The following is a 230,686-nucleotide window of genomic DNA, read 5'->3' on the forward strand; positions in this document are numbered from 1 at the left end:
GGGCATGTCGATGGCCAGCCCGAAGTTCACATGTGCCGGGTGCACTGCCACCGGCTTGTTGTCCTGGACGTCGTAGGTGACGTTCATCGCCGGGTGCTGGCGCAGCGCCTTGAGCAGGGCATAGCCGATCACGTGGGTGAAGGAGACCTTGCCGCCGCGGGTCCGCTTGAGGTGGTTGTTGATCACCGTGCGGTTGTCGATCAGCAGCTTCGCCGGCACGGCGCGCACCGTGGTGGCGGTGGGAACGGTCAGCGAGGCGTCCATGTTGGCCGCGATGGCCTTGGAGATGCCCTTCAGCGGCATCACCTTGTCCTCCTTCTCCTCCTTCTTCGAGGAGTCGGACTTCGCGGAGGAGGGCTCGGAGGGGATCGGGGTGCTGGAGGAGCCGCCGGACTTCTTCGTCGTCGGGTTCCGCGGGGCCACCGGCTTCCCCCCGGAGGAGCTCTTCTCACCCTCGGGCTTCTGCGACTTCTCCGGCTCGGCGGGGGTGGCGGTGGCCGGGGTGGTCTCAGTGGCGGAGTCACGCTGGTTCTCCGCGCTCGGGGCAGAGTCCGCCTTCGGCTTGGCCGGGGACTTCGCGGGGCTGTTCTCGGATCCCGCCCCGTTCTTCGCGGCCCCGTTGCTGCTGGCCCCGGCATCCTTGCCGGAATCCGAGCGAGTCTTGGGCTCCACGGGAGTGTTCGCCGAGGGGGCGGGGGCGGAGGACGTGCCGGATGAACGGGAATCACCGTCACCCTCGAGCTGGCGGAAGATCTCAGCCCACTTCCGATCCACCGAGTCCGGATCGTCCTTGAACTTGTCGTATATGTCGGCGACCAGCCATTCGTTCCCCGGGAATTCCTCGGCAAGACGGCTGGACGTTAGCTCTGGCACTGTGGATACGCCTCTTCCATTGTGTTGTGTAGTTATCCTGCACAGCTTCGTGCACCTGGATCTTCACCTCGTCCAAGCATAGTGACTTTGTGCACCGTGCCGCCACCAGCCACGGTATCGTGTCAGGGGCCCCGCAGGGCACGCACGCGACCGGGTCGAATCGGTCGTGAGCATCATCACCAGCACTATGAAGGGCGCGGATCCCCGTGAGATTTCTGAACGAACCGACCACCGACCTGACCTACTCGGATGTGTTCCTCGTCCCTTCGCGCTCCCACACCCAGTCCCGGATGGCGGTGGACCTCTCTGCGGAGGATGCGACCGGCTCCACCATCCCGGTGGTCTCGGCGAACATGACCGCGGTGACAGGCCGTCGCATGGTGGAGACCATGGCGCGTCGCGGCGGGCTGGGGGTGCTCCCGCAGGACGTCCCGCTCGAGGTCATCCGTCAGGTCACCGATTGGGTCAAGTCCTGTCACCCGGTGCTGGAGACCGCTCTGAAGGTCCAGCCCACGGACTCCATGCTCGACGTGCTGCACCTGCTGGACAAGCGCAACCACGACGCCGTGTGTGTGGTCGATGAGGATCTCCGTCTGGCCGGGGTGGTCACGGCCAGCGACGGGCTCGGGGTGGATCGATTCTCCTCGGTGGCCTCCGTGATGCGCATGCCCCCGCTGCGCTTCACCGCCGAGGAGGTGCTCACCGACGCGGGTCTGGAGCAGGCCTTCACGGCGATGGATGCTGCCGGTGCGGACTATGCCCCGGTGACCACCTCGGACGGCGTGCTCGCCGGGGTGCTCACCCCGCGCGGAGCGCTGCGCTCCACGCTCTACCGGCCGAACCTCGACGCCCAGTCTCGACTCAAGGTCGCGGCGGCGGTGGGGATCAACGGCGACGTGGCCGGGAAGACCGATGCGCTGCTGGGCGCGGGGGTCGACGTGCTCGTGGTCGACACCGCCCACGGGCACCAGCAGAAGATGTTCGAAGCTCTGCGCACCGTGCGCCAGAGAGTTGAGTCGGCCGGGCTGGGTGTTCCGATCGTGGCCGGCAACGTGGTCACCGCCGATGGCGTGCGTGAGCTCATCGAGGGCGGCGCCGATATCGCGAAGGTCGGTGTGGGACCGGGCGCGATGTGCACCACCCGGATGATGACCGCGGTGGGCCGCCCGCAGTTCTCCGCCGTGCTCGAATGCGCAGCGGCGGCCCGCGAGCTGGGCGCCCATGTCTGGGCCGACGGGGGAGTGCGCTACCCGCGCGACATCGCCCTCGCCCTGGCGGCCGGGGCCTCGCAGGTGATGGTCGGCTCCTGGTTCGCCGGAACCTATGAGTCTCCCGGGGACATGCTCACCGGCGTCGACGGGCGGCGTTATAAGGAGAGCTTCGGGATGGCGTCCTCCCGTGCGGTGCAGAATCGCACCGCGGCGGAGAGCGCCTTCGCCCGCGCCCGGAAGTCGATCTTCGAAGAGGGCATCTCCACCTCTCAGATGTACCTGGATCCCGCCAAGCCCGGGGTGGAGGACCTGCTGGACTCGATCACGGCCGGGGTCCGGTCCGCGATGACCTACGCCGGCGCGGACTCGCTGCATGAGTTCCGTCAGCGCGCCGTCGCCGGGGTGCAGTCTGCTGCCGGATATGACGAGGGCAAGCCGCTCTCCGGATCCTGGTGAACCCGCGGTAAGCCCTGGGGTCTCTCGGGTCACCGAGCACCTGGCCACGGGCCTCGGGGGTGCGCGCCGGGTGCAGGAGCCGGGTGCAGGAGAGATTCACGATGCGATGCACCCCGGGCACGCCCCAAGGTCGGCGCGTCGTCGATCAGGACCAGAGCTGAGTCAAGCGACCGGGCGGACCACCCGGTCTAGTTGAGATTTGTTCTCAACAATGTCTGGCCGTACGCTGGTTCCAGCTGCCCGTGACCCCGCAGCATCCCCCACGAAGAAGGTACGACCATGCCCGCGCCCCGTCTGCTTCCCCCCGTCGCCCTGCTCGGCGCAACCGCCCTGCTGCTCAGCGCATGCACCGGCCCGGCGGACTCCACCGAGGAGACCGGCGCCCCCGCCGCAGAGGGCGAGCAGATCAGCGTGGTCACCTCCACCGACGTCTATTCGGACCTGGCTGAGCAGATCCTGGGCGACACCGCCGAGGTCACCCCCTTGGTGGACAATGCGGCCGCGGATCCGCACTCCTACGAGGCCACCCCACAGGACCGTCTCACCTTGAACGGCGCGGATGTGATCGTGGCCAACGGCGGCGGCTACGACCCGTTCATCACCCGGCTGGCCGCGACCTCGGGCAAGGAGGACGCGGTCTACCAGCTCATCGAGGGCGAGAACGCGCACGCCCATGCCGAGGAATCGGAGGCGGCTGGGGACGAGCACTCCGAAGAGGAGCACGCGGATCACGATGGGCACGCCGAGGAGGAGCACGAGGATCACGACGGGCACGCCGAGGACGCCCACGAGGGCCACGACCATTCCGGGGACTTCGTCAATGAGCACATCTGGTACGACCTCGCCGCGATGAGCGACTTCGTGGAGGACTTCAGCGAGCACATGGCCGAGATCTCCCCGGAGAACGCCGAGCTGTATCAGGACAATGCTGCTGCCCTGGCCGAAGAGATCGACGCCCTAGACGAGCGCAACCGAGCCATCGAGGCCGAAGGCATGAGCTTCCTGGCCACCGAGGCGGTCTCCCAGTTCCTGCTCACCGACGCCGGCTTCGAGGACGCCACGGACCAGCAGTTCCTGGCCGCCGTCGAGCACGGCGACGACGTCTCGGCTCGGCTCTACCAGCAGGCGCTCAACGCCGCAGCGGATCAGGAGATCGACCTGCTCTCCTACAACCCACAGACCGAGACCAACCAGTCCGCGCAGATCCGGGAGGCAGCCGAAGGCGCCGACGTCGCCGTGCTGGACTTCAACGAGACCATCCCTGAGGAGCACGATTCCTTCCAGCAGTGGATGGAGGCCAATATCGCCGCGGTGGAGGCCATCGTGGGGGAGTCGCGTGACTGATTCCTCTGCAGATGGGCTCTCACCCGCCCAGCCGCTGGTGACGCTGCGCCAGGCGAGCGTGGGATTCAGCGGGCGCACACTCTGGGAAGGGCTTGACCTTGACCTCGCGCCGGGGGAGTTCCTCGCGGTGCTGGGCCCCAATGGGGCCGGCAAGTCCACGTTTCTCAAGGTGCTGCTCGGGCTGACCCGGCTCAGCTCGGGGACGGCGAAGATCGCCGGTGCCCCAGTGCGCCGCGGCAGCAGCCGGGTGGGATACATCCCGCAGCAGCAGACCATGCCGGAGGAGACCCCGATGCGGGCCCGCGACATGGTGGCGCTGGGTTTGGACGGGCACCGATTCGGCATCCGGCTGCACCCCCGCCGGCTGCGCCACAGGGTGGATGAGCTGCTAGAGGCGGTGGGCGCCACCGCCTACGCCGACATGCCGGTGGGTCTGCTCTCCGGCGGGGAGCAGCAGCGACTGCGCGCCGCCCAGGCGCTGGCCTCGAACCCCGCCGTGCTGCTCTGCGACGAGCCCTTGCACTCCCTGGACCTGAACCATCAGCAGGCGGTCACCGAGCTCATCCGGCGCCAGGCCGTGGAGCGCGGCTCCGCGGTGGTCTTCGTGACCCACGAGATCAACCCGGTGATCGAGCACGTGGATCGGGTGCTCTACTTCGCCCGCGGCCAGTACCGGATCGGGACCACCGCCGAGGTGATGCGCTCGCAGGTGCTCTCCGAGCTCTACGGCTCGAACGTGGACGTCATCGAGCACAAGGGGCGACTGCTGGTGATGTCCACCCACGACGAGAGCTGCCACTATCACCCAGAGGAGCTGGCGCTGCCATGATGGAGACGCTGACCAGCTCGTTCACCACCGAAGGCTACTGGGAGCTCTTCTCCCTGGTCCGGAACTCGGTGATCACCGCCGGCGTGCTGGGCCTGATGGGCGGCCTGATCGGGGTGTTCATCATGCTGCGCCGGACCGCCCTGGTGGTGCACGGCATCGCCGAGATCTCCTTCGCCGGTGCGGCGCTGGCGCTGCTGATCGGCGTCGACGTGGTCGCAGGCTCCGCACTGGGCGCCGTCGCCGCCTCGGTGCTGATCGGGGTGCTGAGTCTGAAGGACCGCGACACCTCCGCGGTGACCGGGGTGCTGATGCCCTTCGGCCTCGGCCTGGGGATCCTGTTCCTCTCGCTCTATCAGGGCCGCAGCGCGAACAAGTTCGGGCTGCTCACCGGACAGATCGTGGGCGTGGATGACATCCAGACCCAGACCCTGGTCACCGGCGCGGTGGTGATCAGCATCGTGCTGCTGCTGATCTGGCGACCGCTGATGTTCGCCTCGGTTGATCCGCAGCTGGCCCGGGCGCGCGGGGTCCACGTGAATCTGCTCTCCATGGTGTTCATGGTGCTGCTGGGCATTGCTGTGGCGATGTCGGTGCAGGTGGTCGGCGCGCTGCTGGTGCTGGCGCTGCTGGTGGTCCCGGCGGCGGCAGCGCTGAAGGTCACGGTGCGGCCGTATCTGGCGGTGCTGCTCTCGATGCTCTTCGCGCTGATCTCCTCGGTGGGCGGGATCATGCTCGCGATCACCGGCACGGTGCCGATCAGTCCCTACATCACCACGATCTCCTTCGTGATCTATGTGGTCTGCGTGCTCATCGGCCGCGGGGGTCGCAGCCGTCGCCGGGAGGCCGCCGCGGCGCTGGCCGCCTGAGGCTTCGCCTGCATCCGCTCTCGCGTCGCCAGGGGCTGACTGGAGTCAGCCGCGGGCGATCGCGGCGCAGCTGGCGCAGAGGCCGAAGATCTCCAGGGTGTGCCGGACCTCGGTGAAGTCCTGCTCCTGCGCGAGCTTGGTCGCCCATTCCTCGATGGCCGGTGCTTCGAACTCCACGGTCAGCCCGCAGGAGCGGCACACCAGGTGGTGGTGGTGCTCCTCGCGCTCACAGAGCCGGAAGATCGCCTCACCGTCATCGGGGCGCAGCACATCGACGAGGCCCTCCTCCTGGTGAGACTGCAGCACCCGGTAGACCGTGGCCAGGGAGACCTTCTCGCCGCGTCCATCGAGGATCTTGTGCAGATCCTGGGCGCTGACAAAGTCATCCAAGGAATGCAGCGCGGCCCAGACGGCGCGCTTCTGACGGGTGGATCGGCCGCGGGCCGGGGGCGTGGAGGTGTTCTCGTTCATGCTCGCTCCAGACTAGCAGTCGCCCTTAGAGTGGGGGCATGAGCACAGTCTTCAGCAAGATCATCGCCGGTGAGATCCCAGGCCGCTTCGTGTGGCAGGACGAGACCTGCGTCGGGTTCCTCTCCATCGCCCCGCTGGCCTACGGCCACACCCTGGTGGTGCCGCGCCAAGAGGTGGACCGGTGGACCGAGGCCGAGGCTCCGCTGATGACGCACCTGTTCCAGGTCGCTCACCGCATCGGCAAGGCCCAGGTTGAGGCCTTCGGCTCGCAGCGTGCCGGGCTGAGCATCGCCGGCTACGAGGTGCCACACCTGCACCTGCACGTCTGGCCCTCAAACTCCATGGCCGATCACAGCTTCGCCCAGGCCGATGATGACCCGGATCAGTCTCGGATGGATGAGTCCGCCGAGAAGCTGCGCGTCGCGCTGCGGCTGATGGGCGACGCCGAGCACGTCCCCGCCGAGCACGTCCCCGCCGAGCAGGACTGACGCGCCGGCTGATCCACCCGCCGAGCAGCACTGGCGCACCCGCTGACCCGCCCGCTGGTCCGACAGTCGGAAGGGGGCGTAGCTCTCAGATGCGGGAGGTCTTGATCGCCCGCCGGATCCGCTTCATGGAGACCGTCTGCGCGGTCCCCAGCTGTTGCGCGAAGAGGTTCACCCGGAACTCCTCGATCATCCACTTCACGGCGGCCAGATCGGCGGGCACCGAAAGCTGGGCGGGCACCGCCTCCAGGGCCGCATCGTATTCGTCCTCCAGCTCCTGCACCGAGGCCATGTCCGCGGCGTCGCGGGTCAGCGCCTGCCCGGATTCGAGCCGGTCCAGCCGGGTCTGCATCGCCTTGAGGTAGCGCGGCAGATGCTGCAGCTGAGCCTGACCCGTCGCGGTGACGAAGCCGGGGTGGACCAGCTGCTCGAGCTGGGCGGTCATATCGCTGCGGGCGGCCTTCAGCGCCGGAGAGCTCACCCGGTTCAGGCGGGAGCCGAGTTCCGTGGAGAGGCTCAGGATCTGGGCCAGCACATCGGTGAGTCGCAGCACCGTCTCGATCAGCTCGGCCCTGCAGTGCCGGGCGAGCACCTGGAACTCCGCCTCGCTGTAGGGCAGCTGTGCCGGCACCAGGTGGGCCAGCGCCGCCGTCGTCGCGTCGGAGACCAGCGACTCCACGGTGCCGTGCGGCGACTGGCCGAACGCCAGGCGCTCTCGGTTGCTCAGATGGTCCACCACGTAGCGCTGCGGGGAGGGCAGCACCTCGCGCAGCAGGGCGACGACGCCGGCTCGGTGCACCCTGGCCTGTTCTGCCGCGGAGTCCTGGATCGTGTAGGAGACGCCCTTCTCGGCGGGAGCCAGCGCGGGGTAGCCGGTGATCGCTCGCCCGGCGACCACTGTGGTGATCTCCCGCGGGAGCTCCCCGAAGCTCCAGGTTCTCTGGCGCTGCTTCCCCGCCGAGGACGCCTCGGCAGCGGGCTGCGACACCGTGCCGCGCCCGTTGTGCTGAGCCTTGCCTGCCCCCTTGCCGGAGCCCTCGCCGCGACCCTTGCCTGCGCCTGCACCCTTGCCGGGTCGCGCGGACGGTCCACCCGCCTGCGGCGTACCGGGATGGGCCCCTTCGGTGTTCGGATCCTCCGTGAGGCTGCGTCCGATGGCGTCGCGGTTCTCTCGGGAGAATCGGATCTGCAGCTCACGCAGGTCGAATCCGCTCTCCAGTATCCGGCCGCGGTCACTGACCACCGCGAAGGTGAACCGCAGATGCTCCGGCAGGGCGCTGGTGTCGAAGACCTCCGGGTCCAGGACGTGGCCCTTGAGCCGGCGCAGCACCGTGGCCAGCGACTCGGTCAGCGAGTCGACGCCGGGGGTGAAGTCCTGCTCCAGGAGATCCCGGGCCTTCGCGGCGACGTCGGGAGCCGGCACGAAGTTCTTCCGGACCGGCTTGGGCATGTTCCGGATCAGTGCGGTGATCAGCTCGGTGCGCAGCCCCGGGATCAGCCAGTCGAAGCGTTCGGGCTGCAGCTGGTTCAAGAACAGCACCGGAACCCGGACCGTGACGCCGTCGGCGGCGGCGCCCCGTGAGGAGCCGGACTCAGCGGTGTACCGGGTGGGATTGAACTCGTACTGCAGCTCCAGAGCGAGCCCGTCGTGGTCGAAGTGCTCCGGATAGGCATCGATGTCCAGCTCCTCGGCGGCCTGCGCCATCAGCTCGACCTCGGTGAGGTCCAACAGCTCCGGGGTCTCGTGCCGCTGGTTCTTCCACCAGGAGTCGAAGTGCCGCTGCGAGACGATGTTCTCCGGGATCCGAGCGTCGAAGAAGCTGAACAGCTCCTCGTCGGAGACGCGCAGGTCTTTCCTGCGGGTGCGGTTCTCGAGTTCCTCGAGTTCGGCGAAGCGTTCCCTGTTGCGCCGGTCGAAGTGGTGCCGGGTGGACCAGTCGCCGTCGACAAGGGCGCGCTGGATGAACAGCTCGCGGCTGTACTCCGGGTCCACCTTGGAGTAGAGGACCTGACGGTCAGCCACGACGGGGACCCCGAAGAGCGTGACCTTCTCGGTGGCGACCACGGCGCCCTGGCGCGCGGACCAGCGCGGCTCCGAATGAGAGGTCTTGACCAGGTGCGGGGCGAGTTCCTCGACCCATGCCGGGTCGATCTTCGCCACCGAACGGGCCCAGAGCCGGGAGGTCTCCACCAGTTCGCTGGCCATCACCCAGTCGTGGTTCTTCTTGAACAGGTGGGAACCGGGGAAGACCGCGAACCGAGTTCCGCGGGCGCCCTGGTAGTCGCGGGTGCGAGGGTTGTAGAGACCGACGTGGCTGAGCAGCCCGGAGAGCAGCGACTGGTGGATCGCGTCGTGCTTGGCCGCCGGGTCCACTCCGGGCAGCTTCTTGCCCCGACGCCCCGAGGAGCTGCGACGACGAGCCGAGCCCTTGCCGCTGAACTCCACCTGGTCGGCGATCTCGGTGAGCTGGGCGACCAGCTCCTGCCATTCCCGGACCCGCAGGTAGTTCAGGTGCTCGCGGTGGCAGAGCTTCCGGAACTGGTTGCCAGAGAGCTCGGCCTGCTTCTCCTGCAGGTAGCGCCAGAGGTTCAGCAGCGCGGAGAAGTCGGAGTTCTCATCCTTGAACCGGGAGTGCAGCTCATCGGCCTGTGCCCGTTTCTCCGCCGGTCGCTCCCGAGGGTCCTGGATGGAGAGCGCCGCGGTGAGCACGGTGACCTCCGGCAGGCAGTCCCGGCGCGCGGCCTCGACCATCATCCGCGCCATCCGTGGGTCCACCGGCAGCTGGGACAGCATGCGTCCCACCGGTGTCACCGAGCTGGTGCCCGGCCCCTTCCGGTGCTCCTGGTCCTTCCCGCCGGATCCTGATCTCAGGCTCAGCGCACCGAGCTCGGTGAGCAGCCGGACGGCGTCGTTGACCGCCTTGGAATCGGGCTTCTGCACGAAGGGGAAGTCCAGCAGCTCCTCGGGGCTGCGCGTGATGCCCATGGAGGACATCTGCAGCAGCACCGAGGCCAGCGAGGTGCGCAGGATCTCGGGGTCGGTGAAGGCCGGCCGGGAGTCGAAGTCCTCCTGGGAGTACAGCCGGATCGCGATGCCGTCGCTGGTGCGCCCGGACCGGCCTGAGCGCTGATTCGCGCTGGCCTGGGAGATCGCCTCGATGGGCAGCCGCTGCACCTTGGTGCGGGTGGAATATCGAGAGATCCTCGCGGTGCCGGTGTCGATCACATACTTGATCCCCGGCACGGTCAGCGAGGTCTCCGCGACGTTGGTGGCCAGCACGATCCGACGCCGACCGCCGGGGGAGAAGACCCGCTTCTGCTCGGCCATGGAGAGCCGACCGAAGAGCGGGAGGATCTCCGAGCCGCGCAGCCGCCGGTCATTGGAGACGGTCTCGGTCAGCGCCTCCGCGGCGTCACGGATCTCGCGCTCGCCGGGGAAGAAGATCAGCACGTCGCCCTCGGGCTCGGCGGCGAGCTCGAGCACCGCGTCGCTGACCGCGTCGAGCAGATCCCGCTCCTCCTCCGCGGCCCCAGAGCCAGGCGTGCTCCTGCCCCCGGGACGGGAAGCCGGGGCCTGGCTCGCGCGAGGCGCGGCCGGTCCGGAACCTCCGTCCTCGGCCTCCCCGAAGTGTTCGGACTCGTCGAAGTCCTCGAGCTGCGCCTCCGGGTTCACCGGGCGGTAGCGGATCTCCACGGGGTAGGTGCGCCCAGAGACCTCGATGATCGGCACATCCGAGGTTTCCCGGCTCCAGTTCTCCGGGTCGCTGCTGAAGTGCCGGGCGAAGCGCTCGGGATCGATCGTGGCGGAGGTGACGATGACCTTCAGGTCAGGCCGGCTGGGCAGCAGCCGGCGCAGGTAGCCCAGGATCACGTCGATGTTCAGGCTCCGCTCATGGGCCTCATCGATGATGATCGCGGAGTAGCGCCGCAGTGACGGGTCGCGCTGGATCTCGGCGAGCAGGATCCCGTCGGTCATCAGCTTCACCGCGGTGGCCCCGGAGACCTCAGCGTTGAACCTGACCTGGTAGCCGATGTCGCGGCCCACCGAGGTGCCGAGCTCCTCGGCCAGACGTTCGGCCACCGTCCGGGCGGCCAGACGGCGCGGCTGGGTGTGCCCGATCATCCCCTGATTGTGCAGACCCAGCTCCAGAGCCATCTTCGGCAGCTGGGTGGTCTTGCCCGAGCCGGTCTCCCCGGCGACCACGATGACCTGGTGCTCAGCCAGGGCCTCGAGGATGCGTTCGCGCTCGCCGCTGACCGGCAGTGCCGGGGGATAGGCGAGGTCTTGCGCGGAGAAGGTCTCACGGCGGGCTGTTCTGGGCTCAGACATAACCCTCCAATACTAGGGTTGCGGTGCCGCCCTGGGTGCACCGCTGAGCAGGCGCTCCCCGATGAGATGCGCTCAGGCCCGGCACGACGTCCACGATTAGGCATACCGTCCGGGATATGGGTACTATTATTCTCGCTGCCGGGGAGCGATCGCCGGTTGCGAGACGGGCCAGAAACGGCCTGAACAGCAGGTATGCGCGAGTGGCGGAATAGGTAGACGCGCTGGCTTCAGGTGCCAGTGCCTTCACGGGCGTGGGGGTTCAAGTCCCCCCTCGCGCACAGGGTGCGGAAGCAGGGAAGAGGCCCTGCCGCAGATGATCAGATCATCTGCGGCAGGGCCTCTTTCATGTCTGCGGCGTGCTGGCCGGGTGCGTGCCGCATGCTCACGCGGCTCACAGATCCCGGCTCTGCAGGCAGGCCCCCTCGGGGAAGCTCGCCGATCCCTGCCCGCGGGACCATCGGCTACGGGGTCTCGGGGTCCTTGGCGCGGTGACGATGGTCCTGGCGCAGCGACTTGCGTGCCGCCCTGGCCTCGGACTTCTCCGCCTCCAGCGCCCGCTTGACGTCAGAGGCGTAGACGTCGACGTACTCCTGTCCGGAGAGCCGCATGATCCGGTACATGATCTCATCCGCGACGGCACGCTGGGCGAAGCGATCCTCGGCATTGGCGTAGTAGGACTCGAAGGTCATCGGCTCACCGACGATCATCCCCACCCGGCCCAGCCGGGGGATGTTCTTCCCGATCGGCTGCACCTTGTCGGTGCCGATCAGCGCGATCGGGATCACCGGGGCCTGGGTGTTCAGGGCCAGCCGCGCGATGCCGAGCTTGCCGCGATAGAGCCGACCGTCGGGGCTGCGGGTGCCTTCCGGGTAGATGCCCAGCACCCCGCCGTCGCGCAGCGCCTGCTCTCCGGCGTTGAGCGAATGCTGGCTCGCCTTCCCGCCGGAGCGGTCCATCGGGATCTGCCCGGAGAGGTCGAAGAACTTCCGCATCACCCACCCGGAGGCGCCCTGTCTGCTCCAGTAGTCGTCCTTCGCCATGAAGTGCACCTGCCGGGGCACCTTCACCGGCATGAACACCGAATCGGAGAAGGACAGGTGGTTCGAGGCGAGGATCGCGGGACCCTCGCTGGGAATGTTGTGCAGACCGCGGACCCAGGGGCGGAACACCGTGTTGACCACCGGGGCCACGACGAAGTTCTTGGCGACGCTATAGAACGACACGGTGTGAGGGGGTCCTTTCAGGGGGCTGAGCTTCGTGACCACTGTAGAGGCAATACAGTAGAGGAATGGACATGTCCGGCTTCGGAGTTTCGGTCTTTCACGGATTCACCTCCACGCCCGCCTCGATGCGCGCGCTCGCCGATGCCCTGCAGGGCGCCGGCTTCACGGTGGATCTGCCGCTGCTGCCCGGTCACGGTACAAGCTGGGAACAGCTGGCCACGACTTCGCGACGCGAGATCATGCGGGCCGCACTGGCCAGCTATGACCGGCTCGCCGCTCGCTGCCCCCGAGTGGCCACCGTGGGGCTCTCCATGGGGGGATCGCTGGCGCTGCATGTGGCGGCTCATCGGCGGGTGGAGGCGGTCTCGGTGATCAATCCCGGACTCCGGCTGGCCCCGCTGACCGGTCCCAAAGCCTGGGCCATGGGCCGGATCCGTCCCTCGGTGGCCAGCATCGCCGGGGACATCGCCAAGCCCGACGTGGTGGAGGAGGCCTACGCGCAGACTCCGCTGCGCGCCGTCGTGGAGCTGGATCGGCTCTTCGCGCAGGTCCGCCGCGAGCTCCCTGAGCTCGCCCGCCGGGGGACCCCGGCGCTGCTCTTCCGCTCATCGGTGGACAACGTCCTGCCGCCGTCCTCGGCCGAGACGCTCTCTCGGCTGCTCCGCGCGGACCAGCTCGAGATCGTCGAGCTCACCCGCAGCCAGCACGTGGCGACGCTGGACCACGAGGCGGAGACCATCCACGAGCAGCTGATCAGTTTTCTGCACCGACGGCACCTCGCCGCCGAGACCCTTGAGAGGAAGGCGCCATGAGCACCTATCGCGACGATGAACCCAGCAGAGTCTTCGGCCGAGAGGGGCGTTCGCGACCACTTCCCGGCCCCGGACAGGGGCCCCGGGATCACAGCGTGGACGACTCCGTGCTGGAAGAGATCGATGACTTCGAGCCCCCGAACCCGAAGAACCCGCTGGCCGGCGCGAAGCCAGCCGTGGTGCTCGGTGCGGTGCTGAGCATCGGCGCGATCCTGGCGCTGATCATCGTGCCCTTCCTCCCGCTGAACACCCCCAGCTGGACCGTACCGGCGCTGATCGGAGTGGTGCTCGCGGGTCTGGTCATCCTGTTCCTGCAGATGCCGCGCAACCGCTCCGGATCCGGGGACGGCGCACAGGTCTGAGCGGTCCGCCGACAAAGACACGAAACATCCAGCTACCGTTCAGTAACGGGCTGTGAGACCATGATGTGAGATGGCACACATGATGGAGGAGTCCCCGTGAAGGAATTCGCAACACCGCCCGCAGTCGAGGTCCCCGCCGAGCTGAACATCACTGACCTGCTGGAGCGGCAGGTCGCTGCAGACCCGAAGAACATCCTCTTCGGCCGTCAGCTCAGTCCGGGACAGTGGACCGATGTCAGCGCCGCCGAGTTCCGAGACCAGGTGGTGCAGCTGGCCAAGGGCATCATCGGCTCCGGCATCGAGGTCGGTGACCGGGTCGCGATCATGGCCCCCACCCGGTACGAGTGGACGCTGCTGGACTTCGCGATCTTCTACGCCGGGGCCGTCACCGTTCCCGTCTACGAGACCTCCTCGCCCTCCCAGGTGGCCTGGATCATCGAAGACGCCAGCGTGAAGCTGCTCGTCGCCGAGACTCCGGGGCATCAGAAGATCGTCGAGCGCGCCGTCGCCCAGGAGAACCTGACCGGCCTCGGCGATGTCTACACCATCGAGGGCTCCGGGCTGGATCAGCTGCGCGCCAAGGGCGCTGATGTGACCGAGGAGCAGGTCGAGGCGCGGCGCGGGGTCGCCGTGGGCGCCGACCTGGCGACCATCATCTACACCTCCGGGACCACCGGGCGGCCCAAGGGCTGCGAACTGACCCACGCCAACTTCACCGAGCTCTCCCTCCAGGCGCTGGGCTCCTCGCTGGGAACGGTGGTCAACAAGGACGCCTCCACGGTGATGTTCATCCCGCTGGCCCACGTGTTCGCACGCTTCATCTCGGTGCTTGCCGTCGCCGGCGGCTCCCGGGTGGGGCACACCTCAGACATCAAGGAGCTCGTGGACGACCTCGGCACCTTTGAGCCGACCTTCCTGCTGGCGGTGCCGCGAGTCTTCGAGAAGATCTACAACGCCGCGATGCTCAAGGCGGAGGGCGACGGGAAGGGGACGATCTTCGAGAAGGCCGCGAACACCGCCATCGCCTGGTCCCGCGCCAAGCAGGATGGCAAGGTCCCATTCACCCTGGGGCTGAAGCACGCGGTCTTCGACAAGCTGGTCTACTCCAAGCTGCGCGCCCGGATGGGCGGACAGGTCGCCCATGCAGTCTCCGGCGGCTCACCGCTGGGGGAGCGGCTGGGCCACTTCTTCTACGGCGTGGGTGTCCAGATCCTCGAGGGCTACGGGCTCACCGAGACCACGGCGCCGCTGACCGTGAACACCCCCGAGCTGAGCAAGATCGGCACTGTGGGCGCCCCGCTCCCAGGCTGTGCGGTGAAGATCGCCGAGGATGGTGAGATCCTGGGCCGCGGGGTCTGCGTCTTCCGCGGCTACCACAACCGGCCGGAGCTCAACGAGGAGATCTTCACCAGCGACGGCTGGTTCCACACCGGCGACGTCGGCACCCTGGACTCCGATGGCTGCCTGACCATCACCGGGCGCAAGAAGGAGATCCTGGTCACCGCGGCCGGGAAGAACGTCTCGCCGGCCCAGCTCGAAGACCTGATGCGCGCCGATGCGATCATCTCCCAGGCCGTGGTGGTCGGGGACAACCGTCCCTTCGTGGCCGCGCTGATCACCCTGGATGAGGAGACCCTGCCGCAGTGGCTGCAGCGCAAGGGCATGGATCCGAAGACCCCGATCTCCGAGCTGGCGCAGCACGAGACCATCCTCACCCACGTCCAGACGGTGGTGGACCGGGCCAACGAGTCCGTCTCCCGCGCCGAATCGATCCGTGACTTCCGGCTGCTGCACACCGACTTCACCATCGAGTCCGGGCACCTCACGCCGTCCATGAAGATCAAGCGGCCGCTGGTGATGAAGGACTTCGCCGCAGAGGTCGAGGCGCTCTACACGGAGGCCGCAGCCAAGAAGGCCTGAACATCCACCGGTCCGCCACGCTGACCGGGGAGTTCAGGAGCCCCAGAAGCACCAGGAGCCCGACGGCGCACCGCGCCCCGGGCTCCTGGTGTTTCGCATAATGGACGCCCGCACCGCCATTAGGCGGGCCAGGGCGCGGCGGACTACCCTGAACAGGTGACTAACACGCCAGAAGCCCGATCTGATGCCCCGCTGACCGCTCCCGGAGAGATCCTCCATGTGGGCGCGGCAGACTATCCGGGACTGGACGAGTGGCGTTCCCTGCCGCTGAGCCAGCAGCCGGACTGGCGCGGCCACGAAGACTTCGACTCCGCCTACGCGGAGCTCTCCGCGCATCCGCCGCTGGTCTTCGCCGGCGAGGTCGACAAGCTCAAGCGACGCCTGGCCAAGGTCGCCAACGGCGAGGCGTTCCTGCTTCAGGGCGGCGACTGCGCCGAGACCTTCGACGGAGTCACCGCCGATAAGATCAGCGCGAAGGTCAAGACCATCCTGCAGATGGCCGTGGTGCTCACCTATGGTGCGTCCCTGCCGGTGGTCAAGATGGGCCGCATGGCCGGTCAGTACGCCAAGCCACGCTCCTCCGATGTGGAGACCCGCGACGGCGTCACCCTGCCGACCTTCCGTGGCGAGATCGTCAACGGCTTCGACTTCACCGAAGAGTCCCGCGTCCCGGATCCCAAGCGGATGGTCAAGGCGTACCACAAGTCTGCGGCCACGCTGAACCTGGTGCGGGCCTTCACCGAGGGCGGCTTCGCCGACCTGCGAGCGGTCCAGCAGTGGAACAAGGGGTTCATGCAGAACCCTGCCCACGCCCGCTACGAACGGCTCGCGGGGGAGATCGACCGTGCAGTGCGCTTCATGGAGGCCTGCGGGGCTGACTTCGAGGGACTCAAGCGCACCGAGTTCTACGCCGCCCACGAGGCGCTGCTTCTGGACTACGAGCGGGCGCTGACCCGCATCGACTCCCGCACCGGCAAGCCCTACGTGACCAGCGGCCATTTCGTCTGGATCGGCGAGCGGACCCGGGAGCTCGACGGCGCCCACATGGACTACCTCTCTCGGGTGCAGAACCCGGTCGGGGTCAAACTGGGCCCCACCACCACCCCGGAGACCGTCCTGGAGATCATCGAGAAGCTCGACCCCGAGCGCGAGCCCGGTCGCCTGACCTTCATCGTGCGGATGGGGGCCGCCAACGTGCGGGAGAAGCTCCCGCCGCTGGTCCGCGCTGTGAGCGACGCCGGGGCGAAGGTGGTCTGGGTGACCGACCCGATGCACGGGAACACCATCACCGCCGACAACGGCTACAAGACCCGACGCTTCGACGACATCCTCGATGAGGTCCGCGGCTTCTTCGAGGTCCACCGCTCCTTGGGCACCTACCCGGGCGGGCTGCATGTGGAGATGACCGGCGACGACGTCGCGGAGTGCCTCGGCGGCTCTGACGTGATCGACGAGTCGGCCTTCGACCAGCGCTACGAGTCCCTGGTGGACCCGAGGCTGAACCACAAGCAGTCCCTGGAGCTGGCGTTCCTGGTCGCTGAGTCCCTGACCACGGTCAAATAGCCTCCTCACGCGGACTGCGGCCGGTCAGCTGAGCCTCAGCCTCCGAGGCTGGGGATCAGTGCGCTGCTGCCGCCGATCCATCCGGCGAAGAGCACCAGCAGCGCCCCGCCGATCATGATTCCGGCAATCATCAGCCAGGCCCTGGTCGCGGTCGGGCCGATGAGCTCCACCGTGGGACGCTGCCGCTCGCGCTTCTCGGTGCGGACCCGTTCTACCGGCGAGCGGCTGCCGACGGCTGGTTGGACGCCGGTGGCCGGCTCCGGGACGCTGAGCCGGGGCGGGCGCAGCTGCAGACCGGTGGTGGGCACCTCGGTGACCAGCTGGCGGTCCTCTTCTGCCAGGCTGGCCTGCCGGGAGTGCCCAGCATCACGGTGCCCCGATTCCAGGTGCGTGGTCCGCGCATTGCCCAGGGCCGCTTCGATGTCTTCATCCCAGGGCTGCGGATCGCCGGGCTGCGGGTGCCGCTCGGACCCTGGCGGCTGGGCCGGACCCTGCTGCGTCTGGGTCTGAAGGAAGGGCTCCTCGGAGTCTCCGGGCAGCATCGTGGTGTGCCGCTGGCCGGACTGAGCGGTGGCACCGGCGGCCGCACCCGCTCCGGGAATCGGCCGTGTCGCGGAGCCGGTGAGCGCGCCGTCGAAGTCAAGCTCGGCGTCGCTGAGCAGCCCCCGGGTCTCACGCAGCATCTTCAGCAGCTCATCGGCGTTCTTCGGCCGCAGCGCCACCTCCGGGCGGGTCGCGATGCTGACCAGGTCATCAAGCTCGGCCGCCAGACCTGCGACCTGCGCCGAGGGGACCGGCACCGTGGAGTTCACATGCTGATAGGCCACCCGCACGGGGGAGTCTCCGGTGAAGGGCTGCACGCCGGTGAGCATCTCATAGAGCAGGATGCCGATCGCGTAGATGTCAGCGCGCTCGTCCGCACCCTCCCCGGAGAGCAGCTCGGGAGAGATATACGCCACGGTCCCCATCAAGGTGGAGGTCCCGGAGTGATGCGTCGCGGCGCGGGCCAGCCCCAGATCCGCGAGCTTGATCCTCCCGTCGTGGGAGACCAGCACGTTCTCGGGCTTGATGTCTCGGTGGACCAGGCCGGCACGGTGCGCCGCGGCCAGGCCCTGCAGGATCGCGTCCATGTAGGTCAGCGCCAGCCGAGGCGTCATCGCTCCCTGCTTCAGAAGCGTGCGCAGCGTGGCTCCAGGGACGTATTCCATCACCAGGTAGGCGGTCTCCCGTGCCTGACCCTGATCGAGCACCTGGACCACATTGGGGTGGGCGATCAGCGCGGAGTTCCGTGCCTCCTGCTCGAAGCGGTCCACGACCTTGCGGTCCTCGGCCATATGCGGGAAGAGCACCTTCAGCGCGACCTCGCGACCCAGTCGCTGGTCCTGGGCTCGGTAGACCGTGGACATGCCGCCGCGCGCGATGCGCTCTTCGATCACATAGCGGTCATCGATCCTGGATCCGATCCACGGGTCAGTCTGTTCTTGGCTCACCGCTTCAGGGTATCGAACCTGCCCAGTCCAGGGAGCCTCCGGCGCGACGTCGGAGTCAGACCGTGCGCAGCACCAGGTGGCCGCGCAGCTGGTCGAACTCCTCGAGGACCTCCGCGGAGACGCCGAGGTCGATCAGGTCCTGGGTGCAGGCGACGCTGTCCTCGGTGAGGGCCTCGATGCTGCGCTCCACCTCGGCCAGGGCGCCTGATTCCACGAGGATGGCGCGGGCCCGCTCCACCTGTGTCTCGCTCAGCCCTGGATCGCCCAGCATCTGAGCCAGCTCACGGGAAGCGGTCGCGGAGGATCGGAACAGTCCGTAGGCGATCAGCTCGGTGCGCTTGCCCTCACGCAGATCGTCGCCGACCGGTTTGCCGGTGGTCTCCGGGTCACCGAAGACACCCAGGAGATCGTCACGCAGCTGGAAGGCCTCCCCGACAGGCAGCGCCGCGGCGGCGAAGGCGCGGCACAGCTCGTCGGAGCCGCCGGCCAGCGCGGCGCCGAGGACCACCGGGTACTCGGTGGAGTACTTCGCCGCCTTATAGCGCAGCACCCCACGGGCGCGGAGCACCGCCTCGGCCTCGGTCTCGGCCGGGATGCGCACCTCCTCCAGCACGTCGAGGTACTGCCCGGTGATCACCTCGGTGTGCATCCGGTGGAAGGTCCGCGCGGCGAGCGGGCTGCTGGTCAGCCCATCCTGCATGGCGGTGCACTGGGCATGGAAGAAGGCCTCCGAGGCCCAGGCCAGGGAGAGGTCCCCGGAGAGGATCGCCCCGGAGGTGCCGAAGTGTGCGGCGTCCCGGCTGAACCCGGACTCGCGATGCATCTGCTCGAAGCGGATGTGCGCGCTGGGAAGACCGCGCCGGGTCGCTGATCGGTCGATCACGTCATCGTGGACCAGCGCCGCGGCCTGGAACAGCTCCAGGGCGACGCCCAGTTCGACGACGGCGTCGCCGCGCCCGTCAGCAGCCTGCCAGCCCAGACGCGCCAGCGCGGGGCGCATCTTCTTCCCGCCTCGGGTCAGGGACGTCAGCGCGTTCACCAGGGGGACGGCGTGCTCGGAGACGGCATTGACCTCGGCGTGGCGCGCCTGGAGGAAGCCGGCGCACCTCGCGTTGACCTCGCTGATGAATTCTTCGCGCTTCATGGCGGATAGCCTATCGGTATGGCACCGTCTCCACCGGCTCATCCGCGCGTGCTTGCGCATGTGGATATGGACGCCTATTACGTGGAGGTCGAGCTGCTCAGCCGACCCGAGCTGCGCGGACGCAAGATCATCGTGGCGCAGGACTCCGGACGTTCCGTGGTGCTCTCGGCGTCCTACCAGGCCCGCGCCGACGGGGTGCGCTCGGCCATGCCGCTGGCCCGGGCTCGCCAGCTCAGCCCCGAGGCTCTGGTGATCTCGCCCCATATGGAGCTCTACCGCGACCTCTCCCGGCGCATCATGGGCTACTTCGACACCATCACCGATGCCGTGGAGCAGCTGAGCGTGGATGAGGCCTTCCTGGATCTCACCGGGGCCCGGCGCCGATTGGGCGGGCCCGAGGAGATCGGGCGCAAGATCCGCCGCGAGATCCGCGAGGAGTTCGATCTGCCGGCCACGGTGGGAATCGCCGACCGGAAGTTCATCGCCAAGATCGCCTCGACGCGGGCGAAGCCGGACGGGCTGCTGCTGGTGCCCCCGCACCGCCGGCTCGAGTTCCTGCACTCGCTGCCGGTGACCGCGATGTGGGGTGTGGGAGGCAAGACCGCGGAATCTCTGAAGGCCTTCGGGATCACCACGGTGCTCCAGCTGGCGCAGACTCCGGAGCCGGCTCTGCGCCGACGCTTCGGGGTCACCGGCACCGCGCTGCACAGGCTCGCCTGGGGGGAGGACGCCCGGGAGGTCCAGCCGCATCGGATCGAGAAGTCCATCGGCGCCGAGGAGACCTTCGCCGAGGACCTCGAGGATGAGGCACGGCTGCGCGCTGAGCTGCTGCGGCTGAGTCACCGGGTCGGCGTCAGGCTGCGCGAATCCGGAGTCTCCGCCGAGGGGATCAGCCTGAAGCTGAGGTACAGCGACTTCGAGACCCTGACCCGCTCCACCACGCTCCCGCATCCCACACATTCCGCGCTCACGATCTACAACCGCCTGGTGGTGCTGCTGCAGCGGCTGGGGGAGCGACCGCAGCCGGTACGGCTGGTGGGAGTCCGGGCCGAGCGTCTCGTGGATGAGGGCGGTTCGCTGCAGCTGAGCTTCGATCAGACCGAGACCAACTGGCTCGAGGCTGAGACCGCGCTCGACGCCATCGCCAAGAAGTTTCCGCAGATCCAGACCGCGCCGGCCTCGCTGCTCCGGGCCCGCCGGCAGGACCCCTGACTGAAGACTTCCTGAGTGTCTGCCCAGAGATCACCCGTGTGCTGACTTCGGGCTAGGTCTGCGCTGATGAAACGGCTAGACTATACACCCAGGCGTATCTATACCGTCCAACGCGCCACACGACGATCGCGAGGAGCTTCACGATGCCACTGTCGGAGCGTGAACAGCGCATGCTCAAGCAGCTGGAAGAACAGCTGCAGTCGGAGGACCCGAGCTTCGCAAGCTCCATGCAGGACTCCCCGGCAGGAAAGCTCAACGTGCGCAATATCGTGCTCGGAGCACTGGTCGCGGTCCTCGGCATCGTCGTGCTGCTGCTCGGCATCTACAACCAGTGGATCCCGGTCGGGGTGATCGGATTCCTGATCATGGGCGCCGGCGTCTACTACGCCACCACCGGGGGCACCTCCGGGAACTCTCGCCGCAACGGCGGCGGTGGCGGAGGAAACGGCGGAGGCGGTGGCGGCGGCGGACCCCGCAGCTCCACTCCAAGCCCGTCGGGTTCCTTCATGACCGGACTTGAACAGCGTTGGGAAGAACGACGCCGGCAGGACTGAGCTCCACCCGCGAAACACAGCTTCGAAAGGCCCCTCCCCGGAGGGGTCTTTCTCATGTCTGCGCACCGTCTTCCCAGGGCCCAGCAGCGGCGCCCCACTTCCTTCCACCACGGCGGCCCCCACTTCCCACCACGGCGGTCTCCACTTCCCACCACGGGGGCCCCCACTTCCCACCACGGCTGTCTCCACTTCCCACCACGGCGGTCTCCACCTCCGCGGTGCGGGGTTGACCAGCGCGGCCCCGAGGACCTCCGCCGCCGGAGCGTTGAAACCCCCAGAAACCGCGTGATTCCGCGGATCTCTCCCGTGCTCGCAGCCGGTTCAGTCGGTGCACGGCAGGTCCTGTGACGCCGCGCCCGGCCGGCCCAGAGCCGGCTGAGAGCGCCCCTCTGGACACGCGTGCCGCACCAGGCGCCCCACCGCCCTCCACCTGCACCTCAGCGACATCCTCCCAGGTCAGCGGGACAGTGCCGCCGATGTGCCGAGAATCCCGTGCGTCTGACCTCGGAATTTGGTTGCAAGTGGGGGGAAGTGGGGTAAAGTGGAGCTCGGTAGAGGGAGAAGGAATGATTCTCCTCGTCGAGTGAGGTGGTGAGTGTCCTTGTTCCTGGGCACATACACGCCTCGCATGGATGAGAAGTCTCGTCTGATCCTTCCCGCGAAGTATCGCGAGGAGCTGGCCAACGGCCTGGTTCTCACCCGCGGGCAGGAGCGCTGCATCTATGTGTTCAGCACAGAGGAGTTCAAGAACGTGCACCAGCAGATGCGGCAGGCGCCTTTGACCTCACGCCAGGCACGCGATTACATCCGCGTGTTCCTCTCCGGAGCCTCAGACGAGATTCCGGACAAGCAGGGCAGGATCACGGTCCCCGCCGCGCTTCGGGAATACGCCGGACTTGATCGCGATGTCACGGTCATCGGAGCGGGAGACCGCGCCGAGATCTGGGACACCACCGCCTGGAACGAGTACCTGGAGGCGAAGGAGTCGGAGTTCTCATCCACCGATGGGGAAGCCATTCCTGGTCTCTTCTGAGCACCGAGGGCGTTCGATCCGACACGCGGGACGAACACAGCACGACAAGTGAAGACGGCTTCGAACACTTCAGGGGATCCTTGGGTGAGTTCTTCCGCCGCCCGGCCGCATTCCTGACTTATCTTCCCCGATGTCAGGCAGCAGGCCGGAGCGGAGGAGGAGCTGGTCCAAGGATCCTTCCCTATCAGCGGAGGCAGTATGGCGCAACGAGAGACAGCGGACCGGCACGTGCCGGTGATGCGAGATCGCTGCATCAGACTGCTGTCCCTCGGAGTCGGCACTGTGCGCGCCGCCGGTCACCGCCCCGTGGTCATCGACGCCACGCTGGGCATGGGTGGCCATGCCGAGGCGATGCTCGAGTCCGACCCGGAGGTGCTCGTGCTCGGGCTGGACCGAGACCCGCAGGCCCACGCGCTCGCGGCAGAGCGCCTCACCCGATTCGGCGACCGCTTTCGCGGCATCCACACGGTCTATGACCGGGTGGACGAGGTCGCCGTCGAGGAGCTGGGCTCCGATCAGCGCGTGGCCGGTGTGCTGCTGGACCTCGGGGTCTCCTCCCTGCAGCTCGACGAGGCCTCCCGCGGGTTCGCCTACTCCTATGACGCGCCCCTCGACATGCGGATGGACGCCTCGGCGGATTCCCCCGACGAGTCGGTGGCTGAGCTGCTGGCCCGGGTCGAGACTGCAGAGCTGACCCGGATCCTGCGCGAGTATGGCGAGGAGCGCTTCGCCGGACGCATCGCCAGATCGATCATCTCCCGGCGTGAGACTCAGCCCTTCACCAGCACTGCGGACCTCGCCGCCGTGGTGGACAAGGCGGTTCCAGCAGCGTCCAAGCGCACCGGCGGGCACCCCGCCAAGCGAACCTTCCAGGCGCTGCGGATCGCGGTGAACGAAGAGCTCGAGGTGCTGCGTCGAACCATCCCGCACGCCCTGGACGCGGTGGCCCCGGGCGGTGTGGTCGTGGCGATGAGCTATCACTCGCTGGAGGACCGGATCGTCAAGCAGGCCTTCGCCGGACGCACCAAGTCCTCGGCGCCGAAGGGGCTGCCCGTCGAGCTCGAAGAGCACAAACCTACGTTCAGCTCTCTGACCCGAGGGGCCGAGCTCCCCGACGAGGCGGAGATCGCAGAGAACCCGCGCGCGGCATCCGCAAAGCTGCGTGCCGCGCAGAAGCTGACAGATTCCAGGAGAAACCCCGCATGAGCGCAGAAGCCCAGCCCCTCGCCCCAGCCGCGCGTGGGTCACTGGCCCGGCTCTCGCTGCCCGGACGCGACCAGGACGAGAGTTCGGCGCGCTCGGGGAGCCCCATGCTGCGGGCGCTGCCGAAGCTGAGGCAGCGACAGAAGGGCCTCATCGCCGGGATCATCGCGCTGCTCGCCTTCGCGCTGACCATCGTGCTCGCCGTGAACATCCATGTCGCGAATTCGCAGTACACCCTCGTGGAGCTGCAGAACGAACACCGTGCCCTCTCGCAGTCGAACCAGGCGCTGACCGAAGAGGTTCAGCACCTTCAATCGCCGCAGTCGCTCTCCAGCGCCGCAGTCGGCCTCGGTATGGTCATGCCTGCCGAGGCGGCGGCCCTGGACCTCGCCGACGGCGCCGTCACCGGCACGGCGGAACCCGCCGACAGCGGAGACCGGCCCACCGGGTTCGTCTCCGCGCCGTCGGCTCCCGGTGACGACGCGGCGGCTCCGCTGAACGTCTCCGATACCGTCACCGGGGCACCCTCGGGGATTCTCGGAGCAGGCGCGTTGAACACGCTCATCGAGGCCCCCAGCGGGCAGAATGGTGAGCAGACATCTGCAGGGACACAGGAGCAGTTCAGCCCCGCTGAACTCAACGGCGGGACCATTCCGGCGCCCTCATTCGACTGATCGACGTGATGGGAGAACGCTGACGCCATGGCAGCCGCTCAGAAGAAGAAACGCGCAGAACGGGTCCTCTCGTTCCGGATGCGCATCGGACTCACCATGATCATGGTGATGCTGCTCCTGCTCGGAGGCCGGCTCTTCCATGTCCAGGGACTGGACCCCGCCGGGCACGCCCAGGCGGCGGTGTCCGAACGGCTGCGCAGCGTCCCGCTGCCGGCCCACCGCGGCGACATCCTCGACGCCCAGAACCGGGTGCTCGCGACCTCCGTGGATCGCTACGACATCGTGGCAGATCAGCAGGTGGTCGACGACTTCGTCCGGCTGGACGAGGGCACCGGACTGCGTGAGGAGGTGCCGGTGCAGACCGGCATCGCAGAGCTCAGCGAGGTCCTGGAGATCGACGCCGAGGAGCTCACCGATCGGATCATCGGTGAGAGCCGCTACTCGGTGGTGACCCGATCGTTGACCCCGGCGAAGAGCCAGGAGGTCCTGGACCTGAACATCCCGGGACTCTACGCCGAACCGGTGACCGAGCGCAGCTACCCCTCTGGAGCGGTGGCCGGTTCGATCATCGGATTCATGGGATCCGACGGCCCGCTGGAAGGCATCGAGGCCGCGCAGGACGACGCGCTGAGCGGCAGCGACGGAGAGCGGATCTTCGAGGTCGGTGGGGACGGGGTTCGGATCCCGATCGCCACCTTCGAGGAGCTGCCCGCCGAGGACGGACAGGACATCCGACTCACCATCGATCAGGATCTGCAGTGGTTCGCCCAGGAGTCGATCGCGAAGAAGTCGAACCAGTACAACGCCGCCTGGGCCAACGCCACCGTGGTGGATCTCACCGACGGTGACATCCTGGCCATGGCCGATTCGCAGACCGTGGACCCGGCCGAGCCGGGGGAGACCGAGGAGCTCTTCCGTCGGCCCCTTGCGCTGACCCAGGACTTCGAACCCGGCTCCACCGGCAAGGCCATCACCTTCGCCATGGCCCTGGAAGAGGGCACGCTGAACCCGACCGACGGCTTCACCGTGGACAACCGCTATGAGGTCGACGGTCAGACCATCAGCGACGCCACCCGGCATCCGACCCTGGACATGACCGCGGCCGGCATCTTCGCGCGCTCCTACAACACCGGCACCGTGATGATCGGCGGAGAGATCCCCGAAGACGTCCGGTATGACTACATGAAGAAGGTCGGCATCGGGGAGCCGCTGGACATCGGTCTGGGGACCGAGGCGAACTCGGTGCTGCGGCCCCCCGAGGAGTGGGACGCCCGCCAGCACCTGACCACCCAGTTCGGCCAGGGCTACACCACCTCGGTGCTGCACAACCTGCAGACCTTCCAGGCCCTGGCCAACGACGGGGTCAGCGTCCCGCTGAACCTGGTCGACGCCTATATCGACGCCGACGGCACCGAACACCCGGCACAGACCGCCCCGGGCGAGCGGGTCTTCTCAGAGCAGACCTCCGAGGAGATGCTGCGGATGTTCGAAGGTGTGGTCGACTACGGAACCGCACAGGACGCCGCCGTCGCCGGCTACCGGGTCGGGGGCAAGACCGGCATCGCCGAGGCCGCAGGCGCAGGTGGCGGATTCGACGGGCACACCCAGTCGTTCATCGGCATGGCTCCCCTGGATGACCCGAAGTACCTGGTGGCCGTCACCGTGCACCGCCCGCAGGGATATTGGCGCGATTGGGAGGTCACCGATACGTTCCGTGAGATCATGTCCTACGTGCTAAGCAGCTATGACGAGGCGCCCACGGGGGCAAAGAGCGAGGCCTACGACGGCTTCGAAGGCGAGAACCAGGATCAGCCCTGGTGAGCGCGGCAGAGACGACGCTGAGCGTCGCCGCGCAGGACCGGGTGTTCCGACCACGAGGAGTCGTCGGGGCCAGCGTGGAGGAGCTCGTGGCCGAGCTCACCGCCACCGGCTTCGAACCGCTGGTCACCCCGGTGGGCCGCGACGTGGGGGAGGTGCGACTCACCGGAGCCGCCATGGACCCCAAGGCCGTGGGACCAGGCGACCTCTTCGTCGCCGTGGCCGGTTCGCGCGCCCACGGGGCCGACTTCGTGATGACCGCGCTTGATGCCGGGGCTGCGGCGATCCTCACCGACGTCGCCGGCTCCGAGCGGGTCCGCGACCGCGTGGGATACCGCATCCCGGTCATCGAGGTGCGCCGGGTGCGTGAAGCCGCGGGTCCCTCTGCGGCGCTGATCTATGGCAACAGTGCCAGCTCCGGGCCTGCCCTCTTCGGGGTGACCGGCACCAACGGGAAGACCACCACCACCTACTTCCTGCGCTCCCTGCTGGATGAGCTGCTGCGACCCCACCAGCGCGCCACCGGTCTGATCGGGACCATCGAGATCGCCTCCGGAGAGGACCGGATCCCCTCGAAGATGACCACCCCCGAGGCGGTGCAGCTGCACAGCCTGATGGCGCTCTTCCGCGAGGCCGGCGTCGCCGCCGCCGCGATGGAGGTCTCCTCCCACGCCATCTCCTACCAGCGCACCTCCGGGCTCTTCTACGCCGTGGCCGGGTTCACCAACCTCACCCAGGACCACCTGGACCTGCATGGTTCGATGGAGGAATACTTCGCGGCCAAAGCGGCGCTCTTCGCCCGCCGTCGGACCCGCAGCAGCGTGGTCATCGTCGATGATCCGTGGGGCTGGCGCATGGCTGAGACCGCGACCGGGCACGTGGTCACCCTCGCCACCGCAGAGACCCCCGACCCGGCTGCAGACTGGGCGGTCACCGAGGTGCGCCCCCACCTGCTGGGCAGCGCCTTCACGCTGTACAACCGGCACACCCGGGAGAGCATCCGTTCCCGCACCGGTCTGCCCGGCCGGTTCAACGTGGCCAACGCCGCCCTGGCCGCGGTGATGGTGCTCACCGCAGATGAGAGCACCGGCCTGGGAGTCAGTCGCAGGGAGATCGTGGCCGCGCTGGAGCAGGCCGATCCGTTCACCATCAGCGTCCCTGGCCGGATGCAGGTGATCGGCACCGCCCCGGCGGCCATCGTCGACTTCGCCCACAACCCCGACGCGATGATCCGCACCCTGGAGGCCGCCGCGAGCACCTCAGAGGGCAAGACGATCCTGGTGATCGGTGCCGCGGGGGAGCGGGACAGCGCCAAGCGTCCGCTCATGGGCGCCATCGCGGTGCGCATGGCGGACCACGTGATCATCAGCGACGACGACCCTCACGGGGAGGACCCGGCACAGATCCGCGCTGGACTCCTGGAAGGGGCGCGCGAGGCCCTTCAGAACGAGGATCTGGGTTCCACGGCATTGGAAGAGATCTCACCCCGTCGCGAGGCGATCCTGCGCGCTGTGGAGGTGGCGCGACCGGAGGACACCATCATCCTGGCCGGCCGCGGGCACGAGGTGCACCAGGACTTCGCCGGGACCAGACACCCGATCGATGACCGGGTGGAGCTGGCCCGTGCGCTGCGGCTGCGCGGCTTCCCCACAGCGGCCGATGCCCCGGACACCGAACCTGATCCGGACCTCGCGATGACCACCAGACTCAGCCCAGCGGAAGGAGGCGACACGGCATGATTGAACTCTCTGCCCTGGAGATCGCCGAGATCACCTCAGGGACCCTCTACGGCGTCCCGGACCCGTCCGCGGTGCGCGTGCACCATGCAGACACCGACTCCCGCAACATGGGCGCAGACTCCCTGTTCATCGCCAAACCGGGGGACACCACCGACGGTCACCACTTCATCGACGCCGCCCGCGCCGCGGGCGCGACCCTGGTGCTGGCACAGCGGGAGACCCAGGACCCCGCAGGGGACCCGCACCCCAGCGTGATCGTGGACGACGTGGTGCACGCCATGGGAGCACTTGCCCACGCGATCCTTCAGCGGGTGCGCGCGCATTCGACCACCACCGTCATCGGGATCACCGGGTCCGCCGGGAAGACCACCACCAAGGACCTGTTGAAGTCGCTCCTGGAGCCCGAGGGCCCCACCGTGGCCCCGCAGGGCTCCTACAACGGTGAGGTCGGCGTCCCGCTGACCATCTTCACCGTTGAGCTGGACACCCGGTTCGTGGTCGTGGAGATGGGCGCCGACGCGCCCGGGAACATCCGCGATCTGGCACAGATGGTCCGCCCCGACATCGGAGCGGTGCTGATGGTGGGCTCGGCGCACGCCGGGAAGTTCGGCGGCGCGGACAAGATCGCCGCGGTGAAGGCCGAGCTCGTCGAGCAGATCGGACCCGACGGCGCGATCGTGCTCAACCGCGACGACGCCCAGGTCGCCGCCATGGCGCCGAAGGCCCACGCCCCGATCACCTGGTTCAGCGAGGACACCGCAGGCGAGTCCGCCCCGGCCCCAGCCACCGCCACGGACACGGCCGCGACCAGGGACTCCACCGAGGACGCCGATGCTGCGGGTCAGCCGGACCAGGTCCGCGCGGCGGACCTGCGACTCGACGCCTCCGGGCACCCCAGCTTCGTGCTGCGCTTCACCGAGACCGGAGAAGACCTTCCCGTGGTCTCCGGGCTCACCGGAGCCCATCACGTGTCCAACATCCTCGCCGCAGCCGCCTGCGCGCTGCGCGCCGGCGTCCGGCCGCAGGACATCGCGGCGCGCCTGAACGGGCTCGGTCCGGCCAGCCGCTGGCGGATGGAGCGCACTGAACGCGCCGACGGGGTCACCGTGATCAACGACGCCTACAACGCCAACCCCGAATCGATGCGGGAGGCGCTGCGTACCCTGGCGATGCTCACCCGGCCCGGGGCGGGCGGACCGGCCCGCCGGTCGGTAGCCGTGCTCGGCGCGATGCTCGAGCTCGGCGACGCCTCGATCCCCAAGCACACCCAGCTGGGTGAGACCGTGGTGCGGCTGAACATCGACAAGACCCTGGTGGTGGGCGAGCTGGCCTACCCGCTCTACCGCGGAGCCATCGCTGAAGGCAGCTGGGGGTCGGAGGTCCACTGGGTCGCCACCGTCGAGGAGGCCGAGGCCTACCTCGAGCAGGAGCTCACCGGCGGGGACATCGTGCTCTTCAAATCCTCCAACAGCGCAGGGCTTAGACTCCTGGGTGACAAGATCGCCGCTAAGGAAGGGGCCCTGTGATCGCAGTAGTCATCGGTGCCGTCCTCGGCCTGGGACTCACCCTCGTCGGGACGCCGTTGTTCATCCGCTTCCTGGTGAAGCGAGGATACGGTCAGTTCATCCGAGACGACGGCCCCACGACCCACCATGTGAAGCGCGGCACCCCCACCATGGGTGGAGCGGTCATCATGATGGCCGTCGTCGCCGCCTATCTGCTCACCCACCTGGTGATGATCCTGACCGGCGACGGCGGCGGACCCACCGCCTCCGGGCTGCTGCTCCTGCTGCTGATGGTGGGCATGGGACTCGTCGGCTTCGCCGATGACTTCGCGAAGATCAGCAAGAAGCAGTCCCTGGGACTGACCCCCTGGCGCAAGATCGCCGGCCAGGGCGCCATCGGTGTGCTCTTCGCGGTGCTGGCGCTGAACTTCGCGGACGCCGACGGGCTGACCCCGGCCTCGACGAACATCTCCTTCGTCCGTGAGACCGTGCTGGACCTGGCCTTCGCCGGCCCGGTCATCGGCATGATCCTCTTCGTGATCTGGGCGAACCTGATCGTCACCGCGACCACCAACGGGGTGAACCTCACCGACGGCCTGGACGGACTCGCCACGGCGGCCACCGCCATGGTGACCGCGGCCTATACGATCATCTCGATCTGGCAGTTCAACCAGTCCTGCGGCGGGTCCAGCGCGGTGGAGAGCGTCTGCTACCAGGTGCGGGACCCGATGGACATGGCGATGATCGCCGCGATCATCACCGGTGCGCTGATCGGCTTCCTGTGGTGGAACACCTCGCCGGCAAAGATCTTCATGGGCGACACCGGGTCCCTGGCGCTGGGCGGAGCCCTCGCCGGGTTCGCGATCCTGACCCACACCCAGCTGCTCTTCGTGATCCTGGGTGGGCTCTTCGTTCTGATCACCCTCTCGGTGATCATCCAGGTCGGCTACTTCAAGCTCTCCGGCGGCAAGCGGGTCTTCCTGATGGCCCCGCTGCAGCACCACTTCGAGCTCAAGGGCTGGGCCGAGGTCACCGTGGTGGTGCGCTTCTGGATCATCGGCGCCCTGGCGGTGGGCATCGGGCTCGCCATCTTCTACGGGGAATGGGTGATCACCCAGTGAGCACGCCCCAGCCCCCTGCCGACGCGCTTCCAGCGCCGCGGCAGCCCCGCATCCGGCCCGAGCTGCGCGGCTGGGACGGCCCCTGGAAGGGACTGCGCGCGCTGGTCACCGGCCTGGGCGTCTCCGGATTCGCCGCCGCGGACACCCTCGCCGAGCTGGGCGCGCGCGTCGTCGTCGTCGACGGAACCGATGCGCAAGAGAAACGACGTGAGGCCGAGACGCTGCGCGTGGTGGGAGTCGGAGACGTCCTGCTCGGTCAGCAACACCTCAGTCAGCTGCCGCTGATCGACGGGGAGCTCCCCGAGATCCTGGTCACCTCCCCGGGGTGGCGCCCCGACTCCGCGCTGATCGCTCAGGCGCGCGCCGCGCAGATCCCGGTGCTCTCCGAGGTGGAGCTGGCCTGGCGCCTCGGCGCCCGTCCCGGTGCCACCGAGCCCAAGTGGCTGGTCCTGACCGGGACCAACGGGAAGACGACCACGGCGACCCTGCTGGAGGCGATGCTGCGCAAGGACGGTCAGCGTGCCATCGCCTGCGGCAACATCGGCGTGCCGGTGCTCGACGCGATCCGCGACCCGCAGGGATACGACGCCCTGGCGGTGGAGCTCTCCAGCTTCCAGCTCGAATACACCGAGCTGCTCTCCCCGGTGGCCTCAGCGGTCCTGAACATCGCAGAGGACCATGTGGACTGGCACGGCAGCTTCGCCGAATACTGCGCGGCCAAGGCGAAGATCTTCGAGAACACCGAGCTGGCGTGTGTCTACAACGCAGACCAGCCGCTCACCGCTGACATGGTCGCCGAGGCCGACGTCCAGGAGGGATGCCGCGCTATCGGCTTCACCACCGGGTCCCCGGGCCTGTCGATGCTCGGCGTCGTGGAGGACCTCCTGGTGGACCGGGCGTTCCTGGACGACCGGGCGCATCAGGCACTGGAGCTGGCGGGGCTGGAGGACTTCGGCCCGCTGGCCCCGCAGCACCTGGTCGCCAACACCCTGGCCGCCGCCGCCCTGGCCCGCGCCGCCGGGGTGGCCCCCGAAGCCATCCGGGCCGCCGTGCGGGACTATGAGGCCGGGGACCACCGGATCCAGCCGGTGGCCAAGGCCGATGACGTGCTCTGGATCAACGATTCCAAGGCCACCAACCCGCATGCCGCCGCCGCCTCGCTGCGAAGCTTCACCGACGTGATCTGGATCGCCGGGGGACTGCCCAAAGGGGTGGTCTACGACGAGCTGATCCAGGAGATCGCGCCTCGGCTGCGTCACGTCATCCTGATCGGCACGGACTCCTCCCAGCTGAGATCCAGCCTTCAGCGACACGCGCCGGGAGTCCCGGTGATCGGTGGACGCCTGCGGGAGGATGAGTCACGCACCGAGTTGGACGCGACGCTGGCGGGTGCAGACGGGGCCCGCGCGATGCGGACCGCCGTGGCCGAGGCCGCCAAGGCAGCCGCGGCGCATCACACGGTGCTGATGGCACCGGCGGCGGCCTCGATGGATCAGTTCGCCTCCTACGCAGCCCGCGGTGAGGCCTTCATCGAGGCAGTGGCAGAGCTGATGACCGATTGATCGTAGCGGTGGAGCCCGGAGGCGGGACTTCACCAGGAGGAGGACTGGATGGACAAGCGGAGACCTCGCGTCCCAGCCTCTCCCGAACAGCGCCGGCCCCGGCTCCACGCAGTGGAGGACCAGGAGCCGGAGCACACCGAGCCTCACCCCGCGGGGCTGACACCCACCTCGCCCCGGCAGCAGACCCGACCCTCGCAGCGTGCGGCGCGGGGTGAGCACAGCACCGTGCGCACCGCGGCAGGGGCCGCTCGCACCACGCCAGAGTCCGCTCGCACGGCGCCGGAGACGACCCGCACCACCCCGGGAGCCGGGGCCGACGGCTCCGCCGGCCGCAGCTGGAAGGCACAGCGCGAGACCACCAGGAAGGACCGGGTCCAGCGCTTCTGGCACTTCGTGGAGGAGGGCAACCCCTACACCACCTTCTGGCTGCTGCTGGGCTCTGCGCTGGCGCTGACCATCTTCGGACTGGTGATGGTGCTCTCGGCCACTGCGGTCGAGGCGGTGGGCACCCCAGACGGCGCCTATGGCGTGTTCATGCGCCAAGCCATGTGGGCCGGAATCGGTCTGGTGGGCATGTTCAGCGTCGCCTTCATGCCGCGCGGCTGGCTGAAGAAGCTCGCCTGGCCGGCCATGGTGCTGGCGATCATCGGCCTGGCACTGGTGCTCACCCCGCTGGGCTACGAGGTCCAGGGCAACCGAAACTGGATCCGGATCGGGCCGCTCAACGGCCAGCCCTCCGAACTCGCCAAGCTGGCGCTGTGCCTGTGGACCGGGCTGGTGCTCGCCCGCAAGGGCCATAAGGTGCGCGAGCTGCAGCACACCATCGTGCCGGTCCTGATGCCCGGCGCCGCCCTGGTCTTCGCCTTCATCATGTGGGGCCGCGACCTGGGCACCGCCCTGATCTTCGGCTTCTTCCTGGCCGCGATGCTCTTCGTCTCGGGCACCAAGGCCCGGTACTTCCTCGTCGCCGGTGCCACCGGGATCATCGGCGCCGTGGCGCTGGCCCTGATGAGCCCCAACCGCACCGTGCGGATCCAGGCCTGGCTCGGGCTCAACGACGCCTGCAGCCTGCCGCAGGACTTCTGCTATCAGTCAGAACAGGGCCTCTACGCCCTGGCCTCCGGCGGCTTCTGGGGTGTCGGGCTGGGCCAGTCGCGGCAGAAGTGGAACTACATCCCTGAGGCGGAGAACGACTTCATCTTCACGATCCTGGGGGAGGAGCTCGGCCTGCTCGGGGCGCTCACGGTCCTGCTGCTCTTCGCCACCCTGGCCCTGGGGATGTTCCGCGTGGCCTCACGCTCCACCGAGACCTGGGTCAAGATCACCACCGTGGGCATCATGGCCTGGGTCATCGGGCAGACCTTCATCAACCTCGCCATGGTCACCGGGCTGCTCCCGGTCATCGGGGTGCCGCTGCCGTTCATCTCCGCCGGCGGCTCCGCGCTGACCTCGAACCTGGTCGCAGTCGGGGTGGTCATGAACTTCGCCCAGGCCCAGCGGGTCGACGCGCGAAGCCGCGCCGGAACCCGCCCGAGCAAGCCAACGGGACGGAACCAGGCAGGGAAGAAGACCGGGAAGAAAGCCGGGATGACCTCCCGCCGCAAACCTGCAACAGTATGAGACCTGCACCGAGGGCCGCACCGGTCCTCCCAGCTTCAGGAGTTTGAGACACAGATGAGCACACCCTCCGTGGTCCTCGCAGGCGGGGGCACCGCCGGTCATGTCAGCCCGATGCTGGCCATCGCCCGCGCCCTGGACCGGATCCACCCCGAGGTCCGCCAGAGCATCATCGGCACCGCCGCCGGACTCGAGACTCGGCTGGTCCCAGAGGCCGGGTACCGGCTGCAGACCATCGAGAAGGTCCCGATGCCGCGCCGGCCCTCCCGAGACCTGCTGCGCTTCCCCTCCCGCTTCGGACAGGCCGTGCGTGACGCCGCGGCGATCCTGCGCGCCGAGCAGGCCGATGTGGTCCTCGGCGTCGGCGGGTACGTGTGCACCCCGGTGTACGTCGCGGCGCGCCGCCTGGGCATCCCGGTGGTCATCCACGAGGCCAATGCGCGCCCCGGCCTGGCGAACAAGCTGGGACACCGCTTCGCGGCGTTCACCGGCGTCGCCTTCGAGGGCACCCCGCTCAAGGGCTCCGAATGGGTGGGCATGCCGATGGCGCGGGAGATCTCCCAGCTCGACCGATCGAAGCAGCGGGCACAGGCACGCGAAGCCCTGAACCTGGACCCGGAGAAGGTGACCCTGGTGATCACCGGGGGATCCTCCGGGGCGCTCTCGCTGAACGAGTCGATCAAGGCCGCGCTGACCGACCTGCTGGGCACCGGAGCCCAGGTGCTGCACCTCACCGGCCGAGACAAGGCGCTCATCGGCGAGCACGGCGCACTGCTGGAGCACCCCGGATACCACCAGCGGGAGTACCTGGACGGTATGGAGCTGGCCTACGCCGCGGCGGACCTGATCATCGCCCGGGCCGGGGCGGCCACCGTGAGCGAGGTCGCGGCGGTGGGGCTTCCCGCCATCTTCGTCCCGCTGCCGGTGGGCAACGGCGAACAGGAGCTCAACGCCCGGGAGCTGGTCGCCGCCGGCGGCGCGCTGCTGGTCAAGGATGAGCACTTCAACAAGGCCTGGATCCGGCGCAACATCCTCCCGCTGCTCGAGGACCCGCAGCTGCTGGCCACCATGCAGGCGCAGTCCGCATCCCGCGGGATCACCGACGCCGACGACCGGATGGCCCGGGCGGCCCTGGCCGCAGCGGGTCACCCGATCGAGAAAGCCGAGAAGAAGAAGTGACCCTGCCTCCCATGAGCCCCGCTGAGACCACCCCCGCTGGGACACCCCCCGAATCCGCCGCTGCCGCACCAGATCACGGTGCGGCCGCCGGGGCCGCAGCGCCCACCGCCGGACTCGGACACGTGCATTTCCTGGGACTCGCCGGCGTCGGGGTCTCCGCCGTCGCCCGGCTGATGGCCGCCGACGGGGTGCCCATCTCCGGCACCGACGCCAAGGACCTACCGGTCCTGGAAGAGTTCCGCCGGGCGGGTGCCGCCGTGACGGTGGGATACCGCGCCGAGAACCTGGCCTCGGCAGAGGCGGAACTCGGAGAACCGATCACCGCGGTGATCGCCTCCTCCATCGCGGCGGAGGGCAACCCGGAGTACGACGAGGCGGTGCGCCGCGGCCTGCCGGTGCTGCACCGCTCCCAGGGCCTGGCGGCGATGATGCGAGACCGTCGCGCCGTCGCCGTCGCCGGCACCCACGGCAAGACCACCACCTCCTCCATGGCCACGGTGGTGTTGGATCAGGCAGGGCTCTCTCCGACCTTCGCCGTGGGGGCCAATGTCGCCGGGCTCGGGGTCAACGCGGCCGCCGGCACGGGGGAGTGGTTCATCGCCGAGGCCGACGAATCCGACGGCTCGCTGCTGAACTATGCCCCGGAGGTTGGTGTGGTCACCAACGTGGAGGCTGACCATCTGGACCACTACGGCACCGCGGAGGCGGTGGAACAGGTCTTCGTGGACTTCACCGCCCGGATCAGTGACGGCGGGGCGCTGATCATCTGTGTCGACGACGCCGGTGCTCGGGCGCTGCTGGAGAAGGTGCGCGAGCCGCTGAGCGCGCGCGGTGTGCGCATCATCGGCTATGGCACGCGAGAAGACGCGCAGCTGCGGCTGAGCGAGGTGACCCGCGAGGGCGGCACCGTCACTGAGGGTGCCGAGCAGGCCTCCCTGCGACTTGCCGTGCCCGGAGTGCACAACCAGCTCAACGCCCTGGCCGCGATCGCCGTGGGCCGCTGCGCGGGACTCTCCCTGCAGGCCAGCGTCGAGGCCATCGCCCACTTCCAGGGCACCTCGCGTCGCTTCGAGCTGCGCGGCGAGGTCTCCGGGGTGCGCGTCTACGACGACTACGCCCACCACCCCACGGAAGTCTCCGCCGTGCTCCAGGCCGCCCGCGCCTCGCTCACCGAGGACCAGGGCCAGGTCCACGTGATCTTCCAGCCGCACCTGTTCAGCCGCACCGCAGCCTTCGCAGAAGACTTCGGGGCCGCGCTGACCGCGGCAGACACCGTGGCGGTGCTGGAGATCTACCCGGCGCGGGAGGAGCCCATCGAAGGCGTCACCGCGGCCCTGCTGGGACAGCCGGTGTACAGCGCAGCCGAGGCCGTTCAGACAGTCACCTCGGCCGCACGGGCCGGGGATCTGATCATGACCCTGGGTGCCGGCGACGTCACCGCGCTAGGCGCCGAGATCCTCGCCGAGCTGACGGAGCGCCGATGAAGCCGCGGGTTCCCCGCCCCACCTCAGACCGCGCCACGACCACCCGGGAAGATTCCACACCGGATCAGGCCCGACCCACCGATGCCCCCGCGCACCAGGAGCCCGAGGGGGAGTCGAGCAGCGATCACCGCGAGTTCCCTGATGAGTCCCCGCTGGACTTCCCCGAACCCGCCTCGGTCAGCAGCAGGCGACGCCGACGTCGTCGGCTGCTCACGCTGCTGATCAGTCTGGCGGTGCTGCTCGGCGTGGTCGCCACGCTGTACTTCTCCCCGCTGCTGGTGGTGCGCACGATCACGGTCCAGGACAACGACCTGCTCACCGACGAGCGCGCCCAGGAGCTGCTCGCGCCGCTGCACGGCACGCCCCTGGCTCAGGTGAGTCAGGGTGACGTGGAGAACCTGCTCACCGATGAGCGCGCCGTGGATGAGGTGATGGTCGCCGCCGCGCTGCCCGAGGGCCTGGAGATCATGGTGATCGAACACCCTCCCGTGGCCGAGGTCCATGTCGGCGAGGAGATCCTGTTCTACAGCCAGCAGGGCGAGCTGATCAGGACCTTCGACGAGTCTCAGCGTCCCGATGCGGAGGGATACGCCACCCCGGTGATCTCCTCAGAGGCAGCGCTGGAGAACGAATCGGTGTTCCGCAGCATCGTCTCGGTGCTGGGACAGCTGCCCGAGGGGGCCCGGGAGTCTCTGGACTCGGCCACCGCGGAGTCCCGAGACTCGGTGCAGCTGGAGCTCGAAGATGGACGCACCGTGGTCTGGGGCAATGACGAGCGCGGAGCGGAGAAGGCTGCCGTCTTGGAGGCGATCCTGGGCTCCCCGTCGGGAGAGTTCGACGGCGTGGAGGTCCTCGACATCTCGACTCCTAGCGCGCCGGTGACGCGCTAGACCCGTGTGGCGCGTAGGCTGGGCGCAGAAGAGAACATCAGAGAGGGGAAGCCATTGCGCTTCCTCTAAGGTTCAAGTAAAGCTTGAACCTTGCTGTTGGTTCGCAGGCAACAGAAGAATGTCTCAGGTACGGAGGCTCCCGTCCGCTTATGAGCCGCTGCGACGTCACGGGCTGCCGCCCATGACCGGACCGATGTCCCCGCGAATGACATCGGCACGATCAGGTGGCCCGAGACGGGTGAAGACAGTGAGGAGTCGCGCTGCGGCTCACTCGGCGACGGGGGTCTCCGTACATTTGAGACCAGAGACGAGCAAGGGACACACAACGTGGCATCACCGAACAACTACCTGGCCGTGATCAAGGTCGTCGGCATCGGTGGCGGCGGCGTCAACGCCGTCAACCGCATGATCGACGTCGGTCTCCGGGGCGTGGAATTCATCGCCATCAACACCGATGCGCAGGCGCTGCTGATGAGCGACGCCGACGTGAAGCTCGACGTCGGGCGTGAACTGACCCGTGGACTGGGTGCCGGTGCCAACCCTGAGGTCGGCCGACAGGCCGCCGAGGATCACGCCGAGGAGATCGAAGAGGTCATCCGGGGCGCAGACATGGTCTTCGTCACCGCAGGCGAGGGCGGTGGCACCGGAACCGGCGGTGCACCCGTGGTCGCTCGGATCGCCCGCTCGCTCGGGGCACTGACCATCGGTGTCGTCACCCGCCCGTTCACCTTCGAAGGTCGCCGGCGCGCCGGCTCGGCCGAAGAGGGCATCGAGGCGCTCCGCGACGAGGTCGACACGCTCATCGTGATCCCCAACGACCGGCTGCTCTCGATCTCGGACAAGAACGTCTCGGTCCTGGATGCCTTCCGCTCCGCGGACCAGGTGCTGCTCTCCGGCGTGCAGGGCATCACCGACCTGATCACCACACCGGGCCTGATCAACCTCGACTTCGCCGACGTGAAGTCGGTCATGCAGGGCGCCGGCTCCGCGCTGATGGGCATCGGTTCCGCGAATGGTGAGGACCGCGCGGTGAAGGCCGCCGAGCTCGCCATCGCCTCGCCGCTGCTGGAAGCGTCCATCGACGGCGCCCACGGCGTGCTGCTCTCCATCCAGGGCGGCTCGGATCTCGGACTCTTCGAGATCAACGAGGCGGCCCGGCTGGTTCAGGAGGTCGCCCACCCGGAGGCCAACATCATCTTCGGCGCCGTCATCGACGACGCCCTCGGTGACGAGGCGCGAGTCACCGTCATCGCCGCCGGCTTCGACCAGGTCGACGCCACCTCCCGTCCCGCGCAGCCGATGCAGAACCAGGCGCCGGCCCGCAGCGTCGGGTCCGCCGCCCCGGCGGCCCGCACCGCGCCGCCCGTCCCCGGGACCGTGCCCGGCACGATTCCGATCAGCGGGTCACCGGCCGCGCGCAACGCCGGGTCCCAGGACACCGCGCCGCAGCAGCGGATGGACCACTCGCGTCGTCGTCATGAGAACGAGGAGCAGCAGGACATCCCGGACATCGTCGAGTCGGACTACACCGGCGGTCGCAACGATGACCTCGATGTGCCCGACTTCCTGAAGTGACCATGGCCCCCAGCAACACGGGGGCCAGCACGGCCGCGTCCCCGTCACCGTTCTGGTGGCGGGGCCAGGCCGAGTCCGGGGCGACTGCCGGGGACACCGTGCAGCTGGGCTTCACCTCCGTGGAGGCCGGCAATCTGGCCCGCCACGTGGGATCCCAGTCCGAGGTGTCCGAGAACCGTCGGCTCCTCGAGGCCAGCATGGGCGTACCTGCAGGCTCCCTGCGTTTTCTGAACCAGGTGCACTCCGCCGATGTGATCCCCGCCGAGCCCGCCGCACCTGCCGAGTTCGCGGCTCCGCTGCAGCCCGCCGCACCTGCCGGGCCCGCCCCTAGCTCCGAGGTGCTCACCGGCGACGCCTGGGTCTGCGCGGACGGCTCTGTCCCACTGGCGATCATGGTCGCCGACTGTCTTCCGGTGCTGCTCCACGGACGTCGCGCCGCGCACGATCCGGACCGGGACGTGCCGGTCACCGCCGCGGCCCACGCCGGACGCCCCGGACTGCTCGCCGGAGTCCTGGAGAACACCGTGGCCGCGATGCGCGCCCACGGAGCGGTTGCGATCACCGCCTGGATCGGTCCCGGAGCCTGCGGGGACTGCTACGAGATCCCGGCGGAGATGGTCGCTGAGGTCTCGCAGGGGCGGCCCGCCATAGCCTCGCAGACCAGCTGGGGCTCGAGTGCGCTGAACCTGCGCGCCGAGGCCCGCACGATCCTCGACGGGCAGGGGGTGCGCGTCGCGGAGCTCGCCGGCTGCACCATCGAGGATGAGTCGTTGTTCTCCCACCGCCGAGCCCCGGGGAAGGGCCGCTTCGCCGGAGTGATCTGGATGCCCACGCCTGCCGCCCAGCCCGCACCCTCGGTTCGATAGGCTCTCCCTGTGCAGACCAGCCCGGAACCGGCCGACCCCGATGCAGCCAGCCCCGACGCAGCCGACCTCGATGCGGCCGACCCCGACCCCGGCGACCCCGGCGACTCCGGCGCGGAGGATCCGCGCAGCGAAGAGCTTGCGGCGAACCTCGCCGCGGTGCACGCTCGGATCGACCGGGCCATGGAGGCCGCCGGGAGGCAAGATCGACCCACGCTGATCGTGGTCACCAAGTTCTTCCCCGCCGCCGATGTCCTCCGGCTGCACCGGCTGGGAGTCCGCGACGTCGGGGAGAACCGGGACCAGGAGGCGGCTGCGAAGGCCGCCGAGGTCACCGAGCTGCTGCGCGCCGGCACCGCAGCCCCCGCAGCGCCGGGATCCGCGGGTGCCCCCGCCGGCCCCGCAGACGATCCAGCATCAGAACCCGCCGACGATCCAGCCGCGGACCCGGCGTCGGGTCCGGCAGCGAATGAAGAGGTCCTGCACTGGCACTTCATCGGCCAGCTGCAGTCCAATAAGGCCCGCTCCGTCACCGGCTACGCAGACCATCTGCACTCTGTGGACCGGTCCTCTCTGTTGAAGGCGCTGATCAAGGTCGCCCCGAGCGCCGAGGAGCCTCCGCTGACCTGCCTGATCCAGGTGGATCTGCGCGACCCGGTGCCCGCCGACGGCAGGGGAGGGGCCGACCCGGCCTTGATCCTCGAGCTGGCCGACCGGATCGCTGCGGCCCCAGGGCTGGCGCTGGGGGGACTGATGGCGGTCGCGCCGCTGGACGAGCCGGCCGCCCCTGCCTTCCGGCGACTGCGTGAGCTCTCCGCGCAGCTGCGCGAGAGGCACCCGGGTGCGGACATGATCTCGGCCGGAATGAGCGGTGACCTGGAGGAAGCTGTGGCGCACGGTGCGACACACCTGCGGGTTGGCCGAGATGTCCTGGGTGCGCGTCCGCTTCAGCGATAGTCTCGAGACCGCGCAGTGACAATTCAACCTTCCCTCCAGGAGACCCCTCATGGCCGGTGCCTTCAAGAAGACCATGATCTACCTCGGCCTCGCCGACGGAGACGACTACAGCGAGGACAACTTCTCCAAGGAGTCCTCCCATCCGACCCGCAGCACCCAGAGCGCCAGCACCGAGCCCAGCTCGGTGAGCCGCAGCTCCTCGAGCTCGGCCTCGGTCCGGGAGACCCCGGCACCGACCAGCGCCTCCGCCTCGGTCCGCGGCAGTGAGGTCGTCTCCCTGGGAGTCGATCACGCCGAGGACACTGCGCAGACGGGCCAGTACAACAGCTCCAACCTGGCCGTGGACCCGGACTACCGGGCTCCGGTCACTCCGATCAAGCGCGCCCCCTCCTCCCGGGATGAAAGTTCACCGATGCGAAAAATCACCACCGTTCACCCGCGCTCCTACAACGACGCGAAGGTCATCGGCGAGTCCTTCCGGGACAACATCCCGGTGATCATGAATGTCACGGACATGGGCGAGGCTGAGGCCAAGCGACTGGTGGACTTCTCCGCCGGGCTGGTCTTCGGCATGGGCGGATCCATCGAGCGGGTCACCAACAAGGTGTTCCTGCTGACCCCGAAGAACATCGAGGTGCTGGCTGAAGAGCGCGCCGCCGTGGAGGCTCCGTCCTCGGCACAGTTCTTCAACCAGAGCTGAACCAAGTAGTCTTTTCAGCTGTGGATCTCTTAACCGCGCCCCTGTACCTGCTGCTGACCATCTACCAGTTCGCCCTGGTGGTCCGCATCATCTTCGACCTCACGCAGCAGTACGCCCGCAGCTGGCGGCCCAAGGGCCTGCCGCTGATGATCGCCGTCGGCGTGTACAGCATCACCGACCCGCCGATCCGCTGGATCCAGCGCAAGGTGCCGCCGCTTAACCTGGGCGGTGTGTCCCTGGACATGGGCTTCCTGCTGGTGTTCCTGCTCGTGGTGATCGCGAAGATGGTGCTGCGCGGATTCGCCTGATTCCGGGTCGTATCAGCGGCACCGACACTGCGCGCTGGGGGATCTGCGAGTCGTGAAAGCCGCACTTGAAGGTTGAAGTTCGAGGCAGCGAATCGCAATGGGTATCCTGGTCGATGACCCAAGACCAGCTTCACAGCTTCCCCAGCCACTCGATGAGGTGACACCGCATGGCCCTGACCCCCGATGATCTCCTGAACAAGGAATTCCCCGAGACCAAGTTCCGTCCCGGTTACGACAAGGACGAGGTCGATGACTTCCTTGACGAGGTGGTCGTCGAATGGCGGCGCCTGACCCAGGAGAACGAGGACCTCGCCGCGAAGGTCGCCCGGCTGGAGGAGCAGCTCGAGGAGCACCCGTCGAACCTGGAGCCCGACGAGCTCAAGGACGCAGGGCTCTCCGGCTATGCAGGGACCACCTCCACCATGACCGGTTCCATCGACCGGATCACCGAGGAGCACGAGCTCAGCGCCGACGCCGCAGAGACCGAGTACGCCCCCGGCACCCGTCCGGCCCAGGAGCGCCCGGCCGTCGAGTCCGCAGCGAGCGACCAGGCCACCTCCGCCACCGGCGTGCTCGCCATGGCCCAGAAGCTGCACGATCAGTACGTCTCCGAGGGCGAGCAGACCCGCGCTGCCTACATCGCCGAGGGCGAGGCCAAGCGTAGCGAGTACATCGCCGAAGGCGAGCAGACCCGCAGCGCCTACATCACCGAGGGTGAGCAGACCCGGGATGCCTACATCGCCGAGGGTGAGAGCACCCGCAGCGCCTACATCACCGAGGGCGAGACCCGCCGCGATGACCTGGTCGGCACGGCCGAGAACACCCACGCGCAGCTGCTCGCCGAGGCCGAGCGGCGCCGCAGCGAGATCGTCACCGAGGCCGAGACCCGCGCCGAGAACATGATCGAAGAGGCGGAGCTGACCTCCACCCGCACGCTGAACGCGCTGGAGCGCAAGAAGGCCGACCTGGAGTCCAAGGTCGGTGAGCTGACCAGCTTCGAGCGGGACTACCGGGCCCGTCTGAAGGACTACATCGAGGGTCAGCTGGCGGACCTGAACAGCCGCGGCTCCATCGAGAAGGAAGCCACCGGCAGCTGAGGCAGCTCACAGTCCCCGGGGGCTTCTCCCGGCACCTTGGCCTGTAGAATCCAACGGTGTCGAAACAGCTCTCAGGTGACCATCAGCGGTCCATGCGCACCCCGTCCCGCCGAACTGCACTCCTCGCGGCAGCGGCCCTGGCGGTGTTCGCCTGGGCCGCTGATCAGTTAACCAAGCTCTGGGTCGAATCCACGATGATCCTGGGAGAGCAGACCGAGGTGCTGCCTCCGGTGCTGTACTGGCGCTACCACCTGAACCCGGGTGCCGCGTTCTCCATGGGCACCGACTACACCTGGATCTTCACGCTGATCATGCTCGCGGTGCTCGGCTACGTGGTGCTCAAGAGCCGAGAGCTCGGCGGATCCTGGCTGTGGACCCTGGGGCTGGGCGGGCTCGCCGGCGGGGTGGCAGGCAACCTCACCGACCGGATCTTCCGGGACCCCTCGCTGAACGGGGAAGGGATCCGCAGCTTCGGCCAGGGCCAGGTCGTCGACTTCATCGCCGTGCCGAACTTCGCGATCTTCAACATCGCCGACTCCTTCATCGTGTGCTCGATCATCGGGATCTGCGCGATGATGCTCTTCGGGCTGAACCTCGACGGCACCCGCGAGCACGGCTCCGGGAAGCACAGCCCCGAGAAATCCAACGCCGAGAAATCCAGCCCCAGCGAGCCCAGCCCCGAGAAGCCCAGCGCCGGCACGCCCGGTTCCGAGAAGCCCAGCGCCGGCAAGTCCAGCTCTGGGTCCACAGAGACCGCCAAGACCGACGCTGCGGAGACCGAGACATGAGCGCCCAGCAGATCGCCGTACCCGAGGCCCTCGACGGCGGCCGGGCCGACGTCGTGCTGGCCGCCCTCTTCGAGGTCCCCCGCATCCAGGCCACGCAGTGGCTCAAAGAAGGACTGGTCACCTGGGCGCAGGACCGGACCCAGGGGCGCACCGCCGGGCGCGCGGTGAAGAAGTCTGACCGTCTGGCCGCAGGGGCCCAGCTCGCCGTCGTCGTGCCCGAGAAGCAGGACCCGCTCCAGGTGAGGATCGAAGCCGTGGAAGAGATGACCGTGCTGCACCAGGACGAGGCGATCGTGGTGGTGGACAAGCCCGTTGGCGTGGCCGCGCACCCCTCGCCGGGCTGGACCGGACCGACCGTGATCGGGGGCCTGCTCGCCGCGGGGGTGGAGATCTCCACCTCAGGAGCCCAGGAGCGCCGCGGGATCGTGCACCGACTCGACGTCGGAACCTCCGGGGTGATGGTGGTGGCCAAGACCGAGCACGCCTACACCGTGCTCAAGGACGCCTTCCGGCAGCGCACCACCCAGAAGAGCTATCACGCGCTGGTCCAGGGTCTTCCGGACCCCGTGGACGGCACCATCGACGCTCCCATCGGCCGGCATCCCGGTCATGACTGGCGCTTCGCGGTGCTCGAGGGCGGACGCGAATCCCGCACCCACTACCGGCTGCAGCAGGCCTATGGCCGGGCCAGCCTGATGGACATCAACCTGGAGACCGGGCGGACGCATCAGATCCGAGTCCACTTCTCCGCACTGGGCCACCCCTGCGCCGGAGATCTGACCTACGGGGCTGACCCGCAGCTGGCCGCTGACCTTGGTCTGACCCGGCAGTGGCTGCATGCGGTGGAGCTCGGCTTCCACCACCCCGAGCACGGAGAATGGGTGAGCTACCGCACCGACTACCCCGCGGACCTGGCGCAGGCCCTCGAGATTCTGGAGAACGGCTGAGCATGGCGAGAACCGGCGACTTCGTCCACCTGCACAACCACACCGAGTACTCGATGCTCGACGGCGCCGCGAAGATCGGGGAGCTCTTCGAGCAGACCCAGCACCTCGGGATGCCCGCAGTGGCCACCACGGACCACGGGTTCCTCTTCGGCGCCTATGAGTTCTGGAAGACCGCCCAGAACTATGACGTGAAGCCGATCATCGGGCTCGAGGCCTACCTCTCACCCGGCACGCACCGCTCCGACCGCACCCGGGTGAAGTGGGGCGACGGGGTGATCGGGGAGAAGGACGTCTCCGGCGGCGGCGCCTACACGCACATGACCATGTGGGCGGAGAACACCGCGGGGATGCACAACCTGTTCCGGATGGGCTCGAAGGCCTCCCTGGAGGGCTACTTCTATAAGCCTCGGATGGACCGGGAGCTGCTGCAGACCTACGGCAAGGGGATCATCGCCACCACCGGGTGCCCCTCCGGGGAGATCCAGACCAGGTTGCACCTGGGGCAGTACGAGGAGGCGAAGAAGGCCGCCGGGGAGTACCAGGACCTCTTCGGGAAGGAGAACTTCTACTGCGAGCTGATGGACCACGGGCTCGACATCGAGCGCAAGGTCAAAGCCGACCTGATCAAGCTGGCCCGTGAGCTGAACCTGCCGATGGTCGCCACCAACGACCTGCACTACACCCACCAGCACGATCACAAGGCCCACGGGGCGCTGCTGTGCGTGCAGTCGAACTCCACCCTGGATGACCCGAACCGGTTCAAGTTCGGCTCCGAGGAGTTCTACCTCAAGTCCGCCGCGGAGATGCGCGATCTCTTCCGCGACTTCCCCGATGCCTGCGACAACACCCTGGCCATTGCCGAACGCTGCCAGGTCGAGTTCAACGAAGCGGCCTCCTACATGCCCCGCTTCCCGGTGCCCGACGGGGAGTCCGAGGAGTCCTGGTTCATCCAGGAGGTCGAGAAGGGGCTGCACTACCGGTTCCCCAACGGCATCCCGGACGAGGTCCGCAAGCAGGCCGAGTACGAGATCGGCGTGATCACTCAGATGGGCTTCCCCGGCTACTTCCTGGTGGTGGCCGACTTCATCACCTGGGCCAAGGAGCAGGGCATCCGGGTGGGCCCGGGGCGCGGCTCCGGGCCCGGCTCGATGGTGGCCTACGCGATGCGCATCACCGACCTGAACCCGCTGCAGCACGGCCTGATCTTCGAGCGCTTCCTGAATCCCGACCGCGTCTCCATGCCCGACTTCGACGTCGACTTCGATGACCGGCGTCGCTCCGAGGTCATCCAGTACGTGGTCAACAAGTACGGCGACGAGCGCGTGGCGATGATCGTCACCTATGGCACGATCAAGTCCAAGCAGGCGCTGAAGGACTCCGCCCGCGTCATGGGGGAGCCCTTCGCCACCGGCGACCAGCTGAGCAAGAAGATGCCCCCGGACGCCATGGGCAAGCCGATGCCGCTGGGCGACATCTATGACCCCAAGTCCTCGCGCTACTCCGAGGCCGCCGAGATGCGCGAGTACGTGGACGCGGACCCCCGGCTGACCGAGATCTTCAACCTCGCCTCCGGCCTGGAGGGGCTCAAGCGGCAGTGGGGCGTGCACGCGGCGGGCGTGATCATGTCCAGCGACCCGCTGATCGACATCATCCCGATCATGAAGCGTGAGCAGGACGGCGCGATCATCACGCAGTTCGACTACCCGATCTGCGAGAACCTCGGCCTGATCAAGATGGACTTCCTGGGTCTGCGCAACCTCACGATCATCTCCGACTGCCTGGAGAACATCGCGCTGAACAAGGGTGTCGAGATCGACCTGGAGACCCTGGAGCTCACCGACCGTGCCGCCTATGACCTGCTGGCTCGCGGAGACACCCTCGGCGTCTTCCAGCTCGACGGCGGCGGCATGCGCTCGCTGCTGCGCCTGATGCGACCGGACAACTTCGAAGACATCTCCGCCGCCCTGGCGCTCTACCGTCCCGGCCCGATGGGCGCGAACTCGCACACCAACTACGCGCTGCGCAAGAACGGGCACCAGGAGGTGACCCCGATCCACCCGGAGCTGGAGGAGCCGCTGCGCGAGATCCTGGGCACCACGCACGGGCTGATCGTCTACCAGGAGCAGGTCATGGCCATCGCGCAGAAGGTCGCCGGGTACTCCCTGGGCCAGGCCGACATCCTGCGCCGCGCCATGGGCAAGAAGAAGAAGTCCGAGCTGGACAAGCAGTATGTGAACTTCTCCTCCGGCATGGAGTCTCACGGCTATTCCGCCGCGGCGATCAAGGCGCTGTGGGACGTCCTGCTCCCGTTCTCGGACTACGCGTTCAACAAGGCTCACACCGCCGCCTACGGGCTGATCGCATACTGGACCGCCTTCCTCAAGGCCAACTACCCCGCCGAGTACCTGGCGGCCCTGCTCACCTCGGTGGGGGAGAACCGGGACAAGCTCGCGCTCTACCTCTCCGAATGCCGGCGCATGGGCGTCACCGTGACCTCCCCGAGCATCAACGAATCCGCGCTGACCTTCACCCCGGTCGGCGATGACACCATCCGCTTCGGGATGGGCGCGGTGCGCAACGTGGGCTCCAACGTGGTCGCCGGGATGGTCTCCGCGCGTGAGGAGAAGGGCCCGTATGAGACCTTCGCCGACTTCCTCAAGAAGGTCCCGATGCAGGTGTGCAATAAGCGCACCATCGAATCGCTGATCAAGGCCGGCGGCTTCGACGAGCTCGGGCACACCCGCCGCGCCCTGGTGACCATCCACGAACAGGCCATCGACCAGGCCATCTCGGAGAAGAAGGGCTCCCAGGCCTACGAGACCGATCTCTTCGGCAGCGCCAACATGGAGCTGGGCGACTCGCTCTCGGTCAGCGTCCCGGACCTGCCGGAGTGGGAGAAGATGGACAAGCTCTCCTTCGAACGCGAGATGCTCGGCCTCTACGTCTCCGACCACCCGCTCCAGGGCCTGGAACGGGTCCTGGCCCACCACGCCGACCGCTCGATCTCCTCGGTGATGGGAGAGGACGGCCCGGCCGACGGCGCCGGGATCACCATCGCCGGCATGATCACCTCGCTGCAGCGCCGAGTCGCGAAGTCCTCCGGGAACCCCTACGCACGCGCCGAGATCGAGGACATGGCCGGCACCATCGAGGTGATGTTCTTCGGCAAGACCTACCAGGCCGTGTCGATGATCCTCGCCGAGGACCTGGTGGTCTCGGTCAAGGGTCAGATCGACCGTCGCGAGGACGGCAGCGTCACGCTCAAGGCCATGGACGTGGTGGTGCCCGAGATCAACGAGGACGGCAACGCCGGGCCGGTGGTGGTCTCGGTCTCGGCCCAGCGGGCCTCCGAACACCTGGTCATGGAGCTGGGACGGGCCCTGCGCGCGCATCGGGGGAACTCCGACGTGCATGTGCGGCTGCTCTCCGGGGACAAGATCGAGCTCCTGCGGCTGGGCCACGAGTACCAGGTCAGCCCGTCACCGGCGCTGTTCGGCGATCTCAAGGTGCTGCTCGGCCCCGGCTGCCTGGAGCTCTGAGCCGCTTCCAGGATCCCGCCGCAGACCGCGCAGCAGGCGGGATTCCACAACATCTTGTGGTTGGTGATTTGAGGCGCACTATATGTGGTGGGTAGACTGGCCCTATGTACTGCCCCTATTGTCGCCATGATTCGTCCCGAGTGGTCGACTCCCGCATGCTGGACGACGGTTCCGGCATCCGCCGACGTCGGCAGTGCCCCCAGTGCTCCAAGCGTTTCACCACCATGGAGACGACCAGCCTGAACGTGATCAAACGTTCCGGCGCGGCGGAGCCCTTTGACCGTTCCAAGGTGATCAACGGGGTGCGCAAGGCCTGTCAGGGACGTCCGGTCTCCAACGATGATCTGGCGGTCCTCGCCCAGGAGGTGGAGGAGAACATCCGCGCCGCCGGCAACGCGGAGGTCGACGCCAATGACGTGGGTCTGGCGATCCTGGGCCCGCTGCGCCGCCTGGATGTGGTCGCCTATATGCGCTTCGCCTCGGTGTATCGCGGGTTCGACACGTTGCAGGACTTCGAGAACGCCATCGAGGAGCTGCGCCGGGAAGAGCTGCACGGACCTTCAAGCTCAGGTGCAACCGTGGTGCAGCCCAGATTCGGATTCCGATAGACTTTTCAGCGTGCCGGTGGTGCTCTCTTCTGGGGAAGGTTGAGAGCGCCACCGGTCTTTTCACGTCAGGGAGGCTTTGGGCATGCCGTGAGGTGCGAGTACCACGGCAGGCCCGACCCGCGCCGCAGCCGCTGACCTGGGGGCCGACGGCTCCGGAGGCAGACGCACTGATGGTCCGAAGAGAACCCCCTGAACTTTCTCTTCGGACCACCTGCGCCTCCGAGGAGGCTCCTTCATTACACGCCCGCGGGCTCCGCCGGCCGTTCAGATGACGCAAAACCCCGTAGTCTGAGCCGCGAAACCCAGTAGAAGGTACGGGCCGGTATAGTTTCGAGCACCTGATCCGTCGAGCAAGGAGCCCCGGTGCACCGCAGCGACCCCTTCGTGGGCAGGCTTGAGGAGATCGAGCTGATCCGCCGCGCGGCGGACCGGGCGCGGCAGGGCAAGGCGCAGTTCGTGGTCATCGAAGGCTTCACCGGGTCCGGGAAGACCCGGCTGCTGCACCAGGCGATGGAGGCCTACCCGGACTGGAACGAGCGCACCATCCTGCTCGATGAGTCCTTCAGCGCCCGGGCCGGGTCTGCGATCCACCACCTGCTCGGGGCGGGATCCCCCGGCCCGACTGAGCTTGAGGACCTCCTGGCCAGCGGGTTCGATGCGGCGCGGAACCTGCAGCGGCCCTACCTGATGAGCGTGAAGAACCTGCACCTGGTCGATGAGGTCTCCGCCGAGGCGCTCTGGCGGGCACTGAGCATCTTCCAGAACGGACCGGTGCTGGTGGTGCTGAGCACCCAGGGCTCGACGCGTCCGGAGGTCCAGCGGCTCATCCGACTGGCCCAGGCCAGTCCCCGAGGCACCTACATCGGCCTGCAGCCGCTCGCCCTGCGAGAGGTCGGTGAGCTGCTGGGGGCGTACTCCAAGCTGCCGATCGCGGCGTCGGTGGCGGGAGCGGTGCTGCGGGAGACCGACGGCTATCCCGGCCTGGTGGAACAGGTGGGACGCTGGCTGCGTCGGGTGCCCGCCGGGGCGCGCAGCATCGACCAGGCGCTGGCCGCCACAGTGCGCTCAGCTGACTACAGCGGAATGCACCGGGACGTGCTCATCCAGATGGACCGGCTCGAGGAGGCGGATCGTCGAGCGGTGACGCTGCTGGCCGCCGCCGACACCTCGCTGAGCCGGAGCCAGATCGAGGCGGCACTGGGCGCCACGGTGGACCCTGCCGCCCTGTTAGGGACTGCCCTGCTCAGCTGGGAGGAGCTCACCGGCCGCTACTCGGTGCCACGGCGTTCCCTGAGCCGGGCGGTGCTCAGCGGGACCCCGGAGGTGGAGCGGGCGGAGCTGCTGCACGCTCTTGCCGGGGTGCTCACCGGGGAGGAGTCGGTGCGCCACCTGGCCGAAGCGATTCGACGGGATCCCTCCCGGGGTGCGGCGGATCAGGTCATCGCGCAGCTGCAGGACCACGCGCGCCAGGCCGCCCGACGGCACGACTTCCGGGAAGCATTCGACCACATCATGGCAGCGATCGCGATGGCCCCTTTCGATGCGGAGTCACTCGCTCTGCTCGCGGGCCTGGCCGTGCGGACCAACCGGATCTCGGCTCTGCTCGCCCTGGAGTCTCCGATGCGCACGATGCCGGAGTCCACCGGCCGCTCAGGGATCCTGGCGCTGATGCTGCTGGAGCAGTCCGATCTGGAGGGGGCGCTGAAGGAGCTGGAATCGGTGCCGGCCCAGCCTGACGCTGGGCTGCCCATCTATGCCGAGGCGGTCATCGAGGTCAACGCCCGGCTCTACGCGGAGTCGCGTCGGGACCGAGGTGCTGCGCTGGCGCATGATGTCTCTGCTGCACTGACCGAGGTGCTGCGCTCCTCCGAGGGAGCGGGCCTGGTCGGTGAGATCTGGAGCCGGGATCAGCTGCACGGCATGGAGTCCCTGAACAGCCTCTGGCTCGGCTTCTCGGCAGTGGACCCCGGGGATGCGCTCACCATGATCGACCGGGTCTGCGCCGCCCTGGAGCAGCTGCGTGGCAGGGTCGGCGTGGAGCGTTTCGACGCCTCGCTGCATGCGGTGCGCGGGGCACTCTACCGCCAGGTCGGTCAGGAGGACTGCGCCTACCAGGACCTCAGCGTGGCTGCCGCGCAGGACGGCACCAACAGTTACGTGATGTACGCCCGCTCTCAGCTGGCGCTGCTGCTCTTCAGCTCGGCCTATTGGGATGAGGCCGAACAGATGGCGGACCGCGCGGCGGGGGAGGCCCTGTGCCGTGGCGAGAACGCCGTCTCCCATGTGGCCTACGCGGTCTCGGCCGTCGTGCCGGCGGCGCGGGGGGAGGTGGAGAAGGTCCGGGCCCGGCTCGAGGTGCTGCGCGAGAGCCGGTTCGCGAAGGGTCCGCTGGTCACCGGGACCCTCGACTGGGTGGAGGCGTGCCTGGCCGCCTCCCAGTCCGACTTTCGAGGGGTCGCCCGGAACCTGCTGAGCATGCGCAATGACGGCACCGCCTGGTGGGCGATGGAGCCGCAGGCGGTGAGCATGTTGGCACGTGCGCTCCACGTCAGCGGGTGGGCCGCGATGCTGCCGGCGCTGCTGCGCAGTGCCGAGGACGACGCCGGCGTCGTGGACTTCCAGCGCCATCTGACCACCCCGTACCTCAGAGGCTTCGAACGCTGGGGAGCCGATGCCCCGAGGGAGGCGATGGACTGCTTCCTGGAGGTGCTGCGCGGCTATGACGCCGCCGGATCCATCCGACCCACCCAGCCACCGGGGGAGGGCGGGGGTTTCCGGATCTTCCGGGCGATGCTGAGCATCGACATCGCCACACTGGCGGCGGCCTACCCGCAGGAGCTGGCCCGGCATCGGGCCACCGCTTTGGAGCTCGCGGTGTGGGCGGCCTCGGTGCTGCAGTCCTGCGGAGCCGATTCGCAGCTGGACCGCGCCAACCAGCTCATGGAGATGCTGCGTCCCCGGATCATGCAGGGGCCGCCGCGTCCCGGGGCGAGCGCGGGCGCCTCGTCGGTGGCGGGAGCATCGTTGAACCGGGCGGGGCGGGGGACCTCGGCGCCTGGATCACCGGAGCTGTCCACCTCCGGCCGGATGCCTGCGCCCAGCACCGCAGACGCCACCTCCGGCGCCGTGCCTGCGGAACCCGCTGCGCGCAGCGCAGCGCAGCCCGGTGGGCGTCTGGTCGCGTGGGCGCCCCGGGGAGTCTCGGCGATGACCGATCCGGTGCTCAGCCCGCGCGCCGAGGAGGCGCTGCATGGCCTCTCCCGGCGCGAACGTCAGGTCTCGCTGCTGGTCTCGGAGGGCCGGACCAACCGCGAGGTCGCGGAGCAGCTGGTGCTCTCGGTGCGCACCGTGGAGTACCACGTGGCCAACGCGATGACGAAGCTGAAGATCCACTCCCGCCGCGAGCTTCGAGGCCTGATCGGCGGGGATCGCGCCCCGAGGTGATCTCTGGCGGCCTCAGCCGGCGAGGCTGCGCAGCTGCGCGATCGCCGCGGCGGCGTCGGGGGCTGAATACACCGCCGAGCCGGCCACAAAGGTGTCCGCACCGGCCTCGGCCGCGCGCTGGATCGTCTCGGCGCTGATGCCGCCGTCGACCTGGAGCGCCACGGTCCCGCCCTGATCATCCACGGCCTTCCGGGCCCGGCGGATCTTGGGCAGGATCAGGTCTAAGAAGCTCTGTCCGCCGAACCCGGGCTCCACCGTCATCAGCAGCAGCATGTCCAGCTCCCCGAGCATGTCCAGGTACGGCTCGATCCCGGTGGCAGGCTTCAGCGCCATGGCGGACCGGGACCCCTGCGCGCGCAGCTCGCGGGCGAGCCGGATCGGCGCCCCGGCCGCTTCAGCATGGAAGGTCACGGACTCACAGCCGAGCTCGGCGTACTGCGGTGCCCAGGTGTCCGGGTCCTCGATCATCAGGTGGATGTCCAGGGGCAGCTCGGTGGCCGCGCGCAGGGACTTCACCACCGGCAGGCCGATGGTCAGGTTCGGCACGAAGTGGTTGTCCATCACGTCGACATGCACCGCATCGGCAGAGCTGATCCGGGACAGCTCGGTGGCCAGGTTCGCGAAGTCGGCGCTGAGGATGCTGGGGTGGATGCGTGGGCTGATCACAGGGCGATCCTACCGCCGGGGTGCTCCGCGACGTCGTCGGAGTCCTGGGGCTGGTCGGACTTCTGGGACTGGTGCGAGGCTGAGGCATCCTTCGCGTCCACCGGACGCTGGAGCAGCGCGAAGAACATCGCATCGGTGCCGTGGATATGCGGCCAGAGCTGCAGGCAGCGCGCGGCGGTCTGGCTGCCGGCGCCGGCAGGCGCATCGCGCAGCAGCTGGGCACCTGCGTCCTCGGCGGCGGCGCGCATCGGGCCGTGGGCGTCGAGCAGCTCCAGCTCCGGGTGGCGTCGCAGCAGGTCATCGACCTGGATCACGGTCTCGGCCATATGCGGTGAGCAGGTGACGTAGGCCAGCAGCCCTCCGGGAGCCAGTGCCCCGACGGCCGCGTCGAGCAGCTCATGCTGCAGCGCGGTCAGGCCGGCGAGGTCTCCGGGGGTGCGGCGCCAGCGGGCCTCGGGCCGGCGCCGCAGCGCGCCCAGGCCGGTGCAGGGTGCATCGACCAGGATCCGCTGGAAGCCGGTGCCGGTCGGCTCCTCGCCGATGGTGCGGCCATCGCCGGTGCGCACGGTCCAGGCCTGGTGGTCCACTGCCTGCAGCGCCTGGCTCACCAGCTTGGCACGGTGCGCGGCAGGTTCGTTGGCGAGCACGGTGGCACCGCGCTGGGCGGCCAGCGCGGCCAGCAGTGCCGCCTTGCCGCCCGGGCCGGCGCACAGGTCGAGCCAACGCTCTGCGCCCTGGCCCGGATCCGGCAGCTCTGCGGCGGCCAGGGCGCGGGTGACCCATTGCGAGCCGATGTCCTGGACCCGCAGCTGACCTTCCCGGGTGCCGGGCAGCCGAGCGATGTCACCGCCGCGGAAGATCGCGGCCCCGGTCAGCGCGCTGGAGGCCACGGCCCCGGCCTCCTGGGCGCTGCGCAGCCGGTCACCCTCGACCGAGCTGGTGCCGGGGAGCTCCACCAGGTGGACCTCGGGGGCGGCGTTGTTCGCGCGCAGCAGCGCCTCGAGCTCGTCGCCGCGGCCATCGGCGCGCAGCGACTGCCGCAGGGCACGCACCACCCAGGCCGGGTGGGCGTGGGTGAGCGCGAGGGCGTCGTCGCCGCTCAGGTCGCGCTCGGCTGAGAGCGTCCGGGTCCAGTCCTGGAGAGTCCGGGCACTGACCTTGCGTAGCACGGCATTGACCAGCCCGCTGGGGCCGGCGCCGATCTCGGCGCGCACCAGCGCCACGGTCTCATCCACCGCGGCGTGGGTCTCCACCCGCATGTTCAGCAGCTGGTGGGCGCCCAGTCGCAGCGCGTCCAGCACCGGGGCGTCGAGCTGATCGAGGGGCCGGTCCACGCAGGCGCTGAGGATCGCGTCGTAGGTGCCGGTGCCGCGCAGGGTGCCGTAGGTCAGCTCGGTGGCGAAGCCGGCGTCGCGCTTGTCCAGCCGCCGACGCCGGATCTCGGCGGGCAGCGTGAGGTTGGCGTAGGCGTCGTCCCGGCTGACCGCGCGCAGCACGGTGTAGGCCGTGAGCCGGGCCGGATCCGCCCGGCGTTTGCGCTGGGCTGGAGCCGCGGCGCTGAACCGACGTCCACCTGTGCCGCCGCCCTGATCGGACCTGCGCTGATCTGCCCTGCCCTGGCCTGACTTGCCCTGGCCGGGGGAGCTCTTCGCGCCGCGATTGCGTTCCCGGCCCTTCTCATTCCTGCGGCTGGGCTGCTGGGCGGAGTCTCGGCCGGCGTGGCTCATCGGGTGTGCCCTTCCGTGGGGTGCGTGGCAGTCGTGGCAGTCTCAACGGTCTCGGTGCTCTTCGCCTGCCCAGGCAGGCTCTGCTCAGGACGGTCCTGCTCCGGTCCGCCCAGGAGCACCTCGCCGTGCAGGCCGCGGTGCCAGTCGGCGGCGTTGAGCATCTGCTTGCCTGCCGGCTGCACGCTGCTGAGCACCACATCGGCGCCGTCGCCGGCACGGAACCCGATCACCGGGGTGGCGCCGGGCTGTTCCGGGGCAAGCTCTCGCACCTCGCCGATCTGCGCCGCAGACTCCTCGGTCCCCGGCGCCGTCTCGGGGCGGTGGAGCCTGGCGACGCCGAGCTTGACCCGCTGATCACCGTTCAAGGTCCAGGCGCCGGGTTCGGGGATGGTCGCGTTGATCCGATTCACGAGCTCGGCGGCTGGGCGGCGCGGGTCGATGAAGGCGTCTGCGGCGGTCAGCTTCGGAGCGTAGCTGGGCTCACCGATCTGGGGCTCGGGAGTGGAGGTGCCGGCGAGCAGGTCTGGCAGCAGCACCATCAACAGGGAGGACCCCAGGACCGTGAGCTCCTCGAGGACCGTCCCCGCGGAGGTCGCCTCGCCGATCTGGTGGCGGCAGATCCCGTGGATGGGCCCGGTGTCCATGCCGCGTTCCAGCTGGAACACCGTGGCCGCGGTCTCGGTCTGACCAGCCAGCATGGTGTGGGGCACCGGCGCCGCGCCGCGGTGCAGCGGGAGGGCGGAGTAGTGCAGGTTCACCCAGCCGCGGGCGGGGACCTCGAGCGCGGCACCGGGCAGCAGGGCGCCATAGGCCACGACGACGCCGAGGGTGGCCTCCGCCGCGGCGAGCTCCGCGGTGATCTCGGCGTCCACGACGTCAGCCTTGATCACGTGGATCCCGGCCTCCTCGGCGACCGCAGCCACCGGGGACTGGGTCAGCTTGCGCCGTCGCCCCACGGGAGCGTCAGGCCTGGTGAGCACCGCTGCCACCTCGGCGCCCGCCCGCAGCATGGTGCGCAGGGCGCTGGCGGCGATCTCCGGGGTTCCGGCGAAGATGATCCGGCCCGGACCGGGTCTGGTGCCGCGGGTCTCCGCGCGCGCCTCGGCCAAGGTGTCTTCGGTGAACTGCTGCATGATGTGTCAGGGGCCTTTCAGGAGGCGAAGAAGCTGCTGTGGCGGCTCGTGCGGGAGTCGCGGGTCTGATCGATGGCCTGGCCGTAGTCGCGGGAGCGCAGGGCCCGGAACGCGGTGACCTTGTCCTGCCCGGTGAGTCGATCCACGAAGAGCCGGCCATCGAGGTGGTCCACCTCGTGCTGGAAACATGCCGCCAACAACCCGGTGGCCTCCAGGGTGAGCTTCTCGCCCTCGGCGTCCGTGCCGGTGAGCGTCACCTGCTGGGCGCGCACCACCGGGGCATAGATCTCGGCCACCGAGAGGCACCCTTCTCGGAGCAGGTTCTCACCTTCGGCCTCGCCGCGTTCGGGCGCCCGCGCGGTGAACCGGCTCTCGCCGCGCAGGGTGAGCTTGGGATTGACCACGGCGCCGCGGACACCGGCCACGTCGAAGGTGAAGATCCTGCGGCTGACGCCGACCTGTGGGGCGGCGAGCCCGATGCCGGCGACCGCGTCCATGGTCTCGAACATGTCGGCGATCAGCTCCCGGATGCTCTCATCCACGGCCGGCACTGGGGTCGCGGGGGTGCGCAGCACCGGGTCGCCGATCATGCGGATGCTCAGGACAGTCATGGGGGACATTCTGTCATTCTCCAGGGACACCCCCGGGTGGGCGGGGCAGCGGAGGCGGCGAGATCGGACGCAGCGCGGTGCCTGCGGCCTGCGCCGACCTGCTGTGCTCCCAGACCTGACGCAGCGCCCAGAATTTGTGCCAGTGGGATTTCAGCACCGCGGGATTCGCCTGACTCGGGACCACCTCGGCCTCCGAGACCGCCACCGCCAGCAGGATCGGGTCCTCGCCATAGGGCCAGGGGCCCCACTGTCCGGTCCTGGCGTCGAGGAGCATCTCTTCGGCCTGCATGCCTGCCACCAGCTGCATCACCACAGAGTCACTGAGCGGTTTGGCCCGTCCGTCCCGGGTCAGTCCCTTGGTCTTGAAGTCGATGATGCAGGTGCGCCCACCGATCTCGGCGATCAGGTCCAGCGTCCCGGCGTAGCCCTGGGTGTGGTTCCAGACCGTCACCTCGGCGGCGAGCGGGACCACCCCGTAGAGCTGCCACCATTCGTCGAAGCGGTCCGCGTAGCTGGCTTCCCGGTGCTCCGCGAGCACCCGTCGGGCCGCACCGGCCTCCTGGCCGACACCCAGGGCCTCGAGGGCGACCTGCTCGGCATAGTTGTGCACCCGATCTCCGCGCGCCGCGGCGGCGTCACGAAAGCGTTCCGCCGCGGAGGAGGCTTCCCGGGCCAGTCTCTTCAACTCGGCGGGGGAGCCCACTGCGCCGGCCAGACGCTGGTCACCGGAGAGCTCGGCCGTAGCCATATGCCCGGCCCAGCCGGTCAGGTCCTTGTGCTCCTGGGAGATCACCGTGGTGATCGAGGGCACCTCGGGGGAGCTGCCGATGGCACGGGAGTACATGCGGCCGTAGTCGGTGGCGTGGGCGAGGCTGGGCTGTGTCATCACCTCTAGTCTGTCACCTGCCCAGGACACGCAGCGGCACGCAGCGGCACGCAGCGGCACGCCGCAGACGCGCAGCTGACGCTCGGTGTCCCGGCGGAGAACCCGGTGGAGAAGCCGGCGGAGATTCCAGCGGAGAACCCAGCTCCAGCGGGGCTCGTCTGCATCTGCCGGGACTCGATCGGCGCCCTCTGCGAGGGCCGTCCGGCGCCCTCAGCGAGGGCCGTCCGGCGCCCGATTGGACGTGCGGCAGAGACCTGCGCTATCGTTTCAAGTCGTTGAAACGCCGCGAAACGATGCGGTCGGGACAGCACTGCGGATGTAGCTCAGCTGGCTAGAGCATCACCTTGCCATGGTGAGGGTCGCGAGTTCGAATCTCGTCATCCGCTCGCAGGAAACAAGCATGAGAGTATGAGAGGATTCTTGACGGAATCCTCGACGGTGTCAGGGCCTGACAAGGCCTTACCACTGAGGGTCGACCAAAGACCTTGAGGTCGGTGGTGGACTGCGGTGGGGTGGCCGAGTGGCGAGGCAGCGGCCTGCAAAGCCGTCAACGCGGGTTCGATTCCCGTCCCCACCTCGCAGGTGTCTCCGGGTCATCGGGGGACAGCGGCAGAAGCAAAGAAACAGAACAGAATAGCGAAGCAGCACAGAACACGCCACGGTGGTCCACGGATCACGTACAGGCGCGATTAGCGCAGCGGTAGCGCGCTTCCCTGACACGGAAGAGGTCACTGGTTCGATCCCAGTATCGCGCACTGAGAGCAGGAAATGCGACCACCCCACGGTGGTAGGGCCTCCTGATCTCATGCGGATGTAGCTCAGCTGGCTAGAGCATCACCTTGCCATGGTGAGGGTCGCGAGTTCGAATCTCGTCATCCGCTCAGAAGGGCCGTCCGGCAGGCGGCGCAGCGAAGGGCCCGAGACCACCAGGTCTCGGGCCCTTCGCTTATCTGCGCCCGGGCCCCTGCTCGTGCGCCCTCAGATTTCACCCACAGCGGGATCGGCCCGCCCCGCGGCGTGCATGTGGCACACTTGGAGCTACACATTTCGTGCTCCGGGATCGGCGAAAGTCCGAACCGGCGGTCATAGTCCGCGACCCAGGTCACGCCAGCACGCTGCGCGGGAACTGGTTGAACCGGTGGAATTCCGGTACCGACAGTCACAGTCTGGATGGGAGAAGCACGAGAGTCCGCGGGAAAGTGTCTGAGAATCGCTCAGGCGGCCCTGCGGCCTCGACCGACGCCACGACGGCGTCGGCCTCCCCGGAGTGCGCCGACACGCTGGGGAAGGATGACGCGGTGCAGGACGAAGCCTTGATGCAGCAGGCGCTGGACGCCGCGATTCTCGGCGTCCGGGGCGCGAACCCCCTGGTCGGGGCGATGCTGGTCTCTGAAGCAGGGGACGTGCTCAGCATCGGGCACCACCGCGGGGCCGGCACCCACCACGCCGAGCGCGACGCGCTGGAACGTTTCCGCCGTGACCATCCCGGCGGATCCGACCTGGGCACCGCCACGCTGTACTCCACGCTGGAACCGTGCCGTCACCAGGGCCGGCAGCCCGCCTGCACCGAGCTGATCATCGACGCCGGCGTGGGCCGGGTGGTCCACGGCGCCTCTGACCCCTCCAGCAACGGCGGGGGAGCCGAGGTGCTGCGGCGCGCCGGGATCGACGTCGTCTCCGGAGTGCTGGCCCAGCAGTGCCAGGCGCTGAACCACCGCTGGGTCACCGCCGCGAACCAGTCCCGCCCCTTCGTCACTGCCCACCTGGCACAGACCATGGATGGGCGGATCGCGGCAGAGGACGGCACCAGTCAATGGATCACCTCCAAGGCGGCGCGTGATCATACCCACCAGGTGCGCAGCCGGGCCGACGCGATCCTGGTCGGCACCAACACGGTCGCGGTGGACGACCCGCGGCTCACCGCACGCACCCCCTCCGGGGAGCTCAGCCTCCGCCAGCCGCTGCGCGTGGTCATGGGGATGACCCCGGTGCGCCCCGGGCTGCAGCTCACTCAGGGCCTGCCCGAGGGAGACGGCTGGGTGCAGCTGCGCACCCGAGACCCGCTGACCGCGCTGCAGGAGCTGGCGCAGACCACCCACGGCGGCTACCCGGTCAAACACGTCCTGGTCGAAGGCGGGCAGAGCGTGCTCTCGGCCTTCTTCGCCGCCGATCTCGTCGACGAGGTCTTCGCCTACCAGGCGCCGCTGCTGCTCGGCACGGGTCGCGGCAGCGTCGGCGACATCGGTGTGAGAACCCTGAGCGAGGCGCCCCGCTTCGCCCTTGACCCCGCTGAGGGCGGGCCGGTGCAGATCATGGACTCCGATGTCTGTGTGCACCTGCAGCCGAAAGGAGATACATGTTCACCGGAATCGTGACTGGATTGGGAGAGGTCCTCGAGCGTCGGCCCGATCCCGCGAAAGGTGTGGAGCGGCTGAGCTTCCAGGCACCCGGGCACACCGAAGGCCTTGGGCTCGGCGGCTCGATCGCGATCAACGGTGTCTGTGTCTCTGCGGTCGCCATCGAGGAAGAACGGATCAGCGTGGAGCTGATCCAGGAGACCCTCTCACGCACGGCACTGGGGGAGCTGAAGGTGGGGGACCCGCTGAACCTCGAGCGATGCCTGCCCTCCGGTGCCCGGTTGGACGGGCATGTGGTCCAGGGGCATGTGGACGGGCTCGCACAGCTGACCGAGGCGGATCTCCGGGACGGCCGGCACCGTTTCGCGGTGAGTCCGGAACTGGCGCCCTACATCGCGGAGAAGGGCTCCATCGCCATCAACGGGGTCTCGCTGACCATCAGCGCGGTCTCCGCGCCCGGCTCCAGCAAGGCCTGGTTCGAGGTCGGTCTGATCCCGACCACCCTGGCAGAGACCACGCTGGGCAGCACCGAGGTCGGGGCGAAGGTCAACATCGAGGTGGATGTGCTCGCGAAGTACGCCCGCCGGATGCTGCAGTTCCAGGAGCACTCGCGCGCTGACCAGGCAGCAGATGTGGCGGCCCCGGCGAATGTGGCGCCCTCGGTGACCGAGGAGCACCCGGTGACCGAGGAGTACTCGGCGGCCCCGCAGCCCGAGTCCGTGCCGGCCGTGCCGCAGCCGGACACGCCGGCCCCGATGCTGGACCGGATCGACGTCGCGCTCAACGAGCTCGCGGCAGGCCGACCGGTGATCGTCGTCGACGACGCCGACCGGGAGAACGAAGGTGACATCATCTTCCCCGCGGCGCTGGCCACGCAGGAGCTGATGGCGCTGACGGTGCGCCACACCTCCGGGGTGATCTGCACGCCGATGACCCCCGAGCGAGCAGAGCATCTGGGGCTGCCCCCGATGGTGATCGACAACGAGGACCCCAAGGGCACCGCGTACACGATCAGCTGCGACGCGGCCACCGGTGTGAGCACCGGGATCAGCGCCGCAGACCGGGCGCTGACCGTGCGGGTGCTCGCGGACTCTGCCAGCACCGCGGCGGATCTGAGCCGCCCGGGCCACATCTTCCCGCTGATCGCTGATCCGCGGGGAGTGCTCGGACGCGACGGTCACACCGAGGCCGCCGTGGACCTGTGCCGGCTGGCCGGGCTTCCCGAGGTCGGAGTGATCGCCGAGCTCACCCACGACGACGGACGGATGATGCGCCTGCCCGCGCTGCGCAAGTTCGCCGACGCCCACCAGTACGCGCTGATCTCGATCGCCGACCTCATCACCTACCGCGGCGGCACCCCGAAGCCGGGCACCGCGATGGATGCGGTGGCCGCCAGCTGGGAGGCTCCCGGGGATGAGATCTCCAAGCTGGTGACCCCCGGCCCGGTGGTCACCCTGCCCACCGATCACGGCGTCTTCGCCGCCCAGGTCTGGACCGAGCACGCCACCGGGCATGAGCACATGCTCATCTCCGCGCTCGCCCAGGCCCCCGGTGAGGGCAACGAGTCCACCGAGCGCCCGCTGATCCGGATGCACTCCGAGTGCGTCACCGGGGACGTGCTGGGCTCCCGGCGCTGCGACTGCGGCACCCAGCTGGCCTCCGCGCTGGAGTCCATCCAGCGCGACGGCGGGCACCTGCTGTACCTGCGCGGCCATGAGGGCCGCGGCATCGGCCTGGCGAACAAGATGCGCGCCTACAAGCTCCAGGAACAGGGCGCCGACACCGTGGAGGCCAATGAGATGCTCGGCCTGGCCGCGGAGCTGCGCGACTTCTCCGGCGCCGCCGCGATCCTCTACGCCGCAGGCATCCGCCGGCTGCGGCTGATGACCAACAACCCGTTGAAGGTCCAGACCCTGCGCGCCGCGGGGCTCGACGTCGAACTCGCCCCTTCCACCGGAGTGGTGCACGAGACCAACCGCCGATATCTGCAGACCAAGCGGGACCGGATGAACCACACCCTGGACCACCTGCAGCTCCACGAGCAGTGAGCCTGAAGACATCCGCCGGACTAGCGCGACCCTGAAGACACCGGCCGCATGATGACACTGGCCGGATGATGACACTGATCACACCCAGAACCCTGACGACACCGATGAGCACAGCAGAGGAGACCGCATGAGCGGCACCGGAACACCCCAGATCGAGACCGCCGAGTTGGAGGCGCTGCGCGCCGCAGCCGCCGAGCAGAACCTGCGCGTCGCCGTCGTCGCCTCCCGCTGGCACCAGGTGGTGATGGACGGGCTGATCGCCGGTGCCCACCGGTTCTGCGCCGAGATCGGTCTGCAGCAGGTCACCGTGATCCGCGCCCCGGGATCCTTCGAGCTTCCGGTGATCGCCTCGCACGCGGCGAAGAGCTTCGACGTCGTGGTCGCCCTGGGGGTCGTGATCCGCGGCGGGACCCCGCATTTCGACTACGTCTGCTCCGCAGCCACCGACGGACTGGGACAGGTGGCGCTGAGCACCGGAACCCCGGTCGGCTTCGGACTGCTCACCTGCGACGACGAGGCGCAGGCGCTGGATAGGGCCGGCCTGCAGGGCTCCAAGGAGGACAAGGGCTTCGAAGCGGCACATGCCGCCGTCTCCGCCGCCGTGGAGATCGCCGCGCTGAACCGGTGAGATACCCTGAAGCGGTGAAAACCTTCGACCAGCTCTACGCCGAACTTGCCCGGAAGGCCGAGACCCGTCCGGAGGGATCGGGCACCGTCGCCGCCCTAGATGCCGGGGTGCATCAGATCGGGAAGAAGATCGTCGAGGAGGCCGCCGAAGTCTGGATGGCGGCCGAGTATCAGAGCGATGAAGAGACCGCTGAGGAGATCTCCCAGCTGCTCTACCATCTGCAGGTCATGATGATCGCCAGGGGCATCGATCCCGAGGACGTCTACAAGTACCTGTAGAACCTTCGGGCGAGTTCACCGACACCGCACCCACCTGCACACGAAAAGACGAGATCCCTATGCTGCGCATTGCTGTTCCGAACAAGGGCGCCCTCTCCGAGGCCGCCATGGAGATGCTCTCCGAGGCTGGCTACGTCCAGCGCCGCGACCGGCGCGAACTGGTCATGCTCGATGAGGAGAACGGGGTGGAGTTCTTCTACCTGCGTCCCCGCGACATCGCCGTCTACGTCGGCGCCGGCACCCTCGACGTCGGCCTCACCGGCCGCGACCTCTTCCAGGACGCCCGGGTGGATCACGGGGCAGAAGAGGTCCTGGGGCTGGGCTTCGGCAAGTCCACCTTCCGCCTGGCAGGACCCGCCGGGCGCTTCACCAGCGCCGCCGACCTCGCCGGCACCCGGGTGGCCACCAGCTACGACGGGCTGCTGGCGCAGTGGTTCCAGGACCAGGGCGTCCCCGACGTCGAGGTGGTCCACCTCGACGGCGCCGTGGAGACCGCCGTCCGGCTGGGCGTGGCCGACGCCATCGCCGACGTCGTGGAGACCGGCAACACGCTCAAGGCCGCCGGGATGGAGACCTTCGGCGAGCCGATCATGACCTCCGAGGCGATTCTGATCTCCGGCCGCGGACAGCACCCCGAGGGCCTGGACCGGCTGATCCGCCGCCTGCAGGGCGTGCTGGTGGCCGCGCAGTACGTGATGATGGACTACGACGTGCACCGGGATCTGCTCACCCAGGCCGCCGCGATCACCCCCGGGCTGGAGTCCCCGACCATCTCCCCGCTGGCGGATGAGAACTGGGTCGCGGTGCGCTCCATGGTGCCGGCGAAGAAGACCAACCAGCTGATGGATCAGCTCTACGACTTGGGCGCCCGCGCGATCCTGGTCTCATCCATCCACGCCTGCCGGATCTGAGCGCGAGGCAGCCGATGACACTTGCAGTCCGAGTCATCCCCTGTCTCGACGTCGACGCCGGTCGGGTGGTCAAGGGGGTCAACTTCGAGAACCTCCGCGACGCCGGAGACCCGGTGGAGCTGGCGCACCGCTACAACCGGGCCGGCGCCGATGAGCTGACCTTCCTCGACGTCACCGCCTCCTCGGCGGACCGGGAGACCACCTATGACGTGGTCACCCGCACGGCCGAGGAGGTCTTCATCCCGCTGACCGTGGGCGGGGGAGTCCGCTCGCCGAAGGATGTGGACCGGCTGCTGCGCACCGGGGCGGACAAGGTCTCGATCAACACCGCGGCGGTCTCCCGCCCCGAGGTGATCGACGAGATCGTCGGACGCTTCGGCAACCAGGTCCTGGTGCTCTCCCTGGACGCCCGGCGCAGCGACGCCACGGAGTCCGGCTTCGAGGTCACCACCCACGGCGGCCGCACCGGCACCGGGATCGACGCGCTGAACTGGTGCCGCGAAGCCGCCCAGCGCGGGGTCGGGGAGATCCTGCTGAACTCCATCGACGCCGACGGCACCCGCGACGGCTTCGACACCGAGATGATCTCCGCGGTGCGTGCAGTGACCCGGGTCCCGCTGATCGCCTCCGGCGGTGCCGGGGTCCCGGCCCACTTCCCGCCCGCGATCGCCGCCGGCGCCGACGCGGTCCTGGCCGCCTCGATGTTCCACTTCGGCCCCGATGACATGATCGCCCAGGTCAAAGACGCCATACGATCCGCCGGACACCCGGTGAGATGAGGTCCGCATGAGCAGCGCAGAAACCCCCACGCCGGAGCTCCCGCAGCCGGCCCGAGACGCCGTGCGCTTCAACGCCGAGGGTCTGGTCCCGGTGATCACCCAGGACGCAGCGACCTCCGAGGTGCTCATGCTGGCCTGGATGAACGCCGAGGCGCTGAGCATCACCCTGGCCACCGGCGACGGGGTGTACTACTCCCGGTCCCGCCAGGAGCTCTGGCGCAAGGGGGCCACCTCGGGCAACGTCCAGCGGGTGGTCTCGCTGGCGCTGGACTGCGACGGGGACACGGTGCTGATGCGGGTCGATCAGTCCGGGCCCGCCTGCCACACCGGCACCACCACCTGCTTCACCGGACGGGAGATCACCCATGCATGACCTCGGCACCGTGGTCCCCGGAGGTGAGGAGTTCCTCCAGCTGGCCCAGGACCACCGGGTCATCCCGGTGACCATGACGCTGCTGGCCGACTCCCACACCCCGCTGAGCATCTACCGCGCACTGGCCACCGATGAATTCGGGGCCGCGCGCCCGGGCACCTTCCTGATGGAATCCGCCGCCCCCGGGGCCGCCTGGTCCCGACACTCCTTCATCGGGGTGCGCACCTCCGCGACGCTCAGCGAGAAGGACGGCGCCGCCCACTGGATCGGTGAGCCCCCGGTCGGCACGCCGCGCCAGGGAACCACCGCCGCGGTGCTGCGAGACACCCTGGAGTTCCTCTCCAGCACCGCCACCGGAGCAGCCCGGCGCACAGCCGGGCGCCCCTTCATCGAGGAGCTGCCGCACCTGACCTCCGGGCTGGTCGGCTACGCCGGCTGGGACGTCATCCGCCACTGGGAGAAGCTGCCGCACCCTCCGGTCGATGATCTCCAGGTCCCGGAGATGGCGATGAACCTGGTCTCGGACCTCGCTGTGCACGACAACCGCGACGGCACCGTCACCCTGGTGGCCAACGCGATCAACTTCGACGGCCAGGACACCGGCGCCGAGCGCGCCTACACCGACGCCGTCGCCCGGCTGCACCAGATGAGCGCCCAGCTCGCCGAGCCGGTCGCCCCGGTGGTCTCCACCGCCCAGCCGGACTGGGGCGCCGCGGTGCAGCAGGACCTCACCGACCGGGTGGTCCACGCCTGGGACCAGAACGAGTACCTGGCCACCCTGGGCAAGGCCAAGCAGGCCATCATCGACGGCGAGGTCTTCCAGATCGTGGTCTCCCGCCGGTTCGAGGTCGAGACCGAGGTCGACGCCCTGGCGGTCTACCGGATGCTGCGGCTGCTGAACCCCAGCCCGTACATGTACCTGATGCACTTCGAGACCCCGGACGGTGAGCCCTACCAGCTGGTCGGCGCCTCCCCGGAGGCGCTGGTCACCGTGGAGGACACCACCGTGATCACGCACCCGATCGCCGGCACCCGCCCCCGCGGGGACACCCCGAAACAGGATGACGAGCTGGCGGAGGACCTGCTGGCAGATCAGAAGGAGCGCGCCGAGCACATCATGCTGGTGGACCTGGCGCGCAACGACCTGGCCAAGGTCTGCGTCCCCGGCTCGGTCCAGGTCACCCGGTTCATGGCGGTGGAACGCTTCAGCCACGTGATGCACCTGACCAGCCACGTCCAAGGGGAACTCGCCCCGGAGCACAGCGCCTACGACGTGCTCTCGGCGACCTTCCCGGCCGGCACGCTCTCCGGGGCGCCCAAGCCGCGCGCGCTGCAGCTGCTCGACGCCTGGGAGCCAACCCGGCGCGGGATCTACGGGGGAGTGGTCGGCTACTTCGACCTCTCCGGACGGATGGACGCGGCCATCGCGATCCGCTCCGCCCTGCTCAAGAACGGGCGCGCCTACGTCCAGGCCGGCGGCGGGATCGTCGCCGACTCCGACGACGACGCGGAACGCCTGGAGACCGTGAACAAGGCCGCGGCGCCGCTGCGCGCCGTGCTCGCCGCCGATCGTCTGGAGCACACATGAGCGAGACCACCCCGGCGCCTGAGAACCGGCAGCCAGAGAAGCCTGCCTCGGGCGGGTCCATGCTCACCCGGCGGCTGCGAGCGATGATGACCCGCCGCGGGGTCGTGCTGCTCTCGCTGCTGGGCGGGGCGATGCTGCTGATCTCCTCGACCATGACCTGGGTGCGCGCCTATGGGCTGGGCTCCACCTCCTCCGTCCAGGAGGTCGCGCTGACCGGCGCCGAGCTCGTCGAGACTGTCACCGCGATGGGCCTGGTGGGTCTCGCGGCCGGCGTCGCGGTGACGATCGCGCGGCGACTGGGCCGAGTCGTCATCGGCGCGGTGCTCTTCGGAGCTGCGGTGATCGCTCTGCTGGCGATCCGCTCCGTGCTGGTGGATCCGGCCAACCTCGCCACCACGGCCCTGGGCGAGGTCACCGGCACCACCGCGCAGGCCCAGCGCTATGAGCTGAGCATGGCGGTCTGGATCGGATTCGCCGGGGCGCTGCTGCTGCTGGTGGCCGCGCTGGCGCTGCTGGTGGTCTCCCATCGCTGGCCGGACCGCCGCTCCCGCAAGTACCAGGTCAACCCGCCCCAGGACGCTCCGTCCCAAGGCAGCACGGGAACAGCCGACGCCGGGACAGCTGGCACCGCCGGGACAGCTGGCACCGCAGGATCAGCTGGCACTGCAGGATCCAGTGACGCTGCCGGGCCGGGCGGCACGGCAGCGGCTCCCGGCACCGGGCGAGGCGGCCGCGGCGGATCCAGCGACGGGGGAGCCGTAGACGAGTTCGACCTCTGGGACGGCCTCTCCGAGGGTGAGGACCCTACAGACCCCCGCCGCTGAGCGGGCTCGAGCCGCGAGGGCGCTGGTCTGCACCGGGGCCGCCTTGCGGCGTCACCGACCACGGGCTCAGACCATACGTGGCAGAATGGACCCCAGAGATCCACGAGCACTGCCGCACGTTCTAGAGAGGACCAGAATGGCCAACACCACTGCTCTGCGCGACACCGAGCCGGCCCCCGGCGAGAAGATCGATGATGAGTACATCCATCACGATCACATCGGCCACGGCTCCACTCCCGCAGCCTGGGCGCTCAGCCTGACCATCATCCTCGGCTCGATCATCGCGGGCCTGGGCATGGTGCTCGAGGTCTGGATCCTGGTCTGGATCTCGATCCTCTTCCTGCCGCTGGCCATCACCCTGGGCCTGGTGCTCAAGGCCAAGGGCTACGGCGTGGAGATGGACTCCGCAGCGGTGCTCAAGAAGCATGAGAGCGCCCGCGACCACCAGGGCCCGGCCAGCCCGGACCACACCCGCGGCGGCAAGGACAAGCGGCGGCCGGAAACCGCCGCACACTGAATGGTGAGCGTCCTCGACTCGATCATTCTCGGAGTCCGCGAAGACCTCCAGGAGCGCCGGGCAGCGGTCCCGCATGAGCAGATCGTGGCCGCGGCCGCCGCCGCGCCGCCGGCACTGGATGCCCACGCCGCCCTGCTGGCAGGCCGCGACGACCCGCAGGGTGTGCGGATCATCTCCGAGGTCAAACGATCCTCACCCTCGAAGGGTGCGCTGGCCGAGATCGCGGACCCGGCCAAGCTCGCTGCGTCCTATCAGGACGGCGGAGCCGCCGTGATCAGCGTGCTCACCGAAGGCCGTCGCTTCAACGGGAGCCTGGCGGACCTGGACGCGGTGCGCGCCGCCGTCGAGATCCCGGTGCTGCGCAAGGACTTCATGGTCGATGAGTACCAGTTCTACGAGGCCCGGGCCCACGGGGCGGACCTGGTGCTGCTGATCGTCGCGGCCCTGGATGACCAGAGGCTGCGCGAGTTCCTGGCGCTGACCCACGAACTGGGCATGGAGGCCCTGGTCGAGGCGCACACCGAGGAGGAGATCGCGCGCGCCGTCGCACTCGGCGCGAGGATCGTCGGGGTCAACGTGCGCAACCTGAAGACCCTTGAGGTCGACGTCGCGCACTACGCCACGATGGCCGCGCACCTTCCCGCAGACGTGGTGCGGATCGCCGAGTCCGGGGTCACCTCCGCGAAGGAGGTCGCGGACTACGCCGCGCAGGGCGCCGACGCCGTCCTGGTCGGTGAGGCGCTGGTCAAGGACGGCGAGCCGGAGACCGCGCTGCGCCGCTTCCGCGCCGCGAGCCTGCGCTGAGCCTGCGCCCCTGGGCACCCACCATCTGAGCTTCATACACTGAGCCGAGCAGCCGAGGCTGACCGGCGGAGACCATTTCAGGAGAGACCATGAGCGCTCCAGTTGATGAGACACAGAAGTACCGCGACCACGAAGGGCCCTACTTCGGGAACTTCGGCGGACGCTGGATGCCGGAATCGCTCGTCGCCGCCCTGGATGAGGTGGAGAAGACCTTCCGCGAGGCCAAGCAGGATCCGGAGTTCCTCGCCGAGTTCCACCGGCTCGGTCGGGATTACACCGGTCGGCCCTCGCTGCTGACCGAGGTCTCCCGCTTCGCCGCCGAGGCGGGCCGAGCCAGGATCTTCCTCAAGCGCGAGGATCTCAACCACACCGGCTCGCACAAGATCAACAATGTGCTGGGGCAGGCGCTGATCGCCAAGCGGATGGGCAAGACCCGGCTGATCGCTGAGACCGGCGCCGGTCAGCACGGTGTGGCCACCGCCACCGCCGCCGCCCTGATGGGCATGGACTGCGTGGTCTACATGGGCTCCGAGGACACCCGCCGGCAGGCGCTCAACGTCGCCCGGATGCGGCTGCTCGGCGCCGAGGTGGTCCCGGTGGACCACGGAGCGAAGACGCTGAAGGACGCGATCAACGAGGCGCTGCGGGACTGGGTGGCCTCGGTGGAGCACACCCACTACCTTCTGGGCACCGTCGCGGGGCCGCACCCGTTCCCGGAGATGGTCCGCTGGTTCCACCAGGTCATCGGTGACGAGGCCCGCGAGCAGATCCTCAGCATGGAGGGCCGACTGCCCGACGCCGTCGCAGCGTGCGTGGGCGGGGGCTCCAACGCGATGGGCCTCTTCCACGGCTTCCTGGATGACCCGGAGGTCGCGCTCTACGGCTTCGAGGCCGGAGGCGACGGGGTCGAGACCGGCCGGCACGCCTCGGCGATCACCCTGGGCCGCTCCGGTGTGCTGCACGGGGCACGGTCCTACCTGATGCAGGACGAGGACGGCCAGACGGTGGACTCGCACTCGATCTCCGCCGGCCTGGACTACCCCTCGGTGGGCCCGGAGCACGCCTACCTGGCCGAGATCGGGCGTGCCAGCTACGAACCGGTCACCGATGCTGAATGCATGGCCTCCTTCGAGTCGCTGTGCCGCACCGAGGGCATCATCCCCGCCATCGAATCCGCCCATGCGCTGGCCGGCGCCGCCCGGCTCTCTCGCAAGTGGGGCGCCGAGGGCGAGGGCAAGATCATCATCATCAACCTCTCCGGGCGCGGGGACAAGGACGTGGAGACCGCCGCCGAATGGTTCCGGATGCTTCCCGGCCAGGTCAATGACCCGGTGGCCGAGACCGAGACCGCGGAGAAGACCGGGGACGCGAGCCCGTCCCCAGCACCCGAGACGGGAGTCCAGTCATGAGCACCGAAGCCACACCGGCAGAACCGAGCACACCGCCGACGCCGACCCAGGCCCCGGACACGCGGTCCAAGACCGCCGACGCCATCGAGGCTGCCCGCGCCCAGGGCCGCGCCGCCTTCATCGGCTACCTGCCCGCCGGGTACCCGGACAAGGAGAGCTCCATCGCGGCCGCGATCGAACTGGCCCGCAACGGGGCGGATGTGATCGAGATCGGCGTGCCCTATTCCGATCCGGTCATGGACGGACCCGTCATCCAGCAGGCCACCACCGAGGTGCTCGCCCGTGGGTTCCGGCTGCCTGAGGTCTTCGAGATCGTGGCGGCCGTGGTTCAGGCCACCGACGCCGCGGTCCTGGTGATGACCTATTACAACCTGATCGACCGGATGGGCGCCGACGAGTTCGCCCGCCGCCTGGCCGAGGCCGGGGGCGCCGGGGCGATCACCCCGGACCTGATCCCGGACGAGGGCTCCGAATGGATCCAGGCAACGCAGAGGCACGGCCTGGACCGGGTGTTCCTCACCGCCCCCACCTCCTCACCGGAACGGGTGGCGCAGATCGTCACGGCCTCCCGCGGCTTCGTCTACGGGGTCTCCGTGATGGGCGTGACCGGGGCCCGTGACCAGGTCTCCGACGCCGCGGAGCGAGTCGTCACCGCGGCGCGCAGCGCCGGCGCCGAGCGGGTCTGCGTGGGACTGGGCGTCTCCACCCGAGCCCACGTCGAGGAGATCGGACGCTACGCCGACGGCGTCATCGTAGGCACCGCGCTGGTCGCGGCGCTGCGCGACGGCGGCCCCGCCGCCGTGGGCGCACTGACCGCGGAGCTCACCGGAGCGGCCGAGACCGCTCGATGACGCAGCGGACGCCGGCACGGACGCGCATCCGGGAGAGCTTCAACTCCCGGACCGTCTTCATCCTGGCGGCCGTCGGCTCCGCCGTCGGTCTGGGCAACATCTGGCGGTTCCCCTATGTGACCTATGAGAACGGCGGCGGGGCGTTCCTGATCCCGTACCTGATCGCGCTGCTCACCGCCGGGCTGCCGATCCTGCTCTTCGACTACGCCCTGGGGCACCGGTTCCGCGGCTCTCCGCCGCTGGCATTCAAGCGGCTGCACCGGCACGCCGAGCCGATCGGCTGGCTCCAGGTCGGGATCTGCTTCCTGATCTCCATCTACTATGCGGCGATCATCGCCTGGGCCGCGATGTACACCTGGTACTCCTTCACCCAGGCCTGGGGCGATGACGCCGAGAGCTTCTTCTTCTCCGAGTACCTGCAGTACGACGAGGCGGGCACCGCCGGGTCTGGATTCTCGGTGGACTTCGTCGCCCAGGTCGGATGGCCGCTGATCGTCGTCTGGGTGGTGCTGCTGATCGCCCTGGCGCTGGGCGTGCGGCGCGGGATCGCCCGGGTGTCGATCTACGCCATACCGGTGCTCTTCGTGATGTTCCTGCTCCTGGTGGGCTACTCGCTCACCCTCCACGGGGCGCTGACCGGTCTCAACGCGCTGTTCACCCCGGACTGGAGTGCCCTGACCAGCGGAAGCGTCTGGATCCAGGCCTACGGCCAGATCTTCTTCAGCCTCTCAGTGGGCTTCGGGATCATGATCACCTACGCCTCCTACCTGAAGCGAAGATCCAACGCCACCGGATCCGGTCTCGTGGTCGGATTCGCGAACTCCTCCTTCGAGCTGCTCGCCGCCATCGGAGTGTTCTCCGCGCTGGGCTTCATCGCCGTCGCCGCGAACACCGCGGTGGACGAGGTCGCCTCCTCGGGTCTCGGACTGGCCTTCGTGGCCTTTCCCACCATCATCAGCGAGGCTCCGGCCTCGGCCCTGCTCGGCGTGCTCTTCTTCGGCTCACTGACCCTGGCCGGGATCACCTCGCAGATCTCGGTGCTGGAGGTGGCGATCTCCTCGGTCAAGGACAAGACCGGGTGGTCCCGGCCGGTCACGGTCGGGCTGGTCGGCGGTTCCAGTGCGCTGATCTCGGTGGTGCTGCTCGGCGGGGTCTCCGGGCTCACGGTGCTCGACGTGCTCGACGCGTTCTCCAACAACATCGGGATCGTCGCGGCGGCGTTCATCGCCGTGGTCGCCGTCACCTGGGGCTTCCGGCGCCTCGACGTGCTGGCCGAGGGGATGAACGCCTACGGCTCGATCAAGCTGGGCGTCATCTGGAAGTCTCTGATCGGCGTGGTCCTTCCTGTGGTCCTGGGCGTGCTGCTGGTCATGGACGTCCGTGCCAAGGCCACCGAGGGCTACGGCGGATTCGACACCTGGGTGGTGCTGACCTTCGGCTGGGGAGCCCTGGCCCTGGTGGCGGTGGCCGCCGTCGTGATGACCGCTCTGCCCTGGCGCAGCAATTCCGCGCTGCACGCCGAGGCGCTTCAGGACGCGCCTGAGGCCGAGAAGTCACCCGACCGGACGGGAGCCCGAGACTGATGGAGACCGACGCGCTGATCATGATGATCGTGGCCCTGACCACGGTCTGGGGCGGGCTCGCCGCCGCCATCGTCCATCTCAGACGCAACCCCGACGGCTCCTAGCCGCGGTGCGGTCCCGGTCGCACTGACCAGGCTCAGGCCATAGACTGCATCGGATCACGAATTCAGCCCGTCCCCAGCTCAGCCGGGTCAGGGCGACTCACCACCGCGAGAGGACCACGTGTCTTACACTTCCAGTCCGGTCAGCGTCCTGCAGACCGCCGCTGAGGCCACCGCCTCGGCGACGGCCCAGATCAGCGCAGCCTTTCCCGCCCCGCCCACCGACGGCATCGACATCGTCGGCCCGCTGCGGATCGGGTTCTACGGCCTGGCGATCGGCCTGGGAATCCTGGTGGCGTACCTGGTGGCCAGCCGGCTCTGGAAGTCCCGCGGCGGCAGCCCGGAGAACGTCTTCGACGCGCTGATCTGGGCCGTGCTGCTGGGCATCGTCGGCGGCCGGCTCTACCACGTGATCACCTCACCGGATGCCTACTTCGGACCCGACGGTGACCTCTCGCTGATCCCGCAGGTCTGGCTCGGCGGACTGGGCATCGTGGGGGCTGTGGCGCTGGGCGCCGTCGGCGTCTGGTTCGCCTGCCGACGCTACGGGATGAAGTTCGGCGCCTTCGCAGACGCCCTGGTGCCCGGTGTGATCCTGGCCCAGGCCATCGGACGCTGGGGCAACTACTTCAACCAGGAGCTCTATGGCGCGCCCACCAACCTGCCCTGGGGCCTGGCGATCGACACCACCCAGCGGCACCAGGCCCCACCGCTGGGCGCCGGTGCGGACACCCTCTACCACCCGACCTTCCTCTACGAGAGCATCTGGAACCTGATCGGCTTCTTCCTGCTGATCGCGCTCTACCGCCGCTTCGCCGTGAAGCAGGGACTGCTGGTGTGGACCTACGTGGCCTACTACTCGTTGGGCCGGTTCTGGATCGAGTCGCTGCGCATCGACGAGATCAACAAGTCCACCCAGTGGATCAACCTCTTCGGCCTGGAGTGGCGGCTGAACATGTGGATGTCGGTGTTCCTCTTCCTGCTCGCCCTGGGCATGATGATCTTCCTCTGGACCCGCCGCCCGCGCACCGAGGCCGCCCTGGCCGAGGAGATGGAGATCTACCGCCCCGGACAGGGTCCGCGCGGCGCCGAGGATCACGCGGCGCTGGCCGCTGCCACCACCGGCGACGTCGCTCTGGACGCCACCGAGGATCAGGAAGCGGACTCGGTCCAGGCGCAGACCAAGGTCCAGGACCCGGGCGGGGAGACCCCAGAGGCCACGGAGCCGGAGAGTCCCAGATCCTGAGATCAGACTTGCAACCTGCAGGTCGGGGTTGGAAGATTGAATTCATCCCCTGGTGTCAGCGCCAGGACCACGACGGCGGCGCGCCGAGAAGTCCGCGTCGTCGCAGTCAAGCGCCGGGCCACCCCCGTAGAGCGCGCAGGTCACAGCGTGGCCGCGTCATGCAGGACTGAGAACCGACGGAACACTGGAGACTTGTTCGCAGACCGGGACGCACTATCCCGCAGACCTGGCAGAATGAGTTCAGACTCCGTGCACCACAGTAGGGGCCGATGATGTCCCCTCCCCATGAAACGTCCGCATGCGGAGGAAGGAAGACCTTCATGTCTACTCCCGGATCCCCAGGGTTCGAGGCAGCTGCCACGGCAGCCGCGTCCCAGATCATGAGTCCCTATCAGCGCTTTGCCGCCTTCCCTGACAAGGCGGGACTCTACGATCCCGCCAATGAGCACGAGAACTGCGGGATGGCGGCGGTCGCGACCCTGCGCGGAACCCCGGGCCACGACATCGTGGACCACGCGCTGGTCGCGCTGCGCAACCTCGAGCACCGCGGCGCCGTGGGCAGCGATGTGGGCACTGGCGACGGCGCCGGGCTGCTCACCCAGATCCCGGACGAGTTCTTCCGCGCCGTCACCGACTTCGAGCTGCCCGCCCAGGGGGAGTACCTGGCCGGCACCGCGTTCCTCCCGCAGTCTCCGGCGGAGCGCGAGTCGATGTGCACCAGCTTCGGCGAGCTCGCCGAGGAGCAGGGCCTGAGCGTCCTGGGCTGGCGCGACGTGCCGGTGGACGCCTCGATGATCGGCACCCTGGCCAAGGAGTCCATGCCTTACTTCCGGCAGGTCTTCCTCGGCTTCGCCCCGGAGGACTCGGAGGCCTACCAGGAATCCGCCTCGGGTTCCCTGGACCAGCGCGGCTGGCGCCTGCGCAAGCGCGGGCAGAACCGGCTCGGGGTCTACTTTCCCTCGCTGTCCTCGAAGACCATCACCTATAAGGGCATGCTCACCACCGCGCAGCTGGAGCCGTTCTTCCCGGACCTCTCCGACGAGCGCTATAAGACCACCCTGGGGATCGTGCATTCACGCTTCTCCACCAACACCTTCCCGTCCTGGCCGCTGGCCCAGCCGCTGCGCAACATCGCGCACAACGGGGAGATCAACACGGTCAAGGGCAACCGGAACTGGATGCGCGCCCGGCAGTCCGTGATGGCGTCGGAGCTGCTCGGGGAGGACCCGGAGTCGCTGTTCCCGATCTGCACCCCCGGCGCCTCGGACTCCACCAGCTTCGACGAGGCCGCCGAGCTGCTGATGCTCTCCGGGCGCCCGCTCGCCCAGGCGATGCGGATGATGATCCCGGAGGCCTGGGAGAACCACGAGACCATGGACCCCGATCTGCGGGCGTTCTACCAGTACCACGCCCAGCTCATGGAGGCCTGGGACGGCCCGGCGGCGATCGCGTTCACCGATGGCCAGCAGGTCGGGGCGATGCTGGACCGCAACGGCCTGCGCCCGGCCCGCTACTGGGTCACCGATGACGGTCTGGTCGTGATGTCCTCCGAGGTCGGCGTCCTGGATCTGGAGCCCTCCTCGATCGTGCGCAAGGGCCGCGTCGCCCCGGGCATGATGCTGCTGCTGGACACCGTGGAAGGCCGCATCATCGAGGACGAGGAGATCAAGGCGGATCTGGCCTCCTCCGCACCCTGGGCGGACTGGGTCCGGGAGAACCTGGTGCAGCTGGCGGACCTCCCGGAGCGCCTGCACGTGCGTCACCCCTCGGAGTCGGTGCGGCTGCGCCAGCAGACCTTCGGCTACACCCACGAGGAGCTCCGGGTGCTCATCGGCCCGATGGCCACCGCCGGCGCCGAGCCGCTGGGCGCCATGGGCACCGACACCCCCATCGCGGTGCTCGCCGACCGGCCCCGGCTGCTCTTCGACTACTTCGTGCAGACCTTCGCCCAGGTGACCAACCCGCCGCTGGATGCGATCCGTGAGGAGCTGGTCACCTCGCTGGGGCTGCACATCGGCCCCAACGGCAACCTGCTCAGCAACACCCAGGTCCGCTCCCGGCAGGTCGCCCTGGACTTCCCGGTGATCAACAACGACGAGCTCGCCAAGATCGCGAACATCCGCAACGACGACGGCGCCAAGATCACCCTGAAGGTCCGCGCGCTCTACCGCGCCGGATCCCGCGAGGAGGAGCTGCGCCAGCGGATCCGCGAGATCTGCGAGAAGGTCTCCGCCGCGGTGAACCGCGGGGTCAGCTACATCGTGATCTCCGACCGGGACTCCAACGCCCAGTGGGCGCCGATCCCGTCGCTGCTGATGCTCTCCGCGATCCACCACCACCTGCTGAAGTCAGCCAACCGGACCAAGGTCTCGCTGGTCGTGGAGGCCGGGGACGTGCGGGAGGTCCACCATGTGGCCTGCCTGATCGGCTACGGCGCCGCCGCCGTCAACCCCTACCTGGCCATGGAGACCGCCGAGGACATGGTCCGGCGCGGTGAGCTGACCGCGGTGGACGAGGAGCAGGCGGTGCACAACCTGCTCACCGCCCTGGGCAAGGGCGTGCTGAAGATCATGTCCAAGATGGGCATCTCCACCGTCGCCTCCTACTGCGGGGCGCAGACCTTCGAGGCCGTGGGCCTGGCGCAGAACGTGGTGGACCAGTACTTCTCCGGCACCCACTCACCCATGGGCGGGGTCGGGCTCGACGTGCTCTCCTCCGAGACCCTGGAGCGGCATTCCCGCGCCTACCCGGCCGACGGCAACGACCTCGGGCGCGGCAACGAGCTCGAGATCGGCGGGGAGTACCAGTGGCGCCGGGAAGGCCCGCCGCACCTGTTCAACCCGCAGACCGTCTTCAAGCTCCAGCACTCCACCAAGACCCGCCGCTACGACATCTTCAAGCAGTACACGCAGGCGGTGGACGAGCAGTCCGAGGCGCTGCTGACCCTGCGCGGGCTCTTCAAGCTGAGCTCCGAGCGTCAGCCGGTGCCCATCGAAGAGGTCGAATCCGTCGCCGAGATCGTCAAGCGGTTCAACACCGGGGCGATGAGCTACGGCTCGATCTCCCAGGAGGCCCATGAGACCCTCGCGATCGCGATGAACCGGCTCGGGGGACGCTCGAACACCGGTGAGGGCGGGGAGCACCCGGCCCGGCTGGAAGACCCGGAGCGCCGCTCGGCGGTCAAGCAGATCGCCTCGGGACGCTTCGGGGTCACCAGCCAGTACCTGACCCACGCCGATGACCTGCAGATCAAGATGGCCCAGGGCGCCAAGCCCGGCGAGGGCGGGCAGCTCATGGGCAAGAAGGTCTACCCCTGGGTGGCCGAGACCCGGCACGCCACCCCTGGAGTCTCCCTGGTCTCGCCCCCTCCGCACCACGACATCTACTCCATCGAGGACCTGGCCCAGCTGATCTTCGACCTCAAGCGCGCCAACACCGGCGCCCGGGTCCACGTGAAGCTGGTCTCCCTGCACGGGGTGGGCACCGTGGCCGCCGGTGTGACCAAGGCCAAGGCCGACGTCGTGCTGATCTCCGGACACGACGGCGGCACCGGCGCCTCCCCGCTGAACTCGCTCAAGCACGCCGGCACCCCCTGGGAGCTCGGCCTGGCGGAGGCGCAGCAGACGCTGATGCTCAACGGGCTGCGCGAACGCGTCACCGTGCAGGTGGACGGTCAGCTCAAGACCGGGCGCGACGTGGTCATCGCCGCGCTGCTCGGCGCGGAGGAGTATGGCTTCGCCACCGCCCCGCTGGTGGTCTCAGGCTGCATCATGATGCGGGTCTGCCACCTGGACACCTGCCCGGTGGGCGTGGCCACCCAGAACCCGGTGCTGCGCGAGCGCTACACCGGCAAGGCCGACCACGTGGTGAACTTCTTCGAGTTCGTCGCCCAGGAGGTGCGCGAATACCTGGCCGAGCTGGGCTTCCGCAGCCTGGACGAGGCCATCGGACATGTCGACGCCATCGACATGGACGACGCCAAGCGGCACTGGAAGTCCGCAGGACTGGACCTGGGCGCCGTGCTGGACAGCTACGACCCCAACGATCCGGTCACCGCCGCGATGCTGCGCCGCACCCGCGGGCAGGACCACGAGCTGGAGAAGCACTTCGACATGGGCTTGATCCAGCTCGCCGGCTCGGCCATCGACCAGGGCGAGAAGGTGACGATCGAGAAGAAGGTCATCAACACCGACCGCTCGGTGGGCACCATGCTCGGCCACGAGGTGACCAAGGCGCAGGGCCTGAAGACCCTGGAGAACAACACCATCGTCGTCGAGCTCACCGGCGAGGCAGGACAGTCCCTCGGGGCGTTCCTGCCGCACGGGATCACCCTGCACCTGGCCGGGGACGCCAACGACTACGTCGGCAAGGGGCTCTCCGGCGGGCGGATCATCGTTCACCCGGACGCTGAAGCCCCGCTGGTGGCGGAGAAGAACGTCATCGCCGGCAACGTGATCGGCTACGGCGCCACCGCCGGCGAGATGTTCCTGCGCGGCCAGGTCGGGGAACGCTTCCTGGTGCGGAACTCCGGGGCCACCGCAGTGGTCGAAGGCATCGGCGACCACGGATGTGAGTACATGACCGGCGGCCAGGCGCTCATCCTGGGACCCACCGGGCGCAACTTCGGCGCCGGGATGTCCGGGGGCACCGCGTTCCTGCTGGACTTCGACGAGCAGCGGATGAACTCCCAGGCCCAGAACAACGGGGACCTGCTGCTGCTCGAGCCCGATGAGGAGGACCGCGCGATCATCGCAGACCTGCTCCAGCGGCATCACGAGGAGACCGGCAGCGCCGTGGCCGAGGCCCTGCTGCAGGACCCCGAGAAGACCTACTCGCGGATCACCAAGGTGCTCCCGCGCGACTACGACGCTGTGCTGCGCGCCCGCTCCAGCGCCCTCGACGAGGGCCTGGATCCCGACGGCGACGCAGCCTGGCAGAAGATTCTGGAGGCGACCCGTGGCTGATCCGCGTGGATTCATGAAGCATCGAGAGCGCCAGGACCGGCCCTCCCGTCCGGTCCCCGTGCGCATCATGGACTTCAACGAGGTCTATGAGCGCAACGAGCGCGGCATGGTGCAGACCCAGGCCAGCCGCTGCATGGACTGCGGCATCGCGTTCTGTCACACCGGCTGCCCGCTGGGGAACCTGATCCCGGAGTGGAACGACCTGATCTGGCGCGACCAGTGGGAGGAGGCCTCCTCCCGGCTGCACATGACGAACAACTTCCCGGAGTTCACCGGCCGGATCTGCCCGGCTCCCTGTGAGACCTCCTGCGTGCTGGGGATCAACCAGCCCGCGGTGACGATCAAGGAGTCCGAGGTCTCCATCGCCGATGAGGCCATCGCCCGCGGCTACGTGGAACCGGTGCTGCCGCAGCGGCTCACCGGCAAGACCGTGGCCGTGGTGGGCTCCGGCCCGGCCGGCCTGGCCGCCGCCCAGCAGCTCACCCGGGCCGGGCACACCGTGGCCGTCTACGAGCGCGATGACCGGCTCGGTGGACTGCTGCGCTACGGGATCCCGGACTTCAAGATGGAGAAGCACCACGTGGAGTTCCGCATCGACCAGATGCGCGCCGAGGGCACCCGCTTCTACACCTCCACCGAGATCGGCGCAGACATCACCTGGGACGCCCTGGAGGCCAGCTACGACGCCGTCGTCCTGGCCACCGGCGCCATGGTCCCGCGCGACCTGGGCATCACCGGGCGCGAGCTGGGCGGAGTGCACTTCGCCATGGAGTACCTGGTGCAGTCCAACAAGGTCACCTCCGGGGACGAGGTGGCGGATCAGATCCGCGCCGACGGCAAGCATGTGATCGTCCTGGGCGGGGGAGACACCGGTGCTGACTGCATCGGCACCGCCCACCGCCACGGCGCCGCCTCGGTGACCACCCTGGCGATCGGCAAGGAGCTGCCCTCGGAACGCTCCGATCACGAGCCCTGGCCGATGGACCCCCGGGTCTTCGAGCTGACCAGCGCCGATGAGGAGGGCGGGGAGCGCAGCTACCTGGCCTCCACCGTGGAGTTCCTCAGCGACGACCACGGCAATGTGCGCGCCCTGAAGGTGGCCGAGACCCAGTACAACCCGGACGGCTCGCGTTCCCCCAAGCCCGGGACCGAACGCGAAATCCCCGCGGACCTGGTGCTGCTCGCGCTGGGCTTCACCGGTGCGGAGTCGGACACGCTCACCGAGCAGCTGGCCATGGACTTCGACCGTCGGGGCAACATCACCCGCGCCGAGGACTACCAGACCTCGGTGGAGGGCGTCTTCGCCGTCGGCGACGCCGGGCGCGGAGCCTCCCTGGTGGTCTGGGCCATCGCGGAGGGCCGAGCAGCCGCGGCGAAGGTCGACGAATACCTCGAAGGCGCGACCCGGCTTCCGGCCCCGGTCAAGCCCTCGGATCGTGCGATTTCGCTCACAGGCTGACTGTTATAGGCTCGAACCCGTTCAATCCTGGTCCAGTGTCGTGCCAGTCCAGCCACTCGCTTATCAGCACTATAGATAGGACAAGGTGAGACATGAGACACGCCAAGATCGTCGCCACATTCGGCCCCGCCACTGCAGGCTATGAGATGACCCGCAAGCTCGTGGAGGCCGGCGTCGACGTCGCCCGGGTCAACATGAGCCACGGTGACTACAGCGTCCACGAGGAGACCTACAACACGGTCCGGGAGGTCTCCAAGGACCTGCGCCGCGCCGTCGGCGTCTTCGCCGATCTCCAGGGCCCGAAGATCCGGCTGGGCCGGTTCATCGAGGGCGAGCATGCCCTGGCCGTGGGGGACCGCTTCACGATCACCATCGAGGACATCCAGGGCACCAAGGACCGCTGCTCGACCACGTTCAAGGGTCTCCCCGGCGACGTCGCGGTCGGAGATACGCTGCTCATCGACGACGGCAAGGTCTCGCTGCGCGCCGTGGAGGTCACCGAGACCGACGTCGTCACCGAGGTCACCGTGCCCGGCAAGGTCTCGAACAACAAGGGCATCAACCTGCCCGGCGTCGCGGTCTCCGTGCCGGCCCTCTCCGAGAAGGACGAGGAGGATCTGCGCTGGGCGCTGCGCACCGGGTTCGACATGGTCGCGCTCTCCTTCGTCCGGGACGCCGCGGACATCGAAGCCGTGCACCGGATCATGGACGAGGAAGGTCGCCGGGTCCCGGTGATCGCAAAGGTCGAGAAGCCCCAGGCGGTGGAGGCGCTGCAGGACATCGTCGACGCTTTCGACGCCATCATGGTCGCCCGCGGCGACCTGGGCGTGGAGCTGCCCCTGGAAGAGGTCCCGCTGGTGCAGAAGCGCGCCGTGGAGCTCGCCCGCCGCTGGGCCAAGCCGGTCATCGTCGCCACCCAGGTGCTGGAATCCATGATCGAGAGCCCCCGCCCCACCCGCGCGGAGGCCTCCGACTGCGCCAACGCGGTGCTCGACGGCGCGGACGCGGTCATGCTCTCCGGCGAGACCTCGGTGGGCCAGTTCCCGGTGGAGACCGTGGAGACCATGTCCCGGATCATCGAGACCACCGAGAACAAGGGCCTGAGCCGGATCCCGGAGCTGGGCACCAAGCCGAAGACTCGCGGCGGTGCGATCACCCGCGCCGCCAAGGAGATCGCGGATCAGCTCGACATCGCGCATCTGACCACGTTCACCCGGTCCGGTGACTCCGCGCGCCGGCTCTCCCGGCTGCGCCCGAAGCAGAACATCTTCGCGTTCACCCATGTGGAGCACACGCACAACATCCTCACCCTGTCCTGGGGCGTGCAGCCGCGCTGGGTGGAGTTCGCCACCCACACCGACACCATGACCGCTCAGGTGGACAAGCTGCTGCTCGAAGAGAGCACCGCCGAGCTGGGAGAGCTCGTCGTGATCGCCGCCGGGTCCCCTCCCGGGCAGGCCGGAACCACCAACATGGTCAAGGTCCACCGGATCGGGGACCTGCACGACGCCGGCGACATCGAGACCCTGCGCCGCGGCGACACCGCCCCGGCGAACAAGGAGCCGGTGGGCCCCTGGCCTGCGGCCAGCGCCTCGACCCCGGCATAGTCACCGGGCCTCGAGCAGATTCAACCCCGGGCCCAGGTCCGGGTAAGCTGGTGCCGTCCCCGTCGCGGAGTCTGCAGAGATTCCGGCCGGGGGCGGTATGACCGCCGGGGAGGCCCTGACCTCCTCGGTTCAGCCCGAATGGCGGAATCGGTAGACGCGCCGCACTCAAAATGCGGTACCACTGGTGTGTGGGTTCGAGTCCCACTTCGGGCACCAAGACGATGACCAGGCCAGCGTGGGGGACCGCCCTCGCCGGGAGCTCCTCCCGGCACGGTGGTCAGGGACCAGAAGGAGAACGGTGAGCGAACAGACTCCGGGCCACGGTGCCCATGAGACCGCATCCACAGCAGGCGGACCCGAGGCGTTGTCCGAGCGCGGGAGCACGCCGCGCCGGGTGCTGGTCGCCGAAGATGAGACGCTGATCCGACTGGACATCGTCGAGATCCTCACCGGCGCCGGCTACGACGTGGTCGGCGAGGCGGACAACGGAGAGCGCGCCGTGGAGCTGGCCCGGGAGACCGAGCCGGATCTGGTGGTGATGGACGTGAAGATGCCGATCATGGACGGCATCACCGCCGCGAAGCTGGTCGCCGAGGAGCGGATCGCCCCGGTGGTGATGCTCACCGCCTTCTCCCAGCGCGACCTGGTGGAATCCGCGCGGGAGGCCGGCGCGATGGCCTATGTGGTCAAGCCCTTCACCGAGAACGACCTGATCCCGGCGATCGAGGTGGCCATGGCGCGCTTCGATGAGATCCGCGCCCTGGAGGACGAGGTCTCCACGCTCGCGGAGAAGTTCGAGACCCGCAAGCTGGTGGAGCGCGCGAAGTCGCTGCTGACCACCAAGATGGGGCTCACCGAGCCCGAGGCCTTCCGCTGGATCCAGAAGACCTCCATGGACCGCCGACTCTCGATGCGCGAAGTCGCCGAGACCGTCGTCGACCAGATGACCGATTCCCCGCCCTACCTGAAGTAGCCCCACCTCCCCATCGCTGAGGGGCGGATTCTCCGACTATCTAGGGCCCTTTTCGGCCTCAGATGCTCGCAGAATCCGCCCCTCAACGTGTTGGTGGGTGGGGGTGGGTGGCGGGAGCCAGCGGTTCAGCTGCGGACGGTGAGGAGCAGGGCGTCGCCCTGGCCGCCGCCGCCGCACAGCCCGGCAGCTCCGGTGCCCCCGCCGCGGCGCGCCAGCTCCAGAGCAAGGTGGAGCACCAGGCGCGCCCCGGACATCCCCACCGGGTGGCCCAGGGCGATGGCACCGCCGTTGACGTTGAGCTTCTCCTCCGAGACGCCCAGTTCCCGGGCCGAGGCCACGCCCACGGCGGCAAAGGCCTCATTGATCTCCACCAGGTCCAGCGCCTCTGGGCTGATGCCCTGCTTGCGGCATGCCTCGGAGATGGCTCGCGCGGGCTGCAGCTGCAGGGATGAATCCGGGCCGGCCACCATCCCATAGGCGCCGATCTCCGCCAGGGGAGTGAGCCCGAGCTCCTGGGCCTTCTCCGGAGTCGTCACGATCACGGCGCAGGCGCCGTCCGAGATCTGCGAGGCCGAGGCGGCCGTGATGGTGCCGGACTTGCCGAAGGCGGGGCGCAGACTGCTCAGCGATTCCGCCGTGGTGCCCTCTCGGATGCCTTCATCCCGGTGGACCCGTTTCGGATCACCCTTGCGCTGGGGCACCTCGACGGGAACAACCTCCTCCTCGAAGACGCCGCTCACCCAGGCCTTGGCCGCACGCTCATGGGAGAGCGCGGCGAAGCGGTCCTGGTCCGCACGCGAGACCTCCAGCTCCGCAGTGTTGCAGGACTCGGTCAGGGCCCCCATGTTCTGCTGGGTGGCCTGATCGTAGAGCGCGTCGTAGGCCATGGAATCCACCAGCGAGGTGTCCCCGAAGCTGAAGCCCTTCCGGGAGCCCGGCAGAAGGTGTGGGGCATTGGACATCGACTCCATGCCGCCGGCCACGACGAGTTCACACTCGCCGGCGCGGATCAGCTGATCCGCGTAGGCGATGGCGCTCAGCCCGGACAGGCAGACCTTGTTCACCGTGATCGCTGGTACCTGGGCCGGGATATCGGCTCCCAGCGCGGCGGTGCGGGCCGGGTTCTGACCGGCTCCGGCCTGGATCACCTGGCCCATGATCACGTAGTCCACCTGGTCCGGCCGGACCCCGGTCTTCTCCAGGGCATCGCGGATCGCGGCTGATCCGAGCTGGGCTGCGGTGAATGAGGAGAGCCCGCCCATCAGCTTGCCGATCGGGGTGCGGCAGCCTCCGAGGATGACGGATCCGGGTGCCATAGATGCTCCTTCGAGGTGGGGATGGTGGTGGTACGGGTTGTGCGTCGTGCGGGGTGTGTGTCGTGAGCCTATGCGTCAGCTGCGTCCGTGCAGCTCGACGCCGGTGGCTTCGCGCACCTGTTCCTCGCTCACCCCCGGTGCGGTCTCCACCAGCACCAGGCGAGGCTCGGCCTCGGTGCCGACCACGTCGATCACGGCAAGGTCGGTGATGATCCGGTCTACCACGGACTTCCCGGTCAGCGGCAGGGTGCACGCCGGCAGGATCTTCGAAGATCCGTCCCTGGCCACATGGTCCATCAGACAGATCACCCGCTCCGCGCCGTGGACCAGGTCCATGGCGCCGCCCATCCCCTTGACCATCTTGCCGGGCACCATCCAGTTGGCCAGGTCCCCGTTCTGTGCGACCTGCATGCCGCCCAGCACGGCGACGTCGATCTTCCCGCCGCGGATCATCCCGAAGCTGGTGGAGGAGTCGAAGAACGACGCCCCGGGGAGCACGGTGACGGTCTCCTTGCCGGCGTTGATCAGATCAGGGTCCAGCGCATCCTCGGCGGGGTAGGGGCCCACCCCCAAGATGCCGTTCTCGGACTGGAGCACCACGGTGCGCTCGGCCGGGATGTGGTTCGGGATCAAGGTGGGCATGCCGATGCCTAGGTTCACGTAGGCGCCGTCGGGAAGCTCCTGGGCGGCACGGGCCGCCATCTGCTCACGGGTCCAGCCCGCGCGGATCTCGGTGGTCATGACGCGATCACTCCTTGTCTTCGCTGCGTACGGTGCGCTTCTCGATGGGCTTCTCGATCTCAGGCCCGACCTGCACGATCCGGTGCACGAAGACCCCGGGCAGGTGCACCGCGTCGGGGTCGATCTCCCCGGGCTCCACGAGCTCCTCCACTTGGGCGATGCAGATCCGGCCCGCCATGGCGGCGTCGGGGCTGAACTGCCGGGCGGCCTTGTTGAAGACCAGGTTGCCATGCCGGTCACCGCGCTGGGCGTGGACCAGGGAATAGTCGGTGACGATCGATTCCTCCAGGACGAACTCCAGGGATCGACCGTCGTGGATCGTGAAGGGACGGACCTCCTTGGGCGCAGACTCCTTCACCACGTTGCCGGAGCGGTCGTAGGTCATCGGGATGCCGCCCTCGGCGACCTGTGTGCCCACTCCGGAGCGGGTGTAGAACCCCGGGATCCCGGCCCCGCCGGCGCGCATCTTCTCCGCCAGCGTGCCCTGGGGGACCAGCTCCAGCTCCAGCTCGCCCTCGAGGTACTGGCGGGCGAACTCCTTGTTCTCCCCGACATAGGAGGAGGTCATCTTCACGATCCGGCGTGCGGCGAGCAGGATGCCCAGCCCCCAGCCGTCCACGCCGCAGTTGTTCGACGCGACGGAGAGCCCGGAGGCGCCCTGCTCCAGCAGCGCCTCGATGAGCTGGATCGGATTGCCGGAGAGGCCGAAGCCTCCCACCGCCAAGGAGGCGCCGTCGGGAATGTCGGCGACGGCCTCGGCGGCGCTCGCCACGGTCTTGTCGATGGTCATGGGTTCTCCTCAGGGACTCAGGGGGCTCAGGAATTCGGGGGTCAGCGACTCATAGGTTCAGCAACTCAGGGGGTCAGCGACTCAAGGTTCAGCAACTCAAGGTTCAGCAACTCAAGGTTCGGGGGTCCAGCGGCTCGGGGCAGGCGGTGGGATGCCTGGCTCTCCGCGGGCGGCTCTGCTCAGCGTGCGCTCCATCCTCCGTCGATGGCGTAGGACGTGCCGGTCACCATCCCAGCCGCATCGGAGGCCAGCCAGGTGGCCAGGGAAGCGACCTCCTCGGGTTCCACCAGTCGTTTCACCGAAGACTCGGTGAGCATGATCTTCTCGATCACCTCATCCTCGCCGATGCCGTGGATGCGCGCCTGATCAGCGATCTGCTTCTCCACCAGCGGGGTGCGCACATAGGCAGGGTTCAGGCAGTTCGAGGTCACGCCGTGCTCGGCCCCCTCCAGGGCGGTGACCTTGGAGAGGCCCTCCAGAGCATGTTTGGCGCTCACGTAGGCGGACTTGTACGGGCTGGCGCGCAGCCCATGGACCGAGGAGATGTTGAGGATCCGGCCGAAGCCGCGCTCGTACATGCCGGGAAGGGCGGCGCGGATCAGCAGGAACGGAGACTCGACCATCAGCCGGTGCATGAGCCGCCACGCCTCGGGGTCGAACTCGGGCAGCGGAGCGACCCGCTGGATGCCGGCGTTGTTGACCAGGATGTCAGCGTCCAGGACTCCGCTCTCCGCGGTGAGTGCTTCCAGCGACCCGGTCTCGGAGAGATCCACTGTCCAGGAGGTGCCGCCGATCTGCGCCGCCAGAGCCTCAGCGGCTGCGCCGTCGCGGTCGCAGACGGTCACCTGGGCGCCGGCGGCGGCGAAGGCCCGCACGCAGGCCGCACCGATGCCGGAGGCCCCGCCGGTGACGACGGCGCGGCGGCCGGTGAGCGCGCCGGCCGAGAGGGGCGAGCTGCGGAGGGTGTCGGTGTGCATCGGGCTCCTTGGGGGGGTCGAGTCGGGGATCGGTGGGGACCGGATGGATGAGGCGCGGGGTCGGGGATCAGAAGCCGCCCACGGCCGTGACCAGAGCGATCAGCGCCACAACCACCAGGACAGGGATCACGAGTGTCACCATAGCGATGTCCTTATAGGACTGCCGGTGGGTGAGGCCACAGACGATCAGCAGCGTGACGACGGCGCCCGAGTGCGGCAGCGTGTCCAGGCCGCCTGCGGCCATGGCGGTCAGCCGGTGCATCATCTCCAGGCTGATGCCTTCGGCCTCGGCCATGGCGCGCAGGTCCGCACCCAGGGCGTTCAGGGCGATGGTCATGCCCCCGGAGGAGGAGCCGGTCAGCCCGGCGGTGATCGAGGTGGTCACCACCGAGGTCACCAGGGCGTTGGCGCCCATGCCGAAGACCGAGTCACGGACCACCGCGAAGGCGGCCACAGAGGCGACGACGGCGCCGTAGCCCACCTCGGAGGCGGTGGAGAAGATCGGCAGCATCGAACGCTTGACGCCGTCGTTGAATCCGACCTTCAGGGTGCTCCATCGACCGAAGTTCAGCGCCACGATCAGTCCGATGGCCGCCACGATGGCGACCGTCACGGCCCACAGCCCGGCCCGGGAGTCATAGGTGATGGACCCGAAGGTGTCCTCTTGGAGATAGGACCAGTCCAGCGCCGGGAAGATCACCAGGGTGCAGGCGAAGTTGACCGCGAAGACGGCGAGCAGCGGCAGGAACGGGACCAGCCGGTTCGGCGGGGCCAGCGTGGTGGTGACCGTGGAGCCGTCGTCGGAGGACCCGCCGATGACCTTCTCGGACTCCGGGGACTCGAAGTGCTCACCCTTGGCGATCAGAGCCCGACGCCGGCGCTCCAGCCACAGCAGGCCCAGGCCGAAGATCAGGACGCCGCCGAGGACGCCCACCCCTGGACCCGCGTAGGCGCCGGTGCCGAAGAACTGCCCGGGGATGATGTTCTGGACCTGCGGCGAGCCGGGCAGCGCGGTCATGGTGAAGGTGAAGATGCCCAGCGCGATCGTGCCCGGGATCAGTCGGCGCGGGATGTCGGCCACGCGGAACAGCTCGCGGGCCAGCGGATACATCACGAAGGCGACCACGAAGAGGCTGATCCCGCCGTAGGTCATCAGCGCGGAGGTGATCACCGTGGCCGCGATCGCGCTGCGGCTTCCGATCCAGCCGGTCACGGTGCGCGCGATCGACTCGGCGTAGCCGGTGACGGTCATCAGGATCCCGAAGATGGCCCCGCCGAGGAAGACTGGGAACCAGCTGCCCACGAAGCCGGCCATCGCCGGCATGAACACCTCGGTGTAGGAGGCCAGGATCGGGGCTCCGGAGAACAGCACGCAGACCACCGCGGCCACCGGAGCGGCAAGGATCACCGGCACGCCGCGGTAGGCGAGCGTGATGAGCAGCAGCAGGGACACGATGATGCCGACGATGCCCAGGATCATGAAGATCTCCTCGTGGAGAGTGGTGGTTTCAGTGACGCCCGTCTCGGCGTCGTAGACCAGCATCCACGCAGTGATGTGACGCGCGCTACATTCTCCTGTTCAACAGTGCAGCGCGCTTTTCGTAGCTTGCTACGAAAGTGGTCGGTGCGGCGGGGTGCCGTGATGCGCGGCCAGCACCCAGGACAGCTCGACGAGCGTGTCGAGGTCTCCGAGGTCCGCCCCGGTGATCTCCTGGAACCTCTGCAGCCGGTACCGCAGCGTGTTGACGTGCACCGGGATGCTGCGGGCGGCGGAGGGGATGCTCATCCGGTGGCGCAGGTAGGCGTCCACCGCCTCGAGCACATGCTCACCGAAGACCTGGGCCTCGAGCAGCGGCTGCAGGTGTCGCTCCTGCAGCAGTGTGGTGACCTCGGGGCTCGCGTGCACCGCGGCCCGCCAGGAGAGACGATCCAGGTCCACCAGTCCGGTCTGTCCCACGGCGGCGGCGGCGCGCAGGGCGGCCGAGGCGGACTCGAAGGACCGTGGCAGCTCCTCCAGGGTCACCGCCGGGCCGAGCCCGACGGTCAGCCGTTCCGGCTCCGAGCCCAGGGGAGGCTCTCCGATCAGGATGCCCACCAGGGTGCCGGCCCGCACGGCGGTCAGTGCCCGGATCCCCGACCGTTCGGCCCAGTCCTGGAGGCGCCGCTGGCGCTCCTGGTCCGACTCTGGCTGCGAGTCCGCCGCCAGGGCGCGCAGCGGTGCTGCGGTGGGGACGTCGTAGAGGGCGGCGCCGCGGGTCAGCTCGGCCGGCTCCAGGTCGGTGGCCACGGCGTCGCCGATCCAGGCGGCCCGACGGGTGGAGTCAGCCAGGGCCCGCGAGACATCCTTGTCCTGATACACCAGGACCGCCCGGGCGGAGAACACGTCGCCGAGCTCCCAGAGCAGGGTGGCGGAGGCCAGGACCTGATCTGCCGGAATGCCGTGGTTCGGGGCGTGGTCCAGCAGCCGGTGCAGGATCACCGACATGCAGGCCCGGAAGCCGGCCAGCACGCTTCCCACCGGCACCCCCTGGGCATGCCGCTCCGAGGCGAGGGCGTCGGCCTCGGCCACGTCGTCGTGGCAGGGCTCGAAGCCGGCGCGGATGGTGCGGATGCTCAGGGCGATGTTGCGCCGCACCGAGGCTTCCAGGGAGGCGGTGGGGACCTCGTCGTAGCCGGGCACCGTGTCGCGAATGGTGTCGAGGGTCTGCTCCAGGATGCTGCCGTCCTGTTCGAGGGTGGCCAGCAGGTGGTCCCAGTCGGCCTCGGTGGGGTGCTCATCCGCTGTCATGGGGCTCACCATACCGGCTGCGCTGCGCTGCTCCCGCGGCACTCTCGCGCTGTTTCTGCGGCACTCTCGCGCCGCTCGGGCATCTTCATTCGCACCGCTTCGGCGTCGCCCGCTCGCCGCTGGGCGCACCTCCGCGCTCCGTGCCGAGTGTGACCCTGCGGCGTCTGCAGCGTCCTGAGGTGATTTGCATCGTTAGGTGGCGTGCATCACATTTGGGTGCGGCGGGTGCCGTGTGGCTCCCGCGTTCCACATCATCTGCTCGACGTCTTCTGTCCGACGTCATCTGTTCCAAGTCCCCGATCCGAAGGAGCTGCGCTGATGTCTGTCCGGTCTTCCGCTGCCGCTGAAACGTTGCATCACGAGTTGTCCGAGGGCGTGGCCCGTGTTCTCGGAACCTCCGCTCGCCGCCGCATCCCCACGGGGCGTGCGGCATGACGGTTTCGCGGCAGGATGCCGCAGGCAAAAGCGCCGTTCTCGGCAGGGTGATGCGGCCGCTGAACTCGCTGGTGGAGAAGCTGATCCCCTCAGCCCTGGTCTTCGCGATCGCGCTGACCCTCATCGTGGGTGTCCTGGCGCTGATCTTCACCGACGCGGGGCCGATCCAGGTCGTCGAGGAATGGGGCATCGGACTGGCCGGGCTGCTGGAGTTCATCACCCAGATGGCCCTGATCCTGTTCCTGGGCTACATCCTGGCCAACACGAGACCCGCGCGAAAACTGCTGCGCCGACTGGCCACAGTCCCCAGGACAGCGATCCAGGCCTACCTGTTCGTGTTCCTGGTCGCCGCCCTGGCAAGCCTGATCACCTGGGGCCTGGGACTGGTGGTCGGCGGGCTGCTGGCGCGCGAGGTTGCTCACGTCTTCCGGGAACGTGCGATCCCGGTGCACTTCCCCATGCTGGTGGCCGCAGGGTTCTCCGGGTTCGTGGTCTGGCATATGGGCTACTCCGCCTCCGGGCCGCTGACCGCAGCCACCCCCGACTCCTTCGTGGCCGGACAGCTGGGCGCCCCGCTGCCCGTGGGGCAGACCATCTTCTCCACCTGGAACATCATCGCCTGCATCGTGACCATCGCCGTGGTCGCCCTGGCGCTGTACCTGGTCGCACCGCGGGACAGCGCCACGGTGGTGCCGCTGAAGGTGGACGCCCGCGAGGCCGATGTCGAGATCGACGACGCCGTCGAGACCCCCGCGGATCGGGTGGACGCCTCCCGCATTCCCACCACGCTGATCGGGCTGATGCTGGTGGCCTATCTGATCATCCACTTCAGCGGCGGCGGCACCCTGACCTTGGACGTGGTCAACTGGAGCTTCCTGGGGCTGATCATGCTCTTGGTCCGCAGCCCCTTCGAGCTGATCGCCCTGACCAAGCAGGCCGCCTCGAACGTGGGCGAGATCCTGCTGCAGTTCCCGCTCTACGCGGGCATCCTGGGCATCATGGCCGGCACCGGGCTGATGAGCGTGATCTCCGAGGCCTTCGTGGCGATCTCGACTCCGCAGACCTTCGCGCTCTTCGCGTTCCTCTCTGCCGGGCTGGTGAACTTCTTCGTGCCCTCCGGCGGCGGACAGATCGCCGTGCAGGCCCCGATCCTGCTCGAGGCCGCAGAGGCGCTCAGCGTGGATCCGGCGCTGGCCATCATGGCCGTGGCCTACGGGGACCAGTGGACGAACATGATCCAGCCGTTCTGGGCGCTCCCGCTGCTGGCCATCGCGGGACTGAAGATGCGCGACATCCTCAGCTACACCACGATCGTGCTCATCGCCTCCGGCCTCGTCTTCGGCACGACCCTGCTCATCGTCTCGATGTGATCGCCTCGACGTGATCGGCCTCGAGGTGATCGGTCGCGATGCAGCGGCCGCTGGGTCATCGCTGAACGGGTTCAGAGCTCGAAGTAGAACTCATGGTGCGACGCGCAGCCCGGGTTGAACCCTGCCGTGCAGCGCTCGCAGGACTCAGCGGTGAGGTACTCCGCGATGCTGAACCGGGTGCGGCAGACCCCGCAGAGCAGCGCCAGCTCCTCGCGGCGGCCCCGCGGCCACGGGGAGATCCGGTGCGTCTCTGCCTCCTGGTGACACCACAGGCAGGGATACCAGCGGTCGCAGCAGAAGAACCGGATGGCGACGACGTCGCGCGGCCCGGCATAGTGCCGGCAACGGGTCTGCTCATCCACCGTGGCACCGCGGACCTGGGGTTCATCCATGGCCCCGAGGCTAGCCCACCCCCCAGCCGTTGAGCGGCTGATTCTCCGAGCATCTCATGCGCATTTCGGCCCAGACCCGTCGCAGACTCAGCCCCTCAACGCAAGGGTGGCCAGTCACCCAGTGCAAGGATGGCCAAGACCTCAACGCAACGGGGGCCCGCCTCGCAATCACGCGAGGGTGCCTCATCTCTCCAGCCCAGTGGGATTCTGCATCGTGAGACATCCGGCGGTGCGGGTGCGCTGGGACACGTGGGCAGGCATAGAATCCAGAGCATGGCTGAGCGCACCGCAGAGACCCCAGAGAACACCCCCGACGTCGTCGAGGGCAAGGCACCATTCACCCCGCCCACCGCGGTCACCGGACCCTCCAGTCCGGAGAAGCCGCGCAGCTGGGAGGTCACCGACGGCTACACCCGCGCCCCGGCGCGCGGGATGCTGCGCGCGGTGGGCATGGGCGACGACGACTTCTCCAAGGCTCAGATCGGCATCGCCAGCTCCTGGAACGAGATCACCCCCTGCAACCTCTCCCTGGACCGCCTGGCCAAGGCCTCCAAGGAAGGCGTGCACGCCGGCGGCGGCTACCCGCTGGAGTTCGGCACCATCTCGGTCTCCGACGGCATCTCCATGGGTCACGAGGGGATGCACTACTCGCTGGTCTCCCGCGAGGTCATCGCCGACTCGGTGGAGACCGTGATCCAGGCCGAGCGCCTCGACGGCTCGGTGCTGCTGGCCGGCTGTGACAAGTCCCTGCCGGGGATGCTCATGGCAGCGGCCCGGCTGAACCTCTCCAGCGTGTTCCTCTACGCCGGTTCGATCATGCCCGGGGTCGCCCGATTCGCCGACGGCACCGAGAAGGAGGTCACCCTGATCGACGCCTTCGAAGGGGTCGGCGCCTGCGCCCGCGGCACCATCAGCGAGGCCGACCTCGACGTCATCGAACGCGCCATCTGCCCCGGCGAGGGCGCCTGCGGCGGCATGTACACCGCCAACACCATGGCCTGCATCGGCGAGGCGCTGGGCATGTCGCTTCCCGGCTCCGCCGCACCGCCCTCGGCGGACCGCCGCCGCGACCACTACGCGCACAAGTCCGGCGAGGCCGTGGTGGAGCTGCTGCGCAAGGGCATCACCACCGGTGACATCCTCACCAAGAAGGCCTTCGAGAACGCCATCGCGGTGACCATGGCCTTCGGCGGGTCCACCAACGCGGTGCTGCACCTGCTGGCCATCGCCCGCGAGGCCGGGGTGGAGCTCAAGCTCGAGGACTTCAACCGCATCGGGGACAAGGTGCCCCACCTGGGTGACCTGAAGCCCTTCGGCCAGTACGTGATGGCCGACGTCGACCGGGTCGGGGGAGTGCCGGTGGTCATGCGCGCCCTGCTCGACGCCGGGCTGCTCCACGGCGACGCGCTCACCGTGACCGGCAAGACGGTCGCCGAGAACCTGGAATCGATCAACCCGCCGGACATCGACGGCAAGATCATCCGCGCGCTGAACAACCCGATGCACCCCAACGGCGGGATCGCGGTGCTCCACGGCTCGCTGGCCCCGGAGGGTGCAGTGGTGAAGTCCGCCGGCTTCGACGCCGAGGTCTTCGAGGGCACCGCCCGGGTCTTCGAGCGGGAACAGCAGGCGCTCAAGGCCCTGGAGGAAGGCCGGATCCAGGCCGGCGACGTCGTCGTCATCCGGTATGAGGGACCCAAGGGCGGACCGGGCATGCGTGAGATGCTCGCCATCACCGGCGCCATCAAGGGCGCCGGACTGGGCAAGGACGTGCTGCTGATCACCGACGGACGCTTCTCCGGAGGCACCACCGGACTGTGCATCGGACACATCGCCCCGGAAGCCGTCGACGGCGGCCCCATCGCCTACGTCGCCGACGGGGACCTGATCCGGGTCGACATCGCCGGGCGCAGCATCGAGCTGGTCGTGGACGCCGGCGAGTTCGCCGCCCGGCAGCAGGACTGGACCCCGCTGCCGCCGTTCATCACCACCGGTGTGCTCGGCAAATACGCCAAGCTGGTCCGCTCCGCCGCCGAGGGCGCCTACTGCGGCTGAGCCGGACGGGATCAGCCGCCCGCAGACCGGATTTCCACCATGTGAGACGGGTATCCGGGATGTTGACACTGATCACAGGCCAGGGAAGCATGGGCGGCATGCGTCAACTACTAGCGGTAGTACCCGTATCCGCCGCCGGGGGGCATGTGCAGTGACACATGTGCCTCAGATCGGCCGAACGTCCGCCTCACCCGAGGTGTCCGAACGGTCGACCTGGAGCTGACGCATCCGCTCACCCCGGCATGAAGGCCCGTCAGGCTTTTCAGCCGGGGTTTTCTCTTGACCGGTGTGGATCCGCCACGGATCAGAGACTTCTTGGATCAGCCGTTCGCCGAACCAGAGACTGAGGAAAAGATGAGCAATCTGACAGCCACGAGCCCAGCCATGCTGGCCTCGAAAGCATCCAGCAGCGCCGCTGGGACCTCCGCAGACCCGCGCCTCTATGGCCCCGGCCGCACCGTCGCGCCGGTAGAGGTCACAGGTTCGCAGTCCATCATTCGCAGCCTCGAAGAGCTGGGGGTGACAGACGTCTTCGGCATCCCCGGCGGCGCGATCCTGCCCACCTATGACCCGCTGATGGACTCCGATCAGGTCAACCACATCCTGGTGCGCCACGAGCAGGGCGCCGGACATGCCGCCCAGGGCTACGCGATGGTCACCGGCGAGGTGGGCGTCTGCATCGCCACCTCCGGTCCGGGAGCCACCAACCTGGTCACCCCCATGGCCGACGCCCATATGGACTCCGTGCCCATGGTCGCGATCACCGGGCAGGTCAACGCCGGGGTGATCGGCACCGACGCCTTCCAGGAAGCCGACATCGTCGGGATCTCCACCCCGATCACCAAGCACTCCTTCCTGGTCACCGACGCCGATGAGATCCCCAAGGTGATGGCCGAGGCCTTCCACCTGGCCTCCACCGGCCGGCCCGGCCCGGTGCTGGTGGACGTCACCAAGTCCGCCCAGGTCGCGAAGACCACCTTCTCCTGGCCCCCGAAGATCGAGCTCAACGGCTACCGCCCGGTCACCCGCGGGCACTCCAAGCAGATCCGCGAGGCCGCGAAGCTGATCCAGGCCGCCTCCCGTCCGGTGTTCTACATCGGCGGCGGCATGATCAAGGCCGAGGCCTCCGAGGAGTTCCTCGCCCTGGCCGAGACCGTCGGGGCCCCGGTGGTCACCACGCTGATGGCCCGCGGCGCCTTCCCAGATTCGCACCAGCAGAACCTGGGCATGCCCGGGATGCACGGGACGGTCTCCGCCGTCGCCGCGCTGCAGCGCTCAGACCTGCTGATCACCCTCGGCGCCCGCTTCGATGACCGGGTCACCGGGCAGCTGGAGAGCTTCGCCCCGGACGCCAAGGTGATCCACGCCGACATCGACCCCGCGGAGATCTCCAAGAACCGCACCGCCGATGTCCCGATCGTCGGCTCGCTCAAGGAGATCGTCCCGGAGCTGACCTACTCCTTCGAGTCCCTGGTCGCCAAGCACGGTCGCACTGACACCAGCGCCTGGTGGAAGCAGCTGAACCGGTTCCGCGAGACCTACCCGCTGGGCTACGCCGCCCCGGAGGACGGCAAGATCGCCCCGCAGCAGGTCATCGAGAAGATCAATCAGGCCTCAGGTCCCGAAGCGGTCTACGTGGCCGGGGTCGGTCAGCACCAGATGTGGTCCGCCCAGTTCGTGAAGTACGAACGCCCCCGGCAGTGGCTGAACTCCGGCGGGCTGGGCACCATGGGCTACTCGGTGCCCGCGGCGATGGGCGCCCAGGTGGGCAACCCGGACCGGGTGGTCTGGGCGATCGACGGCGACGGCTGCTTCCAGATGACCAACCAAGAGCTGGCCACCTGCGCGATCAACAAGATCCCGATCAAGGTCGCGGTGATCAACAACTCCTCCCTGGGCATGGTCCGGCAGTGGCAGACCCTGTTCTATGAGTCCCGCTACTCGAACACCCACCTGAACACCTCGGTCACCGCCGAGGGCGGGGAGGTCGTGCGGATCCCTGACTTCGTCAAGCTCGCCGAGGCCTACGGCTGCGTGGGGCTGCGCTGCGAGCGGCCCGAGGACATCGACGCGGTCATCGCCGAGGCCATGGCGATCAACGACCGTCCGGTGGTCATCGACTTCGTGGTCTCCCGGGATTCGATGGTCTGGCCGATGGTCCCGGCAGGGGTCTCCAACAGCGACATCCAGTTCGCACACAACCTGACCCCGCAGTGGGACGAGGAGGACTGATATATGGGCACCCATGACATCGCCGCACCCGAGCAGCGACGCACCCTCTCGGTCCTGGTCGAGGACGTCCCCGGCGTGCTCACCAAGGTCTCCGGGCTCTTCGCCCGCCGGGCCTTCAACATCCACTCCCTGGCGGTGGGCCCCTCGGAGCTGCCCGGGCTCAGCCGGATCACCGTGGTGGTCGACGCCGACTCCAAGCTGCTCGAGCAGATCACCAAACAGCTGAACAAGCTGATCAATGTCATCAAGATCATCGAGCTGGCACCGGAGAACTCGGTCCAGCGCGAACACCTGCTGATCAAGGTGAAGGCTGACGCGCCCACCCGTCTGCAGGTCACCCAGGCCGTCGAGCTCTTCCGCGCCAAGATCGTGGACGTCTCCGTGGACTCACTCACCGTTGAGGCCACCGGCGCCCCTGACAAGCTCAACGCCCTCCTGGAGGTCCTGGAGCCCTTCGGAGTCCGCGAGATCGTGCGTTCCGGCACCCTCGCGATCTCCCGCGGCGCGAAGTCCATGACCGATAAGGCGCTGCGCTGAGAACCCGCTGCGTAACACCTGCAGCACCCCAGACCTGTAACCCCATCCCCAACACGAGGAGACCTCACCGTGACTGACCTCTATTACGACGACGACGCCGACCTGTCCGTGCTCAGCGGCAAGAAGGTCGCCGTGATCGGCTACGGATCCCAGGGCCATGCCCACGCGCTGTCCCTGCGCGACTCAGGCGTCGACGTCGTCGTCGGTCTGAAGGCGGAGTCCAGCTCCAAGGCCAAGGCCGAGGAGCAGGGCCTGACCGTGAAGACCGTGGCCGAGGCCGCCGCCGAGGCCGATGTCATCATGATCCTGGTCCCGGACCAGCACCAGGCCGCGGTGTACTCCGCGGAGATCGCCCCGCACCTGGTGCCGGGCAACGTGCTGCTGTTCTCCCACGGCTTCAACATCCGCTTCGGCTACATCGAGGCCCCCACCGAGGTCGGCGTGGCCATGGTGGCCCCCAAGGGCCCGGGCCACGTGGTCCGCCGCGAGTACGAGGCCGGACGCGGCGTCCCGGCCCTGATCGCCGTGGAGCAGGACCCCTCCGGCGAGGCCAAGTCCATCGCCCTGGCCTACGCCAAGGGCATCGGCGGCACCCGCGCCGGGGTCATCGAGACCACCTTCACCGAAGAGACCGAGACCGACCTCTTCGGCGAGCAGGCAGTCCTCTGCGGCGGCGCCTCCCAGCTGGTGCAGTACGGCTTCGAGACGCTCACCGAGGCCGGCTACAAGCCCGAGATCGCCTACTTCGAGGTGCTCCACGAGCTCAAGCTGATCGTGGACCTGATGGTCGAGGGCGGCCTGACCAAGCAGCGCTGGTCGATCTCCGACACCGCCGAGTTCGGCGACTACGTCTCCGGGCCCCGCGTGATCTCCCCGGAGGTCAAGGAGAACATGAAGGCCGTGCTCGCCGACATCCAGTCCGGAGCCTTCGCCAAGCGCTTCATGGATGACCAGCGCGTCGGCGGCAAGGAGTTCAACGAGCTGCGCAAGAAGAACGAGTCGCACCCGATCGAGTCCACCGGGCGCGAGCTGCGCAAGCTCTTCTCCTGGATCCCGCAGGATGATGACTACACCGAGGGCACCACTGCCCGATGAGTCAGCACGGTGAGTGGGGCGGGCCTTCCTAGGCCCGCCCCGCTCACCGTCTTCGCGTGCACCACCCACGAACCACGAAGCGCCCCGAGCAGAAGAAGGACATTGTGAGCACTCACCGCCCCGTCGTCGTACTTGCCGAAGAACTCTCACCCGCCACCGTCGAGGCGCTGGGACCGGACTTCGAGATCCGCCAGTCCGACGGAACCGACCGCGAGCGGCTCTTCGCCGACCTCGCCGACGCCGATGCCATCATGGTCCGCTCGGCCACCCAGGTCGACGCCGAGGTGCTCTCCCACGGCAAGTCGCTGAAGGTCGTCGCCCGGGCCGGGGTGGGACTGGACAACGTGGACATCAAGGCCGCCACCGCGGCCGGGGTGATGGTGGTCAACGCTCCCACCTCGAACATCACCTCCGCGGCGGAGCTGACCTGCGCGCATATCCTGGGCCTGGCCCGGCACATCTCCCCGGCGCACCAGGCGCTGCGCGACGGCGCCTGGAAGCGCTCGAAGTACTCCGGCGTGGAGCTCGCGGAGAAGACCCTCGGAGTGATCGGTCTGGGCCGCATCGGCGGCCTGGTGGCGGAGCGGATGAAGGCCTTCGACATGGAGGTCATCGCCTATGACCCCTACGTCACCTCGGCCCGGGCGCACCAGCTCGGCGCGCAGCTGGTCACCCTGGACGAGCTCTACGCGCAGTCCGATGTGATCACCATCCATATGCCCAAGACCCCGGAGACCCTGGGGATGCTGAACACCGAGGCCTTCGCGAAGATGAAGGACACCGCGTTCGTGGTCAACGTCGCCCGCGGCGGACTGATCAACGAGGCCGACCTGGAGCAGGCCCTGGCCGAGGGTGCGATCGGCGGGGCCGCCGTGGACGTCTTCGCCACCGAGCCCTCCACCGACCTGCCCTTCTTCACCCGTGAGAACGTGGTGGTCACCCCGCACCTGGGCGCCTCCACCGCCGAGGCCCAGGAGAAGGCCGGGGTCTCCGTGGCGAAGTCCGTGCGCCTGGCCCTGGCCGGGGAGCTGGTCCCGGACGCGGTCAACGTCGCCGGCGGCGCCATCGACGAGCTGGTCCGCCCCGGCATCCCGCTGATCGAGAAGCTGGGTCGGATCCTCAACGCCCTGGCCACCGACGCCTTCACCGACATCGAGACCGAGGCCGCCGGTGAGATCGCCGAGCTCAACGTCTCGGCGCTGCAGCTGGCCGCGCTGAAGGGCCTGTTCACCGACGTCGTCTCGGAGCAGGTCTCCTACGTCAACGCCCCGGTGCTCGCCGAGCAGCGCGGGATCTCCACCCGGCTGACCACCACCACCGAGGTCGAGGACTACCGCAACGCACTCACCGTGCGCGGGGCCACCAGCTCCGGGACCAACCTGGAGGTCCGCGGCACGCTCACCGGACCCAAGCAGATCCAGAAGATCGTGGGCATCAACGGCTACGACCTCGAGATCGCGCTCACCGAGCACCTGGTGGTCCTGGAATACGCCGACCGCCCCGGCGTGGTCGGCGCGCTCGGCCGGATCCTGGGGGAGCACCAGGTCAACATCGCCGGTATGCAGGTCTCGCAGAACACCAAACAGGGCCGCGCCCTGGCCGTGCTGGCCATCGACGCCGCGCTGCCCGCTGGGGTGCTCGACGCGATCAACGCCGAGGTCCAGGCCAACCTGGCCGCCGAGGTCGACCTCGAAGACTGAATAGCCCAGCTTCACATCGCCGCTGACCCCGGTGCAGATCTGAGTCCCAGACCTGCACCGGGGTCAGCTGTGTCACCGCCAGGGTCACTGCCTGTCTCCCGGTCGGCGCCGCGGCCACGGCACTGCAGTTGGCAACCGGGTGGGGTAAATTCCTAGGGTGACTTCTACCAAGCCCCCGTTCTATATCACCACGGCGATCCATTACCCCAATGGGGAGCCGCATATCGGTCATGCCTACGAGGTCATCGCCTCCGATGTGATGGCGCGGTTCAAGCGCCTGGACGGCTACGAGACCTACTTCCTCACCGGCACCGATGAGCACGGGCAGAAGATGCAGCAGACCGCCCAGAACCTGGGGATCTCCACCCGGGAGCTGGCCGACCGCAACGCGGCCGTGTTCAAGGCCATGGATGATGAGGTCGCCGGGATCTCCTATGATCGCTTCATCCGCACCACCGATGAGGATCACTACGCGGCCTCCACCGCGATCTGGCGGCGCATGGTCGAGGCCGGGGACATCTACCTGGACAAATACGCCGGCTGGTACTCGGTGCGGGACGAGCGGTTCTACTCCGAGGATGAGACTCAGCTCGATGCGGCCGGGGAGCGCCTGGCCACGGAGACCCAGACCCCGGTGACCTGGACCGAGGAGGAGTCCTACTTCTTCCGGCTTTCGAAGTACCAGCAGCCGCTGCTGGACTTCTTCCAGGCGAACCCGGACTTCGGCGCGCCGCGCAGCCGGTTCAACGAGGTCATCCGGTTCGTCGAGGGCGGGCTGGAAGACCTGGCGATCTCCCGGACCACCTTCGACTGGGGCGTGCCGGTGCCCAAGGACCTCACCGCGGAGGACACCAGCCTCGACCACGTGATGTACGTCTGGGTGGACGCGCTGACCAACTACCTCACCGGCGTCGGCTTCCCGGACACCGAGTCGGAGAGCTTCACCCGGTTCTGGCCCGCCGACGTGCACGTCATCGGCAAGGACATCTCCCGGTTCCACTGCATCTTCTGGCCCGCGTTCCTGATGAGCGCGCAGCTGCCGCTGCCCAAGCGGGTGATGATCCACGGCTTCCTCAACAACGCCGGGGAGAAGATGTCGAAGTCCGTGGGCAATGTGGTCGCCCCTGCCGACTGGGTCGCGGAATACGGGCTCGACGCCGTGCGGTTCTTCCTGCTGCGCGAGTTCCCCTTCGGCGCGGACGGCTCGTACACCCACGAGGCGGTCCTGGTCCGGAAGAACTCCGACCTGGCGAACAACCTGGGCAACCTGGCTCAGCGCTCGCTCTCGATGATCGTGAAGAACTGCGAGGAGATGATCCCGCAGCCTGGCGAGCGCACCGCCGCGGATCGCCGGATCCTGGCCCAGGCCGATGAACTCCTGGAGATCAGCCGCGAGGCCTACGACGCGCAGGACTTCCACCGCGCCCTGGAACGCACCTGGTTCGTCCTGGGGGAGGCCAACGCCTACTTCGCGGAGCAGGAGCCCTGGAAGCTGAAGAAGACCGACCTCTCGAGGATGAACACGGTGCTCTATGTGACCGCCGAGGTGCTGCGCAAGGTCGCGCTCCTGGCCCAGCCGGTCATGCCGGAGTCTGCCCGCCGGCTGCTGGATGCGCTGAACGTCGAGGCATCCGGAGACGCCGGGCGGACCAACGCCTCCGGGGAGGGACCGCGCAGCTTCGCCGCCTTTGACACCGAGCTGGTTCCGGGCACCGTGCTGGTCAAGCCCACTCCGATCTTCCCCCGCCACGAGGAGAAGACCGACTAAGCTGATCGAGCACCTCGCCGGTGGGTCTCAGATGCTGAGAGTCTGTGTCGGGGCTCTCGTGCCGCCTGTGCCGGAGCGCATAGAGTGACGCTATGGCTGAGAACACATTCGACATTGCAGTAATCGGCGGCGACGGCATCGGCCCGGAGGTGGTCGCCGAGGCGCGCAAGGTGCTCGACGCCGCCCTGGCCTCGGAGAGCGCCCAGTTCAGCTACACCGAGTACTCCCTGGGTGCGGAGCACTGGCTGCGCACCGGGGAGACGCTCACCGAGGAGACGCTGCAGGCGCTGCGCGGCCATGACGCGATCCTCTTCGGCGCCGTGGGTGCCGACCCGCTGGACACCCGGGTGCCCTCCGGGATCATCGAGCGCGAGCTGCTGCTGGGGCTGCGCTTCAACCTGGATCACTGCGTGAACCTCAGGCCCACCCGCTCCTACCCCGGAGTGATCTCCCCGCTGCGCGGCGTGGATCAGGAGAACCCGATCGACTTCGTGGTGGTCCGCGAGGGCACCGAGGGTCCCTACGCCGGCAACGGCGGGCTGCTGCGCCGCGGCACCGAGGCGGAGATCGCCACCGAGGTCTCGGTCAACACCGCCTACGGGGTGCGCCGGGTGGTCGAGGATGCGTTCCACCGCGCCCAGGCCCGCGGCAAGCACCTGACCCTGGTGCACAAGAACAACGTGCTCACCTACTCCGGGGACCTCTGGACCCGGACGACGGCGGCGGTGGCGGAGTCCTTCCCCGAGGTCCGCTGGGACTACATGCACGTGGACGCCGCCACCATCCACATGGTCAACAACCCGCAGCGCTTCGACGTGATCGTCACCGACAACCTCTTCGGCGACATCCTCACGGACCTCGCTCCGGCCATCAGCGGAGGCATCGGCCTGGCCGCCTCGGCCTCGATCAACACCGCCGGCACCGCGCCGTCGATGTTCGAGCCGGTGCACGGCTCGGCGCCGGACATCGCCGGGAAGGCGATCGCCGACCCCACCGCGGCGGTGCTCTCCGCCGGGCTGATGCTGGACCACCTGGGTCTCAGCGCGGCTGCGCAGCGTCTGGAGAGCGCGGTCCACGCCCAGCTCAGCCAGTGGGCCCAGGAGGGCACGTCCGGGCTGAGCACCAGCCAGCGCGGCGACGCCTTCGTGGCGCGGCTCGCCGGCTGAAACCAGCTGGCTGAACCGGACCGGCTGGACCGGCCCGCTTGATCGGGCCAGCTTGATCGGCCCGGTCGGCACCGGTCATGCTCTTTCATCCGGGATCTGGTCTCGTAGAGTAGGGCGGGAGACCGACTTCCGCAGGGCGCATCCATGCGGGCACACCCGAAAGGCCACCATGACGTTTCATCACACCCCCCATCCCACGCCCACCTCCCCGGAGCGGCTGCAGGAGATCCTGGCGAACCCGGGGTTCGGGACCCACTTCACGGATCACACCTCGGTGATCGACTGGACCGCCGAGGGTGGCTGGGGCAGCGCCCGTGTGGAGCCCTACGGACCGATCTCGCTGGACCCGGCGGCCGCCGTGCTGCACTACGCCCAGGAGATCTTCGAAGGCATGAAGGCCTACCGTCACGCCGACGGCGGGATCTACACCTTCCGCCCGCTGGAGAACGCCAGGCGGCTGAACCGCTCGGCGGTGCGCATGGCGCTGCCCGAGCTCCCCGAGGAGCTCTTCATCGAGTCCCTGGAGGAGCTGGTCTCCACCGATAAGGCCTGGGTGCCCGACGGCGACGGCGAGGCGCTCTACCTGCGCCCGTTCATGTTCGCCTCCGAGGCGTTCCTGGGCGTGCGGCCGGCGAATGCGGTCTCCTACCGGGTGATCGCCTCCCCAGCCGGAAACTACTTCGGCGGTGAGCTCAAGCCGGTGCGCATCTGGGTCTCCCGGGACTACATCCGCGCCGCACCCGGCGGGACCGGAGCCGCAAAGACCGGCGGAAACTACGCCGGCTCGCTGGCCGCCCAGCAGCAGGCCACCGCCAAGGGCTGCGATCAGGTGCTCTTCCTGGACCCGCTGCGGGAGAACGCCATCGAGGAGCTCGGCGGCATGAACGTCTTCCTGGTCACCGCCGACAACAGGCTGATCACCCCCGCGCTGACCGGCACCATCCTGGAGGGCATCACCCGCGCCTCGGTGATCCAGCTCGCGAAGGACCGCGGCATGCAGGTCGAGGAGCGCCAGGTCACCTTGGAGGAGTGGGACGCAGGGATCACCGACGGCAGCATCACCGAGGCCTTCGCCTGCGGCACCGCGGCCGTGATCACACCCATCGGAGAGCTGCTGGACGGGGAGCGCCGGATCGCCTCCGCCGGGACCGGAGAGGTCACGCTCTCGATCCGCGAGGAGCTCCTCGGGATCCAGACCGGCACCGGCGAGGACCGGCACGGGTGGATGCACCGCCTCGCCTGACCTGCCGCCTCGCCTGAGCCGTCCGCCGGCGGACAGGCCAGCAGGACGAGATCACAGCTGAAGAACGTGCAATGCGCGTGGGCGATAGAGTTGGCCCATGCGCATTGCACGTTTTGTCACGGACGCCGAACCCTCCTACGGTCTTGTCACCGGGGGAGAGGGCGAAGAAACCATCATCGAACTCAACGGAGACCCCTTCTATCAGGGGATCCAGCAGACCGAGACCACGCACCGGCTTGAGGACGTGCGGCTGGTCGCCCCGATCATCCCGCGGTCCAAGCTGATCGGCGTCGGACGCAACTATGCCGATCACGTCAAGGAGATGGGCGGGGAGATCCCGGTCTCGCCGCTGCTGTTCCTGATCCCCAACACCGCCGTGGTGGGCCCCAACGAGCCCGTCACGCTGCCATCCTTCTCGGAGGAGGTCAGCTACGAGGCCGAGCTGGCCGTCGTCATCGGACGGATCTGCAAGGACGTGCCGGTGGAACGGGTCCCCGAGGTCGTCTTCGGCTACACGGTGGCCAACGATCTCACCGCCCGCGACGCGCAGCGCACCGACGGCCAGTGGGCCCGCGCCAAGGGCTTCGACGGGTCCACCCCGCTGGGTCCCTGGATCGAGACCGACCTTGATCCCGAGGGTCTGCGGATCTCGGGACGGCTCAACGGGGAGACCGTCCAGGACGGCTCCACCTCCGAGATGATCTTCGGCGTGGCCGAGCTCATCGCCTACATCTCCCAGGCCTTCACCCTGCTCCCCGGTGATGTCATCCTCACCGGGACCCCCGCCGGCGTCGGCCTGCTCGGGTCCGGGGACCGCTTCGAGGCGGACATCGAAGGCATCGGCACACTCGTCAACCACTTCAGGAACTGATTTCCCCTATGACTCTCACCTCTGCCTCTGCAGACCAGATCCCCGCCGTCGACCCCTCCGCCCCGGTCCGGGTCCGGTTCTGCCCTTCACCCACCGGCACCCCGCACGTCGGACTGATCCGCACCGCCCTGTTCAACTGGGCCTACGCCCGGCACACCGGCGGGAAGATGATCTTCCGGATCGAAGACACCGACGCCGCCCGGGACTCCGAGGAGTCCTACCAGCAGCTGCTCGAGGCGCTGCGCTGGCTCGGCATCGACTGGGACGAGGGCGCCGAGACCGGCGGACCGCACGCCCCCTACCGGCAGTCCCAGCGCGGTGAGTTCTACGCCGAGGTGCTGGCGAAACTGCTCGAGGCGGGTTTCATCTACGAGGCCTTCTCCACCCCGGAGGAGGTCGAGGCGCGCCACCTCGCCGCCGGCCGGGACCCGAAGCTGGGCTACGACGGCTTTGACCGGACCCTGAGCCAGGAGCAGATCGAGGCGTTCCGGGCCGAGGGCCGTCAGCCGGTGCTGCGCTTCCGGATGCCCGATGAGGACATCAGCTTCACCGATGCGGTGCGTGGGGAGATCACCTTCGGCGCCGGCTCCACCCCTGACTTCGTGGTGGCCCGCGGGAACGGTCAGCCGCTCTACACCCTGGTGAACCCGGTGGACGACGCCGCCATGGAGATCACCCACGTGCTGCGCGGGGAGGACCTGCTCTCCTCCACCCCGCGCCAGGTGGCGCTCTACCGGGCGCTGTATGCCGTGGGCGTGGCCAAGCACATGCCGATCTTCGGCCACCTTCCCTACGTGATGGGGGAGGGCAACAAGAAGCTCTCCAAGCGGGACCCGGAGTCCAACCTCTTCCACCATCGGGACCGCGGCTTCGTGCCCGAGGGCCTGCTGAACTACCTGGCGCTGCTGGGCTGGTCGCTCTCCGCCGACGAGGACATCTTCACGGTCGATGAGCTCATCGAGCACTTCGACATCACCGATGTGCTCGCCAACCCGGCACGCTTCGACGTGAAGAAGGCCGAGGCCATCAACGGCACCCATATCCGCCGCCTGGAGGCCTCCGACTTCCGCGACCGCCTCATTCCATACCTGCAGGCCAGGGGCCTGCTGAGGGAGCAGCTGGACCCCGCGCAGGCCAGCATGCTCGACGGCGCGGCCCCGCTGGTCCAGGAGCGCATCGCGCTGCTCGATGAGGGCGCAGACATGATGGCGTTCCTGTTCACCGATGACGCCGAGCTGGCCATCGAGGACAAGGCATTCAGCGGACTCGGGGATCAGGTCCTGGAGACCCTCGATGCCTCCATCGCGGCGCTCACCCCGATCGAGGATGCTCAGTGGAGCACCGAGGCCATCGAGTCGGCGCTGCGGGAGGCGCTGCTCGAGGGGCTTGAGCTGAAGCCGCGCAAGGCCTTCGGCGCGGTGCGCTCGGCGATCTCCGGGCGCCGGGTGTCTCCGCCGCTGTTTGAATCCATGGAGCTGCTGGGACGCGAGTCCTCGCTGAGCAGGCTCCGCCGCTTCCGGGAGCTCTTCGCGGCCCGAGGCTGAGCAGCCAGCACAGGTGGCGCCGAGCTCGTTTTGTGCTTCGGCGCCACCCATGTGTATAGTTGATTCCCGTTGCTGGGGGCGAAAAGTTGCCCGATGCGACGGCGTTGACAAGCAAATAATGGGCTATGGTGTAATCGGCAACACAGCGGTTTCTGGTACCGTCGTTCTAGGTTCGAGTCCTAGTAGCCCAGCGGAGACCCATTGGTGGTCTCTTACACAGCACGACCGGCCCTCGGCGACGGGGGCCAAAGCTATGAAATGCGGCCCCATCGTATAGCGGCCTAGTACGCTGCCCTCTCACGGCGGTAACGCGGGTTCGAATCCCGCTGGGGTCACGGACGTCTGGCCCCGCGCTTCTCGGAGCGCGGGGACCCGACACTCCGCACGCACGACCCTCCCGGATTCCGGGAGGCACAACTGAAGCACGGCCCCATCGTATAGCGGCCTAGTACGCTGCCCTCTCACGGCGGTAACGCGGGTTCGAATCCCGCTGGGGTCACCACTGGTGATAAAGCAAGCGCCCGGTCTCACACGAGACCGGGCGCTTGCTTTTTCTCCGTTGAGCGGCGGAATCTCCGAGCATCTCATGGGCTTTTCGGCCCCAACTACTCGCAGATTCCGCCCCTCAACGGCTTTGGTGCAGCTGCGGGCGTGGGTAGCATGACGACATGCCACGCCTCGCTGACCTGGGAAGTCTGGTTCGCCGCAGCGATGCTCGCTAGGTCAGGCAGCAGTCGCTCCCAGAAAGGCGTTCACCATGGATGAGACTATCCGCACCGTCAGTCACCCGCAGCGGCCCGTGTACTGGCTGATCTACGGCCTCATGGGGTGGACGGCCGCGATCACCGTGGTCGTCTCCTTCACGTCCCAGGACTCCTCTGTGCAGGGCTCGGTCCTCGCCGTCGTCGGCTTGGCGCTGGTAGCGGTGCTCCTGGTGGGTGTCATCAAAGTGCTCGTGGTGCACACACGGGCCAGCGTGGAGGAGGGCCTGACGCTCTCCGTGGGCCCGTTCGTCTCCCGCACGCTCCCCTGGGAGGCGATCCAGTCCATCGAGAAGGCCCCCACCGGGGGCGCGATGGACGTGGGGTGGAAATGGCTGGGGCCGGGTCGAATCGGGTACCTGGCCGGTGCTGAGAACGTGCTGGTCAAGACCAATGCGGACTTCCGGAGACAGGTCCTTCAGGGAGAGGTCACCGTGGAGGGCCGGCAGAAGCTTGCGGAATGGTACTTCGTGTCGGTTCCGGAGTCTGAGCTGACGGCGCAGCGCCTGAACCGGATGCGTGAGAGCTCAGACTCCCCACCCACAGGTTGAGGGGCGGATTCTGCGTGCATCTCATGGGCTTTTCGGCCCAGAATGCTCGTAGAATCCGCCCCTCAACGGGAAAAGGGTGGCGGGTGGGTCAGTCGTCCTCGGCCCGGCCGGTGAAGGTGAGCACCGAGGAGCCGTCTCCGAGCTGGTCATCGCCGATGACCACCAGGCCGCCGTTCTGCTCCAGGATCACCGCCGAGACCTCGCCCATGGATCCGCGCGAGGAGTTCCGCACCGCGGTGTGCACGTCATCCTCGACCAGCTGGTGCTTGCGCAGCGCCTTCCGCTGGAATTTGCCCTGGTAGTAGATCAGCACCGGGGGCGCATCCAGGAGTCGGCGCATCTTCGGTGAGCGTCCCCGCGCCCAGGCCAGCAGCCACTGCAGCAGCACCAGCAGGGCCAGCGTGAGCAGCGCCTGGGCCAGCGGGACATCCACAGCGGTGAGCACACGCCCGAAGGCCGAACCGATGGTGACCGCCACGATGAAGTCCAGCGGGGTCATATTCGCCATGGTGCGCGGCCCGGAGAGCCGGAGGATGAAGAGAAGCGCGAGGTAGCCCGCGGTCAGGGTGATGACGGTGTGCAGGATCGGGTCCCACCCGTCCCAGTATTGAGTGATGTCCATCGGGCGACCCTGTCACCTCACAGGGTCAGTGTCCACCGGGGTCCTCGACCGGGACGGCGAAGACGATGTGGTTGTCCTCGTGGCTTCCCGCATCGACGTCGAAGAGACCGGTGCAGGTGATCAGGCGCAGCTCATCTTCGGGGATCGCTCCGAAGACCTCTCGGGTGGGGAAGTCATCCTTGGGGAAGACCTCGGTGTGCTCCACCCGGTAGTGGTGGACCTCGCCCTCGGCGTCGGTGACCTCCACCTCATCGCCGGGCTGCATCTGGACCAGGCGGTGGAACACTGCGGGACCAGTGGTGGAGTCCAGGTGTCCGGCGATCACGGTGGGTCCACGTCCGCCGGGCATGCCGCCGCCCTCGAACCAGCCCACCTCGCTGTAGTCCTCGGGCACCTCCATGGTCCCGTCCTGGTTGATGCCCAGATCGATCAGAGACTCGTCGACGTCGATCGAGGGGATGCGCACCTCTGCCGGTGGGACTCCGGACTCGGCTGAGCCGCTGCCCGGCGCCGAGCTGCCCGGTGCGGAATTGTTCGACGCGGGGGGACTGGAAGATGAGCTCGATGGCGCTGCTGGTGAGCTTGACGCTGAAGAGCCTGCTTCCGACGACGACGACGGCGCCGCATCGACCGTCGAGCTCGCCGGCTCCGGCTCAGAGGCCGTGCTCGAGGACCCAGGCGTGCCGCAGGCGCTGAGTCCCAGCCCCAGCGCCAGGGCGGCGGCCACCCCGAGGGGCAGCCGCCGAACCCTGACGTCAGGGAGCCGTTGAAGGCCTCGGGTCACGAGGTCTGGCTGCGGCGCACCAGCATGAAGGCGCTGGCTCCTGCCAGTGCCAGCACGCCGGCCCCGGCGAAGACGCCGATCGGAGCCGAGGACTGCTGCATGCCGCCGCCGCCGGTCTCCACACCGTCCAGCGGAACCTGCATCAGCTGTCCGCGGACCACACCGTCGGTGAACTCCTCGGTGTGGGAGTCACCGGTGAAGCCGGCCGGGTTGGCCTCGATCTCGGCGAGGCTGAATCCTTCGCCGGTGTCGGCGCCGTCGTCGCCTTCAACCCCGGTCATGAAGGGACCCTGCATGCAGCCGGTGGAGGTGCGTGGCTCGTCACCGATGGGCTCTGGATCCGGGAAGGCCAGGCGCGGCGGACCGGGTTCCCCGGCTGCGGCCTCATGGATGTGCGTGGCGGTCAGCGCTGGGCTCTCGTAGCCGCCGGTGACCCCTTCGAGTGTGATCTCGTAACAGATGACCTCTTCCTCTGAATTGATCCAGAACATGAAGTCGCCCGTCGCGCCCTCCTCACCCGGAGAGACCTCGCCGTCGGAGTTGATGACCTCGTCAGGAGTTGCCATGACCGTGTAGGCGCTGGTGAACTCCTCGGGCCATTCGACCTCGCTGCCGGCCTCGGTGCTGGCGTGGGCCATGGTGGGGGAGAGCAGCAGGACTGCTGCGCCCAGGGTGGCGCCGGCGCCGATGGTTCTGCGTCGTGATGTCGTCATCGTGGGTGACTCCTTCGAGAACTGTGGGAGGCCGAATTTCGGCCCGCCACTTCGTAATACTGATCACAGCGCCTCGGCGTTCACGGTTTCCGGAACAAACTTTCTGCTCTCAGCGAGGCCCGGTCCGCGCTGTGTATCGTGGAGCCTGAGGGTCACACTTTCGACGTCCAGGTCGAGAGACCGGATGAGAAGTGATGGAGGCGGCTGAGCGGATGCGCACTGAACCGCAGGCGGGCCTGGGTATCCCCACCATCGAATCCGCCTACGACCAGCACGCCCCCGCGCTGCTCGGGTTCGCGACCAAGGCGCTGCAGGATCGTGGCGCCGCTGAGGAATGCGTCCAAGAGACCTTCGTGCGGGCCTGGCAGGCCCTGGACCGCTTCGACCCCGAGCGCTCGAGCCTGCGCAACTGGCTCTTCGCGATCGCGCGCAACGTGGTCCGCGATGAGTTCCGCGCCCGGCGGCGGATCCCGATCCCGATGGAGCCGGAGATCACACAGATCGATGCGCCTGATCCTGTGGTCGTGGATCCCGCCCAGACTATGATGCTCATCGACGCCCTGGGGACCATCAGCGCCGAGCATGCCGAGATGGTCGTGGCCGTCCACGTGCTGGGCTTCAACTACGCAGAACTCTCAGAGGCGCTGCAGGTGCCCGTGCCCACCCTGCGCACCCGCACCTACTATGGCCTGCGAGCCCTTCGCCGCGCGATCGAAGAGATGGAAGGTGAGTCATGAGTGCACATCACGACGACACCGACCCCAGGGGAGGCCCGGATCCTGCGTCGCAGCGGCGCGCGGAGCTGCTCGGCGCGGCGGCGGCCGATGATCTCAGCCCTGCGGAGCGTCAGGAACTCGACGCGATGTGCGCGGAGGACCCGATGCTCGCCCAGGAGCTTCGCGAGCTGCGCGAGATCAGCGCAGCGCTGCCAGGCAGCCTCGACGCCTGGAGCCAGGCGCAGCCGCCGGAGTCCCTGCGGGAGAGGGTGATCGCCGAGGTCACCGCCCGAGAGTCGCAGCGTGACGGAGCCGGCCGCGCTCCCGCTCAGCCGGACCGTAACGCCGCATCGCAGGGCGCACCACAGGGCGCCGAGCCGGACGACGCCGAACCGGGGTTCGCCAAGCGGCGCGACGCCGAGCGGAAGCAGTCTGCGCAGCACGCTGAGGAACAGTCAGTTCAGCCCACCCTGCAGCAGACCCGCCGCGGCGCCCACGGGGCCGCCGCACCATCGCGCCGCCGGTCACGGCTGCGGCAGAGCCTCGCACTGGCCGCCTGCGTGGCGCTGGGCGTGGCCGGGACCCTCGGCGTGCAGGCGATCCTGGACGCCGACTCAGACGCCGAGGACCCAGACGAGGCCGACGTCCTGGTGGCCGAAGAACCGCTGGGACCGCCCGGGGAGCTCGGTTCGCAGGAGCCGGTGAGCTTCACCGACCCCAGCGCCGGCGTCGTCGTCGACGGCTCCCTGATCGCCCACACCTGGGGCACCGAGACCGTGCTGCTGATCGACGGGCTCCCCGTCGGGGAGACGTTCACCGTGGTGCTCATCGGGGAGGACGGCCAGGAGATCGAGTCCGGCTCCTTCCTGGGCTCCGAAGTCCCGGTGGACTGTCGGATGAACGGTGCGGTGCTGCGCGAGGACGTTGCGCGCCTGGAGATCCGTGACGAGACCGGCGGCGAGGTCACCGCGGCGGCGCTTCCGGACGTCGAATGACGCCCACCCGGAACCAGGACGGCCCCGCCAGCGTGGGGGAGTCCGGGGAGGACGCGGTCCTCGCCGTGATCCTCCAGGAGCTCGGTGAGCTCGGCAGCCCCGCCACTGAGCTGGCAGAACTCACCCTGGCCCCCGGCGACGACGCCGCCGTGCTGGAGCTGCCCCAGGACGGCGCCCCTGCCCGGATCGTGCTGACCATGGACACGCTGAGCCAGGATGAGGACTTTCGTGCCAGCTGGTGGAGCCGTCAGGACCAGGCCGCAGTGATGGGCCGCGCCGTCGGGCTCAAGGCCGCCGCACAGAACCTCTCCGATCTCAACGCCATGGCCGCGACACCGGTGGCGCTGCTGGTCAGCCTCACCCTGCCTGCGGCCACCCCGCTGGACTGGGTGCGCGGGTTCTACCGCGGACTGGCGGAGGCGGTGCGCCGCACCGGGGCAGAGCACTGCCGGATCGCCGGAGGCGACCTGGGTTCCGGCCCTGGGATCTCGGTGACCCTGACCGCGGTCGGCCGTCTCCCCGCAGGACGCCCCGCGCTGCGCCGCACCGGGGCCCGCCCGGGGGACCAGCTCGCCGTCTCCGGCCCGCTGGGCGCGGCGGCGGCTGGTCTGGCGCTGCTCGAGGCCGGGGTCTCCGCCGACACACCAGAGCTGGCCCGGCTTCGCGATGCCCAGATCGCCCCGGCCCCGCGACTGGGCACCGGCATCGACGCGGTGACCGCCGGTGCCACCGCCGGGATGGACCTCTCCGACGGGCTGCTGCGCGACGCGCAGCGCCTCGCGCGGGCCTCGGCGGTGCGGGTGCAGCTGCATGAACCGGACCTCGCCGAGCAGGCCGCGGCCCTGCACCCGGCGACTCTCGCCCTGGGTCTCGCCCCGCAGCAGGCCCAGGAGCGGGCGCTGCATTGGGTCGCCGCCGGGGGAGAGGATTATGAGCTGCTGGCCAGCTTCCCGGCAGATGCCGCGCTGCCAGAGGGTTTCTTGAAGGTCGGCGAGATCCTCCCCGCGGCGTCGCGCGCAGAACCCGGCGCAGCACCCCTGCCGCAGAACCCGGGTCAGACGCCGATGGCGCCCGCGAGGTGATCCTCACGAGCGCCATCGATGATCGTGGCTGGGATTCGCTCAGGCGTCGGTGAAGATCCGACCCAGCTGCGCGAAGCGCCAGCCGGAGCCTTCCCACTGACTCGCGCTGAGCACGTTGCGGGCGTCGATGAACTGCTTCTGCGCCACCAGCGGCTCGAGGTCGGCCGGAGTGAGCGCCTTGAACTCGTTCCACTCCGTGGTCAGCACCACCAGATCGGCGTCGGTGACCGCCTCGGTGAGTGAATCCACGTAGCCCAGCCGCGGGAAGCGCTTGGCCGCGTTGCGGTTGCCCTCCGGGTCGTAGACGGAGACATCGGCCCCGGAGCTGAACAGGCGCACCGCCACGTCCAGGCCGGGGGAGTCGCGGACGTCGTCGGAGAGCGGCTTGAAGGTCACGCCGAGCACGGCGATCCGCTTGCCCTCCAGATCGGAGTCCAGGATCTGCTCTGCGAGGTTGACCACCCGGTCACGACGGCGCAGGTTGATCTGGTCCATCTCATCGAGGAAGCGCATCGTGTGGTCCAGGCCGAGCTCGCCCACGCGGGTCTGCAGGGCCCGGATGTCCTTGGGCAGGCAGCCGCCGCCGAAGCCGACCCCGGCGTTGAGGAACTTCCGGCCGATCCGGGTGTCGTGGCCGATCGCGTCGGCCAGGGTGGTGATGTTCCCGCCCACGGCCTCGGTGACCTCGGAGAAGGCGTTGATGAAGGAGATCTTGGTGGCCAGGAATGCGTTCGCGGCCACCTTGACCAGCTCTGCGGTCTCAAAGTCGGTGGCGATCCAGGGGGTGTCCCGGCCCAGCGCCTCGGAGTAGACGTCGCGCAGCACGGCCTCGTCGGCCTCATCAGCGGTGCCCACCACCAGACGGTCGGGGCGCAGCGTGTCCTCCACGGCGAAGCCCTCGCGCAGGAACTCCGGGTTCCATGCCAGGCTCACGCGCACACCCTCGGCGGACTCTTCCTCGACCAGGGCCGCGAGCCGGCGTGCGGTGCCCACCGGGACCGTGGACTTGCCCACGATCAGCGCGTCCTTGCTGATCGCACGCGCCAGCGAGCGGGTCGCGGCGTTGACGAAGGTCATGTCCGCGCCGGTGCCGCCGGCCTGCTGCGGGGTGCCCACAGCGATGAAGTGCACGTCGCCCCAAGCGCCGACCTCCTCGAGGTCGGTGGTGAAGCGCAGCCGTCCGGAGTCCACATGCTTGCGGATCAGCTCGGGCAGGCCGGGTTCGTGGAAGGGAAGCTCGCCGCGGGAGAGCGAGTCGATCTTCTCGGGGTCGATGTCCACGCCGAGCACGTTATAGCCCAGTTCTGCCATGCATGCCGCATGGGTGGCGCCGAGGTAGCCAGTTCCGATGACGCTTATATTCTCAATCACGCCCCTCATCATAAGGGCCTGCTGAAGATTCCTGGGAAATGCCTGCAGATGGGTGTGCCCCGGCTACTGCTCGCCCAGTCCGTGCTCGGCGGCATCGGGATTCTTGCGGACAAGTTCGGTCAGCTGGTGCGCCGCCTGGACGACGACGCCGGCGTACTGCCTCCCCGGCTGCCGGGTCAGCCGCTCGATCGGTCCGGAGATCGACACGGCCGCCAGGACCCGCCCGGAGGGTCCACGCACCGGGGCGGAGACCGAGGCGACCCCGGCCTCACGCTCCCCGAGGGACTCGCCCCAGCCGCGGCGTCGCACCCCGGCCAGCACCGTGGGGGTGAACCGGGCGCCGTGCAGTCCCTCGACCAGGCGCTCATGGTCCTCCCAGGCCAGCAGCACCTGGGCGGCGGAGCCGGCCTTCATGGAGAGCTGGGTGCCCACCGGGATGGAGTCCCGCAGGCCGATCGGCCGTTCGGCCGAGGCCACGCAGACCCGGGCGTCTCCCTGCCGGCGGTAGAGCTGGGAGCTCTCCCCGGTGGCGTCGCGCAGCCGCAGCAGGATCGGGCCGGCCGCGGTGACCAGCCGGTCATCCCCGGCGGCGGAGGCCAGTTCGGCCAGGCGGGAGCCGATCACGTAGCGTCCGCGCACATCCCGGCTGAGGAAACGGTGGTGCACCAGGGCGCTGGCCAGCCGGTGCACCGTGGGCCGGGCCAGGCCGGTGCATTCCACCAGCTGAGCCAGTGAGGCCGGTCCGGCCTCGAGTGCGTCCATGATCATCACCGACTTGTCCACCACCCCGATCCCGGAGGGGGAGTGCAGCGGCCGCGGCGGGTCCGGGGGCAGCGTGGGTGCGGGTCTGCCGTCCCCCGAGGCCGGAGGCAGCTTCTGCGCGACCATCCGGCGCGGGCCGCCTGTGGGGGCGCCGGAACGGGAAGCCTGCGGGGAGTACTGCTCACCGGGCCGGGGGGAATAGGGCGATGCTGGCATGAGCCCATGATACTGGCAATCGCCGCCCCGATCTCAGATAATGAGACCTCTGTGCGGGGGTATAGAAGCCCCCGCGCAATGGTGGTTCTGTAGTGAGTGAGCCCATCAGGAGGATCCCATGGCGAACACGCCACTCACGTTGCCTGAAAAGGTCTGGCGCGACCACGTCGTCGTCGCCGGCGAAGAGTCCGACGGTCAGCGGTCTCCGGACCTGCTCTACATCGACCTGCACCTGGTCCATGAGGTCACCAGCCCGCAGGCCTTCGAAGGTCTGCGCCTGGCCGGGCGCCCGGTGCGCCGACCGGACCTGACCATCGCCACCGAGGACCACAACACTCCCACGCTGGAGATCGACAAGCCCATCGCGGACCCGATCTCGCGCAAGCAGGTCGACACGCTGCGCGCGAACGCCGAGGAGTTCGGGGTGCGGATCCACTCCCTGGGCGACGCCGATCAGGGGATCGTCCATGTGGTCGGCCCGCAGCTGGGCCTGACCCAGCCCGGGATGACCGTGGTCTGCGGGGACTCCCACACCTCCACCCACGGTGCCTTCGGCGCCCTGGCCATGGGCATCGGCACCTCTGAGGTGGAGCATGTCCTGGCCACCCAGACCCTGCCGCTGAAGCCGTTCAAGACCATGGCGATCACCGTGAACGGGTCGCTGCGCCCGGGCGTGAGCTCCAAGGACATCATCTTGGCGGTGATCGCCGAGATCGGCACCGGCGGCGGCCAGGGCTACGTGCTGGAATACCGCGGCTCCGCCATCGAGGAGCTCTCCATGGACGCGCGGATGACCATCTGCAACATGTCCATCGAGGCCGGCGCCCGGGCGGGCATGATCGCCCCGGATCAGACCACCTTCGACTTCATCGAGGGTCGCCCGCACGCCCCGGAGGGCGCCGACTGGGACGCCGCGGTCGAGTACTGGAAGTCCCTGCGCACCGACGAGGGCGCACGCTTCGACGCCGAGGTGATCCTCGACGCCGACACCCTGGACCCGTTCGTGACCTGGGGAACGAATCCCGGTCAGGGCGTGAGCCTCAACGGCGTGGTCCCTGCGCCCACCGACTTCACCGACGACGTCGCCCGGGAGTCCGCCGAGCGGGCGCTGACCTACATGGACCTCACCCCCGGCACCCCGATGAAGGACATCCGGGTGGACACCGTCTTCCTGGGCTCCTGCACCAACTCCCGGATGGAGGACCTGCGCGCCGCCGCGGAGATCCTCGCCGGCCGCGAGAAGGACCCGGAGGTCCGGATGATCGTGGTGCCCGGCTCCGCGAAGGTCCGGCTTCAGGCCGAGGCCGAGGGGCTGGACAAGGTCTTCAAGGAGTTCGGCGCCGAGTGGCGCTTCGCCGGCTGCTCGATGTGTCTGGGCATGAACCCCGATCAGCTGGCCCCGGGGGAGCGCTGCGCCTCCACCTCGAACCGCAACTTCGAGGGCCGCCAGGGCAAGGGCGGACGGACCCACCTGGTCTCCCCGGTGGTGGCCGCCGCGACCGCGATCCGCGGCACCCTCTCCGCCCCGGCGGACATCCTCGTCCCGGCCTGAGCCTCGCTGCCCCGGCCTGAGCCCCGCACCAGATCACCGAGAAGGATCCATGGAACCCATCACCACCCACACCGGCGTCGGCGTCCCGCTGAAGCAGTCGAACGTGGACACCGATCAGATCATCCCCGCGGTCTACCTCAAGCGGATCACCAAGACCGGCTTCGAGGACGCGCTGTTCTCCTCCTGGCGGAAGAACCAGGACTTCGTGCTGAACCAGCCCGCCTATCAGCATGGGTCGGTGCTCGTGGCCGGCTCCGACTTCGGGACCGGGTCCTCCCGGGAACATGCCGTCTGGGCGCTGAAGGACTACGGCTTCCGCGCCGTGATCTCATCCCGCTTCGCGGACATCTTCTACGGCAACTCCGCGAAGCAGGGCCTGCTCGCCGCGAAGGTGGCCCAGCCGGATGTGGAGCTGATCTGGAAGGAGCTGGAGAACAATCCCGGGACTGAGATCACCGTGGACCTGATCCACCGCACCGTGCGCTGCGGCTCGGTGGAGACCAGCTTCGAGATCGACAACTACACCCGGTGGCGCCTGCTCGAGGGCCTCGACGATATCTCGCTCACACTGCGCGAGGCCCCGGCCGTGGAGGCCTTCGAGGCGAGCCGCCCCGGATTCAAGCCGAAAACCCTGCCGGCAAAGGTCTGACCTCGCCGTATGGCCCTCCGCGGGGGCCCCGGCTTGACCGAATCGTTGCCTCAGCCACCGGCGGAAGCGGGAAGGGATCCCAGCAGATGTGGTTACAGTGGCAAAGCTACATTTCACATTTGTCGAAGAAGGGACGCCAGTCCAATGGCCAAGCTGCTCACCGTTCAGGGTGGAAAGCCACTCGAGGGATCCGTCCACGTCCGTGGCGCGAAGAACCTCGTCCCCAAGGCCATGGTGGCCGCGCTGCTGGGCAGCGAGCCGTCCCAGCTGCGCAACGTCCCGGCGATCAAAGACGTCGAGATCGTCACCAATCTGCTCCAGATCCACGGCGTCAAGGTCGACGCCGATCCGGCCACCGGTGATCTCACGCTGGACCCGCGCGACTCCTACAGCGCCGCACATTCCGAGATCGACGCCTATGCCGGGGATTCCCGCATCCCGATCCTCTTCTGCGGCCCGCTCATGCACCAGCACGGTGAGGCGTTCATCCCGGATCTCGGCGGCTGCCGGATCGGGGACCGCCCGATCAACTACCACCTCGAGGTGCTGCGCAACTTCGGCGCCGTCGTCGACAAGTCGCCCACCGGCATCCACATCTCCGCCCCGCGCGGTCTCAAGGGCGCGAAGCTGACCCTGCCCTACCCCTCGGTGGGGGCCACCGAGCAGGTGCTGCTCACCGCAGTGCTCGCCGAAGGCATCACCGAGCTGGAGAACGCCGCGGTGGAGCCCGAGATCCACGACCTGATCGCGATCCTGCAGCAGATGGGCGCGATCATCACGGTCTACACCGACCGCACCATCCGCATCGAAGGCGTGGACCGGCTCTCCGGGTACCGCCACCGGGCCATCACCGACCGCAACGAGACCGCCTCCTGGGCCTCGGCGGCGCTGGTCACCCAGGGGGACATCTACGTCAAGGGTGCCGCCCAGCGGGACCTCACCGCGTTTTTGAACACCTACCGCAAGATCGGCGGCGAGTTCTCCGTCGACGACGACGGGATCCGCTTCTGGCACGCAGGCCACGCCCTGAAGCCGCTGGTGCTCGAGACCGACGTGCACCCGGGCTTCATGACCGACTGGCAGCAGCCGCTGGTGGTCGCGCTCACCCAGGCCCACGGGGTCTCGATCGTGCACGAGACCGTCTATGAGAACCGCTTCGGCTTCACCGAGGCGCTGCAGCGGATGGGCGCCTCCATCCAGCTGCACCGCGAGTGCCTGGGCTCCAGCCCCTGCCGCTTCGGGCAGCGCAACTTCCTGCACTCCGCGGTGATCTCCGGGCCCGCCGAGCTCCACGGCGCCGAGATCGACGTCCCGGACCTGCGCGGAGGCTTCTCCCACCTGATCGCGGCACTGGCCGCGAAGGGCACCTCCAAGGTCACCGGCATCGAGGTCATCAACCGCGGCTACGAGCACTTCATGGACAAGCTGAGCGACCTGGGTGCGGATGTCGTGATGTCCGAACGCTGAGTCGGGCCGGTAGGGTTGTCCTCTGTGACCGATTCCAGCAGTGACCCTGCACCCGTCGAGGGCCGCGGCCGCTCACGCCGCCGCAAGTCCACGCGCACCGAGCCCGTCGCAGCAGTCCGCGGCGGCTCTGCCGCGGACACCGTGGACTACACCGTGGGTCGCGGCACCCGGATGGGCTTCTCCGCCGCCGCCGCCGTCTGTGTCCCGGTGCTGAACCTGGCCATGGGGCGGCGCTGGAACGGCCTGGAGAAGCTCCCGCAGGGCGGGTTCATCGCGGTGGCCAACCACGTCAGCGAGGTCGACCCGCTCGCCGTCGCCCACGCCGTCTACCGCAGCGGTCACACCTTCCACTTCATGACCAAGGACTCGCTGTTCCGGATCCCGGTGCTGGGCAAGGTGTTCAGCGGGCTCAAGCAGATCCCGGTCTCGCGGGACAGCCGCACCGACGCCCGCCGCTCCCTGGACGCGGCCAAGGATGTCCTGGCGGCCGAGGGTGCGATCCTGATCTACCCCGAAGGGACCCTGACCCGGGATCCCGAGGGCTGGCCGATGCGCGCGAAGACCGGGGCTGCCCGGCTCGCACTGAGCACCGGGGCCCCGCTGATCCCGATCACGCACTGGGGGGTCCAAGAGCTCTTCGGCACCTACGCGAAGCTGCCCAAGTTCTTCCCGCGCAAGCGCTACCAGCTCACCGTGGGGGACCCGATCGACCTCTCCGACCTGCGCTCCGGGCCGATGACCCGGTCCGTGCTGAGCGAGGCCACCGAACGCATCGAGACCGCGCTCACCGAAGGTGTGGCCGCGCTGCGCGGAGAGCAGCCTCCCGAGATGATCTGGGACCGCAGCCTGCGCCAGCGGGTGCCTCGCCGCCAGACGGGCCGCGCCCCGCAGAACCCCACCTCCGACGACGAGCAGAAGGGTCCCTCATGACCAAGATCGCCGTGTTGGGAGCAGGAAGCTGGGGCACCACCTTCGCGAAGGTCATGGCCGACGCCGCGGTGCTCGGCGGGGACCTGCCCTCGATCATGCTCTGGGCGCGCCGTGAGGAGGTGGCCGCCGAGATCACCGATTCCCACAGCAACGCCACCTACCTGGGGGAGACCCGCCTCCCAGAGATGATCACCGCCACCACCGACCTCGCCGAGGCGGTGCACGGCGCCGAGATCGTGGTGCTCGCCGTACCGGCCCAGTCGCTGCGCTCGCACCTGCAGATCATCCGGGAGAACCTCGAGTCCTCCGCCGTCCTGGTCTCCCTGATCAAGGGCCTCGAGCGCGGCACCGACCTGCGCATGTCCGAGGTCATCGCCGCCGAGCTGGGCGTAGGCCCGGACCGCATCGCCGTGGTCTCCGGACCCAACCTGGCGATGGAGATCGCCCGGGAGGAGCCCACCGCCTCGGTGGTGGCCTGCGCCAGCGAGCAGACCGCGGAGCGGGTCGCCGCGCTGTGCAAGAACCAGTACTTCCGGCCCTACACCAACACCGACGTCACCGGGGTGGAGATCGCCGGGATCGTGAAGAACGTGATCGCCCTGGCGGTGGGGATCTGCGACGGCCAGAAGCTCGGGGACAACTCCAAGGCCTCGGTGATCACCCGCGGACTGGCTGAGACCACCCGTCTGGCCACCGTGCTGGGTGGACGCCTGGAGACCTTCTCCGGGCTCGCCGGACTCGGAGACCTGGTCGCGACCTGCGCCTCACCGCTCTCCCGCAACCGCAGCGCCGGCCGCCTGCTCGGCGAGGGGCTCACCGCCGAGCAGGCCACCGCCCAGCTCTCCCAGACCGCGGAGGGCATGAAGTCCGGCTCCGCCGTGGTGGAGCTGGCCCGCCAGCACGAGATCGAGATGCCGATCTGCGAGGCCGTGGTCGCGGTGCTCGACGGGAAGCTGCCGGTGGACCGCCTGGCCTCGCTGCTGCTGGCCCGAGACCTCAAAGCCGAAGGAAGATGATCCATGCCAGAGACTGACCCTGCCCTGAAGCCCCGCGTCCTGGTGCTCTACGGCGGCCAGTCCTCGGAACATTCGGTGAGCTGCGTGACCGCCGCCGGAGTGCTCGGCGCCATCGATACCGAGGCCTTCGATGTGATCGCCATCGGCATCACCTCCACCGGGCAGTGGACCCGCCCGGTCACCGACCCGCGCAGCCACGGCTTCGGCGGCGCGGAGCTGCCCCGGGTGCTGCCCACCGAGTCCACCGTGCAGCTGCACTCCGGCGCCGCCGGCTCCTCCGAGCGCAGCGCCGAGCTCCTGGAGGTCCACGCCGACGGCAGCTCCACCGCACTGGGCCGCATCGACGTGGTCTTCCCGCTGCTGCACGGCCCCTTCGGGGAGGACGGCACCCTCCAGGGTCTCCTGGAGCTGGCCGGGCTGCCCTACGTCGGGGCCGGGGTGCTCAGCTCCGCGATGGCCATGGACAAGCACTTCATGAAGATCGCCTTCGTCGCGGCCGGACTGCAGGTCGGGCCCTGGGTGACGCTCACCGACCGGGAATGGTCCCAGGACCCCGACGCCGCCCTGGAACGGGTCCGTCAGCTTGAGCTGCCGGTCTTCGTCAAGCCGGCCCGCGCAGGCTCATCCATGGGGATCACCCGGGTCGAGGACCACGGGCAGCTCCAGGACGCCATCGCCGAGGCGCGCAAGCACGACCCCAAGGTCATCGTGGAGCAGGGCATCGACGGCCGCGAGATCGAATGCGGCGTGCTGGGCTCCCATGACGGCGCCCCGGCGCGGGCCTCGCTGCTCGGGGAGATCGCGGTCCACGACGGCTCCCAGGCGCACCAGTTCTACGACTTCAACGCCAAGTACACCGACGCCGCCGCCGCAGACCTCTCCTGCCCGGCCGAGCTGCCGGAGCAGGTCAGCGAGGAGATCCGGCGTCAGGCCGTCATCGCCTTCGAGGCGCTGGACGCCGAGGGCATCTCCCGGGCGGACTTCTTCTACACCACCGCCGGGGACGTGATCATCAACGAGGTCAACACCATGCCCGGCTTCACCCCGATCAGCATGTACCCGCAGATGTGGAAGGCCACCGGGATCGGCTACACCGAGCTGATCACCGAGCTGCTCTCCCTGGCGCTGCAGCGCCCCGCCGGCCTGCGCTGACAGCGGGCGACGTCGGGCCGGCTGAACCCGGCCGGCGTCGTCCGGCGCCGCTGGTGACAGACCCGGCCGGCTGAACCCGGCCGGCGTCGTCCGGGGTCGGAGACTCAGCCCTACGGCTCGGTGGATCCTTCCTGGACCTCCTGGCCGTCCTCGGTCTGCTCGATCTCCTGCTCGGTGGTGGTGCAGGTCCTCGTCTGCTCCACCCGCTGCACCGCAGGGGCCAGTGCGAGCATCGCGGTGGAGGAGGCGACCTCATCGAGGTTCAGCAGCACCTCCACGGCCGGGTCCCGGCCATAGCTGACCAGACGCCAGGTCTGCTCGTCCTCCTCCAGGGCCAGCCAGTCCACGCCGTCGGCCGCGACGCAGTGCTCCGGGGTCGGGCCCGGAGGCACCACCCCGCAGCGCATGACCACGTGGCTGGGATCGCCCCAGACCGCCGTGCCCTGCGAAGTGGTCGGGCGCAGCTCGTGGTCGCCGATCACGTCAGGGACCGTGAGCATCACCTCCGCACAGTCCGGATTCGCCGCGTCCTCAGCCGCTTCCACGCTCGCCGTGGAGGCGCAGCCGCTGATCAGCCCGAGTCCCAGCAGAGCAGTGAGCACGCCACGAACGGGGGCACGGTGATGAGCGGGGTTTATAGACACATGACATATTCTGTACGAAGTCCGAAGCACATGCCCATTCCAGGAGCACCAGATGACGTATGAGGTCGACCACCGCAAGCCCCGGCCGAAGCGGCGGGGGCGTCGTGTCGTCCTGACCTTGGTCAGCGTGGTGGCGGTCATCGTGGTCGGCGCCCTGGTGGCAGGCATGTGGTACCTGAACTCTCTGAGCAGCGCCTATGAGGACAATGCGCAGACCTTCGAGGAGAGCTTCCCGGAAGAGGAGGGCCGCCCGGTCAAGGCTGAGGATGACGAGTCGATCAACATCCTGCTGCTGGGCTCCGATGAGAACGGCGGATCCGGTGAGTCCGAGGACCTGCCGCGCGTGCCCCAGGGCGGACGCTCGGACACCATGATGCTGATGCATGTCCCCAGCGACCGGGACAGCGTGCAGATCATGTCGATCCCGCGCGACCTCTGGGTGGAGGTCCCTGGGCAGGGCCAGCACAAGATCAACGCCGCGCTGAGCCTGGGCGGACTCCCGCTGACCATCGACACCATCGAGTCGCTCTTCGACGCGCGCATCGACCACGTCGCCGCGGTGGACATGCTCGGCTTCACCGGCCTGGTGGACTCCCTCGGCGGAGTCACCGTGAACTCCAGCTATGACCAGCCCTTCACCACCGCTCAGGGCTACACCTTCCAGCCCGGGGAACAGGAGATGACCTCCGAGGAGGCGCTCTCCTTCGTGCGGCACCGGCAGAGCTTCCCGGACGGGGACCTCCAGCGGGTGCGCAACCAGCAGGCCTTCATCCAGGCCGTGATCGATCAGACGGTCACCCCGTCGAACCTGAGCAATCCTGGCCGGGTGCGGGACCTGGTGGAGACCTTCTCCCCGCATGTGATCGTCGATGACACCCTGGACTCCGGCGCCGTGGCCTCGCTGGGCTGGAACCTGCGCGGCGCGGTGAACAACGTGGACTTCTTCACCGTCCCGACCGGGGAGAGCAGCTACTCCGACGACGGCCAGTGGATCTTCTACCAGGATGAGCAGGCCATGGCTGATATCTCTGAGGCCCTGGCGGACAGCACCTTGGACGAGTATGCCGCGTCCCGATGAGCCCCGCCCACAAGCTCGGCTGAGGCTGCGCGCCGCGAACCCAGGAGGGGAGTCCTAGGTGAGAGGCAAGGTCAAGGGCGCCGCCGCGGTGCACCGCTGGTTCCTCCTGGCCGAGGCCGCCCTGGAGACCAATGTCGAGAACCTCAACCGGCTCAACGTCTTCCCGATCCCGGATTCGGACACCGGCGAGAACATGCTCGCCACCATCCGGGCCTGCCGCACCAGCGTGGAGCATTCCCCGAGCCAGGACCTCGGTGAACTCTTCGCCGCCGCCGGCTCCGAAGCCATGTCTCAGGCCTATGGGAACTCCGGGACCCTGCTGGCAGTGCTGATCTCTGGTCTGGCCGAGCCGCTGCACGGGCATGAGCGACTCACCATCTCCGGGCTCGCCCGGGCGCTGGAACGCGCCAAGGTCCGCTCCTGGTCAGCCCTGACCGATCCTGTGGCCGGCACGATGCTCTCGGTGCTCGACGCGGTCCACGCCGAGGTCCGCCACCGCGCCGCCGAGGCCGAGGAGCCCGAGAGCCGGGCCGCCCTGGAGGCGGCCATGCCCTATGTGGTCTCTCGCGCCTTCCTCGCCGTGCAGGCCACCCGGGAGCAGCTGCCCGCGCTCCGGCAGGCCAATGTGGTGGACTCTGGAGGGTCCGGGCTGCTGGTGGTGCTGATCGCACTGCACGCCACCATCACCGGCAACGAGATGGACTTCGCGCCTTTGGAAAGCCTGCCCGGCTGGCAGCCCTCCGACGCCCCGACTGGCGCCCCCTGGGATCACAACGACGACGCCGCGGCCGCCGCTTCGCACGATACGAGCGCCGAGGCCGCGTGCGCGCCTGGAACCGCGGAGATCTCAGAGTCCTCGCAGGCCTCCGGGACCTCCCAGGACCCGGAGGCCTCCGGCGTGGAGGTGATGTGCACCGTGCGGCTTGACCCGCTCGGCGCCGCCTCGCTGCGCCATGCCCTTGATGACCTCGGAGATTCGGTGATAGTGACCCCCATCGACGCCGAGGCCGACGCGGACGGCAGCTATCGCTGGCGGATCCACGTGCACACCCGGGAGGAGCCTCGCACCTCCGCCGCCGTGCACGCCGCGGGCCCGGTGGAGGCCTACTCCGCCACCGGGCTGCACCGCAGCCCGGACCGGCAGAACGGCCCTGACCAGGCGGTCCGGGACCAGCCCTCGCGAAACAAGCCTTCACGAAATCAGGAGTGATCTGCACGTGGACGTGCTCCCCGCCACCGAACTGAGCCGGGTCCTCGGCGCGGAGTCGGCGAAGACGCTGAAGCAGGGCCTGGGCATCACCACCGCTGCGCAGCTGCTGGCGCACTATCCGCGCCGCTGGATCGAGTTCGGTCAGCTCTCCTCCTTCCGGGACCTCCCCGAGCCGGGCGAGCACGTCAGCCTGATCGCGGAGGTCACCGGGGTCTCGGTGCGCAAGATGGCGAACCGGCGCGGCTCGCTGGCCGAGGTGTGGGTCGCCGACGACGAGGGCAACTCGCTGAAGCTGGCCTTCTTCAACGGCTGGTCCGTGGGTCGCCAGCTCACCCAGGGGGCCCGGGCGATCTTCCACGGGAAGGTCGGCAGCTACCGGGACCGGCCTACCTTGAACAACCCCGACTTCACGGTGCTGGTCGACGCCGACCCGGGCACCATCACCGACCACGTGGACCCTGAGACCGACCCGTTGGGCGCTGCTGAGCTGCCCCGCGCGCTGAACCGGGGAAAGACTCCGGTCCCGCTCTACCCGGCCACCGCTGGGATCAGCAGCTTCCGGATCCTGGACTGCATCGAGATCCTGCTGGACCTCACCGACTTCGGCAACTGGCCTGAGCCGCTGCCCGAGAGCGTCCGAACCGCCGAGAAGCTGCCGGCCCTGGGGGAGGCCTACCGGCTGATCCACCGGCCCGAGACCCTTGAGGATCCCGAGCGTGGACTGCGCAGGATGCGCTATCACGAGGCCTTCCTGCTCCAGGGTCTGCTGCACCTGCGCCGCGCCGAGGAGCAGCAGCGCCGCGCCGCCCCGCGGCCCCGGCAGCACGCCGACCTGCTCTCCCGGTTCGACGCCGGCCTGGAGTTCACGCTCACCGAGGGTCAGGTCCGCTGCGGTGACCTCATCGGCGCCGAGCTGGAGAGTGAACAGCCGATGAACCGGCTGCTGCAGGGCGAGGTGGGGTCGGGCAAGACGCTGGTCGCGCTGCGCGCCATCCTGCAGGTGCTCTCTCACGGGGGGCAGGCCGCGCTGATCGCACCCACCGAGGTGCTCGCCGCCCAGCACGAACGCTCGCTGCGCCGGATGCTCGGGGACCTCGCCGAGGAGGTCGGGCTGACCCTGCTGACCGGCTCGCTGAACACCGCACAACGGCGCCGCGCGCTCCTGGACATCGCCTCGGGCACCGCTGGATTGGTGGTCGGCACCCACGCGGTGCTCGGCGAGCAGGTGCACTTCCTGGACCTGGGCCTGGCCGTGGTCGATGAGCAGCACCGCTTCGGGGTGGAGCAGCGCGACGCGCTGCGCAGCCGCTACCAGCTCACCCCGCACATGCTGGTCATGTCCGCCACCCCGATCCCGCGGTCAGTGGCGATGACGGTCTTCGGCGACCTGGAGCTGACCACGCTGGAGGGTCTGCCTCAGGGGCGGAAACCGATCACCACCCATGTGGTGCGCACCGTGCAGGGCCCACGGTTCATCGGCCGGGTCTGGGAGCGGATCGCCGAGGAGGTCGCCGCCGGGCACCAGGCCTATGTGGTGTGCCCCAAGATCAGTGAGGCCGACGCCCGCGAGGACCCTGAGACCGGGGTGCAGACCGACCAGGACGCCTCGGTGGAACTGATCTCCCAGCGCCTGGCCGAACACCCGCTGCTGGGGGCGACCCGGCGCGCCGAGGTGCACGGCCGGATGGACGCCGCCGCCAAGGAGGCCGTGATGACCTCCTTCGAGCGCGGTGAGATCGATGTCCTGGTCTGCACCACCGTGATCGAGGTGGGCGTGGACGTGCACAACGCCACCGTGATGGCCGTGCTCGACGCCGACGCCTTCGGTGTCTCCACGCTGCACCAGCTGCGCGGACGGATCGGCCGCGGCGGGGCTCACGGGCTGGCCCTGCTGGTCACCCGGCTGCCGGACGGGCACCCCTCCCTGGAGCGGCTGGAACAGGTGGCCGAGCATTCCGACGGGATGACCCTGGCCCGGCTGGACCTGGAACGCCGGCGGGAGGGCAACGTGCTCGGCGCCGCCCAGGCCGGCCGGGCGTCCACGCTGAAGCTGCTGCGCACGATCCGAGATGAGAAGATCATCGTCCGTGCCTCCGAGCTGCTCACCGAGCTCAGCGCGGCCGATCCCAGCTGGGAGAGCTACCCTGGACTGCGCGTGGCGGTGGGGGAGTACCGCGACCTCCATGAGGGCGCCGATGAGTTCATCCAGCGCGGCTGAGCCCCGGATCACCAACCCCCGGGAGCGCCAGATACCAGGGCCTCGAGACAGGAGTGTGAGATGTCACGGATCATCGCCGGCACGCATAAGGGGCGCCGCCTGGTCGCGGTCCCCACCGACGCCACCCGGCCCACCAGCGACCGGGTCAAGGAGTCGCTGTTCTCCCGGCTGGAGGGCTTCGACGCGCTGATCGACGCCGTCGTCGTTGATCTCTACGCCGGCTCCGGCGCGCTGGGCTTCGAGTCGCTCAGCCGCGGCGCTCGCAGCCTGGAGGCGGTGGACAAGGCCGAGGCCGCGGTGCGCACGCTGCGCCGCAACGCCGAGTTCTTCGGGCCCGAGGCGCCCCACGCGCTGCGCAAGCCGGTCACCGTGCACAAGGCCGACGCGCTGCGCTACCTGAGCTCGCGCAGCGGCCCGCCCATCGAGCTGCTCTTCCTGGACCCGCCCTACAGCCTGGGCGACGCCGAGCTGCTCAAGGTGCTCGGAGCTGCCCGGGAGCAGCTGCACGAGGCGGCCACCGTGGTGATCGAGCGCGACGCCGGCAGCGGGACCCCTTCCCTCCCGGAGGGCCTGGAGATCTTCAGCGAGAAGTCCTACGGCAGCACGCAGATCTTCATGGTCGAGCCCACGCCAGCAGCTCTTCCGCACTGAGCACGTCCCCGGGGTGCGGGCCGGCGGCCCAGATCGCGTTGAGCTCGGTCTGGGCCAGCGCCGCCCCGCGCCGCGCGGCGTAGCTCAGGTTCCCCTCGGTGAGCCCTTCGAGCACTTCGTGGGGCGCGCTGAGCAGAGCGCAGCTCGCCGCTGCGTCAGCCGCCTCCGGGGTGAGCGCCGCCTGCGGCTCCTGTGCCGACTGAGGAGCGGTCGCGGCCGCCGCCTCGAGCAGCGAGAGAACCTGCGCGCGGACGAAGTCCATCGGCGGCTCATCCCCGAGGTTCACCAGCAACAGGCCCCCGGGAAGCACCTTCTCGAAGACCGCCCGGTGAAACGCGGGGCTGCGCAGATGCTCCGGTGCGGCCGCGCTGTTGAACAGGTCCACCACGACGACGTCGAAGCTCGCCTGCTCCAGGGCGCCGCCGGCTCCCAGCACGGCGGCGGCATCGGCCACCAGGTTGCGCGGTGAGGTGCGCATCGGCAGGTGCTCAAGCACGAAGTCCACCAGCTCCGGCTCGATGTCCACCACGGTCTGCTCCACCTCCGGCCAGTGGTGTTCGATCCAGCGCGGCAGGGTCAGCGCCCCAGCACCCAGGTGCAGCACGCGCGGGACCCGGGTGGCGGCGGCATCCGGAGAACCGGCTGCGGCCGGGGCCAGGCGCTCGCGGGCGCAGGTCTGCAGCACTGCACCCATCCGGAACAGGTAGTCGTGGAGCAGGAAGTCGGGATCGCCGAGCTCCACATGGGACTGCTCGGCGCCGCCGATGCTCAGCACCACCCCGTCCTCGGTGAGGTCATCCTTGGTGAGCTCGGCGAGCTGCCCGGAGAAGGAGAGCCGCTGGCTGCGGGGGAGTCCCAGGGCCTCGCTGCCCGGTGCCCCTGACATTGGCGTGTCAGTCTCTGGCGTCACTGAATTTGGCGTCCCGGCCTCAGCCATCAGAGGCTTCCGGTCCCGGCGCGGGACCCTGCGGCGGCAGCTGTCGGGTTCACGCGCGGCGGGTGGGCGGCCAGCGCGGCGGGCAGGTGCTCGCGCATCCGGCGCAGCCCTTCACGAATCGTGGCGTGGTCCTTGCAGAACGCGAAGCGCACCAGGTGCTCCAGCTCATCGGTCGGGGCGGCCAGGTGCTGGATGGTCAGTGCCGAGACCGGGATCGCGGCGACCCCGACCTCCTCGGCGAGGACCCGGCAGAACGCCGCGGCCGAGAGCGAGGTGACCCCCGAGACGTTGCCGACCACGAAGTATCCGGCCTCGGCCCGGTTCGGGGCCAGGCCCAGCTCCTGAAGGCCGTCCCGCAGCAGACCTCGCCCGGCTTCTAGTTCGGCGGTGTTCTGCGCGAAGAATCCGCGGTCGTCCTCGAGCCCCTGCGCCACCGCCCATTGGAAGGCCGGGCCGGAGGAGAAGCTCAGGAACTGCTTGACCCCGCGGATCTGACTGACCAGCTCGGCGCCACCGGTGATCCAGCCGATCTTCCACCCGGTGACCGAGAACGACTTCCCCGCCGAGCCCACCGCGACCGCGACCTCCTCGGCCCCGGGGATGCTCAGGATGCTGCGATGCGCCAGCCGGGCATCGGAGAGCACCAGGTGTTCATAGACCTCATCGCACATGATCCGCAGGTCATGCTTGCGGGCCAGCTCCACAATCCGGGTCAGCTCCTCGGTGCTGAAGACCGTGCCGGTGGGATTGTGCGGGGTGTTCAGCAGGATCATCGAGGTGCGCTCGGTGATGGCGGCCTCGAAGGCATCCAGGTCGGGGCGGAACTCAGGCCCGCGCAGCGCGACGCCGACCAGCCGGGCACCGGCCAGGGCCACACAGGCCCCGTAGGAGTCATAGTGCGGCTCGAAGGTGAGCACCTCGCTGCCGGGCCGGGCGAAGGCCAGGATGCTCGCCGAGATCCCCTCGGTCGCCCCGGTGGTCACCATCACCTGGGACTCCGGGTCCAGCGTGACCTGCTGCCGCCGGGCTGCGGCGGCGCTGATCGCTTCACGCAGCTCGCCCAGGCCCATCCCCGGGGCGTATTGGTTCCGCGGGCCGGTCTCGGGCTCGGTGATCGCGCGGGCCGCCAGTTCCAGGAGCCAGTCCGGTCCCTCCGTGTCGGGGAACCCCTGGCCCAGGTTGATGGCGCCGTGGGCGATGGCGGCCGCCGTCGTGCGTTCGTAGATGGTGGGCATCACTGCAGGGGTGCTCGGGCCCGTCCCGACTCCCAGCGTGTTGGCGCCGGCCGCGGTCCGGGCCCAGGGCTGGTCGAAGGAGAGCGGATCGGGGCTGGTGGTGGGGTGAGAGGACATGGCTTCCATGGTAGACAGCCCACGCAGGCCCGAGGTCTCCTGCGCGCCGTGGAGCAGGCTGCTGCCCACCTGAAGTAGTGTCAGATCATGCAGCTAGCAGTGTGCCCCGGATCATTCGACCCCCTGCACAACGGACATGTGGAGATCATCGCCCGTGCCTCGAATCTCTTCGACGAGGTGATCGTCGCGGTCTCGTCCAATATGCACAAGAACCCGATGTTCTCCGTCGAGGAGCGCATGGAGATGGCGCGGGAGACCTTCTCCTACGTCCGGGGGGTGAGCGTGAAGCCGCTCGGCACCGGGCTGCTCACCGATTTCTGCAAGGAGGTCGGCGCCAACGCCCTGGTCAAGGGCCTGCGCGACCCCAAGGATCTGAGCTACGAGTCCCCGATGGCCACCATGAACCGGCACCTCTCCGGACTGGAGACGGTGTTCCTCGCCGCCGACGGCCGCTACACCCACCTGTCCTCCACCTTGGTGAAGGAAGTCCATACCCTCGGCGGGGACGTCGCGGAGTTCATCCCGCGCGCGGTCCAGCGAAGACTCAAGGACCGACGTCGCTGATCCGTCTCCGCAACCGCCTTCCGCAGACCCGCCAGGACTGCAGAAATCCGCACTATGGGTGCGGGAAACGCCATAGAACTCTCTGATCAAACGGCCCGACAACGATAAGGTGTGTCCATGAGTTCAACTACGTCTACCCGCAAAGCTGTGATCCCCGCCGCAGGGCTGGGCACACGATTCCTCCCGGCCACCAAGGCCATGCCCAAAGAGATGCTTCCCGTGGTGGATGAGCCAGCGATCCAGTACGTCGTCGCCGAGGCCGCCAAGGCCGGGCTCGATGACATCCTGATGATCACCGGGCGCAACAAGCGCTCGCTGGAGAACCACTTCGACCGGGTCCCTGACCTCGAGGCCACCCTGGAGGCCAAGGGGGACACCGATAAGCTCAACGCCGTCCGTCAGGCCACCGAGCTCGGCGACCTGCACTACATCCGCCAGGGCGAGGCCAAGGGCCTGGGCCACGCGGTGCTCTGCGCCAAGCGCCACGTCGGCGAAGAGCCCTTCGCGGTGCTGCTCGGCGATGACCTCATCGATGAGCGCGATGAGCTGCTCTCCACCATGCTCGAGACCCAGGAGCGCCTCGGCGGCTCCGTCATCGCCGTGATGGAGGTCCCGCAGGAGAAGATCAGCGCCTACGGCGTCATCGACGCCAACGGTCAGGACAAGGTCACCGGGGAGGACGGCAAGCCCGCCGACGTCGTGCCGGTCCACGCCCTGGTGGAGAAGCCCCCCGTGGAGGAGGCGCCGTCGAACCTGGCGATCATCGGCCGCTACGTGCTGCACCCGGCGATCTTCGCCGAGCTGGAGCAGACCAAGCCCGGGCGCGGCAACGAGATCCAGCTCACCGACGCGCTGCAGGCCATGGCGTCGAAGCCCGCCGAGGACGGCGGGGGAGTCCACGCCGTGATCTTCCGCGGACGCCGCTATGACACCGGGGACAAGCTCAGCTACATCAAGGCCGTGGTGACCCTGGCAGCCGACCGCGAGGACCTCGGTCCGGACCTGCGCGAATGGCTCAAGGAGTTCGTCGGCCAGATCTGATCGCAGGTTCGCTCCCCGGCCGCCTCGGCTGGTAGAGTGGCACGTCGGTCTAGATCATGAAGGAGTGGTTCAGCAATGACTGCTCTACGCGTAGACGTGCAGGAGCTCCGGGGAAAACCTGGGACTCAGCATGAGATTCACAGAACTGTCCCGGCCCCAGAGGACTTCGCAACGGTCCTCATCGGGATCCCGAAGGACAGCGAGCTGCAGGTGGATCTGCGTCTGGAATCGGTGCACGAAGGTGTGCTGATGACAGGCACTGCCGTAGGTGAGGTCACTGGACAGTGTGGACGATGCCTCGACGAGTTGGAGTACCCGCTCACCGTGGACATCATGACGCTGTTCAGCTGGCCCGAGAAGGCGCGGACCGACGCGGCAGAGGAAGAGGATGAGGACACCCGCCCGATGGGCAATGACCTCACCATCGACCTGGAGCCGGTGCTGCGGGACCTGATGGTCTCGGCACTGCCGTTCCAGCCTGTCTGCCGCGAGGACTGCCCGGGACTGTGCTCCAGCTGCGGATTCCGCATGGAGGACGACCTCGAGCACCACCACGAGCAGCTCGACCCCCGCTGGGCCGCGTTGAAGGACGTGGCCGCGGGACTGCCGGAGCCGGACACCGAGTCCGGCACCAGCACCTGAGATTTGAGCACCTAGAACTTCGTAGTCCAAGACCCTGTCCATCATCTAGAGAGAAAAGAGACACCGTGGCTGTTCCAAAGCGGAAGATGTCCCGATCCAACACCCGTCACCGCCGCTCGCAGTGGAAGGCTTCAGTCCCGAAGCTGGTGAAGACCGTGGAGAACGGTCGCGTCGTCTACAGCCAGCCTCACCAGGCCAAGCTGGTCACTGACTCCGCCGGTTCCCCGCTGTTCTATGAGTACAAGGGTCGCAAGGTCGCCGACGCCTGAATCGTCGGCACATGACGACGACGCACGTGAGTGATCACGAAGAGCTGGTGAAGAGTCTCGGGGTGCATATTGCCCCCGGGACTCTTCGTCTTGCGCTGACCCATCGGTCCTACGCCTATGAGAACTCCAACCTGCCCACCAATGAGCGGCTGGAGTTCCTCGGAGATTCGATCCTGGGTCTGGCGGTCACCGACTACCTCTACCGGACCTTCCCGGATCTGGCCGAGGGAGACCTGGCCAAGCTGCGCGCCGCGCTGGTGAGCACCCGCGCGCTGGCCCGGGTGGCCCGCAGCCTCGGCGTGGGTCCGCACATCAGTCTGGGCGCCGGCGAGCGGCTCACCCGCGGCCAGGACAAGGACTCGATCCTCGCGGACACCATGGAGGCGCTCATCGGCGCCGCCTACCTCTCCACCGACACCGAGACCGCGCGCCGGCTGGTGCTGCGTCTGGTGGTGCCGCTGCTCAGCGACAAGGACGCCATGACCGCCGGCAAGGACTGGAAGACCACCATCCAGGAGATCGCGGCAGCCCGGGACCTCGGAGAGATCCGCTATATGATCACCGACTTCGGCCCGGATCATCACAAATCCTTCAACGCCACCCTGGTCATCGGGGGCACCTCCTACGGGTCCGGCTCCGGACCGTCGAAGAAGGAAGCCGAGCGGGAAGCCGCCCGCGCCACCGTGGAGACCCTCACCGCTGGTCGCGGAGAGCAGGGCGACATCCTCACCCTGGTCCTTGACCGGTTCGGGGACAAAGCGCCCTCCGCCAGCTGATGCCCGAGCTGCCCGAGGTCGAAGTGGTCCGCCGCGGCATCAGCCGCTGGGCCGCCGGACGCACCGTGGAATCCGTGATCATCCACGATCCACGCAGCCTGCGCCGACACGGGCTCGGTGCCGGGCTTGAGGAAGCCGCCCGGCTGGGCTCCTTCACCACCGCGCTGACCCAGCAGCGGCTCCTGACGCCCCAGCGGCGCGGTAAGTTCCTCTGGATCCCGCTGCAGAACCACACTGCACCCGCCGCGGAGGCGCCGCGGCATTCGCTGCTGATCCACCTGGGGATGAGCGGCCAGGTGCTCATCGATGATCCTGCCGCCCCGACGCAGAAGCATCTGAAGATCACGCTCGAACTCGGTGAGCTGGAGGCCGGTCTAGGGCAGGCCGCGGAGCCGTCGGCGTCGGAGGCCGTGGCACCCTCCCCGGAGGCGGCGGTACTCTCACCGGAGGACTCGGCACTTTCTCTGCAGGCTGCCGAGGATGACTCCCCTGGAGAAGCCGACTCCGGCCCGCGCCAGCTGCGCTTCATCGACCAGCGGATCTTCGGCGGCATGCAGATCTCCGAGCTGGTCCCCTCCACCCATCCCAGTGGCAGCGTCCCCGCCGCCGCGGCCCACATCGCGGCTGACCCGCTGGAGCCGGCCCTGGATGCGGAGACCTTTTTCCGGACGCTGCGCCGGCGCAGGACCGGCCTGAAGCGCGCCTTGCTGGATCAGGGCATGATCTCCGGGATCGGGAACATCTACGCCGATGAGGCGCTCTGGCTCGCTCAGCTGCACTACCTGCGCCCCACCGCGACCATCACCCGCGCTGAGTCTGCCCGGCTGCTGGACGGGGTCAAGGTCGTGATGCTCGCCGCCCTGGAAGCCGGGGGCACCAGCTTCGACGCGCTCTACGTCAACGTCAACGGCGCCTCCGGCTACTTCGACCGCTCGCTGCAGGTCTATGGCCAGCAGGGCAGGCCATGCCTGCGGTGCGGCACCGAGGTGGTGCGGGAGAGCTTCATGAACCGCGGCTCGCACTTCTGCCCCACGTGTCAGCGCGCGCCCCGGTCGGCGCCCGGGTCTGCACCTCGGTCTGCGCCCAGATGAGCACGGTGGGCGCGAAGTCCGGTCTGGCCGGCGCACCCCCGGGGCACACCAAGGCCCCGGCGCATCTGGTGCGGGCGCTGGATTCCTTTGGGCTCCGCGACGCCGAGCTGAGTCCGGTCTGGAAGAACCAAGCCGGGGGGCTGACGTTCTCCGTGGCCAGCGCCGGCCCCGGCGGGCGGATCGACTTCTACGTGAAGTGGAACCCGGCCGGGACCTCGGAGTCCCTCACCGCCGAGGCGCAGCGGCTGCAGTGGCTCCAGGGACGCCACCCCGCACCGGTGGCCGTCGACCTGGTCGCAGATATGCACGGCGAGGTGCTGCTGACCCGGGCGCTGCCGGGTGAGTCTGCAGTGGCGCAGCGCTGGAAGCACCAGCCGGATACCGCGCTGCGAGCGCTGGGCGCCGGGCTGCGCCGGCTGCACCAGGTGGACTATGCGGAGCTGCCACCTCAGTGGAGTCCCCAGCAGGAGCCGGATGCAGACGGAGACGACACCGTGCACCGCGCCGCCGCGTCGGGACCACCGGGTGGCATCGACAAGCTCGTGCTCAGCCAGGGCGACCCCTGTGCGCCGAACACGCTGCTGGCAGCTGACGGCTCCTTCTTGGCCCACGTGGACCTGGGCCGGCTCACGGTTGCGGATCGCTGGGCCGATCTCGCCGTGATGACGATGTCGCTGGGGTGGAACTTTCCGCGCTACCAGGAGGCTGTGTTCTGGGAGGGCTATGGGATCGAGCCGGACCCTGCCCGCATCGAGTATTACCGCAGGCTCTGGGACGAAGCCTCCGGTGCGCCACCTGAGGATCCCGGCGTCGTGCCCTGAGCTGCGCCCCGAGCCGGGCCCTGAGCTGCGCCCCGAGCCGCGCTGGTGCTGGTCGGTGAGGCGCGCCGTCGTCGTCCCGGGGGCGTTCCCGGCGCAGGTGAATGCGCAGGCCCCCAGGCTGGTGGGCTAGCATGAATCGGATCGATGTACGTGCAAAGGAGGGTCTGTGGCCGATAAGAGGGCACCCGAGCCACAGCCGCACCGACCGCGCCGGGCCGCCAGGCTCCCCGCGGACCCGGCGGCCGCCGCGCAGTCCACCGACCCTGCCGATCCCAGCGTCGCCTCCGGGCCGGGCGCCGGGTCCGGCGCTCGTGACGGTGGTAAAGGTGGCGGGTCTGGGTCCGGCGAGGACGGCACCGGGCCGACCCCGAAAGACCCCCGACGACGCCGCCGCCTGATCCGCAACAGCCTCATCGCCGTGGCGGTGCTGGTGATCGTCGCGGTGGGCGCCGGACTGATCTTCGTCCAGCAGCTGCGCAGCTCCTTCGATGACCAGCGCAACGTCCTGGATCTCCAGCTCGAAGGCGATGACACCGCCGGGCGCACCGAGGACGGCACGGTGAACATGCTGCTGCTGGGCTCCGACAGCCGCGGCGAAGATGACGTGGAGTACCGCGGTGAGATCGGGGACAACGCCTCGGAACGCTCGGACACCATGATGTTCGTCCACATCCCCGCCGACCGCTCCGGGGTCTATGTGATGTCGATCGTGCGTGACCTCTGGGTGCAGGTTCCCGGCGAGGGTCAGGGACGGGTGAACTCCGCGCTGGGTGTGGGCGGCTACCCGCTGGTGATCGACACCGTCGAGGAGCTGCTGAACACCCACATCGACCACGTGGCGATCATCGACTTCGAAGGCTTCTCCGACCTGACCCGCGCCCTGGGCGGGGTCTACGTGGACAACCCCCGTCCCTTCTCCGCCGGCCAGCACAACCCGGCGTTCTACCCCGAGGGCACCATCCGGCTCGAAGGGGACAACGCGCTGCGCTTCGTGCGTGAGCGCAAGGCGTTCCCCACCGGTGACTTCACCCGGGTGCAGAACCAGCAGCTGGTGATCAACGGGATCGTGGATCAGCTGCTCTCCGCGGACACGCTGACCAATCCGCAGCGCGTCATGGACGTGGTCAACGGGATCGTGCCCTATCTCAGCGTGGACGACGGCCTGGACGCGAACACCATCGCCGCCTACGCATTGGAGATGCGCGACATCCGCTCCGGAGACATCGAGATGTTCACCATCCCCACCGGGGAGATGGCCACCACCGCCAGCGGGGCGCAGGTGATCCTGAAGGACGAAGAGATGCTGGAGCTGCTGCAACGCTCCCTGAAGAACGACAACATGGAGGGCTTCATCGAATACGTCGAGCTGCGCGAATCCGAGGAGGAGCAGCAGTGACCCCTAGGGTCCAGCTGCTCACCCATAGTTACTGGCCGGAACGCACGGCTCCCCAGCGCCGCTGGGAACGCCTGGTGGGTTCCCTGCGCGAGGACGGCTGGGAGGTCGACGTCGTCACCCCCGCGGTCAACCTGCACCACACCCCCGAGGAGGTCCGTTCCACCGGACGCTTCCGGCTCCGGCCCACACCTGGGCCCTCCGGGGAGCGGCTGCACCGGACCCCGTATGTCCTGCTGCGCAATTCCCGCGCCGGACGCTTCGCCTCTGATCTGGTCTCTTCGGTGCTGATGGTGCCCCGGGCGATCGGGGCGCCGAAGCCGGATCTGGTCATCGCCACGGTCCCCGCGCTGCCCACCATCTGCGCCGGGTGGGTGGTCAGCCGCTGCCGCAGGGTCCCGCTGGTGGTCGACATGCGCGACGCCTGGCCCGAACTGGCCCGCGAGGCCGGGGTCAAGGCCGGCGTGCTGGGCACGCTGATGGAGTCCGCCGTGGTCAGCGTGCAGCGTCGCGCCGAACTGGTGGTCACCGTGACCGAGGGCTTCGCGCAGCGGCTGCGCGAACGGGGGGTCTCGAAGGTGGAGACCATCAGCAACGGCGTGGCGCTGGATCAGGTGCCGCAGCTGGAGCACCGGGAGCGTGAGGCCGGGCAGCTGCGCATCGCCTACCTGGGCAACCACGGCGAGAGCCAGGCGCTGCAGCGGATCATCGCGGCAGTGGCCATGATTCCCCGCGGGCAGGCTGGCCCGCACGCTTCGGGTGCCGACGGTGCGCCCGGGCTCGACGTCGTGCTCCGGCTGATCGGATCCGGCACCCAGAAGGACCAGCTGCGCCAGATCGCGGCCGAAGCCGGCGCGCTTGAGAGCGGGGCGGTGGAGTTCTTCGACCCCGTGCACGGTGAAGAGATCTGGGAGCACTACCGCTGGGCGGACACCGCGCTGGTGAGTCTGCGCACGGACTGGGCTTCCTTCGCCTGGACGGTGCCCTCGAAGACCTTCGAGCTGCTGGGCCTGGGCAAACACATCACCGCCGCGGTCACCGGGGAGGCCGCCTGGGTGCTGGGCCACGCCTCAAACGTCAGCTTCCTCTCCGGAGACGCCGAGGAGATCTCCGCCACGCTCACCACACTCGCCGCAGATCCCGACTCCACCCCGGTGGATCGCAACGGCCGCGCCTGGGTGGCCGAGTACGCGGACCTGCCGGGGCTGGGGCTGCGCTACGCCGCCCTGCTGCGGAAGCTGCTGCAGGAGCACACCCGGTGACCCAGCCAGTGATCAGCCCGGCCAACGCGTACATCTGTGTCTGCACCTACCGCCGGCCCGGACCGTTAGGGGAGCTGCTGGACTCGCTGCGCGCCCAGGAGTTGGGGGAGCGGGGTCAGCTGCCGCGGCTGATCGTGGTGGACAACAGCCCCGAGGCCGACGCCGAGGCCCAGGTCCGCGCTCAGTATCCGGGCGCGCACTACATCCATGAGCCCCGCCCCGGGATCGCCGCCGCGCGCAACGCCGCAGTTGAGGCTGTACCCGCCGACTCGGAGGCGGTGCTCTTCCTCGACGACGACGAGCGCGCCGCCCCGGACTGGCTGCGCACCATGATCGACTGCGCCAACTCTTCCGGTGCCGACACCGTCTCAGGTCCGGTGATCACCCACTTCGGGGAGAACCCCCCGGAGTGGCTGAAGAACAGCGGCTTCATCCGCCGCATCGATTTCCCCACCGGGCCCTGGGGGCTGCGGGCCGCGACGAACAATGTGCTGGTCCGCGCGTCCTGGTTCACCAGCGCCGGGTACCGCTTCGATGAGGCATTCAGCTTCATCGGCGGCGAGGACTCGGACCTGTTCGGACGGATGCAGGCCGCAGGGGCACGCTCCTGGTGGTGCGCCGAGGCGCGGGTGGAAGAAGACCTGCCCGCTGAGCGGCTCAGCCCGGCCTGGATGCGCCAGCGCGGGATCCGCGCCGGTCACGTGCGCGCCACCAAACTCATCCGAGGCGCCGCCCTGGAGCGGCCCACCGCGGCGCTGCGGCTGCGGATCGCCGCCGAGGGCGTCGGCCGGCTCGGCTATGGGGCCGCGCGGACCGCGGCCCGCCGGCTGAAACGTCAGCCGGTGCGCTACGTGGACAGCGTCTACCACCGCGAAGGTCTCGGCATGCTCCAGGCGGCGGCGGGTCGGAGCTACGAGGAATACGGACGCTGAGCAGGCGGGACCACCAGATCCCATCCGGAGGCCCTGACTGTGCAGCAGCCGGGCCCCGGACATCGAAGCCCGCCGCGCCCACTCACTCAGCGTCGGGGGACCGGCGCCGATCCTGTACCGCCAGCGCGTAGGCTGCCTCTGCCGCGGTGATCCCCCAGTGGCTGGTCTGCCGCCGCTGGATCCGTTCGATCTCGGCGGTGACCTCACGCAGGGCGGTGACACGATCCAGGGTCTTGGACTTCGGCTTCAGCGTGCGCCGGTAGAGGGCGCCGGCGCCGCGGCCCATCCGGGTGCGCTTGAACTGACCCACCCGCTGGCCCGCAGTGTTCAGCGCCCGGCGCTTGAGCCGTCCCGCCAAGGGCCGTAGCTTGCCCGGGGAGGGCAGCCGATGCTGACCGAAGAAGCGCAGCGCCTCCGGGGTCTGCCAGGCATGGCTCTCCGGATCTTCCACGTAGAACGCGGCGATCTCGGCGAGCACCTCGGCGGCCTCGGCCCGCTGGGCGGCGGGCACTCGGGAGAACTTCCAGAGGTACCAGGTGACGAAGAAGTGCTCGAAGCGGGTGTCCAGGTAGTCCTGCAGCAGACCCACCTCGCGCAGCCAGGAGGCGCGGGCGGCTTCCAGGATCAGATACTTCCTGAAGTATCCGGGGCTCACCACGTTCACGATCGAGGTGTCCACTGCCCCGTAGTAGGTGTAGACCGGACGGTCCACCGGCACATAGGCGCGGGCGTGGAACATCATCTGCTGGAAGAAGAACGTGTCCTGCCCGGTGGCTCCCACCGGTTGGGTCAGGCCCAGGCCCTGCAGCCATTCGGTGCGCGCCACGATGCCCTCGATCGAGGCCGGGCGGAACCGGATTTCGCGCAGCGAGTCCCGGGTCGGCCAGCACATCCCATCGCGCCGCTCGATCCCGGTGTACCAGTCGTGGACGGGCAGGATCTGGTGCCGGTTGGTCCAGGTGACCTGAGTGCCCAGTGCGAAGTTCGCCTCCGGGTGCTCAGCCAGGCGCCGCTGCAGCAGGTGATACCCTGCCTCGAGCTCCTCATCATCAGGGTCCAAGTAGGTGACGTACTCGGTGGCGGTGAGCTCCAGGCCGGTGTTGCGCGGACGCGAGGCCGAGCCGGACCCCCCGGTGCCGTGCCGGAACGCCGAGACGTTTCCGTAGCTCCGGGCGAGCTCCTCCACCGTGGCCACGGTGACCGGGTCGGTGGAGCCGTCGTCGATCAGCAGCACGTGGGTCTGCGGGAAGTGCGGGGAGCGGCGCAGCGAGGCGAAGGCCTTATGCCGCAGGTGATCACCGTTGTTGTAGATCGGCACGATCACCGAGAGCTCCAGCTGCTGAGCCTGCGCCGTGCGGTGGACCTCGGCCTTCACCGCATCCACGTCATCCCCGGGGTGGGGGAGTGCGGCCGGGGCGAGGCCGGACGCTTCGATGGCCTCGGCGCTGGCATGTCCCAGATGGTCGATGGCGTAGACCCGCGCATCCTGCCCGGAGGCGGCCAGCACCGCGGGGGTGACCAGTGCTGCTGCCTCAGGGCGCCACCATGCGGTGAGGTCCAGATCCTTGAAGCCGCGCTGATGCTGGTGAGCCTGGGCGTCGGACTGCACGGCAGAACCGGTGAGCTTCGCGGTGATCGTCGCGGACTGGTAGCGGAACGCGGCGACATGATCGGCCGCGTAGTCCGGTCCGTAGCGGCGCGCTGGAGAGACCGGCAGCAGTACGTCGATCGGCTTCGCCAGCGGATCCGCGGCGCGGGCGCCCAGCTGCTCCCAGCTGAGCAGCTCCACCGGGGAGAACCCGCCGGAGTCGGAGCCCTGACCGGCAGCGGCGAGCCCGGTGCGGCGCTGCGCGGCCATGTCCTGGGCGAGCTCGGCGGTGAGCGTCTCAGCCACGGCGACCACCAGCTCCTGCTGCGGTGCCACGTCCTTGCCGGCGGTCCGGGCCACCCGGGTGAGCAGGTCGGAGACGTGATGGCCCAGGAAGACCTCCCGGACGCCGTCGCCCTGGGACCGGCGCAGCTCCTCCAGGTCGAGGCCGCGCAGGGTCTCTTCGACGTCGGCCGCGGAGTTCGCGATGCGCACCTGCGGGTGATACGAGTTCAGGCCCTGGTTGTAGCTGGAGAGCACCAGGGTGCCGGCGGCCTGCAGCTCCAGCGCCCGGTTGGCGAACATGGTCTGCGAGGCGATCACCGAGTTCAGGTTCACCGCGATGTCTACCACCCGCTGCAGATCCATCAGCTCATGGTGGTCCATGGCCGGGACCCGGTAGGGCCAGTACTTCACCGGGATCAGGTGGTTCGGGCTGAGCAGTGGCTGCTCCGCGTCCAGCTGGGCGGTCACTTCCTCCCACCAACGATCCACGATCGCCAGCGGCTTGCCCGCGTCGAGCACCCCGTCGAGGATCCACTCGGCGTAGCGGGCCCGCTTCTGATACTTCCGCCCCATCCAGGACCCGGCGAAGAAGATCAGCTCGCGGGCCTCGGCGGGGGCGCTGCGGGACCCGATCGGGGAGTGCAGCAGCGGGTTGACCCCAAAGGGCAGCACCTCGATGCTCTTCGCCTCCGGGCAGTCCCGCCGGTAGTCCTCCACGACCTCGGCGGCAGTGGTGAAGATGTGGTCACAGGCCCGGGCCACGTCGAGGAACTGCCGGTAGTCCGGCGGGTCCTCCTTGCCGTAGTAGACCGGCGGGGCGCCCGCCTCGCGGTAGGCCGGGATGATGGTGTGGGTCAGCAGCCGCCGCCGCTCCGGGGCTTCTGCGGCCGTGTTGTCCCACGCGATCCCGTCGTGTCCGCGCCAGGTGGCGGCCACCAGCAGCAGATCGACCTCGTGGAGATGGTCCTGCCAGTTCTGCGGGGTGATCGGGATCAGGTGCGCCGCCCCGGAATACGTGTCGAAGAGGAACCGGTCGCAGATGATGCCGATCCGCAGGTCCAGGGTGGGCCGGGAGATCCCCGGTTCGGTGGCGGGCAGCTGCGCGGCGGCGGCGCGCGCCCCGGCGAGTGCGTCCTGGACAGACCGGGCGGCCAGTGGCGCGGCGAGGGGTGCGGCCAGCGGTGCGGATGACGTCGCGTCCCCCGCACCAGACGGCACGCTCCCTTCGGCAGGGTGCTCGACCCCCGCCTCGGCGCGGCCGCGGAGATCGGCCGCGCGCTCCCGGTGGGCCCGCTCCAGGGGCCCCCAGAGCTGGTCGTGGTGGGCTGAGCTGGAGAGTTCCTGGGCGGCGAGTTCGTGGGCCTGCGCGGCGTGCTGCGCCGCCGTCGTGAGCTCGGAGACGGAGCCGGGGGCTGCCGGGGTGCTGGGGGTGCTGGTTTCGGGCGGTGCTTCGGCTGCGCGGGAGGCGTCGTCAGGGAGTTTCACCCCTCGACACTATCCCGGGGCGTGTTGGGTTTGGAGGAGGCAGTCCGGCTTGCTAGAGTAAAGTCTCGTTGCGGCGGAGAACCGGTCTGAAAAGACCAGAAATCCGCTCGTTTTCGGGGATGTAGCTTAGTGGTAAAGCTTTGGTCTTCCAAACCAACGATGCGGGTTCGATTCCCGTCATCCCCTCCAATCACAGTCAGCCTCTCCCGTTCACAGCAGGAGGGGCTTTTTCTGTACCTGCTGCCGTACCGGCTCATAAGGGAGAGGAACCCATGGCGCGTCCCCGGGTGTATTTCGTGGTCCAGCCGACCGTGGCGCACTACCGTGAGCCGCTGCTGCGCCGCCTGCTGGACTCCACGCGCTATGACTTCGACCTGGTGGGGCGGTTCAAGAACTCCGAGGCCACCGCTGCGGACACGATCCACTCCGCTGCCGAGGAGGTCCTCGCGAAGGTGCGCCCGCTGCGGTTCTCCGCGATCCGCGAGTTCTGGTGGGAACACGGGCAGGTCCGAGAGATCTGGGCCGGTGAGCATGACGCCTACGTGATCGCCGGACGCATCCCGACGCTCTCCGCCTGGGTCGCCTGCGCGGTGGCCGCTCTGCGTGGGCGCACCCTGATCATGTGGGGCCACGGCTGGAAACGCCCCGAGGCGGGGCTCAAGCGTCAGGTCCGGCTGGCCTTCTACCGGCTCACCGACGGGCTGCTGGTCTATGGCGACCGCGCCCGCGAGCTCGGCAGCTCCTACGGGGTCCCCGCCGAGAAGATCCAGGTCATCTACAACAGCATCTACCCCGAGGCCCTGACCTGCCTGGCGCGGGAATCTGCGATACCTGAGAACGGTGAAACTCCCGACGACGACGCCGGCTCAGCTGGCACGATCATCTACAGCTCCCGGCTGACCACCCGGCACCGTCTGGACCTGCTCGCTGAGGCCCTGGGGGAGATGCCCGATGCGGCACGGCCCAAAGTGCTCATCGTGGGGGAGGGTGCCGAGCGCCCCCGGTTGGAGCAGGTGTTCGCCGATCACGGCGTGGACGCGCAGTTCCTCGGCGCGGTGTACGACTATGAGCAGCTGCGTGGGCTCTACGCCCGGGCTGATCTCGCGGTCTCCGTGGGAGGTGCCGGGCTGAACGTGACCCAGGCGATGAGCTTCGGGGTCCCGGTGCTCGCCGAGGACGGCGATCCCGATTCCAGTCCCGAGATCGAGGCCGTGATCGAGGGCGTGACCGGCCGGTACTACCAGACCGGCGACGCCGGTTCGCTGCGCAGGGTGCTCACCGAGCTGCTGGCGGCTCCGGCGCAGCTGAGGCAGCTGGGGGAGGCGAGCCTCGGCGTCGTACGGGAACGCTATACCGCGGAGAAGCACGCCGCGGCGATCGAGGACGCCCTGGCCGTGCTGCTCTCCCGCGCCTCCCGGCGGTGACCCTGCTCAGGGCGCGAAGTATGCGGCGTCCACCCAGTGGCCGAGGTTGCTGAATCCGTCTTCGAGGACCCAGTCATAGGTGGGGTAGCCCGGTGGCAGCGGGTTGGCCCCCTTGGGCACCGTGCTGCCGAATTCATCTTCAATGTTGTGCAGGTAGATCCCGAACAGGCCGTTCCCGCGCTTCAGGCTCGAATTGATCTCGTGCTGCACCCACCGCCTGCCCGCCGTCTCTGGCCCGATCAGCACAGCTGTGACCGCGGTGTGCTTCAGGCCGCTGAGGATCAGGGCCTCGGTCGCGGCCTCACCTCCGGGTGTGACCATCTGCCAGGCCGGGGCGGAGATCCAGGTCTTGTGGGCATCCTCGAGGTGCGGGGTGCTGCAGACCACGGAGGACCTGAGATGATCCAGCTCGTGGTGCCAGCTGAAGAACGTCGGGTGAGGCATGGCGGGTGACCTGTCGTGTCGAGCGTGTGCTGGTGGCTGGTGCCGGATGGCTGGTGGCGGCTGGCCGCTGGAGGCTCGCCGGTGGAAGGCTTGCCGGCTGGTGTGAGGCCGGCGCGTGATACAGCGATGGCCCCGCAGAACGCATGCTGGATGCATGGGTTCCGCGGGGCCACTACTGTGCTTACGGTCTCCAGCCTAGGTCAGTTCGGGACTAGCGCGCCCGTCCTGCGAGGTCAGAGGCCTACGCCGCCGGGCTCAGGACTCGGTGGGGCGCTTGCGCATGATGTAGGCACCGGCACCGATCGCGCCCAGTGCCAGGGCTCCGCCGCCTGCGGCCAGGGCCATGCCGGCACCTTCGGAGCCAGCGGCCACGCCGGTGTCAGCGCCACCTTCGGGCATGCCGTCCATCTGCGAGGCGGTCAGCGTGCCACAGGCTGCGGGCAGGGTCGCGGCCAGCGGCAGCGACTCATCAAGCTCAGACGGTGCGTTCGCGGCTTCCTCGGTCAGGACCGTGGGATCGACGCCGTGGACCACGACGACGCCGGTGCCATCAACGATGGAGGCCAGCACGTCATCGGGGATCTCCAGGCTGCGCTCGTAGGTGTAGCTGGACCCACCGGGGAAGCGCTCCACGGCCAGGGCCGAATCGGCCGAGGTGTCACCCTCGATGGTCAGCGAGGAGCCGATGCCGCCGTAGAAGGGTGCGCCTTCTTCGACGTTGACTGCGCCGTCGCCGTTCTGATCAGCATCGGCTGGCGGGCACAGGCCCTGGGCGCCGAAGTGGATGTGCTGAGCGTGGGGGAAGGGGCCATCCATGAAGGTCTCGGCTGCTCCGTCGACGGTCATGTAGACGGTGGCCTGGTTGCCCTGGCCCTCGATGAGCACGTCACCGACGGTGCCGGAGTTGTTCAGCGGGTCCAGGCTGGTCTGGAAGGACCAGGACTGGCTGGAATCGGCGGTGGTGGCGCCGTCGGTCTCGGGGCCGTGGCCGGAGTGGGCCATTGCAGGGCCAGCGCTCAGGAGCATCGCTCCCAGGGCCAGGGTCGGGACAGCAAAGAACTTTGACTTACGCATGTTGAATAACTCCTCATTGCAGGAACGAGACGTTCACTCGAACCTGCGAGTGACGCCTGTCTCACCATACTATTAAAGTTGCTCGAAGAAAATAATAAGAAAGAATCGGTTTTACATGAACGCCCGGGGTACTTTGGCAGTACGCGCGTGAGGATCGGGGACGCAGAGTCGTCGTTCAGGACCCCATTGTTGCGTTTCGACCGGCCAGATCTCACCGGGTTCTCCGGCCGGGTGGACCCCTGTCAGCCGACGAGGGTCGCGTAGACCACGTAGTTGTCTTCGTACTCCCCGGTGGCCTGGTTGTATCCGTCGCAGGTGATCAGCCGGAGCTCTTCATCCTCGGTGTTGCCGTAGACCTCGAGGGTGGGGAAGGTGTTCTTCCCGTACTGCTCGGCCTTGGTGACTTCGAAGGTGGCGGTGCTGCCGTCTTCCTGTTCCACGGTGATCTCATCTCCTTCGACAAGATCTGGCAGGTCCGCGAAGACTCCGGGCTGGCCGAGGGAGTCATCGACGTGGCCCAACAGCACGGCGGGTCCCTGCTCGCCAGGGGCCGGTGACCCGGTGTACCAGCTGGCCGGGGAGCCGGGATCGCCGGGTGGGACCTCCAGTGTGTTGTCCTCTCGAAGGCCCAGGTGGAGCAGCTCTGAGCCGGCGCCTATGGCGGGGATCTCGAAGGAGACCGGCGGGGTGGCCGCGCTCTCGGCTGGCTCATCGGCGCTCTCGGCGTCGGTGCCCGTCTCGGACTCGGCCTCCGAGTCCTCCTCGGCTGCATCTTCACCGGCATCCTCCGAATCGGAGGAGTCCTGCGCGTCAGAAGGAGAAGCCTCGGCTGGGGCGTCGTCCTCGGTCCTGGCACCTTCGCTGGGGTCCGGAGCGCCGGCTTGTGTTTCAACAGCTGCGGGAGCGGTCTCTTCACTTGCCCCGGCCTCGCCGTCCTGACCGGGGGAGCATGCCGAGAGAGCCAGCATCAGTGCCGCGGTGATGGCGACGACGCCGCCGCGACGGGGGCTGCCTGGCACTGCCGGGATGAGTGTGCGATGTTCGCTGCGGAGCGGAGGCATCGATGCTCCCTTTCAGAGTGGACGTTCTGGGCGGCAACAATCTCATTCAACCTGCCACTTTCCGCCCGGAAGTGGAGGTCCTCACAATCTACAGTCCCCGTGAAAGATACTTTAGCGCGGGGACGTAGAGCCAAGAGCGGCTCTGCAGAACCAGCGAGGTTCTGCAGAGCCGCTGACTTGGCTGTCTGACTCATGGCTTCAGCGTCAGATCTCTGACGTCATCACCGATGAGCGAGGGCTCGGGGAGTCCGGTTCAGGACTCGGTGGGGCGCTTGCGCATGATGTAGGCACCGGCACCGATCGCGCCCAGTGCCAGGGCTCCGCCGCCTGCGGCCAGGGCCATGCCGGCACCTTCGGAGCCAGCGGCCACGCCGGTGTCAGCGCCACCTTCGGGCATGCCGTCCATCTGCGAGGCGGTCAGCGTGCCACAGGCTGCGGGCAGGGTCGCGGCCAGCGGCAGCGACTCATCAAGCTCAGACGGTGCGTTCGCGGCTTCCTCGGTCAGGACCGTGGGATCGACGCCGTGGACCACGACGACGCCGGTGCCATCAACGATGGAGGCCAGCACGTCATCGGGGATCTCCAGGCTGCGCTCGTAGGTGTAGCTGGACCCACCGGGGAAGCGCTCCACGGCCAGGGCCGAATCGGCCGAGGTGTCACCCTCGATGGTCAGCGAGGAGCCGATGCCGCCGTAGAAGGGTGCGCCTTCTTCGACGTTGACTGCGCCGTCGCCGTTCTGATCAGCATCGGCTGGCGGGCACAGGCCCTGGGCGCCGAAGTGGATGTGCTGAGCGTGGGGGAAGGGGCCATCCATGAAGGTCTCGGCTGCTCCGTCGACGGTCATGTAGACGGTGGCCTGGTTGCCCTGGCCCTCGATGAGCACGTCACCGACGGTGCCGGAGTTGTTCAGCGGGTCCAGGCTGGTCTGGAAGGACCAGGACTGGCTGGAATCGGCGGTGGTGGCGCCGTCGGTCTCGGGGCCGTGGCCGGAGTGGGCCATTGCGGGGCCAGCGCTCAGGAGCATCGCTCCCAGGGCCAGGGTCGGGACAGCGAAGAATTTGGAGGTACGCATGTGTGGACTCCTCGTCAAGGTGATGTGTTCTTAAGTCTTTTAAGCGTGGTCTCGATCACGCCACGCACACCGTGTTCGGAGCCGAATCAGGATTGGATGGGGAAATCTCAAAAAAAGTTGCCCAGCTCATCGATCCGCCCGGGAATGCGGCATCACGCGAAGATTCTCCCCCTGGTCCAGGCTGCGTTTTCTCTCCCCTGACCGCTCTATCGCATCCCTATGCGATGTCCCATCCCTATGCACGCCCATAGCCATGGGACATCGCATAGGAGTGCGACGGATAGCTGAATGCCGAGACGGCTTCGCTCAGAGGCGCCCGGGAACCGCCGATCAGCCCCGGTTGGGCAGGATCATGTTCGTCATTCGGGCGGTCGAGAGCCGGCGGCCGGCGTCGTCGGTCATCACGATCTCGTGGCTGGTCAGCTGGCGGCCCAGGTTGATCGGGGTGCAGGTCGCGGTGACCAGGCCCTCGGTGACCGAGCGGTGGTGGGTGGCGCCGAGCTCGGTGCCCACCACCGCGTTGTCCACGCCCAGGTTGACCCGGGCGTGCAGGATCGCGGCGATCGAGCCCAGGGTCTCGGCGAGCACCATATGCGCGCCGCCGTGGAAGAGGCCCATGTTCTGCTCGTTGCCCGCCACCGGGAGGGTCGCGACCATCTTGTCCGGGTGCATCTCCACATAGCGCAGCCCCATCTTCACGCCCAGCGGGGTGACCCCGTGCGGGCCGGTCCACTGCTGGTACTCCTTGGGGATCCCGGCGGCCTCCATCAGGGCGAGGCGCTCCTCATCGGTGGGGAACGGGGTGGGCCCGGCGGGAGCCTGAGCGGCAGTGACGTGGTTGAGGGCATCATGCTGAGAAGTCATGGGGACCAGCTTAGATGTTGCGGACCCAGCGGCAGCGCCGACAGCCCCGCCTTACCCCCGGCCCAAGGCTGACCCAGCGGCAGCCCCGGCGGCGGGGCAGGTCTGGGGCGAACCCGGGGCGCGCGATAGGCTGGGGCTCGTGTCTTCTAGCCCAAATAAACTCCTGGTCATCGACGGTCACTCCATGGCGTTCCGGGCGTTCTACGCCCTGCCCACCGAGAGCTTCCTGACGGATTCCGGCCAGTACACCAACGCGGTGCACGGCTTCACGAACATGCTGCTCAAGCTGATCCGTGAGGAGCTCCCCACCCACGTGATCCTGGCCTTCGACCTGGACACCCCGACGTTCCGACACACCTCCTATGCCGAGTACAAGGGCGGCCGCGCGAAGACTCCCGAGGAGTTCCGCGGCCAGATCGACCTGATCAAGCAGGTCGCTGAGGGCATGAACATCGCCGTGGTGACCTCCGAGGGCTACGAGGCTGATGACATCGTCGCCACCTACGCCACCAAGGCGGACACGGCCGGCTGGGAGACCCTGATCGTCTCCGGAGACCGGGACACCCTGCAGCTGGTCACCGAGCGCACCACCTTGATGTACCCCACCTCCGGTCTCTCCAAGGTGGCGATGCTGGATCCGGCCGCGGTGGAGGAGAAGTACCTGGTCCCGCCGTTGAAGTACCCGGACCTCGCCGCGCTGGTGGGGGAGTCCGCGGACAACCTGCCCGGTGTGCCCAAGGTCGGCCCGAAGACGGCCGCGAAATGGATCACCGAGTACGGCTCCACCCGCGGGATCATCGAGAACGCGGATCGGATCAGCGGCAAGGCCGGAGAGAACCTGCGGGAGGCGCTGGCCGACGTCGAGCGCAACCTGGAGCTGAACCTGCTGCTGCGTGACCTGGATCTGCCGGTGACCCTGGAGGACGCCGAACTCCAGGTCCCGGACCGGGAGGTGCTGGACCCGCTCTTCGACGCGCTGCAGTTCAACCAGATCCGCGAGCGGCTCTTCGAGACCTTCGCCGCGCGCTTCCCTGAGACCGTGGTCGCCCCCACTCCCACCGAGGCGCTGCCCGAGGTCACCGTGACCGAAGATGCCGAGAAGCTCTCCGAGTTCCTCAAGGCTCACGCCGGCGCGCCGATGGCGATCGCGGTCTGCCTGGACCGCAGCGGCGAATCGCTGACCACCAAGCCTAAGCGGGATGAGGCCGCCCGGGTGGCCGAGGCCCTCGCCGTCGTGCTGGTGCCCTCAGCCTCCGGTGACCTCACCGAAGCCGCTGAGGCCGCTGCTGAGAAGGACAACGACGACGACGCCGCGAATCCCGCCGCCGAGCCGACCGGCGTCCCGGCGCTGGCGCTCTCGCTGACCTCCCTCGACTCGGCCGCCGACGCGGTGCTGGCGGAATGGCTGGGTGACCCGGCCGCGCCGAAGCTGGTCCACGACATCAAGGACGCCGGCAAGCGGCTGGCCTGGCGTGGGCTGCACCTGCGCGGCGCCGTGGAGGACACCCTGATCTCGGGCTACCTGATCCAGCCGGACCGGCGGAACTTCGCCTTCACCGAGCTGGTCACGCAGTACCTGGGTGCCTCCACTGACCCGGCCTCCTACCTCGGCTGCCATGACCAGGACGACGCCGAGGCCTCTTCTTCGCAGGGCCCGGACCTGTTCTCCTCCCAGGACCTGCTGACCGGGGTCACCGCCGAGGACCTGGACGCCGCCGCGCTGCATGGGATGCTGCTGCATCAGCTCTCCCAGGCGCTGGGGGAGCAGCTGGTGGAGCGCAACGGGGAGAAGCTGCTGCGCGAGATGGAGATCCCGCTGGCCGAGATCCTGCTGCAGATGGAACTCACCGGGATCGCGGTGAGCCCGGAGAAGCTGGATTCACTGGACGCGGAGTTCGCCGCCGCCATCGAGGCCTCCGCACAGGAGGCCTACGCAGTGGTCGGACACGAGGTGAAGCTGGGCTCGCCGAAGCAGCTGCAGACGGTGCTCTTCGAGGAGCTCGAGCTGCCCACCGCCGGGGTGAAGAAGAACAAGACCGGCTACTCCACCGATGTGGAGACCCTGCAGGCGCTGCTGATCAAGACCCAGAACGACTTCCTGGTGCACCTGATGAACCACCGGGACTCCACGAAGCTGCGCCAGACCGTCACCGGACTGATGGAGGCCGTGAATGGGGACGGTCGGATCCACACCACCTACGCGCAGACCGTGGCGGCCACCGGACGGCTCTCCTCGCTGAACCCGAACCTGCAGAACATCCCGGTGCGCACCGCGGCCGGGCGCAAGATCCGCGACGCCTTTGTGGTGGGTCCCGGCTACGAGACCCTGCTCACCGCGGACTACTCCCAGATCGAGATGCGCATCATGGCGCACCTCTCCGGAGACCAGGCCCTGATCGAGGCCTTCCGGGCCGGGGAGGACCTGCACAACTTTGTGGGCTCCCGGGTGTTCGGGGTCGAGGCCAGCGAGATCACCCCGGAGCAGCGCTCCAAGGTCAAGGCGATGAGCTACGGGCTGGCCTACGGGCTCTCCAGCTTCGGTCTCTCCAAGCAGCTCGGCATCGGGGTCGATGAGGCTCGGAACCTGATGAACGAGTACTTCGAACGCTTCGGCGGGGTCCGTGACTATCTGCGCGAGGTGGTCACCCAGGCCAAACAGGACGGGTTCACCTCCACGATCTTCGGGCGACGCCGCTACCTGCCAGATCTCTCCAGCGAGAACCGGCAGCTGCGCCAGATGGCGGAACGCGCCGCGCTCAACGCCCCGATCCAGGGCTCCGCAGCGGACATCATCAAGCAGGCGATGATCGGCGTGGACTCCGCGCTGCGCGCCGAGGGCCTGGAGTCCCGGCTGCTGCTGCAGGTCCACGATGAGCTCATCTTCGAGGTGGCCGCAGGGGAGCGCGACGCCCTGGAGAAGCTGGTGACCACCCATATGGGGTCCGCCGCCGAGCTCGACGTCCCGCTGGACGTCCACGTGGGCGTGGGCTCCTCCTGGCACGAGGCCGCGCACTGAGCTGAGCCGCTGAGAATCAGGCCAACCCCCAGGGCTCATCCAGCTCACATCGGGTCTGCGCCGACTAACCCTGCCTAGGGTGAGCGCGTGGGTCAGCGAAATCACCGACTCGATCGCGCGAAGGGCGCGCTCGTCTACCTCGTCGTCCTGGGGCACCTGTTCGCAGCGGTCACCCCGTGGGACGACGCACTGTTGCGCGTGTTCCAGACCGTCATCTACTCCTTCCACATGCCGGCCTTCGTCTTCCTGGCGGGCATCACAGCGAAGTCGGACCGGCTGCCGCAGCGGGTCACGTTCTTCCTGGTGCTCCTGGCCACCGCCCTGCCGCTCTACTACGGGTGGATGAGCCTGTTGGGACTCAACCCGGACTTCGACCCGCTGGTGCCGTACTGGATCACCTGGTTCCTGCTCGCCATGGTGTGGTGGACCCTCAGCACCCCGCTGATCGAGCGGTTCCCGCGAGCCCTGCTGGGCATCTCGCTGCTCGCGGCCCTGTTCGGCGGGATCATCCCCACCTACGACTATGAGCTCTCGTTGTCGCGGACCCTGGTGTTCTGGCCGTTCTTCGTCGTCGGGAAGCTCTACGGCTCGCGGATCCTGAGCTGGGCCGGTGACCGAACGAACCCCCAGAAGGCCGGGCTCGCGCTCGCGGCAGCGTTGCCGATGCTGCTGTTCTACCTCAATGACACCGACAAGATCTGGTTCTACGGCGTCCGGAACTTTGAATGGCATGAGGTCCCCGTGCCGGAGGGAGCCGCCGCGCGCGCGATCGTCGGGCTGAGCGCCGCGCTGAGCACCGTGGCGTTCTGCTCCTTCGTGTCGAACAAGCCGGGATATCTGGGCACCGTGGGACGCCATTCACTGGCCGTCTACCTTTTGCACGGTTTCGTCATCCGGGCGCTGAACCCCCCGTTGGGTCAGAGCTTGGACCACGTTCCGTCGTGGGTCATGGTGCTGAGCTGCATCCTGCTCGCCGGTCTGATCACGTGGCTTTTCGCGTTGAAACCGTTCAATGCCGGGCTGCGGGCGTATGGTGAAGGGGTCACGCAAGTGATATTGTCCCCGCTTTATAGAATTCTTTTGCCCGCAATTCGCGCAACGACCAGGCGGACCGGACCACGTCGGCGTCGGAATGAATCCGACGCGCGGTGATGGCCTCGCTCTCGGCGGGGCGTTGTCGTTGTCAGTGCGTATGTCGCTCTGATCCTAGTTCTCCCAGGTGTGGTGCCGATGTCGAGTAGTCAAACGCAAGATGAACATCCCAGAAGTGCCCGCTGGCTGAGCTGGCTGAAATCCTGGCCGTACACCCTCGGGGTGAGCGTGTCCCTGGTCATCGGGGCCATCTCGGTGATCGCCTCGGTGTCCGTGGATGTGGCGCTGCGAGACCCCGATGGATTCCTCGGCCCCGCCTGGGTGCGGCTGCCGCTGCTGGGGCTGCTGCTCTTCGCCGTGGGACTGGTGCCCGCCGCAGTTCGACGCTCCGGCTGGAAGAACATCGGCCCCGGCGTCGTCGACGTGCTGCGTTACGAATGGAGCCTTCGGCGACTCCTCTACATCGCAACCGGCTTGGCCACGTTCTACGTCTGCTACGTCGGGTACCGGAACCTCAAGAACGTCCTGCCGGTCCACCGCGACGGCGTCCTGTTCGACCAGGAGCTCCTGGAGCTGGACAAGTGGATGTTCGGGGGTGTGGATCCTGCGATCGTGCTCCACGACATGTTCGGCGTCGACTTCACCGCCCAGGTGCTCTCCTTCGTCTACATGGCCTACCTGCCGCTGATCCCCATCACCCTGGGGATCTTTCTGGTGCTCAACCGCAACCTTGCGGTGGGCGCCTGGTACGCCACCACGCTGAGCCTGAACTGGGTCATCGGGACCGCGAGCTACTACCTCTATCCGGCGCTGGGCCCGATCTACGCCCGCCCGGACCTCTACGCCAGCCTCCCCGACACCACCGTGGCTGGTCTGCAGGATGCCCTGTTGAACAACCGCTTGCAGTTCCTCTCCAACCCCGAGTCCAGCGAGGTGATCCACGGCGTCGCCGCCTTCGCCTCGCTGCACACCTCGATCACCTTCGCCGCGGCCTACTTCATGCAGCGCACCGGACAGCACCTCGGCGTGCGGATCTTCGCCTGGACGTTCTTCGGGCTGACGGTGCTCGCGACGTTGTACTTCGGCTGGCATTACATCGTCGATGACATCGTCGGGGTCATCATCGGATACCTGGCGGTGGCGATTGCCGCCGCTGCCACCGGTCACGGGTTCTTCGGCGAGAAGAGCATTGTCGCCAAGGCGCTGAACCGCCGCAGGCTCACCGAAGGCCAGGGCCAGGTGCGCGATGCGGTGGACCACCAGATCCACCACCACGCTGCGGCCCAGGACGCGGGCAAGCGCTCGGTCCAGCACCAGCACCAGCACCAGCACCCGGATCACCATCTGGCCCAGCAGCCCAGCGCCGCCCAGGATCGGCGCCCGCGCCAGAATGCTCCACTTCAGGACCCGCGGCACGAACCGTCCTGAGTCGCCAGGGGGCCGCTCGTTGGATGAGGGCCTCAGGTCCTGCCGGCCCGCTGTGCGGCATAATCAGCGATCGAACAGTGCCCCGAGCCGCTTCGCGCGCGCCGGGTGGCCGGCCAGGCGGAGCCCGTGCCAGGCGGTGACCTGATTGGCCGTGAGCACCGGGACGCCCAGGGCGTCCTCGAGCTGGGGGAGCACAGCGATCGTGTGCAGCGCGGTGTCCGGGATCAGCAGACACTGCGCCCCGGTCAGATCTGCGGCGCGAGCGGTGTCCAACACCCATGCGGCGTCCAACCGGCCGGCGTCCTCACCGCTGGGTACCCCGTAGCTGGACAGCGCGGTCACCGTGATCCCGTTCTGCTGGAGGAACCGGACGAAGTACCCGGCGACCTCCCGTGGGTAGGTCGCAGCCACGGCAACCTGACTCAGTTCCAGATGGTGCACCGCTGCCGCGAAGGCCAGTGAGGTGGAGGAGGAGGGGACACCGACGGCATCCTTGATCCATCCGGCCTGGTCCCGGGATCCGTCCTGGCCATAGACGAAGCTGCCCGAGGTGCACGCCCAGATGGCTGCGTCGGGGGAGAGCTCGCGAGCCTGCTCTGCGGCGGGCACCAGATTCTCCCGCGAACCCAGGGCCAGCAAGGCGTCGACGTCGTGCTCCGTGCTGCCCTCCCAGGTGTGGATCACGGGGAAGGAGACGTCCGGAATGAGCCTCTCAAGAGCGGGGAACTCGTCCTCCGCGCTGTAACCCGGGTAGAGGATGGCGAGGGTGTGCATCGTGGGGCCCTCTCATGATGCGGTCGGTGCCTGCGGTCGGTGCCTGTACCCCCTGCCTGCGGAACATCGCCCGAGGTGGGGTGCGTGCCTTTCAGAGAAACTACCGGTAGATTGTCGACAATCATAGAGCGCGCGCACGGTGACCGCACTCGCTTCGGATGGAGGCTCTTGATGACTCGATACCTCACCATCACCTTGGGCAGGCGCGGCGTCACGGCCCGCGCTCGCCTGCTCGACAACGAAGCCCCGCGCACCGCCGAGGCCGTGTGGCGGGCCCTGCCCCAGTCCGGACAGGTCTTCCACGGCAAGTTCGCGCGCAATGAGATCTACGCACTCTTCCCAGCCTTCGCCGCAGAGGAGCCCGGCCCGGAGAATCAGACGGTCACACCGATCCCGGGGGACCTGTGCTATTTCACCTTCGATGGTGTCCTGGAGAACCCCGCCTATGGGTATGACGCGTCTGCAGGCACCGGTGAGAACCGGTTGCTGATCGATCTTGCCGTCTTCTACGGACGCAACAACCTGCTGATCAACGGCGACGTCGGCTGGGTGCCCGGGAATGTCTTCGCCACGGTCGAGGAGGGTCTCGTCGAGCTGGCCGAAGCGTGTCAGGACATCTGGATGGGCGGCGCTCGCGGGGAGACGCTCAGCTTCGACCGCGCCGAGACGGTCTGAGAATCCCGGCCACGGCACGCGCCCAGGCTTGCCACACCCAACCGCCCCAGAGTTCGGAGGAGCAGAGATGACACCGGAGGCTCAGGGAGTCCTGCCCCATGCACCGGCCCGCCGGGCGCTCGGTGTCGTCGTGCCCTTCGATATGGAGCTTGACGCCGAGCTGTGGCGCTGGCTGCCGAACGACGTCGACCTGCTGGTCACCCGGACCCCGTTCTTCGACGACGTGGTCACCGTGGAGTTCGCCCGGGAAGTGGCGCAGACGCGGGTAGTCGCCGAGGGCGTCCGCAGCGTCACCGCCGGTCGTGCGGAAGCCGTGCTCTATGCCTGCGCCTCGGGGAGCTTTGTGCATGGCCGGGCAGGGCAGGAAGAGCTTGTCCGCGCGATGACTGCTGCCGGTTCGCGAGACGCGGTGACCACCTCTGGCGCGATCGTGGAAGCTCTTGGGGTCCTCGGAATTCGTCATGTCTCGATCGCGACGCCCTACACCTCGGCGCTTTCGCTCCTGCTGGGATCCTTCCTCAACGAGTACGGCGTCACCATGGCCGGTCATGCCGCGCTGGGGCTCGACCAGCGGATCTGGGAGGTGCCCTACGCCCAGACGGCGGAGCTGATCCGGCAGGCCGATGCGCCCGAGGCTGAGGCGATCGTGGTCAGCTGCACCAATCTGCCCACTTATGACCTCATCGCACCGTTGGAGGCTCAACTGGGCAAGCCCATCGTCACCGCCAATCAGGCCACCATGTGGGCCGGGCTCCGGCGTCTGGGGCGGCTCGCCAATGGGGAGCGGCAGTCGCTGCTGCATGTTCCGGCACATGCTGAGCTTCCCGGTCTCTGACCCCGCTCTGACAAGCAGCTCCCTGTCTCTGGGATGTGGGTCCCTGTTAGTGTCCTTGGGGAACTAAAAGATCCTGAACATTCTGGAGTGACTGTGGACTACTCGACTGCGCCAGCCCCGGCACCGCAACCCATGACCGAAGGGGAGGAGCAGGGGTGGGGCGTCGGGATCCATCTCGGTGGCTTCATCGCATGGTTCCTCGGTCCGCTGGTGCTCTGGCTGGTCTTCCGCTCGCGCAGCCGGATGTTGGATGATCACGGGCGGGCCACTCTGAACTGGCACCTCACCTTCATCGTCATAGGGGTGCCTCTTGTCTTTGTCGGAGCGGTGCTCGTGTTCATCGACCCGATGGTCTTCCTTGTGGTGTGGCTGCTCACCGCTCTGTTGATGCTCCTGGCATTGATCTTCGCGATCCGCGGCGCCATCGCGGCCTTCAACCGTCGCCCCTACCGGTACCCGCTGAGCATCCCTTTCTTCACCCGGCAGCACTGACGCCGCTGAGTCCTGACGATTCCGAGCCTGAGTGCGTGAGTGCCTCAGCGCCTCACCGTCTAAGCGCCTCAGGCGGCGAGTTCCTGGACCCGGCTCCGCAGGACCTCGCGCACGCTGCGGACACCTTCGAGGTCCAGCGCCGCAGGGTCGCTGATGTTCCAGTCCTCGTACCGCTTTCCGGGGTAGATCGGGCAGGTGTCGCCGCAGCCCATGGTGATGACCACGTCGGCGGCCTGGACGACGTCGTCGGTGAGGGGTTTCGGGAACTGCTCCTCAAGGCTGATGCCGATCTCCTCCATGGCGGTGACCACGTTCGCGTCGAGGTGCTCGGCGGGCATCGACCCCGCGGAACGGACGTTGATCGCGCCCTGGGCGAGGTCCTTGAGCAGTGCCGCTGCCATTTGGGAACGTCCAGCGTTCTGCACGCAGACGAACAGGACCTCCGGGGTCCCGCTGGGCTGTTTGCCCTGGGCGTGGGCCAGGGCGCTGAGGCGGTCCTGCGCAAAGCGGCGGGTGAGGATCGGGAGGTAAGTCTTGATCTTGGCCGTGCGGGCCAGAGCCGCATAGGACTCGAAGACGTAGCGCTCGATCGTCTCGGCGGCGAACCCCCCGCTGTACGTCGCGGCGAGTTCCTCACTGATCCGGTGCAGGACGTGTTCATGTGCGCCGGTGGCGTCCTCGGCGGGGGATGGTGTGCTCATGGTCTGGTCCCTCCAGGTGTGCGGGTCAGCAGGTGTGTGGAGCAGAAGGCGTCCGCGGCGGCGGGTAGCGGCCATCTGGAAGATTGATGGCTGTCGATATTGAGTATGGGGAGATAGATCGACGCTTGTCAATGAAATCCCTGCCGGTCCTGTCCCGACTCTCGTCTGGCCCCCGCACCACCGGAGCGATAATGTTGTGGATCGTGGCAGACCAACACGCACCCCAGAAGCCCGAGATCGCCCCGCTCGCCGCAGGCCTGCGCAGCGAGACCTTCCCCGTGTCCATGAACCCGGACGGCAAAACGGTGAACGCGAAGATCGCGGCCTTCATTCGGACCGCCGAGCAGGGGTTCTATGAGCCCTGGCTCAGCGACGAGCAGATCAACCACATCGGACAGGTCCTGATCAAGGACGAGCAGACCATCACTGCGGTCTACGTGGACCGGGACGACGCCGCCGAGGCAGCCTGGGGCAGCGCCCATACGCAGGTCGGGTTCGACGCCGACCATCCGGTCGGTACGTTCCTCGACTACGACAAGACGCTCAACGCCGGGGGGCCGGACGGCCCGATCGACGCCCGGCTGATCACCGTGGTCACGGTGAGCCCGAGCTTCCGCCGCCGTGGCATCCTCAAGCACATGATGACCTCCGCGCTGGCTCGCGCGGTGGAGGACGGCGTGCCCGTGGCCGCGCTCACCGTGTCCGAGGGTGGCATCTACGGCCGATTCGGCTTCGGCTGCGCCACCCGCGAGGCCAACATCCAGGTGGACCTCGGAGAAGGCCACGGCCAGGGCTTCGCGCTGCGCCGCGAGCCGGCCGGACGGGTCATCTCCGCAGACCCGGTCAAGCTCGACGAGGTCATCGGTACCAGCTTCGAAGCCTTCCACCACCGCACCCGCGGCTCCATCGGCCGGCAGCAGACTTACCAGAAGGCCGCCACAGCGCGCTGGAACCCCGAGGACCTCAGCTCCTGGAACCGCAAGCTCCGCGCCGCCGTCCACGTCCGCGAGGACGGCAGCATCGGCGGCTACGTGACCTACCGGCACGAAGGCTGGGAGACCGAGCCCAGCACCATCCGCATCGGCGACCTGATCGCCGCCGACGACCAGAGCCACCTGGCACTGTGGGACTACATCGCCGGGCTCGACATCGTCCGCCGGGCCACCATGCGCACCGCACCGCTGGCTGACCCGCTGCAACACGCGCTGGTGAACCCGCGCAGCTACAAGGTCACCGGGCTCCGCGACCTGCTCTGGGTCCGGATCCTCGACGTGGTGAAGGCCCTGGAAGGTCGCGCCTGGAACGTCGACGGCGCCTTCCGGCTCGACGTTGAGGACGCCATGGGCATCACCGGTGGCAGCTTCACGGTCCAGGTCGACGACGGCGCCGCTACTGTCACCCGCGCCGCTGCGGCTGACGCACCGGTCGCCCCAGCAGCCGGGTCCACCGCCGAGGATCACTCAGCGGAACTGCCGACGCTCCAGGTCAGCGTGGAAACCCTGGGCTCGCTCTACCTGGGCGACGTCTCGGTGCGCACGCTGCACGCCGCCCGGCGGCTCGGCGAGACCACCGCGGCAGACGTGGAGCGGATCTCTCGGATCATGGACCTCTCGGCACCGCCCTTCTGTGCCACGCATTTCTGAGCGAGCCTGCAGGCCGCGACGTCGGTTGATTCGGGTTGGATCACCGGTATAAACTGACCCAGCGCGTTCTACGCACAGAGTCGACCCCGACATCTGATGCAGATCATGCTCGAGGGTCCGCCCTTCGGCGTCACCGCCGGAATCGGGACCAGGCGAGCTTCCCCTGTTCATCTGTCCAGCACTGTGTGCACCAGAGTGCCATCTTGCATGGCAAGCCCGTGCACTGACCAAGCCAGCCACAATCCATATCGGAGCCCCTACTACATGACCCCCACCACCACTGCCCCACAGGTCGCCGTCAATGACATCGGCACCGCAGAAGAGTTCCTCGCCGCGGTAGACGCGACTATGAAGTACTTCAACGACGGAGACCTCGTTGAGGGCACCATCGTCAAGGTCGACCGCGATGAGGTCCTCCTCGACATCGGGTACAAGACCGAAGGCGTCATCCCGTCCCGCGAGCTGTCCATCAAGCATGATGTGAACCCGGACGAGGTCGTCGCCGTCGGCGATCTGGTGGAGGCTCTGGTCCTCACCAAGGAGGACAAAGAAGGCCGCCTGATCCTCTCCAAGAAGCGCGCACAGTACGAGCGCGCCTGGGGCGACATCGAGCGCATCAAGGAAGAGGACGGCGTCGTCTCCGGCACCGTCATCGAGGTCGTCAAGGGCGGCCTCATCCTCGACATCGGCCTGCGCGGCTTCCTGCCCGCATCGCTGGTCGAGATGCGCCGTGTCCGCGATCTCGCGCCGTACATCGGCCAGGAGATCGAAGCCAAGATCATCGAGCTGGACAAGAACCGCAACAACGTGGTCCTCTCCCGCCGTGCATGGCTGGAGCAGACCCAGTCCGAGGTCCGCTCCTCCTTCCTGAACAAGCTCGAGCGCGGCCAGGTCCGCACCGGCACCGTCTCCTCGATCGTGAACTTCGGTGCGTTCGTGGATCTCGGCGGCGTCGACGGTCTGGTTCACGTCTCGGAGCTCTCCTGGAAGCACATCGATCACCCGAACGAGGTTGTCGAGGTCGGCCAGGAAGTCACCGTGGAGGTCCTCGAGGTGGACATGGATCGCGAGCGCGTCTCGCTGTCCCTGAAGGCCACCCAGGAGGATCCGTGGCAGACCTTCGCCCGCACGCACGCGCTGGGCCAGGTCGTCCCCGGCAAGGTCACCAAGCTGGTGCCCTTCGGTGCATTCGTCCGCGTGGAAGACGGCATCGAGGGTCTGGTGCACATCTCCGAGCTGGCAGTGCGCCACGTTGATCTCGCCGAGCAGGTCGTCTCCGTCAATGACGAGCTCTTCGTGAAGGTCATCGACATCGACCTCGAGCGCCGCCGCATCAGCCTCTCGCTGAAGCAGGCCAACGAGGGTGTCGATCCCGAGGGTGCCGAGTTCGATCCGGCCGTCTACGGCATGGACGCCGAGTACGACGACGCCGGCAACTACAAGTACCCCGAGGGCTTCGACCCGGAGACCAACGAGTGGATGGAAGGCTACGACGAGCAGCGTTCCACCTGGGAGGCTCAGTACGCCAAGGCCCAGGAGCGTTGGGAAGCTCACAAGAAGCAGGTCCTGGCAGCAGTCGAGGCCGACGCCGAGGCCGCCGCACAGGCGACCGTCGGTTCCAGCTCCTCGAGCAGCTCCAGCAAGTCTGAGCCTGCTCCGTCGAACTACTCCTCCTCGCAGAACACCTCCTCCGAGGATGCCGGCACGCTGGCCTCCGACGAGGCGCTGGCTGCGCTGCGCGAGAAGCTCACCGGAAACAGCTGAACCACGCAGGCGGATCACTGATCCCGCCTGAGTGAGACGAAGAAGGCCGGTTCCACCCTCGGGTGGAACCGGCCTTCTCTGCGTCTGCAACGTTCCGCGTGCGCCCGATGCCCGCGGCAGCGGCCTCAGCGTTTGGTGGAGACCGTCACCGTGAACCGTGCGTCCCGGGCCAGCTGCTCGGTGAGCCCGACCTCCTTGGAGAGCACGCTGCGGTGCTTCAGGTGCGAGTTCCACACGCTGTAGATCCGCCCGCCCGGGGCCAGCACCCGGCCGGCGGCGCGGATCAGCCGGTGCGCCGCGCCGGGGTCCACGGCGTTGCCCTGATGGAAGGGCGGGTTGAGCAGGATCACCTCGGCGGAGCCGGACTCGAAGCGGGAGAGCGCATCATCGCGGACCGTCTCCACCCGGTCCGCGACCCCGTTCGCCTCGGCGGTGAGCTGGGTGGACTGCACCGCGGAGGCCGAATGATCCGTGGCGACCACGTGCAGCTGCGGGTGGCGCAGGGTCAGGAACGCGCTGACCGTGCCGTTGCCGGAGCCGAAGTCCAGCACGTACTCCGCGCCGGGGAACTCCGGGTGGGCCTCCACCGCCTCGAGCATCAGCCGGGTGCCGGGGTCCAGCTTGGTCCCGCCGTAGGTCGCGCCCAGGCTGCACAGGGTCAGCTCGGTGGTGCCCTTCCCGGGGATCGACACCTTGTGCGTATTCTTCCGCGGCGCGGAGCTGGGCACGCCGTCGCGCGGTGCCCGGGCGGTGAGCACCCGGGACTTGGACCGGCCACGGCCGGCAGAGACGTCCTCGAAGTGCTTCTCCAACACCTGGTTCATGGAATGGTTCATATGCTTGTCCCGGCCCACCGCCAAGACGACGACGTCGGCCGCCGCGTGCTCGCGGATCAGCCACGCCCAGTCGGTGAGCGTCTCCAAGGACCGCGGCAGGTGCATCAGCACCGTATGCACCCCGGTGAACGCGTCAGGGGCCTGCTCGGTCAGCTCTGGCAGCTCAGCAGGGACCGGGGCGGGCAGGTTCGCGCGGCGGGCGTTGCCCTGCAGCGCACGCTCCGCACCGAGCTCATCGGCGAGCACCCGCACCGCGGAGACCGCATCCTCCGCCCGGGCACAGGCGGAACCAGGCTTGCCGGCCTCGGAGATCAGCGAGTGAAGAATCGGCAGCGTGATCGCCCCGGAGCGGTCATCGAGGATCAGCACGCCCTCCCGCGGGTGCCCCTGGGCCCACCAGGCGGCGGCGGTGTCGAGCAGCAGCAGGTCTGCGGCGTCGGGCGGGGGACTGATCGGGGTGAAGTCGAAGTTCTGCGTGAGCGGGGAGGGCTGGACATCGGGGGTCTGACCCGCAGGATAAGGCATGCAGCAAGCTTAGAGGATGCGCCTTCTGCGCCTCGGCGCCGATGCTGCCGCCGCGCGCAGCGACCGAATCCAGGCTCCCGAACAGGTCCACACCAGGTTCTACACAGAATCGTTACTGGAATGAGATACCGCAGTGTGAATGCTGGTCATGCCGGGAGAGAACCTGCCGCGGGGACCCGCAAACCGCCCTGGAGAGCCTGAAATCCCGCCGATCCGCGGGGGATGAGTGTGCATCGGCGGCGCAAATTCCATAGCGTAGTGACGATCATCCCGCCTGTCAGGCGGTCAGACCGTCAGACTCGTGCTCCTGGGCCGAGCCAGGCGCTGCAGCATCTGGCGGGCGTGGGCGGCGACAACTTCCACGAAAGGCAATGATGCTGCAACGGCTCCACGACCTCATGAGGTTGCGAACCAGCCCGATCGTCTTCTTCGGATCCGCCGCGATCGTCATCGGATTCGTGATCCTGACCCTGATCATGCCCACCGGGATGGGCGAGTTCTTCGGTGCAGGCTCCGGATGGATCTATGACCACCTCGGCTGGTTCTACATCTCCGGAGTCACGATCTTCTTGATCTTCCTGGTCTATAAGGCCGCCGGCCGCTTCGGCCGGATCAAGCTGGGCAACGACGGCGACGAACCAGAACACTCCGACCTCGCCTGGTTCGGCATGCTCTTCGCCGCCGGCATCGGCACCATCTTGATGTTCTGGGCCGTGGCCGAGCCCGCCTACCACTTCGCGGAGCCGCCGCGCGGCGCCCAGGAGGGCATCGAACCGCGCTCCATGGAGGCCGCGAATGAGGCCATGGGCTTCACGCTGTATCACTTCGGCCTGCACACCTGGACGATCTTCGCGCTGCCCGGGCTGGCCTTCGCCTACTTCATCTACAAGAGGAACCTGCCCCCGCGCGTCTCCTCGATCTTCCAGCCGATGCTCGGTGACAAAATCCACGGCCCCGCCGGCAAGGCCATCGACATCTTCGCCGTGGTTGGCACGATCTTCGGCGTCGCCGTCTCGATCGGCCTGGGCACCCTGCAGATCCAGGCCGGCCTCGCCAGGTTGCTGGGCATCAGCGACGCGGCTTGGAACTTCATCCTGATCATCGCGGTGGTGACCCTGATTGCCACGATCTCCGCGGTCCTCGGTGTGGACAAGGGGATCAAGCGGCTCTCGAACTTCAACATCTGGACCGCCATCCTGCTGCTGATCTTCATCCTGGCCACCGGCCCCACGGTGTTCATGCTGCGCGGGGTGGTCGAGTTCGCCGGCACCTACGCCACCATGCTCCCGGAGCTTGCGCTGTGGAATGACACGCTGTCGAACACCGGCTGGCAGGACAGCTGGACCATCTTCTACTGGGCCTGGACCGTGGCCTGGGCGCCGTTCGTCGGCATCTTCATCGCCCGGATCTCGCGCGGCCGCTCGGTGCGCCAGTTCGTCGCCGGCGTGCTCGGACTGCCCACACTGTTCACCATCATCTGGTTCGGGATCTGGGGCACCGGGCTGTTCGACATCGAGCTCAACGGGGACGGCGGCGTGGTGGACACGGTGCTCGACCAGGGCGTGGAGGGCGCGCTCTTCGCGTTCCTCGCGGAGTTCCCGCTGGCCACCCTGACCTCCTCGATCGCGATCATGCTGGTGGGCATCTTCTTCATCACCTCCATGGACTCCTGCTCCCTGGTCCTCGATGACATGTGCAACGGCTACGAGGGCAAGGCGCCGCTGCACCAGCGGGCCTTCTGGACCATCTCCATCGGTCTGATCGCCGCGGTGCTGCTCACCGCCACCGGTGAGGGCGGGCTGGAGGCGCTGCAGAACGTGGCCCTGGTGCTGGGTCTGCCGTTCTTCATCCTGGGCTACTTCATGATGTACAACCTCTCCCGGGCGATGCGCGAGGACGCCGGCGAGGTCGGCTTTCTGCGCACCCGCCGCTGGCTGCGCACGCTGCCCCCGGAGGAGTACGAGCGCCGCATGGAGGAGCCCGACGGTTCGCTCAGCGAAGCCGTGGTCGCCCCGGATTACCACGAGGGCACCCAGCCGGAGAACGCTCCGGATGTGGACCACGCCGAGCAGCCGCCGATCGTGGAGGAGTACCGGGTTCGCACCGGGGATGTTCCCACCGTGGATCCCACCCAGCCGGAGGGCACGTACAACAACCGCTGATCTGCACGCGCTGATCAGCACCCGCTGGTCTGCACAGGTCCATCAGACGTGATCCGCTCACAGCTGCCCGGCTCTTCCACGGAGGAGCCGGGCAGCTCTGTCTGCGGCCGTATCACCGGCACCGGCTGCGATAGCCTGACGCCTGTGAACCAGCAGCGCCGGCCCCGAAGCACCTCCCGCGTGGTCACGTCGGTATCTGTGCTTCTGCTGGCCCTCGGGGTGTGCGTTCTGCTGGTGGTCCTTGCCGTCACGCGGGAGCCTGAGGCTGCCGCGCAGGCCCCTTCTGTGGCAGAAGATGGCGGCGTCGTTGTAGTGGGTGATTCCCACACGCAGGCCAATTCAGCGGACTTCGGCGCCGGGCAGATCGGGAATGGTTCCTGGGTCTCGACCCTGCTCGCCGAGGGCCACATTTTCGCCGGCGGGTGGGCGGTGACCGGGGCGACCACGGATCTCCAGGCGCAGAGCTTCCATGGCGTGACCGGGGCAGACACGTTAATCGTCTTGACCGGAACCAACGACCTCGCCCAAGGAATCCCGTTCCAACAGACCGCCTCCAGCCTCGACGCGATCGTCACCAAGGCGCCAACGGATCGTGTGCTGGTGCTGGCCATCCCTCCGCTGGACCGGGAGTTCAGACCCACCAGCAGCGAATACAACGAGTCCCTGCAGGACCTTGCCCGGGACAGGGGATGGGAGTACTTCGATGGCTTCGAGTTCGTGCGCAGCCCCGAGGGCGGTTTCCGTGAGGGGATGACCTATGACGGGATCCACCTCACCCCCGAGGCGCAGCATCAGTTCGGCCGGGCGGTGGCCGACTACCTCGACGGCGAGGGTGCAATCGCGGACGACTGAACGTCCCTGGCCCCAGGCTCAGCCTCAGTCTCCAGTTCAGGTTCTGGCGCGGGCTGTGCCGGGGGAGTGCCGCGGACCGAGGCGTAGATGACCCCGCTGACCACCAGCACCCCGCCTCCGAGTTCCAGCCAGGTAGGCACCTCACCCAGGGCGGCCCAGGCGGCCAGGATCCCGACCACCGGGACCAGCATGGAGAACGGTGCCACGGTGCCCGCCGGGTGCCGGCGCATCAGCCAGACCCAGATCCCGGCTCCGGCCACGGTGCCGAAGAGGATCGTGTAGCTCAGCCCGAGCCAGGCCGGGATCGCGGCCAGGCTGAACGAGCTCCCCAGCGCAGCCCCGATCTGCTCGGGTCCCTCCACCAAAAACGCCACGGTCAGCAGCGGGATCGGCGGGACGACGGCCATCCACAGCACCAGCGCCATCGGCCGGTCGGTCTGCGCCTTCCGCGAGGCCAGGTTGCCCAGCGCCCAGCCGAAGGCCCCGAAGAGCACCAACAGGAACGGGGTCCACCCGTCCAGGACCCCACGAGAGAGCCCGACCAGCCCCAGGCCCACCACGGCGACGCCGACGCCGAGCGCCCGCCGTCCGGTGATGTGCTCCTTGAGCACCAGCGCGCCGAGCAGCACGGTGAACGGGGCCGAGGCTTGCAGCACCAAGGATGCCAGCCCGGTGGGGAACCCCGCGGACATCCCCAGGTAAAGCCCGAAGAACTGCAGCGTCCCGAAGCCCAGCCCGTAGCCGAGCAGGTACCGGACCTTCACCCCGGGCCAGGGCACGAAGAGCAGCGCCGGCAGTGCCAGGATCAGGAAGCGCAGCCCGGCCAGGAACAGCGGCGGGAACTGGTCCAGTGAGATCCGGATGGCCAGGAAGTTCAGCCCCCACAGGACGGCGACCAACAGGGCGAGAAGAGTATGGCGCAGCGGCATGGGTCCATCCTCGCGCCGATCCTCTCTTCAGGTCTACTGAATGATTCTGTACTAGGCATGTAGCTTTGCTACATGGATGACTCCTTTCCGCAGGCCGACAGCGGACAGCCGCCGAGCTCGCAGACACCGGAGCCGCAGGACCTCAGCCTGCAGACCCGGACCCTGCAGCCGCGCCACCTCCAGCTGCTCCGGGAGATCGCCGCGCGCGGCACGCTCACCGCGGTGGCGCAGGCCCTGCACCGCACCCCCTCGGCGCTGTCCCAGCAGCTGCGCACCGCGGAGCGGGAACTCGGGGTGAAGCTGGTGGAGCCGGACTCCCGCGGAGTGCGGCTCACCCCGGCGGGGCAGCTGCTCGCCGAGGGCGCCGATGAGGTCTTCTCCAGCCTGGCCCGGGTTCAGGCCCGGTTGGACGCCGCCACCGGGGAACCCCGCGGAGAGGTCAGCATCGGCACCCTGCCCAGCGGCGGTCAGGTGCTGCTGCCGCAGCTGCTGCACCGGCTGCGCGGCACCGCGATCACGCTGAGCCTTGATGACTTCGACATCGCCGAGGCAGACTTCGCGGCGCGCGCCCTGGACGCGGACCTGGTGATCAGTCACAGCCTCAGCGGCGAGGTCCCCGGCGGGGCCGAAGGACTGGTGGCCACGGTCCTCACCCGGGAACCCATCGACGTGGTGCTTCCGGCGGATCATCCACTGGCGGCCAAGACCGAGCTGCGCCCGCGCGATGTGGTCGATGAAGACTGGGTCGGGGTGCCTGAGGGCTACCCGTTCGACGCCATCCCGGTGGCCATCGAGCAGCTCACCGGACGTCCGGTGCACCGGACGCTGCGGCTGCGGGACAACCACCTGCTGGAGTCACTGGTGGGCGCCGGTGCCGGGATCGGCCTGCTTCCGAGGTTCAGCACCCGGCCCGGTCCCGCCGTGGTGCTGCGCCCGCTCACCGGCGTCCGGGCGGCGCGCAGCATCGTCGCGCTGAGCCGGCCCGACCGCCACGAACGGCTCGCCGTCCGCACGGTCACCGAGCACCTGGTCAGCATCGGCGCGGAACTGATGGCGGAGCACCCGGCCGCATCACCTCCGGCGCACCGGAGGCTGACCTAGACGCTGAGCGACTGAGCTGAGTGTCCGAGCTGCTGAGTGACTGAGCGACTGAGCGCTGCATGTCTGAGCCGCTGAGTCTCTGCGAGGCAGGCCACCCCGAACGCGTGTGTCCTAAACTCAAGGGATGCACCAGATCCTCTCAGTGGGCCTGACCGGTGGCATCGCCTCGGGCAAGTCCGCGGTCTCCGCACGTTTGGCCGAACACGGCGCCCTGATCATCGACGCCGACCTGCTGGCCCGGCAGGCGCTGGAGCCCGGCACCGAGGGGCTGGATCAGGTGGTCCAGACCTTCGGCCCCGAGGTGCTCACCGCCTCCGGTGCGCTGGACCGTGAGGCGCTGGGCAAGATCGTCTTCGCCGATGGGGACGCCCGGAACCAGCTCAATGCCATCGTCCACCCTCGGGTCCGGGAAGCCCGGGACGCGCTGCGCGAGCAGGCCCCCGAAGGCGCCGTGGTGGTCGAGGACATCCCGCTGCTGGTGGAGACCGGCCAGGCGGACCGGTTCGACGTCGTCGTGGTGGTCTCCGCCCCCGAGGAGCAGCGGCTGCAGCGCATGGTGGAGCACCGGAACAGCACCCCCGAGGACGCCCGGTCCCGGATCGACGCCCAGGCCACCGAGGCGCAGCGCAAGGCCGTGGCCGACGTCGTCTTGGAGAACTCCGGGACCCTGGAACAGCTCTACGTCCAGGTCGATGAGCTGTACGAGAAACTCCGCAGGCGTGTCATAGCCGCGCAGTAGCATGGATCCATGAGTCTCGCTCAGAAGATCAGCCGCACCGTCGCCCCCTTCGAGGTCATCAGCCCCTACCAGCCCTCGGGGGATCAGCCCAAGGCGATCGAGGAGCTGGCCGATCGGATCGAGGGCGGCGAGAAGGACGTGGTGCTCATGGGCGCCACCGGCACCGGCAAGTCGGCGACGGCGGCCTGGCTGATCGAGCGGATCCAGCGGCCCACGCTGATCATGGTGCAGAACAAGACCCTCGCCGCGCAGCTGGCCAACGAGTTCCGGGAGCTGCTGCCGAATAACGCGGTGGAGTACTTCGTCTCCTACTACGACTACTACCAGCCCGAGGCTTACGTGCCGCAGACGGATACCTTCATCGAGAAGGACTCCTCGGTCAATGAGGAGGTGGAGCGGCTGCGCCACTCGGCGACCAACGCGCTGCTCACCCGGCGGGACGTGGTGGTGGTGGCCACCGTCTCCTGTATCTACGGCCTGGGCACCCCGGAGGAGTACATCCGTCAGATGGTCGCGGTGAAGGTGGGGGAGAAGATCGAGCGCGATGAGCTGCTGCGCCGTTTCGTGGGGATGCAGTACGCCCGCAATGACACCGACTTCCACCGCGGCACTTTCCGGGTGCGTGGGGACACCGTGGAGATCATCCCGATGTATGAGGAGCTCGCGGTGCGCATCGAGTTCTTCGGTGATGAGATCGAATCCATCTCCACCCTGCACCCGCTCACCGGCACCGTGGTCCGGGAGGAAGAAGAGATGTACATCTTCCCCGCCAGCCACTACGTGGCCGGGGATGAGCGGATGGCCAGCGCGATCAGCCGGATCGAAGATGAGCTGCGGGTCCGGCTCGAGGAGCTGGAGTCCCAGGACAAGCTGCTGGAGGCCCAGCGGCTGCGCATGCGCACCACCTACGACCTCGAGATGATGCAGCAGATGGGCTTCTGCAACGGCATCGAGAACTACTCCCGGCACATCGACGGACGCGGACCCGGCTCCGCCTCACACTGTCTGCTGGACTATTTCCCGGATGACTACCTGCTGATCGTCGATGAGTCCCATGTGACCATCCCGCAGATCGGCGGCATGTATGAAGGAGACATGTCGCGGAAGCGCACCCTGGTAGATCACGGGTTCCGGCTGCCCTCGGCCATGGATAACCGGCCGCTGAAGTGGGATGAGTTCCTGGAGCGGATCGGGCAGACCGTATACCTCTCGGCCACCCCGGGCCGGTATGAGCTGGACCAGGCCGATGGCTATGTGGAGCAGATCATCCGTCCCACCGGTCTGGTGGATCCGAAGATTGTGGTGAAGAAGACCAAGGGTCAGATCGATGACCTGCTGGGGGAGATCCGCACCCGCACCGCGAAGAACGAACGCGTCCTGGTCACCACTCTGACCAAGCGGATGGCGGAGGATCTGACCGAGTACATGCTGGAGAACGGCATCAAGGTGGAGTACCTGCACTCGGATGTGGACACGCTGAAGCGGATCGAGATCCTGCGGGACCTGCGCCGCGGCGTTCACGACGTGGTGGTGGGGATCAACCTGCTTCGTGAGGGTCTGGACCTTCCCGAGGTCTCCCTGGTGGCGATTCTGGATGCGGACAAGGAAGGCTTCCTGCGCTCCTCCACTTCGCTGATCCAGACCATCGGGCGTGCCGCGCGTAACGTCTTCGGCGAGGTGCACATGTACGCGGACCGGATCACCGACTCCATGCGACGGGCGATCGATGAGACCGACCGCCGCCGGGACCGCCAGATCGCGTACAACACAGAGCACGGGATCGACCCCACTCCGCTGCAGAAGAAGATCGCGGACATCACCGACCAGCTGGCCCGTGAGGACGCGGACACCGCGGAGCTGCTGCAGGGGATGGGTGGCCTGGCCACCGGCTTCCAGTACGGCAAGGGCCACCGCGGCTACACCAGCTTCGAGAGCGAGGAGGGGGATGAGAGCAAGGACACGAAGTCTGGCAAGTCGCTTGCATCCCAGACCCCGGCCAAGGACCTCACCGACCTGATCGGTCAGTTCACCAACCAGATGCACCATGCCGCTGAGGAGCTGAACTTCGAGGTCGCGGCCCGGCTGCGCGATGAGATCGGGGAGCTGAAGAAGGAGCTGCGGCAGATGCAGAACGCTGGCCACGACCAGATGTGAGTCTGGCCCCGCTACGTCCGAAACACAGAATTCATTCAAGCCAACTCAGAGTTTTTGCTGTGAATCCCTTATGCTTGCCTAGGTCATATCCGAGGAAGTCTAGGGGCATCAGTACGTGGAATTGCGTGAATATTTAAGGATCGTCCATCGCGGATGGCTCATCATCGTGTTGGCGACCCTCGCCGGTATCGGCGCCGCAGCCACCTACTCTCTGTTGCAGAGCCCGCAGTATGAGGCGGGTACCAGGGTCTACGTCTCCACAGATTCTGCCTCCTCCGTGGCGGAGCTGGGACAGGGAACGAGCTACACCCAGCAGATCGTGGCCAGCTTCGTGGAGGTCACCACCACCCCGCGTGTCCTGCAGCCCGTGATCGACGAACTGGGTCTCGAACAGACCCCGTCGGAGCTGGCGGAAGTGGTCTCCGTGTCTACTCAGGCCGATACGGTACTGATGCAGATCACTGCATCCGATGAAGACCCCACCCTCGCGGCGGAGATCGCGAACTCAGCAACGGAGAGCTTGATCGGTGTGGTCGGAGAGATCACACCGGGGACGTCTGACGAAGCCAGTCCTGTCTCGGTCGAAATCCTCCAGGAGGCTGTCGCACCGGAGTCCCCGATCAGTCCACAGGTGCCGCTGAATCTTGCCCTCGGGTTCCTTGTCGGTCTCACCATCGGAGTAGGCATCGCGGTGCTGCGCGAAGTTCTGGACACCCGGATTAGGGGCGAGCACGACATCTCGGCCGTCACTGAAGCACCTGTCCTGGGCGGAATCGTCTATGACGCTGAGGCCCAAAAGCGGCCGCTTGTGGTTCAGGTGGATCCGAAGAGCCCTCGTGCTGAATCCTTCCGCACGTTGCGCACGAACCTTCAATTTGTGGAGGTTGGAGAGTCGAAACGCAGCTTCGTCTTCACTTCGTCCATTCAGGGCGAGGGCAAGTCCACTACGGTGGCCAACACCGCCATCACCATGCAGGAAGCCGGCCAGCGCGTGCTCGTGATCGACGCGGATCTTCGCCGGCCAAGGATCGCTGACTACTTCGGGCTCGAAGGGGCTGTAGGCCTGACCAACGTCCTGATCGGCAAGGTCGACCTGGCAGACGTGGTCCAGTACTGGGGGCCAAACGATCTCGCCGTGCTGCCTGCTGGTGACATTCCGCCGAACCCCAGCGAGCTCCTGGGGTCTCCCAGCATGGATGCCCTTCTTCGGTTCGTGGAAGACCAGTTTGACGTCGTTCTGATTGATGCCCCTCCGTTGCTTCCAGTCACCGATGCGGCAGTCCTCGCCACCCGCGCGACCGGTGCCATCGTCGTCGTGGCCGCGGGCAAAACGGATCGACACCAACTCAAGGGGGCAATCACGTCCCTGGAAAACGTCGGAGCCAAGCTCTTCGGAGTCATTCCGACCATGCTTCCCACCAAGGGCCCTGACGCCTACGGGTATGGACGCTACGGACACGCATACACCTATGAAGAAGATCGAAAGGCGTAAGCCATGTCGGATGTGTTCCGGATTCTCGTGGTCTGCACGGGCAATATCTGCCGTTCTGCCCAGGCCGAGCAGCTCATCCGAGCCAGAATTGCTCAAGAGCACTCGGAGCTTACGCCAGTTGTAGAGGTTGAAAGTGCGGGTACCGGGGCTCTGGTCGGTGCTGGCATGCCTGCGGAGGCGGCAAGGCTCTCAGAACAGTATGGCGCTCATCCCTCGGGTCACGTCGCGCGTCAGGTGGCGGTCGACCATGTGAGAGCGGCCGATCTAGTACTGGTGATGGCCGCAGAGCATCGCAGCGCGGTCGTACGCCTGCTGCCCCGCGCGTCCCGGAACACCTTCCTGCTCACAGAGTTTGCAGCCCTGCTAGAGAACGCTGAGCAGAATCCGAACGGCCAGATCAAGGACCTCGCGAGCGATTCGACGACCGCCAAACTTCGTGCCGCGGTCAAGTCGGCGTCAGCGCGCCGAGGCTATCTGCCTCTAGAGGACTCGAAACCGGTCGACGTCATCGACCCGTACCGCCGTTCGGAGGAAGTCTACAAGGACTCTGCGCAACAGATCGTTCGAGCGCTTGATCGTATCCAGCGAGCCGCGGTGAGTATCTCCAGGCGGATCAGCGGATGATTCGAACGGAAAATGCGCGCGAGAGCCGGCGGTCTGTGTCCCGCAATGTCTGGATTGCAGTTGGTCTTGTTGCCTTCGTTGCAGTCGACATTCTCCTTGTAGCGCTCGCGCTCGGATGGGGTAGAGACGTTCCCCAGACTGCGGATTGGCAGGCGTCAAGTGAGATTTCGCCGCCGGCTGAAGACCACTCGGAGGACATCGTCGACGAGCCGCAGTCGCCGCCTGAGCCTGATGAGGCACAAACTGCACCACGCCTTCTCTCAGTCGTGAGTGAAACCGTGGCGTGGCGTTCTGAGGGGGGCGCTTGCGAGGAGCGCGCTGAGATTGAACTGACTATTGACGGGGGAGAAACATGGGGTGCTGCGTACCCCGCCGCAGATGGATTAGGGCGCCCTCTCTGGCTATCAGGCGCTGACTACACGGCTGTCCAGGCGGCCATCGCGTCGGGAGATGATTGTTCGGCTTACGGGGTGCGAACTTACGACTCCGGGGCAACATGGACCCGAGAGGATCAGGTAATTGAAAACTCGGTGTTTATTGATCCACGCGATTCGTCAGTGATGGTATGGAGCGGCGAACGTATTCAAGGTCCCTGCAACAGCTTCACGCAAGTAGCAGTGACTGGGGGAGTGGCCTCAGCCGTGTGTCAGGACGGGTCGCTGTGGAACTTGGATTCCCAGAACCGTTCCTGGGATGAGACCGGCATCGACGCCGTCGTTGCGGTGAGCGGCTCTGACGGTCGTAGGGTTGCGGCGCTGGAGTCCGCAGAATGCGATGGCCTGGCTCTGGTCGAGTTCGGAAACGAATCGGTTCAACCAATTTCCTGCGTAGCTAACCAGCCGGGTGAAACTACCGCAGTAGACCTCCAAGGCGAGACCCTCTGGGTTTGGGCGGGGGACCAAGTATCAGTTTCTGCAAGTCTTGGAAGGGATCTCAACTCGTGAGCGCTGCGCAGGCTCCAGACATGCACGCCACCTACACCGGGATTCGTGCCGTCACCGAGGAAGTTCTGCCACGGAAGGTGTGGCAAAAACGTTACGCAAGACGGTTGCTAACGACTGACTTCGCGGTCCTTGCCCTGATCATTAGCGGTGTCCAGCTGTTTTGGCTCGGGTTCGACGACACGGCAAACTTCAGTGTCCCGACTAGCCCAGGCGACCAGTACGGGGGCGAAGTTAGCTACGGGGTTGTTTCAGGTCTCATTTTGCTCCTATGGATGTGTGTCCTGATCGCCGTGGGTAGCGTTGATTCCAGGGTCATGGGTGTGGGCTACACGGAGTACCGAAAGATCACTGATAGCGGCATTGGTCTTTTTGCGGCGGTTGCAACCCTCATGTTCCTGCTGAAGCTCGACGTCGCTCGCGGTTACCTAATCCTGACTTTTGCCCTCGGAATCGCGAGCTTGCTGTTCGCCCGGATGGCGTGGCGCAAGTGGCTGAAAGGCCATCGCGCGCGAGGCGACTATTCGAATCAGGTAGTCCTCGTGGGTTCGCGCTCGTCAATCCGTCACATATCCGATGAGCTGTCCAAGCAGCCTTGGGCCGGGTATCACGTGGTAGGCGCGGCGCTCGCACAAGATCCCAGAGACAGCGGGGTCCTTGCTATCGGGGATGTCCCGGTGATCAGTGACTTCGATGGGGTGCGCGGGGCCATGGACGTAATCGGCGCAGATACCGCCATCATCACTGGAGCCGACCATCTCGACCCCCAGCGTGTACGGGAGCTGAGTTGGGAACTCGAGAAGGGGCAATACTCGCTGGTGATGGCACCAAGTCTCACTGACGTGAGCGGTCCGCGTATCCACAGCCGCCCCGTTGCAGGGTTGCCACTAATGCATGTGGAGACCCCACGCTATACCGGCCTCAGGGCAGCAATGAAGCGGACTTTCGACATCGTGGGTTCTCTGCTGATTATCGCGTTGCTATGGCTTCCGATGGCTGTCGTCGCTGTGATGGTAAAGGTCACTTCACCGGGGCCCGTTCTTTTCAAGCAGCAGCGAGTCGGACTCGACGGCGAAGAGTTTCGTATGTGGAAGTTCAGGTCGATGCGTCGTGACGCGGAGCAGGTCCTGGCTCAGCTTGATGCGGCAGATCGGATGGACCCTGGCAGTGTCCTCTTCAAAATGAAGGACGACCCCCGTGTAACGAGCGTTGGCCGGTTCATACGCCGCTACAGCATCGACGAAATCCCTCAAGTCTTCAATGTCCTGATGGGCAGTATGTCACTAGTAGGCCCCAGGCCATCATTGGCGCGAGAGGTAGCCCAGTACGAGCATCACGTCCATCGAAGGTTCTTGGTAAAGCCAGGCATCACAGGTCTATGGCAGGTTAGCGGGCGATCGGATCTGCCTTGGGAAGAGGCGGTGAGACTTGATCTCTATTACGTCGAAAACTGGTCCCTCACCGCCGACCTTGTCATTCTTTGGCGCACCGCCAATGTCGTCATTCGAGGATCCGGAGCGTATTAGAAATGGAAAGGTATTCCTTGGAGACTCAGAGAGTCGGGGTAGGCCCATTCTCCGTTCACGATCATTCCGCCCAGGAGGTCGTGCAGAGGATTAGCCAACTCGTCGGAAAGAATCAGCGTGCTGTGGCGTACGCACTCCACGTCGGCGGGTTAAACCACCGAAATGACCAAGAGTTCGTACAAGCGCTCGATCGGGCTGACGTGGTCTACGCGGACGGTGCAGCCGTGGTTACCCTGGCGCGAATGGCAGGCGCCACCCGGATGACGCGCGCTGCCACTACTGACATCGGAGTAGACGTAATTCGGCAAGCGAGTTTAAGCCTAGGCCGAACCTGCCGACTGGCGCTAATCGGTGGGACTGAGGGCCTGGCCAATGACGCGGGTACCAGTCTCGAGCGTTCCGCCGACTGTGAAGTGGTACTGGCAGAGCATGGGTACCACTCGGATCATCAGGACCTTCTCAAGAAGGTACACGCGTCGCGTCCCGACATAGTGATCGTGGGCCTTGGTATGCCTCGAGAGGCCACTTGGGTTCAAGAAAACTGGGCCAGGCTGCCCGAGACGTTGATAGTGACTTGCGGGGGTTGGTTCGGTTTCCTTGCGGGCCGTGAGCACCGTGCTCCTCGATTCATGCAGGCGCTCGGGATCGAATGGATTTTCAGACTGTCCCAGGCACCTGGACGCTTGTCGTCTAGGTATGCAACCGGCTTGATCTCCACGATGAGACTTGCTCCAACTCAGTTCAAACGAAAGGGGAATCATGTACGCAACAGTTGAAGGAGGAAACGTCCCCAGCGGGCGGGTTCAAGTGAGTGGAGCCAAGAATTCCGCGACGCGTCTTCTCGCGGCGGCTCTTTTGACTCAGGACCATGTGGAGCTACGCAACTTTCCCACCTCCCTTGTGGACGCACAGCACAAGGTGCGCTTTGTGCAGTCGATGGGTGCGAACGTTCGGGTAGACGAAGCTGGGCAAACGATCGCGGTTGATACACCTCACCTTGATGCCGCTGACCTGAACTCGGATGGATATGACGTTCCGATCCGGACCACCTATCTACTAGCCGCACCGCAGCTGGCGCGGACTGGTCGCGCACGCATTCCTTACCCGGCCGGCTGTAAAATCGGGGGTGGCGCGGGAGGCGGGCGAGGATACGATCTTCATGTGATGGTGTGGGAAGCCCTGGGTTGCGAGGTCACAGAGACCCCGAGCTACATTCAGATCACGGCGCCTCGCGGCGAGATGCGAGGAGGCAGTATCGATTTTCCAATTAGCACAGTTGGTGGGACCGAGAATGCCCTTCTATGCGCAGCCGTCGCCAAAGGCACATCGACGATTTTTAACGCGTACATAACCCCGGAGATTGATGACCTCATAGAGCTTCTTAGGCGAATGGGTGCTGACATTGTCGTGACGGGCAACAGCCACATAGTCGTGACAGGTCACAGCGGTCTCCTGGGTGGAGCTCACATGAGCGTCATGCCGGATCGCATTGAGGCGCTGACTTGGATTGTCTATGCACTGATTAGCGGCGGTGACCTCATGGTGAAGGGGGTTCCATTCAGTGCGATGCAAGTCCCCTTGATCCATCTCGAGCATGCGGGTGTTGACCTGATGGGGAGTTCTGACTCGCTATACGTTGCGCCAGAGTCTCTAAAGTCTGGATCGATTCAGCCTTTCGAGGTGGCTTGTGGCACTCATCCGGGTGTGATTTCTGATATGCAGCCTTTTTTTGTGATGCTAGGCCTGCTGTCCGCAGGGACATCAAGGGTTTTCGACTACCGTTATCCGGAACGGATCGGTTTCGTGCAGGAACTGGCGAAGTTCCTACCGCTGGGTGCGATTGAGGCTCGGCCTGGTGCCATAACGATGAGAGGCCCGCAGCGGTTCTCTGCGGCCGAAGCTGAATCTACCGACCTCCGAGGGTCGATGTCAGTTCTCATGGCAGCTCTTTGTGCCAACGGTACGTCCAGGGTGAACAATGTGGAGCTTGCCCTTCGCGGTTATGATCGCCTCGAGTCGAAACTGAGGTCGGTCGGTGCGGACCTCTCTGTCCACGACGCGCCCGCTCCACAACTAGTAAGGTGAAGGCTGGCCCGAGCGTGAGTAGGGCCACGAACGTAACTACTTCGCCGGAACGAGACGTATGGGCTCATCTAAAGTTTGATCACAGCTGATGTTCTACGGCCTATCGTCGGCTCGGAGGGGTATTAACCGTGCCCAATTCTGGTAAGGAGTTGAAGGACGAGGCAGCCAAGTTGGCTCAACAGCGTGAGCATAGAGTCACGGTGGCAGAGATTGCCAAGGGTTTTGCCGCATACGACACAGCGTTGGTGGATTAGCGGCGTCAGGCTAATCTCTGTTCCGGTATGGCCGGGAATCGCGCACCTGATTCGTCCACCGATGGGATGTCTGAGCGGGAAGCAGCAAGGCAGAACATCAGGCGCCCGGAGTCGTAAATGTAGTGGATCCTTCGTCCGGCGTGCTGCTTTAATCCAATTCGGATCCCCTCAGAATGGAGTAGTCGCTTGTACCTGATCTCGCCTAGAACGGCATCCCCGTTCCGCTGACGTGCGGGTAGTTGAAGGAAGCCCGCTAGCCTTTCATCCTGTTGGTCACCTCTCTGGCGTACTGTGACAGACGTGACATGGTGCCTTGATCGATCCGATCGGGAATTCCCCGGGATCGAGTGCCGGTACATCGCCGGTCAGGCTGAGCGGTGCGACTAATCGATGGCCACGTGCACCGTTTGGTGGCTCTGCCGATCACGGGGTCACTTGGATGATCGGTAAGCCCGAGAGAGGCAAGGCCACCCACCGGGACCCGGGGGTCCACGTTGACCTTGTCCAACGCCGCTCCATCGAACTCGCTTAGGACTGTGGCTGACTGACACTACCGACACCGCACCTTGAGGGTCGGCTCCACACCTCCGTGGCTGGACATCGGACCTCACGCCGGGTATTCGGCCATGCGGTCCATTACAGAATAAGAATCTCGCTGGCGGCGAAAGCGTCGAACCGTGGCCACCCGTTCTTGCCGAGGCGATTGCATCACTCGATGTGTGGTCCACCTGGGCCGGAGAGGTCAGTTGGGGCAAAGAAGATACTCGACACCTTCAATCAGCTTTGATTGATCGTTCCGATGGCCTCAGTTGTCGCTGTCAGAGGGAACGCCGTGGGGGGAGTGCTCCGGCTGGGTGCTCTAGAAGAGAGTCCTCGAGGCTCAATCCTTGCGCCACTAGCAAGGGACCGAGGCTCCGGAGTATGACATGGATCGAGCGGACGTCCTACCGACGCAAGAAGTAAGTGGGACTCGCTAGGGTGGCCTCGATAGCCTGCGAGGACAAGATGCTCAAAAGGCAGTGTCACTCGCTGCACGACCAAGGAAGCCCATCTGTCATACTTCCTGCATCAGCCCGAATTACTAGATCGCTCGTACGATGAGCTTGATCTGCCGGAGATTTTCCTCGGGCGTGAGCCTAGATCCCAAGCCATGTCCTTCGATAGTTGCTCTAGATGCCGCAACTGACTGCTACTGGGGTGGCCGTGGCGCTCTGTATGCGAAGCGACCATTTGCTGAAGTAGCAGGCGACTGACTCCATCGGGTATTGACATATGCCGATGTTCCCACACCTAATCGATCTGGCGAAAACGATGGCTGAACACTTCAGAGTAGAAGAGCATCTGGTTACCGAGGGTGAGTGTGTCGATGGTCCCGGTCAAGCCGGCAGCTGGTGTACTCGTGCGAACTCGTCAGACTCGTCTCGGGTGCAGTCCATGCAACCGGTTCAAGGCTAAATCGGTCCGCCCTAGTGGATCATCATCGAGCCCGGCGACTTCAGCGGCCTCGTAAGCAGAAACCAAGATCGTCGTGGTGTATGGGCGGGCTGCCAGATGTTGCGGGATAAAAAGCGTCCCTTAGGTGCCGACTTGGCTGATCTTGAGAGCAGTTGCCCTAACCCCATATATTGCCCTGCGTCACATGATCGGGATCGTTCGATTCGATGCCTTAGTCGCCTGCCCCGGACCGGGTGCAGGTGGTGGCAGGGTGATCTCCAACGCAGCGCTCGGCAGCGTAGTCACCCGTCAACCCGCGGCGAGCTCCATGAGACGGGTACTGTCACTGAGCAGAGACGTGAACCATAGTTTCTCGGCATGGGTCGAGTCGCTTGCCAGGTGTTCTGGACTACTCGCCTGGAAATCTATGGATAGCGAGAAGTCCTGATGCATCCAAGTCCGCGCGCGTGTCCGGCTAGATTCCAGGAACCAATCAGCATGGCCTGCAGTCGTCGGACATTCAGTCCGACAAGCCCGCGGGTACGTCTCTCTGACTTTGCCAACAGCCTGGGGACCACACCGACGCGATTCGAGCCGGGTGTGGGTCTTGTGGAATATCCCGTCGCGTAGAGGTTCTCCAGCAGGCGCCAGGCGAGCCCCAGAATGGCATGATTGTTTCGATTCCCTTTGGTGATCACTCGGTACTACTGCGCACCAGTGGCGCATGTCTCTAAGCGTCGCACGCTGAGTTCTAAAGGCACCTCAGGAGACGATGGCATTGCTCTCAGCGGAGTACGTGAGGGTGATCCGTGGAGTTAGCGACGCCATAAGTATGGAGGGCTTCGGCCGGCATCAAGTCTTCGCTCCGATATTAAACGACGGTGTCTAACTACGCTTCGACCCGGGTAACTCAGTCTCCTGATGCAACGCCGTCACCTGACGGCCTTATGGTTCGTAGTCGGAACCCCGGATGGACTCTGCGCTGTGAGAATGCCAAGTAGTACCGGAAGAGCAACATATGGATTGTTGAGCCCGCTGACGGACAGCCCGTTAGCTATAACGATTGCCAGGAAAGTCAGTGTCATGAAGCGGTTCAAGCCTGCTCTACGCATCGTGTACCAAAGAATAGCGATCGCAAAAACAAGTCCCACAATCCCTGCATCGAATACTATCCTGAGAACAAAAGCATGCAATATAACAGAGTAGCAAGACCCATCCCCCGCCGTCGAGAATAGTCCTTGAAAGTATGAGAGAGAATTGCATGCACTCGAACTGAGGGGAGTGAGTGGCGTGGTGCCAAAGAGCCAGTTCAATGGAGACCAGTCACTTGTCTCAGCGAGGAACACGTCGAGAAATCCGAGACGGTCGATACTCACCCCTCCCGCTGAACGAGCCTGAAATACCATGAGGGGAACCCATGCTAATAATGGAATTGCGCACGCCATCAAGTACTTTAGAATCAAGCTTGAGTTTCGGGCTTGAAAAACCGCAAATAACGCCACAATAAAAAAGGTAACCGCACCACTCCTGGATCCGGATAGGATTACTATCAAGCCAAGCAGCAAAATCATTAACGCCCGCGACCGTCCCATGTGCCGGTAGCAAACGATAGTAAGTCCAGAGTAGAGAGCGATATCATAGTTGCTCTCGGTTAGAAGTCCTGGCCGTTCACCTGGGCCCTCAAGCAGCAGGCTAAGGACAGACTTAATGATCGCCATGATGAGCAAGAACCACGTCAGACGCACTAGTCCGCGCGTGGGTTCCCAGCGTCGGCCGATGGCAAGGGCAAAGACTAAGAGATAGATCGCCCATTTATACCCCTGCACGAGATCAGGCAGGGGGGCATCGCTGGCGAGTCCGGGCGTTAGCCAACTTAGGGTGTAGCCCACTAGTCCTACTAGCAGTACCGGCGCACGCAGGGGGCCTCGTACCAGGGCCGTGAGTAGAAAAAGCCCTATCCAGAAGTCTAACGCCGTGGACAGTGGGAGCGGGGAGTAGCGCCCGACCATTGGTAGGCTCGCTAGTGCAGCCACCGCCAGTAGGGCATACAGCGACCACCGGATGAGCCGTGGTACGGCCGTGCGGTCCCCTAAATCTCCGTACACGCTACGGACGTGGGTCTCGCTGCTCATGTGAGACTTCCTATGATGTCGTCTGTGTGAAACCGTTTCTGCGGTGCTGTCTGCGTTGCTCCGTGAGTCGGAATCGGGAGAGCGACGACGGGGTGCCGGCCACCCACGCAATAGGTAGCTGGATGAAGTGAACGGCTTCCGGAATTCGTGAAGTTTAATGTAGACCGCATATGTCACGGCCCGAGGTGATTCATGGCCTCGAGTTTATCGCAGCCGCCTTCGAAGCCGAAAGCCACAAGCCGTGCACTGCGCACGTTACTTGCCACTGATCCCGGACAGTCCAACTGCGACAGCGCCTAGGTGAGGGACAGCCCGCAAGCCACGAAGTGCTTGGCGGACTCCGGTCATGTCACGTTGGGCGACTGCGGCGCGAAGGACATGGGCAACAAGGAAATCTGCGCTAGCGCGCTTCGAGAGCAATCTCCTATTTGTTTCCCACCATCCGTAAGACGCTCTCCAGTTCCGTCGCTTTGACACGGATAAAGGGCTGTTGCGCTCCACGTAACTCAGGGCAGCGTCGTCCCACACCACTGTCACGTCCAGATTCGACACCAGCTTTAGTACGAGATCCCAGTCTTGATGCTTGGGAAGGGTCTCATCCCAGGGCTTATCTTCCAGTACATCGCGCCGGAAGAGCATACTACTGGTTTGAACGGCATTTCTCCCGAACTTCAATCGGTCTCGCATTACTATGTAGCTCGGAAGACGCCTCTGATCGTCTACGGGTGGCACTAGGCCGGGGGCTTTCGCGTACTCCCCCAAGTTAGTCCCGTAACCATGCATAAAGGCGCCCAAAGCAAGGTCGCCCTGGCTGCCTTCTTGACTAGAGAGTGCCTCAAGCCGACTTGCGAGGAATTCTGGGTCCCACCAGTCATCATCATCGAGAAATGCGACGTGCGATGAGGTTCCTGCGCCGAAACCGATGTTCCGAGCAATGGAGCCCCCTTGTGCGCCTGCCGTGAGGAGGATCTCGCACTCGAAGCCCTGGAGTAGCAGCTCCAAGCTGGAGAGCTCTTCGAGTCGGTCTAGAACCACGAAAACGCGAGTGCTAATCGTCTGGCTGTTTGCGGATCGAACTGCGCGGACAACAGATCCGCGTCCGATCGTGGGAATGACTACATCAACTGTAGTGCAGGTGGTTTCTACTACCATTCTATTTCCAATATCCCTAGGCTCTCAATTCGCTAAATGTCACTTAAATCTACCTCTTGCCTGCCTTAGGGTCCGTCTCGACCGCAAGGCCCAATTGGCGCCCGAGCGTACGGGAGCGCCTAGGTATTTTGTTCCGTAGATCGAAAAGAAACCGGATACTAGCAAGCGCTTGGAAGGTGATATTAGATTCTCCTTAGCCGATATGACCGCATTGCTCGGGGATCCGGCGAGGCCCATGTCGATCGCACCCCAGAAGAACCGTTTCTGTAGAGCGGGGTCGGCTTTGTCCACTACGTGGGACGGCCCATGTAAGCGAAGTGACGAAAGGGTCCTGGCGGTTTCCTCAGGGGTCATGTCAAGGAGTCGACGCGCAAGGAGAGAGAAGCGCGCTTGATCTGAGAACTTCTTAGGGTTGTGCGTGACACCGTCGCTCAGGATGTGACGCTCATAGAGGAACTCGGGAATCGTTGCCAGCCGATACTCTCGACGGATTCTGAGCCAGAGGTCAATATCTTGTGCAAACCGAAACTCGGGCCTATACCCCCCCGCTCGATCATATGCAGATCGCCTAAACATCACCTCGCCGTGCGAGTAAACGTTCTGCATCCTCAGGGACGCGAGATCAACATGATTCGCATCAGGCCTTACTGGGTTGCGGTCGCCTGTAAGGTCGTTCACATTGGTGTACCAGCTGCCTACTGCACCCACGCCTCGGTACTGATCTAGATATGCTGCTTGCCGCTCCAGTCTCGTGGGTGCCGCCACGTCACCGGAGCCGTGGATGGCGATGTACTCACCGGTTGCCATATCTATCGCATTGATCAATCCCTGTACAAACCCAATATTGCTTGAGTGTACTACATACTTTAAGCGTGGATCATTGTAAATATTGCTTAAGTTCAGTAGTTCTAGATCTGTTCCGTCTGTTGACGCGTCATCAAATACAATTACTTCGAAATCGGAATGTGTCTGATTCAACAATGAGTCAAGAGTTCGCTTGAGTACCTCGCGACGATTGTAATAACCAACTATTACTGACACCTTCATTTGATAAGTTTCACCTCTATATTCATTTCGTGCTGTGAATGAAGTTTCGAACTATCCTCGAAAACCCGATCGAACTAAACCAAGTATCTTGGCGACATCCCGGCGCGCAAATGGAAACAGAGCGAGACTCAATAATACGGTCGCCAGAGAGGTGGCCAAGCCAAGCAGGATAAGTCCGAAACTCGGGATTGAGACTAAACTCGAGATGGCGAATGCCGAGAGTCCGGCGGGAGCACTCAGGAGTGCGACCACCTTGGTTGCTCGCGAGATGAGGGGCCAAGTTGGAACTCCAGTATTTCTCCCAGCCCATAGCATGGAGAAGATCCAGAAGCCGGCGTAACCCGCGACGCTCCCCATAGCGATTCCTGTCGCGCCCCACGGGATGCCGCAACAGATGGCGAGAATGACAAAGGGTTGCCCTATGACGTTGCCCAGCAGCAGAGATGCCGAGGATCCCTTCGCCACTTGCAGCCAGATCGCGATCTGCTGGATCGCTCGAAAGACTGAGCTTATAGCAAGGATGGCGAACAACGGCGCAGACTGTGCCCAGTCGTCGCCTAGAAGTATGTCAACAATAGGGAACGCTAGGCCGGCCATGACACAGAGCGATGTAGCCGTTATATAGCAGGAAACTAGTTGCGCAGAACGGATCCCACGCTCAAACCTGGCGGTGTCTTCGACCACGCGCGAAAGCACCGGGAGTGCCACTTTTGTCATGGGAGTGTTGATTTGGTTTACCGGAACCACTGAAAGTTGGAATGCTCTGTCGTAGAAACCAAGCGTTGTGGGGCCCCACAGGCGTCCGATAATTACGCTGTCGATATTGCGCGTGAAGTATGCGAGCACTTGCGTTCCTGCAAAGGAGAATCCGAACGACAGGAGGTTCCGCATGCCGCTCGTTCGTCTGGGCAGGCCTGGAAGCCATCGCGCTAGAGTAACGCTCAGGACCAGGTCTGCTGCTGGCAGTGCTAATTGAAGAACGATAAGTGCCGCTAGCGAGTAACCGGCCGCCGCTACAGGGACGGCAGCCAGGAGCGCGATGATGGGTGGCACTACATCGCAGATGGCAAGGGCTCGAAACCTCAGGCTGCGACTGATGGCTACGCGAAACTGTGCGGTGACACCGCTAAGTACATATGATAGAGAAACCCATTGAACGAGTGTTACTAGGTCGCTCTGGCCGTAGAAGGCCGCGATGGGCCAAGATAGTAAGAAGACTATGACTGAAATCACGGTTCCAGCCGCAAAGTTCAGCCAGAACAAGTTTGTTCGTTGTTGGCCGGTCAGTTCTGCCATCCGCAGCGCGGCCGTGGAAAGTCCGAAGTCGCGAAGAATTTGAGCGATGCCTGTAAAGGCTATCGCCATTGCGAGAAGTCCGTATGACTCGGGAGCGATCAGTCTGGCGAGTATCGCGACTTGGGCGACTTGAATTACGACTCGCGCAAGCTGCGCAACCAGAGTGACGGCTCCACCTCGAGCGGCGGACGCTGAGAGACTTTTCTGGCTCACTTCGGGTGAATGGGTGTCATGGATGTTCCGGGGCTCGCGGCACGGTCATCGGAGACCGTGTGGGCGGCAGTAACCTTCCCATCAGGTGACACGTAGCGGGCTTCTGCGTCCATTCGGAATCCGGTCCGTTCTAAGACGGCGCCTCGCACCAAGCCAACCAGAGCGAGAACATCGTCCGATGTCGCACCCCCGACGTTGTTGATGAAGTTACTGTGCTTTGGCGAGATCTGAGCGCCTCCAATCTGTGTGCCTCTAAGTCCAGCATCGTCGATCGCCTTGCCGGGTGGGCCAACGCTAGAGTACATAGCAGGATTGGACAGGAATGTTGAGCCACAGTTGGGTGCATCCTCAGGAAATCGGGCTTGCCTAGAAGCCACTATTTCGTCCATCTCAGCTTCGATCTCGTCTGTATTACCCCGGTCGAGGCGCAATCCAACCTCAGTGACCACACCGCCAAGCCGCTGAAGTGCTGAACTTCGATATGAGAACTCACAGTCTTCCCGGGAGAGTTCTATGAGAGTGCCCACTCTATCGACGTAGCGGACCCAGGCTACGCTTGATCCGATTCCCTTTCGTTGGCTGCCGCCGTTCATTATCACCAGGCCACCTAGCGTTCCGGGGATCCCCACGGTGTGCTCGATCCCGCTGAGTCCTTTCGCTCCCGCTGCGCGAGCTAGCTCGGGGACCGAAGTGCCCGCTTTGACCACCACATCCCTTCCATCGAAACTGATTCCAGACATGCGGGCGGCAATCCGGACGATAACGCCGCGTAGCCCCCTTGAATCGAATAGTAGGTTCGAAGTTTCTCCTACCACGCAGTAGGGCGTGCCCGTGCTTTCTAGTAGCTGCAAGACTCCTGCGACCTCGTGACGGTTGGTGGGCTCGACTAGGGCATCGGCGGGGCCCCCAATGCGCCACCGTGAGAAGCTCGACAAGTTGACGGAGACCTGGACTCCGCCGGGTACCGCTTGCCGTAAGCGCCTCAGTAGTGAATCGGCGAGGGATGTTGGGGTAGTCATATAAGTGAGCCTATCGATGAGACCTATCTGGAACTCGGGGGGAGCGTTCGCCTCCCACGCCATCTGGAGGGTTGTGTTGGCCTGGCCTACTCCGTACACGGTTTTGCCCAAATCTAGGTCGTTTGCTGTTTGGGTCGTCCTCGTCCTTATGGAAGCTCTCGTGATCTCGATCAGAACCGGCGGGAGCCGAGGACTACGGCGGACGAGTGGGCTGGCCATTTTTTGTGCCCTATACGGGGCTCGGGGAGAGCCGAACACCCGCAGCATTCACACTGAACAACTATGGTCCAGTGTCGGATCGATGTCCACTTGCGAAGCCGCGGGCGTTTTCGACTGTGACCATGAGCACCCGGATGGTTGGCTCCGAGCCCATACGGCTGGGGCTATGTCCGCATACCTCCCTAGGGCCCCGACCACATTAGTTATGATTCCAAGCTTTGCTCGTCGGTTCGGTGTAACATCACCCAAGCGTGGGGGAGTATCCCTAACACTGTGGTCGTCAGCACGTGGGGCAACGTCGCCTCGCCGGACACAGAGGCCTGGACTCAGGCGGAGAGACTCGCGATGACATCGCTGTACCCTCCTTCGCGAAAGGCTCCTTCATGGAGATCTCCCCACTGGTCTGGACCGTCACGCTTGCGCTGATCATCGGCCTGCTGCTCTTCGACTTCGTCTTCCACGTGCGCAAGGCGCACACCCCCACCATCAAGGAAGCGGCCCTCTGGTCCGCCTTCTACGTGGGCGTCGCGCTACTCTTCGGCCTGGGGTTCTTCGCCCTAGGCCACCCGGAGATGGCCACCGAATACTACGCCGGCTACGTCACGGAGAAGGCGCTCTCGGTGGACAACCTCTTCGTGTTCCTGGTCATCATCGGCAGCTTCAATGTCCCCCGGGAGTACCAGCAGAAGGTCCTGCTCTTCGGCATCGTCTTCGCGCTGATCGCGCGCAGCGGGTTCATCTTCCTCGGCGCCGGGCTGATCAACCTGTGGAGCGACGTCTTCTACCTCTTCGGCATCATCCTGCTGATGACCGCCGGGCAGCTGCTGAAGAAGGAACTCGCCGGAGACTCCGGGGGAGACGAGGCGGACAACTTCATCATCCGCTTCGCCCGCAAACACCTGAACACCACCGATGACTTCCACGGCGACAAGCTGACCACCCGCATCGACGGCAAGCGCATGTTCACCCCGATGCTGCTCGTCATGCTCGCCATCGGCGGCACCGACCTGCTCTTCGCCGTGGACTCCATCCCGGCCATCTACGGGCTCACCCAGGAGCCGTTCATCGTCTTCGCCGCCACTGCGTTCTCCCTGATGGGCCTGCGCCAGCTCTACTTCCTGATCGACGGCCTGCTGGACCGGCTCATCTACCTCTCCTACGGCCTGGCGCTCATCCTCGGCTTCATCGGTGTGAAGCTGATGATCCACGCCCTGCACGAGAACAACCTGCCCTTCATCAACGGCGGGGAAGACGTCTCGGTGGTGGAGATCGAGACCGGGCTCTCCCTGCTGGTCATCGTGGCCGTACTGCTAGTCACTGTCGCCACCTCGCTGCTGGCCCCGAAGGGCCGCGCGCTGCGCGCCATTCAGAACGCCGAGAAGTACAACCAACGCTACGTGGACCTCTCCGAGAAGGCTCCCGAGGATCGCGAGTTCAGCCTGATTAAGACCGCCGAGAAGTCCGACTACTGGTCCGCCAAGGTGGCCCAGGTGCCGGAGAAGTACCAGGCGGATCTGATCGAGCATCGCGGCAACTACGTGGCGCTGCTGGAGAAGGCCCGAGGGCTGCGCACCGGGGTCAAGTAACCTGATCCCACTGCCCAACACGACATGAACCGGCCGGGCCCCGCTGATCTCAGATCAGCGGGGCCCGGCCGGTTCTGTGCGCATCACGAGCGGTGACGCCTGGAGCGCGCGCGTCAGGTGCGCTTGAGCAGCTCCGAGAACACCCGGGCGCCGTCGTCGCCCAGGCCGTCGTGGTGGAACTCGTTGGTCTCCCAGACGCTGATCCCGGCGACCCCCTCGGCGGTCTTCCAGGAGAGCTCCCGCGCCACGTAGACATCATCGGTGTACAGCGCCGCGGCGGTGGGCACCTGATTCCGGCTCAGCTGCTCCAGGTCATAGAGCGGCGCCCAGTCCTCCACGCCGGCCAGCAGGTCCGCGGCCGCCACCAGGTCTGCCAGCGTCGGGTCCAAGAGCAGGTGCTCGCGCAGGATCATCTCGCCCAGCAGCAGGGGAGAGGTGGCCTCCGCGCTGAAGTCAGGGAACTCCGCGCCCACCCGCTGGGCCGCCCAGCCGGTGTCACCGCGGCCCTCGGTCAGCGCAGCAGGCTGGCCGTAGATGGATTCATGCATCACCGCGTACATCGGGTTCCCGGCGAAGGAGAGCTGCTGGCCCACCGCGGCGAGGAACGTGTCCGAGAGCTGCGTGCGCTCGGGCCCGGTGAACGCCTCCTCCAGCAGGTAGTGCAGCGAATCGGCGCGGGTGTTGCCGCCCAGCAGCATCCCGATCAGCTGCAGCCGGGCCGGGGTCAGCAGCGAGCCATCCAGCAGCCGCACCTGGTGGGTGCGCAGATGCGCGAAGACCGCGTCCAGGATCTCCCGGTCCTGCGGGAACCGGGTGAAGTGCTCGGCGTTGCGGGCGCGCATCTTCGCATAGGTGGCCCGGTAGACCCGGTCTGCGTGTCCGGTCAGCGGGGCCAGGCCACCGGTGATCAGCGCCCGATCCAGGGACTCCGGAGCGAAGGAGAGGTAGCTCAGCGTGGTGAACCCGCCGAAGCTCTGCCCCAGCACGCTCCAAGACTCCACCCCGAGCGCCCGGCGCAACGCCTCGGCGTCGGCGACGATCGAATCGGCGCGGAAATGGCGCATATGCGCCGCCTGGGCGGCGGCGTCACCCCGGGCGGCCAGAGAGTGCCGAGTGAGCGGGGTGGAGAGCCCGGTGCCGCGCTGATCCAGCATCAGGATCCGGAACTTCGCACCAGCCTCGGCCATCCAGCCGCCGAGCTTCGCCGGCCGGCTGCCCTTGCCGCCGGGTCCGCCCTGCAGGAACAGCAGCCAAGGGAGGGACTCCACGTGCTCGGCGCCCTGCGCGGCGGCTTCGGCGGCGACGAACTCCCGGGCGTAGATCCGGATCGCCTCGCCGTCGGGCGCCCGGTGCTCCGCTGAGTGATCCAGCGGCGCGGTGTGGTCCTGAGCTGCAGTGTGGTCCAGAGGCACCTGAAGCCAGTGATCGGTGATCCGGGTGCCGTCGATCAGCCTGGCGGTGGCACCGGCGGTGTGCGCTGCTGCCGGGCTCATCCGAGTTCCCCGACCCGGTCCATGATCACCGCGGGCGCGCCGGCCTCATCCGAGGCGGTGAGGTCGATCCAGGCGTGGATGCCCCAGTCGTGGTGCCCGTCCGGGTCATCGAGGACCTGCACGGCCCGCCAGTAGCGGCGCTCCGGGTCCGGGGTGTCCTTCGGTGCGGTGTCCAGGCGCACCAGGGAGGGACCGCGGGACTGGGCGTCGGTGTAGAGGTCCTCGTAGGTGTTGAAGTAGGCGTCCAGCGCCTGACGCCACCGGTCGGCGTCCCAGCCGTGCTCGGCGTCGAGCTCGGCGAGCTTGGCCTCCTTCTCCTGGGCGAAGAGCTCCGCGCGCAGGAACAGCGCGTTGCGCACCATCACCTTGAAGGCCCGGGGGTTCGCGGTGACCCGGTCCGGATGATCCAGTGCGGAGACGTCCTCCTCCATGGCGGCGAGCTCGGCCAGCTTTTCCGGGTCATCCCCGGCCTGCAGGCGTTCCCATTCCTCCAGGAGTGAGCTGTCGGTCTGCCGGACCACCTCGCCCAGCCAGGCGAGCAGGTCTTCGAGCTCCTCGGTGAGCCGGTTCTCCGGGACCGTCTGGCGCAGCGCCTTATAGGCGTCGGAGAGGTAGCGCAGCAGCACCCCCTCGGACCGGGCGATCTGGTAGTGATTCACCATGGTGGTGAAGTCGAAGGCGCGCTCCAGCATGTCCCGGACCACCGACTTCGGCTGCAGCACATGATCCGAGACCCAGGGCGCCCCGCTGCGGTAGATCTCGAACTGCTGGTTCAGCAGCTCGGCGAGCGGCTGCGGGTGGGTGAGCTCATCGAGGATCCGCATCCGCTCCACATAGTCCACCCCCTCGGCCTTGAGCTCTCCGATCTTCTCCGACTTCAGCTGCTTCACCTGGGCGCCGGTGATCTGGTGCGGGGTCTCCAGGATGGATTCGATCACGCTGATCACATCGTGGGCGTAAGACTCGGACTCGGTGTCCAGCAGCTCCACCGCGGCCACCGCGAACGGCGCCAGCGGCTGGTTCAGCGCGAAGTTGTCCTGCAGGTCCAGGGTCAGGTCCACGGTGCGGCCGTCCTCATCGGGACGGTCCAGGCGCTCGAGCACCCCGGCGGTGAGCAGCTCGCGCAGGATCTGCAGCGCCTGCCGCTGCAGCTGCGCCTTCCGGGCCGGGGTCTCATCTGCGGCGAGGATCATCCGGCGCATCGCCCGGATCGGATCCTCGGGACGCTCCAGCAGGTGCAGCACCATCGAGTAGCTGACCTGCATCCGGGAGACCATCGGCTCCGGGGTGGCCGCGATGATCCGCTCGAAGGTCTTCTCACTCCAGGAGACGAAACCCTCGCGGGGCTTCTTCTTCCCGGCGGAGCGGATCGCCTGGGAGACCTTCTTCTCATCCTCGCCGTGCTTGGCGCGGGCCTTCTGGATCGCCGCCTCGTTCTCGATCACATGCTCCGGGGCCTGGACCACCACGGTGCCGTGGGTGTCGAACCCGGCCCGGCCGGCGCGACCGGCGATCTGGTGGAACTCCCGGGCGTTGAGCTGCCGGGTGCGGGTGCCGTCGTATTTGCTCAGCGCGGTCAGCAGCACGGTGCGGATCGGCACGTTGATCCCGACGCCGAGGGTGTCGGTCCCGCAGATCACCTTCAGCAGGCCCTGCTGGGCGAGCTGCTCCACCAGCCGGCGGTATTTGGGCAGCATCCCGGCGTGGTGCACCCCGATCCCGGCGCGCAGCAGCCGGTTCAGCGTCTTGCCGAAGCCCTTGGCGAAGCGGAAGGTCTCCAGCTTCACCCGGATCAGCTCCCGCTCCTCCTTGGAGACCACGTTAAGTGAGGCCAGGCCGACGGCGCGCTCGGCCGCCTCGCGCTGGGAGAAGTGCACCACGTAGACCGGGGCCTGGTGCGTGCTGACCAGCTCCTCGAGCTTGGTCTGCAGCGCGGTGGTGGAGTACTCATAGCTCAGCGGCACCGGACGCTCCGCGCTGGAGACCGTGACGACGTCGCGCCCGGTCCCGGCACTGAGCCGCTCCTCGAAGCGGGAGGTGTCACCCAGAGTGGCGGACATCAGCAGGAACTGGGCCCGGCTGCCAGTGGCGCCTTGTCCCGAAGAGCCCTGCTCGGCGCGGCCGGTGAGCTCCAGCAGCGGGACCTGCCAGGCCCAGCCGCGCTGCGGATCGGCGTAGAAGTGGAACTCGTCCATGATCACCGGGCCCACATTGGCGTCCCGGCCGTCGCGCAGCGCCTCATTGGCCAGGATCTCCGCAGTGCAGCAGATGATCGGGGCACCCGCGTTGACCGAGGAGTCACCGGTGACCATGCCGACGTTCTCGGCTCCAAAGATGTCCACCAGGGAGAAGAACTTCTCCGAGACCAGCGCCTTGATCGGGGCGGTGTAGACGCTGCGCTCCCCGCGGGAGAGCGCGAAGAAGTGCGCCGCGGTGGCGACCATGGACTTCCCGGACCCGGTGGGGGTGGCCATGATGACGTGCTGACCGTCGGCGAGTTCTAAGATGGCGTCCTGCTGGGCCGGGTAGAGGCTGAGCCCATGCGCCTCGGTCCAGGATTCGAAGGCCGCGTAGAGCTCCTCGGATCCGGGGGCGGCGCCGTCGGTGGGTTCTAGTTTGTGCAGCCGCTTGGCGGCGGTCACCGGGCTCACCAGCCGCGTTCCCGCCAGGCGGGGAGCGAAGCGCGTTCGGCGCCCAGTGTGGTGGGGTCCCCGTGGCCGGGGTGGATGATGGTGTCATCCTCATAGACGTCGAAGAGCCTGGCCTCGACGTCGTCGAGCAGCGAGCTGAAGTCCGCATCCGACCAGGTCTTGCCGACCCCGCCGGGGAAGAGCGAGTCTCCGGTGAAGATATGAGTGGGGCCGTCCTCCACCGGGTAGACGAAGGCCACCGAGCCCGGGGTGTGCCCGCGCAGGTGGATCACGTTCAGCGCGATCCCGTCATAGGAGACCGTATCGCCGTGGCGCAGCCGCCGGTCGATGGTGACGTTCTTCTCGGCCTCGATGCTCACGGCATCCTCGGCTCCGGCGGCGGACTCCGGCCGCGCGCCGGGGCGCTGGCCGGTCCCTGCTGGGGTGGGGGAGTCGGTGGCGTCTGCGGTGCTCGCTGCGGGTGCGCCGGCGGGGGCTTCCAGCAGCTCCTCCAGTGCCCGGATGTGATCCCAGTGCGCGTGCGTGGTGAGCACCGCGGAGAGCTGCAGCGGGCAGGGCGTGTCTGCGGCGGCGGAGGCCAGCAGACTGCGGATGGCCCCGGCGTCGTCGGCGGCGTCGATCAGCACCTGGACCCCGGACTTCTTCGCGGTGAGCAGATACACGTTGTTGTTCATCTCGGAGACCGAGATTCGGCGCAGCGTGATCGCGGGGAGGTCGTAGAGCAGGGAACTGTCAGAAGCCATAGGGGTCAGTCTATGGTCTGGCACCGCTGGGTTGTCAGCCCCGGCTGGTGCCGAGCGCTGTAACGCCTCGCTGCGGGATCAGTGAGCACCCTGGGAAGCGGGCAGACTCAGGATCCCGGCGGTGAGTAGCACCTGCTGCAGCTCCTCGGCGGTGCTCACGATCGGCTTGGCGCCGGCGGTCTCCAGCTCACCGGCGGGGGCGTAGCCCCAGCGCACCCCGATGCAGTCCAGGCCGTGCTCGGCGGCGCCGTCCACGTCGAAGATCCGGTCTCCGACCATGACCACCCGGGCGTCCGGGGCGGTCTCCGCGAGCGGACCGTGGGCCGGGTCCAGGCCGATCTCCGCCAGGGCGGCGCCGAGGATCGGGCCCTTCCCGGCGTGCGGGATGGATTCATCCTCCGCGGAGCCCTGCACCGCGGCGAAGTGGTCCCGGATGCCCTGGATGCTCAGCAGCCGCTCGGCCAGCCCGGTGGGTTTCGAGGTGGCCACCGCGCAGAGAACCCCGGCGGCGTTCAGCGTGCCCAGCAGCTCCTCGATCCCCGGGTAGACCCGGCTGGCCTGCATCCCCTCGTCGAGGTAGCGCTGCCGGTAGACGTCCACGATCGAGGGGATCAGCGCCTGGGTGACCCCGGGCAGGCTGGCCAGGGAGTCAGCCAGCGGCGGGCCCACGAAGGAGTCCAGCACCGCCTGTTCCGGGATCTCGATTCCATGCACGCCCAGGGCGTGGGAGAGGCAGCTGGTGATCGCTCCGGCTGGGTCCACCAGGGTGCCGTCCAGGTCGAAGAGCACCGCCCGGATCTCGGGCGCTGCGACCGCACTTTCGGAGGGGCGGAGGGCAGCTGGGGCGATGGCGGAGTCAAGGTTCACGGCGCCATTGTGACATGGGCCCGTGGCGCGCCGTCGTCGTCGTGATGAACACCACTCCGCGTCCAGTGGCGGAATCCGCCAATGTTGAGGGGCGGAATCTGCGAGTAATGGGGCCCGAAAACCGCATGAGATGCCCGCAGAATCCGCCCCTCAACGGGGAGGGTGGCGTCAGTGGTGAGCCGCCACGGTCTGGCTGCGCATCACCAGCCAGTAGAACAGCCCGCCCAGTGCCGCGCCGATGATCCAGGCGAACCCGGCCAGGGCCGCCAGTGCCGGCACCCAGACGGTGAACACCGCGAAGATCGCTGCGATGCCGAAGGCCGCGATGGCGCGCAGGTTCCAGCCCCGGGTGTAGTAGTACGGTCCGGCCGGGTCCATGCTGAACAGGTCCGGGGTGGAGATCTGGCTGCGCCGGATGATGTAGTAATCCACGATCAGCACCCCATAGAGCGGTGCCAGCAGCGCCCCGAGCGTGTCCACGAAGGTGGGCAGCCCGATCTGTTCGATCACCGCGACCCACAGGGCGCCGATGATGAACCCGATCACCGCGGTGATGTAGCCCCCGGTGCGGAAGCTGATCTTCTGTGGGGCCAGGTTCGCCAGGTCATAGGCCGGCGGGATGAAGTTGGCCACCAAGTTGATGCCCACGGTGGCCAGCAGGAAGGTCACCGCCGCGATCAGGGCCAGGGCCACGGACTCGGTCTGCGCGATGATGTCGGTCGGGTTGTCCAGCGGCTCCCCGGTGCCGCCCTGGAACACTACATAGGCCCCGGCGGTGATGAACAGGGAGAGGAACGTGAAGAACGCCAGCGAGAGCGGCAGCCCGGTGAAGTTGCCCAGCCGCATGGAGCGTTCGGTCTTGGAGAACCGGGAGAAGTCCCCGAAGTTGATGATCACCGCGGCGAAATACGCCACCATGGTGCCGACCACGCCGACGAAGGCGGAGATCGCGGCCCAGCCGGTGACGTCCTGGTTGCTGAAGATGGTGCCCACTGCGGGCAGCAGGTCAGACCCGGCGCGGACCCAGATCAGCACCAGCAGCACTGTCATCACCACGTAGACCGCGGGTCCGGCGAAGTTCAGGAACTTCGCGATGGTCTCGATCCCGCGGGTGAACAGCCACACCTGGATCAGCGCGACGATCACATAGGAGACCCAGCCGATCACATCCAGGCCCAGGAAGGTCCCGGTCTGCGGGCTGCCCAGGGCGGCGTTGAACGCCAGCGCCACCGCGGTGGAGGCGAAGTAGGTCTGCGCGCCGTACCAGAAGATCGCCACCACGCCGCGGACCATCGCCGGGAACCGGGCGCCGAGCACGCCCATCGAGGGCCGGGCCATCACCGCATAGGGGACACCGTGCCGCACACTCGGTGCGCCGGAGAGGTTGACCAGCCAGTTCACGAAGACCCCGGCCAGGATGATCGCGGCGAAGACGAACCAGCCGTTGATCCCGGCGCCGATGAACAGCGAGGCGGCCAGGGTGTAGCCGGCCAGGGACTGCACGTCATTGGTCCAGACGTTGAAGATCTCGAACCAGCCCCAGCGCTTCTGCTCCGGCCCGACCGGTCCGAGGTCCTTATTGTGCAGGGAGGGGTGCGGGGTTGCGGACTGGGCGGCAGAAGGCGGGGTTGCGGACTGGGCGGTCGAGGGCTGGGTGGCAGGCGGCTGCTGAGAGCTGCGGGCTGTCTGGGTCACTGTGATCTCCGGTATGACGGCGGCTCGGGGAGGGTGAATCACAGCGAGACTAGCCTCGGTGAAACGTTGCGCATCACCGTTTGAGGGCCGATGCAACGAATGAAACGCAGGTTTTACGTGGCTGAAACTCCCGGGGCGCCCACCCGGCTCTCGCTTCGAACGTTTGTTCGAACCCGCTGAGGGTTCTACACTGAACGACGTGTCAGAGCGAGCAGGCGAAACCGCCATCATCGAGTCCGTGGACGACTACTACGCCGAAGGTGCGCGGGAGAAGTCCGCCACCAACGGCACCATCGGCCGCGCCGAGGCGGACCGGATCGTGGTCCAAGGCGCACGGGAGCACAACCTCAAGGACGTCACCGTGGAGCTGCCGCGGAACTCCTTCATCGTGTTCACCGGGCTCTCCGGCTCAGGGAAGTCCTCGCTCGCCTTCGACACCATCTTCGCCGAGGGCCAGCGCCGCTACGTGGAATCCCTCTCCGCCTACGCCCGGCAGTTCCTGGGCCGGGTGGACAAGCCGGACATCGACTTCATCGAGGGGCTCTCCCCGGCGGTGTCCATCGATCAGAAGTCCACCTCCAAGAACCCGCGCTCCACCGTGGGCACGGTCACCGAGATCCACGACTACCTGCGTCTGCTCTGGGCCCGGATCGGGGTCCCGCACTGTCCCACCTGTGGCGAGAAGATCGAACGGCAGACCCCGCAGCAGATCGTGGACCAGGTCCTGGCCTTCCCGGAACAGACCCGCTTCCAGGTGCTGGCCCCGGTGGTCCGCGGCCGCAAGGGTGAGTTCAAGGACCTCTTCCGCGACCTCGCCTCCGAGGGCTTCTCCCGCGCCATCGTGGACGGGGAGATCATCCAGCTCAGCGAACCACCCGCCCTGGAGAAGACCTATAAGCACCACATCGAAGTGGTCATCGACCGGCTGGTGATCCGCGAGGGCATGCGCCAGCGGCTCACCGACTCGGTGGAGACCGCGCTGAAGCTCGCCGGCGGGCGCCTGGTCATCGACCTGGTGGACCTCGACGAGGACGGTCAGGCGATCAACGATCGGGTCCCCGAGGGCCTCACCGGCCCCAAGCAGCGGCCCTTCTCGGAGAACCTGGCCTGCCCCAACGAGCACCCGCTGCAGCTCGATGAGATCGAGCCGCGGTCCTTCTCCTTCAACAACCCCTTCGGCGCCTGCGAGGTCTGCTCCGGCATCGGCTCCAGCCTCGAGGTGGACACCGACCTGGTGATCCCCGATGACACGCTCTCCCTGGAAGGCGGCGCCATCGCCCCTTGGGCGCTGGGCAAGGCGTCCAAGGACTACTGGCTGCGCCTGATCACCGCCCTGGCCAAGGAGCTGGACTTCTCGGTGCGCACCCCCTGGAAGGAGCTGCCGAAGAAGGCGCAGAAGGCGCTGCTGCACGGGCGCAACCACAAGGTCGTGGTGCAGTACCGCAACCGCTTCGGCCGGGAGCGCACCTACTCCACCGGCTTTGAAGGCGTGCTCTCCTACATCTCCCGGAAGCACCTGGAGGTGGAGTCCGACAACGCCCGGGACCGCTACGAGCAGTACATGCGCCAGATCCCCTGCCCGGCATGCAACGGCCAGCGGCTGAACCCGGCCGCGCTCGCGGTCACCGTGCAGGGCGCCTCCATCGCGGAGATCGCCCGGCTGCCGCTGGACGAGTGCGCCGAGTTCTTCGCCGGGATCACGCTCTCCGCCCGCGACGCCACCATCGCCGATCAGGTGCTCAAGGAGATCCTGGCCCGGCTGAACTTCCTGCTCGACGTCGGCCTGAGCTACCTGAACCTGGAGCGCGCCGCCGGCACGCTCTCCGGCGGCGAGGCCCAGCGCATCCGGCTCGCCACCCAGATCGGCTCCGGCCTGGTCGGGGTGCTCTACGTCCTGGACGAGCCCTCCATCGGGCTGCACCAGCGGGACAACGCCCGGCTGATCCAGACCCTCACCCGGCTGCGTGACCTCGGGAACACGCTGATCGTGGTGGAACACGATGAGGACACCATCGCCGAGGCGGACTGGATCGTGGACATCGGACCCGGCGCGGGGGAGCGCGGCGGAGAGATCGTGCACTCCGGCTCCGTGCAGGGACTGCGCGATAACCAGCACTCCATTACCGGGGACTACCTCGCCGGCCGGCGCAGCATCCCGGTGCCCGCCCAGCGCCGCAAGGTGGACAAGTCCCGGATGCTCAAGGTGGTCGAGGCCCAGGAGAACAACCTGGACAAGGTCTCCGTGGAGATCCCGCTGGGGATCTTCCTCTCGGTCACCGGGGTCTCCGGCTCGGGCAAGTCCACGCTGATCAACGAGATCCTGTACAAGTCCCTGGCGAATAAGCTCAACGGCGCCAAGCAGGTCCCCGGCCGGCACCGCCGGATCGAAGGAATCGACGATCACCTGGACAAGGTGATCCACGTGGACCAGTCACCGATCGGGCGCACCCCGCGCTCCAACCCGGCCACCTACACCGGGGTCTTCGACCACGTCCGCAAGCTCTTCGCCCAGGCCCCGGAGTCCAAGACCCGCGGCTACCAGCCGGGCCGGTTCTCCTTCAACATCAAGGGCGGCCGCTGCGAGTCCTGCTCCGGTGACGGCACCCTGAAGATCGAGATGAACTTCCTGCCGGACGTCTACGTGCCCTGCGAGGTCTGCCACGGCGCCCGGTACAACCGGGAGACCCTCGAGGTGAAGTACAAGAACAAGAACATCGCCGAGGTCCTCGACATGCCGATCGAGGAGGCCGCGGAGTTCTTCGCCGCCTTCGCCCCGATCGCCCGGCACCTGAACACCCTGGTCGAGGTGGGCCTGGGCTACGTGCGCCTGGGCCAGTCCGCCACCACGCTCTCCGGCGGTGAGGCCCAGCGCGTGAAGCTGGCCTCCGAGCTGCAGCGCCGCTCCAACGGGCGCAGCGTCTACGTCCTGGACGAGCCCACCACCGGGCTGCACTTCGAGGACATCCGCAAGCTGCTCCAGGTGCTGCAGGGACTGGTGGAGAAGGGCAACAGCGTGATCACCATCGAGCACAACCTCGACGTGATCAAGTCCTCGGACTGGGTGATCGACCTGGGCCCCGAAGGGGGCAGCGGCGGCGGGCTCGTCGTCGCCCAGGGCACCCCGGAGAAGGTGGCCGCCACGGCAGAGAAGACCGGCTCCCATACCGGCGCTTTCCTTGCCGCACTGCTAAAGTGAGTGGGCCAGTTCACAGGCTGGCCCCCCAGATCACAGCGCAGGACGACGTCGCGGAGCGGCGAGTAAGCGGAGGCACCAGGTGAGCACCACCCCCGAGGCGCAGGAGTCGGAGCGCGTCGCCACCAACGACGCCGTCCGCAAGGCCTTCGAGATCGCCGTGAAGCTCTCCTGCCGCCCGGTGCTCACCGGTCTGGAGAACACCCCGGCCGAGGGCGGGTTCATCGTGGCCTCGAACCACCTCTCCTTCCTGGACTCGGTGCTGATCCAGGCGCTGTTCCCGCGCACCGTGAGTTTCTTCGCCAAGGCCGAATACTTCAACCAGACCGGCGTCAAAGGCCGCGCCATGAAGCTGTTCTTCGAATCCGTGGGCTCGGTCCCGGTGGAGCGGCAGCGCCAGTCCGCCTCCGTGGAGGCGCTGTTCCACCTGGGGGCGATCGCCGAAGCCGGCCACGGCGTCGGGATCTACCCGGAGGGCACTCGCAGCCGCGACGGCCGGCTCTACCGCGGCAAGAACGGGGTCGGCTGGCTCGCCGTCGCCACCGGGCTGCCGGTGGTCCCGGTGGGGCTGCGCGGCACCGAGGCGCTGCAGAAGCCGGACTCCCGGATGATCCGGCCCACCAAGTTCGACATGCACGTGGGGGAGCCGCTGCAGTTCCCGAAACAGGGCAAGAAGCACCCGCTGCCGGCGCGCCGAGCCGCCACCGAGCAGATCATGGACGCGATCGCCGGGCTCAGCGGTCAGGAACGGGTGGCCCGCTACAACGCGCCGCCCGCCGAGGCCGATGGCTGAGCCCTCCTCCTACCGTCCTCGCACCGGAGAGATCCCCACCAACCCCGGGGTCTACCGCTTCATCGACCCGCACGGCCGGGTGGTCTACGTGGGCAAGGCCAAGAACCTGCGCGCCCGGCTGAACTCCTACTTCGCCCGGGTCGCCACGTTGCACCCGAAGACCTACGCCATGGTCCACGCCGCCTCCAGCGTGGAATGGACCGTGGTCGGCTCCGAGCTCGAAGCCATCCAGCTGGAGTACACCTGGATCAAGCAGCACTCGCCGCGGTTCAACATCATGTACCGGGACGACAAGTCCTACCCCTACCTCGCGGTCACCATGAACGAGAAGTACCCGCGGGTGCAGGTGATGCGCGGGGACAAGAAGCCCGGGGTGAAGTACTTCGGGCCGTTCTACCCGGCCAAGGCCATCCGGGAGACCGTGGACACCATGCTCCGGGTCTTCCCGGTGCGCAGCTGCTCCGCCGGGGTCTTCAAGCGCGCCAAGGCCTCCGGGCGGCCCTGCCTGCTGGGCTACATCGGCAAATGCGCCGCGCCCTGCGTGGGGGAGATCAGCGAGGCCGATCACCGCAAGCTCGCCGAGGAGTTTTGCGAGGTGATGGCCGGGCGCCCCGGCCCGCACGTGAAGCGGATCGAGAACCAGATGAAGGCCGCCGTGGCGGAGCTGCGCTACGAGGACGCCGGCCGGCACCGCGATGACCTCGAGGCGATCCGCCGGGTCTTCGAACGCAACGCCGTGGTGCTCTCCGAGGACACCGAGGCCGATGTCTTCGCCTTCGCCGAGGACGAGCTCGAAGCCGCCGCCCAGGTCTTCCACGTCCGGCAGGGCCGGATCCGCGGGCAGCGCGGCTGGGTGGTGGAGAAGGTGGAGGACACCGACGCCGGCGCCATGGTGGAGCAGCTGCTGATGCAGGTCTACGGCTCCATGGCCGACACCGAACGGATCCCGCCCGAGGTGCTGGTCCCCGCTCTGCCGGAGAACGCCGAAGAGATGACCGCCTGGCTGCGCCAGCTGCGCAGCGACTCCGGCGCCGGCCGGGCACAGATCAGCCTGCGCGTGCCGCAGCGCGGAGACAAGGCCGCCCTGCTGGGCACCGTGCAGGAGAACGCCTCCCAGGCGCTGGCGCTGCACAAGGCCCGCCGCAACTCCGACATCACCACCCGCTCCGCCGCGCTGCGCGACCTCCAGGAGGCGCTCGGCGCCGCCGAGCCGCTGCTGCGCATCGAATGCTTCGACATCTCGCACACCTCCGGGACCAACGTGGTCGCCTCCATGGTGGTGCTGGAGGACGGGCTCGCCAAGAAGCGCGACTACCGGCGGTTCTCGGTCAAGGGTGAGGCCGCACGGGATGACACCTCGGCGATGTATGACGTGATCAGCCGCCGGTTTGCTCGGCACCTGAAGGACCAGGCTGAATCCGAGGCCGCGGTGCCGGAGGTGGCTGAAGGGGCTGAGGTGGCTGAACCCGCAGCAGAGGATCAGACCAAGACCAAGGACTCCACGGTGGTGGAACGGGAGGCGGAGCGCTTCGCCTACCCGCCCAGCCTGGTGGTGGTCGACGGCGGCCAGCCGCAGGTCAACGTGGCCCGGCAGGCCCTGGATGACCTCGGGATCACCGACCTGCCTGTGGTCGGGCTGGCCAAGCGGCTCGAGGAGGTCTGGCTGCCTGGGGACGACTTCCCGCTGGTGCTCCCACGCTCCTCGGAGGCGCTCTACATGCTGCAGCGGATCCGCGATGAGGCACACCGGTTCGCGATCGCCTACCACCGCTCCAAGCGGTCCAAGCAGATGACCGCCTCCGCGCTGGATGAGGTCCCGGGCCTGGGGCCGAGTCGTCGCGCGGCCGTCGTCGCGCACTTCGGCTCCGTGGCGAACCTGAAGAAGGCCAGCCTGGAGGAGATCATCGAGGTCCCCGGCCTGGGCAAGGACACCGCGCAGAAGATCCTGGACCACCTCCACGCCGAGGCGACGGGGACGGGTGAGGCTTCGGGGGAAGCTGAGGTCGCGGCGGATGCTGAGGCCGGGGGAGCCGAGGCGGCGGCGTCGTCGGACTCGGCCTGAACTCGGCACCGAACTCGACACCGAACTCGGTGCTCAACCGGGTCTGAACCCTGGCCTGAACCGAGGCTTCACCGGATTCCCGGCGGCCAGATAGGGTTTGAGCATGGATAGTGGTCTGACCCCGGTGAAGCCGCCCGAGAACGAACTTCTGATCGTCACCGGCATGTCCGGTGCCGGCCGCACCACGGCAGCCCACGCCCTGGAAGACCTGGGCTGGTACGTGGTCGAGGGGCTCCCGCCGGAGCTGATCACCACCATGATCGACCTGATCTCCCGGCACCCCGGGTCCATGGAGAAGCTCGCCGTGGTGATCGATGTCCGCACCCGGGCGCTGTTCTCCAATATGCTCGGCGCGCTGAACCAGCTCAAGGCCACCGGGGTGACCTACCGGATGCTGTTCCTGGACTCCTCCGATGAGCTGCTGGTCCGCCGGTTCGAACAGGGCCGCCGCCCGCACCCGCTGCAGGGCTCCGGCCGGATCCTGGACGGGATCACCGCCGAGCGCGAGCTGCTCAAGGACGTCAAGGCCGCCGCGGAGATCGTGCTGGACACCACCGACCTCAACGTCCACGGGCTGGCCCGGGAGATCATCGAGATCTTCAACGACGACGGACCCGTGCAGCTGCGGCTGAACGTCATGAGCTTCGGCTTCAAATACGGGGTCCCCGCCGACGCGAACTTCATCGCCGACATGCGCTTCATCCCCAACCCGCACTGGGTGCCCGAGCTGCGCCCCTACACCGGCCTAGACTCCCAGGTCAGCGAGTACGTGCTGGGCAACGAGGGCACCGGAGACTTCCTGGAGAACTATGTGGAGTCCCTGCGGCCCGTCATCGAGGGCTACCGGCGGGAGAACAAGCACTACGCCAACATCGCGGTGGGCTGCACCGGCGGTAAGCACCGCTCCGTCGCGGTCTCCGAGGAGCTTGCCCGCCGCCTGGATCAGCTGCCCAACGTCACGGTGAACACCATCCACCGTGATCTGGGACGTGAGTGAGCATGAGTCAGATCTCGTTGCCGCAGCCGCCGGGTGCCTCCCGCGGGTCCTTTAGGGTCTCCGCACTGGGTGGGGGCCACGGGCTCTCCGCCACGCTCTCGGCGCTGCGGGTCATCGCCGCAGAACACCTCACCGCGATCGTCACCGTGGCCGACGACGGCGGATCCTCCGGCCGGCTCCGCGAAGACATGGACGTGCTGCCCCCGGGCGATCTGAGGATGGCCCTTGCCGCGCTGTGCGATGACACCGAGTGGGGCCGCACCTGGGCCCAGGTGATGCAGCACCGGTTCCGCTCCCGTGAGGGCGTCACCGGCAGCCTGGATGACCACGCGATGGGCAACCTGCTCATCGTCGCGCTCTGGGAGCTGATCGGGGACTCCGTGGAGGGGCTGCGCTGGGCCGGGACACTGCTGGGCGCCCGCGGCCAAGTGCTCCCGATGTCCCGGCAGCCGCTGACCATGTCCGGGACCGTGGAACCCATGGCGGACCACGCCGGGTCCGAGGCCGAGCTCCCTGCTGCGACCGCCGGCAGGCTCTCCTCCCAGGTGGCCCTGGCCCACGCCGGCAGCCTGGGCCGGCTGCGCGATGTCCAGCTGCACCCCGCCGAGGCGCCCGCCTGCGCGGAGGCGCTGACCGCGATCGAGCTCAGCGACTGGGTGGTCCTGGGACCCGGCTCCTGGTACACCTCGGTGCTGCCGCACCTGCTGCTGCCCGAGCTGCGGGACGCTCTCTATGAGACCGAGGCCCGCCGGTGTATCGTGATGAACCTCACACCCCATACCGACGAGACCGCCGGGATGAGCCCGGCGGAACATCTGCGAGTTCTTCATCACTACGCCCCCGGCATGCACGTGCATCGGATCATCGCCGACCCGCTGTCCGTGCCGGCTCAGGAACGTGAGGAGTTCGCCGAGGCCGCCGCGGTGATCGGCGCTGAGGTGCGGTATCACGACGTCGCCAAGGCTGGTCAGCCCGAGGTCCACGATCCGCTCCGGCTGGCCATCGCGTTCAGCGAGGTCTTCAACGACTGACCCCAGACGCCCGGAAGCCGGGCCCCGGCACCGCAGGGCCGGAATCCGCTCAGGGGTGTTGGGTACGATGGCCGAGCTGCATCACACGAAGACCAGAGGACAACACATATGGCGCTGACCGAATCGGTCAAAGAAGAGCTCTCCCGCCACCAGGTGAAGACCACATCGGAGCGCAAGGCCGAAGTCTCGGCCATGCTCCGCTTCGCCGGGGGACTGCACATCATCTCTGGCCGGATCGTGATCGAGGCCGAGCTGGACCACGCCGCCACCGCCCGACGGCTGAAGACCACCGTCACCGAGGTCTACGGGCAGAACCCCGAGGTCATCGTGGTCTCCGGCAACGGGCTCAAGCGCGGCTCCCGCTATGTGGTGCGCGTGGTCCGCGACGGCGAGGCGCTGGCCCGGCAGACCGGTCTGCTCGACGCCCGCGGCCGCCCGGTGCGCGGACTGCCCTCCGTGGTGGTCAACGGGTCCATGGCCGACGCCGTCTCCGCCTGGCGCGGCGCGTTCCTGGCCCACGGTTCGCTCACCGAACCCGGTCGGTCCTCCGCCCTGGAGGTTACCTGTCCCGGCCCCGAGGCCGCACTGGCCCTGGTCGGCTCCGCCCGCCGACTCGGGATCCCCGCGAAGGCCCGGGAGGTGCGCAGCGTGGACCGAGTGGTGATCCGAGACGGCGACTCCATCGCCAAGCTGCTCACCCTGATGGGGGCGCATCAGACCCTGCTGGTCTGGGAGGAGCGCCGGATGCGCAAGGAGGTCCGCGCCACCGCGAACCGGCTGGCAAACTTCGACGACGCCAACCTGCGCCGCTCCGCCCAGGCCGCCGTGGCCGCGGGCGCCCGGGTGCACCGCGCCCTGGAGATCCTCGCCGAGGACGCCCCGGAGCACCTGAAGTACGCCGGGGAGCTGCGGCTCGCGCATAAGCAGGCCTCCCTCGACGAGCTGGGCCGGCTGGCGGACCCGCCGATGACCAAGGACGCCATTGCCGGGCGGATCCGGCGACTCCTGGCCATGGCGGATAAGAAGGCCTCGGAGCTGAAGATCCCCGGCACCGAGTCCAGCGTCACCCCGGACATGCTCGAAGGCTGAGCCCTCCGGGGAATTGCGCTTTCCGGCACCACCGACCGGCAGCACTGTCCGGCCGCGTCGTCGGCTGTATCGCCGGCTGCATCACTGGGGGAGACCGTCGATCCTGACCGCTGGGGCCCAGCTCACAGGGGCGGCCGCGCGGAGTTCCTCCCGTGGTGAACACCGCAGGTCATCGCGGTCCTCCCCCTTTCTGGTGCCCGGCTCACGGCATAGGATGAGGACCGAGCCGAGGTGCAGCTGGCCTCGGCAAACCCCTGTGTCTAGGAGGACATCTTGACTGACTTCACACTTCCCGAACTGGACTACGACTACTCCGCGCTGGAGCCGCACATCTCGGCTCGCATCATGGAGCTGCACCACTCCAAGCACCACCAGACCTATGTCACCGGCGCCAACACCGCGCTGGAGAAGCTGGCCGAGGCCCGCGAGAAGGGCGACTACGCCACCACGCCGAAGCTGCTGAAGGATCTGCAGTTCAACCTTGGTGGGCACACCAACCATTCGATCTTCTGGAAGAACCTCTCCCCAGAGGGCCAGGAGCGCCCCGAGGGTGAGCTGGCAGCCGCCATCGACGAGTTCTTCGGCTCCTTCGAGGCCTTCCAGCAGCAGTTCACCCAGGCCGCACTGACCATCCAGGGCTCCGGCTGGGCGATCCTCGCCTACGAGCCCATCGGTGGCAACGTGGTCATCGAGCAGTTCTACGACCAGCAGAACGGCGTGCCCGTGGGCACCATCCCGCTGCTGATGCTGGACATGTGGGAGCACGCCTTCTACCTGGACTACCAGAACGTGAAGCCGGACTACGTGAAGGCGTTCTGGAACATCATCAACTGGAACGACGTCTCGGCCCGCCTGGCCGCCGCCCGCTCGGGCGCCTCGCAGCTGATCACGCCCTGATTCGCCCTGGGAGAACCGGGCCCAGAATGTTGGGCACCGGCCTGCCGACATGGTTGAATGATGTACGAGAAAACTGAAAATCGCGTTCTGCAGACAGCCTGATGTACAACGATGTTGTTGGGGGTCAGCGGTTCGACTACGGTCGAGCTGCTGATCCCCAACGTGTGTCTACGGGCTTTTCGCCCTCGCCGGGCAAGCTCCCTGGGCTGGCTGGACAAGAACGCCTCGAAGGCCCGCAGGAACTGCGGTCCCCCTGTCAAGAGAGGAACCTCCATGGCGACAAAAATCGCGATCAATGGTTTTGGACGTATCGGCCGCAACGTGCTGCGGGTGCTGGAGAACACCGGACGCACCGACCTCGAGCTCGTGGCGATCAACGACCTCACCGAGCCGGCGCAGCTGGTGAACCTGACCAAGTACGACTCCGTCATGGGCCGCTACCCCAAGGACGTCTCCCTGGACGGGGACACCCTGGTCGCCGGTGATCGCCGGATCAAGCTCTTCTCGGACAAGGACCCGGCGAACCTGCCCTGGGGCGACCTGGAGGTCGACGTCGTCCTGGAGTGCACCGGTTTCTTCACCACCAAGGAGACCGCTGGCAAGCACCTCGACGCCGGCGCCAAGAAGGTCATCGTCTCGGCCCCCGGCAAGGGCGTCGATGCGACCCTGGTCATGGGCATCAACGAGGACACCTTCGATGCGCAGAAGCACACCGTGGTCTCCAACGCCTCCTGCACCACCAACTGCCTGGCTCCGATGGTCAAGGTCCTCAACGACGAGTTCGGTCTCGTCGAGGGCCTGATGACCACCGTCCACGCCTACACCGGTGATCAGCGTCTGCACGACGCCCCGCACAGCGATGCCCGCCGTGCCCGCGCCGCCGGCGTGAACATGGTCCCGACCTCCACCGGTGCGGCCGCCGCCATCGGCCAGGTCATCCCCGAGGTGGACGGCAAGCTCGACGGCTACGCCCTCCGCGTCCCGGTCATCACCGGCTCGGGCACCGACCTCACCGTGGCCATCGAGAAGGAGGGCGTGACCGCCGAGCAGGTCAACGCTGCCTTCAAGAAGGCCGCCGAAGGCCCGCTCAAGGGCATCCTGTCCTACAACGAGGATCCGCTGGTCTCCTCCGACATCGTCGGTGACCCGCACTCCACGATCTTCGACGCACCGCTGACCAAGGTCATCGGCAAGACCGTGAAGGTCTTCGGCTGGTACGACAACGAGTACGGCTACTCCTCCCGCCTGGTGGACATGACCGCGCACGTCGGCCGCTGATCCAGCACGCGTGAACGCAGAGGCCCCGGCTCGACGAACCCTCGTCGAGACCGGGGCCTCTGCCGTGCGGCATAAGCCGGCGCCGTCGTCGTCGGTCCTGTCGGCGGACTCGTTTTGTCCCCGGGCGGAGGGCCCCAGCGCCGTCGTCGTCGGCTCCCGGCCGGAGCGCCTGCTCAGCCGCACCGCCCCATGTTTCTCCCTTCCAGCGATTGGTACCCTGAACACATGACTGCAGCCACCCTTGACGCCCTGCTCGCCGAAGGCCTGGACGGCCGCCGCGTGCTCGTCCGCTCCGATCTCAACGTGCCGCTGAAGGATGGTGTGGTCACCGACGACGGCCGCATCCGCGCCTCGCTGCCGGTGCTTGAGAAGCTCGCCGCCGCCGGCGCCCGGGTGCTGGTCACCGCGCATCTGGGCCGCCCCAAGGGCGAGCCCGAGCCGAAGTACTCACTCGCCCCGGTGGCCGCCCGGATGGCCGAGCTCACGGAGGTTCCCGTGGTGCGCGCCGAGGACCTGGTGGGCCCCAGCGCCCAGGAGCAGGCCGCCGCGCTGGCTCCGGGCCAGATCCTGCTGCTGGAGAACGTCCGCTTCGACCCGCGCGAGACCTCCAAGGACGACGCCGAGCGGGCCGAGCTTGCCGCCGAGCTCGCCGCGCTGACCGGCGAACACGGCGCCTACGTCAACGACGCCTTCGGCGCGGTGCACCGCGCGCATGCCTCGGTCGCTGACATCACCGCGAAGCTGCCCGCCTACCAGGGCGATCTAGTCCGCGACGAGCTGCAGGTGCTCAAGCGCCTGACCGAGACCCCGGAGCGCCCCTACACGGTGGTGCTCGGCGGGTCCAAGGTCTCTGACAAGCTCGCCGTGATCGAGAACCTGATGAGCCGGGCGGACACGCTGCTGATCGGCGGCGGCATGGTCTTCACCTTCCTCAAGGCGCAGGGCCACGGGATCGGGAAGTCCCTGGTGGAGAACGACAAGCTTGACACCGTCACCGGCTTCCTTCAGGCCGCCGAGCGGCACGACTGCCGGATCGTGCTGCCCACCGACATCGTGATGGCCTCGGCCTTCGCTGCCGACGCCGAGGTCGAGGTGCTCCCGGTGGACGCCCTGGAGTCCGGCAAGCACGGCGCCGAGGCGCTGGGCCTGGACATCGGACCCGAGACTTCCCAGGCCTTCGCCGCCGAGATCGCCCAGGCCAAGACGGTCTTCTGGAACGGGCCCATGGGCGTGTTCGAGATGGAGGCCTTCGCCAAGGGCACCGCCGCCGTGGCGGAGGCGCTGACCACCACCGAGGCCTTCACCGTGGTGGGCGGCGGCGACTCCGCGGCCGCCGTGCGCGCGCTGGGCTTCGACGAGGACAGCTTCGGCCACATCTCCACCGGCGGCGGCGCCAGCCTGGAATACCTTGAAGGCAAGTCGCTGCCCGGCATCGACGCCCTCGAGTCCTGACCCGCCGCTCGGCGGTTCCACCGCCGCTGCTTCGCCTGACCTGCTGATCTCATCACCGTTGAAAGGGACACCCTCTCCATGACTACTCAGAAGAACGGCGCCTTCGTGCGCCGCCCGCTGATCGCGGGCAACTGGAAGATGAACATCGACCACATGGAAGCGATCGCGCTGGTCCAGAAGCTGGCCTGGACGCTGAACGACGCCGGCCACGACTACGACCGGGTGCAGGTCTCGGTGTTCCCGCCGTTCACCGATCTGCGCGGCGTGCAGACCCTGGTCACCGGGGACAAGCTGGGCATTGACTACGGCGCCCAGGACCTCTCCGACCAGGACTCCGGGGCCTACACCGGGGACATCTCCGGGGCCTTTCTGGCGAAGCTTGGCTGCTCCCAGGTGCTGATTGGACACTCCGAGCGCCGCGAGGTCCACGGCGAGACCGATGAGCAGCTCAATGCCAAGCTCTCCGCCGCGCTGCGCCACGGGCTCGCCCCGGTGCTCTGCGTCGGGGAAGGCCTGGAGGTCCGCGAGGCCGGGAACCACGTCGCGCACACGCTGGCCCAGCTCGAAGGCGCCCTGGTGGGTCGCAGCGCCGAGGAGCTCGCCGAGCTCGTCGTCGCCTACGAGCCGGTCTGGGCGATCGGCACCGGCAAGGTGGCAGGGCCCGAGGACGCGCAGGAGATGTCCGCCGCGATCCGCGCCAAGCTCGCCGAGCTGTACTCCCAGGAGTTCGCCGACACCGTGCGGGTGCTCTACGGCGGTTCCGTGAAGTCCAAGAACGTCGCTGCGATCCTCGGCGGCGCCGATGTGGACGGCGCCCTGGTCGGCGGAGCGAGCCTGGACACCGAGGAGTTCAGCAAGATCGCCTCCTTCGAGAAGCACGTCGACACCGGCGCGCAGGGCTGAGCTGACTCCGGAAGTCAGGATTCAGCCCCATCCGGGCTATCCTGGTAGTCGTTTCGCCCCCGTTCCATCATGAAAGGTCGCTGTGTCTGCACTGACCATCGCACTTCAGGTGCTCCTGGCACTGATCAGCCTGCTGCTGATCCTGCTCATCCTGCTGCACAAGGGCCGCGGCGGAGGCATGTCTGACATGTTCGGCGGCGGCGTGACCTCCTCGCTGGGGTCCTCCGGCGTGGCAGAGCGCAACCTGAACCGGCTGACCATCACCTTGGCGGTGAGCTGGGGCCTGATCATCGTGGCCCTGGCCCTGATGGTGCCGCTGGGCGCCGATATCTGAGCGCCCCACGCAGCGAAAAGAGCCCCGCCCGACCACCACGGTCGAGCGGGGCTCTTCGCATCCCACCCACCTATCCTGGGTGGTTGAGTTTTCCGGCGGTTACGAAGTAGCCGGAAAACTCAACTGCCCAGGAGGGGGAGGTCAGGAGAGCTGGGAGGCGGCGGCCCGGTCCAGGTGCCAGATGGTCTCCCGGGTGCCGCGGGCGTTCACTGCCGGGATCTCCGCGACCACGGTGTCCAGGGTCAGCGCCTGTGCGGCGGCCTCGGCCTTGTCCGCGCCGGAGACCACCATCCAGACTCGCTGCGCGCTGTGGATCGCCGGGAAGGTCAGCGAGATCCGCTGCGGCGGCGGCTTGGGGGAGGAGTCCTCACCCGTCGTCGTCGTCTCGGTGACCTCCAGCGCGGCTTTGCCGGGGAACAGGCTGGCCACGTGCCCGTCGGGTCCGACGCCGAGCAGCAGCACGTCGAACCGGGGCAGCGCCAGGCCGCCCTGGCTGCCGTCGGCGGCATGGCCCTGCAGCTCGGTGGCATACATCTCGGCCCCGATCTCTGGGTCTGCGGCGTCCTCCGAGGTCGGCATCCGGTGCACGTTCTCCTCGGGCAGCCCGTGCTCGGCGATCAGCGCATCGAGCAGCGCGTCGTGGGCCTGCTGGGCGTTGCGCTCCGGGTCATCGCTGGGCAGCAGCCGCTCATCGCCCCACCAGAAGTGCACCTGACGCCAGGGCGGGGTCTCGGTGCCGGGCCGAGCGACCAGCTCGGCCACCTGAGCCAGCACCGCGATGCCTGCGCTGCCCCCGGTGAGCACCGCGTGAGCCTCACCGTGCTCCCGCGCCGCGTCGACCAGCACCGCGAGCAGCCGCTCCGCGACCACCGAGACCAGCTGGTCCTTCTCCGCGAAGACCTCGGTGCGCGGGGCCGCCAGCGCAGATCCAGAGGAAGCCGGCTCAGCCGAAGCCGACGCGGACGAGGTGGACTCAGCCGAAGTGGCTTGGGGGGAATCTGTCATGGGGGATGCACCTTTCCGCAGCATCTTGCACGTTTCCCCCGAGCCTAACCGCTGGGTCAGGCCGCGGGCGAGGCGCCGGTGAGATCGGTGACCGGCAGCGCCCGGGTGAGCACCTCGCCGAAGACCTCATCGGAGTCCAGCCGGCGCAGCTCCTCGGCCAGGCACACCTCCAGGGTGCGCACCGGCAGCGGCACGCCCTGGACCAGGCCGTCGGCGGAGCGCAGCTCGGCGATCTCCTCCCCGCGCGGCCGGGAGAGACTGACATCTCCCTCGGCCCGGTGGAAGGTGACCGCGGTCAGCGTCAGTGGGAGCTCGGACTCCGCCGGTGCCACCGTGGAGACCAGGCTGACCGGGATCTGAAGCGCCTGCTGCAGCCAGGCCGCGAGCAGCGCCGCGCTGGGCAGGTCCGCGGCGGCCTCCACGGTCACCGAGGTCAGGTCCGCCGGGTCCAAGGTGTCCAAGATGCTGGCCAGGTGGATCCGCCAATGGGTCAGCCGGGTCCAGGCCAGGTCGGTGTCACCCTCGGCGTAGTGCGCGGAGATCCGCTGCAGTGCCTGAAGCGGGCGCGGGTCCATCGCGGAATCGGTGATCCGGCGGTGCGCGATCTTCCCGATCGGGGTGCTGCTGACGTTCTCCGGCAGCTCATCGGCCCACCACGCCACGATCGGGGCATCCGGGAGCAGCAGCGCGGAGACCATCGCTTCGTTCTGCTCGGTGAGCTCCCCGGAGGCCTCCAGCACGATCACCTCTGAGGCGCCGGCGTCCCCGCCGACCCGGATCTGGGCGTTGAGCCGGGTCTCGTCGGCGGCTCGGCCCGAGGCCAGCACGATGATCCGGCAGGGATGCTCCCGGGAGGCCCGGTTCGCCGCGGCGATCGCAGGCTCCGCGTTGTCCTTGGAGGTCAGGATGACCAGCGTCAGCACCCGGGTCAGGGCGACGACGCCGCCGTCCTCGCGCAGCTTGCGCAGCTTCTTGGAGACCTTCGAGGTGGTGGTGTTCTCGATATCGACGATCACGTGAGTTCTCCTTCTAGGGCCTGCGCCAGGTGCGGCCATCGCGGGCCAGCAGATCATGGGCAGAGGGTGGCCCCCAGCCGCCCGGGGCATAGGGCTCGGGCTGGACCTGCTGGGCGGCCCAGTGCTCCTCGAAGGGGTCCAGGATCTTCCAGGAGAGCTCGACCTCCTCATGGCGGGGGAACAGCGGGGGCTCCCCGAGCAGCACATCGAGGATCAGCCGCTCATAGGCCTCCGGGCTGTCCTCGGTGAAGGCGTGCCCATAGCCGAAGTCCATGGTGACGTCGCGGACCTCCATCTGGGTGCCCGGGACCTTGGAGGCGAACCGGATGGTGGCACCCTCATCGGGCTGGACCCGGATGACGACGGCGTTCTGGCCGAACTCCTTGTCATCGTGGTCCTGGAAGAGCAGGTTCGGGGCGCGCTTGAAGATCACCGCGATCTCGGTGACCCGGCGGCCCAGCCGCTTCCCGGCGCGCAGGTAGAACGGGGCCCCGGCCCAGCGACGGGTGTTGATGTCCAGCTTCAGCGCCGCGAAGGTCTCCGTGGTGGAGTCCGGGTTGAACCCCTCCTCGTCGAGGAACCCGACGACCTTCTCCCCGCCCTGCCAGCCGGAGGTGTACTGGCCCCGGGCCGAGGCGGCCCCGAGATCCTCCGGGATCCGCACGGCGGCGAGCACCTTCTCCTTCTCGGCGCGCAGGTGCGCGGCGTCGAAGGAGATCGGTTCCTCCATCGCGGTCAGCGCGAGCAGCTGCAGCAGGTGGTTCTGGATCACGTCGCGGGCGGCGCCCACGCCGTCGTAATAGCTGGCTCGGCCTCCGATGCCGATGTCCTCGGCCATGGTGATCTGCACATGATCCACGTACTGGGCGTTCCAGAGCGGTTCGAAGAGCTGGTTCGCGAAGCGCAGCGCGAGCAGGTTCTGCACCGTCTCCTTGCCCAGGTAGTGATCGATCCGGAAGACCGCATCCGGGGGGAACACCGATTCCACCACGGCGTTGAGCTCCCGGGCGGAGGCCAGATCATGGCCGAAGGGCTTCTCGATGACCACCCGGCTCCAGGGGTCCTCCACCGTGTCCTGTGGGGCGGCGAGCCCATGCGAGGACAGCTTCTGGCAGACGATCTCGAAGGAGTTCGGCGGGATTGAGAGGTAGAACGCGTGGTTGCCGCGGGTGCCCCGGGATTCCTCGAGCTCCTCCAGGGTCTCGCCGAGCCGGGCGTAGGCGGCGTCGTCGTCGAACCCTTCGGTGGTCACGAAGCGCAGCCCGTCGGAGAGCTGCTCCCAGACCTGCTGGTCGAAGGGGGTGCGCGCGGAGGCCTTGACCTGCTCGAGGACCTCCGCGGCGAACTGCTCATGGGTCCAGTCCCGACGGCCGAAGCCCACCAGGGAGAAGCTCGGTGGCAGCAGCCCGCGGTTGGCGAGGTCGTAGATCGCCGGGAGCAGCTTCTTGCGCGCCAGGTCACCGGTGACCCCGAACATCACCATCGCCGAGGGTCCGGCGATCCGGTTCAGGCGACGGTCGCGGGGGTCGCGCAGCGGGTTGCTGGGCCGGCCGTGCGAGGCCCCTACGCTGCGCGGTGCCCCGGCGCCGGAGCTGGGCGCGGAGGTGCTGCGTGCTGAGCTCACAGGGCGTCCACGGTCTCGATGACCTGGGCCAGGCCGGCGGTGCGGTCGTTCAGGTGCACCTGCAGCACCGGCATGTCATGCCCGGCGAGCACCTGGGCGTCGCCCTCGGCCTGCGCGGCGATCAGCTTGGCCAGCGTGAAGGGCCGGTCCGGGACCTGCACATCGGTGCTGGAGCTGGCGGTGAGCTGCAGGAAGGCGCCCACGTGCGGGCCGCCCTTGTGGAACTGTCCGGTGGAGTGTAGGAAGCGCGGGCCCCAGCCGAAAGTCACCGGGCGTCCGGCCAGCGAGGAGAGCTGGGCGCGGATCGCTTCCAGCTGGGTCTCGGTGGTGCGGTCCAGGTAGGCGGTGACCGCGAGGTAGCCGTCCTCCGGCACGGACTTCACCAGCGCCTGCAGCGCCTGGCTCAGATCGGTCGGGTTCGCCTCGGTCAGTGCTCCGCCGCCGAGGGTGCGGATGGAGAGCGCGCCGTCGGTCACCGCGTCACCGGCCTCCGGGGCGGGCGCGTCGAGCAGGCCGCGGGCGGCGGTCTTGGCGGACTCCACATCGGGCTGGTCGAAGGGGTTGATGCCCAGCAGCGCCCCCGCGACCACGGTGGCGACCTCCCAGAGGATGAACTGCGCGCCCAGGCTTCCGCCGGTGCGCACCCCGTGCGAGCTGACCACCAGGTCGGCGTCGTCGTTGTCCACCGAGGCGCCGTCTTCGACCTCGACGTCGATGATCTGGGTGATCAGCACGTCGTCGTCATCGCGGTGCAGCTCCGGCTCGCCGTCGGCGACGATCACCGGCAGCAGGCCGGTGCCGTTCTTGCCGGTGGACTCCGCGATCAGCTGCTCGATCCAGGCACCTAGGCCGATCAGCGGGGAGCCCACGTCCACGAGCACCAGCTTATTGCGCAGCGGCGCGGTGCCGCCGATGGCCGCACCCAGGCGCAGACCGGGGTTGTCGGCGTCGTCCTCGGCGAGGATGGTGAGCGTCTCCTCGGCGTCGTCAAGCAGGGACTCCAGGTCGGCCCCGGCCAGACCGGAGGGGACCAGGCCGAAGGCGGTGAGCGCGGAGTAGCGCCCGCCCACCGTGGGGTCGGCTTCGAAGATCGCGCGGACCCCGGCCTCGGCGGAGGACTCGGCCAGCGGGGAGCCCGGGTCGGTGACGATCACGGTGCGGCTCAGCGCGTCGACCCCGGCCTCGGTCATCGCCTGCTGCACGATCCGGCGCTGCGAGTCGGTCTCCACGGTGGAGCCGGACTTCGAGGAGACCACGAGCACGGTCTTCTCGATGTCAGCGCCGACGACGGCGGCCACATGCTGCGGGTCGGTGGAGTCCAGCACGGTGAGCTCCACCCCGGCGGTGGCGCAGATGACCTCTGGGGCCAGGGAGGACCCGCCCATCCCGGTGAGCACCACCCGGGTGACGCCCTCGGCGGCGAGCTCCTCGCGCAGCGCGGCGATCTTCGGCAGCAGCGCGCGGGAGTCCTCGACGAGCGCCACCCAGCCCAGCCGCTTGCTGGCCTCCTCCTCGGCGTCCACGCCCCAGAGGGTGTGGTCCTTCGCGGCCAGTCGGGAGGCGAATTCGTGGTCCAGCAGACCGGGAACCTGGTGTTCGGCGGCCTGACGGGCCGCTCCGGACAGTGTCAGGGAGAGTGAGCTCATGACGTGCTTCCTTTCTCAGCCGAACGCCTCGGTTCAGCCTGGCCAGCATCTGCGCTTATAGGGGGCCGGTGGGATTCACACGGCTGTTGACCCTGATCGGCGCCCGATCCAGCCGCCTGCGCTCGACTTGCGGCGAGCGGAGGCGTCCCGGGCCGGGCACCGTACGGGGTGAACAGTCGGCCGGTCCGCTCAGATCGCGAGCGGACCGGCGTGCACGGTTCAGCTGTTGCGCTTGAGCCCATCGTCGATGGTGCCCAGCAGGCCCTTCCAGGAGACCTCGAACTTCTCCAGACCTTCGGTCTCCAGGGTGTCGACGACGTCGCGGTAGCTGATCCCGGCGGCGGAGATGCCGTCGAGGACCTTATTGGCCTCCACGTAGGTCTCGCTGAGCGTGTCCTTCTCCACCACGCCGTGATCGGCCAGGGCCAGCAGAGTCTTCTCCGGCATGGTGTTGACCACGTCGGTGCCGGCCAGCTCGGTCACGTACAGGGTGTCCGAGAGGTTCGGGTCCTTGGTGCCCGTGGAGGCCAGCAGCAGGCGCTGCGGGCGTCCGCCGCGCTCGGCGAGCAGCTGCCAGCGCTCGGAGGAGAAGGTCTCCACCGCGATCTGGTGCGCGAGCCGGGCGTTGGCCACGGCGGCCTGGGACTTCAGCTTCTCGGTGCCGGGCTTGCCCTCTTCGGCGGCGAGCTCCAGGCGCTTGTCGATCTCGGCGTCCACGCGGGAGACGAAGAAGGAGGCCACGGAGTGGATCTTGGAGATGTCGATCCCGTCCGAGTGGGCCTTCTCCAGGCCGAGCATGAACGCGTTGATCACCGCGCGGTAGCGCTCCAGGGAGAACACCAGGGTCACGTTGACGCTGATGCCCTCGGCGGTGACGGCGGCGATCGCCTCGATGCCCTCCACGGTGGCGGGGATCTTGATCAGCACGTTCTCCCGGTCCACCGCCTTGTAGAGCTCGCGGGCCTGGGCGATGGTGCCGGCGGCGTCGCGGGCCAGGCGGGGATCCACCTCGATGGAGACCCGGCCGTCGACCCCGTCGGTGGCCGCGTAGACCCCGGCGAACACGTCGCAGGCCTCGCGCACATCGGCGGTGGTGATGTCGAAGACGGCCCGCTCGGCGTCGGCTCCGGCGGCGGCCAGCTCGGTCAGCTGCGCCTCATAGGCCTCGCCGTCCTTCAGAGCGGACTCGAAGATGGTCGGGTTGGTGGTGACGCCGACGACGTTGTGCGTCTCGATCAGCTTCGCCAGCGAGCCCGAGTTCAGCCGTTCCCGGGAGAGGTCATCGAGCCAGATCGAGACCCCGAGGTCCGAGAGGGCCTGGGTGTTCTTGTTTGCAGTCATGGTGTTCTCCTGATGCCAGGTGATGGATGAGTCTGATGCGCCGGACCCCCGGAGGCCCTGCCCCGTGAAGGGCCTGCCCTGTGCAGGGCCGGTCGGAGGCAGAGCCTCCGGGTGGTCTCGGTCAGCGAGGGTGCTCCTCGGGGCGCCCGGTGGAGGGTGCGCCGAGGGGCCGCCCTCAGGAGGCGGCGGCGATGGATTCCTGGGCGGCCTCGGTGACAGCGGCGGCGGTGATGCCGAACTGCTCGTAGAGCACCTTGTAGTCCGCAGAGGCCCCGAAGTGATCCAGCCCGATGATCCGGCCGGCGTCACCGACGATGTCCCGCCAGCCCATGGAGGACGCGGCCTCCACGGAGACGCGCGCCTTCACGGCGGCCGGGATGACCGACTCGCGGTAGGCGGCGTCCTGCTCGAAGAACCACTCGCGGCAGGTCATGGACACCACGCGGGCGGCGACGCCCTGAGCGGTGAGCGCCTCGCGGGCTTCCACGGCGAGCTGGACCTCGGAGCCGGTGCCGATCAGCACGACGTCGGGGGTCACCACGGCTCCGTCCTTGACCGCCTCGGCCAGCACGTAGGCGCCCTTGGCGGCGCCCTCCACCGAGCCGAACTCGGTGGCGGTGGCGGCACCGGTGCCGCGGGCGTAGGTCGGGATGTTCTGTCGGGTCAGCGCCAGACCGGCGGGGCGATCATTGCGGCGCAGCACCTCGCGCCAGGCGATGGCCACCTCATTGGCATCCCCGGGGCGGATCACGTCCAGGTTGGGGATGGCGCGCAGGCTGGCGAGCTGCTCCACCGGCTGGTGGGTGGGTCCGTCCTCGCCCAGACCGATGGAGTCGTGGGTCCACACGAAGATCGATCCGGTGCCCATCAGCGCGGCCAGCCGGATGGCGGGGCGCTGATAGTCCGAGAAGATCAGGAAGGTGCCGTTATAGGTGCGCAGCGGGGTGGAGAGCGAGATGCCGTTGGTGATCGAGGCCGCGGCGTGCTCCCGGATGCCGAAGTGCAGGTTGCGCCCATAGCGGTTGCCGGAGAACTTCTCGGTGGAGTGGGACTCCGGGATGAAGGAGTCGTAGCCGGAGAGCAGCGTGTTGTTCGACCCCGCGAGGTCTGCGGAGCCGCCCCAGAGCTCGGGGAGCACCTCGGCGATGCCGTTGAGCACCTTGCCGGAGGCGGAGCGGGTGGCGACCTCTTCACCGGAGGGGAACTCGGGGAGATTCGACTCCCATCCCTCGGGCAGCTCGCCGGCGGTCAGCCGGTCCAGCAGCGTGGCCTGCTCCGGGTTGGCCTCGCGCCAGGAGGCGAACTTGCCGTCCCATTCCTTCCGGGTCTCCACGCTGCGCTCGAGGATCTTGCGGGCGTGGGTGAGGACCTCGTCCTCCACCGCGAAGTGCGCCTCGGTGTCGAAGCCGAGCAGCTCCTTGAGCGCGACCAGCTCGTCGTTGCCCAGCTTCGAGCCGTGGATCCCGCCGGTGTTCTGCTTCTTGGGCGAGGGGTAGCCGATCACGGTGCGCAGCGCGATCAGGGAGGGCTTGGAGGTCTCGGCCTTGGCCGCCTCCAGCGCGCGGTGCAGCTCCTCGATGTCCTCGTCGTAGTCACCGGACTTCTTCCAGTCCACGCGCTGCACGTGCCAGCCGTAGGCCTCATAGCGTGCGGAGACGTCCTCGGTGAAGGCGATGTCGGTGTCATCTTCGATGGAGATCTTGTTGTCGTCCCAGATCACCACGAGGTTGCCCAGCTCCTGGTGGCCTGCCAGCGAGGAAGCCTCGGAGGTCACGCCCTCCTGGAGGTCGCCGTCGGAGGCGATCACCCAGATGGTGTGGTCGAAGGGGGACTCCCCGGCGGGCGCCTCGGGGTCCATCAGGCCGCGCATCCGGCGCTGCCCGTAGGCGAAGCCGACCGAGGAGGCCAGACCCTGTCCCAGCGGGCCGGTGGTCATCTCCACTCCGGGGGTGTGTCCGTACTCGGGGTGGCCCGGAGTCAGCGAATCCCAGGTGCGCAGCGCGGCCAGGTCCTCGACCTCGAGGCCGTAGCCGGAGAAGTAGAGCTGGAGGTAGAGCGTGAGCGAGGTGTGACCGGGGGAGAGGATGAAGCGGTCGCGGCCGATCCACTGCGGATCAGTGGGATCATGCTTCATCATCTTCTGGAAGATCAGGTAGGCGGCTGGAGCCAGCGACATCGCGGTGCCGGGGTGGCCGGAGCCGACCTTCTCCACGGAGTCGGCTGCAAGTACGCGCAGCGTATCGACTGCCCGCTTATCCAGATCGGTGAATACGGCATTTTCGGTCACTAGGTTTCCTCCAAATGGTGAGGGACGTGTGGACAACGAGGGCCGCGCACATCGTTGTGCCGCGCAGGATCAACCCTACCGGGATAGAGGCTATTCCTGGCGGATCATCAGAGCATTGCTGGATGCTCACGGGTGATGATCGCGAGTATGAGTTCTCTGGCTGCGGCGTCTTCGCCGCGGCTGTGTGTTCTCTCCTGCGACGGTGCAGGGGTGTTTCACTCCGTCGAACCGGTCGGCTCAGCTCATCCCCAGGGCCAGCGAGATGAGCTTGAAGGAGCGGTGGTCGATCACGAGGTCCGCCTGCTCGCGCAGGGCGGGCTTGGCGCAGAAGGCGATGCCCACTCCGGCGGCGGTGATCATGTCCAGGTCATTGGCGCCATCGCCGACCGCGACGACGTTGTGCGGGAGCAGTCCCTGTGACGCCGACCACTGTTCAAGATACTCCTTCTTTGCCGCGCGGTCGACGACGGCGCCCCGCACGGTCCCTTCCAGGGTCCCCTGCGGCGAGATGGCCAGGTCATTGGCGTGGTGGCCGGTGAGCCCCAGATCCTCCGCCAGCGGTGCGAGCACCTGAAGGAATCCGCCGGAGACGGCGTAGCTGGGCCAGCCGCGCCGGCGCATCTCCTGCAGCAGCTCCCGGGCGCCCTGGGTGGGGGTGACCGCGGCGAGGGTCGAGTCGATCACGCTCTGCGGCAGCCCGGTGAGCGCGGAGACCCGCTGGTGCAGGGAGGCGGCGAAGTCGATCTCCCCGCGCATGGCACGCTCGGTGACCTCGGCGACCTCGGCCTCCCGTCCGGCGTCGCGGGCCAGCAGCTCGATCACCTCCTGGTCGATCAGCGTGGAGTCCACGTCCATCAGCAGCATCAGCCGGCCGTCCTGCGCGTGCAGCCGGGCGCGGTGCGGGGCCGGCAGCACCGTCTGGGTGACCGTGCCGCTGAGCTGATGCGCGGCGTCTTCGAGCAGCGAGACCGCCAGCTGGGAGCCGAAGGAGTCGTCGGAGTCATCCAGCGTCACGGACCAGCGCACCGCGGAGACCTCGGTGGCATCGGCCAGAGGGACCTGGCGCAGCTCCACACTGTGGACCACGCCGCGTCGAGAGAACTCGTGGGTCAGCGAGCGGATCAGTGGTCCGTCGAGCTCGGCGGCGGCCAACATGGCCACCGTGCCGGGTGGGAGATCGGGGCCGGGGAGATCAGGATCAGGGTGCGCAGTCATAGCGTGTTCAGCCTATAGCGCCTGATCGGGTTCGATAGTGTTGGGGCCATGAGTCCTGTCCTCGATATCCAGAATGTCAGCGTGCGCCGAGGGCGCAAGAGCCTGTTGAACGACGTCTCCTGGACGGTGAACGAGGACGAGCGCTGGGTGATCCTGGGGCCGAACGGGGCCGGCAAGACCACCCTGCTCCAGATCGCCGCGGCACGGTTGTTCCCGACCACCGGCACGGCGCGGATCCTCGATGAGCAGCTCGGCGCCGTCGACGTCTTCGAGCTGCGCCCGCTGATCGGATTCAGCTCCAACTCGCTGACCACCACGGTCCCGATGCAGGAGACCGCGCTGAACGTCGTGGTCACCGCCGCCTACGGGGTCACCGGACGTTGGCGCGAGGAGTATGAGCAGCTCGATGAGCGCCGGGCGTTCGCGCTGCTCAACGAGTGGGGCGTGGGCACGGTCTTCGACCGACCCTTCGGGACGCTCTCCGAGGGGGAGCGCAAGCGGGTGCAGATCGCCAGGGCGCTGATGACCGATCCGGAGCTGCTGCTCCTGGACGAGCCCGGCGCCGGACTGGACCTGGGTGGACGTGAGGCGCTCGTGGAGCGCACCAGCGAGCTGGTCAGCAGCGAGGAGTCCCCGACGACGGTGCTGGTCACCCACCATCTGGAGGAGATCCCGCCCGGATTCACCCACGTGCTGCTGCTGCGTGACGGCAAGACCGTCGCCGCAGGCCCGATCGAGGAGACCATGACCTCGGAGAACCTCTCGAAGACCTTCGACACCGAGCTGGACCTGATCCACCGCGACGGACGTTTCTCCGCGTTCAAGAAGCCGACCGGGGCTGCCGCCGCGGCGTCGTCGCAGGCTCGTGGCTGATGGAGGCGCTCGCTGACTTTGAACTGCACGGCCTCGGGATCGAATTCCTGCTGCTCATCCTGGTGGCAGGCGTCTGGGCCGGTGCGATCAACACCGTGGTGGGCTCCGGGACCCTGGTGACCTTCCCGGTGCTGGTCGCGATGGGAATCCCGCCGGTCTCCGCCACGGTCTCCAACGCGATGGGCCTCATCGCCGGGAACTTCACCGGAGCCTGGGGGTATCGGCGCGAGATCCGGCAGGTGAAGTCGGTGCTGATCAAGCTGGTGCCGACCTCGGTGCTGGGCGGCGTCATCGGCGCGGTGCTGCTGATCACCCTGCCCGAGGAGGTCTTCGGCCGCGTCGCCCCGATCCTGATCGTGGTCTCGCTCGCCTTCGTGATCGCCCAGCCCCGGCTCTCCGCCTGGGTCCGGGCGCGCGCTGCAGCCCGGGAAGAGGAGAAGCGGCCTGACCAGCCCGGCGCGGAGCCGGCTGCGGCCGACGCTGATGCTGGCGCGGATGGCGGCGCCGACGAGGCTGCCGCGGCGAAGCCCGCCAAGCCCTCGATGCCCACGGTCAGCCTGGTGCTGATGCTCCTGGTCTTCGCCGCCGGCATCTACGGCGGCTATTTCGTGGCCGCTCAGGGGATCCTGCTCATGGGCATCCTCGGCATCTTCCTGATGGCCAACATCCAGCAGGCCAACGGGGTGAAGAACCTGCTGGTCGCCGTCGTGAACCTCACCGCCGCGATCAGCTACCTGGTGGTCGACTACCTGATCCGGGAACCCGACGAACGGGTGATCCTCTGGGGCGTGGTGGGCATCATCGCCGTGGGCTCCACGCTGGGCGGACTCATCGGAGCCTGGGTGGGTCGCCGGCTCTCACCGCTGGTGCTGCGCCTGGTCATCGTGACCCTGGGCCTGGTGGCGCTGTTCGTGATGCTGCGCAACCTCTTCCTGGGTGGTTGAGTTTTCCGGCTACTTCGTAACCGCCGGAAAACTCAACCACCCAGGCGGGGGAGGGGTGCCCGGCGGGTGTGGGGTCGATTTGATATAGTGCTGTGTTGGTCCAAACTCGGCCCACCCTCAGTTCCACGCTTCTGGCAAAATCCAGCGGCAGATGAAAAGGACACATTCATGAAGTCTGATATCCACCCCAAGTACGAGCCGGTCATCTTCAACGATCTGGCCTCCGGTGAGAAGATCCTCACCCGCTCCACCACTTCCTCGAAGAAGACCATGGAGTGGGAAGACGGCAACACCTACCCGGTCATCGACGTCGAGATCTCCGCAGCCTCGCACCCGTTCTACACGGGCAAGCAGCGCATCATGGACTCCGAGGGTCGCGTCGAGCGCTTCAACGCACGCTTCAAGGGCTTCGGCGGCAAGAAGTAAGCACACCGCTTCTCGCTCCAAGCAGCCTCGGAAGGGCCGCAGTCACTTCGACTGCGGCCCTTCCGCTGTCTCCGGGGTCTTGTCCGGCCGACGACGCCGACCAGCATCCGCGCTGAGTATGTTGACTAACAACATGCATCGATTGATAATCGATATATGTCTACCGTGTATTCAACAGCACTCAGGATTGCGCTGAGCCTTCTGCTGCTGGGAAGCCTCATCGTCCAGCTCGCGATCCCGATCAACGCGGGAAGCGCGGGGGAGATGTTCCCCGACGTTGCACCGCTGACGGTGCCCTACGCCGCTCTCGCGATCGCCGCGATCGTGGGTGTCCAAGTCGGGCTGGTCGCCACCTGGCGCCTCGCGACGATGGTGTCGAAGGATCGGATCTTCGATTCCGCGGCGTTGAAATGGGTCGATGTCATCCTGCTGGCGTTGATGGCCTCCACGGCTCTGGCGGCGGGGGTCCTCGTGCACCTGATCTTCATCGTCCAGATCGGCGGGCCCCCGGCCTTGCTCGGACTGGGCGGGGCCATGACCCTGGGGGTCTCGCTCCTGCTGCTTCTCGCGGTCATGCGGAGTCTGCTGGTCCAGGCGATCGACTACCGCACGGAACTTGCGGGGGTCGTCTGATGGCCATCCGGGTCGCCATCGACGTCATGCTCGCCGAACGCCAGATGTCAGTGGGCGAGTTGGCGGAGAGGGTGGGCATCACGCCGGCCAACATCTCGATACTGAAGAACAACCGGGCTCGGGCGGTCCGGTTCTCCACCTTGGAGGCACTCTGCGAAGCCCTCGATTGTGAGCCTGGTGATCTGCTGCGGCGAGAGCCCTCCGACGGCAGTGATCGGTAGATGACCAGAACAGAGCACCTCGGCTGGAGGATCCTTCTTGGAGGGTTGTTTCTCGGCGCGCTGATCGCCCAGCTGATCCTGGTCCCAGCTTTGGCGGCGTCCTTGGCTGAGGATTACCCCCAGGTCGCGCATCTCCAGGTGCCCTACCTGGTGGCCGTGACGGTCGCGATCGGCGGATTCGAGGTGGCTGTCGTGGCGGCCTGGAGGCTTCTGGTGGCTGCGGCCGTGGACACCGTTGCCGCCCCGGCCGCCCCGGCCGCCGCGGCCGACACCGTGGCCACCGCGGCCGAGTGGCCTACGACTGATCGAGTGCATCGGTGGGCCAACATCATGGCGGTGTCGCTGGGTGTCATGGCGGTGGCCTTGGCCGGCGTGTTCCTTCACGCCGGGTGGGTGGAGAATATCGGTGGACCACCGATGCTGTTCGGATTGCTGGCTTCTATGGCTGTGCTGCTCACCTCGCCAGTGCTCAGCCGTGGAGTAATGCTGTGCACCGGGGGATTCACCGGCGTGCGAGCGACGCGGCAGCACTGGCGCTGCTGGGTCTGCTTCTTCACCAAGGATTACTGGCCGAGTACGGCACCGTCTTCGAGAACGCCCTGGAGGGCCTCGTCTGAGGTCTCGCGGCCGGCGTCTCCGGGGTCGCCCTGATCCGGGCCCTTGTCGTCGTCGCGATCGTCCCCGTGCTTTCCCCGCGAACGTGGATACGCTCGATCTCCATCGCCATCCCGGTCGTCATGTTGCTCGCGATGCTTGCCCTCACCCCTATGGCGCTCGGGTAGAAGATAGAGGCCCAGTGCGACTCCGTTCCGCGATGCGTGAGCGAGGACGTGGGGGAGCCTGCCGCCACCGCCGAGCGTGAGTCGCAGGAGACGTTCGATTCCATCGAGCACATCGGCTACTCCCATCGCGGCGGGGCCAGCGGCGTCGGCGGCGGAGCCCGCCGTTTGATCTGCGGCGCGAGTGCGGAGCAGGCCCAGCGTCGGGGCCTCACATCAGGACGCCACCGGATACCTCGATGCGCTCGCCCGATGCCCAGCGGAACTCGTGGGACACCAGGGCGGAGATCGCGTCGGCGATGTCGTCCGGGTCGCCCACTCGTCCTAGAGCGGTCTGACCGGACAGGAACTCCCGCATGGCGTCGCTGTCGCGCATGGCGCCGCCGTTGAAGTCGGTCGCCGTCGGCCCGGGGGCGATTGAGTTGACCCGGATGCCCCGCGGGCCCAGTTCCAGGGCAAGGCTCCGGGTGAGTGCTTCGAGCGCCTTCTTCGATGCTGCATAGACCGAAGTCGCCGGGCTGGAGTGTCGGCTGAGCGAGCTCGATACGTTCACGATCCGCGCTCCTTCCGAGAGGTGGGGCAGAAGGGCCTGGGTGAGGAAGAGTGGACCGCGGACGTTGGTGGAGAACGTGGCATCGAAGTCCTCTGCAGCGATGTCGCCGAGCGGCGCGAACAGTCCCACCCCGGCGTTGTTGACCAGCACATCAATAGTGCTGGCGCTCCACTCCTTCTCGATGCCTGCGAGCACCGCGACGCGAGCAGCCTCGATGGAGGTCAGGTCTGCGACGTCCAGCCGAACCGCGATAGCTTCTCCGCCTGATGCGACGATCTCCTCCACGACGTCGTGCGCGCCGTCTCGCGAGGCGGCAACGACTCGGATCTGGTTTCGGGCCAGAGCGAGCGCGGTGGCTCGTCCGAGGCCGCGGTTGGATCCGGTGATGAGGGCGATGCGTGTCATGGCGTCTCCTATAAGTAAATGAGTACTTACTTGTAAGCTAGTGGCTGAGCGTAGGGTCGTCAATAGCTCGTTGATCGCAACCTGAGGGGGAGACGTATGGCACGTGACGCCGAAGCCACCAAGGGACGGATACTCGAGGCCGCGACCACGGAGTTTGCGGCGCACGGATTTGCTGGCGGACGGGTGGAGCGGATTGCCTCCGCAGCGCAGAGCAATGTCCGGATGATCTACGCCTACTACGGCGGCAAGAGCGGCTTGTTCGACGCAACCCTGGCAGAGGCCCTGCGTCGCATGGCTGAGAACGTCCCGCCGCGTCCCGAGGACCTCGCCGGCTGGGCCGGGGACGTGTTCGACCATCACCAGCGCTTCCCGGAGGTGCTTCGGATGAGCATGTGGGCCCAGCTCGAGCGGCCCGAGGCCACTTCCGAACCGCGCGAGATCTACCGGAACAAGGCGCTCGCGGTGGCGACGGCGGCAGCGCACCCCCTGTCCGCCGTCGACATCCTGGTGTTCATCTACGCCATCGCCCAAGCATGGCAGCTCTCGCCGGGCGGGCTGACTGGGCTAGACGAGAATCCGGTCCGCACCGAGGAGGTCGCGGCTCGCCGGCAGGCTGTCGTCATCGCCGTCGAGCGCATGCTCCGAGCTGGCGCCTGAGTGGAGTCCCTCCCGGGTCCGAGCCGACCGTCAGCGCTGACCGCTCGCGCGACTCATCCCGGCACAGCCGCCAGCACCCATAGGATTGCCCCATGACGGATACGCATCAGCATCACGGGGAGTACAAGGTGGTGGGCGGCAAGCTCGTCGTCGTCGACCTGCATACCGACCTTGACCCCGGCACCCACCCACGCGACGCGCGGATCACCGCCGCCTCGGTCAACGGGGACTTCTTCCTGGAGCCCGATGAGGCGCTGGACTCGCTCAATGCCGCGCTGATCGGGCTGCCGACCCGCGCCACCCGGGAGGAGATCGCCGAATCGGTGCGCGCGACGCTGCCCGCCCAGGCGCAGATGTTCGGCTTCGATGAATACGCCATCGCCACCGCCGTGCGCCGCGCGCTGGGTCATGCCACCCGCTGGGAGGACCACGACTGGGAGGTCATGCCCGCGGTGCAGCTGCCCGTGGAGAAGCATGTGGCGCTGGATCAGGTGCTCACCGAGGAGGTGGGCCGCGGCAATCGACCCCCGCTGATGCGGATGTGGGACTACTCCGGGCGTGCCGTGGTGATCGGGTCTTTCCAGTCCCTGGCCAACGAGGTCGACTCCGAGGCCGCCGAACGGCTCGGCGCCACTGTGGTCCGGCGGATCACCGGTGGGGGAGCGATGTACATGGACGAGGGCAGCTTCGTCACCTATTCGCTCTCGGTGCCGGCCTCCCTGGTGGACGGGCTCAGCTTCGCCGATTCCTACCCGTTCCTGGACGCCTGGGCGATGGAGGCGCTGACCTCGATCGGGATCACCGCCTCCTATAAGCCGCTCAACGACATCGTCTCCACCGAGGGCAAGATCGGCGGGGCCGCGCAGAAGCGTCTGGCCAGCGGCGGCATGGTGCACCACGTGACCATGAGCTATGACATGAACGCGAACGACATGCTCCAGGTGCTGCGCATCGGCAGGGAGAAGATCTCCGATAAGGGAATCACCTCCGCCGCCAAACGAGTCGACCCGCTGCGCAGCCAGACCGGACTGGCCCGCCAGGAGATCCTCGACGCCTTCGTGGAGACCTTCGCGACGAAGTACGGCGCCCGGATCGCAGAGATCCGCCCGGAGGAGCTCGCCCGCGCCGAGCAGCTGGTGCAGGAGAAGTTCAGCACCGAAGAATGGACCGCAAGAGTCCCCTGATCTGGGCGCATCCAGGGTCCGACGGCGAGTGGTGGCCTGCTCGATTCGCGGTCCCGTTCAGCACCGTGCTAATGTTTCTTGTCGTTGCCTTTGAGGCAAAGACAAGATGCGCGGGTGGCGGAATAGGTAGACGCGCTAGCTTGAGGTGCTAGTCCTCGTATAAGAGGGTAGGGGTTCAAGTCCCCTTCCGCGCACATCTGAGAACGACGCAAAGACCCCGGTCCGACATGGAGCAATCCAGTCGGCCGGGGTCTTTGCTTTTCCCCTGCGTTGAGGGGCGGATTCTGCGATTACTTCATGCGGTTTTCGGCACTAGATGCTCGTACATTCCGCCACTCAACGTGGGGGAGGGTGCCACTCGACGCGGGCGAGGCAACTCAGCCGTCGTTGGCGTTGGCTGCGTCGTCGTAGTCTTCGGGATCGCCGCCGTCGTTCTTCGCCCACTGCTTCGCGCAACTGCCACCGGCCGGGTCCTGCTGCCAGTCGGCGCGGGCCTGGGACTGCTGCCAGAGCGCGGTGTCGATCTCGGCCTGGGACTGCCCGCCTCTGCCGAGGGTCGAGGTCTCGATGCCCTCCCAGCATGCGGTATGGGCCTCCAGGTCTTCCCACTCGCTGATCTCAAGGTAGTCCGGGTGGCACAGCGGGTCCGGCATGGCTCCGCTGCCGTCCCAGTCCTGCGGCCACCCGGCGGGCTTGGAGCCGGCATTGTGCTCGGCCTTCTCAGCGAGCGCATCGGCGTCCTGGCAGTGCAGATGGACCACCTCTACGCCGTCGTCGTCCTCGGGAGATATCTCGAGGAAGTCCACACCATCGGAACCGATGACGAGCTGGTGGCCGCCGCGATACTCCGCTTCCGGGTCCTGGGTGCTCGGCGAGGTCTCAGCCCTCGAGTCGCCAGCCTCGACGTCAGTCGAGCCAGCCGCCACGGCGTCTGTCTCCGTGGCGTCGGTCTGCGCGTCGGCTTCGGCGATTTCGGCCTCAGGTGCGTCGGCGGCAGGGGCCTCAGCTGCGCAGGATGAGAGCAGCAGCGCGGCGCCCGCGACGGCGAGAAGCGGCATCCAGGTTCGTGTGAGCATTCACTCACACTACATATCTTTGATTCCTCTGTGAACAAAAATAGGCGTTTGATTTGTCTCCGAGGGGTTGATTCTCCGAGGATTTCACGGAGTTTCTCGGCCCGGATGCCCGGATTTTTTAGCTTCGCGGGGGACGCCACTGATTTGCACGCTGGTTCAGGGCCGCCTGTTGGGCAGTCTCCTCGACCCGCGCTTGACGCGTCGCAGGGCGTCTGGCCTGGATGATCCATTCCAAGATCCCGCGGCGGACGGAGGGCGGAAACCGATCCCAGTTCTCTCTGGCAGGCGGATTGCGCGTGAAGGCTGCATCGAGGTCCTCGGGCACGATGAGGTCTTCCACCTGATCGAGCAGGGTCCACGCGCCAGATGCCACCGACCGGGCGACGACGCGCTCACCGGCCTCGGTCATCGCCCCGCTGCGGCGCAGCTGCTCCACCCGGAGCTTGTTCGGCCGGGACCACGCACTGCCGGGCTTGCGTGGGGAGAAGTAGAGCATCGTGCGTTCCTCGTCGAGCTTGCGCGGCCTGCTGTCGACCCACCCGACGGCGAGCGCCTCGGAGACGGCGTCGTCATAGCTCACCGCCGACCGGCCGGTGACCTTCTTCCAGGAGACCAGCCACACCGAAGATGCCGACTCATGGTGGGCGAGCAGCCACTCACGCCACTGCTGCCGCGTCTCGGCGTGCACCCGTGGCGCCGACTCTGGATCGGCCATCTCAGACCCCCTGGTGAGCTGACTGCTCCGCGCGGCCCAGCCGCTGCCTCCGGTGGGCTCGCGCGCTGGGCTCAGGATAGCGGCGGTCGCCGCGACAACCCCAGTGTCTCAGCACTGCCTGCCCCCTCTTCCTGCCGCCACTCCCTGCCGCGATTCGTCGCCCCCACGCATTGAGGGGCGGATTCTGCGACTAGTTAGGCCCACTTTCGGGTCAAACTAGTCGGAGAATCCGCCCCTCAACGAAAGAGAGCGGGGGAGGCTCAGCCGGCGGCGCCTGCGCTGGGGTTGCCTGGGTTGCGACCGGAGCGGTTGCGCACCATACGGAAAGCTTTGCGGCCGAGCCACATGAGGACTGTTCTGATGATCATGACTGGAGCATAGCCGAGGACACCCCCAAAGTCGGTACGAAACCTGAACAGGGCCTGGGAAGGCCAGACTCGCTAGGCTGGTGCCAGAAGATCCCCGACCCCAGGAGACGCCCTGTGAGCACCGCGACCGGCACGAACCCCGCAGATCCCGCAGCAGCAGCTGAGACCGAAGTCATCGATTTCTGCCGGGATCTGATCCGCTTTGACACCTCCAACTGGGGCGAGGGCAAGTCCAACGGGGAGCGCGAGGCCGCTGACTACTGTGCCGCGGTGATGCGCGAGGCCGGTCTCGAACCGGAGATCTACGAGTCCGCCCCCGGGCGCACCTCGGTGGTGGCCCGCATGAAGGGCAGCAACTCCGAGCTGGGCGCCCTGGTGGTGCACGGGCACCTCGACGTCGTCCCCGCCCAGGCGCAGGACTGGCAGGTGGACCCGTTCGCGGCGGAGATCCGCGACGGGATGATCTGGGGCCGCGGCGCCGTGGACATGAAGGACATGAACGCGATGATCCTGGCCGCGATGCTGCGGATGCACCGCGAGGGCCACCAGCCCCAGCGGGACCTGATCTTCGCCTTCTTCGCCGATGAGGAGGACAACGGCAACTTCGGCGCCAAGTGGATGGTCAAGCACCACCCGGAGGTCTTCGACGGCGCCACCGAGGCGATCAGCGAGGTCGGTGGGTTCTCCACCGACGTCGCCGGACAGCGCGCCTACCTGATCCAGACCGGCGAGAAGGGCCTGCACTGGACCAAGATGACCGCCTCGGGCACCGCCGGGCACGGTTCGGCGGTCCACAGCGACAACCCGGTGGTCCGGCTCGGTGCTGCCGTGGCCGCGATCGGTGAGCACGAGTGGCCGCTGGACTACACCAAGACCACCCGGGCGCTGATGGAGCAGCTCTCCGAGCTCACCGGGATCCCCTTCGATGAGAAAGACCCCTCGAAGCTGCTCGAGGCCACCGGCAGCGCCTCGAAGTTCATCGCCGCGACCCTGCGCAACACCTCGAACCCGACCCTGCTTGAGGGCGGCTATAAGCACAACGTGGTTCCCGGCTCCGCCTCCGCACTGGTGGACGCGCGCACCCTGCCGGAGCAGGATGAGCAGGTCGCCGCGAAGCTCAAGGAGCTCGCCGGGGAGAAGGTCAGCTTTGAGCTGCTCAACGGCGGACCCTCCCTGGAGGTCCCGTTCTCCGGGCTGCTGGTGGAGCAGATGGTCGCCTCACTGAAGGCCGAGGACCCCGAGGCCGTGGTGCTGCCCTACATGCTTGGCGGGGGCACCGACAATAAGCACCTGGCCTCACTGGGGATCTCCGGATACGGCTTCGCCCCGCTGCAGCTGCCCGCTGACATGGACTTCACCGGCATGTTCCACGGCGTGGACGAGCGGGTCCCGCTGGAAGCGCTGACCTTCGGGGTGCGCGTGCTGCACCGCTTCCTCGCCGCCCAGTAAGCGCCGCCCAGTAAGCGTCGCCTCTTCACGTCGCCGGTCCGCCGCGCCGTGACAGCCCCCCCGCCAGATCCCACCGCCACACCCCACCGCCACACCCCACCGCAGGAGCGCCCCATGGACCCCGTCACCGCCGTGCTGAGCCCGGAACTGCTGGTCCGCATCGCCAACCGTGCACCCGGCTACGACGCCCGCAACGAGTTCTGCCACGAGGACCTCGCTGAGCTCACCGAGGCGGGCTACCTGCGCGCCATGGTCCCGGTGGAGCAGGGCGGGCTCGGATGGGACTTCCCGACCCTGGTCGCCGCGCAGCGGAAGCTCGCGGCCGCTGCCCCGGCCACCGCGCTCGCGGTGAACATGCATCAGATCTGGGTGTCGGTGGCGCGCCGCATGGTCGCCGGTGGACACACCGCCTTCGAGCAGGTGCTCACGGAGGCCGCAGCGGGAGAGATCTTCGCCTTCGGCATCTCCGAGGCCGGCAATGACGCGGTGCTCTTCGACTCCACCACCCAGGCCGAGGTCCACGACGACGGCGCGGTGAGTTTCACCGGGACCAAGATCTTCACCACCCTGGCCCCGGTCTGGACCCGACTGGGCCTCTTCGGCAAGGACACCGCCGCCACCGGGGAGGACGGCGAGACCCCGCTGATCTTCGGGTTCCTGGAACGCGAGACGACGGGGTGGCACACGATCGAGAACTGGGACACCCTGGGGATGCGCGCCACCCATTCCCACGCCACGGCTCTGGAGGGCGCCCGGGTGTCGGCGGAGCGGGTCGTGCGGCGACTTCCGGTGGGCCCGAACCCGGACCCGCTGGTCTTCGCGATCTTCTCCTGCTTCTTGCCCCTGCTCGCTGCGGTCTACACCGGGATCGGGGATCGCGCGCTGACCCTGGGTGCGGAGCTGGTGGCCAAGCGCAGCTCGTTGCTGAGCGGGGAGACCCTGGACCGGGATCCCGACACCCGCTACAAGCTTGCCGAGGCGCAGCTGGCTCAGCTCTCGCTGGACTCGCAGCTGCGCGGGCTCGCCACAGAGATCGAGGCGGGCGTCGACCATGGGGCCTCCTGGTCGCCCCGCCTCGCGGCGCTGCGCACCAACGCCACCCGGACGGCCCGGCAGGTGCTGGACCTGGTCCTGGGGGTCAGCGGGGGAGCGCAGTACCACCGCGAGTCCGAGCTCAGCCGGCTCTACCGGGACTCGCTCGCCGGGATCCACCACCCCTCCGACGACGAATCCGCCCACCGGACGCTGGCCAACTACACCCTCGGCCCGCTCTGAGCCCGGGCGGCCGTGTCGCGCCCAGCAACTTGAGCCCCGCAACTTGAGCCCCGCAACCTCAGACCTGCAACCTCAGCCCACCAACCTCAGACGGCGCGATCCATGGTGCGCAGCCAGCGCTGGGTCTCGCGCGGTGAGGTGAGGCGGTAGAGCAGCAGATGCGGGTACTCCCGCTCGATAACCTGCGGCAACTGATCCAGGGACCGACGGGTGCGCCAGGACCAGCGGATGATGTGGTCCTTCTCGGTGAAGATGCTGCGCAGCGGTGCCTCACGCAGGCCCGAATCCCAGATCCGCTGCCGAGTCATTCGCCGGGTCAGCGTGCGGCGGGTGACCCAGTGCATCCGTCGCGGCACGGAGTAGTCCAGCCAGATCATGGCTTGGGCGCGTCGGGCCAGCATCGGCCGGACCTCGCGGTACTGCCACTCGGTGACCCATGCCTCGGACGAGACTGCGGCCGCGACATCGTCGAGAAACGTCGGTCGTTGCGTCCACCCGGAGCCCCAGTGCAGGTTGTCCATCTCAAAACGCTCGAGATTTCTCAGGGCCGCGAGCTTCTCGGCCAGGGTGGTCTTCCCTGCGCCCGAGGTCCCTGCGATGACGATGCGCTCGCACTCGGGCGGCAGGAGATCAGCAGAACTCAAGGTGGGCACTGAGCCAGCCTAATCATCTCGGAATCCAGCGGGCGGCGAACTCGGTTCGGGATGAAGCTGCACCCAGGCATGTGCGAGCAGGTCGTGTGTCTCTCTGAGGCTGAGTCCTTCTTCGGCTGCTTGGCGTGCGAAGTCAGTCGCCGCCCTGATCAGTGGTTCAGTGCTGGCATGACCGGGGTTGACCCTGGTGCCGGCGCCCCGCATGGTCCGAATGAGTCCTGCGTTCTCCAGTTCTCTATAAGCCTTGGCCACGGAGCCCTGAGCGACTCGCAGGTCAGCGGCGAGCTGGCGGACCGGGGGCAGCCGCACGTCGGGCGCAAGCTGACCTGCGCGGATCTGAGCCGCCAACTGGGAACGGATCTGCTCCACCGGGGATACCGCCGAGGATGAGTCGATGCTGATCATGGCACCGGTGCGTCCTCTGGGCGGCGGGAAGCTTTCCCTGTGGACCAGAGAGCCGCGACGACGGTGAGACCTTTGGCGAACAGCACCACTGCGGCGGCTGCCACGACCAGCGAGGCAAGGATGGCGATCAACGCGAGTGTGTGTCCGGGCTCCACCGGGACCGAGTCAACCGTCGCGAGGGTGTCGGTAGTGGGGACTGCGTCGAGGTGACTGGCTCGAAGCACAGTGCCACCAATCGCCAGGAGTCCTGCGACCTGAAAGGCGAGGGCAGCGCTGGAGGTGGCCATGACGAAGACGGTTCGTCGTGATCTGAGAGCCGTATCCGCATCGTAGAGAGCGGGCGAGGTTGGCCGGGGCGCGGCGGCGATGCGGCGCAGAGACCAGTACACGACGATGATCAGCAGGACCGTGCCGACCAAGACCGGAACCCCGTAGTACCAGCCGGGGAAGGGCCCGCTGGACGACAGGCCGTACTGCACGTCCACGATCTGTCCGTCCTCGACGCCCCACCCGGAGAGTTCGCGGCGCTGGTAGAGGCGATGCAGCCCGTTCTCATCGGTGGATGAATGCAGCCCAGCGAGGACCAGCCCGAGGATGAGGGTGAACGCGGTGGCGAGGGGAAGGGCGAATACCCACTGCCGCGCGAAGGAGCCCGGGCCCCTTGGCACCAGCTCCGCGTGGGTTCGTGTGCCCGGGGCGGAGTTCCAGGTTCTGCGGGGATACACGTTGAAGGCGACGAGCCCGGTAAGAGCGCCCACCGAGGCGGAGACGGCGTAGGCCAGCCCGTACCCTTGCGGCCACCAGGCACCGACCTGCCAGGTCAGTGCCGTGGCGCACACGCCCGCAGCCAGCGCAGTCAGAGATGCCAGAGCCTCACTGCGGTGCAACAGGGCAGTTTCGACATTCCGCTCTGCGGGGGAGTGATTCGTCAGGACAGGTCTCATACGGGAGCCTCTGAGCGCTCGGCGGATGACGATCCAGATTGCGGCACCGATCAGGGCCGCGATGACCACTGCCAACACTGTTGACGTCAATCTCATGGCAGGTCCTCCTCGAACGGCTTG

General features: G+C 67.6%; 188 protein-coding genes, 11 tRNA genes, 1 pseudogene and 1 riboswitch (1 of these 201 only partly in view). Of the genes and pseudogenes, 142 read left to right on the forward strand and 58 right to left on the reverse strand.

Annotated elements, in window-relative coordinates:
* Nucleotides 1-873 carry the start of a multifunctional oxoglutarate decarboxylase/oxoglutarate dehydrogenase thiamine pyrophosphate-binding subunit/dihydrolipoyllysine-residue succinyltransferase subunit gene (locus HNR11_RS09185; protein WP_179442039.1) on the reverse strand. Its footprint begins 3,075 nt before the window's first position, so only the first 873 of its 3,948 coding nucleotides appear in the window; it begins with the start codon at nucleotides 871-873; its stop codon lies off the left edge, out of view.
* A gap of 206 nt (nucleotides 874-1,079) precedes the next feature.
* On the opposite strand from HNR11_RS09185, the gene guaB1 reads away from it, so the two are divergent.
* The 4 genes from guaB1 (at nucleotide 1,080) to HNR11_RS09205 (ending at nucleotide 5,579) form a co-directional block, all read left to right on the forward strand.
* The gene (gene guaB1 / locus HNR11_RS09190) at nucleotides 1,080-2,540 is read left to right on the forward strand and encodes a GMP reductase (RefSeq protein ID WP_179442040.1); all 1,461 of its coding nucleotides are present in this window, start codon (nucleotides 1,080-1,082) and stop codon (nucleotides 2,538-2,540) included.
* A 279-nt stretch (nucleotides 2,541-2,819) separates the two neighbouring features.
* Nucleotides 2,820-3,884 (forward strand): metal ABC transporter substrate-binding protein, encoded by a 1,065-nt coding sequence (locus tag HNR11_RS09195; protein ID WP_179442041.1) that lies wholly within the window; start codon nucleotides 2,820-2,822, stop codon nucleotides 3,882-3,884.
* On the forward strand, nucleotides 3,877-4,713 hold the full coding sequence (locus HNR11_RS09200) for a metal ABC transporter ATP-binding protein (RefSeq protein WP_343050635.1): 837 nt from the start codon (nucleotides 3,877-3,879) through the stop codon (nucleotides 4,711-4,713). Before HNR11_RS09195 ends, HNR11_RS09200 begins: the two co-directional genes overlap by 8 nt.
* Entirely contained in the window at nucleotides 4,713-5,579 is an 867-nt protein-coding gene (locus HNR11_RS09205) for a metal ABC transporter permease (RefSeq protein ID WP_179442951.1), read from the forward strand. Before HNR11_RS09200 ends, HNR11_RS09205 begins: the two co-directional genes overlap by 1 nt.
* 45 nt (nucleotides 5,580-5,624) lie before the next feature.
* Here HNR11_RS09205 and HNR11_RS09210 read toward each other — a convergent pair whose 3' ends face one another.
* Nucleotides 5,625-6,050, reverse strand: a complete 426-nt coding sequence (locus tag HNR11_RS09210; RefSeq protein ID WP_058888710.1) for a Fur family transcriptional regulator — start codon at nucleotides 6,048-6,050, stop codon at nucleotides 5,625-5,627.
* 38 nt (nucleotides 6,051-6,088) lie between these two features.
* Between HNR11_RS09210 and HNR11_RS09215 the strand changes: the two genes are divergently transcribed.
* A complete protein-coding gene (locus HNR11_RS09215; RefSeq protein ID WP_179442042.1) occupies nucleotides 6,089-6,538 on the forward strand; it encodes an HIT family protein in 450 nt (149 codons plus the stop codon).
* A gap of 85 nt (nucleotides 6,539-6,623) precedes the next feature.
* Here HNR11_RS09215 and hrpA read toward each other — a convergent pair whose 3' ends face one another.
* On the reverse strand, nucleotides 6,624-10,865 hold the full coding sequence (hrpA, locus tag HNR11_RS09220) for an ATP-dependent RNA helicase HrpA (RefSeq protein WP_179442043.1): 4,242 nt from the start codon (nucleotides 10,863-10,865) through the stop codon (nucleotides 6,624-6,626).
* A gap of 194 nt (nucleotides 10,866-11,059) precedes the next feature.
* On the opposite strand from hrpA, the gene HNR11_RS09225 reads away from it, so the two are divergent.
* Nucleotides 11,060-11,143: transfer RNA gene (locus HNR11_RS09225), tRNA-Leu, on the forward strand.
* A 183-nt stretch (nucleotides 11,144-11,326) separates the two neighbouring features.
* On the opposite strand, the gene HNR11_RS09230 is transcribed toward HNR11_RS09225, so the two are convergent.
* Nucleotides 11,327-12,088 (reverse strand): 1-acyl-sn-glycerol-3-phosphate acyltransferase, encoded by a 762-nt coding sequence (locus HNR11_RS09230; protein WP_179442044.1) that lies wholly within the window; start codon nucleotides 12,086-12,088, stop codon nucleotides 11,327-11,329.
* Between the two features lie 71 nt (nucleotides 12,089-12,159).
* Here HNR11_RS09230 and HNR11_RS09235 point away from each other — a divergent pair, with 71 nt between their 5' ends.
* The 4 genes from HNR11_RS09235 (at nucleotide 12,160) to HNR11_RS09250 (ending at nucleotide 16,745) form a co-directional block, all read left to right on the forward strand.
* Entirely contained in the window at nucleotides 12,160-12,900 is a 741-nt protein-coding gene (locus HNR11_RS09235) for an alpha/beta hydrolase (protein ID WP_179442045.1), read from the forward strand.
* Nucleotides 12,897-13,262, forward strand: a complete 366-nt coding sequence (locus HNR11_RS09240; protein ID WP_179442046.1) for a hypothetical protein — start codon at nucleotides 12,897-12,899, stop codon at nucleotides 13,260-13,262. The genes HNR11_RS09235 and HNR11_RS09240 overlap by 4 nt, the downstream gene beginning before the upstream one ends.
* A 96-nt stretch (nucleotides 13,263-13,358) precedes the next feature.
* A complete protein-coding gene (locus tag HNR11_RS09245; RefSeq protein WP_179442047.1) occupies nucleotides 13,359-15,182 on the forward strand; it encodes an AMP-binding protein in 1,824 nt (607 codons plus the stop codon).
* Nucleotides 15,183-15,374: 192 nt separating this feature from the next.
* A complete protein-coding gene (locus HNR11_RS09250; RefSeq protein WP_179442952.1) occupies nucleotides 15,375-16,745 on the forward strand; it encodes a class II 3-deoxy-7-phosphoheptulonate synthase in 1,371 nt (456 codons plus the stop codon).
* A 35-nt stretch (nucleotides 16,746-16,780) separates the two neighbouring features.
* Here HNR11_RS09250 and HNR11_RS13885 read toward each other — a convergent pair whose 3' ends face one another.
* Entirely contained in the window at nucleotides 16,781-18,235 is a 1,455-nt protein-coding gene (locus tag HNR11_RS13885; RefSeq protein ID WP_343050636.1) for a protein kinase domain-containing protein, read from the reverse strand.
* Between the two features lie 55 nt (nucleotides 18,236-18,290).
* Nucleotides 18,291-19,379: a polyprenyl synthetase family protein gene (locus HNR11_RS09260; RefSeq protein ID WP_179442048.1), complete on the reverse strand. Its 1,089-nt coding sequence runs from the start codon at nucleotides 19,377-19,379 to the stop codon at nucleotides 18,291-18,293.
* 18 nt (nucleotides 19,380-19,397) lie between these two features.
* Between HNR11_RS09260 and dinB the strand changes: the two genes are divergently transcribed.
* From dinB to HNR11_RS14280, 25 genes are all read left to right on the forward strand, one after another.
* Entirely contained in the window at nucleotides 19,398-20,591 is a 1,194-nt protein-coding gene (gene dinB / locus HNR11_RS09265; RefSeq protein WP_179442049.1) for a DNA polymerase IV, read from the forward strand.
* 143 nt (nucleotides 20,592-20,734) lie between these two features.
* Nucleotides 20,735-21,145: a DUF3040 domain-containing protein gene (locus HNR11_RS09270; protein WP_058888719.1), complete on the forward strand. Its 411-nt coding sequence runs from the start codon at nucleotides 20,735-20,737 to the stop codon at nucleotides 21,143-21,145.
* A 601-nt stretch (nucleotides 21,146-21,746) separates the two neighbouring features.
* A complete protein-coding gene (gene mraZ / locus HNR11_RS09275) occupies nucleotides 21,747-22,178 on the forward strand; it encodes a division/cell wall cluster transcriptional repressor MraZ (RefSeq protein WP_058888882.1) in 432 nt (143 codons plus the stop codon).
* Between the two features lie 198 nt (nucleotides 22,179-22,376).
* Nucleotides 22,377-23,384: a 16S rRNA (cytosine(1402)-N(4))-methyltransferase RsmH gene (gene rsmH / locus HNR11_RS09280; RefSeq protein WP_179442050.1), complete on the forward strand. Its 1,008-nt coding sequence runs from the start codon at nucleotides 22,377-22,379 to the stop codon at nucleotides 23,382-23,384.
* Nucleotides 23,381-24,055 carry a cell division protein FtsL gene (gene ftsL, locus HNR11_RS09285; protein ID WP_179442051.1) on the forward strand — a complete coding sequence of 225 codons (675 nt, stop codon included), beginning with the start codon at nucleotides 23,381-23,383 and terminating at the stop codon, nucleotides 24,053-24,055. Before rsmH ends, ftsL begins: the two co-directional genes overlap by 4 nt.
* Nucleotides 24,056-24,082: 27 nt before the next feature.
* A complete protein-coding gene (locus HNR11_RS09290) occupies nucleotides 24,083-25,876 on the forward strand; it encodes a peptidoglycan D,D-transpeptidase FtsI family protein (RefSeq protein ID WP_179442052.1) in 1,794 nt (597 codons plus the stop codon).
* Nucleotides 25,873-27,612 carry a UDP-N-acetylmuramyl-tripeptide synthetase gene (locus HNR11_RS09295; protein ID WP_179442053.1) on the forward strand — a complete coding sequence of 580 codons (1,740 nt, stop codon included), beginning with the start codon at nucleotides 25,873-25,875 and terminating at the stop codon, nucleotides 27,610-27,612. Before HNR11_RS09290 ends, HNR11_RS09295 begins: the two co-directional genes overlap by 4 nt.
* A complete protein-coding gene (locus tag HNR11_RS09300; protein ID WP_179442054.1) occupies nucleotides 27,609-29,138 on the forward strand; it encodes a UDP-N-acetylmuramoyl-tripeptide--D-alanyl-D-alanine ligase in 1,530 nt (509 codons plus the stop codon). Before HNR11_RS09295 ends, HNR11_RS09300 begins: the two co-directional genes overlap by 4 nt.
* Nucleotides 29,135-30,238, forward strand: a complete 1,104-nt coding sequence (mraY, locus tag HNR11_RS09305; RefSeq protein ID WP_058888724.1) for a phospho-N-acetylmuramoyl-pentapeptide-transferase — start codon at nucleotides 29,135-29,137, stop codon at nucleotides 30,236-30,238. Before HNR11_RS09300 ends, mraY begins: the two co-directional genes overlap by 4 nt.
* Nucleotides 30,220-31,800, forward strand: coding sequence for a UDP-N-acetylmuramoyl-L-alanine--D-glutamate ligase (gene murD, locus HNR11_RS09310; protein ID WP_179442055.1), 1,581 nt, complete (start codon nucleotides 30,220-30,222; stop codon nucleotides 31,798-31,800). The genes mraY and murD overlap by 19 nt, the downstream gene beginning before the upstream one ends.
* A gap of 48 nt (nucleotides 31,801-31,848) precedes the next feature.
* Nucleotides 31,849-33,420 carry an FtsW/RodA/SpoVE family cell cycle protein gene (locus HNR11_RS09315; RefSeq protein ID WP_179442056.1) on the forward strand — a complete coding sequence of 524 codons (1,572 nt, stop codon included), beginning with the start codon at nucleotides 31,849-31,851 and terminating at the stop codon, nucleotides 33,418-33,420.
* 54 nt (nucleotides 33,421-33,474) lie between these two features.
* Complete coding sequence (gene murG, locus HNR11_RS09320; RefSeq protein WP_179442057.1) at nucleotides 33,475-34,596, forward strand: undecaprenyldiphospho-muramoylpentapeptide beta-N-acetylglucosaminyltransferase; 1,122 nt, start codon at nucleotides 33,475-33,477, stop codon at nucleotides 34,594-34,596.
* An 11-nt stretch (nucleotides 34,597-34,607) separates the two neighbouring features.
* Nucleotides 34,608-36,080 carry a UDP-N-acetylmuramate--L-alanine ligase gene (gene murC, locus HNR11_RS09325; RefSeq protein ID WP_179442058.1) on the forward strand — a complete coding sequence of 491 codons (1,473 nt, stop codon included), beginning with the start codon at nucleotides 34,608-34,610 and terminating at the stop codon, nucleotides 36,078-36,080.
* On the forward strand, nucleotides 36,077-36,970 hold the full coding sequence (locus HNR11_RS09330; RefSeq protein ID WP_179442059.1) for a cell division protein FtsQ/DivIB: 894 nt from the start codon (nucleotides 36,077-36,079) through the stop codon (nucleotides 36,968-36,970). Before murC ends, HNR11_RS09330 begins: the two co-directional genes overlap by 4 nt.
* Nucleotides 36,971-37,297: 327 nt before the next feature.
* Nucleotides 37,298-38,545 (forward strand): cell division protein FtsZ, encoded by a 1,248-nt coding sequence (gene ftsZ, locus HNR11_RS09335; protein ID WP_179442060.1) that lies wholly within the window; start codon nucleotides 37,298-37,300, stop codon nucleotides 38,543-38,545.
* A 2-nt stretch (nucleotides 38,546-38,547) separates the two neighbouring features.
* Complete coding sequence (locus HNR11_RS09340) at nucleotides 38,548-39,411, forward strand: purine nucleoside phosphorylase YfiH/LACC1 family protein (RefSeq protein ID WP_179442061.1); 864 nt, start codon at nucleotides 38,548-38,550, stop codon at nucleotides 39,409-39,411.
* 9 nt (nucleotides 39,412-39,420) lie between these two features.
* Nucleotides 39,421-40,365, forward strand: a complete 945-nt coding sequence (locus tag HNR11_RS09345; protein ID WP_179442062.1) for an alanine racemase — start codon at nucleotides 39,421-39,423, stop codon at nucleotides 40,363-40,365.
* A gap of 49 nt (nucleotides 40,366-40,414) precedes the next feature.
* Nucleotides 40,415-41,065, forward strand: coding sequence for a cell division protein SepF (locus HNR11_RS09350; protein ID WP_058888730.1), 651 nt, complete (start codon nucleotides 40,415-40,417; stop codon nucleotides 41,063-41,065).
* A gap of 20 nt (nucleotides 41,066-41,085) precedes the next feature.
* Nucleotides 41,086-41,373 (forward strand): YggT family protein, encoded by a 288-nt coding sequence (locus tag HNR11_RS09355; RefSeq protein WP_058888731.1) that lies wholly within the window; start codon nucleotides 41,086-41,088, stop codon nucleotides 41,371-41,373.
* Nucleotides 41,374-41,540: 167 nt separating this feature from the next.
* The gene (locus HNR11_RS09360) at nucleotides 41,541-42,470 is read left to right on the forward strand and encodes a DivIVA domain-containing protein (RefSeq protein ID WP_179442063.1); all 930 of its coding nucleotides are present in this window, start codon (nucleotides 41,541-41,543) and stop codon (nucleotides 42,468-42,470) included.
* Nucleotides 42,471-42,526: 56 nt separating this feature from the next.
* Nucleotides 42,527-43,258 carry a signal peptidase II gene (locus tag HNR11_RS09365; protein ID WP_343050637.1) on the forward strand — a complete coding sequence of 244 codons (732 nt, stop codon included), beginning with the start codon at nucleotides 42,527-42,529 and terminating at the stop codon, nucleotides 43,256-43,258.
* Nucleotides 43,255-44,205 carry an RluA family pseudouridine synthase gene (locus tag HNR11_RS09370; protein ID WP_179442064.1) on the forward strand — a complete coding sequence of 317 codons (951 nt, stop codon included), beginning with the start codon at nucleotides 43,255-43,257 and terminating at the stop codon, nucleotides 44,203-44,205. Before HNR11_RS09365 ends, HNR11_RS09370 begins: the two co-directional genes overlap by 4 nt.
* A gap of 2 nt (nucleotides 44,206-44,207) precedes the next feature.
* Nucleotides 44,208-47,744 (forward strand): DNA polymerase III subunit alpha, encoded by a 3,537-nt coding sequence (gene dnaE, locus HNR11_RS09375; RefSeq protein WP_179442065.1) that lies wholly within the window; start codon nucleotides 44,208-44,210, stop codon nucleotides 47,742-47,744.
* A 104-nt stretch (nucleotides 47,745-47,848) separates the two neighbouring features.
* On the forward strand, nucleotides 47,849-48,352 hold the full coding sequence (gene nrdR, locus HNR11_RS09380) for a transcriptional regulator NrdR (RefSeq protein ID WP_179442066.1): 504 nt from the start codon (nucleotides 47,849-47,851) through the stop codon (nucleotides 48,350-48,352).
* Between the two features lie 363 nt (nucleotides 48,353-48,715).
* Complete coding sequence (locus HNR11_RS14280) at nucleotides 48,716-51,796, forward strand: LuxR C-terminal-related transcriptional regulator (protein ID WP_179442067.1); 3,081 nt, start codon at nucleotides 48,716-48,718, stop codon at nucleotides 51,794-51,796.
* 12 nt (nucleotides 51,797-51,808) lie between these two features.
* On the opposite strand, the gene rpe is transcribed toward HNR11_RS14280, so the two are convergent.
* Genes rpe through HNR11_RS09410 form a run of 5 tightly spaced genes read right to left on the reverse strand, consistent with a single transcriptional unit; the run spans nucleotide 51,809 to nucleotide 56,819 of the window.
* On the reverse strand, nucleotides 51,809-52,462 hold the full coding sequence (gene rpe, locus HNR11_RS09390; protein WP_179442068.1) for a ribulose-phosphate 3-epimerase: 654 nt from the start codon (nucleotides 52,460-52,462) through the stop codon (nucleotides 51,809-51,811).
* Nucleotides 52,459-54,189 (reverse strand): RsmB/NOP family class I SAM-dependent RNA methyltransferase, encoded by a 1,731-nt coding sequence (locus tag HNR11_RS09395; RefSeq protein ID WP_179442069.1) that lies wholly within the window; start codon nucleotides 54,187-54,189, stop codon nucleotides 52,459-52,461. Before HNR11_RS09395 ends, rpe begins: the two co-directional genes overlap by 4 nt.
* Nucleotides 54,186-55,322, reverse strand: coding sequence for a methionyl-tRNA formyltransferase (locus HNR11_RS09400; RefSeq protein ID WP_179442070.1), 1,137 nt, complete (start codon nucleotides 55,320-55,322; stop codon nucleotides 54,186-54,188). The genes HNR11_RS09395 and HNR11_RS09400 overlap by 4 nt, the downstream gene beginning before the upstream one ends.
* A 17-nt stretch (nucleotides 55,323-55,339) precedes the next feature.
* Nucleotides 55,340-55,933: a peptide deformylase gene (gene def, locus HNR11_RS09405; RefSeq protein WP_179442071.1), complete on the reverse strand. Its 594-nt coding sequence runs from the start codon at nucleotides 55,931-55,933 to the stop codon at nucleotides 55,340-55,342.
* A 13-nt stretch (nucleotides 55,934-55,946) separates the two neighbouring features.
* The gene (locus tag HNR11_RS09410) at nucleotides 55,947-56,819 is read right to left on the reverse strand and encodes a cytochrome (protein ID WP_179442072.1); all 873 of its coding nucleotides are present in this window, start codon (nucleotides 56,817-56,819) and stop codon (nucleotides 55,947-55,949) included.
* Between the two features lie 312 nt (nucleotides 56,820-57,131).
* On the opposite strand from HNR11_RS09410, the gene HNR11_RS09415 reads away from it, so the two are divergent.
* The 25 genes from HNR11_RS09415 to HNR11_RS09535 all read left to right on the forward strand — a co-directional run bounded on the left by HNR11_RS09415 (nucleotide 57,132) and on the right by HNR11_RS09535 (nucleotide 82,119).
* Nucleotides 57,132-57,205 (forward strand) — tRNA-Gly (locus HNR11_RS09415).
* Between the two features lie 120 nt (nucleotides 57,206-57,325).
* Nucleotides 57,326-57,396: transfer RNA gene (locus HNR11_RS09420), tRNA-Cys, on the forward strand.
* 106 nt (nucleotides 57,397-57,502) lie between these two features.
* Nucleotides 57,503-57,574: transfer RNA gene (locus HNR11_RS09425), tRNA-Val, on the forward strand.
* A 52-nt stretch (nucleotides 57,575-57,626) separates the two neighbouring features.
* Nucleotides 57,627-57,700 (forward strand) — tRNA-Gly (locus tag HNR11_RS09430).
* Nucleotides 57,701-57,864: 164 nt separating this feature from the next.
* Nucleotides 57,865-58,006, forward strand: a riboswitch (FMN riboswitch).
* Between the two features lie 12 nt (nucleotides 58,007-58,018).
* Nucleotides 58,019-59,194 carry a bifunctional diaminohydroxyphosphoribosylaminopyrimidine deaminase/5-amino-6-(5-phosphoribosylamino)uracil reductase RibD gene (gene ribD / locus HNR11_RS09435; RefSeq protein ID WP_343050638.1) on the forward strand — a complete coding sequence of 392 codons (1,176 nt, stop codon included), beginning with the start codon at nucleotides 58,019-58,021 and terminating at the stop codon, nucleotides 59,192-59,194.
* Nucleotides 59,176-61,224 (forward strand): 3,4-dihydroxy-2-butanone-4-phosphate synthase, encoded by a 2,049-nt coding sequence (gene ribB, locus HNR11_RS14285; RefSeq protein ID WP_179442073.1) that lies wholly within the window; start codon nucleotides 59,176-59,178, stop codon nucleotides 61,222-61,224. The genes ribD and ribB overlap by 19 nt, the downstream gene beginning before the upstream one ends.
* Before the next feature lie 127 nt (nucleotides 61,225-61,351).
* Nucleotides 61,352-61,852, forward strand: coding sequence for a 6,7-dimethyl-8-ribityllumazine synthase (ribH, locus tag HNR11_RS09445; protein ID WP_179442074.1), 501 nt, complete (start codon nucleotides 61,352-61,354; stop codon nucleotides 61,850-61,852).
* 14 nt (nucleotides 61,853-61,866) lie between these two features.
* Entirely contained in the window at nucleotides 61,867-62,130 is a 264-nt protein-coding gene (locus HNR11_RS09450; RefSeq protein WP_179442075.1) for a phosphoribosyl-ATP diphosphatase, read from the forward strand.
* A 59-nt stretch (nucleotides 62,131-62,189) separates the two neighbouring features.
* On the forward strand, nucleotides 62,190-63,041 hold the full coding sequence (gene hisG / locus HNR11_RS09455; protein WP_179442076.1) for an ATP phosphoribosyltransferase: 852 nt from the start codon (nucleotides 62,190-62,192) through the stop codon (nucleotides 63,039-63,041).
* A gap of 14 nt (nucleotides 63,042-63,055) precedes the next feature.
* The gene (gene hisF / locus HNR11_RS09460; RefSeq protein ID WP_179442077.1) at nucleotides 63,056-63,820 is read left to right on the forward strand and encodes an imidazole glycerol phosphate synthase subunit HisF; all 765 of its coding nucleotides are present in this window, start codon (nucleotides 63,056-63,058) and stop codon (nucleotides 63,818-63,820) included.
* Between the two features lie 7 nt (nucleotides 63,821-63,827).
* Nucleotides 63,828-64,193: a phosphoribosyl-AMP cyclohydrolase gene (gene hisI, locus HNR11_RS09465; RefSeq protein ID WP_179442078.1), complete on the forward strand. Its 366-nt coding sequence runs from the start codon at nucleotides 63,828-63,830 to the stop codon at nucleotides 64,191-64,193.
* Entirely contained in the window at nucleotides 64,186-65,781 is a 1,596-nt protein-coding gene (locus tag HNR11_RS09470) for an anthranilate synthase component I (RefSeq protein ID WP_179442079.1), read from the forward strand. The genes hisI and HNR11_RS09470 overlap by 8 nt, the downstream gene beginning before the upstream one ends.
* The gene (locus HNR11_RS09475; protein WP_179442080.1) at nucleotides 65,778-66,605 is read left to right on the forward strand and encodes a Trp biosynthesis-associated membrane protein; all 828 of its coding nucleotides are present in this window, start codon (nucleotides 65,778-65,780) and stop codon (nucleotides 66,603-66,605) included. The genes HNR11_RS09470 and HNR11_RS09475 overlap by 4 nt, the downstream gene beginning before the upstream one ends.
* Nucleotides 66,606-66,741: 136 nt before the next feature.
* The gene (locus HNR11_RS09480) at nucleotides 66,742-67,122 is read left to right on the forward strand and encodes an HGxxPAAW family protein (protein ID WP_179442081.1); all 381 of its coding nucleotides are present in this window, start codon (nucleotides 66,742-66,744) and stop codon (nucleotides 67,120-67,122) included.
* The gene (gene trpC / locus HNR11_RS09485) at nucleotides 67,123-67,926 is read left to right on the forward strand and encodes an indole-3-glycerol phosphate synthase TrpC (RefSeq protein ID WP_179442082.1); all 804 of its coding nucleotides are present in this window, start codon (nucleotides 67,123-67,125) and stop codon (nucleotides 67,924-67,926) included.
* 89 nt (nucleotides 67,927-68,015) lie between these two features.
* Entirely contained in the window at nucleotides 68,016-69,335 is a 1,320-nt protein-coding gene (gene trpB, locus HNR11_RS09490; protein WP_083504841.1) for a tryptophan synthase subunit beta, read from the forward strand.
* On the forward strand, nucleotides 69,332-70,186 hold the full coding sequence (gene trpA / locus HNR11_RS09495) for a tryptophan synthase subunit alpha (RefSeq protein WP_179442083.1): 855 nt from the start codon (nucleotides 69,332-69,334) through the stop codon (nucleotides 70,184-70,186). The genes trpB and trpA overlap by 4 nt, the downstream gene beginning before the upstream one ends.
* Entirely contained in the window at nucleotides 70,183-71,769 is a 1,587-nt protein-coding gene (locus tag HNR11_RS09500; RefSeq protein ID WP_179442084.1) for a sodium-dependent transporter, read from the forward strand. The genes trpA and HNR11_RS09500 overlap by 4 nt, the downstream gene beginning before the upstream one ends.
* Nucleotides 71,769-71,873, forward strand: coding sequence for a methionine/alanine import family NSS transporter small subunit (locus HNR11_RS09505; protein ID WP_083504843.1), 105 nt, complete (start codon nucleotides 71,769-71,771; stop codon nucleotides 71,871-71,873). The genes HNR11_RS09500 and HNR11_RS09505 overlap by 1 nt, the downstream gene beginning before the upstream one ends.
* Nucleotides 71,874-71,991: 118 nt before the next feature.
* Nucleotides 71,992-73,116 carry a prolipoprotein diacylglyceryl transferase gene (gene lgt, locus HNR11_RS09510; protein ID WP_343050639.1) on the forward strand — a complete coding sequence of 375 codons (1,125 nt, stop codon included), beginning with the start codon at nucleotides 71,992-71,994 and terminating at the stop codon, nucleotides 73,114-73,116.
* 320 nt (nucleotides 73,117-73,436) lie between these two features.
* The gene (gene gltB / locus HNR11_RS09515; RefSeq protein ID WP_246310370.1) at nucleotides 73,437-78,080 is read left to right on the forward strand and encodes a glutamate synthase large subunit; all 4,644 of its coding nucleotides are present in this window, start codon (nucleotides 73,437-73,439) and stop codon (nucleotides 78,078-78,080) included.
* Nucleotides 78,073-79,539, forward strand: coding sequence for a glutamate synthase small subunit (locus HNR11_RS09520; RefSeq protein ID WP_179442085.1), 1,467 nt, complete (start codon nucleotides 78,073-78,075; stop codon nucleotides 79,537-79,539). The genes gltB and HNR11_RS09520 overlap by 8 nt, the downstream gene beginning before the upstream one ends.
* 92 nt (nucleotides 79,540-79,631) lie before the next feature.
* Entirely contained in the window at nucleotides 79,632-81,146 is a 1,515-nt protein-coding gene (gene pyk / locus HNR11_RS09525; protein ID WP_058888754.1) for a pyruvate kinase, read from the forward strand.
* A gap of 132 nt (nucleotides 81,147-81,278) precedes the next feature.
* Nucleotides 81,279-81,362, forward strand: a tRNA-Leu gene (locus HNR11_RS09530).
* 148 nt (nucleotides 81,363-81,510) lie between these two features.
* The gene (locus HNR11_RS09535; RefSeq protein WP_058888889.1) at nucleotides 81,511-82,119 is read left to right on the forward strand and encodes an ANTAR domain-containing response regulator; all 609 of its coding nucleotides are present in this window, start codon (nucleotides 81,511-81,513) and stop codon (nucleotides 82,117-82,119) included.
* 125 nt (nucleotides 82,120-82,244) lie between these two features.
* Here the strand turns inward: HNR11_RS09535 and HNR11_RS09540 are convergent, their stop codons facing one another.
* The 6 genes from HNR11_RS09540 to HNR11_RS09565 form a co-directional block, all read right to left on the reverse strand.
* Complete coding sequence (locus HNR11_RS09540) at nucleotides 82,245-83,435, reverse strand: acetyl-CoA C-acetyltransferase (protein WP_179442086.1); 1,191 nt, start codon at nucleotides 83,433-83,435, stop codon at nucleotides 82,245-82,247.
* A gap of 75 nt (nucleotides 83,436-83,510) precedes the next feature.
* Complete coding sequence (locus tag HNR11_RS09545) at nucleotides 83,511-84,176, reverse strand: CoA transferase subunit B (RefSeq protein ID WP_179442087.1); 666 nt, start codon at nucleotides 84,174-84,176, stop codon at nucleotides 83,511-83,513.
* A gap of 7 nt (nucleotides 84,177-84,183) precedes the next feature.
* A complete protein-coding gene (locus HNR11_RS09550; RefSeq protein WP_058888890.1) occupies nucleotides 84,184-84,966 on the reverse strand; it encodes a CoA transferase subunit A in 783 nt (260 codons plus the stop codon).
* A gap of 179 nt (nucleotides 84,967-85,145) precedes the next feature.
* The gene (locus tag HNR11_RS09555; RefSeq protein WP_179442088.1) at nucleotides 85,146-85,943 is read right to left on the reverse strand and encodes a 3-hydroxybutyrate dehydrogenase; all 798 of its coding nucleotides are present in this window, start codon (nucleotides 85,941-85,943) and stop codon (nucleotides 85,146-85,148) included.
* Nucleotides 85,944-86,010: 67 nt separating this feature from the next.
* Nucleotides 86,011-87,486: a GntP family permease gene (locus HNR11_RS09560; RefSeq protein WP_246310371.1), complete on the reverse strand. Its 1,476-nt coding sequence runs from the start codon at nucleotides 87,484-87,486 to the stop codon at nucleotides 86,011-86,013.
* A 66-nt stretch (nucleotides 87,487-87,552) separates the two neighbouring features.
* Nucleotides 87,553-88,731, reverse strand: a complete 1,179-nt coding sequence (locus HNR11_RS09565) for a PucR family transcriptional regulator (RefSeq protein WP_179442089.1) — start codon at nucleotides 88,729-88,731, stop codon at nucleotides 87,553-87,555.
* Nucleotides 88,732-89,162: 431 nt separating this feature from the next.
* Here HNR11_RS09565 and HNR11_RS09570 point away from each other — a divergent pair, with 431 nt between their 5' ends.
* The gene (locus tag HNR11_RS09570) at nucleotides 89,163-90,536 is read left to right on the forward strand and encodes a short-chain fatty acid transporter (protein WP_246310372.1); all 1,374 of its coding nucleotides are present in this window, start codon (nucleotides 89,163-89,165) and stop codon (nucleotides 90,534-90,536) included.
* A gap of 71 nt (nucleotides 90,537-90,607) precedes the next feature.
* Here the strand turns inward: HNR11_RS09570 and HNR11_RS09575 are convergent, their stop codons facing one another.
* Nucleotides 90,608-90,928, reverse strand: coding sequence for a CHY zinc finger protein (locus tag HNR11_RS09575; protein WP_179442090.1), 321 nt, complete (start codon nucleotides 90,926-90,928; stop codon nucleotides 90,608-90,610).
* Between the two features lie 273 nt (nucleotides 90,929-91,201).
* Between HNR11_RS09575 and ilvD the strand changes: the two genes are divergently transcribed.
* The 14 genes from ilvD (at nucleotide 91,202) to HNR11_RS09645 (ending at nucleotide 106,451) form a co-directional block, all read left to right on the forward strand.
* Nucleotides 91,202-92,983 carry a dihydroxy-acid dehydratase gene (gene ilvD, locus HNR11_RS09580; RefSeq protein ID WP_058888758.1) on the forward strand — a complete coding sequence of 594 codons (1,782 nt, stop codon included), beginning with the start codon at nucleotides 91,202-91,204 and terminating at the stop codon, nucleotides 92,981-92,983.
* Between the two features lie 354 nt (nucleotides 92,984-93,337).
* Nucleotides 93,338-95,215, forward strand: coding sequence for an acetolactate synthase large subunit (locus tag HNR11_RS09585; protein ID WP_179442091.1), 1,878 nt, complete (start codon nucleotides 93,338-93,340; stop codon nucleotides 95,213-95,215).
* A 3-nt stretch (nucleotides 95,216-95,218) separates the two neighbouring features.
* Nucleotides 95,219-95,752, forward strand: coding sequence for an acetolactate synthase small subunit (gene ilvN / locus HNR11_RS09590; protein ID WP_179442092.1), 534 nt, complete (start codon nucleotides 95,219-95,221; stop codon nucleotides 95,750-95,752).
* 69 nt (nucleotides 95,753-95,821) lie between these two features.
* The gene (gene ilvC / locus HNR11_RS09595) at nucleotides 95,822-96,847 is read left to right on the forward strand and encodes a ketol-acid reductoisomerase (RefSeq protein ID WP_179442093.1); all 1,026 of its coding nucleotides are present in this window, start codon (nucleotides 95,822-95,824) and stop codon (nucleotides 96,845-96,847) included.
* A 104-nt stretch (nucleotides 96,848-96,951) separates the two neighbouring features.
* Nucleotides 96,952-98,547, forward strand: coding sequence for a phosphoglycerate dehydrogenase (gene serA / locus HNR11_RS09600; RefSeq protein ID WP_179442094.1), 1,596 nt, complete (start codon nucleotides 96,952-96,954; stop codon nucleotides 98,545-98,547).
* Between the two features lie 157 nt (nucleotides 98,548-98,704).
* Nucleotides 98,705-100,315, forward strand: a complete 1,611-nt coding sequence (gene metG, locus HNR11_RS09605; RefSeq protein ID WP_179442095.1) for a methionine--tRNA ligase — start codon at nucleotides 98,705-98,707, stop codon at nucleotides 100,313-100,315.
* Between the two features lie 92 nt (nucleotides 100,316-100,407).
* On the forward strand, nucleotides 100,408-101,481 hold the full coding sequence (locus HNR11_RS09610) for a 3-isopropylmalate dehydrogenase (protein WP_179442096.1): 1,074 nt from the start codon (nucleotides 100,408-100,410) through the stop codon (nucleotides 101,479-101,481).
* Nucleotides 101,482-101,650: 169 nt separating this feature from the next.
* Nucleotides 101,651-102,724, forward strand: coding sequence for a branched-chain amino acid aminotransferase (locus tag HNR11_RS09615; RefSeq protein ID WP_179442097.1), 1,074 nt, complete (start codon nucleotides 101,651-101,653; stop codon nucleotides 102,722-102,724).
* A gap of 97 nt (nucleotides 102,725-102,821) precedes the next feature.
* On the forward strand, nucleotides 102,822-103,595 hold the full coding sequence (locus HNR11_RS09620) for a fumarylacetoacetate hydrolase family protein (protein WP_179442098.1): 774 nt from the start codon (nucleotides 102,822-102,824) through the stop codon (nucleotides 103,593-103,595).
* 8 nt (nucleotides 103,596-103,603) lie between these two features.
* Nucleotides 103,604-105,139 (forward strand): glutamate--tRNA ligase, encoded by a 1,536-nt coding sequence (gltX, locus tag HNR11_RS09625; protein WP_179442099.1) that lies wholly within the window; start codon nucleotides 103,604-103,606, stop codon nucleotides 105,137-105,139.
* Between the two features lie 119 nt (nucleotides 105,140-105,258).
* Nucleotides 105,259-105,330: transfer RNA gene (locus tag HNR11_RS09630), tRNA-Gln, on the forward strand.
* 71 nt (nucleotides 105,331-105,401) lie between these two features.
* A tRNA-Glu gene (locus HNR11_RS09635) sits at nucleotides 105,402-105,474 on the forward strand.
* A gap of 91 nt (nucleotides 105,475-105,565) precedes the next feature.
* A tRNA-Glu gene (locus HNR11_RS09640) sits at nucleotides 105,566-105,641 on the forward strand.
* 255 nt (nucleotides 105,642-105,896) lie between these two features.
* Nucleotides 105,897-106,451 carry a hypothetical protein gene (locus HNR11_RS09645; protein WP_179442100.1) on the forward strand — a complete coding sequence of 185 codons (555 nt, stop codon included), beginning with the start codon at nucleotides 105,897-105,899 and terminating at the stop codon, nucleotides 106,449-106,451.
* 88 nt (nucleotides 106,452-106,539) lie between these two features.
* Here the strand turns inward: HNR11_RS09645 and HNR11_RS09650 are convergent, their stop codons facing one another.
* Together HNR11_RS09650 and HNR11_RS14085 are read right to left on the reverse strand one after the other, a co-directional pair.
* On the reverse strand, nucleotides 106,540-107,073 hold the full coding sequence (locus tag HNR11_RS09650) for a DUF421 domain-containing protein (RefSeq protein WP_179442101.1): 534 nt from the start codon (nucleotides 107,071-107,073) through the stop codon (nucleotides 106,540-106,542).
* Between the two features lie 25 nt (nucleotides 107,074-107,098).
* Entirely contained in the window at nucleotides 107,099-107,539 is a 441-nt protein-coding gene (locus HNR11_RS14085) for a class F sortase (RefSeq protein WP_343050640.1), read from the reverse strand.
* Here HNR11_RS14085 and HNR11_RS14090 point away from each other — a divergent pair.
* Nucleotides 107,532-107,843 carry a hypothetical protein gene (locus HNR11_RS14090; protein WP_246310373.1) on the forward strand — a complete coding sequence of 104 codons (312 nt, stop codon included), beginning with the start codon at nucleotides 107,532-107,534 and terminating at the stop codon, nucleotides 107,841-107,843. The two genes, HNR11_RS14085 and HNR11_RS14090, sit on opposite strands and share 8 nt — an antisense overlap.
* Before the next feature lie 10 nt (nucleotides 107,844-107,853).
* Here the strand turns inward: HNR11_RS14090 and HNR11_RS09660 are convergent, their stop codons facing one another.
* Nucleotides 107,854-108,570, reverse strand: a complete 717-nt coding sequence (locus HNR11_RS09660; protein WP_058888770.1) for a CHRD domain-containing protein — start codon at nucleotides 108,568-108,570, stop codon at nucleotides 107,854-107,856.
* Nucleotides 108,571-108,782: 212 nt separating this feature from the next.
* On the opposite strand from HNR11_RS09660, the gene HNR11_RS09665 reads away from it, so the two are divergent.
* Genes HNR11_RS09665 through thiL form a run of 3 tightly spaced genes read left to right on the forward strand, consistent with a single transcriptional unit; the run spans nucleotide 108,783 to nucleotide 111,363 of the window.
* Nucleotides 108,783-109,307 carry a sigma-70 family RNA polymerase sigma factor gene (locus tag HNR11_RS09665; RefSeq protein WP_179442102.1) on the forward strand — a complete coding sequence of 175 codons (525 nt, stop codon included), beginning with the start codon at nucleotides 108,783-108,785 and terminating at the stop codon, nucleotides 109,305-109,307.
* Nucleotides 109,304-110,281, forward strand: a complete 978-nt coding sequence (locus HNR11_RS09670; RefSeq protein WP_179442103.1) for a hypothetical protein — start codon at nucleotides 109,304-109,306, stop codon at nucleotides 110,279-110,281. The genes HNR11_RS09665 and HNR11_RS09670 overlap by 4 nt, the downstream gene beginning before the upstream one ends.
* Nucleotides 110,278-111,363, forward strand: a complete 1,086-nt coding sequence (thiL, locus tag HNR11_RS09675; RefSeq protein WP_179442104.1) for a thiamine-phosphate kinase — start codon at nucleotides 110,278-110,280, stop codon at nucleotides 111,361-111,363. Before HNR11_RS09670 ends, thiL begins: the two co-directional genes overlap by 4 nt.
* Nucleotides 111,364-111,402: 39 nt before the next feature.
* Here thiL and HNR11_RS09680 read toward each other — a convergent pair whose 3' ends face one another.
* Both HNR11_RS09680 and HNR11_RS09685 read right to left on the reverse strand, forming a co-directional pair.
* Entirely contained in the window at nucleotides 111,403-112,743 is a 1,341-nt protein-coding gene (locus HNR11_RS09680) for a UDP-glucose dehydrogenase family protein (protein ID WP_246310374.1), read from the reverse strand.
* A gap of 54 nt (nucleotides 112,744-112,797) precedes the next feature.
* On the reverse strand, nucleotides 112,798-113,712 hold the full coding sequence (locus HNR11_RS09685) for an IclR family transcriptional regulator (protein ID WP_375139262.1): 915 nt from the start codon (nucleotides 113,710-113,712) through the stop codon (nucleotides 112,798-112,800).
* 118 nt (nucleotides 113,713-113,830) lie between these two features.
* On the opposite strand from HNR11_RS09685, the gene leuC reads away from it, so the two are divergent.
* The 6 genes from leuC to HNR11_RS09715 all read left to right on the forward strand — a co-directional run bounded on the left by leuC (nucleotide 113,831) and on the right by HNR11_RS09715 (nucleotide 120,478).
* Nucleotides 113,831-115,264 (forward strand): 3-isopropylmalate dehydratase large subunit, encoded by a 1,434-nt coding sequence (leuC, locus tag HNR11_RS09690; protein WP_179442106.1) that lies wholly within the window; start codon nucleotides 113,831-113,833, stop codon nucleotides 115,262-115,264.
* A gap of 49 nt (nucleotides 115,265-115,313) precedes the next feature.
* Nucleotides 115,314-115,913, forward strand: coding sequence for a 3-isopropylmalate dehydratase small subunit (leuD, locus tag HNR11_RS09695; RefSeq protein ID WP_179442107.1), 600 nt, complete (start codon nucleotides 115,314-115,316; stop codon nucleotides 115,911-115,913).
* Between the two features lie 144 nt (nucleotides 115,914-116,057).
* Nucleotides 116,058-117,380 carry a UDP-N-acetylglucosamine 1-carboxyvinyltransferase gene (murA, locus tag HNR11_RS09700; RefSeq protein WP_179442108.1) on the forward strand — a complete coding sequence of 441 codons (1,323 nt, stop codon included), beginning with the start codon at nucleotides 116,058-116,060 and terminating at the stop codon, nucleotides 117,378-117,380.
* Nucleotides 117,381-117,404: 24 nt separating this feature from the next.
* The gene (locus HNR11_RS09705) at nucleotides 117,405-118,310 is read left to right on the forward strand and encodes a lysophospholipid acyltransferase family protein (protein WP_343050641.1); all 906 of its coding nucleotides are present in this window, start codon (nucleotides 117,405-117,407) and stop codon (nucleotides 118,308-118,310) included.
* Complete coding sequence (locus HNR11_RS09710) at nucleotides 118,307-119,326, forward strand: NAD(P)H-dependent glycerol-3-phosphate dehydrogenase (RefSeq protein ID WP_179442109.1); 1,020 nt, start codon at nucleotides 118,307-118,309, stop codon at nucleotides 119,324-119,326. Before HNR11_RS09705 ends, HNR11_RS09710 begins: the two co-directional genes overlap by 4 nt.
* A 3-nt stretch (nucleotides 119,327-119,329) precedes the next feature.
* Nucleotides 119,330-120,478 (forward strand): D-alanine--D-alanine ligase family protein, encoded by a 1,149-nt coding sequence (locus HNR11_RS09715; protein ID WP_179442110.1) that lies wholly within the window; start codon nucleotides 119,330-119,332, stop codon nucleotides 120,476-120,478.
* Between the two features lie 110 nt (nucleotides 120,479-120,588).
* Here the strand turns inward: HNR11_RS09715 and HNR11_RS09720 are convergent, their stop codons facing one another.
* Nucleotides 120,589-121,080, reverse strand: a complete 492-nt coding sequence (locus HNR11_RS09720) for a DUF3515 family protein (RefSeq protein ID WP_343050642.1) — start codon at nucleotides 121,078-121,080, stop codon at nucleotides 120,589-120,591.
* Between the two features lie 94 nt (nucleotides 121,081-121,174).
* On the opposite strand from HNR11_RS09720, the gene HNR11_RS09725 reads away from it, so the two are divergent.
* The 4 genes and pseudogenes from HNR11_RS09725 to rsmD all read left to right on the forward strand — a co-directional run.
* Complete coding sequence (locus tag HNR11_RS09725) at nucleotides 121,175-122,200, forward strand: LCP family protein (protein ID WP_246310375.1); 1,026 nt, start codon at nucleotides 121,175-121,177, stop codon at nucleotides 122,198-122,200.
* Nucleotides 122,201-122,258: 58 nt separating this feature from the next.
* Entirely contained in the window at nucleotides 122,259-123,410 is a 1,152-nt protein-coding gene (locus HNR11_RS09730) for a DAK2 domain-containing protein (protein ID WP_179442113.1), read from the forward strand.
* A gap of 7 nt (nucleotides 123,411-123,417) precedes the next feature.
* Nucleotides 123,418-125,628: a DEAD/DEAH box helicase gene (locus HNR11_RS09735; RefSeq protein ID WP_179442114.1), complete on the forward strand. Its 2,211-nt coding sequence runs from the start codon at nucleotides 123,418-123,420 to the stop codon at nucleotides 125,626-125,628.
* Nucleotides 125,629-125,685: 57 nt separating this feature from the next.
* A pseudogene (rsmD, locus tag HNR11_RS09740) lies at nucleotides 125,686-126,279 on the forward strand (16S rRNA (guanine(966)-N(2))-methyltransferase RsmD); the annotation flags it as partial.
* Here the strand turns inward: rsmD and HNR11_RS09745 are convergent.
* Nucleotides 126,242-127,165 carry a spermidine synthase gene (locus tag HNR11_RS09745; RefSeq protein ID WP_179442116.1) on the reverse strand — a complete coding sequence of 308 codons (924 nt, stop codon included), beginning with the start codon at nucleotides 127,163-127,165 and terminating at the stop codon, nucleotides 126,242-126,244. The pseudogene rsmD and the gene HNR11_RS09745 sit on opposite strands and share 38 nt — an antisense overlap.
* Before the next feature lie 50 nt (nucleotides 127,166-127,215).
* The gene (locus HNR11_RS09750; RefSeq protein WP_246310376.1) at nucleotides 127,216-128,568 is read right to left on the reverse strand and encodes an aminotransferase class I/II-fold pyridoxal phosphate-dependent enzyme; all 1,353 of its coding nucleotides are present in this window, start codon (nucleotides 128,566-128,568) and stop codon (nucleotides 127,216-127,218) included.
* A gap of 87 nt (nucleotides 128,569-128,655) precedes the next feature.
* Between HNR11_RS09750 and coaD the strand changes: the two genes are divergently transcribed.
* The 10 genes from coaD to HNR11_RS09800 all read left to right on the forward strand — a co-directional run bounded on the left by coaD (nucleotide 128,656) and on the right by HNR11_RS09800 (nucleotide 137,359).
* Nucleotides 128,656-129,132, forward strand: a complete 477-nt coding sequence (gene coaD / locus HNR11_RS09755) for a pantetheine-phosphate adenylyltransferase (RefSeq protein ID WP_058888788.1) — start codon at nucleotides 128,656-128,658, stop codon at nucleotides 129,130-129,132.
* A 117-nt stretch (nucleotides 129,133-129,249) separates the two neighbouring features.
* On the forward strand, nucleotides 129,250-130,173 hold the full coding sequence (gene galU, locus HNR11_RS09760) for a UTP--glucose-1-phosphate uridylyltransferase GalU (protein ID WP_058888789.1): 924 nt from the start codon (nucleotides 129,250-129,252) through the stop codon (nucleotides 130,171-130,173).
* Nucleotides 130,174-130,248: 75 nt separating this feature from the next.
* Nucleotides 130,249-130,815, forward strand: a complete 567-nt coding sequence (locus HNR11_RS09765; RefSeq protein ID WP_179442117.1) for a YceD family protein — start codon at nucleotides 130,249-130,251, stop codon at nucleotides 130,813-130,815.
* Nucleotides 130,816-130,880: 65 nt separating this feature from the next.
* Entirely contained in the window at nucleotides 130,881-131,084 is a 204-nt protein-coding gene (rpmF, locus tag HNR11_RS09770; RefSeq protein ID WP_058888791.1) for a 50S ribosomal protein L32, read from the forward strand.
* 26 nt (nucleotides 131,085-131,110) lie between these two features.
* Nucleotides 131,111-131,860, forward strand: a complete 750-nt coding sequence (gene rnc, locus HNR11_RS09775) for a ribonuclease III (protein WP_198144715.1) — start codon at nucleotides 131,111-131,113, stop codon at nucleotides 131,858-131,860.
* The gene (locus HNR11_RS09780; protein ID WP_179442118.1) at nucleotides 131,860-132,951 is read left to right on the forward strand and encodes an Fpg/Nei family DNA glycosylase; all 1,092 of its coding nucleotides are present in this window, start codon (nucleotides 131,860-131,862) and stop codon (nucleotides 132,949-132,951) included. The genes rnc and HNR11_RS09780 overlap by 1 nt, the downstream gene beginning before the upstream one ends.
* Nucleotides 132,894-133,772 carry an aminoglycoside 3'-phosphotransferase gene (locus HNR11_RS09785; RefSeq protein ID WP_218849684.1) on the forward strand — a complete coding sequence of 293 codons (879 nt, stop codon included), beginning with the start codon at nucleotides 132,894-132,896 and terminating at the stop codon, nucleotides 133,770-133,772. The genes HNR11_RS09780 and HNR11_RS09785 overlap by 58 nt, the downstream gene beginning before the upstream one ends.
* 166 nt (nucleotides 133,773-133,938) lie before the next feature.
* Nucleotides 133,939-135,168 carry an LCP family glycopolymer transferase gene (locus HNR11_RS14290; RefSeq protein WP_179442119.1) on the forward strand — a complete coding sequence of 410 codons (1,230 nt, stop codon included), beginning with the start codon at nucleotides 133,939-133,941 and terminating at the stop codon, nucleotides 135,166-135,168.
* A complete protein-coding gene (locus HNR11_RS09795; protein WP_179442120.1) occupies nucleotides 135,165-136,427 on the forward strand; it encodes a glycosyltransferase in 1,263 nt (420 codons plus the stop codon). The genes HNR11_RS14290 and HNR11_RS09795 overlap by 4 nt, the downstream gene beginning before the upstream one ends.
* Entirely contained in the window at nucleotides 136,424-137,359 is a 936-nt protein-coding gene (locus HNR11_RS09800; protein WP_179442121.1) for a glycosyltransferase, read from the forward strand. The genes HNR11_RS09795 and HNR11_RS09800 overlap by 4 nt, the downstream gene beginning before the upstream one ends.
* A gap of 82 nt (nucleotides 137,360-137,441) precedes the next feature.
* On the opposite strand, the gene HNR11_RS14295 is transcribed toward HNR11_RS09800, so the two are convergent.
* Complete coding sequence (locus tag HNR11_RS14295; protein WP_179442122.1) at nucleotides 137,442-140,717, reverse strand: glycosyltransferase; 3,276 nt, start codon at nucleotides 140,715-140,717, stop codon at nucleotides 137,442-137,444.
* A gap of 115 nt (nucleotides 140,718-140,832) precedes the next feature.
* On the opposite strand from HNR11_RS14295, the gene HNR11_RS09810 reads away from it, so the two are divergent.
* Together HNR11_RS09810 and HNR11_RS09815 are read left to right on the forward strand one after the other, a co-directional pair.
* A tRNA-Gly gene (locus HNR11_RS09810) sits at nucleotides 140,833-140,906 on the forward strand.
* An 83-nt stretch (nucleotides 140,907-140,989) separates the two neighbouring features.
* The gene (locus HNR11_RS09815; protein WP_179442123.1) at nucleotides 140,990-142,141 is read left to right on the forward strand and encodes a glycosyltransferase family 4 protein; all 1,152 of its coding nucleotides are present in this window, start codon (nucleotides 140,990-140,992) and stop codon (nucleotides 142,139-142,141) included.
* Nucleotides 142,142-142,147: 6 nt separating this feature from the next.
* On the opposite strand, the gene HNR11_RS09820 is transcribed toward HNR11_RS09815, so the two are convergent.
* From HNR11_RS09820 to HNR11_RS09840, 5 genes are all read right to left on the reverse strand, one after another.
* A complete protein-coding gene (locus HNR11_RS09820; protein WP_179442124.1) occupies nucleotides 142,148-142,585 on the reverse strand; it encodes a TIR domain-containing protein in 438 nt (145 codons plus the stop codon).
* Between the two features lie 255 nt (nucleotides 142,586-142,840).
* Nucleotides 142,841-143,659, reverse strand: coding sequence for a hypothetical protein (locus tag HNR11_RS09825; protein WP_179442125.1), 819 nt, complete (start codon nucleotides 143,657-143,659; stop codon nucleotides 142,841-142,843).
* 242 nt (nucleotides 143,660-143,901) lie between these two features.
* Entirely contained in the window at nucleotides 143,902-144,720 is an 819-nt protein-coding gene (locus HNR11_RS09830; RefSeq protein ID WP_246310377.1) for a class F sortase, read from the reverse strand.
* A 253-nt stretch (nucleotides 144,721-144,973) separates the two neighbouring features.
* Nucleotides 144,974-145,792, reverse strand: a complete 819-nt coding sequence (locus HNR11_RS09835) for a hypothetical protein (RefSeq protein ID WP_179442126.1) — start codon at nucleotides 145,790-145,792, stop codon at nucleotides 144,974-144,976.
* Nucleotides 145,793-146,122: 330 nt separating this feature from the next.
* Complete coding sequence (locus HNR11_RS09840; RefSeq protein ID WP_179442127.1) at nucleotides 146,123-146,656, reverse strand: hotdog fold thioesterase; 534 nt, start codon at nucleotides 146,654-146,656, stop codon at nucleotides 146,123-146,125.
* Between HNR11_RS09840 and polA the strand changes: the two genes are divergently transcribed.
* The 3 genes from polA (at nucleotide 146,655) to HNR11_RS09855 (ending at nucleotide 152,192) form a co-directional block, all read left to right on the forward strand.
* Nucleotides 146,655-149,672, forward strand: a complete 3,018-nt coding sequence (polA, locus tag HNR11_RS09845; protein WP_179442128.1) for a DNA polymerase I — start codon at nucleotides 146,655-146,657, stop codon at nucleotides 149,670-149,672. The two genes, HNR11_RS09840 and polA, sit on opposite strands and share 2 nt — an antisense overlap.
* Nucleotides 149,673-149,759: 87 nt before the next feature.
* Nucleotides 149,760-150,824, forward strand: a complete 1,065-nt coding sequence (locus HNR11_RS09850) for an acyltransferase family protein (RefSeq protein ID WP_179442129.1) — start codon at nucleotides 149,760-149,762, stop codon at nucleotides 150,822-150,824.
* A 162-nt stretch (nucleotides 150,825-150,986) separates the two neighbouring features.
* Nucleotides 150,987-152,192 carry a phosphatase PAP2 family protein gene (locus HNR11_RS09855; protein ID WP_343050644.1) on the forward strand — a complete coding sequence of 402 codons (1,206 nt, stop codon included), beginning with the start codon at nucleotides 150,987-150,989 and terminating at the stop codon, nucleotides 152,190-152,192.
* Nucleotides 152,193-152,255: 63 nt separating this feature from the next.
* Here HNR11_RS09855 and HNR11_RS09860 read toward each other — a convergent pair whose 3' ends face one another.
* On the reverse strand, nucleotides 152,256-152,966 hold the full coding sequence (locus HNR11_RS09860) for a maleate cis-trans isomerase family protein (protein WP_179442130.1): 711 nt from the start codon (nucleotides 152,964-152,966) through the stop codon (nucleotides 152,256-152,258).
* A 171-nt stretch (nucleotides 152,967-153,137) separates the two neighbouring features.
* Here HNR11_RS09860 and HNR11_RS09865 point away from each other — a divergent pair, with 171 nt between their 5' ends.
* From HNR11_RS09865 to HNR11_RS09875, 3 genes are all read left to right on the forward strand, one after another.
* Nucleotides 153,138-153,641, forward strand: a complete 504-nt coding sequence (locus tag HNR11_RS09865; protein ID WP_179442131.1) for a DUF3830 family protein — start codon at nucleotides 153,138-153,140, stop codon at nucleotides 153,639-153,641.
* 67 nt (nucleotides 153,642-153,708) lie between these two features.
* Nucleotides 153,709-154,476, forward strand: a complete 768-nt coding sequence (locus HNR11_RS09870) for a maleate cis-trans isomerase family protein (protein ID WP_179442132.1) — start codon at nucleotides 153,709-153,711, stop codon at nucleotides 154,474-154,476.
* 93 nt (nucleotides 154,477-154,569) lie between these two features.
* Complete coding sequence (locus HNR11_RS09875) at nucleotides 154,570-154,968, forward strand: DUF4870 domain-containing protein (RefSeq protein ID WP_218849685.1); 399 nt, start codon at nucleotides 154,570-154,572, stop codon at nucleotides 154,966-154,968.
* A 68-nt stretch (nucleotides 154,969-155,036) separates the two neighbouring features.
* Here HNR11_RS09875 and HNR11_RS09880 read toward each other — a convergent pair whose 3' ends face one another.
* Nucleotides 155,037-155,669 carry an arsenate reductase ArsC gene (locus HNR11_RS09880; protein WP_179442134.1) on the reverse strand — a complete coding sequence of 211 codons (633 nt, stop codon included), beginning with the start codon at nucleotides 155,667-155,669 and terminating at the stop codon, nucleotides 155,037-155,039.
* 203 nt (nucleotides 155,670-155,872) lie between these two features.
* Between HNR11_RS09880 and HNR11_RS09885 the strand changes: the two genes are divergently transcribed.
* Together HNR11_RS09885 and rpsA are read left to right on the forward strand one after the other, a co-directional pair.
* Entirely contained in the window at nucleotides 155,873-157,312 is a 1,440-nt protein-coding gene (locus HNR11_RS09885) for a GNAT family N-acetyltransferase (protein WP_179442135.1), read from the forward strand.
* Nucleotides 157,313-157,576: 264 nt separating this feature from the next.
* Nucleotides 157,577-159,076 (forward strand): 30S ribosomal protein S1, encoded by a 1,500-nt coding sequence (gene rpsA, locus HNR11_RS09890; RefSeq protein WP_058889434.1) that lies wholly within the window; start codon nucleotides 157,577-157,579, stop codon nucleotides 159,074-159,076.
* A gap of 125 nt (nucleotides 159,077-159,201) precedes the next feature.
* Here the strand turns inward: rpsA and HNR11_RS09895 are convergent, their stop codons facing one another.
* A complete protein-coding gene (locus HNR11_RS09895; protein WP_179442136.1) occupies nucleotides 159,202-160,437 on the reverse strand; it encodes a class I SAM-dependent methyltransferase in 1,236 nt (411 codons plus the stop codon).
* A 374-nt stretch (nucleotides 160,438-160,811) separates the two neighbouring features.
* Here HNR11_RS09895 and HNR11_RS09900 point away from each other — a divergent pair, with 374 nt between their 5' ends.
* Entirely contained in the window at nucleotides 160,812-162,599 is a 1,788-nt protein-coding gene (locus HNR11_RS09900) for a BCCT family transporter (RefSeq protein ID WP_179442964.1), read from the forward strand.
* A gap of 144 nt (nucleotides 162,600-162,743) precedes the next feature.
* Nucleotides 162,744-163,451 (forward strand): GDSL-type esterase/lipase family protein, encoded by a 708-nt coding sequence (locus tag HNR11_RS09905; protein ID WP_179442137.1) that lies wholly within the window; start codon nucleotides 162,744-162,746, stop codon nucleotides 163,449-163,451.
* On the opposite strand, the gene HNR11_RS09910 is transcribed toward HNR11_RS09905, so the two are convergent.
* Nucleotides 163,415-164,380, reverse strand: a complete 966-nt coding sequence (locus HNR11_RS09910) for an EamA family transporter (protein WP_179442138.1) — start codon at nucleotides 164,378-164,380, stop codon at nucleotides 163,415-163,417. The two genes, HNR11_RS09905 and HNR11_RS09910, sit on opposite strands and share 37 nt — an antisense overlap.
* A gap of 72 nt (nucleotides 164,381-164,452) precedes the next feature.
* On the opposite strand from HNR11_RS09910, the gene HNR11_RS09915 reads away from it, so the two are divergent.
* From HNR11_RS09915 to HNR11_RS09950, 8 genes are all read left to right on the forward strand, one after another.
* A complete protein-coding gene (locus HNR11_RS09915) occupies nucleotides 164,453-165,481 on the forward strand; it encodes a LysR family transcriptional regulator (protein WP_246310380.1) in 1,029 nt (342 codons plus the stop codon).
* 124 nt (nucleotides 165,482-165,605) lie between these two features.
* On the forward strand, nucleotides 165,606-166,220 hold the full coding sequence (gene coaE / locus HNR11_RS09920; RefSeq protein ID WP_218849686.1) for a dephospho-CoA kinase: 615 nt from the start codon (nucleotides 165,606-165,608) through the stop codon (nucleotides 166,218-166,220).
* 9 nt (nucleotides 166,221-166,229) lie between these two features.
* Nucleotides 166,230-168,374, forward strand: coding sequence for an excinuclease ABC subunit UvrB (gene uvrB, locus HNR11_RS09925; protein ID WP_179442139.1), 2,145 nt, complete (start codon nucleotides 166,230-166,232; stop codon nucleotides 168,372-168,374).
* A 115-nt stretch (nucleotides 168,375-168,489) separates the two neighbouring features.
* A complete protein-coding gene (locus HNR11_RS09930; RefSeq protein WP_179442140.1) occupies nucleotides 168,490-169,866 on the forward strand; it encodes a polysaccharide biosynthesis tyrosine autokinase in 1,377 nt (458 codons plus the stop codon).
* Nucleotides 169,867-169,869: 3 nt separating this feature from the next.
* Complete coding sequence (locus HNR11_RS09935) at nucleotides 169,870-170,490, forward strand: arsenate reductase/protein-tyrosine-phosphatase family protein (protein ID WP_179442141.1); 621 nt, start codon at nucleotides 169,870-169,872, stop codon at nucleotides 170,488-170,490.
* Nucleotides 170,491-171,454: 964 nt separating this feature from the next.
* Nucleotides 171,455-172,957 carry a sugar transferase gene (locus HNR11_RS09940; RefSeq protein WP_179442142.1) on the forward strand — a complete coding sequence of 501 codons (1,503 nt, stop codon included), beginning with the start codon at nucleotides 171,455-171,457 and terminating at the stop codon, nucleotides 172,955-172,957.
* A 2-nt stretch (nucleotides 172,958-172,959) separates the two neighbouring features.
* Nucleotides 172,960-173,733 (forward strand): WecB/TagA/CpsF family glycosyltransferase, encoded by a 774-nt coding sequence (locus HNR11_RS14370; protein ID WP_425488261.1) that lies wholly within the window; start codon nucleotides 172,960-172,962, stop codon nucleotides 173,731-173,733.
* A complete protein-coding gene (locus tag HNR11_RS09950) occupies nucleotides 173,717-175,042 on the forward strand; it encodes a UDP-N-acetylglucosamine 1-carboxyvinyltransferase (RefSeq protein ID WP_179442144.1) in 1,326 nt (441 codons plus the stop codon). The genes HNR11_RS14370 and HNR11_RS09950 overlap by 17 nt, the downstream gene beginning before the upstream one ends.
* A 4,075-nt stretch (nucleotides 175,043-179,117) precedes the next feature.
* Here HNR11_RS09950 and HNR11_RS14375 read toward each other — a convergent pair.
* From HNR11_RS14375 to murB, 4 genes are read right to left on the reverse strand one after another with little or no spacing between them, the layout of a single operon-like run.
* On the reverse strand, nucleotides 179,118-180,014 hold the full coding sequence (locus HNR11_RS14375; protein WP_179442145.1) for a glycosyltransferase family 2 protein: 897 nt from the start codon (nucleotides 180,012-180,014) through the stop codon (nucleotides 179,118-179,120).
* Between the two features lie 39 nt (nucleotides 180,015-180,053).
* A complete protein-coding gene (locus tag HNR11_RS09960) occupies nucleotides 180,054-181,061 on the reverse strand; it encodes a glycosyltransferase family 2 protein (protein ID WP_179442146.1) in 1,008 nt (335 codons plus the stop codon).
* A gap of 51 nt (nucleotides 181,062-181,112) precedes the next feature.
* Entirely contained in the window at nucleotides 181,113-182,570 is a 1,458-nt protein-coding gene (locus HNR11_RS09965) for an oligosaccharide flippase family protein (RefSeq protein ID WP_179442147.1), read from the reverse strand.
* Nucleotides 182,567-183,856, reverse strand: coding sequence for a UDP-N-acetylmuramate dehydrogenase (murB, locus tag HNR11_RS09970; protein ID WP_343050646.1), 1,290 nt, complete (start codon nucleotides 183,854-183,856; stop codon nucleotides 182,567-182,569). The genes HNR11_RS09965 and murB overlap by 4 nt, the downstream gene beginning before the upstream one ends.
* Nucleotides 183,857-184,191: 335 nt before the next feature.
* Between murB and HNR11_RS09975 the strand changes: the two genes are divergently transcribed.
* Nucleotides 184,192-185,394 carry a TerC family protein gene (locus HNR11_RS09975; RefSeq protein ID WP_179442149.1) on the forward strand — a complete coding sequence of 401 codons (1,203 nt, stop codon included), beginning with the start codon at nucleotides 184,192-184,194 and terminating at the stop codon, nucleotides 185,392-185,394.
* 113 nt (nucleotides 185,395-185,507) lie between these two features.
* Here the strand turns inward: HNR11_RS09975 and HNR11_RS09980 are convergent, their stop codons facing one another.
* From HNR11_RS09980 to HNR11_RS10000, 5 genes are all read right to left on the reverse strand, one after another.
* Nucleotides 185,508-186,887 (reverse strand): alpha/beta fold hydrolase, encoded by a 1,380-nt coding sequence (locus HNR11_RS09980; protein ID WP_179442150.1) that lies wholly within the window; start codon nucleotides 186,885-186,887, stop codon nucleotides 185,508-185,510.
* Entirely contained in the window at nucleotides 186,884-189,529 is a 2,646-nt protein-coding gene (locus HNR11_RS09985) for a DEAD/DEAH box helicase (RefSeq protein ID WP_343050694.1), read from the reverse strand. The genes HNR11_RS09980 and HNR11_RS09985 overlap by 4 nt, the downstream gene beginning before the upstream one ends.
* A gap of 5 nt (nucleotides 189,530-189,534) precedes the next feature.
* Nucleotides 189,535-190,281, reverse strand: a complete 747-nt coding sequence (locus HNR11_RS09990; RefSeq protein WP_179442151.1) for an MBL fold metallo-hydrolase — start codon at nucleotides 190,279-190,281, stop codon at nucleotides 189,535-189,537.
* Nucleotides 190,282-190,359: 78 nt separating this feature from the next.
* Nucleotides 190,360-191,148 (reverse strand): HAD hydrolase-like protein, encoded by a 789-nt coding sequence (locus tag HNR11_RS09995; protein WP_343050647.1) that lies wholly within the window; start codon nucleotides 191,146-191,148, stop codon nucleotides 190,360-190,362.
* A gap of 168 nt (nucleotides 191,149-191,316) precedes the next feature.
* Nucleotides 191,317-192,843 (reverse strand): NCS1 family nucleobase:cation symporter-1, encoded by a 1,527-nt coding sequence (locus tag HNR11_RS10000; protein ID WP_343050648.1) that lies wholly within the window; start codon nucleotides 192,841-192,843, stop codon nucleotides 191,317-191,319.
* Nucleotides 192,844-193,135: 292 nt separating this feature from the next.
* Between HNR11_RS10000 and uvrA the strand changes: the two genes are divergently transcribed.
* The 11 genes from uvrA to secG all read left to right on the forward strand — a co-directional run bounded on the left by uvrA (nucleotide 193,136) and on the right by secG (nucleotide 206,872).
* A complete protein-coding gene (uvrA, locus tag HNR11_RS10005) occupies nucleotides 193,136-196,039 on the forward strand; it encodes an excinuclease ABC subunit UvrA (protein WP_343050695.1) in 2,904 nt (967 codons plus the stop codon).
* A 79-nt stretch (nucleotides 196,040-196,118) separates the two neighbouring features.
* Entirely contained in the window at nucleotides 196,119-196,829 is a 711-nt protein-coding gene (locus HNR11_RS10010; RefSeq protein WP_425488262.1) for a lysophospholipid acyltransferase family protein, read from the forward strand.
* Complete coding sequence (uvrC, locus tag HNR11_RS10015; RefSeq protein ID WP_179442153.1) at nucleotides 196,822-198,891, forward strand: excinuclease ABC subunit UvrC; 2,070 nt, start codon at nucleotides 196,822-196,824, stop codon at nucleotides 198,889-198,891. The genes HNR11_RS10010 and uvrC overlap by 8 nt, the downstream gene beginning before the upstream one ends.
* Before the next feature lie 103 nt (nucleotides 198,892-198,994).
* Complete coding sequence (rapZ, locus tag HNR11_RS10020) at nucleotides 198,995-199,888, forward strand: RNase adapter RapZ (protein WP_179442154.1); 894 nt, start codon at nucleotides 198,995-198,997, stop codon at nucleotides 199,886-199,888.
* A gap of 2 nt (nucleotides 199,889-199,890) precedes the next feature.
* Complete coding sequence (locus HNR11_RS10025; RefSeq protein ID WP_179442155.1) at nucleotides 199,891-200,919, forward strand: gluconeogenesis factor YvcK family protein; 1,029 nt, start codon at nucleotides 199,891-199,893, stop codon at nucleotides 200,917-200,919.
* 108 nt (nucleotides 200,920-201,027) lie between these two features.
* Nucleotides 201,028-202,008, forward strand: a complete 981-nt coding sequence (whiA, locus tag HNR11_RS10030; protein ID WP_179442156.1) for a DNA-binding protein WhiA — start codon at nucleotides 201,028-201,030, stop codon at nucleotides 202,006-202,008.
* 273 nt (nucleotides 202,009-202,281) lie between these two features.
* A complete protein-coding gene (locus HNR11_RS10035) occupies nucleotides 202,282-202,905 on the forward strand; it encodes a superoxide dismutase (protein WP_058889413.1) in 624 nt (207 codons plus the stop codon).
* Nucleotides 202,906-203,178: 273 nt separating this feature from the next.
* Nucleotides 203,179-204,183 (forward strand): type I glyceraldehyde-3-phosphate dehydrogenase, encoded by a 1,005-nt coding sequence (gene gap, locus HNR11_RS10040; RefSeq protein ID WP_179442157.1) that lies wholly within the window; start codon nucleotides 203,179-203,181, stop codon nucleotides 204,181-204,183.
* Between the two features lie 225 nt (nucleotides 204,184-204,408).
* Nucleotides 204,409-205,635, forward strand: coding sequence for a phosphoglycerate kinase (locus tag HNR11_RS10045; protein WP_179442158.1), 1,227 nt, complete (start codon nucleotides 204,409-204,411; stop codon nucleotides 205,633-205,635).
* A gap of 78 nt (nucleotides 205,636-205,713) precedes the next feature.
* Nucleotides 205,714-206,538, forward strand: a complete 825-nt coding sequence (gene tpiA / locus HNR11_RS10050; protein ID WP_058889410.1) for a triose-phosphate isomerase — start codon at nucleotides 205,714-205,716, stop codon at nucleotides 206,536-206,538.
* A gap of 82 nt (nucleotides 206,539-206,620) precedes the next feature.
* A complete protein-coding gene (gene secG / locus HNR11_RS10055; protein WP_058889409.1) occupies nucleotides 206,621-206,872 on the forward strand; it encodes a preprotein translocase subunit SecG in 252 nt (83 codons plus the stop codon).
* A 141-nt stretch (nucleotides 206,873-207,013) separates the two neighbouring features.
* Here secG and pgl read toward each other — a convergent pair whose 3' ends face one another.
* The 7 genes from pgl to serB form a co-directional block, all read right to left on the reverse strand.
* Nucleotides 207,014-207,877, reverse strand: a complete 864-nt coding sequence (gene pgl, locus HNR11_RS10060; RefSeq protein WP_179442159.1) for a 6-phosphogluconolactonase — start codon at nucleotides 207,875-207,877, stop codon at nucleotides 207,014-207,016.
* A gap of 56 nt (nucleotides 207,878-207,933) precedes the next feature.
* Nucleotides 207,934-208,893, reverse strand: a complete 960-nt coding sequence (locus HNR11_RS10065; RefSeq protein ID WP_179442160.1) for a glucose-6-phosphate dehydrogenase assembly protein OpcA — start codon at nucleotides 208,891-208,893, stop codon at nucleotides 207,934-207,936.
* Between the two features lie 13 nt (nucleotides 208,894-208,906).
* Entirely contained in the window at nucleotides 208,907-210,427 is a 1,521-nt protein-coding gene (gene zwf / locus HNR11_RS10070; RefSeq protein ID WP_179442971.1) for a glucose-6-phosphate dehydrogenase, read from the reverse strand.
* A gap of 86 nt (nucleotides 210,428-210,513) precedes the next feature.
* A complete protein-coding gene (locus HNR11_RS10075) occupies nucleotides 210,514-212,163 on the reverse strand; it encodes a glucose-6-phosphate isomerase (RefSeq protein ID WP_179442161.1) in 1,650 nt (549 codons plus the stop codon).
* Nucleotides 212,164-212,382: 219 nt separating this feature from the next.
* The gene (tal, locus tag HNR11_RS10080; protein WP_058889406.1) at nucleotides 212,383-213,504 is read right to left on the reverse strand and encodes a transaldolase; all 1,122 of its coding nucleotides are present in this window, start codon (nucleotides 213,502-213,504) and stop codon (nucleotides 212,383-212,385) included.
* A 175-nt stretch (nucleotides 213,505-213,679) separates the two neighbouring features.
* A complete protein-coding gene (tkt, locus tag HNR11_RS10085) occupies nucleotides 213,680-215,791 on the reverse strand; it encodes a transketolase (protein ID WP_179442162.1) in 2,112 nt (703 codons plus the stop codon).
* Between the two features lie 237 nt (nucleotides 215,792-216,028).
* The gene (gene serB, locus HNR11_RS10090; RefSeq protein ID WP_246310381.1) at nucleotides 216,029-217,006 is read right to left on the reverse strand and encodes a phosphoserine phosphatase SerB; all 978 of its coding nucleotides are present in this window, start codon (nucleotides 217,004-217,006) and stop codon (nucleotides 216,029-216,031) included.
* Nucleotides 217,007-217,054: 48 nt separating this feature from the next.
* On the opposite strand from serB, the gene HNR11_RS10095 reads away from it, so the two are divergent.
* The 6 genes from HNR11_RS10095 (at nucleotide 217,055) to HNR11_RS10120 (ending at nucleotide 220,754) form a co-directional block, all read left to right on the forward strand.
* Nucleotides 217,055-217,879, forward strand: a complete 825-nt coding sequence (locus HNR11_RS10095) for an ABC transporter ATP-binding protein (protein WP_058889403.1) — start codon at nucleotides 217,055-217,057, stop codon at nucleotides 217,877-217,879.
* On the forward strand, nucleotides 217,879-218,823 hold the full coding sequence (locus HNR11_RS10100; RefSeq protein ID WP_179442163.1) for a sulfite exporter TauE/SafE family protein: 945 nt from the start codon (nucleotides 217,879-217,881) through the stop codon (nucleotides 218,821-218,823). Before HNR11_RS10095 ends, HNR11_RS10100 begins: the two co-directional genes overlap by 1 nt.
* Nucleotides 218,824-218,991: 168 nt before the next feature.
* Nucleotides 218,992-219,249, forward strand: coding sequence for a type B 50S ribosomal protein L31 (locus tag HNR11_RS10105; protein WP_036474713.1), 258 nt, complete (start codon nucleotides 218,992-218,994; stop codon nucleotides 219,247-219,249).
* A gap of 156 nt (nucleotides 219,250-219,405) precedes the next feature.
* Nucleotides 219,406-219,882 (forward strand): DUF2975 domain-containing protein, encoded by a 477-nt coding sequence (locus HNR11_RS10110; protein WP_179442164.1) that lies wholly within the window; start codon nucleotides 219,406-219,408, stop codon nucleotides 219,880-219,882.
* Entirely contained in the window at nucleotides 219,882-220,103 is a 222-nt protein-coding gene (locus tag HNR11_RS10115; RefSeq protein WP_058889400.1) for a helix-turn-helix domain-containing protein, read from the forward strand. Before HNR11_RS10110 ends, HNR11_RS10115 begins: the two co-directional genes overlap by 1 nt.
* The gene (locus HNR11_RS10120; protein ID WP_179442165.1) at nucleotides 220,104-220,754 is read left to right on the forward strand and encodes a DUF2975 domain-containing protein; all 651 of its coding nucleotides are present in this window, start codon (nucleotides 220,104-220,106) and stop codon (nucleotides 220,752-220,754) included.
* Nucleotides 220,755-221,093: 339 nt separating this feature from the next.
* Here the strand turns inward: HNR11_RS10120 and HNR11_RS10125 are convergent, their stop codons facing one another.
* A complete protein-coding gene (locus HNR11_RS10125) occupies nucleotides 221,094-221,840 on the reverse strand; it encodes an SDR family NAD(P)-dependent oxidoreductase (protein WP_179442166.1) in 747 nt (248 codons plus the stop codon).
* Nucleotides 221,841-221,936: 96 nt separating this feature from the next.
* On the opposite strand from HNR11_RS10125, the gene HNR11_RS10130 reads away from it, so the two are divergent.
* From HNR11_RS10130 to HNR11_RS10140, 3 genes are all read left to right on the forward strand, one after another.
* Complete coding sequence (locus HNR11_RS10130; RefSeq protein WP_179442167.1) at nucleotides 221,937-222,497, forward strand: TetR/AcrR family transcriptional regulator; 561 nt, start codon at nucleotides 221,937-221,939, stop codon at nucleotides 222,495-222,497.
* A 92-nt stretch (nucleotides 222,498-222,589) separates the two neighbouring features.
* Nucleotides 222,590-223,681, forward strand: coding sequence for a lipoate-protein ligase small subunit (gene lplB, locus HNR11_RS10135; protein WP_179442168.1), 1,092 nt, complete (start codon nucleotides 222,590-222,592; stop codon nucleotides 223,679-223,681).
* Between the two features lie 108 nt (nucleotides 223,682-223,789).
* Nucleotides 223,790-223,875: transfer RNA gene (locus HNR11_RS10140), tRNA-Leu, on the forward strand.
* 183 nt (nucleotides 223,876-224,058) lie between these two features.
* Here the strand turns inward: HNR11_RS10140 and HNR11_RS10145 are convergent.
* Nucleotides 224,059-224,757: a hypothetical protein gene (locus tag HNR11_RS10145; protein ID WP_179442169.1), complete on the reverse strand. Its 699-nt coding sequence runs from the start codon at nucleotides 224,755-224,757 to the stop codon at nucleotides 224,059-224,061.
* Nucleotides 224,758-224,875: 118 nt separating this feature from the next.
* A complete protein-coding gene (locus HNR11_RS10150; RefSeq protein WP_179442170.1) occupies nucleotides 224,876-225,472 on the reverse strand; it encodes a YdeI/OmpD-associated family protein in 597 nt (198 codons plus the stop codon).
* Nucleotides 225,473-225,954: 482 nt separating this feature from the next.
* Between HNR11_RS10150 and HNR11_RS10155 the strand changes: the two genes are divergently transcribed.
* Both HNR11_RS10155 and HNR11_RS10160 read left to right on the forward strand, forming a co-directional pair.
* Nucleotides 225,955-227,289 (forward strand): M20/M25/M40 family metallo-hydrolase, encoded by a 1,335-nt coding sequence (locus HNR11_RS10155; RefSeq protein ID WP_179442171.1) that lies wholly within the window; start codon nucleotides 225,955-225,957, stop codon nucleotides 227,287-227,289.
* A 114-nt stretch (nucleotides 227,290-227,403) separates the two neighbouring features.
* Entirely contained in the window at nucleotides 227,404-228,564 is a 1,161-nt protein-coding gene (locus HNR11_RS10160; protein WP_179442172.1) for an acyl-CoA dehydrogenase family protein, read from the forward strand.
* A gap of 86 nt (nucleotides 228,565-228,650) precedes the next feature.
* Here HNR11_RS10160 and HNR11_RS10165 read toward each other — a convergent pair whose 3' ends face one another.
* Genes HNR11_RS10165 through HNR11_RS10175 form a run of 3 tightly spaced genes read right to left on the reverse strand, consistent with a single transcriptional unit; the run spans nucleotide 228,651 to nucleotide 230,509 of the window.
* Complete coding sequence (locus HNR11_RS10165; protein WP_179442173.1) at nucleotides 228,651-229,217, reverse strand: P-loop NTPase family protein; 567 nt, start codon at nucleotides 229,215-229,217, stop codon at nucleotides 228,651-228,653.
* 9 nt (nucleotides 229,218-229,226) lie between these two features.
* On the reverse strand, nucleotides 229,227-229,622 hold the full coding sequence (locus HNR11_RS10170) for a GntR family transcriptional regulator (protein WP_179442174.1): 396 nt from the start codon (nucleotides 229,620-229,622) through the stop codon (nucleotides 229,227-229,229).
* Nucleotides 229,619-230,509, reverse strand: coding sequence for a hypothetical protein (locus HNR11_RS10175; protein ID WP_179442175.1), 891 nt, complete (start codon nucleotides 230,507-230,509; stop codon nucleotides 229,619-229,621). The genes HNR11_RS10170 and HNR11_RS10175 overlap by 4 nt, the downstream gene beginning before the upstream one ends.
* Nucleotides 230,510-230,686: the final 177 nt, after the last annotated feature.

The organism is Nesterenkonia sandarakina (assembly GCF_013410215.1).
GTDB classification, from domain to species: Bacteria; Actinomycetota; Actinomycetes; order Actinomycetales; family Micrococcaceae; genus Nesterenkonia; species Nesterenkonia sandarakina.

What these genes read in the sequence shown, in the direction of transcription:
- rpsA (WP_058889434.1), top strand. Translation starts at nt 157,577, where the DNA reads ATGACCCCCACCACCACTGCCCCACAGGTCGCCGTCAATGACATCGGC.
- gltB (WP_246310370.1), top strand. Translation starts at nt 73,437, where the DNA reads ATGTCTACTCCCGGATCCCCAGGGTTCGAGGCAGCTGCCACGGCAGCC.
- lplB (WP_179442168.1), top strand. Translation starts at nt 222,590, where the DNA reads ATGACGGATACGCATCAGCATCACGGGGAGTACAAGGTGGTGGGCGGC.
- ftsL (WP_179442051.1), top strand. Translation starts at nt 23,381, where the DNA reads ATGAGCGCAGAAGCCCAGCCCCTCGCCCCAGCCGCGCGTGGGTCACTG.
- HNR11_RS09825 (WP_179442125.1), bottom strand. Translation starts at nt 143,659, where the DNA reads ATGCGTAAGTCAAAGTTCTTTGCTGTCCCGACCCTGGCCCTGGGAGCG.
- rsmH (WP_179442050.1), top strand. Translation starts at nt 22,377, where the DNA reads ATGGCGCAACGAGAGACAGCGGACCGGCACGTGCCGGTGATGCGAGAT.
- HNR11_RS09300 (WP_179442054.1), top strand. Translation starts at nt 27,609, where the DNA reads ATGATTGAACTCTCTGCCCTGGAGATCGCCGAGATCACCTCAGGGACC.
- HNR11_RS09670 (WP_179442103.1), top strand. Translation starts at nt 109,304, where the DNA reads ATGAGTGCACATCACGACGACACCGACCCCAGGGGAGGCCCGGATCCT.
- HNR11_RS09480 (WP_179442081.1), top strand. Translation starts at nt 66,742, where the DNA reads ATGGCCAACACCACTGCTCTGCGCGACACCGAGCCGGCCCCCGGCGAG.
- ilvD (WP_058888758.1), top strand. Translation starts at nt 91,202, where the DNA reads ATGGCTGAGCGCACCGCAGAGACCCCAGAGAACACCCCCGACGTCGTC.
- galU (WP_058888789.1), top strand. Translation starts at nt 129,250, where the DNA reads ATGAGTTCAACTACGTCTACCCGCAAAGCTGTGATCCCCGCCGCAGGG.
- HNR11_RS09540 (WP_179442086.1), bottom strand. Translation starts at nt 83,435, where the DNA reads ATGGCACCCGGATCCGTCATCCTCGGAGGCTGCCGCACCCCGATCGGC.
- HNR11_RS09570 (WP_246310372.1), top strand. Translation starts at nt 89,163, where the DNA reads ATGACGGTTTCGCGGCAGGATGCCGCAGGCAAAAGCGCCGTTCTCGGC.
- HNR11_RS14370 (WP_425488261.1), top strand. Translation starts at nt 172,960, where the DNA reads ATGGAAAGGTATTCCTTGGAGACTCAGAGAGTCGGGGTAGGCCCATTC.
- HNR11_RS09615 (WP_179442097.1), top strand. Translation starts at nt 101,651, where the DNA reads ATGACGTTTCATCACACCCCCCATCCCACGCCCACCTCCCCGGAGCGG.
- tal (WP_058889406.1), bottom strand. Translation starts at nt 213,504, where the DNA reads ATGACTGCAAACAAGAACACCCAGGCCCTCTCGGACCTCGGGGTCTCG.
- HNR11_RS09910 (WP_179442138.1), bottom strand. Translation starts at nt 164,380, where the DNA reads ATGCCGCTGCGCCATACTCTTCTCGCCCTGTTGGTCGCCGTCCTGTGG.
- HNR11_RS09555 (WP_179442088.1), bottom strand. Translation starts at nt 85,943, where the DNA reads ATGCACACCGACACCCTCCGCAGCTCGCCCCTCTCGGCCGGCGCGCTC.
- HNR11_RS09270 (WP_058888719.1), top strand. Translation starts at nt 20,735, where the DNA reads ATGCCACTGTCGGAGCGTGAACAGCGCATGCTCAAGCAGCTGGAAGAA.
- uvrB (WP_179442139.1), top strand. Translation starts at nt 166,230, where the DNA reads ATGAGTCTCGCTCAGAAGATCAGCCGCACCGTCGCCCCCTTCGAGGTC.
- HNR11_RS09750 (WP_246310376.1), bottom strand. Translation starts at nt 128,568, where the DNA reads ATGTCCTCTCACCCCACCACCAGCCCCGATCCGCTCTCCTTCGACCAG.
- ribB (WP_179442073.1), top strand. Translation starts at nt 59,176, where the DNA reads ATGTTCACCGGAATCGTGACTGGATTGGGAGAGGTCCTCGAGCGTCGG.
- murC (WP_179442058.1), top strand. Translation starts at nt 34,608, where the DNA reads ATGAGCCCCGCTGAGACCACCCCCGCTGGGACACCCCCCGAATCCGCC.
- HNR11_RS10125 (WP_179442166.1), bottom strand. Translation starts at nt 221,840, where the DNA reads ATGACACGCATCGCCCTCATCACCGGATCCAACCGCGGCCTCGGACGA.
- HNR11_RS10145 (WP_179442169.1), bottom strand. Translation starts at nt 224,757, where the DNA reads ATGCTCACACGAACCTGGATGCCGCTTCTCGCCGTCGCGGGCGCCGCG.
- tpiA (WP_058889410.1), top strand. Translation starts at nt 205,714, where the DNA reads ATGACTACTCAGAAGAACGGCGCCTTCGTGCGCCGCCCGCTGATCGCG.
- HNR11_RS09400 (WP_179442070.1), bottom strand. Translation starts at nt 55,322, where the DNA reads ATGCAGCAGTTCACCGAAGACACCTTGGCCGAGGCGCGCGCGGAGACC.
- HNR11_RS09500 (WP_179442084.1), top strand. Translation starts at nt 70,183, where the DNA reads ATGACGCAGCGGACGCCGGCACGGACGCGCATCCGGGAGAGCTTCAAC.
- HNR11_RS09960 (WP_179442146.1), bottom strand. Translation starts at nt 181,061, where the DNA reads ATGAAGGTGTCAGTAATAGTTGGTTATTACAATCGTCGCGAGGTACTC.
- HNR11_RS09470 (WP_179442079.1), top strand. Translation starts at nt 64,186, where the DNA reads ATGCATGACCTCGGCACCGTGGTCCCCGGAGGTGAGGAGTTCCTCCAG.
- HNR11_RS09585 (WP_179442091.1), top strand. Translation starts at nt 93,338, where the DNA reads ATGAGCAATCTGACAGCCACGAGCCCAGCCATGCTGGCCTCGAAAGCA.
- HNR11_RS09940 (WP_179442142.1), top strand. Translation starts at nt 171,455, where the DNA reads ATGCACGCCACCTACACCGGGATTCGTGCCGTCACCGAGGAAGTTCTG.
- HNR11_RS09340 (WP_179442061.1), top strand. Translation starts at nt 38,548, where the DNA reads ATGGCCCCCAGCAACACGGGGGCCAGCACGGCCGCGTCCCCGTCACCG.
- HNR11_RS09350 (WP_058888730.1), top strand. Translation starts at nt 40,415, where the DNA reads ATGGCCGGTGCCTTCAAGAAGACCATGATCTACCTCGGCCTCGCCGAC.
- HNR11_RS09240 (WP_179442046.1), top strand. Translation starts at nt 12,897, where the DNA reads ATGAGCACCTATCGCGACGATGAACCCAGCAGAGTCTTCGGCCGAGAG.
- HNR11_RS10025 (WP_179442155.1), top strand. Translation starts at nt 199,891, where the DNA reads ATGAGTCAGATCTCGTTGCCGCAGCCGCCGGGTGCCTCCCGCGGGTCC.
- HNR11_RS09880 (WP_179442134.1), bottom strand. Translation starts at nt 155,669, where the DNA reads ATGAGCACACCATCCCCCGCCGAGGACGCCACCGGCGCACATGAACAC.
- polA (WP_179442128.1), top strand. Translation starts at nt 146,655, where the DNA reads ATGGGGACCAGCTTAGATGTTGCGGACCCAGCGGCAGCGCCGACAGCC.
- HNR11_RS09650 (WP_179442101.1), bottom strand. Translation starts at nt 107,073, where the DNA reads ATGGACATCACTCAATACTGGGACGGGTGGGACCCGATCCTGCACACC.
- HNR11_RS09235 (WP_179442045.1), top strand. Translation starts at nt 12,160, where the DNA reads ATGTCCGGCTTCGGAGTTTCGGTCTTTCACGGATTCACCTCCACGCCC.
- HNR11_RS09975 (WP_179442149.1), top strand. Translation starts at nt 184,192, where the DNA reads ATGGAGATCTCCCCACTGGTCTGGACCGTCACGCTTGCGCTGATCATC.
- thiL (WP_179442104.1), top strand. Translation starts at nt 110,278, where the DNA reads ATGACGCCCACCCGGAACCAGGACGGCCCCGCCAGCGTGGGGGAGTCC.
- uvrC (WP_179442153.1), top strand. Translation starts at nt 196,822, where the DNA reads ATGGCTGAGCCCTCCTCCTACCGTCCTCGCACCGGAGAGATCCCCACC.
- dinB (WP_179442049.1), top strand. Translation starts at nt 19,398, where the DNA reads ATGGCACCGTCTCCACCGGCTCATCCGCGCGTGCTTGCGCATGTGGAT.
- ilvN (WP_179442092.1), top strand. Translation starts at nt 95,219, where the DNA reads ATGGGCACCCATGACATCGCCGCACCCGAGCAGCGACGCACCCTCTCG.
- HNR11_RS10095 (WP_058889403.1), top strand. Translation starts at nt 217,055, where the DNA reads ATGAGTCCTGTCCTCGATATCCAGAATGTCAGCGTGCGCCGAGGGCGC.
- HNR11_RS09765 (WP_179442117.1), top strand. Translation starts at nt 130,249, where the DNA reads ATGACTGCTCTACGCGTAGACGTGCAGGAGCTCCGGGGAAAACCTGGG.
- HNR11_RS10100 (WP_179442163.1), top strand. Translation starts at nt 217,879, where the DNA reads ATGGAGGCGCTCGCTGACTTTGAACTGCACGGCCTCGGGATCGAATTC.
- HNR11_RS09410 (WP_179442072.1), bottom strand. Translation starts at nt 56,819, where the DNA reads ATGACACAGCCCAGCCTCGCCCACGCCACCGACTACGGCCGCATGTAC.
- HNR11_RS09745 (WP_179442116.1), bottom strand. Translation starts at nt 127,165, where the DNA reads ATGTCAGGGGCACCGGGCAGCGAGGCCCTGGGACTCCCCCGCAGCCAG.
- HNR11_RS09840 (WP_179442127.1), bottom strand. Translation starts at nt 146,656, where the DNA reads ATGACTTCTCAGCATGATGCCCTCAACCACGTCACTGCCGCTCAGGCT.
- coaD (WP_058888788.1), top strand. Translation starts at nt 128,656, where the DNA reads ATGCAGCTAGCAGTGTGCCCCGGATCATTCGACCCCCTGCACAACGGA.
- HNR11_RS09780 (WP_179442118.1), top strand. Translation starts at nt 131,860, where the DNA reads ATGCCCGAGCTGCCCGAGGTCGAAGTGGTCCGCCGCGGCATCAGCCGC.
- leuC (WP_179442106.1), top strand. Translation starts at nt 113,831, where the DNA reads ATGGCGAACACGCCACTCACGTTGCCTGAAAAGGTCTGGCGCGACCAC.
- HNR11_RS10045 (WP_179442158.1), top strand. Translation starts at nt 204,409, where the DNA reads ATGACTGCAGCCACCCTTGACGCCCTGCTCGCCGAAGGCCTGGACGGC.
- pgl (WP_179442159.1), bottom strand. Translation starts at nt 207,877, where the DNA reads ATGACAGATTCCCCCCAAGCCACTTCGGCTGAGTCCACCTCGTCCGCG.
- HNR11_RS10150 (WP_179442170.1), bottom strand. Translation starts at nt 225,472, where the DNA reads ATGGCCGATCCAGAGTCGGCGCCACGGGTGCACGCCGAGACGCGGCAG.
- HNR11_RS09290 (WP_179442052.1), top strand. Translation starts at nt 24,083, where the DNA reads ATGGCAGCCGCTCAGAAGAAGAAACGCGCAGAACGGGTCCTCTCGTTC.
- HNR11_RS09830 (WP_246310377.1), bottom strand. Translation starts at nt 144,720, where the DNA reads ATGCCTCCGCTCCGCAGCGAACATCGCACACTCATCCCGGCAGTGCCA.
- HNR11_RS09370 (WP_179442064.1), top strand. Translation starts at nt 43,255, where the DNA reads ATGAGCGCCCAGCAGATCGCCGTACCCGAGGCCCTCGACGGCGGCCGG.
- HNR11_RS09950 (WP_179442144.1), top strand. Translation starts at nt 173,717, where the DNA reads ATGTACGCAACAGTTGAAGGAGGAAACGTCCCCAGCGGGCGGGTTCAA.
- whiA (WP_179442156.1), top strand. Translation starts at nt 201,028, where the DNA reads ATGGCGCTGACCGAATCGGTCAAAGAAGAGCTCTCCCGCCACCAGGTG.
- HNR11_RS09680 (WP_246310374.1), bottom strand. Translation starts at nt 112,743, where the DNA reads ATGAGGGGCGTGATTGAGAATATAAGCGTCATCGGAACTGGCTACCTC.
- pyk (WP_058888754.1), top strand. Translation starts at nt 79,632, where the DNA reads ATGAGACACGCCAAGATCGTCGCCACATTCGGCCCCGCCACTGCAGGC.
- HNR11_RS09665 (WP_179442102.1), top strand. Translation starts at nt 108,783, where the DNA reads ATGCGCACTGAACCGCAGGCGGGCCTGGGTATCCCCACCATCGAATCC.
- trpA (WP_179442083.1), top strand. Translation starts at nt 69,332, where the DNA reads ATGAGCACCGAAGCCACACCGGCAGAACCGAGCACACCGCCGACGCCG.
- HNR11_RS09260 (WP_179442048.1), bottom strand. Translation starts at nt 19,379, where the DNA reads ATGAAGCGCGAAGAATTCATCAGCGAGGTCAACGCGAGGTGCGCCGGC.
- HNR11_RS10130 (WP_179442167.1), top strand. Translation starts at nt 221,937, where the DNA reads ATGGCACGTGACGCCGAAGCCACCAAGGGACGGATACTCGAGGCCGCG.
- trpB (WP_083504841.1), top strand. Translation starts at nt 68,016, where the DNA reads ATGAGCGCTCCAGTTGATGAGACACAGAAGTACCGCGACCACGAAGGG.
- HNR11_RS09815 (WP_179442123.1), top strand. Translation starts at nt 140,990, where the DNA reads ATGGCGCGTCCCCGGGTGTATTTCGTGGTCCAGCCGACCGTGGCGCAC.
- HNR11_RS09610 (WP_179442096.1), top strand. Translation starts at nt 100,408, where the DNA reads ATGGCTGAGAACACATTCGACATTGCAGTAATCGGCGGCGACGGCATC.
- dnaE (WP_179442065.1), top strand. Translation starts at nt 44,208, where the DNA reads ATGGCGAGAACCGGCGACTTCGTCCACCTGCACAACCACACCGAGTAC.
- HNR11_RS09195 (WP_179442041.1), top strand. Translation starts at nt 2,820, where the DNA reads ATGCCCGCGCCCCGTCTGCTTCCCCCCGTCGCCCTGCTCGGCGCAACC.
- HNR11_RS09360 (WP_179442063.1), top strand. Translation starts at nt 41,541, where the DNA reads ATGGCCCTGACCCCCGATGATCTCCTGAACAAGGAATTCCCCGAGACC.
- rapZ (WP_179442154.1), top strand. Translation starts at nt 198,995, where the DNA reads ATGGATAGTGGTCTGACCCCGGTGAAGCCGCCCGAGAACGAACTTCTG.
- HNR11_RS09860 (WP_179442130.1), bottom strand. Translation starts at nt 152,966, where the DNA reads ATGCACACCCTCGCCATCCTCTACCCGGGTTACAGCGCGGAGGACGAG.
- HNR11_RS10115 (WP_058889400.1), top strand. Translation starts at nt 219,882, where the DNA reads ATGGCCATCCGGGTCGCCATCGACGTCATGCTCGCCGAACGCCAGATG.
- serB (WP_246310381.1), bottom strand. Translation starts at nt 217,006, where the DNA reads ATGACTGCGCACCCTGATCCTGATCTCCCCGGCCCCGATCTCCCACCC.
- HNR11_RS09575 (WP_179442090.1), bottom strand. Translation starts at nt 90,928, where the DNA reads ATGGATGAACCCCAGGTCCGCGGTGCCACGGTGGATGAGCAGACCCGT.
- HNR11_RS10170 (WP_179442174.1), bottom strand. Translation starts at nt 229,622, where the DNA reads ATGATCAGCATCGACTCATCCTCGGCGGTATCCCCGGTGGAGCAGATC.
- HNR11_RS09870 (WP_179442132.1), top strand. Translation starts at nt 153,709, where the DNA reads ATGACACCGGAGGCTCAGGGAGTCCTGCCCCATGCACCGGCCCGCCGG.
- HNR11_RS14090 (WP_246310373.1), top strand. Translation starts at nt 107,532, where the DNA reads ATGCGCACCTCTGCCGGTGGGACTCCGGACTCGGCTGAGCCGCTGCCC.
- murA (WP_179442108.1), top strand. Translation starts at nt 116,058, where the DNA reads ATGGCCAAGCTGCTCACCGTTCAGGGTGGAAAGCCACTCGAGGGATCC.
- HNR11_RS09315 (WP_179442056.1), top strand. Translation starts at nt 31,849, where the DNA reads ATGGACAAGCGGAGACCTCGCGTCCCAGCCTCTCCCGAACAGCGCCGG.
- ribH (WP_179442074.1), top strand. Translation starts at nt 61,352, where the DNA reads ATGAGCGGCACCGGAACACCCCAGATCGAGACCGCCGAGTTGGAGGCG.
- HNR11_RS09980 (WP_179442150.1), bottom strand. Translation starts at nt 186,887, where the DNA reads ATGAGCCCGGCAGCAGCGCACACCGCCGGTGCCACCGCCAGGCTGATC.
- HNR11_RS09835 (WP_179442126.1), bottom strand. Translation starts at nt 145,792, where the DNA reads ATGCGTACCTCCAAATTCTTCGCTGTCCCGACCCTGGCCCTGGGAGCG.
- HNR11_RS09475 (WP_179442080.1), top strand. Translation starts at nt 65,778, where the DNA reads ATGAGCGAGACCACCCCGGCGCCTGAGAACCGGCAGCCAGAGAAGCCT.
- trpC (WP_179442082.1), top strand. Translation starts at nt 67,123, where the DNA reads ATGGTGAGCGTCCTCGACTCGATCATTCTCGGAGTCCGCGAAGACCTC.
- HNR11_RS09915 (WP_246310380.1), top strand. Translation starts at nt 164,453, where the DNA reads ATGGATGACTCCTTTCCGCAGGCCGACAGCGGACAGCCGCCGAGCTCG.
- HNR11_RS09660 (WP_058888770.1), bottom strand. Translation starts at nt 108,570, where the DNA reads ATGACGACATCACGACGCAGAACCATCGGCGCCGGCGCCACCCTGGGC.
- HNR11_RS09935 (WP_179442141.1), top strand. Translation starts at nt 169,870, where the DNA reads ATGTCGGATGTGTTCCGGATTCTCGTGGTCTGCACGGGCAATATCTGC.
- HNR11_RS09725 (WP_246310375.1), top strand. Translation starts at nt 121,175, where the DNA reads ATGACGTATGAGGTCGACCACCGCAAGCCCCGGCCGAAGCGGCGGGGG.
- HNR11_RS09620 (WP_179442098.1), top strand. Translation starts at nt 102,822, where the DNA reads ATGCGCATTGCACGTTTTGTCACGGACGCCGAACCCTCCTACGGTCTT.
- murD (WP_179442055.1), top strand. Translation starts at nt 30,220, where the DNA reads ATGGGTGATCACCCAGTGAGCACGCCCCAGCCCCCTGCCGACGCGCTT.
- HNR11_RS14375 (WP_179442145.1), bottom strand. Translation starts at nt 180,014, where the DNA reads ATGGTAGTAGAAACCACCTGCACTACAGTTGATGTAGTCATTCCCACG.
- murG (WP_179442057.1), top strand. Translation starts at nt 33,475, where the DNA reads ATGAGCACACCCTCCGTGGTCCTCGCAGGCGGGGGCACCGCCGGTCAT.
- HNR11_RS09560 (WP_246310371.1), bottom strand. Translation starts at nt 87,486, where the DNA reads ATGCTGGTCTACGACGCCGAGACGGGCGTCACTGAAACCACCACTCTC.
- HNR11_RS09820 (WP_179442124.1), bottom strand. Translation starts at nt 142,585, where the DNA reads ATGCCTCACCCGACGTTCTTCAGCTGGCACCACGAGCTGGATCATCTC.
- HNR11_RS09215 (WP_179442042.1), top strand. Translation starts at nt 6,089, where the DNA reads ATGAGCACAGTCTTCAGCAAGATCATCGCCGGTGAGATCCCAGGCCGC.
- HNR11_RS10110 (WP_179442164.1), top strand. Translation starts at nt 219,406, where the DNA reads ATGTCTACCGTGTATTCAACAGCACTCAGGATTGCGCTGAGCCTTCTG.
- HNR11_RS09210 (WP_058888710.1), bottom strand. Translation starts at nt 6,050, where the DNA reads ATGAACGAGAACACCTCCACGCCCCCGGCCCGCGGCCGATCCACCCGT.
- hisG (WP_179442076.1), top strand. Translation starts at nt 62,190, where the DNA reads ATGCTGCGCATTGCTGTTCCGAACAAGGGCGCCCTCTCCGAGGCCGCC.
- HNR11_RS09900 (WP_179442964.1), top strand. Translation starts at nt 160,812, where the DNA reads ATGCTGCAACGGCTCCACGACCTCATGAGGTTGCGAACCAGCCCGATC.
- def (WP_179442071.1), bottom strand. Translation starts at nt 55,933, where the DNA reads ATGACTGTCCTGAGCATCCGCATGATCGGCGACCCGGTGCTGCGCACC.
- hisF (WP_179442077.1), top strand. Translation starts at nt 63,056, where the DNA reads ATGACACTTGCAGTCCGAGTCATCCCCTGTCTCGACGTCGACGCCGGT.
- HNR11_RS09990 (WP_179442151.1), bottom strand. Translation starts at nt 190,281, where the DNA reads ATGGCTTCTGACAGTTCCCTGCTCTACGACCTCCCCGCGATCACGCTG.
- HNR11_RS10105 (WP_036474713.1), top strand. Translation starts at nt 218,992, where the DNA reads ATGAAGTCTGATATCCACCCCAAGTACGAGCCGGTCATCTTCAACGAT.
- leuD (WP_179442107.1), top strand. Translation starts at nt 115,314, where the DNA reads ATGGAACCCATCACCACCCACACCGGCGTCGGCGTCCCGCTGAAGCAG.
- gltX (WP_179442099.1), top strand. Translation starts at nt 103,604, where the DNA reads ATGACTCTCACCTCTGCCTCTGCAGACCAGATCCCCGCCGTCGACCCC.
- HNR11_RS10160 (WP_179442172.1), top strand. Translation starts at nt 227,404, where the DNA reads ATGGACCCCGTCACCGCCGTGCTGAGCCCGGAACTGCTGGTCCGCATC.
- HNR11_RS09330 (WP_179442059.1), top strand. Translation starts at nt 36,077, where the DNA reads ATGAAGCCGCGGGTTCCCCGCCCCACCTCAGACCGCGCCACGACCACC.
- HNR11_RS09545 (WP_179442087.1), bottom strand. Translation starts at nt 84,176, where the DNA reads ATGACCACCGAGATCCGCGCGGGCTGGACCCGTGAGCAGATGGCGGCC.
- murB (WP_343050646.1), bottom strand. Translation starts at nt 183,856, where the DNA reads ATGCTGCGGGTGTTCGGCTCTCCCCGAGCCCCGTATAGGGCACAAAAA.
- HNR11_RS09395 (WP_179442069.1), bottom strand. Translation starts at nt 54,189, where the DNA reads ATGAGCCACGCCGGCCGAGACTCCGCCCAGCAGCCCAGCCGCAGGAAT.
- hrpA (WP_179442043.1), bottom strand. Translation starts at nt 10,865, where the DNA reads ATGTCTGAGCCCAGAACAGCCCGCCGTGAGACCTTCTCCGCGCAAGAC.
- HNR11_RS10075 (WP_179442161.1), bottom strand. Translation starts at nt 212,163, where the DNA reads ATGAGCTCACTCTCCCTGACACTGTCCGGAGCGGCCCGTCAGGCCGCC.
- HNR11_RS09895 (WP_179442136.1), bottom strand. Translation starts at nt 160,437, where the DNA reads ATGCCTTATCCTGCGGGTCAGACCCCCGATGTCCAGCCCTCCCCGCTC.
- nrdR (WP_179442066.1), top strand. Translation starts at nt 47,849, where the DNA reads ATGTACTGCCCCTATTGTCGCCATGATTCGTCCCGAGTGGTCGACTCC.
- HNR11_RS09715 (WP_179442110.1), top strand. Translation starts at nt 119,330, where the DNA reads ATGCCAGAGACTGACCCTGCCCTGAAGCCCCGCGTCCTGGTGCTCTAC.
- HNR11_RS09205 (WP_179442951.1), top strand. Translation starts at nt 4,713, where the DNA reads ATGGAGACGCTGACCAGCTCGTTCACCACCGAAGGCTACTGGGAGCTC.
- hisI (WP_179442078.1), top strand. Translation starts at nt 63,828, where the DNA reads ATGAGCAGCGCAGAAACCCCCACGCCGGAGCTCCCGCAGCCGGCCCGA.
- gap (WP_179442157.1), top strand. Translation starts at nt 203,179, where the DNA reads ATGGCGACAAAAATCGCGATCAATGGTTTTGGACGTATCGGCCGCAAC.
- HNR11_RS09710 (WP_179442109.1), top strand. Translation starts at nt 118,307, where the DNA reads ATGACCAAGATCGCCGTGTTGGGAGCAGGAAGCTGGGGCACCACCTTC.
- coaE (WP_218849686.1), top strand. Translation starts at nt 165,606, where the DNA reads ATGCACCAGATCCTCTCAGTGGGCCTGACCGGTGGCATCGCCTCGGGC.
- HNR11_RS09685 (WP_375139262.1), bottom strand. Translation starts at nt 113,712, where the DNA reads ATGCCAGCATCGCCCTATTCCCCCCGGCCCGGTGAGCAGTACTCCCCG.
- HNR11_RS10120 (WP_179442165.1), top strand. Translation starts at nt 220,104, where the DNA reads ATGACCAGAACAGAGCACCTCGGCTGGAGGATCCTTCTTGGAGGGTTG.
- HNR11_RS09865 (WP_179442131.1), top strand. Translation starts at nt 153,138, where the DNA reads ATGACTCGATACCTCACCATCACCTTGGGCAGGCGCGGCGTCACGGCC.
- HNR11_RS09505 (WP_083504843.1), top strand. Translation starts at nt 71,769, where the DNA reads ATGGAGACCGACGCGCTGATCATGATGATCGTGGCCCTGACCACGGTC.
- HNR11_RS09645 (WP_179442100.1), top strand. Translation starts at nt 105,897, where the DNA reads ATGGATGAGACTATCCGCACCGTCAGTCACCCGCAGCGGCCCGTGTAC.
- HNR11_RS09565 (WP_179442089.1), bottom strand. Translation starts at nt 88,731, where the DNA reads ATGACAGCGGATGAGCACCCCACCGAGGCCGACTGGGACCACCTGCTG.
- HNR11_RS09550 (WP_058888890.1), bottom strand. Translation starts at nt 84,966, where the DNA reads ATGACCATCGACAAGACCGTGGCGAGCGCCGCCGAGGCCGTCGCCGAC.